This window comes from Paenibacillus dendritiformis, assembly GCF_945605565.1.
Lineage (GTDB): Bacteria > Bacillota > Bacilli > Paenibacillales > Paenibacillaceae > Paenibacillus_B > Paenibacillus_B dendritiformis_A.
In genome coordinates, this window is the sequence record NZ_OX216966.1 from 4,134,295 (window position 1) to 4,364,980 (window position 230,686).

Annotated in this window: 219 protein-coding genes and 4 pseudogenes (2 of these 223 running past the window's edge); 41 read left to right on the plus strand and 182 right to left on the minus strand. The window is 54.0% G+C overall.

Annotation, left to right across the window (positions count from 1 at the left end; all coding sequences use genetic code 11):
- Both NNL35_RS18360 and NNL35_RS18365 read right to left on the minus strand, forming a co-directional pair.
- A protein-coding gene (locus tag NNL35_RS18360; RefSeq protein WP_006675942.1) for an MFS transporter crosses the window boundary here: on the minus strand, positions 1-1,117 show its 5' portion. Its footprint begins 92 nt before the window's first position; the window shows 1,117 of its 1,209 coding nt (coding positions 1-1,117); its start codon is at positions 1,115-1,117; its stop codon lies off the left edge, out of view.
- Position 1,118: 1 nt separating this feature from the next.
- A pseudogene (locus NNL35_RS18365) lies at positions 1,119-1,450 on the minus strand (DUF6530 family protein).
- Between the two features lie 379 nt (positions 1,451-1,829).
- Here NNL35_RS18365 and NNL35_RS18370 point away from each other — a divergent pair.
- Positions 1,830-3,428: a M2 family metallopeptidase gene (locus tag NNL35_RS18370; protein ID WP_006675939.1), complete on the plus strand. Its 1,599-nt coding sequence runs from the start codon at positions 1,830-1,832 to the stop codon at positions 3,426-3,428.
- Between the two features lie 59 nt (positions 3,429-3,487).
- Here the strand turns inward: NNL35_RS18370 and NNL35_RS30430 are convergent, their stop codons facing one another.
- The 5 genes from NNL35_RS30430 to NNL35_RS18390 form a co-directional block, all read right to left on the minus strand.
- Complete coding sequence (locus tag NNL35_RS30430) at positions 3,488-3,619, minus strand: hypothetical protein (RefSeq protein ID WP_274380363.1); 132 nt, start codon at positions 3,617-3,619, stop codon at positions 3,488-3,490.
- 16 nt (positions 3,620-3,635) lie between these two features.
- Positions 3,636-4,262, minus strand: a complete 627-nt coding sequence (locus NNL35_RS18375; RefSeq protein ID WP_006675938.1) for an FMN-dependent NADH-azoreductase — start codon at positions 4,260-4,262, stop codon at positions 3,636-3,638.
- Between the two features lie 153 nt (positions 4,263-4,415).
- Entirely contained in the window at positions 4,416-5,069 is a 654-nt protein-coding gene (locus NNL35_RS18380) for a response regulator (protein ID WP_006675937.1), read from the minus strand.
- Positions 5,066-6,709, minus strand: a complete 1,644-nt coding sequence (locus NNL35_RS18385; protein WP_006675936.1) for a GAF domain-containing sensor histidine kinase — start codon at positions 6,707-6,709, stop codon at positions 5,066-5,068. The genes NNL35_RS18380 and NNL35_RS18385 overlap by 4 nt, the downstream gene beginning before the upstream one ends.
- A gap of 71 nt (positions 6,710-6,780) precedes the next feature.
- Positions 6,781-7,608, minus strand: a complete 828-nt coding sequence (locus NNL35_RS18390; protein ID WP_006675935.1) for a VanW family protein — start codon at positions 7,606-7,608, stop codon at positions 6,781-6,783.
- A 93-nt stretch (positions 7,609-7,701) separates the two neighbouring features.
- Between NNL35_RS18390 and NNL35_RS18395 the strand changes: the two are divergent.
- A pseudogene (locus NNL35_RS18395) lies at positions 7,702-7,927 on the plus strand (GNAT family N-acetyltransferase); the annotation flags it as partial.
- Positions 7,928-7,976: 49 nt separating this feature from the next.
- Here NNL35_RS18395 and NNL35_RS18400 read toward each other — a convergent pair.
- Together NNL35_RS18400 and NNL35_RS18405 are read right to left on the minus strand one after the other, a co-directional pair.
- Entirely contained in the window at positions 7,977-8,282 is a 306-nt protein-coding gene (locus NNL35_RS18400) for a DUF5316 domain-containing protein (protein ID WP_006675934.1), read from the minus strand.
- Positions 8,283-8,457: 175 nt separating this feature from the next.
- Positions 8,458-8,742 carry a TFIIB-type zinc ribbon-containing protein gene (locus tag NNL35_RS18405; RefSeq protein WP_006675933.1) on the minus strand — a complete coding sequence of 95 codons (285 nt, stop codon included), beginning with the start codon at positions 8,740-8,742 and terminating at the stop codon, positions 8,458-8,460.
- Between the two features lie 442 nt (positions 8,743-9,184).
- Between NNL35_RS18405 and NNL35_RS18410 the strand changes: the two genes are divergently transcribed.
- Positions 9,185-10,405 (plus strand): GNAT family N-acetyltransferase, encoded by a 1,221-nt coding sequence (locus NNL35_RS18410; RefSeq protein ID WP_006675932.1) that lies wholly within the window; start codon positions 9,185-9,187, stop codon positions 10,403-10,405.
- Between the two features lie 62 nt (positions 10,406-10,467).
- Here NNL35_RS18410 and NNL35_RS18415 read toward each other — a convergent pair whose 3' ends face one another.
- The 5 genes from NNL35_RS18415 to NNL35_RS18435 form a co-directional block, all read right to left on the minus strand.
- Entirely contained in the window at positions 10,468-11,259 is a 792-nt protein-coding gene (locus NNL35_RS18415) for a M15 family metallopeptidase (RefSeq protein ID WP_100226284.1), read from the minus strand.
- Positions 11,260-11,435: 176 nt separating this feature from the next.
- A complete protein-coding gene (locus NNL35_RS18420) occupies positions 11,436-12,041 on the minus strand; it encodes a 50S ribosomal protein L25 (protein ID WP_006675930.1) in 606 nt (201 codons plus the stop codon).
- 127 nt (positions 12,042-12,168) lie between these two features.
- Positions 12,169-12,438 carry a hypothetical protein gene (locus NNL35_RS18425; protein WP_006675929.1) on the minus strand — a complete coding sequence of 90 codons (270 nt, stop codon included), beginning with the start codon at positions 12,436-12,438 and terminating at the stop codon, positions 12,169-12,171.
- Positions 12,432-12,761, minus strand: a complete 330-nt coding sequence (locus NNL35_RS18430; RefSeq protein ID WP_006675928.1) for a YbjQ family protein — start codon at positions 12,759-12,761, stop codon at positions 12,432-12,434. The genes NNL35_RS18425 and NNL35_RS18430 overlap by 7 nt, the downstream gene beginning before the upstream one ends.
- Positions 12,762-12,962: 201 nt before the next feature.
- The gene (locus tag NNL35_RS18435; protein WP_006675927.1) at positions 12,963-14,420 is read right to left on the minus strand and encodes an aminotransferase-like domain-containing protein; all 1,458 of its coding nucleotides are present in this window, start codon (positions 14,418-14,420) and stop codon (positions 12,963-12,965) included.
- A 181-nt stretch (positions 14,421-14,601) separates the two neighbouring features.
- On the opposite strand from NNL35_RS18435, the gene NNL35_RS18440 reads away from it, so the two are divergent.
- Positions 14,602-15,216 carry a LysE/ArgO family amino acid transporter gene (locus NNL35_RS18440; protein ID WP_040730536.1) on the plus strand — a complete coding sequence of 205 codons (615 nt, stop codon included), beginning with the start codon at positions 14,602-14,604 and terminating at the stop codon, positions 15,214-15,216.
- A gap of 106 nt (positions 15,217-15,322) precedes the next feature.
- On the opposite strand, the gene NNL35_RS18445 is transcribed toward NNL35_RS18440, so the two are convergent.
- Positions 15,323-16,708: an ABC transporter substrate-binding protein gene (locus tag NNL35_RS18445; protein WP_006675925.1), complete on the minus strand. Its 1,386-nt coding sequence runs from the start codon at positions 16,706-16,708 to the stop codon at positions 15,323-15,325.
- Between the two features lie 306 nt (positions 16,709-17,014).
- Between NNL35_RS18445 and NNL35_RS18450 the strand changes: the two genes are divergently transcribed.
- Positions 17,015-18,763, plus strand: coding sequence for an alpha-L-fucosidase (locus tag NNL35_RS18450; protein WP_006675924.1), 1,749 nt, complete (start codon positions 17,015-17,017; stop codon positions 18,761-18,763).
- Positions 18,764-18,808: 45 nt separating this feature from the next.
- Here NNL35_RS18450 and NNL35_RS18455 read toward each other — a convergent pair whose 3' ends face one another.
- From NNL35_RS18455 to NNL35_RS18465, 3 genes are read right to left on the minus strand one after another with little or no spacing between them, the layout of a single operon-like run.
- Entirely contained in the window at positions 18,809-19,705 is an 897-nt protein-coding gene (locus tag NNL35_RS18455) for a hypothetical protein (protein WP_254553640.1), read from the minus strand.
- A gap of 43 nt (positions 19,706-19,748) precedes the next feature.
- Positions 19,749-20,426: an AlkZ-related protein gene (locus tag NNL35_RS18460; protein WP_006675922.1), complete on the minus strand. Its 678-nt coding sequence runs from the start codon at positions 20,424-20,426 to the stop codon at positions 19,749-19,751.
- Positions 20,423-21,421: a helix-turn-helix transcriptional regulator gene (locus tag NNL35_RS18465; protein ID WP_006675921.1), complete on the minus strand. Its 999-nt coding sequence runs from the start codon at positions 21,419-21,421 to the stop codon at positions 20,423-20,425. The genes NNL35_RS18460 and NNL35_RS18465 overlap by 4 nt, the downstream gene beginning before the upstream one ends.
- A gap of 358 nt (positions 21,422-21,779) precedes the next feature.
- Here NNL35_RS18465 and NNL35_RS18470 point away from each other — a divergent pair, with 358 nt between their 5' ends.
- Positions 21,780-22,880 carry a nitric oxide synthase oxygenase gene (locus NNL35_RS18470; protein ID WP_006675920.1) on the plus strand — a complete coding sequence of 367 codons (1,101 nt, stop codon included), beginning with the start codon at positions 21,780-21,782 and terminating at the stop codon, positions 22,878-22,880.
- Positions 22,881-23,107: 227 nt separating this feature from the next.
- On the opposite strand, the gene NNL35_RS18475 is transcribed toward NNL35_RS18470, so the two are convergent.
- Positions 23,108-23,551 (minus strand): VOC family protein, encoded by a 444-nt coding sequence (locus tag NNL35_RS18475; protein WP_006675919.1) that lies wholly within the window; start codon positions 23,549-23,551, stop codon positions 23,108-23,110.
- Positions 23,552-23,788: 237 nt separating this feature from the next.
- Between NNL35_RS18475 and NNL35_RS18480 the strand changes: the two genes are divergently transcribed.
- The gene (locus NNL35_RS18480; RefSeq protein WP_006675918.1) at positions 23,789-24,211 is read left to right on the plus strand and encodes an AbrB/MazE/SpoVT family DNA-binding domain-containing protein; all 423 of its coding nucleotides are present in this window, start codon (positions 23,789-23,791) and stop codon (positions 24,209-24,211) included.
- Positions 24,212-24,358: 147 nt separating this feature from the next.
- On the opposite strand, the gene NNL35_RS18485 is transcribed toward NNL35_RS18480, so the two are convergent.
- The 9 genes from NNL35_RS18485 to NNL35_RS18525 form a co-directional block, all read right to left on the minus strand.
- Positions 24,359-24,772, minus strand: a complete 414-nt coding sequence (locus NNL35_RS18485) for a thiol-disulfide oxidoreductase DCC family protein (RefSeq protein ID WP_006675917.1) — start codon at positions 24,770-24,772, stop codon at positions 24,359-24,361.
- A gap of 223 nt (positions 24,773-24,995) precedes the next feature.
- Complete coding sequence (locus tag NNL35_RS18490) at positions 24,996-25,193, minus strand: hypothetical protein (protein ID WP_006675916.1); 198 nt, start codon at positions 25,191-25,193, stop codon at positions 24,996-24,998.
- Positions 25,194-25,317: 124 nt separating this feature from the next.
- Entirely contained in the window at positions 25,318-25,719 is a 402-nt protein-coding gene (locus NNL35_RS18495; protein WP_006675915.1) for a VOC family protein, read from the minus strand.
- A 138-nt stretch (positions 25,720-25,857) separates the two neighbouring features.
- Entirely contained in the window at positions 25,858-26,997 is a 1,140-nt protein-coding gene (locus NNL35_RS18500) for a TolB-like translocation protein (protein WP_006675914.1), read from the minus strand.
- Positions 26,998-27,621: 624 nt separating this feature from the next.
- Positions 27,622-27,852 carry a hypothetical protein gene (locus tag NNL35_RS18505; protein WP_006675913.1) on the minus strand — a complete coding sequence of 77 codons (231 nt, stop codon included), beginning with the start codon at positions 27,850-27,852 and terminating at the stop codon, positions 27,622-27,624.
- Positions 27,853-28,165: 313 nt separating this feature from the next.
- Entirely contained in the window at positions 28,166-28,855 is a 690-nt protein-coding gene (locus NNL35_RS18510) for an LrgB family protein (protein WP_006675912.1), read from the minus strand.
- Positions 28,852-29,238 carry a CidA/LrgA family protein gene (locus NNL35_RS18515; protein WP_006675911.1) on the minus strand — a complete coding sequence of 129 codons (387 nt, stop codon included), beginning with the start codon at positions 29,236-29,238 and terminating at the stop codon, positions 28,852-28,854. Before NNL35_RS18515 ends, NNL35_RS18510 begins: the two co-directional genes overlap by 4 nt.
- Before the next feature lie 174 nt (positions 29,239-29,412).
- Positions 29,413-31,992 (minus strand): flippase-like domain-containing protein, encoded by a 2,580-nt coding sequence (locus NNL35_RS18520; RefSeq protein WP_006675910.1) that lies wholly within the window; start codon positions 31,990-31,992, stop codon positions 29,413-29,415.
- Between the two features lie 98 nt (positions 31,993-32,090).
- Complete coding sequence (locus NNL35_RS18525; protein WP_254553641.1) at positions 32,091-33,059, minus strand: tyrosine-type recombinase/integrase; 969 nt, start codon at positions 33,057-33,059, stop codon at positions 32,091-32,093.
- A 280-nt stretch (positions 33,060-33,339) separates the two neighbouring features.
- On the opposite strand from NNL35_RS18525, the gene NNL35_RS18530 reads away from it, so the two are divergent.
- Complete coding sequence (locus NNL35_RS18530; RefSeq protein ID WP_006675908.1) at positions 33,340-33,876, plus strand: superoxide dismutase family protein; 537 nt, start codon at positions 33,340-33,342, stop codon at positions 33,874-33,876.
- Positions 33,877-34,014: 138 nt separating this feature from the next.
- Here the strand turns inward: NNL35_RS18530 and NNL35_RS18535 are convergent, their stop codons facing one another.
- Positions 34,015-34,494, minus strand: coding sequence for a hypothetical protein (locus NNL35_RS18535; RefSeq protein WP_138985615.1), 480 nt, complete (start codon positions 34,492-34,494; stop codon positions 34,015-34,017).
- 356 nt (positions 34,495-34,850) lie between these two features.
- On the opposite strand from NNL35_RS18535, the gene NNL35_RS18540 reads away from it, so the two are divergent.
- Genes NNL35_RS18540 through NNL35_RS18550 form a run of 3 tightly spaced genes read left to right on the plus strand, consistent with a single transcriptional unit; the run spans position 34,851 to position 36,671 of the window.
- Positions 34,851-35,501 carry a phosphatase PAP2 family protein gene (locus NNL35_RS18540; protein ID WP_006675906.1) on the plus strand — a complete coding sequence of 217 codons (651 nt, stop codon included), beginning with the start codon at positions 34,851-34,853 and terminating at the stop codon, positions 35,499-35,501.
- Entirely contained in the window at positions 35,498-36,070 is a 573-nt protein-coding gene (locus tag NNL35_RS18545) for a class I SAM-dependent methyltransferase (RefSeq protein WP_006675905.1), read from the plus strand. The genes NNL35_RS18540 and NNL35_RS18545 overlap by 4 nt, the downstream gene beginning before the upstream one ends.
- A complete protein-coding gene (locus NNL35_RS18550; RefSeq protein ID WP_006675904.1) occupies positions 36,060-36,671 on the plus strand; it encodes a DedA family protein in 612 nt (203 codons plus the stop codon). Before NNL35_RS18545 ends, NNL35_RS18550 begins: the two co-directional genes overlap by 11 nt.
- A gap of 73 nt (positions 36,672-36,744) precedes the next feature.
- On the opposite strand, the gene NNL35_RS18555 is transcribed toward NNL35_RS18550, so the two are convergent.
- Positions 36,745-37,635 (minus strand): aminoglycoside phosphotransferase family protein, encoded by an 891-nt coding sequence (locus NNL35_RS18555; protein WP_006675903.1) that lies wholly within the window; start codon positions 37,633-37,635, stop codon positions 36,745-36,747.
- A gap of 103 nt (positions 37,636-37,738) precedes the next feature.
- Between NNL35_RS18555 and NNL35_RS18560 the strand changes: the two genes are divergently transcribed.
- The 5 genes from NNL35_RS18560 to NNL35_RS18580 all read left to right on the plus strand — a co-directional run bounded on the left by NNL35_RS18560 (position 37,739) and on the right by NNL35_RS18580 (position 43,593).
- Positions 37,739-38,218 (plus strand): DUF2243 domain-containing protein, encoded by a 480-nt coding sequence (locus NNL35_RS18560; protein ID WP_006675902.1) that lies wholly within the window; start codon positions 37,739-37,741, stop codon positions 38,216-38,218.
- Positions 38,219-38,233: 15 nt separating this feature from the next.
- Positions 38,234-39,031 carry a cytochrome c oxidase assembly protein gene (locus tag NNL35_RS18565; RefSeq protein ID WP_006675901.1) on the plus strand — a complete coding sequence of 266 codons (798 nt, stop codon included), beginning with the start codon at positions 38,234-38,236 and terminating at the stop codon, positions 39,029-39,031.
- A 70-nt stretch (positions 39,032-39,101) separates the two neighbouring features.
- Positions 39,102-42,221 carry a DNA polymerase III subunit alpha gene (locus tag NNL35_RS18570; protein WP_006675900.1) on the plus strand — a complete coding sequence of 1,040 codons (3,120 nt, stop codon included), beginning with the start codon at positions 39,102-39,104 and terminating at the stop codon, positions 42,219-42,221.
- Between the two features lie 2 nt (positions 42,222-42,223).
- On the plus strand, positions 42,224-43,009 hold the full coding sequence (locus tag NNL35_RS18575) for a DUF72 domain-containing protein (protein ID WP_006675899.1): 786 nt from the start codon (positions 42,224-42,226) through the stop codon (positions 43,007-43,009).
- On the plus strand, positions 43,006-43,593 hold the full coding sequence (locus tag NNL35_RS18580) for a uracil-DNA glycosylase (protein WP_006675898.1): 588 nt from the start codon (positions 43,006-43,008) through the stop codon (positions 43,591-43,593). The genes NNL35_RS18575 and NNL35_RS18580 overlap by 4 nt, the downstream gene beginning before the upstream one ends.
- Positions 43,594-43,660: 67 nt before the next feature.
- On the opposite strand, the gene NNL35_RS18585 is transcribed toward NNL35_RS18580, so the two are convergent.
- The 9 genes from NNL35_RS18585 to NNL35_RS18625 all read right to left on the minus strand — a co-directional run bounded on the left by NNL35_RS18585 (position 43,661) and on the right by NNL35_RS18625 (position 54,602).
- Entirely contained in the window at positions 43,661-44,131 is a 471-nt protein-coding gene (locus NNL35_RS18585; protein ID WP_006675897.1) for a DUF4871 domain-containing protein, read from the minus strand.
- Entirely contained in the window at positions 44,131-44,784 is a 654-nt protein-coding gene (locus tag NNL35_RS18590) for an HD domain-containing protein (protein ID WP_254553642.1), read from the minus strand. The genes NNL35_RS18585 and NNL35_RS18590 overlap by 1 nt, the downstream gene beginning before the upstream one ends.
- Before the next feature lie 46 nt (positions 44,785-44,830).
- Positions 44,831-45,850, minus strand: a complete 1,020-nt coding sequence (locus tag NNL35_RS18595; RefSeq protein ID WP_006675895.1) for a Gfo/Idh/MocA family protein — start codon at positions 45,848-45,850, stop codon at positions 44,831-44,833.
- A gap of 21 nt (positions 45,851-45,871) precedes the next feature.
- Positions 45,872-46,966, minus strand: coding sequence for a serine hydrolase domain-containing protein (locus NNL35_RS18600; protein ID WP_158000432.1), 1,095 nt, complete (start codon positions 46,964-46,966; stop codon positions 45,872-45,874).
- Between the two features lie 151 nt (positions 46,967-47,117).
- On the minus strand, positions 47,118-47,603 hold the full coding sequence (locus NNL35_RS18605) for a tetratricopeptide repeat protein (RefSeq protein WP_006675893.1): 486 nt from the start codon (positions 47,601-47,603) through the stop codon (positions 47,118-47,120).
- A 914-nt stretch (positions 47,604-48,517) separates the two neighbouring features.
- The gene (locus NNL35_RS18610; protein WP_040730523.1) at positions 48,518-49,387 is read right to left on the minus strand and encodes a carbohydrate ABC transporter permease; all 870 of its coding nucleotides are present in this window, start codon (positions 49,385-49,387) and stop codon (positions 48,518-48,520) included.
- Between the two features lie 65 nt (positions 49,388-49,452).
- Positions 49,453-50,436, minus strand: coding sequence for an ABC transporter permease (locus tag NNL35_RS18615; RefSeq protein ID WP_006675890.1), 984 nt, complete (start codon positions 50,434-50,436; stop codon positions 49,453-49,455).
- A gap of 67 nt (positions 50,437-50,503) precedes the next feature.
- Positions 50,504-52,099, minus strand: coding sequence for an extracellular solute-binding protein (locus NNL35_RS18620; RefSeq protein ID WP_006675889.1), 1,596 nt, complete (start codon positions 52,097-52,099; stop codon positions 50,504-50,506).
- A 151-nt stretch (positions 52,100-52,250) separates the two neighbouring features.
- Positions 52,251-54,602 carry a helix-turn-helix domain-containing protein gene (locus NNL35_RS18625; protein ID WP_050979378.1) on the minus strand — a complete coding sequence of 784 codons (2,352 nt, stop codon included), beginning with the start codon at positions 54,600-54,602 and terminating at the stop codon, positions 52,251-52,253.
- A 143-nt stretch (positions 54,603-54,745) separates the two neighbouring features.
- Here NNL35_RS18625 and NNL35_RS18630 point away from each other — a divergent pair, with 143 nt between their 5' ends.
- Entirely contained in the window at positions 54,746-56,821 is a 2,076-nt protein-coding gene (locus NNL35_RS18630) for a class I SAM-dependent methyltransferase (protein WP_006675887.1), read from the plus strand.
- 181 nt (positions 56,822-57,002) lie between these two features.
- Here NNL35_RS18630 and NNL35_RS18635 read toward each other — a convergent pair whose 3' ends face one another.
- Positions 57,003-57,875, minus strand: coding sequence for an SDR family oxidoreductase (locus tag NNL35_RS18635; protein ID WP_006675886.1), 873 nt, complete (start codon positions 57,873-57,875; stop codon positions 57,003-57,005).
- A 154-nt stretch (positions 57,876-58,029) separates the two neighbouring features.
- On the opposite strand from NNL35_RS18635, the pseudogene NNL35_RS18640 reads away from it, so the two are divergent.
- Both NNL35_RS18640 and NNL35_RS18645 read left to right on the plus strand, forming a co-directional pair.
- Positions 58,030-58,990, plus strand: a pseudogene (locus tag NNL35_RS18640) (helix-turn-helix transcriptional regulator).
- Between the two features lie 107 nt (positions 58,991-59,097).
- Entirely contained in the window at positions 59,098-59,616 is a 519-nt protein-coding gene (locus NNL35_RS18645) for a DUF1572 family protein (RefSeq protein ID WP_420798524.1), read from the plus strand.
- A gap of 119 nt (positions 59,617-59,735) precedes the next feature.
- Here NNL35_RS18645 and NNL35_RS18650 read toward each other — a convergent pair whose 3' ends face one another.
- The 19 genes from NNL35_RS18650 to NNL35_RS18740 form a co-directional block, all read right to left on the minus strand.
- The gene (locus tag NNL35_RS18650) at positions 59,736-60,815 is read right to left on the minus strand and encodes an undecaprenyldiphospho-muramoylpentapeptide beta-N-acetylglucosaminyltransferase (protein ID WP_006675883.1); all 1,080 of its coding nucleotides are present in this window, start codon (positions 60,813-60,815) and stop codon (positions 59,736-59,738) included.
- A 265-nt stretch (positions 60,816-61,080) separates the two neighbouring features.
- Entirely contained in the window at positions 61,081-62,151 is a 1,071-nt protein-coding gene (locus NNL35_RS18655) for a sensor histidine kinase (RefSeq protein ID WP_254553643.1), read from the minus strand.
- Entirely contained in the window at positions 62,141-62,830 is a 690-nt protein-coding gene (locus tag NNL35_RS18660; RefSeq protein WP_006675881.1) for a response regulator transcription factor, read from the minus strand. Before NNL35_RS18660 ends, NNL35_RS18655 begins: the two co-directional genes overlap by 11 nt.
- 291 nt (positions 62,831-63,121) lie before the next feature.
- Positions 63,122-63,589 (minus strand): NUDIX domain-containing protein, encoded by a 468-nt coding sequence (locus NNL35_RS18665; RefSeq protein WP_006675880.1) that lies wholly within the window; start codon positions 63,587-63,589, stop codon positions 63,122-63,124.
- Between the two features lie 143 nt (positions 63,590-63,732).
- Complete coding sequence (gene hisC / locus NNL35_RS18670; protein ID WP_006675879.1) at positions 63,733-64,797, minus strand: histidinol-phosphate transaminase; 1,065 nt, start codon at positions 64,795-64,797, stop codon at positions 63,733-63,735.
- A 170-nt stretch (positions 64,798-64,967) separates the two neighbouring features.
- Positions 64,968-65,339, minus strand: coding sequence for a hypothetical protein (locus NNL35_RS18675; RefSeq protein ID WP_006675878.1), 372 nt, complete (start codon positions 65,337-65,339; stop codon positions 64,968-64,970).
- A 202-nt stretch (positions 65,340-65,541) separates the two neighbouring features.
- Positions 65,542-66,423: a metal ABC transporter permease gene (locus NNL35_RS18680; RefSeq protein WP_006675877.1), complete on the minus strand. Its 882-nt coding sequence runs from the start codon at positions 66,421-66,423 to the stop codon at positions 65,542-65,544.
- 1 nt (position 66,424) lies between these two features.
- Positions 66,425-67,354, minus strand: a complete 930-nt coding sequence (locus NNL35_RS18685; protein ID WP_006675876.1) for a metal ABC transporter permease — start codon at positions 67,352-67,354, stop codon at positions 66,425-66,427.
- Positions 67,355-67,356: 2 nt separating this feature from the next.
- Positions 67,357-68,085 carry a metal ABC transporter ATP-binding protein gene (locus tag NNL35_RS18690; RefSeq protein ID WP_006675875.1) on the minus strand — a complete coding sequence of 243 codons (729 nt, stop codon included), beginning with the start codon at positions 68,083-68,085 and terminating at the stop codon, positions 67,357-67,359.
- A 1-nt stretch (position 68,086) separates the two neighbouring features.
- Positions 68,087-69,013, minus strand: coding sequence for a metal ABC transporter solute-binding protein, Zn/Mn family (locus NNL35_RS18695; protein ID WP_050979379.1), 927 nt, complete (start codon positions 69,011-69,013; stop codon positions 68,087-68,089).
- Positions 69,014-69,405: 392 nt separating this feature from the next.
- Positions 69,406-69,693 (minus strand): DUF5316 family protein, encoded by a 288-nt coding sequence (locus NNL35_RS30710; RefSeq protein WP_006675873.1) that lies wholly within the window; start codon positions 69,691-69,693, stop codon positions 69,406-69,408.
- Positions 69,694-69,806: 113 nt separating this feature from the next.
- Positions 69,807-70,319 (minus strand): DUF6886 family protein, encoded by a 513-nt coding sequence (locus tag NNL35_RS18700; protein WP_006675872.1) that lies wholly within the window; start codon positions 70,317-70,319, stop codon positions 69,807-69,809.
- Positions 70,320-70,330: 11 nt separating this feature from the next.
- The gene (locus tag NNL35_RS18705; RefSeq protein WP_006675871.1) at positions 70,331-71,140 is read right to left on the minus strand and encodes an arylamine N-acetyltransferase; all 810 of its coding nucleotides are present in this window, start codon (positions 71,138-71,140) and stop codon (positions 70,331-70,333) included.
- A gap of 424 nt (positions 71,141-71,564) precedes the next feature.
- Positions 71,565-72,857, minus strand: a complete 1,293-nt coding sequence (gene murC / locus NNL35_RS18715; protein WP_006675869.1) for a UDP-N-acetylmuramate--L-alanine ligase — start codon at positions 72,855-72,857, stop codon at positions 71,565-71,567.
- A 193-nt stretch (positions 72,858-73,050) separates the two neighbouring features.
- The gene (locus NNL35_RS18720; RefSeq protein ID WP_254553644.1) at positions 73,051-73,860 is read right to left on the minus strand and encodes a DUF4367 domain-containing protein; all 810 of its coding nucleotides are present in this window, start codon (positions 73,858-73,860) and stop codon (positions 73,051-73,053) included.
- 123 nt (positions 73,861-73,983) lie between these two features.
- Positions 73,984-75,036, minus strand: coding sequence for a hypothetical protein (locus NNL35_RS18725; protein WP_254553645.1), 1,053 nt, complete (start codon positions 75,034-75,036; stop codon positions 73,984-73,986).
- A complete protein-coding gene (locus NNL35_RS18730) occupies positions 74,994-75,578 on the minus strand; it encodes an RNA polymerase sigma factor (RefSeq protein WP_006675866.1) in 585 nt (194 codons plus the stop codon). Before NNL35_RS18730 ends, NNL35_RS18725 begins: the two co-directional genes overlap by 43 nt.
- 162 nt (positions 75,579-75,740) lie before the next feature.
- A complete protein-coding gene (locus NNL35_RS18735; RefSeq protein ID WP_006675865.1) occupies positions 75,741-76,205 on the minus strand; it encodes a hypothetical protein in 465 nt (154 codons plus the stop codon).
- A gap of 68 nt (positions 76,206-76,273) precedes the next feature.
- Positions 76,274-77,707: a GNAT family N-acetyltransferase gene (locus tag NNL35_RS18740; RefSeq protein WP_006675864.1), complete on the minus strand. Its 1,434-nt coding sequence runs from the start codon at positions 77,705-77,707 to the stop codon at positions 76,274-76,276.
- Between the two features lie 276 nt (positions 77,708-77,983).
- Between NNL35_RS18740 and NNL35_RS18745 the strand changes: the two genes are divergently transcribed.
- A complete protein-coding gene (locus tag NNL35_RS18745; protein ID WP_006675863.1) occupies positions 77,984-78,214 on the plus strand; it encodes a hypothetical protein in 231 nt (76 codons plus the stop codon).
- 85 nt (positions 78,215-78,299) lie between these two features.
- On the opposite strand, the gene NNL35_RS30715 is transcribed toward NNL35_RS18745, so the two are convergent.
- The 4 genes from NNL35_RS30715 to NNL35_RS18760 all read right to left on the minus strand — a co-directional run bounded on the left by NNL35_RS30715 (position 78,300) and on the right by NNL35_RS18760 (position 80,433).
- Positions 78,300-78,551, minus strand: a complete 252-nt coding sequence (locus NNL35_RS30715) for a hypothetical protein (RefSeq protein WP_420798523.1) — start codon at positions 78,549-78,551, stop codon at positions 78,300-78,302.
- A gap of 36 nt (positions 78,552-78,587) precedes the next feature.
- Positions 78,588-79,088, minus strand: a complete 501-nt coding sequence (locus NNL35_RS30720; protein WP_420798522.1) for a class I SAM-dependent methyltransferase — start codon at positions 79,086-79,088, stop codon at positions 78,588-78,590.
- Between the two features lie 151 nt (positions 79,089-79,239).
- A complete protein-coding gene (locus tag NNL35_RS18755; protein WP_006675862.1) occupies positions 79,240-79,767 on the minus strand; it encodes an HAD-IIIA family hydrolase in 528 nt (175 codons plus the stop codon).
- A gap of 87 nt (positions 79,768-79,854) precedes the next feature.
- Positions 79,855-80,433, minus strand: a complete 579-nt coding sequence (locus tag NNL35_RS18760; protein ID WP_006675861.1) for a helix-turn-helix domain-containing protein — start codon at positions 80,431-80,433, stop codon at positions 79,855-79,857.
- 240 nt (positions 80,434-80,673) lie between these two features.
- Between NNL35_RS18760 and NNL35_RS18765 the strand changes: the two genes are divergently transcribed.
- Positions 80,674-81,294 (plus strand): AzlC family ABC transporter permease, encoded by a 621-nt coding sequence (locus tag NNL35_RS18765; protein ID WP_254553646.1) that lies wholly within the window; start codon positions 80,674-80,676, stop codon positions 81,292-81,294.
- Entirely contained in the window at positions 81,291-81,608 is a 318-nt protein-coding gene (locus tag NNL35_RS18770) for an AzlD domain-containing protein (protein ID WP_006675859.1), read from the plus strand. Before NNL35_RS18765 ends, NNL35_RS18770 begins: the two co-directional genes overlap by 4 nt.
- Positions 81,609-81,666: 58 nt before the next feature.
- On the opposite strand, the gene NNL35_RS18775 is transcribed toward NNL35_RS18770, so the two are convergent.
- The 4 genes from NNL35_RS18775 to NNL35_RS18790 form a co-directional block, all read right to left on the minus strand.
- Positions 81,667-82,323, minus strand: a complete 657-nt coding sequence (locus tag NNL35_RS18775; protein WP_006675858.1) for a Type 1 glutamine amidotransferase-like domain-containing protein — start codon at positions 82,321-82,323, stop codon at positions 81,667-81,669.
- Positions 82,324-82,362: 39 nt separating this feature from the next.
- Positions 82,363-83,016 (minus strand): hypothetical protein, encoded by a 654-nt coding sequence (locus NNL35_RS18780; RefSeq protein ID WP_006675857.1) that lies wholly within the window; start codon positions 83,014-83,016, stop codon positions 82,363-82,365.
- A gap of 167 nt (positions 83,017-83,183) precedes the next feature.
- On the minus strand, positions 83,184-83,339 hold the full coding sequence (locus NNL35_RS18785; RefSeq protein WP_158000431.1) for a hypothetical protein: 156 nt from the start codon (positions 83,337-83,339) through the stop codon (positions 83,184-83,186).
- A gap of 57 nt (positions 83,340-83,396) precedes the next feature.
- Complete coding sequence (locus tag NNL35_RS18790; RefSeq protein WP_006675856.1) at positions 83,397-83,924, minus strand: GNAT family N-acetyltransferase; 528 nt, start codon at positions 83,922-83,924, stop codon at positions 83,397-83,399.
- A gap of 963 nt (positions 83,925-84,887) precedes the next feature.
- Here NNL35_RS18790 and NNL35_RS18795 point away from each other — a divergent pair.
- Positions 84,888-85,757, plus strand: coding sequence for a 23S rRNA (adenine(2058)-N(6))-methyltransferase Erm(C) (locus tag NNL35_RS18795; RefSeq protein WP_006675855.1), 870 nt, complete (start codon positions 84,888-84,890; stop codon positions 85,755-85,757).
- Positions 85,758-85,918: 161 nt separating this feature from the next.
- Here NNL35_RS18795 and NNL35_RS18800 read toward each other — a convergent pair whose 3' ends face one another.
- The 4 genes from NNL35_RS18800 to NNL35_RS18815 form a co-directional block, all read right to left on the minus strand.
- Entirely contained in the window at positions 85,919-87,142 is a 1,224-nt protein-coding gene (locus NNL35_RS18800; protein WP_006675854.1) for an FAD-dependent oxidoreductase, read from the minus strand.
- A 72-nt stretch (positions 87,143-87,214) separates the two neighbouring features.
- A complete protein-coding gene (locus NNL35_RS18805) occupies positions 87,215-87,763 on the minus strand; it encodes a YeeE/YedE thiosulfate transporter family protein (protein ID WP_006675853.1) in 549 nt (182 codons plus the stop codon).
- Between the two features lie 34 nt (positions 87,764-87,797).
- The gene (locus tag NNL35_RS18810) at positions 87,798-88,025 is read right to left on the minus strand and encodes a sulfurtransferase TusA family protein (RefSeq protein WP_006675852.1); all 228 of its coding nucleotides are present in this window, start codon (positions 88,023-88,025) and stop codon (positions 87,798-87,800) included.
- Between the two features lie 72 nt (positions 88,026-88,097).
- The gene (locus NNL35_RS18815; RefSeq protein ID WP_050979377.1) at positions 88,098-88,787 is read right to left on the minus strand and encodes a YeeE/YedE thiosulfate transporter family protein; all 690 of its coding nucleotides are present in this window, start codon (positions 88,785-88,787) and stop codon (positions 88,098-88,100) included.
- Between the two features lie 172 nt (positions 88,788-88,959).
- On the opposite strand from NNL35_RS18815, the gene NNL35_RS18820 reads away from it, so the two are divergent.
- A complete protein-coding gene (locus tag NNL35_RS18820) occupies positions 88,960-89,841 on the plus strand; it encodes a LysR family transcriptional regulator (protein WP_006675850.1) in 882 nt (293 codons plus the stop codon).
- A 125-nt stretch (positions 89,842-89,966) separates the two neighbouring features.
- Here NNL35_RS18820 and NNL35_RS18825 read toward each other — a convergent pair whose 3' ends face one another.
- The 4 genes from NNL35_RS18825 to secA form a co-directional block, all read right to left on the minus strand.
- Positions 89,967-91,367 carry an S-layer homology domain-containing protein gene (locus NNL35_RS18825; protein WP_006675848.1) on the minus strand — a complete coding sequence of 467 codons (1,401 nt, stop codon included), beginning with the start codon at positions 91,365-91,367 and terminating at the stop codon, positions 89,967-89,969.
- 335 nt (positions 91,368-91,702) lie between these two features.
- Entirely contained in the window at positions 91,703-92,707 is a 1,005-nt protein-coding gene (locus NNL35_RS18830; RefSeq protein WP_420832882.1) for a hypothetical protein, read from the minus strand.
- Positions 92,708-93,035: 328 nt separating this feature from the next.
- On the minus strand, positions 93,036-93,452 hold the full coding sequence (locus NNL35_RS18835; RefSeq protein ID WP_138985678.1) for a hypothetical protein: 417 nt from the start codon (positions 93,450-93,452) through the stop codon (positions 93,036-93,038).
- 5 nt (positions 93,453-93,457) lie between these two features.
- Positions 93,458-95,821 carry a preprotein translocase subunit SecA gene (gene secA, locus NNL35_RS18840; protein WP_006679638.1) on the minus strand — a complete coding sequence of 788 codons (2,364 nt, stop codon included), beginning with the start codon at positions 95,819-95,821 and terminating at the stop codon, positions 93,458-93,460.
- 135 nt (positions 95,822-95,956) lie between these two features.
- Here secA and NNL35_RS18845 point away from each other — a divergent pair, with 135 nt between their 5' ends.
- Positions 95,957-96,892, plus strand: coding sequence for a tyrosine-type recombinase/integrase (locus tag NNL35_RS18845; protein ID WP_006679710.1), 936 nt, complete (start codon positions 95,957-95,959; stop codon positions 96,890-96,892).
- 360 nt (positions 96,893-97,252) lie between these two features.
- On the opposite strand, the gene NNL35_RS18850 is transcribed toward NNL35_RS18845, so the two are convergent.
- Both NNL35_RS18850 and NNL35_RS18855 read right to left on the minus strand, forming a co-directional pair.
- Positions 97,253-97,468, minus strand: coding sequence for a sulfurtransferase TusA family protein (locus tag NNL35_RS18850; RefSeq protein WP_006679590.1), 216 nt, complete (start codon positions 97,466-97,468; stop codon positions 97,253-97,255).
- A gap of 229 nt (positions 97,469-97,697) precedes the next feature.
- Complete coding sequence (locus NNL35_RS18855; RefSeq protein ID WP_006679589.1) at positions 97,698-98,699, minus strand: quinone oxidoreductase family protein; 1,002 nt, start codon at positions 98,697-98,699, stop codon at positions 97,698-97,700.
- A gap of 148 nt (positions 98,700-98,847) precedes the next feature.
- On the opposite strand from NNL35_RS18855, the gene NNL35_RS18860 reads away from it, so the two are divergent.
- Entirely contained in the window at positions 98,848-99,420 is a 573-nt protein-coding gene (locus tag NNL35_RS18860; protein WP_006679588.1) for a MarR family transcriptional regulator, read from the plus strand.
- 36 nt (positions 99,421-99,456) lie between these two features.
- On the opposite strand, the gene NNL35_RS18865 is transcribed toward NNL35_RS18860, so the two are convergent.
- The 11 genes from NNL35_RS18865 to NNL35_RS18915 all read right to left on the minus strand — a co-directional run bounded on the left by NNL35_RS18865 (position 99,457) and on the right by NNL35_RS18915 (position 124,606).
- Positions 99,457-99,972, minus strand: a complete 516-nt coding sequence (locus NNL35_RS18865) for a GNAT family N-acetyltransferase (protein WP_006679587.1) — start codon at positions 99,970-99,972, stop codon at positions 99,457-99,459.
- Complete coding sequence (locus NNL35_RS18870; protein WP_006679586.1) at positions 99,969-101,075, minus strand: GNAT family N-acetyltransferase; 1,107 nt, start codon at positions 101,073-101,075, stop codon at positions 99,969-99,971. The genes NNL35_RS18865 and NNL35_RS18870 overlap by 4 nt, the downstream gene beginning before the upstream one ends.
- Before the next feature lie 292 nt (positions 101,076-101,367).
- The gene (locus NNL35_RS18875) at positions 101,368-114,522 is read right to left on the minus strand and encodes an amino acid adenylation domain-containing protein (protein ID WP_338111485.1); all 13,155 of its coding nucleotides are present in this window, start codon (positions 114,520-114,522) and stop codon (positions 101,368-101,370) included.
- 1,091 nt (positions 114,523-115,613) lie between these two features.
- Positions 115,614-116,885, minus strand: coding sequence for a Gfo/Idh/MocA family protein (locus tag NNL35_RS18880; protein ID WP_006678324.1), 1,272 nt, complete (start codon positions 116,883-116,885; stop codon positions 115,614-115,616).
- Between the two features lie 42 nt (positions 116,886-116,927).
- A complete protein-coding gene (locus NNL35_RS18885) occupies positions 116,928-117,812 on the minus strand; it encodes a carbohydrate ABC transporter permease (RefSeq protein ID WP_006678323.1) in 885 nt (294 codons plus the stop codon).
- An 18-nt stretch (positions 117,813-117,830) separates the two neighbouring features.
- Positions 117,831-118,763 (minus strand): ABC transporter permease, encoded by a 933-nt coding sequence (locus tag NNL35_RS18890; RefSeq protein ID WP_254553649.1) that lies wholly within the window; start codon positions 118,761-118,763, stop codon positions 117,831-117,833.
- Positions 118,764-118,833: 70 nt separating this feature from the next.
- Positions 118,834-120,513: an extracellular solute-binding protein gene (locus tag NNL35_RS18895; RefSeq protein ID WP_254553650.1), complete on the minus strand. Its 1,680-nt coding sequence runs from the start codon at positions 120,511-120,513 to the stop codon at positions 118,834-118,836.
- A 111-nt stretch (positions 120,514-120,624) separates the two neighbouring features.
- Positions 120,625-121,929 carry a response regulator transcription factor gene (locus tag NNL35_RS18900; protein WP_254553651.1) on the minus strand — a complete coding sequence of 435 codons (1,305 nt, stop codon included), beginning with the start codon at positions 121,927-121,929 and terminating at the stop codon, positions 120,625-120,627.
- Entirely contained in the window at positions 121,904-123,664 is a 1,761-nt protein-coding gene (locus tag NNL35_RS18905; protein WP_006678319.1) for a sensor histidine kinase, read from the minus strand. Before NNL35_RS18905 ends, NNL35_RS18900 begins: the two co-directional genes overlap by 26 nt.
- 157 nt (positions 123,665-123,821) lie before the next feature.
- On the minus strand, positions 123,822-124,241 hold the full coding sequence (locus tag NNL35_RS18910; protein ID WP_006678318.1) for a hypothetical protein: 420 nt from the start codon (positions 124,239-124,241) through the stop codon (positions 123,822-123,824).
- Complete coding sequence (locus NNL35_RS18915) at positions 124,238-124,606, minus strand: YybH family protein (protein ID WP_254553652.1); 369 nt, start codon at positions 124,604-124,606, stop codon at positions 124,238-124,240. Before NNL35_RS18915 ends, NNL35_RS18910 begins: the two co-directional genes overlap by 4 nt.
- Positions 124,607-124,784: 178 nt before the next feature.
- On the opposite strand from NNL35_RS18915, the gene NNL35_RS18920 reads away from it, so the two are divergent.
- On the plus strand, positions 124,785-125,369 hold the full coding sequence (locus tag NNL35_RS18920) for a putative ABC transporter permease (RefSeq protein WP_254553653.1): 585 nt from the start codon (positions 124,785-124,787) through the stop codon (positions 125,367-125,369).
- A gap of 183 nt (positions 125,370-125,552) precedes the next feature.
- Here the strand turns inward: NNL35_RS18920 and NNL35_RS18925 are convergent, their stop codons facing one another.
- From NNL35_RS18925 to NNL35_RS18955, 7 genes are all read right to left on the minus strand, one after another.
- Positions 125,553-126,404, minus strand: coding sequence for a DNA alkylation repair protein (locus NNL35_RS18925; protein ID WP_254553654.1), 852 nt, complete (start codon positions 126,402-126,404; stop codon positions 125,553-125,555).
- Between the two features lie 92 nt (positions 126,405-126,496).
- Positions 126,497-127,192: a Crp/Fnr family transcriptional regulator gene (locus NNL35_RS18930; RefSeq protein WP_254553655.1), complete on the minus strand. Its 696-nt coding sequence runs from the start codon at positions 127,190-127,192 to the stop codon at positions 126,497-126,499.
- A 297-nt stretch (positions 127,193-127,489) separates the two neighbouring features.
- A complete protein-coding gene (locus NNL35_RS18935; RefSeq protein ID WP_254553656.1) occupies positions 127,490-128,272 on the minus strand; it encodes an alpha/beta fold hydrolase in 783 nt (260 codons plus the stop codon).
- 100 nt (positions 128,273-128,372) lie between these two features.
- Positions 128,373-128,576 carry a hypothetical protein gene (locus tag NNL35_RS18940; protein WP_006678312.1) on the minus strand — a complete coding sequence of 68 codons (204 nt, stop codon included), beginning with the start codon at positions 128,574-128,576 and terminating at the stop codon, positions 128,373-128,375.
- On the minus strand, positions 128,573-129,676 hold the full coding sequence (locus tag NNL35_RS18945; protein ID WP_006678311.1) for a GerAB/ArcD/ProY family transporter: 1,104 nt from the start codon (positions 129,674-129,676) through the stop codon (positions 128,573-128,575). Before NNL35_RS18945 ends, NNL35_RS18940 begins: the two co-directional genes overlap by 4 nt.
- A complete protein-coding gene (locus NNL35_RS18950) occupies positions 129,657-130,874 on the minus strand; it encodes a Ger(x)C family spore germination protein (RefSeq protein WP_006678310.1) in 1,218 nt (405 codons plus the stop codon). The genes NNL35_RS18945 and NNL35_RS18950 overlap by 20 nt, the downstream gene beginning before the upstream one ends.
- Before the next feature lie 5 nt (positions 130,875-130,879).
- Positions 130,880-132,373, minus strand: a complete 1,494-nt coding sequence (locus tag NNL35_RS18955; protein WP_006678309.1) for a spore germination protein — start codon at positions 132,371-132,373, stop codon at positions 130,880-130,882.
- A gap of 363 nt (positions 132,374-132,736) precedes the next feature.
- Here NNL35_RS18955 and NNL35_RS18960 point away from each other — a divergent pair, with 363 nt between their 5' ends.
- Positions 132,737-133,468 (plus strand): MBL fold metallo-hydrolase, encoded by a 732-nt coding sequence (locus NNL35_RS18960; protein WP_006678308.1) that lies wholly within the window; start codon positions 132,737-132,739, stop codon positions 133,466-133,468.
- 54 nt (positions 133,469-133,522) lie between these two features.
- On the opposite strand, the gene NNL35_RS18965 is transcribed toward NNL35_RS18960, so the two are convergent.
- Together NNL35_RS18965 and NNL35_RS18970 are read right to left on the minus strand one after the other, a co-directional pair.
- On the minus strand, positions 133,523-133,978 hold the full coding sequence (locus NNL35_RS18965; RefSeq protein WP_006678307.1) for an SgcJ/EcaC family oxidoreductase: 456 nt from the start codon (positions 133,976-133,978) through the stop codon (positions 133,523-133,525).
- Between the two features lie 96 nt (positions 133,979-134,074).
- Positions 134,075-134,659 carry a nucleoside/nucleotide kinase family protein gene (locus NNL35_RS18970; RefSeq protein WP_006678306.1) on the minus strand — a complete coding sequence of 195 codons (585 nt, stop codon included), beginning with the start codon at positions 134,657-134,659 and terminating at the stop codon, positions 134,075-134,077.
- 222 nt (positions 134,660-134,881) lie between these two features.
- On the opposite strand from NNL35_RS18970, the gene NNL35_RS18975 reads away from it, so the two are divergent.
- The gene (locus NNL35_RS18975) at positions 134,882-135,895 is read left to right on the plus strand and encodes an alpha/beta fold hydrolase (RefSeq protein ID WP_040732576.1); all 1,014 of its coding nucleotides are present in this window, start codon (positions 134,882-134,884) and stop codon (positions 135,893-135,895) included.
- Positions 135,896-135,914: 19 nt separating this feature from the next.
- On the opposite strand, the gene NNL35_RS18980 is transcribed toward NNL35_RS18975, so the two are convergent.
- A complete protein-coding gene (locus tag NNL35_RS18980; RefSeq protein ID WP_254553657.1) occupies positions 135,915-136,739 on the minus strand; it encodes a MerR family transcriptional regulator in 825 nt (274 codons plus the stop codon).
- Positions 136,740-136,897: 158 nt separating this feature from the next.
- A complete protein-coding gene (locus NNL35_RS18985; protein ID WP_006678303.1) occupies positions 136,898-137,644 on the minus strand; it encodes a MerR family transcriptional regulator in 747 nt (248 codons plus the stop codon).
- 170 nt (positions 137,645-137,814) lie between these two features.
- Here NNL35_RS18985 and NNL35_RS18990 point away from each other — a divergent pair, with 170 nt between their 5' ends.
- From NNL35_RS18990 to NNL35_RS19000, 3 genes are all read left to right on the plus strand, one after another.
- Positions 137,815-139,056 (plus strand): MFS transporter, encoded by a 1,242-nt coding sequence (locus NNL35_RS18990; RefSeq protein WP_006678302.1) that lies wholly within the window; start codon positions 137,815-137,817, stop codon positions 139,054-139,056.
- 103 nt (positions 139,057-139,159) lie between these two features.
- Positions 139,160-139,375 (plus strand): PH domain-containing protein, encoded by a 216-nt coding sequence (locus NNL35_RS18995; protein ID WP_138985658.1) that lies wholly within the window; start codon positions 139,160-139,162, stop codon positions 139,373-139,375.
- Positions 139,376-139,594: 219 nt separating this feature from the next.
- Positions 139,595-139,762 carry a hypothetical protein gene (locus NNL35_RS19000; RefSeq protein ID WP_254553658.1) on the plus strand — a complete coding sequence of 56 codons (168 nt, stop codon included), beginning with the start codon at positions 139,595-139,597 and terminating at the stop codon, positions 139,760-139,762.
- Between the two features lie 258 nt (positions 139,763-140,020).
- Here NNL35_RS19000 and NNL35_RS19005 read toward each other — a convergent pair whose 3' ends face one another.
- The 22 genes from NNL35_RS19005 to NNL35_RS19110 all read right to left on the minus strand — a co-directional run bounded on the left by NNL35_RS19005 (position 140,021) and on the right by NNL35_RS19110 (position 166,473).
- The gene (locus tag NNL35_RS19005; RefSeq protein WP_254553659.1) at positions 140,021-141,478 is read right to left on the minus strand and encodes a sensor histidine kinase; all 1,458 of its coding nucleotides are present in this window, start codon (positions 141,476-141,478) and stop codon (positions 140,021-140,023) included.
- Entirely contained in the window at positions 141,475-142,164 is a 690-nt protein-coding gene (locus tag NNL35_RS19010; RefSeq protein WP_006677257.1) for a response regulator transcription factor, read from the minus strand. The genes NNL35_RS19005 and NNL35_RS19010 overlap by 4 nt, the downstream gene beginning before the upstream one ends.
- 42 nt (positions 142,165-142,206) lie before the next feature.
- Positions 142,207-143,379, minus strand: a complete 1,173-nt coding sequence (locus tag NNL35_RS19015) for an ABC transporter permease (protein WP_254553660.1) — start codon at positions 143,377-143,379, stop codon at positions 142,207-142,209.
- A complete protein-coding gene (locus NNL35_RS19020; protein WP_254553661.1) occupies positions 143,376-144,071 on the minus strand; it encodes an ABC transporter ATP-binding protein in 696 nt (231 codons plus the stop codon). The genes NNL35_RS19015 and NNL35_RS19020 overlap by 4 nt, the downstream gene beginning before the upstream one ends.
- The gene (locus NNL35_RS19025) at positions 144,071-145,402 is read right to left on the minus strand and encodes an efflux RND transporter periplasmic adaptor subunit (protein WP_254553662.1); all 1,332 of its coding nucleotides are present in this window, start codon (positions 145,400-145,402) and stop codon (positions 144,071-144,073) included. The genes NNL35_RS19020 and NNL35_RS19025 overlap by 1 nt, the downstream gene beginning before the upstream one ends.
- 444 nt (positions 145,403-145,846) lie before the next feature.
- On the minus strand, positions 145,847-146,242 hold the full coding sequence (locus NNL35_RS19030; RefSeq protein ID WP_254553663.1) for a PI-PLC domain-containing protein: 396 nt from the start codon (positions 146,240-146,242) through the stop codon (positions 145,847-145,849).
- 177 nt (positions 146,243-146,419) lie between these two features.
- Positions 146,420-146,902 (minus strand): YfbM family protein, encoded by a 483-nt coding sequence (locus tag NNL35_RS19035; RefSeq protein ID WP_254553664.1) that lies wholly within the window; start codon positions 146,900-146,902, stop codon positions 146,420-146,422.
- Positions 146,903-146,917: 15 nt separating this feature from the next.
- The gene (locus NNL35_RS19040; RefSeq protein ID WP_006677264.1) at positions 146,918-147,469 is read right to left on the minus strand and encodes an RNA polymerase sigma factor; all 552 of its coding nucleotides are present in this window, start codon (positions 147,467-147,469) and stop codon (positions 146,918-146,920) included.
- Between the two features lie 715 nt (positions 147,470-148,184).
- Positions 148,185-149,204 carry a hypothetical protein gene (locus tag NNL35_RS19045; RefSeq protein WP_254553665.1) on the minus strand — a complete coding sequence of 340 codons (1,020 nt, stop codon included), beginning with the start codon at positions 149,202-149,204 and terminating at the stop codon, positions 148,185-148,187.
- Positions 149,205-149,442: 238 nt separating this feature from the next.
- Positions 149,443-150,456 carry an iron-hydroxamate ABC transporter substrate-binding protein gene (locus NNL35_RS19050; RefSeq protein WP_006677266.1) on the minus strand — a complete coding sequence of 338 codons (1,014 nt, stop codon included), beginning with the start codon at positions 150,454-150,456 and terminating at the stop codon, positions 149,443-149,445.
- 131 nt (positions 150,457-150,587) lie between these two features.
- A complete protein-coding gene (locus tag NNL35_RS19055) occupies positions 150,588-152,207 on the minus strand; it encodes an AraC family transcriptional regulator (protein ID WP_006677267.1) in 1,620 nt (539 codons plus the stop codon).
- A gap of 192 nt (positions 152,208-152,399) precedes the next feature.
- On the minus strand, positions 152,400-152,990 hold the full coding sequence (locus NNL35_RS19060; RefSeq protein ID WP_006677268.1) for a GNAT family N-acetyltransferase: 591 nt from the start codon (positions 152,988-152,990) through the stop codon (positions 152,400-152,402).
- A gap of 847 nt (positions 152,991-153,837) precedes the next feature.
- On the minus strand, positions 153,838-154,716 hold the full coding sequence (locus NNL35_RS19065) for an AraC family transcriptional regulator (RefSeq protein ID WP_006677269.1): 879 nt from the start codon (positions 154,714-154,716) through the stop codon (positions 153,838-153,840).
- A gap of 544 nt (positions 154,717-155,260) precedes the next feature.
- Entirely contained in the window at positions 155,261-156,025 is a 765-nt protein-coding gene (locus NNL35_RS19070; RefSeq protein ID WP_006677270.1) for a YfjL-like protein, read from the minus strand.
- Positions 156,026-156,664: 639 nt separating this feature from the next.
- Positions 156,665-157,588, minus strand: coding sequence for a ribokinase (gene rbsK / locus NNL35_RS19075; RefSeq protein ID WP_006677271.1), 924 nt, complete (start codon positions 157,586-157,588; stop codon positions 156,665-156,667).
- Between the two features lie 14 nt (positions 157,589-157,602).
- Complete coding sequence (locus NNL35_RS19080; RefSeq protein WP_006677272.1) at positions 157,603-158,208, minus strand: KpsF/GutQ family sugar-phosphate isomerase; 606 nt, start codon at positions 158,206-158,208, stop codon at positions 157,603-157,605.
- Between the two features lie 41 nt (positions 158,209-158,249).
- Entirely contained in the window at positions 158,250-159,146 is an 897-nt protein-coding gene (locus tag NNL35_RS19085; protein WP_006677273.1) for a carbohydrate ABC transporter permease, read from the minus strand.
- Between the two features lie 15 nt (positions 159,147-159,161).
- Positions 159,162-160,100 carry an ABC transporter permease gene (locus NNL35_RS19090; RefSeq protein ID WP_040731535.1) on the minus strand — a complete coding sequence of 313 codons (939 nt, stop codon included), beginning with the start codon at positions 160,098-160,100 and terminating at the stop codon, positions 159,162-159,164.
- Between the two features lie 96 nt (positions 160,101-160,196).
- Complete coding sequence (locus NNL35_RS19095) at positions 160,197-161,756, minus strand: type 2 periplasmic-binding domain-containing protein (protein ID WP_238535347.1); 1,560 nt, start codon at positions 161,754-161,756, stop codon at positions 160,197-160,199.
- Positions 161,671-163,770, minus strand: coding sequence for a glycoside hydrolase family protein (locus tag NNL35_RS19100; RefSeq protein WP_050979420.1), 2,100 nt, complete (start codon positions 163,768-163,770; stop codon positions 161,671-161,673). Before NNL35_RS19100 ends, NNL35_RS19095 begins: the two co-directional genes overlap by 86 nt.
- Positions 163,767-165,299, minus strand: coding sequence for an FAD-dependent oxidoreductase (locus NNL35_RS19105; RefSeq protein WP_006677276.1), 1,533 nt, complete (start codon positions 165,297-165,299; stop codon positions 163,767-163,769). The genes NNL35_RS19100 and NNL35_RS19105 overlap by 4 nt, the downstream gene beginning before the upstream one ends.
- Before the next feature lie 64 nt (positions 165,300-165,363).
- A complete protein-coding gene (locus NNL35_RS19110; protein ID WP_040731522.1) occupies positions 165,364-166,473 on the minus strand; it encodes a glycoside hydrolase family 172 protein in 1,110 nt (369 codons plus the stop codon).
- A 183-nt stretch (positions 166,474-166,656) separates the two neighbouring features.
- On the opposite strand from NNL35_RS19110, the gene NNL35_RS19115 reads away from it, so the two are divergent.
- Positions 166,657-167,529: an AraC family transcriptional regulator gene (locus tag NNL35_RS19115; RefSeq protein ID WP_006677278.1), complete on the plus strand. Its 873-nt coding sequence runs from the start codon at positions 166,657-166,659 to the stop codon at positions 167,527-167,529.
- 63 nt (positions 167,530-167,592) lie between these two features.
- Here NNL35_RS19115 and NNL35_RS19120 read toward each other — a convergent pair whose 3' ends face one another.
- From NNL35_RS19120 to NNL35_RS19145, 6 genes are all read right to left on the minus strand, one after another.
- Positions 167,593-168,270 (minus strand): OmpL47-type beta-barrel domain-containing protein, encoded by a 678-nt coding sequence (locus NNL35_RS19120; RefSeq protein ID WP_083835560.1) that lies wholly within the window; start codon positions 168,268-168,270, stop codon positions 167,593-167,595.
- Positions 168,246-170,729, minus strand: coding sequence for a DUF4855 domain-containing protein (locus tag NNL35_RS19125; protein ID WP_006677280.1), 2,484 nt, complete (start codon positions 170,727-170,729; stop codon positions 168,246-168,248). The genes NNL35_RS19120 and NNL35_RS19125 overlap by 25 nt, the downstream gene beginning before the upstream one ends.
- 321 nt (positions 170,730-171,050) lie before the next feature.
- On the minus strand, positions 171,051-171,482 hold the full coding sequence (locus NNL35_RS19130) for an aminoacyl-tRNA deacylase (RefSeq protein WP_254553666.1): 432 nt from the start codon (positions 171,480-171,482) through the stop codon (positions 171,051-171,053).
- 58 nt (positions 171,483-171,540) lie between these two features.
- Positions 171,541-171,903, minus strand: coding sequence for a VOC family protein (locus NNL35_RS19135; protein ID WP_006677283.1), 363 nt, complete (start codon positions 171,901-171,903; stop codon positions 171,541-171,543).
- Between the two features lie 90 nt (positions 171,904-171,993).
- The gene (locus tag NNL35_RS19140) at positions 171,994-172,194 is read right to left on the minus strand and encodes a hypothetical protein (RefSeq protein WP_006677284.1); all 201 of its coding nucleotides are present in this window, start codon (positions 172,192-172,194) and stop codon (positions 171,994-171,996) included.
- 143 nt (positions 172,195-172,337) lie between these two features.
- Entirely contained in the window at positions 172,338-172,850 is a 513-nt protein-coding gene (locus tag NNL35_RS19145) for a GNAT family N-acetyltransferase (RefSeq protein WP_006677285.1), read from the minus strand.
- Between the two features lie 254 nt (positions 172,851-173,104).
- Between NNL35_RS19145 and NNL35_RS19150 the strand changes: the two genes are divergently transcribed.
- Positions 173,105-173,416, plus strand: coding sequence for a hypothetical protein (locus NNL35_RS19150; RefSeq protein ID WP_006677286.1), 312 nt, complete (start codon positions 173,105-173,107; stop codon positions 173,414-173,416).
- Positions 173,417-173,467: 51 nt separating this feature from the next.
- On the opposite strand, the gene NNL35_RS19155 is transcribed toward NNL35_RS19150, so the two are convergent.
- The 8 genes from NNL35_RS19155 to NNL35_RS19185 form a co-directional block, all read right to left on the minus strand.
- Entirely contained in the window at positions 173,468-173,959 is a 492-nt protein-coding gene (locus tag NNL35_RS19155; protein ID WP_006677287.1) for a GNAT family N-acetyltransferase, read from the minus strand.
- A gap of 166 nt (positions 173,960-174,125) precedes the next feature.
- Positions 174,126-174,677 carry a hypothetical protein gene (locus NNL35_RS19160; protein WP_006677288.1) on the minus strand — a complete coding sequence of 184 codons (552 nt, stop codon included), beginning with the start codon at positions 174,675-174,677 and terminating at the stop codon, positions 174,126-174,128.
- 483 nt (positions 174,678-175,160) lie between these two features.
- Complete coding sequence (locus tag NNL35_RS19165) at positions 175,161-176,852, minus strand: DUF6138 family protein (protein ID WP_238535346.1); 1,692 nt, start codon at positions 176,850-176,852, stop codon at positions 175,161-175,163.
- Between the two features lie 273 nt (positions 176,853-177,125).
- Complete coding sequence (locus NNL35_RS19170) at positions 177,126-178,883, minus strand: proline--tRNA ligase (protein ID WP_006677290.1); 1,758 nt, start codon at positions 178,881-178,883, stop codon at positions 177,126-177,128.
- Between the two features lie 86 nt (positions 178,884-178,969).
- Positions 178,970-179,101 (minus strand): hypothetical protein, encoded by a 132-nt coding sequence (locus NNL35_RS30435; RefSeq protein WP_276540139.1) that lies wholly within the window; start codon positions 179,099-179,101, stop codon positions 178,970-178,972.
- Between the two features lies 1 nt (position 179,102).
- Positions 179,103-179,318: a hypothetical protein gene (locus tag NNL35_RS19175; protein WP_006677291.1), complete on the minus strand. Its 216-nt coding sequence runs from the start codon at positions 179,316-179,318 to the stop codon at positions 179,103-179,105.
- 87 nt (positions 179,319-179,405) lie between these two features.
- Positions 179,406-180,833 (minus strand): MFS transporter, encoded by a 1,428-nt coding sequence (locus NNL35_RS19180; RefSeq protein ID WP_006677292.1) that lies wholly within the window; start codon positions 180,831-180,833, stop codon positions 179,406-179,408.
- Complete coding sequence (locus NNL35_RS19185; protein ID WP_006677293.1) at positions 180,830-181,945, minus strand: saccharopine dehydrogenase family protein; 1,116 nt, start codon at positions 181,943-181,945, stop codon at positions 180,830-180,832. Before NNL35_RS19185 ends, NNL35_RS19180 begins: the two co-directional genes overlap by 4 nt.
- A gap of 156 nt (positions 181,946-182,101) precedes the next feature.
- Between NNL35_RS19185 and NNL35_RS19190 the strand changes: the two genes are divergently transcribed.
- Positions 182,102-183,184, plus strand: coding sequence for a helix-turn-helix transcriptional regulator (locus tag NNL35_RS19190; RefSeq protein ID WP_006677294.1), 1,083 nt, complete (start codon positions 182,102-182,104; stop codon positions 183,182-183,184).
- A gap of 254 nt (positions 183,185-183,438) precedes the next feature.
- Positions 183,439-184,197, plus strand: coding sequence for a class I SAM-dependent methyltransferase (locus tag NNL35_RS19195; protein ID WP_006677295.1), 759 nt, complete (start codon positions 183,439-183,441; stop codon positions 184,195-184,197).
- A gap of 132 nt (positions 184,198-184,329) precedes the next feature.
- Here the strand turns inward: NNL35_RS19195 and NNL35_RS19200 are convergent, their stop codons facing one another.
- The gene (locus NNL35_RS19200; protein ID WP_254553667.1) at positions 184,330-184,857 is read right to left on the minus strand and encodes a DUF6508 domain-containing protein; all 528 of its coding nucleotides are present in this window, start codon (positions 184,855-184,857) and stop codon (positions 184,330-184,332) included.
- Positions 184,858-184,977: 120 nt separating this feature from the next.
- Positions 184,978-188,049 carry an ATP-binding protein gene (locus NNL35_RS19205; protein WP_006677297.1) on the minus strand — a complete coding sequence of 1,024 codons (3,072 nt, stop codon included), beginning with the start codon at positions 188,047-188,049 and terminating at the stop codon, positions 184,978-184,980.
- Between the two features lie 969 nt (positions 188,050-189,018).
- On the opposite strand from NNL35_RS19205, the gene NNL35_RS19210 reads away from it, so the two are divergent.
- Positions 189,019-189,252, plus strand: coding sequence for a hypothetical protein (locus NNL35_RS19210; protein ID WP_006679785.1), 234 nt, complete (start codon positions 189,019-189,021; stop codon positions 189,250-189,252).
- Here the strand turns inward: NNL35_RS19210 and NNL35_RS19215 are convergent.
- From NNL35_RS19215 to NNL35_RS19245, 7 genes are all read right to left on the minus strand, one after another.
- The gene (locus tag NNL35_RS19215) at positions 189,247-191,139 is read right to left on the minus strand and encodes a CotH kinase family protein (protein ID WP_006679786.1); all 1,893 of its coding nucleotides are present in this window, start codon (positions 191,137-191,139) and stop codon (positions 189,247-189,249) included. The two genes, NNL35_RS19210 and NNL35_RS19215, sit on opposite strands and share 6 nt — an antisense overlap.
- A gap of 19 nt (positions 191,140-191,158) precedes the next feature.
- Positions 191,159-191,851 (minus strand): DUF4956 domain-containing protein, encoded by a 693-nt coding sequence (locus NNL35_RS19220; protein WP_006679787.1) that lies wholly within the window; start codon positions 191,849-191,851, stop codon positions 191,159-191,161.
- The gene (locus tag NNL35_RS19225; RefSeq protein ID WP_006679788.1) at positions 191,851-192,564 is read right to left on the minus strand and encodes a polyphosphate polymerase domain-containing protein; all 714 of its coding nucleotides are present in this window, start codon (positions 192,562-192,564) and stop codon (positions 191,851-191,853) included. Before NNL35_RS19225 ends, NNL35_RS19220 begins: the two co-directional genes overlap by 1 nt.
- A gap of 113 nt (positions 192,565-192,677) precedes the next feature.
- On the minus strand, positions 192,678-194,144 hold the full coding sequence (locus NNL35_RS19230) for a sensor histidine kinase (protein WP_006679789.1): 1,467 nt from the start codon (positions 194,142-194,144) through the stop codon (positions 192,678-192,680).
- A complete protein-coding gene (locus NNL35_RS19235; protein ID WP_006679790.1) occupies positions 194,141-194,824 on the minus strand; it encodes a response regulator transcription factor in 684 nt (227 codons plus the stop codon). The genes NNL35_RS19230 and NNL35_RS19235 overlap by 4 nt, the downstream gene beginning before the upstream one ends.
- Before the next feature lie 334 nt (positions 194,825-195,158).
- Positions 195,159-195,812, minus strand: a complete 654-nt coding sequence (locus tag NNL35_RS19240) for a helix-turn-helix transcriptional regulator (protein ID WP_040734399.1) — start codon at positions 195,810-195,812, stop codon at positions 195,159-195,161.
- A 25-nt stretch (positions 195,813-195,837) separates the two neighbouring features.
- Positions 195,838-196,452, minus strand: a complete 615-nt coding sequence (locus NNL35_RS19245) for a superoxide dismutase (protein WP_006679792.1) — start codon at positions 196,450-196,452, stop codon at positions 195,838-195,840.
- A 233-nt stretch (positions 196,453-196,685) separates the two neighbouring features.
- Between NNL35_RS19245 and NNL35_RS19250 the strand changes: the two genes are divergently transcribed.
- A complete protein-coding gene (locus NNL35_RS19250; RefSeq protein ID WP_006679793.1) occupies positions 196,686-197,180 on the plus strand; it encodes a hypothetical protein in 495 nt (164 codons plus the stop codon).
- Positions 197,181-197,200: 20 nt separating this feature from the next.
- Here NNL35_RS19250 and NNL35_RS19255 read toward each other — a convergent pair whose 3' ends face one another.
- On the minus strand, positions 197,201-197,770 hold the full coding sequence (locus NNL35_RS19255; RefSeq protein ID WP_006679794.1) for a YdcF family protein: 570 nt from the start codon (positions 197,768-197,770) through the stop codon (positions 197,201-197,203).
- Positions 197,771-197,796: 26 nt separating this feature from the next.
- Positions 197,797-198,117: a hypothetical protein gene (locus NNL35_RS19260; protein WP_254553668.1), complete on the minus strand. Its 321-nt coding sequence runs from the start codon at positions 198,115-198,117 to the stop codon at positions 197,797-197,799.
- Positions 198,118-198,574: 457 nt separating this feature from the next.
- Here NNL35_RS19260 and NNL35_RS19265 point away from each other — a divergent pair, with 457 nt between their 5' ends.
- Positions 198,575-199,177, plus strand: coding sequence for a manganese efflux pump (locus NNL35_RS19265; RefSeq protein WP_006679796.1), 603 nt, complete (start codon positions 198,575-198,577; stop codon positions 199,175-199,177).
- Between the two features lie 123 nt (positions 199,178-199,300).
- On the opposite strand, the gene NNL35_RS19270 is transcribed toward NNL35_RS19265, so the two are convergent.
- The 32 genes and pseudogenes from NNL35_RS19270 to NNL35_RS19420 all read right to left on the minus strand — a co-directional run.
- Positions 199,301-200,329 (minus strand): Gfo/Idh/MocA family protein, encoded by a 1,029-nt coding sequence (locus tag NNL35_RS19270; protein ID WP_006679797.1) that lies wholly within the window; start codon positions 200,327-200,329, stop codon positions 199,301-199,303.
- A 117-nt stretch (positions 200,330-200,446) separates the two neighbouring features.
- Positions 200,447-201,058 (minus strand): dienelactone hydrolase family protein, encoded by a 612-nt coding sequence (locus NNL35_RS19275; RefSeq protein ID WP_006679798.1) that lies wholly within the window; start codon positions 201,056-201,058, stop codon positions 200,447-200,449.
- Between the two features lie 38 nt (positions 201,059-201,096).
- On the minus strand, positions 201,097-201,618 hold the full coding sequence (locus NNL35_RS19280; protein ID WP_100226491.1) for a nucleotidyltransferase domain-containing protein: 522 nt from the start codon (positions 201,616-201,618) through the stop codon (positions 201,097-201,099).
- A 59-nt stretch (positions 201,619-201,677) separates the two neighbouring features.
- A complete protein-coding gene (locus NNL35_RS19285) occupies positions 201,678-202,289 on the minus strand; it encodes a hypothetical protein (protein ID WP_006679800.1) in 612 nt (203 codons plus the stop codon).
- Positions 202,290-202,333: 44 nt separating this feature from the next.
- Complete coding sequence (locus tag NNL35_RS19290; RefSeq protein WP_254553669.1) at positions 202,334-202,831, minus strand: GNAT family N-acetyltransferase; 498 nt, start codon at positions 202,829-202,831, stop codon at positions 202,334-202,336.
- Positions 202,828-203,706 carry a GNAT family N-acetyltransferase gene (locus tag NNL35_RS19295; RefSeq protein ID WP_006679802.1) on the minus strand — a complete coding sequence of 293 codons (879 nt, stop codon included), beginning with the start codon at positions 203,704-203,706 and terminating at the stop codon, positions 202,828-202,830. Before NNL35_RS19295 ends, NNL35_RS19290 begins: the two co-directional genes overlap by 4 nt.
- Positions 203,707-203,732: 26 nt before the next feature.
- Positions 203,733-204,113: a VOC family protein gene (locus NNL35_RS19300; protein WP_006679803.1), complete on the minus strand. Its 381-nt coding sequence runs from the start codon at positions 204,111-204,113 to the stop codon at positions 203,733-203,735.
- Positions 204,114-204,119: 6 nt separating this feature from the next.
- Positions 204,120-204,260 carry a hypothetical protein gene (locus tag NNL35_RS19305; protein WP_006679804.1) on the minus strand — a complete coding sequence of 47 codons (141 nt, stop codon included), beginning with the start codon at positions 204,258-204,260 and terminating at the stop codon, positions 204,120-204,122.
- Between the two features lie 241 nt (positions 204,261-204,501).
- Positions 204,502-204,936: a hypothetical protein gene (locus NNL35_RS19310; RefSeq protein WP_006679805.1), complete on the minus strand. Its 435-nt coding sequence runs from the start codon at positions 204,934-204,936 to the stop codon at positions 204,502-204,504.
- 35 nt (positions 204,937-204,971) lie between these two features.
- Positions 204,972-205,631: a VOC family protein gene (locus NNL35_RS19315; RefSeq protein WP_006679806.1), complete on the minus strand. Its 660-nt coding sequence runs from the start codon at positions 205,629-205,631 to the stop codon at positions 204,972-204,974.
- Between the two features lie 328 nt (positions 205,632-205,959).
- Positions 205,960-206,427 (minus strand): CBS domain-containing protein, encoded by a 468-nt coding sequence (locus NNL35_RS19320; RefSeq protein ID WP_040734407.1) that lies wholly within the window; start codon positions 206,425-206,427, stop codon positions 205,960-205,962.
- Between the two features lie 19 nt (positions 206,428-206,446).
- A complete protein-coding gene (locus NNL35_RS19325) occupies positions 206,447-206,950 on the minus strand; it encodes a MarR family transcriptional regulator (protein ID WP_006679808.1) in 504 nt (167 codons plus the stop codon).
- A 303-nt stretch (positions 206,951-207,253) separates the two neighbouring features.
- Positions 207,254-207,817, minus strand: a complete 564-nt coding sequence (locus NNL35_RS19330; protein ID WP_006679809.1) for an NUDIX hydrolase — start codon at positions 207,815-207,817, stop codon at positions 207,254-207,256.
- Positions 207,818-207,968: 151 nt separating this feature from the next.
- Positions 207,969-208,994: an ABC transporter substrate-binding protein gene (locus tag NNL35_RS19335; RefSeq protein ID WP_006679810.1), complete on the minus strand. Its 1,026-nt coding sequence runs from the start codon at positions 208,992-208,994 to the stop codon at positions 207,969-207,971.
- A 182-nt stretch (positions 208,995-209,176) separates the two neighbouring features.
- Positions 209,177-210,751, minus strand: coding sequence for a catalase (locus NNL35_RS19340; RefSeq protein ID WP_040734413.1), 1,575 nt, complete (start codon positions 210,749-210,751; stop codon positions 209,177-209,179).
- Positions 210,752-211,097: 346 nt separating this feature from the next.
- Positions 211,098-211,370, minus strand: a complete 273-nt coding sequence (locus tag NNL35_RS19345; RefSeq protein ID WP_254553670.1) for a hypothetical protein — start codon at positions 211,368-211,370, stop codon at positions 211,098-211,100.
- 231 nt (positions 211,371-211,601) lie between these two features.
- On the minus strand, positions 211,602-212,342 hold the full coding sequence (locus tag NNL35_RS19350) for a hypothetical protein (RefSeq protein ID WP_006679346.1): 741 nt from the start codon (positions 212,340-212,342) through the stop codon (positions 211,602-211,604).
- Positions 212,343-212,381: 39 nt separating this feature from the next.
- Positions 212,382-212,918 carry a GNAT family N-acetyltransferase gene (locus NNL35_RS19355; protein ID WP_040734074.1) on the minus strand — a complete coding sequence of 179 codons (537 nt, stop codon included), beginning with the start codon at positions 212,916-212,918 and terminating at the stop codon, positions 212,382-212,384.
- 85 nt (positions 212,919-213,003) lie between these two features.
- On the minus strand, positions 213,004-214,164 hold the full coding sequence (locus NNL35_RS19360) for a glycosyltransferase family 2 protein (protein ID WP_006679348.1): 1,161 nt from the start codon (positions 214,162-214,164) through the stop codon (positions 213,004-213,006).
- Between the two features lie 199 nt (positions 214,165-214,363).
- Complete coding sequence (locus tag NNL35_RS19365) at positions 214,364-214,789, minus strand: NUDIX hydrolase (RefSeq protein ID WP_006679349.1); 426 nt, start codon at positions 214,787-214,789, stop codon at positions 214,364-214,366.
- A 24-nt stretch (positions 214,790-214,813) separates the two neighbouring features.
- A complete protein-coding gene (locus tag NNL35_RS19370) occupies positions 214,814-215,164 on the minus strand; it encodes a VOC family protein (RefSeq protein WP_006679350.1) in 351 nt (116 codons plus the stop codon).
- Between the two features lie 24 nt (positions 215,165-215,188).
- Positions 215,189-216,352, minus strand: a complete 1,164-nt coding sequence (gene nagA / locus NNL35_RS19375) for an N-acetylglucosamine-6-phosphate deacetylase (protein ID WP_006679351.1) — start codon at positions 216,350-216,352, stop codon at positions 215,189-215,191.
- Positions 216,330-217,133 carry a DeoR/GlpR family DNA-binding transcription regulator gene (locus NNL35_RS19380; RefSeq protein WP_238535451.1) on the minus strand — a complete coding sequence of 268 codons (804 nt, stop codon included), beginning with the start codon at positions 217,131-217,133 and terminating at the stop codon, positions 216,330-216,332. The genes nagA and NNL35_RS19380 overlap by 23 nt, the downstream gene beginning before the upstream one ends.
- 185 nt (positions 217,134-217,318) lie before the next feature.
- Positions 217,319-218,023, minus strand: a complete 705-nt coding sequence (gene thyX, locus NNL35_RS19385; RefSeq protein WP_006679353.1) for an FAD-dependent thymidylate synthase — start codon at positions 218,021-218,023, stop codon at positions 217,319-217,321.
- A gap of 187 nt (positions 218,024-218,210) precedes the next feature.
- On the minus strand, positions 218,211-218,576 hold the full coding sequence (locus NNL35_RS19390) for a hypothetical protein (protein WP_006679354.1): 366 nt from the start codon (positions 218,574-218,576) through the stop codon (positions 218,211-218,213).
- A gap of 221 nt (positions 218,577-218,797) precedes the next feature.
- Positions 218,798-219,787 carry a helix-turn-helix transcriptional regulator gene (locus NNL35_RS19395; RefSeq protein WP_254553671.1) on the minus strand — a complete coding sequence of 330 codons (990 nt, stop codon included), beginning with the start codon at positions 219,785-219,787 and terminating at the stop codon, positions 218,798-218,800.
- Positions 219,788-220,044: 257 nt separating this feature from the next.
- Positions 220,045-221,334 (minus strand): amidohydrolase, encoded by a 1,290-nt coding sequence (locus NNL35_RS19400; RefSeq protein WP_006679356.1) that lies wholly within the window; start codon positions 221,332-221,334, stop codon positions 220,045-220,047.
- 75 nt (positions 221,335-221,409) lie between these two features.
- Entirely contained in the window at positions 221,410-222,447 is a 1,038-nt protein-coding gene (locus NNL35_RS19405) for a UDP-N-acetylmuramate dehydrogenase (RefSeq protein WP_006679357.1), read from the minus strand.
- Positions 222,448-222,934: 487 nt separating this feature from the next.
- Positions 222,935-223,279, minus strand: a complete 345-nt coding sequence (locus NNL35_RS19410; protein WP_006679358.1) for a four-helix bundle copper-binding protein — start codon at positions 223,277-223,279, stop codon at positions 222,935-222,937.
- A 176-nt stretch (positions 223,280-223,455) separates the two neighbouring features.
- Complete coding sequence (locus tag NNL35_RS19415; RefSeq protein WP_254553672.1) at positions 223,456-224,217, minus strand: hypothetical protein; 762 nt, start codon at positions 224,215-224,217, stop codon at positions 223,456-223,458.
- A gap of 128 nt (positions 224,218-224,345) precedes the next feature.
- The gene (locus NNL35_RS30725; protein ID WP_138985659.1) at positions 224,346-224,663 is read right to left on the minus strand and encodes a S1C family serine protease; all 318 of its coding nucleotides are present in this window, start codon (positions 224,661-224,663) and stop codon (positions 224,346-224,348) included.
- A gap of 34 nt (positions 224,664-224,697) precedes the next feature.
- Positions 224,698-225,636 (minus strand): annotated as a pseudogene (locus tag NNL35_RS19420) (S1C family serine protease); the annotation flags it as partial.
- A 225-nt stretch (positions 225,637-225,861) separates the two neighbouring features.
- Here NNL35_RS19420 and NNL35_RS19425 point away from each other — a divergent pair.
- Positions 225,862-226,545: a response regulator transcription factor gene (locus NNL35_RS19425; protein ID WP_006678436.1), complete on the plus strand. Its 684-nt coding sequence runs from the start codon at positions 225,862-225,864 to the stop codon at positions 226,543-226,545.
- Positions 226,542-228,029, plus strand: a complete 1,488-nt coding sequence (locus NNL35_RS19430; RefSeq protein WP_254553673.1) for a sensor histidine kinase — start codon at positions 226,542-226,544, stop codon at positions 228,027-228,029. Before NNL35_RS19425 ends, NNL35_RS19430 begins: the two co-directional genes overlap by 4 nt.
- A 53-nt stretch (positions 228,030-228,082) precedes the next feature.
- Here NNL35_RS19430 and NNL35_RS19435 read toward each other — a convergent pair whose 3' ends face one another.
- The 4 genes from NNL35_RS19435 to NNL35_RS19450 form a co-directional block, all read right to left on the minus strand.
- Complete coding sequence (locus tag NNL35_RS19435; RefSeq protein WP_254553674.1) at positions 228,083-228,463, minus strand: hypothetical protein; 381 nt, start codon at positions 228,461-228,463, stop codon at positions 228,083-228,085.
- Positions 228,464-228,478: 15 nt separating this feature from the next.
- On the minus strand, positions 228,479-229,189 hold the full coding sequence (locus tag NNL35_RS19440) for a hypothetical protein (RefSeq protein ID WP_040732877.1): 711 nt from the start codon (positions 229,187-229,189) through the stop codon (positions 228,479-228,481).
- Positions 229,190-229,206: 17 nt separating this feature from the next.
- A complete protein-coding gene (locus tag NNL35_RS19445; RefSeq protein ID WP_006678438.1) occupies positions 229,207-230,334 on the minus strand; it encodes a leucine-rich repeat domain-containing protein in 1,128 nt (375 codons plus the stop codon).
- A 220-nt stretch (positions 230,335-230,554) separates the two neighbouring features.
- On the minus strand, positions 230,555-230,686 hold the 3' portion of the coding sequence (locus NNL35_RS19450; RefSeq protein ID WP_006678439.1) for a GNAT family N-acetyltransferase. Its footprint extends 288 nt past the window's final position; only the last 132 of its 420 coding nucleotides appear in the window; the start codon falls outside the window, past its right edge; it ends in the stop codon at positions 230,555-230,557.

The window sequence follows — 230,686 nt, forward strand, 5'->3', positions numbered from 1 at the left end:
TCACATACACCGCCAGCAGGGAAAACATATCCTTCAGATAGCCGGACAGGAACATGCCAGTCACCATCATCCCCATAAATACAGGCATGATCGCACCGGATACCCGGCCCATAAATGCCCCTTCTGTGTTCCGTAGAATAAGCGTCTGGATTCCGCCCTGAATGCAAGGGTATACCAATCCGCTGATTACCAAGAGAACAATGGTCAGCCAGATCATCGTAGACGCGCCTATTCCCATCGTACAGACGGCAGTGACAAGCAAGCCCAACATGAGCATCAACTGTGGGTTCACCTTTTTGGCTATCCCCATGATGGCAATTCCGCCTGCCAGCATGGCTGCCCCATTGGTCATCACCATCCACTGCAGAAATGGTTTCTCCTGTCCCAATTTCTCAATGACGAGAAAGATCTGAAGCGGCTGAGTTAGTCCCGACGCCAATCCGATAACCGAAAAAGTCAAGCAAAGGGTTCTTAAGGATGGACTCGACCCGATATAGCGCAGCCCGGCCGTCAACTCCTTCATGAATCCGCCGGTATCCCCAGACTTCGGTTCCTCCGCGTCACGGGGAAGCGACGCTAATACAAGGGAAGATCCCAGGAACAGACCGGCCGTCAGAATCAGGGAAGCTTTAATTCCAAACTGTATAAAAATAAACGTGCCGATGACCGGACCCAAGACCGTAAAAACAGCGACAAGCGTCTGGGACATCGCCATCACGCCCTGCAGTTGTTCAACGGGTACATGCCGTTTGTACAATTTCATGGCCGAAGGCTGAGAAAATTGGGACAGGCTGGCCGAAATAAATGAGCCGATGAGAAGCGCAGTCCATCCGCCGCCCATAAGAGCAAGCAGCACAGCCACAACGGACAAGGCGGACAGCAGATCGCTCCATACCATGGTCCGCTTCGGCCGCGATCGGTCGGCAAAGGTACCTCCGATAAGGGCGAAGAGAAAGATCGGCGAGAATTCCGCAACCGAAATCAGGGAGACATATACCGGATTATTGTTCGTCAATTCGGTAACATAAAGAAGTACCGCATAATTCCGGATCCAAATTCCCAACTGCAGCAGCGCCCGGGAAAAGATAATTGTTCGAACATAACGATTGGCAAACATGTTAATACCCCATATCCTTTACTAATTTTGATAACGTGCGCAAACGTTCGCCAATCATCTCATCGTCGTCGCTCAGAGCTTGGCTGAACAGCTTAATATCTTCATTTATCCTCTCATTGTCAGTGCATATCGCCACGGTCATGACATCCCCTTGCAGGCCAACCCGGTCGATGACGGGGTCCTGCGAGTCATATAAATGCTCATATTTGGATGCTTCGCGAAAATGAGCCAGCGACCTTTTACATCCGTGTCTCGGGCGAGTCGTCCGTCAACCTGCTCATCGTTTTCTGCCACAACAACAGGCTTGACTTTTAAAGTCGTTGGTATTTTCATCTTCCTTCCCCCTTTTCATTTACTCGATAACTTAATCACTAATTTACTAAATGACTGAACGACTGCTTCATTTTAGATCGCTTTTCATCGTGCGTCAATCCGTTTTTTGACCAAGACTCCAATCGGTCCTTGCGCAAGCTTAACGCCAAGACCATCAAGCACAGGCCTAACAGCTTACGCAGCTATAATAACTTTCCGATTATTTGGCATTCTTGTCTCTTTCACATAAAAGTCAAAATTCAGCGGAGAACGCCCATCCTTCGTATGATATAAAGGGAAATATTGGAGTTTTGATTACGTTCCGATCAGGTTCCCATTCTCCCCCAGATGTGCGGGACAAGGGAGGCACTCTACTTATCGCTCGAATGGAGGTCCATTGATGGAGTTAGAAGCTTTTTTAAAACGACAGAACGAAGCGGTGAATGAGCGGCTTTCCCGGATTTACGAAATGGGCTGGAAAGTCACATCTACCGGCGATCAGGAATGGAATGACCGGCTGGAGCAAGCGCAGAACGAATGGAGCCGTTATTGTTCGGACACGGAGCAATTCCAGGAAGTCAAGAAGTACAGAGCGCTTCCGAACCTGTCCCCGCTCCAGCGCCGCCAGCTCGATGAGCTGTTCGCCATGTTCGGCAAGCAGCAGCTGGAGCCGGAGCTTGCCGAACAATCGGCTGCAATGACGAAAGAGCTTGTCGATGTATTCAATAACTACCGTCCCACGCTGGACGGCAAGCCGGTCTCGAACAACGATCTGCGATCGATACTGGAGAACAGCCCGGATATGGAGCTGCGCAAGCGGGCCTGGCTGGCCACCAAGCAGATTGCGGTCCGGGTCGAAGACCAGCTTCTTGCGCTGGTGGAGCAGCGCAATCGGGAAGCGCGCTCCCTTGGGTACGACAATTACTATCAGATGAGCTATGCGCTGCAGGAGCTGGATGTGGAGGAATCGTTCGCGATTTTCAATGAGCTTCTGGAGTTAAGCGAGGAGCCCTATCAGTCCGTGAAGCGGGAGATTGACGAAGATACCTGCCGCCGGTTCGGCATTCTGCGCGACCAGCTTCGGCCATGGCATTATACGGATCCTTTTTTCCAAGGCGCCCCGCCCCAAGGCCAATGGAGCATGAACGACGAACTGCAGGGACGGCGGTTAGAGGATTTCGTCCTGAACACGTTCCGCGATATGGGGTTGGAGATCGGCGATATTATGGACGCCAGCGATCTGTATCCGCGGGACAACAAATACCCGTTCGGCTATTGCACGAGCATGGGCCGGGAAGGCAAGCCCCGCATCATGATGAGCATTGATGCCAGTGAGTTCTGGCTGAGCGCGATGCTGCACGAGTTCGGCCATGCGGCGTATGACAAATATATCGATCCGTCGCTGCCGTTCCTGCTGCGCAAGCCTGCCCATACGCTGACAACCGAAGGGATCGCGATGCTGTTCGGCAGAATGACGAAGCAGTCCGAGTGGATTAAACGGTACATTTTCGAGAATCGCCCGCATGCCGCATTCATGAGGGAGGAAGCCTCGATCGAGCAGGCGCTGCGCCGGGATATGCTGGTCAGCATGCGCTGGTACCTCGTGTTCACCCTGTTCGAGCGCGAGCTGTACGAGCATTCCGGCAGCGGGAAGGAACTGAATGAGCGCTGGTGGCAGCTTGTCCAGCGGATTCAGCATCTCCAGCCGCCCGAGCATACCCATTATCCGGACTGGGCGGCGAAGATGCACTTCTCGCTCGCTCCGTTCAGCTATCAGAATTACATATTGGGAGAGTTGACTGCGTCTCAAGTGCAGCATTATATCGAGGCCAATATATCACGGCCTATGTATACTCGGGAGACCGGCGCTTATTTGAAGGCGCGCTTCTTCTCCTGCGGGGCGGCGCTGTCCTGGAACGACAAGCTGCGGGAGGCTACGGGAGAACCGCTCCAGCCGCGTTACTTCGTAGAGCAGTTCGTCCGCCATTCACGAGCGTGACGCCCTAACCGAGACAGAGCCTTCATGACGAATCATGAAGGCTCTGTCCTTATTTTAGGCTAATACATGCGATGGTAGATTCCCATCTGCGCGACATCTCTAGCAGCCAGTAGGTTGGCGGGAACCGGCTCATCTTCCCTGCCCAGCTTCAGCAGAAGCCACAGCAGCGAATCGTCCAGGTAGGCCATCATCTCTCTACTCCTCCTCCTAGAAGGCTGCAGCCGTCTTCATCGCGGCCGCTATGCCTTGGTCAATCATGCGCTCCCGATGCTCCGGATATTGATCATGGCCTTCCACGATGACGGTGACGATGTCTTGAATGCCCAACAGCTCCAGGTTGTGAATCATCCAGTTCACGGCCATCTCCTGATCCGACGCCGGACCGCTGGAATAGACTCCCCCGCGGGCATTCAGCAGCGCGACCTTTTTGTTGCCGAGCATGCCGACAGGGCCCTCGGGCGTGTAACGATAAGCGATGCCCGGCTGGCTCACATAGTCGATATACGTATGCAGAACGGCAGGAACCGTCAGATTCCACATCGGAAAAGCAAACACGATCTTGTCCGCTGCGACGAACGGATCGAGGAAACGCATCACGCGGTCGACCGCTTCCTTTTCCGCCGGTGACAGCTCTGCTCCTTGACGCCGCTTGGCCATCCCGTCCAGCATCACATCGTTGTAATAAGGCAGATCCTCCTGGTATAAATCAAGCTCAATCACCCGTTCGGACGGATTGGCTTTCCGGTAAGTATCCAAAAACGCATGATATAGTTTTACGCTTACCGATTGATAGAGGGAACGGCAGTTGGCTTTGACGAATAAGACTTGATTCATTTGACATTCTCCTTTTGCGCATCTCTAATACTTGGGCTTCCGTCTTCAGCATAACAAGACTCCCGACGAAGCGCGTCGGCAGGAAGCCCGGGACGAGCATACCAAAAAAGCCCGATCGATGATCGGGCTTTTCTACGACTTTGGATGTAGTTGTCACTCTGCCAATCCCCGCTTGACCGCGTATACCGCCGCCTGCGTCCGGGCGTTCATCCCCAGTTTGCCCAGCAGATTGCTGACATGCGTCTTCACGGTCTTCTCCTTAATGTTGAAGTGGGCCGCAATCTCCTTATTGGTTCGGCCCCGGGCAATCTGCCGCAGCACCTCCACCTCGCGGCTTGTCAGCAATTCCAGCGGCGGATCGCCGGCCTCCGGCGCTTCGTCCGGCTGTGCCGAGAGATGCGACATCAGCTGCTCCGTCACATTCGGATGAAGCTTGACCTGTCCCCTATGAATATCGATGATGGCTTGAACCAGCTCATTCGGCATAATATCCTTCATGACGTAGCCGTTCGCGCCGGCCTGGACCGCGGGCACGACGTAATCCTTGTCCACGAAGGACGTGAGGACGAGCACCTTCGTGTCCGGATGATGCCGGCGGATATGCCGGGTCGCTTCGATGCCGTTCATCTGCGGCAGCATCAGGTCCATCAGCACCACGTCGGGTTGCAGCGTCTCTACCATCTGGATCGCGTCGGTTCCGGTCATCGCTTCGCCGACGATGTCAATATCCGGCTGCATCTTCAAAAAAAATTGAAGCCCGCGCAGCACGACCGCATGATCATCCACGAGCAGCACCTTGATCTTCATCCTTCCTCTCCTCCCTTCCGGCAGGGCAATTGAACGCGAATGACGGTTCCCTTGCGCGGCACGCTCTCCAGCTCGAACGTGCCGCCGCATGTCCCTGCCCGCTCCCGCATTCCGGTTATGCCCAGGCCGGCATTGTTCCGGAGCTTCACCATGCCGATGCCATCATCGGCTATCTCCATACGAACATGGGTACCTTCTTTGTACAACCGGATTCGCACGATATCGGTCTTCGCATGCTTGCGGACATTGTTGATCGCTTCCTGTCCGATGCGGAACAGCGTCTCCTCAACGTGGCGGGGCAGCTCCAGCAGGCTGTCCGCCCGCGCCTCGACGGAGATTCCCTGAGTCGTGCCGTAGCGCACAAGACCGGTCAGGAGACCTTCTTCGAGGCCGGCCGGGCGGAGCTGCCAGATGAGCGATCTCATCTCGCATACCGCGTCCTTCGTCAGCTCCCGCATCTCGGACAGAGCGGCGAGCGCGTCCGCTGTCCGGGAGGAAGCCAGCAAGCTCTCCATTCCATGTGCGGTCAACTGCAGCGCGAACAGCTTCTGCGAGACTGAATCATGCAAGTCCTGCGCCAGCCGGTTGCGCTCCTGCCACATGGCCAGCTTCAGCTGCTGCTCCCGGTACTGCGCAGCCTCATGCCCCCGCGACAGCAGCTCGGCGGCACGATGCAGCATGTCCATCATGACCGGGTCAAAATGCTTCGCCTCCGTGCTATCCGCATAGAGAACGCCGATCGCCCGGTCCCGCAGCAGAATCGGAACGGCAGCCGCGGCTGCGATTCGCTCCGCCTGGCGGGGGCGGTTCCGGCGCTTGCCGGGCGCTGCGGCGGCGGGATTCCAGCGCTGGTCGGACTTCTCCGCATAGACGCTTCTGATCCGCTGCCGGGTGAGCGCGCTCGTCCGCATGGCCTTGTGCGAGAGCCGGCCCTCCTCCCAATAAGCGATGCAGGCCAGCTCTCCGCTCTCCGCCATATGCACAGCAGCGCTGCGGCAGTTCAGCAGCTCGCCTGCGGCACGGGCAATCCGCTCGGGAATGTCCCGGTAATCGGCAATTCCCGCCAGTTCGCCGGATAATTCCCCCATCCGCTGCAACAGCTCGGCCTGCTTGAGGCGGGACTGGTACAGCAGCGTCCGCTCGATCGCCGTACCAATCTGATAGGCGACCGACTGAAGCATCGTCAGCTCGTCCGGATCGTAATGCGACTTGCCCGGCGCCGCGACGTTCAGCAAGCCATACAGCCGATCGCCCGCATGCAGCGGAATCGTAGCATGATGCGTAATGCCGGCCGTATCTCCCCACGCATACTTCACGGCATCCTCCAGCCGCTTGCAATGCATCGTGTTCTCGGCGCGGAAGTTTGCCCCTTGGCGGTACCATTCGATGCACCAGCAGCTTCCCTGGTTCAAGCGCCGCTTCTCCTCGGCATCCAGGGCGGGCGGAAGCCGGTAATCGGCCGCCAGGGTATAGTTCGGCATATCTTCCATGAGGAAAATCCACCCGGTCTGGAGCCCGGTTATCTCCACCAGCGTGCGCAGCACATTGTTCAGCAGCTCCGGCAGATCGGTCGAGCGGTTGATGGTCTCGGCAATGACTTGAAACGCATGCCGCTCATCCACGTGAATCGGGTTGCTCACGTTCAGTGCCTCCCTTGGTCGTGTCAACGTTATCCATATCATAACATGAATGCCGCAAGCCGCCGCACTTGTCAGCCGCTATTGCCGCTCCGCGCCTCCGCAGCCAGCAAGGGAGAGTACATCATAAGCGCATGGTTCTCGGCAACATCTTGTTCCGCTATCTTTTCCCCATTCCCGTTGAACTGGTGCCGGCAGATCCGATTATGCCGGATATAACCGCCCCAATGCTCCTGGGTAATCCGGTGCTCCTTCTCGACAATCTCATACCGGTACGGATGAGGCGCCGCGCTTCGCCACCTTCCGACAAGCATATCCTTCTCCAGCTCAAGCTGAAGCTGATACGGCTCCGTGGTCGGATTACAGATTTGCAAGTCCAAATAATTATAGACGCAGGTCGCACCGCTGCCGAAGGGCTGTGTCCGGTTCGAATCGGGAAATACATCATAGCTGTGCCGATGCCTCTCCGTCACCTGGAGCGGCGTGTGCAGCGCGGTCCAATAGATGAGGTTGGATAACTGGCACAGACCGCCGCCTATCCCCGTCTTGAACCCGCCATAGAACAGGACCATGCCGTCCACATATCCTTTTCTGCGGGTCGGCTTCCCGATGAGCCTCCAGTAAGAGAAGGTCTCGCCGGGATGAATAACAATACCGTTCAGCTTCCTTAACGCAAGCTGAAGGTTGACTTTCTTATTATCCTGCAGCCATCGGTCCACCCGGGGCAGATTCCGGTACACGGGCGTCTCATGCCGACAAATCTCGTACGGCAGCAGCTCCGTCTGCTTGTGACTGGCATAACGGGTCCTGCCGAATATCCATTCCAGATGCCTTTTGCCCCGGAAATACATCATGCCCAGTGTGATTCGCAGCTTCGATCTCGGCTTCGGCCGGGTTATCATCGGCTCCCCTCCCGCTTCGCGTTATGTATGAATCAGCACAAACATTGTAACATACCCCCGGCGATCATACATTTTGTGGAATGTCAAAGATTACGAATGATTCACCATTTTGAGAGGGATTACCAGAAAAAAAGCAGAGTAAAGCGGGGAATGTTTCCAAAGAGTCAATGCAACAAATAAATCAGAGGTCATGCCTGCCAACGAGGCGTCAAAGAAAGTTTTCCTCAAAAACGGCTTTGAAAAAGAAGGATTGATAAGACAAGCTTTTTTATGGTCCGGTAAAGGATTCATCGATTTGGAAACTGCATCCGGCCAATGACCGATCTTCGATATGTGGAGATTGATCGTGGAGGGGCTAGCGAACTACGTCATTGCTCAAACCATTTCGAACCGAGGTAGAGGATGATGCACGCAAGTAAATTCGGTAAAGCGGCCAGTAAGAAAAAAGTAGATAATTTGAATCTTCGATTCATGGCTTCCTTGCCTTCGGTCGCCATATCCACACGTCTGGAATCGGCGCCAATAAAAGCGCCAGAACAAAGAGCGGCTAATAGTATGGCAGCCAATCCAACATAACCGGATAACTTCATAGCAATGGAAATATCCCAAGCGACGACGGACATAGCGGCAATGACGCCAAGTATAAAGAGTCCAACCCAGAGTGCTTTTTTCATTCTTGCCTCCGTGTCATATCAGAGTAAATTTTACATTATATTAACACAGCCCTCGGAACATTCACATCAAACTTGGCTCAAAAAGCGAAGAATCGTGCCTGAACGGCACAAAAACACAGGCCCGAGGCCTGTGTTTTTGTCGTTCCGGGACCGTAAGCCGGAGCTATGAAGCTAATCAATCGAACAGATCGCCCAGCCGGTCGAGCACCGTTTTTTTCTTATGCGGCTTGTAGGATGGCGGGCGATGGCCCGAATCGTAATGGCCGTAATCGCTCTTATGCGGACGATGGTCGCGCTCCCATTCCTGATATTCCTGTCGCTCTCTTCGGACGTCGGACATCAGCTTCTCCAGCTCCCCCCGATCCAGCCAGACGCCCTTGCAGCTCGGGCATACATCGATCGTTACGCCTTCCTTCTCCACTTCACGCATCCGGACATCATTGCAAATTGGACAATTCATGTGTCATCCCTCCAACAGATTTTTCGATAGTATTACCGTGTATCTTCTAAGTTGACATTCATCAAGCTGATAAGCCGTAACCGTGAGCTCCGCGAATCACCCCCCAACAGAATCTACAACGAAAAAAGGCCTCTACCGTTAGATGGTAAAGGCCTCCATGTGTACAAAAAAGACCTCTACCCTGGACATGCGGTAAAGGTCTTGCTTACAACGCTGGCGTTGCCAATAAAGCCGGGGCGTGACAGGCCCGAAATGACGACTTTACTGTAGTAGCTACTCCCCTTCAATGAAGAAAGCGCTATTCGATTACTCCGATTATATATGTACGCAGGCGGGCATGTCAACCAGGGTTCATGGCCACAGTCCATTCCCGTTTGCATTCATAAGAATGCTTGGATACACTACATAATAACGGTAAAGACAAAATGTGGAGGGACATGCGATGAGCCGCCAGAAGCTCCAAGACAGACTGAAAATGAAAAAGGTTGAACCGAAGCATGGAGACCAATTCAATGACCTGCTTCGCTATGTATTCCAAGTCACGAACCTGGATCTGCAGACGTTCGGCTGGGAGAACCGCGAGATCGCGCAGGCGAAGCTGCCTGTTCTGAAGGAGGCCGATGTGCTCGGCTGGTTCGATGGCGACAAGCTGATCTCCCAGTTGGCCGTTTATCCGTTTCAGGTCAATATTTTCGGAGAGATCTATGAGATGGGCGGCTTGACCGGCGTAGGCACCTATCCGGAATACGCCAATCTTGGCTTGATGAGCCAATTGATGCGCCAGGCGCTCGCGAATATGCGCGAACGTGAGCAATCGATATCGTATCTGTATCCGTATTCGATTCCGTTCTACCGCCGCAAGGGCTGGGAGATCATTTCCGACAAAATCTCGTTCGAGGTGAAGGATACGCAGCTTCCGAAGCTCAAGACGGTGCCCGGCAGCGTGGAGCGTCTCTCGATCGACCACCCGGATATTCGCGACATATACAGACGCTTCGCTCTGGCCCATCACGGGGCGATGCTGCGGAGCGATCTCGCATGGGAAGAATATTTGCGCTGGGATCTGGACGATCTGACGGTGGCGGTCTACTATGACGAGGATCAGCAGCCGCAGGGCTACCTGCTCTATTGGATTGCGGAAGAAGTGTTCCACATGAAGGAAATGGTGTACATCGACGGCGAGGCCCGCGCGGGGCTGTGGAATTTCATCAGCGCCCATTTCTCGATGATTACGCGGGTCAAAGGCCATATTTACACGACGGAACCTCTCGCCTTCCTGCTCGAAGACAGCGACATCAAGGAGACCATCTCCCCGTATTACATGGCGCGCATCGTCGATATTCACCGCTTCGTGAAGCAATATCCGTTCCTGCCCCAGGCGGCGGAATGCCAACTGACCTTCACGCTTCACGATCCGATGCTGGAATGGAATCAGGGCAAATTCACGCTGAAGGTGGATGAGCAGGGCCGCGGCCAATTGACAGAGGGCGGAGGCACCCCGGCGGCGGCTTTCGATATTCAGACGCTGACGACAATGCTGATGGGCTACAAGCGTCCCGCTTATTTGGCGCGGGCGGGCCGCTTCCAGGCACACCAGGCGACGATCGAGCAGTTGGAGAAGCTGATCGATCGCCAGACGCCTTATTTCTCGGATTATTTTTGAGCGGCTGCGCCATTGGCCCCCTACCTTTCGGGTACGGGGCCAATGCTTTTCCTTATTCGCCTTTACCGCAAATCCGCTCCATAATACTCTTCCAGCGTCATCCCCTCTGCCACTAACCGCCCGGCCAGATCACGGCCGACATAGCGGAGATGCCACGGTTCATACTGATAACCGGTTATCTCCTCCTTCCCGCGGGGATAGCGAATAATATATCCGAAGCGGTGCGCATGCTTCGCCAACCACTTCGCTTCCTTCGTATCCGCGAAGCAGTCCTGGACCGCGCACCGGCCATCGCTGCCGGACAGATCGACGGCCAAGCCGGTCTCATGCTCGCTGTGGCCCGGCGCAGCGCTGTATGCGCTTGCCCGCCGGGAACCTTCAGTATGGACATATTGGCGGTAGACCGCTGCCTGTGCCGCAGACGAGCGGTAAGCCGAGACGCTGGCCAGATAGATATGTTCCCGCTCGGCCGCGGCGAACAGCCGTTCCAGCGCCTGGGCCGCTTCCCGGCGGAGCAAATACCGCTTCGACTTGATTCCGGTAAGCGTCCGCACCTGCGGGTAGATCAGATCGCGCGGCGTATATCCTGGGGGAAGTCCATGCCGCTTATTGACGAGAACCCCCGGGCTGTCCGCTTCCGCAAGGGGGCGGCTGGCTGGCTTGGCAGCTGGCTGCTCCCGCTCTACTGCGGATGGCGGGGCTGGCGGCGGGGACGCCTCTCCTTCGCGAATACCGGCTTGGCCGGACGCTTGCAGCTCGATTGCTTGCGTCCGGGCCGAGGGAGCCTTGCAGCCGAAGCACAAGGCGCAGAACAGGCTGCAACAGAGGATGCATATGAAAGCTCTACCAGACACGTTCAAGGCTCCTTCCTGCATTGGCAATGCTCTACCATGCGAGCATAATGATGTCATTAGATAGTCTGCACCATTTTGCCGGAACCATGAAATCTCTTTGACAAAAGATAAGCACCTGGACAATAGCTGTCAGGTGCTGTGTACTTCTCTATATGGATAAGGGCTAATGCGTTAAGCTACTTCGCGGCGCTCTCGGCGGTCTCCTCTTCCGTCTCCGCCGCCGTGGCGCCGCGCGGAAGAATAATGGAGGCGAGCAGCTCGCTGCCCGTTCCGGCCAACTGAATGCCTGCCGGCAGCTTCAATTCGCTGGCTGTCAGCTTATCCCCCACATTCAGATGAGAAATGTCGACGGGAATCGAGGTAGGCAGAGCGGAAGGAAGACCTTCGACTTCAAGCTCCACTTCCTGGGTCTGCAATACGCCGCCCACCTTCGTGCCGGCTGCCACCCCTTGATAATCCAGCGCGATCTTGACGCGCAGCGGCTTGTTCTCGGACACCTGCTGGATATCGAGATGGATCCAGTTGCCCCAGCGCTCTTGCACCGCTTTGATAACGGCAGGAATTGTCTTGTCTTCGACCTTCAGGTGGAACAATTCGGAACGACTCGTACGCACAAACTTATAGACTTCCTTCGCATCCAAATGTATTGGAACTCCCTCCATGGACGGACCGTAGACAACGGCCGGAATCCGCCCGCTCTTGCGCAGGCTCCGGATGGAGGAACGATTGAAATCCGTTCTCCGTTCTGCGGTAAGTTGAGAAGTATTGCCGTGTGCACTCATGACATAACAACCTCCTTCAATGTTCCCTATGCTCACAGAAGATGTGAAGTAAAAATAGGGTTATAGATCAACTTACCCATTGCGGAGCGGAGTGAAACAGCTTATTTCTAAAGATTTGATCATATAATTATTTTCTCAGATGAAACGACAGCGTTCCCCGCTTCGATTCGGCGGCCTCCTGCCGGTAATACCGCTTCCCTGTCGCGGGATCATAGTACACCGTAACAATCTGCCCGGTCGAGGGATCGCGGGATATTTCCCGTGTCGGGATGCAGCCGTCCGGCACCTCCTCCGCCTGTTCCAGATGCAGTCTGCGGTCCTTCTTCCTGGCAACCAGCAGCAGGATAAGGAAGAGTATGAGCTGGAAGCCGAAATACGCCAATATCCACTTCAGCATGGCGTCTCCTCCTCCAGGATCACCGCTGTGCCATAGGCGACAATCTCGCTCATCCTGTTCCCCGCCTCCCCCGAATCGAAGCGTACCATCACGATGCCGTTGGCGCCCATCATCCGGGCGTTGGCCACCATCCGATCCAGCGCCTGCTTGCGCGCGTCTTCCAGCATCTCGGTATATTGACGAATCTCCCCGCCGACCAGGCTTTTCACGGCGGCGGCAATATCTTTGCCGATGCCGCGCGATCGGACCGTCAGGCCGAAGACGGGGCCGATCGCCTCCTTCACTTTCCAGTTCGGGGGTCGTTCTGTAGTGACGATGATCATGGGCTAGTCTCTCCTTCTCATCATTGCATGGTATAGATGATACGAGAGAGCCGGGCGCATCGTTCAATTCGGCGAAGCAAATTATAATTAACGTCATTAATAGTTGTAAATTTGCCGGATTGCTCATGGCGGTATCGAATAGGAACCCATATTAACAGCATATAGTTTACATAATATTTATTATGTTCTCTCCATTGGCGTTCACCGGCTGCGAATCAGCTGCGGAAGCAGCTTCAGCGCATGCTCCAGCTCCGCTAGCGACGCATAGGCATAGGACAAGCGCAGCTGCCGGACGGCGGAACGGTCATACAGCACCCCGGGATTCAATAAAATGCCGTGCTTCAAAGCCTGGTTGAACAGCCGCTGCACCGGAATCGGCGATCTGAGGCTCACCCAGACATAGAAGCCCCCCTCCGGTCTCGACCAGTCGGCAATATCCGACCAGTGGGCGTCCAGCAGCGCCAGCATGGCGTCGCGCCGCTCCCGCAGCCGCTTCCCTATATGCTCCAAATGCGGCAAATGCATGCCGGACGCGAACCACATTTTGGCTGCCTGCTGCGACAAGGAGCTGGAGCCGTAGTCGGTCTGCATTTTGATGTCGGCCAACCGCTCAATGACCGGCTCGGGTCCGACCACCCAGCCGATCCGCAAGCCGGGACTGACCGCTTTCGACATCGTGCCCACATGCAGGACGATTCCATGCTCATCGCGTGACTTCAACGGCGCCGGAGGCTCCCGATCGAGCCATAGTTCCTGGTATGCGCCGTCTTCCAGTACCGGCAGCCCGATTGTCTCGCATAACGTCAGCAGCTGCTGGCGGCGTGACTCGCTCATCACCGTTCCGGTCGGATTGTGGAAGGTCGGAATCGTATACAGCATCGAGGCGCGATAGGTCCGCCAGCACCGCTCCAGCTCGGACAGCCGCAGCCCTCCTTCGTCCACCGGCAAGCCAACCAGCTTCATGCCGGCCGATTGGAAGGCATGAATCGAATATAAGTATGACGGCTTCTCCAGCAGAATGGCCGACTGGCGCTCCAGCAGCCCGGCCGAGATGAGCTGAAGCGCCTGCAGCGCTCCGGAGACGATGAGGATGGCCGACGGCGACGCCTGGATCCCTTGTCGGGATAACTCCCGGCTTAGAAGCCGCCTCAGCTCCTCATCTCCTTGCGGCTGCTCGTAGCCGAGGGAGACGGGCCGCTTCGCCAAGGAAGCGAACAGCTCGCGGATCTGCTCCTGCGGCAGAAGCTCGGGCGATAATTCGCCGGTGCCGAGCCGGATGATATCCCGATCGAACTCCAGCCGGTTAATCCTCTGGATCATCGGCAGATTCGGATAATGCGCCCCTTCTTCGACATAGGCGTTCCAATCCGGGAGGTTCATCGTGCGCCGGACACGCTCGTCGGGAATGCCGATGACCCGGGTGCCGCCGCGGCCCCGGCCTTCAATCCAACCTTCCGCCATCAGCACTTCCATCGCGGTGACAACCGTGCTTCGATTGACGCCGAAGGCTTCAGCCAGCGCCCGCTGCGGCGGAAGCTTCATGCCGATGCTCCATTCTCCGCTGCGAATTCTCCCTTGGACATACTGCTCGATCTGTCTGTAGATGGGCAGTGGAAGCCGGGGATCCGGCTTCCAGCCCGCCTTATATGTATTCGGCATCAGCCGCTCTCCTTCCCTGCCAGTCCGCAGGCCGGAAGCCTGCGAGTCGCAGTTCCATTATAGCTTTTGGTTGGGCTCGGACACAACCAAATGGTCGGTGACAACCCGAAGGCGGGCAGGTATGCTAGACCTTGTCCTGCGCAAGACGCAACAAGCAACAGGAAGGAAGAGTATGGAACAGATGTGGGAACCTTTTGTACATGGTGTATTGCTGGCATTCGGACTAATACTGCCGTTAGGAGTTCAGAACGTGTTCATCTTCAATCAGGGAGCGCTGCATACCCGGCTGTGGAAGGCGGCGCCGGCCGTCATTACCGCCTCCTTGTGCGATACGCTGCTCATCGTGCTGGCGGTGCAAGGCGTGTCGCTGCTGCTCCTCCAATGGATCTGGCTGAAAAATGTGCTGTTTGCCGCCGGATTTCTGTTTCTCATCTATATCGGGTATAGTCTGTGGAAGTCGGCCGCTGACGGCGTTCAGCAGCAGCATCGCGCGGATACGATCAAGCGGCAATTGCTCTTTACCGCTTCGGTCTCATTGTTGAACCCGCACGCAATTATGGACACGATCGGAGTCATCGGAACGAGTTCATTGCAGTATGCAGGAACGGACCGGGTTGTATTTGCAGCCGCTGCCGTGCTCGTATCCTGGTTGTGGTTCATCTCCCTGGCGATCGCTGGAAGGGTAATGCGCAAGCTGGATACGACGGGCCAGCGCCTGGCTTGGCTGAACAAAGGGTCGGCCGTCTTGATATGGGGAATGGCCGGCTACATGCTGCTGACGATGTTGAAGGGGTAGCACAGCCGTGCCCGCTCCATCCAGCCGCCCCGGCCGGCACGCAGGAACGGTCCCCTTGCCTCCTCTCAACAGTCAGGGGACTGCAGCTGGGACTGCGTCTCGTTCCCTATTGCGCCGCAAGCTGCTCCTTCAGGAGCGCGCTGTACTCGTCTTCTATTTTCCTCAGGAACGTATTCGTATCATCCGTTGTCCTCAGGAACTCGGCGAACTTGTCGCGAAGGAATGCATAGAACTTCGATTCCGGATCGTATCGCGAGAACTCCGGCGGATTCGCCTGCTTCAGATAGACGTTGTGGAAATGGAATGTTCGGCCGTCGGTAATTTTGTCCGCGCCGAACTGTTCATACAGCACGGGCTTATCAAGCACGGTTCCCGACGCCGCGCGGTGCAGAGACGTCTGCATTTCCTCGGAGAGCAGGTATTTCAGCACGATGAAGGCTTCATCCTTATGCTCGCTGTGCGGGCTGATCGTGTAACTGAACGGATTGGCGAACGGCCCAATACCCGGACGATCCGGCCACGATGGTAGCGATACCACATCGAAATCGAGACCTTCCTCCTTAATATACGTCTCGAACGAGTTGATGCTGGTGACCAGCATGGCGACCTGCTGATTCGCGAACGTCGCTTTCGAGTCCGGCGGGTAGTTGCCGGGTATGTCCTTCATTTTGCGCATCAGCTCATAGTATTCGGCGAAGTCGGGATTGGACGCGAAGTTCACGCTGCCGTCCTGGCCTACTCCTTGGGCGGATAGCTGCATCAGCGGAACCGTCGTCTGGAAGGCGCTGAATACGAGTCCGCGGTACGCTGTGCCGTCCCGCTGCCCGGTCACCTGTCTGGCCAGATCGATGATGTCGTCCCAGGTCATGCCGTCCGTCGGATAAGGGACGCCGAATTGATCGAAGATCGCTTTGTTATAGAAGACGGCATTCATAACCTCCTCCATAGGCAGACCGAGCAGCCGCCTCTTCCCTTCCGGATCGCGCGCCCGCACGAGATCGATTGCGCCGCTGCGGATGGAGCTCAGATCCAATTGGTGCGCCTGCACGAGATCGTCAAGCGGGAACAGCATATCCGCATCCCGTAACACGGCGAAGCCGCGATGAGCCAGGAGAATATCTGGCACGATGCCCTGGGCGAACGTCTCCTGCAGCGGCTGGCTGTCTACCACCTCCGACACGAGTTCCATCGTCACGTTCGGGAAATGCGCTTCGACCGGGTCCTTCACTCTCGCGTGGAAGCTCTCCTCATCCCACGGGGCCATGAATTTCAACGTCACGGGGCTGTCGATCGTATCCGGCACCGCCGCAGCCTCCTCCTGCTCCTCGCCGCCCGTTGCCTTTTCCCTGCTTGCCTCTTGGCCTGCCGAATCGACTTGGGTAGAAGAGGGAGCTGCCCCGCTGTCATCCGTAACGGTTGCGCACGCCGCATTCATAAGCAGCGCCAGCAGCAGTACGATAAGCAGCTCCCTTTTGTTTTGCGCACGCGCCATCCTTTTGCCTCCTTTCGTTTTTTTGTCATTATATTGCGTCCGTATTTTTTCCATGCAATGAATTGTTGCCGCCTTGACAGACGGCCTCGCGCAGGCACATGCGGCCGTTCGGTTTTGCCCCAATAAGCAATCTCGTCAGAAGATGAATTGCGCAAAAGCTGTGCAGGCAATCGAACCTAAATGGTCCGGGCATCGCGACGCAGCAGTGATGATACCGGCGAAGAGCGAATACTTATGATGGAAAGAGGCATCACAATCGCCATTCATGGCCATACGATGCCTAATCCATGTCAAGGAGGCGGTGGAATGAATGTGGCAGGGGCGGTTCAACAATCGAATCGCATGCAGGCAGAGCGGATGAGCTGGTGGATGGAAGCGAAGTTCGGCATGTTCATCCATTGGGGACTGTATGCCCTTCCCGGAGAAGGCGAATGGCATATGTACGGATCGAAAATACCGGTCGCCGAATATGAATCGCTGGCAGAGCAATTCAATCCCGAGCGCTTCAACGCGAAGGAATGGGTCCGGCTGGCCCGGCAGGCGGGCATGAAATATATCGTGATCACCGCCAAGCATCACGACGGGTTCGCGATGTACGGTTCCGAGGCCGAACCGTTCAATATCGTCGATGCGACGCCGTTCCAGCGCGATCCGATGAAGGAGCTGGCGAAGGCCTGCCAGGAGGAAGGCATCCGCCTCTGCTTCTATTATTCGCATGTCATCGACTGGCACCATCCCCACTCGGTGCATCAATCCGCCAACAACATATGGGATTACAAAATGGAAGAGAAGCAATTCGATACGTATTGGAATGAGCTCGTGAAGCCGCAAATCAAGGAGCTGCTCACCGAATACGGCCCGATCGGCCTTATCTGGTTCGATACGGCGGGCGGACTGTCGAAGAAAGACAGCGAGGACATCGTTGCCCATGTGCGCCGGCTTCAGCCGGATTGTCTCATTAACAGCCGGGTCAGCCATTACCGAGGAATGGGCGATTATGAATCCAAGGGCGATAACGAGACGCCAATGTACGGTGAGGAATCCCGGCCGTGGGAGACGCCGATGACCATGAATGAGACTTGGGGATATTGTCCGAAGGATCAAGCATGGAAGCCGGCTGACTTCCTCATTCGCAAGCTGGTGACCATCGTGAGCAAGGGAGGAAATCTGCTATTAAATGTCGGTCCTTCGCCGAAAGGAACGATACCGGAGCCGGCGGTGGAACGGCTGCGCGAGATCGGGGAATGGACGGAACGGAATGCGGAAGCGATCTACGGAACATCGGCGAGCCCCTTCCCGTATGAGTTCGATTGGGGAGCCGTGACGGCGAAGCAGGGACGCCTCTACCTGCACATATGCAATGACAAGTGGCCGCGCGGCCCGTTGAAGATGCAAGGGATGTGCAGCCGCGTAGTCAAGGCATACCTGCTGGCCGATCCGTTGAAAAGAGAGCTTCCCCTCACCCACACCTACCATGGCGGCACGGAGCGCCATACGCTATCCGTGTCCCTCCCGGACACGGCTCCGGATCGGGCGGTATCCGTTGTCGTGCTCGAAGTCGAAGACGTGAACGATCTCGATACCGGGTTCACGGTGCTCCCGTCCGGCAAGCTGAAGGTTGACGTAACGTCAGGAGACGTGACGGAGGGGGATGGTCTTGGCGACTGGACCATGGCGGCACGGCGCGCGGCTTGGGACATTGCAGTTACCGAGCCTGGCACCTATGCGCTCTCGCTGATCAGCTTCAAGCGCGCCGACGCGTGGCTCGCCGATTCCTATGCCGATGGGATCCGGCTGACGTTCGCCGGAGAGACGATCGAGGCCGTGCCGCAGGAAGATTCGATCATCGCCGAATCCCCGGCATGCCAGCATCCTTACAAGGAGGTGCATTCCCGGCTGGCGGAGGTATTCATTCCGGCTCCCGGCACCTATGAGCTGACGCTGACCTCCCGTCTGATCAAGGATCGCAATTCGAAGTTCATCGAGATCTGGCAGGCGGACAAAGTAAAGCTGCGTTCCGTCATGCTGGAACGGATCAATTCGCAGCAGCCATAACATGGTTCGTCCCCTGCCCTCTCAAGGCAGGGGACGCCGTTATAATCAGGAGCGGGGCAGTCTGCCGAAGCTGCAAAGCGTCAGCAAGCGGTCGACCGTGACGCTGCCGCGCCATTCGAGCTCGCAGGCCTCGCTGACCGCCGGCCAGCTGATCGTCCAGCCGCCGTCCTCCTGCTGCCCCTCCTCCAACGCGTCCAGATGCCGTCGAATGTCCTCCGGGCTTATGAACCGCGCACAGTAGCTCTCTGGCATCGGAGCCCAGTCCAGCGCCTTGTGCACATAGCCTTCCGCATGCGGATCCAATTCGATGGCGCCCGGCTGCTGCAGGACGCGGTTCAATTGCTCCAGCAGCGGCTCCGCCCTGTCCCGATCCGGGACATGCTCCAGGAAGGTAACGCACTGAATCAGATCATGGAAGCCTTGAAGCTCGGGCTGTCCGATGCGGCTCCATACGAACTCGGCCGCTTGGCGGAACCAGGCTTCTTCCTTGACCGCTTCCAGCGCGGGCTGCTTCATGAGCAGTCCGATAATCCGTCCCGTCGGATTCAGCGAGGCGCGGCTGTCATCCTCGATCGTCCACCATGGGGCATGCGGATAATCATTCACCGGCAGGAACGCCAGCGGGAAGCCGCCGGTGTCCGGAACGGCGATGCTGCGCAAGTACCGCACGATGCCCGCCAATATGTCCGCATCCGCGACGCCGATCTCGTCCATAAGCGCCAGCGCCATCTCCGTCGGCACCGGCTGGCTGTGCGGACAGCGGATATCGGGCTCCAGCGCATGGCCGAACCCGCCATCCTCATTCTGATATGCCCGCAGCGCGGCCAGCACATCCTCGGCCCGGCCGCCCGCAAAATGATACTCGAATCGGCGCCGATCCAGCAGCCGGCCGTTGGCATAAAGAAATGAGGACGCGGCTTCCAAGCCAGATTTTTTCTCCATCTTAATCAACCTCCTTAATATTTAATATCATTAATATTATTGCTCAAAAGCCGAACAACTTCGCGAAGTAAGCCATCGCCTGCGGACTGCTGTTCTGCTGCAGCCGCGCTTGCAGGCGGCTTCTCGCCTCGTCTGCGGTCATCGGCGCGAGCGGAATCCCTGCGCCCTCCATCCAATGCTCCAGCGTCTCGAAGCAGGTGCTGTTCCAGCCGTTCACCTCTCCTGCCTCGTTCCGCGGCGCCCTGACGCCGGAGATGACGATATCGAGTCCGGATTGCAGCTCCGCCAATGCCTGATCGAATTCCTTCTTGCTCTCCTTGGCCTTCATGCCGGCCGCGGCGCGCAGCGCGCGCGTCTCGATGCCCTGCTCCTCCTCGATCCTGCCGTATACCTCCTTGGCGGCCTTCGACACGAGGCCGTCGTCATACCGCTCCCTGATGCTGCGGCTGCTTCCGAGCAGCGCCTTCACCGAAGGAATCAGATCGCTGGCGACAAAGATCGCCTTCTTCTTCACGAACTTGCCGTACGCCGCGACGCTGTCGCCCGGGAACCGGACGCGCCAGCGCCAAGGGTCCTGCTCGGAGTCGGAATGCCAGCGCTCGGGCAGCGTATTGCCGGAGAGGGAAGGATAGTCCGGGATCAAGGGCGCCAGCGGCAGGATGCCGTAGGCCCGGACGACTTCAATCGCTTCTTCATATGTATCAATCATTGGCTGCTTCATAGTTCTTCCTCCTTCGATGTCTGTTGAATCTTGTGCTCCCCGGCCGGCTCATCCGCCGCATACCGTTGGCACATGCGTGCGGCCCGCTCATGGATTTCCCGGCGGAGCGCTGCCGGCGCAAGCACCTCTCCGTCGGGCCCCAGCCCGTAGAAGAAGCGGACCGCCCACGCCCATTCGCTTCGCGGGCAAGCGAATTCGACCGCCCACTCCTCTTCCCCGATCTGGATCACCCGATCGCCAATATGCTCGTCCTGCTCGGCCAGAAGCGCGCCCCGGTACGTCAGGCGGGCACGGATAGGTATCTCGTCCCCGGCGGCATCCCGCGTCTTCTTGACGCGGCTGCGCTTCAGCCGGGCCGCTTCCAGCTCCGCCGCGCCTTCCATCCGCTCGATCTCCTGGAATCGATCGACCCGGAAGGTGCGCTCTTCCCCATGTTCGAGGGAGAAGGCTTCGCAATACCAGAAGCCGTGCGCGGTCACGATGCGCAGCGGACGGAGCCGCAGCCAGCGCGCCTGGCTGGCCGATCGGTAATGGGCCCGGATCCAGACGCCTTCAGCCGCGCAGTTCATGAGCCGGTTCAGCATCGGCACCCGGTAATTCCGCTTCGGCATCGACAAGATCAGCTTGTCCAGCACCGGCTCGATTTCGCTCCTCACCTGCTCGGGGAGCGCCTGCTTGATTTTGTCCAGGGCGCTCCACCGTTCGGCGTTGAACGGCGTATCTGCGAGCTGGGTCATGCCCTGGAGCGCGCACAAGACCGTCATCGCCTCCAACGGACTGAACTGCAATGGCGGGAGCTTATAGCCATCCATCAGCCGGTACCCTCCGGCAGGACCGCTCGCGGCATACAAGGGAACCCCCATCTCGCTCAAAGCCTGCATGTCGCGCAATATCGTTCGCTTGGACACCTCGAACTTATCGGCCAGCGACTGGGCGGTCTCCGTCCCCGTTTGCAGCGCCATCACAATGGCGGCCAGACGGTCCGAACGTTTCATGGCGGACTCTCCTTCCGATTCTTGCTGTGCTCTTTTCACTGCTGATGTCTGCATTATATCACGGCATTGGTGACAGCTTGCATGTCACCAATAATAAGATCAAACCGTGACAATCTGAGACTCCGGTGTCACGAAGCGCCCGCCTGCGGCCGGTTTCTCCGCTTGTCCCGCCGCCTGCCCTGGGGTGCGTCTGGTCGACCGCCGTCATACAACGCCATACGGCGCTTGGAGCCGCGCGCGGTCCCTCAGCCGCTTCGGAAGCCGTAAAGAAAATGTCGGAAACGGCCGCCGGATCGGGGCAGCGGGTATGATATGCTGAAGGTATTGACGACGGAATGAAGGAAGGACAGCAATAGATATGACAGGAACACGAACACGGGAAGACAAGCTTATCGAGGCTGCAGCCAGCTTCATCGCACGCTGCTATCACGAGATCGGCAAGGATGAGGCCGCGGTGAAGCGGCGCATGAACGAGATTGAGCGGGAGGTTGCCTCCCGGGGCACCTACGCGCATACCTTCGAAGAATTGGAGCACGGCGCCAAAATGGCTTGGCGCAACAGCAACCGGTGTATCGGCCGCTTGTTCTGGCCGTCCCTGCAGGTCATCGACGAGCGGGAAGCGTCCACGGCCGATGAAGTGCTGCAAGCGATGCGCAGGCATATCGCCTTCGCTACCAATGGAGGCAAGATCCGGCCGACGGTGACGGTGTTCCGGGCGGATGAGCCCGGCTGTGAGCCGATTCGGATCTGGAACCACCAGTTAATCCGCTATGCTGGGTATGACAAAGACGGCCGCCGCTGGGGCGATCCGCATTCGCTCCGCTTCACCCGGATCTGCGAGTCGCTGGGCTGGCAGGGCGCCGGCACCCCGTTCGACATCCTGCCCCTTGTCGTTCAAGTCGGCAGCGAACCGCCGCAATGGGCAGAACTGGCGCCGGAGGAAGTGCTTCAAGTCCCGCTGACACATCCGGAGTATGCCTGGTTCGCAGAGCTGGGTCTCCGTTGGTATGCGGTTCCGATCATTGCGGATATGAGACTCGAGATCGGAGGAATTGACTACAAGGCGGCTCCATTCAACGGCTGGTACATGGGCACGGAGATCGGAGCCCGCAATCTGGCGGACGAGCAGCGCTATCATCAGCTGCCTGCCATCGCTGCGCGCATGGGGCTGAATACTGCTTCCAATACGACTCTATGGAAAGATCGGGCTTTGGTCGAGCTGAATGCGGCCGTGCTGCATTCCTTCAAGGAAGCTGGCGTCAGCATCGTCGATCATCATACGGCGGCCCAGCAGTTCAAGCGCTTCGAGCAGCAGGAGGCGGAAGCGAATCGTCCCCTGACCGGCGATTGGACGTGGCTGATCCCGCCGATGTCGCCTGCGGCGACGCATATTTTCCACCAATCGTACAGCAACGAAGAAGTATCCCCCCTATTCGCCTATCAGACGGCGCCATATTGAAGCCTTCCAACACATAGAACTAGACAAGGCCCGGAGAACCGTTCTTCGGGCCTGTTCCCGCCCTAGCCGCGTCCGTGAATGGCACCCGCGCTTACCTCTTCGGGCCCTTTTCCCGGGCATAGGACTTGGACAATATCCTCAGTCTGCTGCCGCAATACAAATAAATCGAACTTTTTTCCGGCTCAGGGCCAATATAGGGCGCACATCATTAATTAACATAATATTTATTATGTAACTATATTCGCGGAATCCTGCGGCAAGTCCAACTGCCAGTGAATGCCGAATCGGTCCACGATAACCGCGAACTTCGAATGCCAGAAGGTCATCCCCAATGGCATCAGAATACGTCCCCCTGCGGACAACCGCTCGTACAGCCGGTTTATTTCCTCCTCGCTGCTGCAGGCGATCGTCAGATGGACGCGATGCTCCTCCGCATGCTGCCCGGTTCCCGTGCTGTCGGCACAGTAGATCGTCTGGCCGCCGACGATAAACTCCCCATGAATGAGCTTGTCGTAGTCCTCCTCCGCGATGTTCCACTCCACATTGCTCCTCGCGTCGCCATAGCGGTTCATCGTGACGATCTCGCCGGAACCGAACGCGTCGATATAATAGTTCATCGCTTCTTCCGCCTCGCCCCGGAACATGAGATAAGGGGTAATCTTTGCTTTCATGCACATATGCCTCCCACTTCTTATGAATAGGATTAATTTGCCCGAACAGCCATCCTCTAATGCCCATTTCCCGCCTGTCCCTAATGCTCTTTTTGCGCATGGAATCACACTGTTTCATCACGATTTATTCTTCTTTTGTCAATATGGCACTTTTTGACAGGATAATAAGCCTTTTTTTACCATCATTTATTTGTTATACTATTAAAAAATGATAGCCAGAAGCGAGAGGGGTGCCTGATGAAGGACACGGGTATGATTCGTAGCTTAGATAGCCTTGGCCGCATTGTTATTCCGGTTGAAATTCGCAACGCGCGCAACATTGAGATTGGAGATGCAGTGGAGTTTTTTGTGCTGGATGATCATATCCTCGTACTGCGAAAATATACTTCGACGGAATGCACCTTCTGCCGGAGTATGGAAAGTGTGTCTTACTACAAGGACCAGTTTATTTGCTCTACCTGTCTGAAGGAACTCGCCGGAGCCCAAGACTTGGCACCTATTGCCCCTCAGCCCCAGGCCAAGAAGCGAGCCAAAACATCCGAACTGATTCAGCGTCTGAGAGAAGCGTTCGAAGAGCATCCGGGAGCAAGCCAGAAGGAACTCGCCAAAATCCTTGGGGTAAGCCAGGGAAGGATTAGCCAATTAAAAAAGGAAATGTGATTTGCATCGAAAAGAAAGCGTTATCTTCCGCTCTAGTCTTTACTTCGCGCGGCTCCATGCGTCCTCTTTGCTTCCGCAAGGAGTGCGTCTGGAGCCGCACTCTTATCTTCCTGCTCAACATTCGTCCTCCCGCCGTCCGGCAGGAAGTTACGAAGATGTCCTCCGCTCCAGGCTACAGCCGTCCTCCAGGCACCCGCCCGCAGGCACAATCATCCTCCGGGCCGCGATCCAATCGTACATTCGCTCGCCGAAGCCAAGCTTGATCGTCGCCCAGATAGCCGGACATAATATCATAAGCAGCGGCACGCGGGAGCAGAGCCTCAGCACCGCGGCGATTCCGGAATCGATCTTCCCGCTTCCGGAGCACCGGACATGCATCCGGGCCTCCAACGCCTCCGGCGAGATTCCTCGCGATACCATATCGGATACCGCCTGCCCATCACGGATCGACCGGAACCGGAGCGCATGAAGCCAGTCCCAGCGTTCCAGCCGGCGCCGGATCGCGGCGCATAACGGACACCATTCATCGTAGTATACTTCAAGCTGCTTCCGTTGGCGCATCGGGATCCTTCCTTTCGTTGCTCTTCTCCTTATATTGTATCACTATCTTCAAGCCGTGCGCCATTCCGCAGCGGCCCGCCCTTTCCCGATCCACACGGTAAAAGGCCAAGCCTCTGGCGGGAAGCGCAAAGGTTGGCCTTCAAAAAGGGGGGTTCGCAATTGGAAAGTTATTCTTTTCACATAGTTGGGTACTCAAAGCTATCATTTCTTGATCCAGCCTCGATTACGCATAGTAAGCTTGCAGCAAATCGCGAGTATCGTCTTCTTGCTCCGGAACGGCTCCATTCTCTTCCCAGCACTGCTTGCACTCGTTCTCCGTCGTGCAGCGATGCTTATCATCGCACATATAGCACAGTTGGAGGTAGTTGCGGGTTACATTATCGGTATGCTTATGAACGTCGAATGTTTTGAAGGTTCTCATCGTTCTCACTCCCTCTTCTTTATGGTTCTACTATAACATGAATTTGCACAATAATATGTGAAATAAATCACAATCTCAAAAAAGAGATCGGAGATAGTTGCTTCTATTTCCGATCCCGATAATTTTATCCGTTGTTGGCCAGGTTCAGCTGCCAGGAGACGCCGAATTTGTCATTCACCCAACCGAATTTCTTGCTCGCCGGCGAAGGAGCCAACGGCATCAGCACTTCCCCGCCATCCGACAACTTGGCGTACAGCTCATCGATTTCCTGCTCGGTCTCGCAGTTCACGAACAGCGACATCGAAGGCGTGAAGGCGAACTCATGCTTTATGCTGCTGTCGATGCACATGAAGGTCTGTCCGTTCAGCGCAAAGACCGCGTGCAGCACTTTCCCTTCCTGGCCTCCCCCACTGCCGTCATGGCGAACGAGGCTTACAATCTCTCCATCTGAAAACAACGAGATGTAGAAATTCATTGCCTCTTCAGCCTGTCCCTCGAACATAAAAAAGGTCGTAATTTTTTGCATCCCAAGTCATCTCCATTTCTCAATCGGATTCATATTAGCTTGCGGAGGGCCGCGGCAATCCATTCCGGCACTGACTGCCTGCATGCCAAAAAAACGCCCCAACCACGTTGAGGCGTTCCGCTCATCCAAGATGCTGCTTCATGATTGAATTTCTTGAACCTGAACCGACTTATAACCGAGCTTGCCGATGATCTCCGGCGTCATATACAGCGATCCTTCCTGCAGCAGACTGTTGCCGCTGTTCAGCACGACCGACTTGCTTCCATTCGTAACCTTAAACCGGTAGTCGGGAGCCTTCGCCGGCAGCTTCGCTATGCTCCAGCCGAGGCTCTCGGCGAGCGGCTTCAGCGGAATGCGCATCTGCCCCTGCTCCTCGAACGCGACAGGCACGCCGACCTTCGCATTGTCAAGCACCACCGTATAAGCCGCGCGGACCTTCACCGGCAGCTTCTCGACCGGAATCGCATCCAGGTCGAAATCCTCGGGAAGATCGGCCGTCGCGTCTCTCGCTTCCGCCGGCTTCGGCAAATACGTCTCCGCTTCCGCCCAATCCTTGATCGGCTTCGATACGCCCTTGTTCAAGTCGTACAGGAACAGCGGCCGCTCCGGCTTGTTCTCCGAGTAGACGATCAGGCCGGAATCCGGGTGAATCCCCCTCAGATTGCCGTGCACCACTCTTTCCGTCTTGCCGTTCGCCGGGTTATAGACGAAAATTACTTCCTGCTTCGCTTTCTCGCTGATGTGGCTGTATACGATGCGGTTGTCATGCAGCCAGGTGGCCTGCGCCTGTTGATTCGTTTGCAGCCACTCTTTCGTCGCGCCTGTTTTATTATTTTTCAACAGATAACTGTATACCGGTTTTCTTCCACCCTGCTCGCCGGTGACGGTATATTTGCGCTGATGCAGGCCCCATTCGCCGTTCGGCGAAGTTTCGAACCATTTACCCTTCACCACTTCTTGATCATTCGGGTCGAACGCATACTGCATCCCGCCTTCCACACTGTCCTGATATGTAGTGTCCAGCAGCGGCTCGTTCTGTTCCGCAGCCGTATACATGCGGCGAATCTTCTCGTCCCATCGCTTCCATTGCCCATCCGTCGTCTTGACGACGACGCGCTGATCGAAGCCTTTGTCGTCTGTCCGTGTTACGTTATAATAGATCGCTCCGGTATTCGGATCCCGGAACGCCTCTTCCGCAGAATAGTTGCCGGCTGCCCCGGCGATCGTAGGGAGACTTAGTCCAAGCAGTATTCCCCATGCCCATAACGTTGCTTTCATTCAGCTTCAGCTCCTTTATGTAAAATAATACGCGCCACCCCCCGATCAGTTTCTGATCTTTAAGAAAAATGATGACACGTCACCTACTATTTACCCGGTACGGCCGCGGCAGAAACATCCGCCCGCAAAAAAATCAAGCTTCTTCACATTCATGCAGGCACCAGTTTCCCTAGCCCATAAAAATAGGGGCTGTCCCATCAGCAGTGTTTCCGCTGCAGTGATGAGACAACCCCCTCATTCTACAAGCTTGACTTGCAGAAATAATGCAAAAATACAGCTTTCCATTATGAGGTGTCGCCCGTGAGAGGGATTCCTGTAAAAGTGCAGGAATTTCTAGCTTTGCCATAGATAGAAAACAAAAATCGGCGAGAATAATGCACTTTTACAGGAATTTAATCAAATATGGCCACAAATAGCGTAAATTCCTGCATTCACGCAGGATTTTCATTTCACCAGCTCCGTCACACAGCCTCGTCTCAACCTGTCCATATTCCGTCGTTTTTCCTCCCGCCATCTTCCTGCTTCTATTTATCTGTACATCCCGCCTTGCCCCGCATCCTTGCGCACAGCCTATGGAACACCCTCAATGATGCGACAAAGCTCCCTCTCACGCCTTCCGCCATGCTAAGCGGTTCGCGCTTCGTCCGGTTCACGGTACGCCCTTAACGATTCATTGATAATGGCCTGAATGAAGGCATCCTCGATCTCCGGGAGCAATGACACCGCATATGCCCACGCATTCTCTTCGATCCGGAGCGCGATCCGCCGGATATCCGCCGGGCTGCGGCCCATATCCATCGCTGCGGACAGCCTCTCCAGATCTCCGTCCGCGGCATGGCCCAGCTCATGGGCCACGACGACGGCGAAATAATCCTCGGCCCGGTCAAGCGAGCCGAATAACTGGGCGCATTGCGCCCCGCGATGACTTCAGAATACATCGTAATCGCGCCGGCATTCATGCTGTACTTGCCGCCGACAAGACGATTTCCTGGGAACCGCCGCTCAATCGAGATCGTAACCGGCAGGCCGGAACGTTCGAGCAGCCGCCATGCGATCAGCTCCATTTTCCCCTTTTCCAATGCTCTTCCCCGTCTCCTTTTCCCGCAAGCTGCATCCTATTAAAAGTCAATGCCCGCCAAAAACAAGCCGCCAAAAGAAGGACTGCGAATTACAAAAATAAATAGAGCGGAATGAACAGCACCGATGTAATCAGACCGGCCAGCCCCATCGCCAGGCCGCTGAATGTGCCCTGCATCTCCGATTCAGCCAGGCTGCGCGAGGTGCCGAAGCCGTGGGCGGCCGTTCCCATCGCCAAGCCGAGCGAGACATTATCCTTGATCCCTGTCCGCCGGAGGAACAGCATCCCGAACATGCTGCCGATGACGCCCGTGAAGACGGTGAAGACGGCAGACAGCTCGGGCATGCCGCCGAGCGTGCGCGAGATCTCTACGGCGATGGGAGAGCTGACCGACTTCGGAAGCATGCTCAGCACGACGTCGCGCGCCCCATCGAGACTGACCATCAGCGCAGCCACGCTGACGACGCCGACGAGAGAGCCGCATGTAATCGAGAGTACAATCGCCTTGAACTGCCGCTTCACGATATGCCGGTGCTTGTAAATAGGAACCCCGAGCGCGACAGTGGCCGGCCCGAGAAGAAGCGACAGCATATCGGCGCCCACCTGATAATCGCTCAGCGGAATGCCGCCAATCCAGAGGAATCCGATCAGGACGATGGAACAGAACAGAATCGGATGCACCCAGGATACCCGGGAGTGAATCAGCCGGGCCAGCGCATAGACGACGATCGTGGCGGCGATGCCGAACAATGGTTGATGCGACCATATCACATCGGTCATGCCGTCTCCTCCTTCCCGTTCACTCGAACTTCCTGGCGGGTGGGCTTCTGCACGGGCTTCTGCAGCTTCGCGGCGGTGAAGCCGGTCACCCACAGGACGAGCAGCGTACTGCCGACAATGCCTGCGGCAATGCTCCATCCATGCGATTCAAGCACGGGAAGGAAGGCGATGACACCCACGACATAAGGAATGAAGAATAAGAGCATATGGTCAAGCAGGAACTGGGCCGACTGCTCCACCCATTCGAGCTTCACCCAGCCGAAGCCGAGCGAGATCAAAAATAAGATGAGACCAATGACGTTCCCCGGAAGCGGCAGATGAAGCAGCGCATGCAATCCGGTCCCCACAAGATGAAATCCAAGCAAAATCGCAAATCCAAGCATACAAAAACCACCCTTTAACGTCTACCGATGATGTCTTTTCTTTACCATTGTAGCAAAGCAGCCTCGAACCGCCCAGGGGCAGATGCAGGTGGAAAGCGGCGTTGTAAGCGGTTTTCTCCATAAAAAAAGACCGGGAGGCGCTCCCAGTCCTTTTGAGTGATTTTCATAAAGGTTTCATTGCCTGCCGCCGGACGGTCCCTTCCGCACCTGGCTCAGCGATCGCGTGATGCGCCATATCGTCCAGTTCATCTGCCGCTGCTTCAGGAAAGCGATATATTGCGGTTCCCAGACGACCGGCCCGAACGCTTCCCATAAGGCGCGCTGCTGCGACAGCGGATACAGATCGCGAATGCGGCGGAATATCGCGGTGGCGGCCCGCTCGGACCAGAGGCGCGGAGCCCGGTTCGTCTCCACATGGGAGAGCGGAACGAGGCCGGATACGAGCCGGACGCAATGATGGCGCTGCCCTTGCCACAGCAGCAGATCGCGCAGCTGGCCAAGCGGCTCTTCATGCTCGGGACGCGCCACGCTGAATCGGGTACGGATATCCTCGACAATCATCGCCTTCCCGGCCGGGTGAATGCGGTAGACGGCATATCCGATGCAGCGATCCGGTTCGCCATGCAGCAAAAGCAGCCGCAGATCCGGGTCCTCTGTACATAACAGGCGCCGGAGCGAAGCCAGATATCCCGGCGGCACCGCCTCGTACTGATGCTGGACGACATGCGTCAGCTCCCGAAGGCGCTGCGCATCGAGCGGCAGCGGCAGCAGCTCATGCTGCGCATGGGGCAGGCTGATGCGGGCACCGGGAATATCGAAGCACGCACGCTCCCCCATCTTGAAAAAATCATTGCCGAAATCATGCAGCATCGGCATCTCTTCCACGCTTGCCTGCAGGAACACGATATCGAGGCCGTAGCGATCCGCTTGCTCGTACAGGTCGGCCAGCGACAGCTGCATCGCTTCCGGATGACGCCGGGACGGCGGACATCCGAACAGAATCGCTCTCCGGTTCCGAACCAGGAACGGGAGCGGGAGCTTGCCGGTGCTGGCATTGAAGACCCGCTTGCCGGGCAAGCGGCGGTACAGCCAGCCATTCGGTCCCTGGAGGAGCGCATCATCCTCCGGAATCCAGGCTCGCCCGAGCGGCTCCCGCAGATGGCGCTCGAAGGCGAAATAAGCGATCGAGTACAGGAGCAGCGCGGTCACAAGCCCCGTCAGCAGCGTCGTCGTAAATTGAGCGTAGCTCAATGTGACGCTGGCATACGCCGGCTCGAGATGAATCTCGCCGAGCAGATACCCCATAAGCGCGTAGCTGAGCAGGAACAGGGTCATCAAGATGCCGGTGACGATAATCGTCGCCTTCGTGAGCGGGTAACGGTAGCGGTTGAACTGCGAACGCAGCAGCACGAGGACGAGAATCATCCCGGCCAGCCACAGCGTATGGCGAATCGTCGTCCCGAGCAGGAACGTCAATACCGTACATAGGCCGAGCGACAGCAATGTCACGAAATAGGCCCGGATCGTCCGTTCGAACAGCCCCTTGAGCATAACCATCATCAAAATGCTCGCCCCCAGCACGATTCCGTTCACCAGCGGGTAGAAATCCCCATGATCGCCGTAGATCAGCGGCAGCAGGAACGCGCTCCGCTCCCATTCCGGCACGGTGAGCGTGTAGAGAGCCAGAAAAAACGAGGTCATGAACATCAGAATGACGACCGACCAGGAGGACAGTGAATTCCACAGCGAGCGCTGTATGAACCAGATGATGCTTCCGGTCTCAATATAGGAGCCGATCGTCGGATGATCCTCGAACCGCTTCACGGCCACGCCGCCGAATTCGAAGGCGGCGAAGATAAGCCCCAAGGCAAAAGGAATGAAATAATAGACAATGCGGTACAGCAGCAAGGCCGTGAAGACGGTGCTGTCGGCCACGCCAATCGCCTGCAGCCCGATCAGATATGTAATATCAAAGGTTCCGAAGCCGCCGGGAACCATGCTGATCAGTCCCGCTATCGCGCTCACGGTGAACACGCCGATCACCTCGGGATACGTGACGTCGCTGCCCAGCAGATATAAGATCAGGTAAGCGACTGACCCTGCCGCCAGCCATTCGGCGAACGAGACGAGCGTATAGCCCAAGGTAATCTTCGCATTGGCATGCCGCCGCCCCTTCCATTGCGAGAATAGGATATACGCCGGGAAGAATAGCGCCACCCCGATTAGCGTGATCCAGAGCCACCCTTTGACGGCGAGCAGGCTGTATGCGGGAAAAATGCCAAGCATAACGAGAATGCCAAGAATCGACAATCCGCTAATCATCGACGGAGCCATCCACGCGATCGCCAGCAGCAGGCGTCCCACTTCTCCCACCGACTCGCGGTAAAGAATCGTCCTCACGCCGACGCCGGCAATGCCGCCGAAGCCGAAGATGCCGTTGAATGTGTTGGCGATCCAGGAGACCCGGAACACCTTCCCCCAGCGCAACGGCACCCGGATGGAGCGCAGCAGCAGCACATCATAGAAAAACATGCAGGAAACGGCCAGGCCGCCGGCAACAATTAAACCCGTAAAATAATCCCCGGACAACAAACGGATCGCATGCAGCGATTTTTTGATCGAGAAATGAGCCAATTCCTTCTGGCCCTGGAAGATGACAAAAACAATAACAGCGATCGGGAACACAATTTTTAAGATATTCATCAGCCTTTTGTTCCGCAGCAAGGCTTGCGCGCGCAGCTTGATCGAATTCATCGTGTTCCTCCTCCCGGATGATAGTTTACATAATATATATTATGTCCTTAATTGATAGCGAGGCCGAATCCGGTGCGGAGTTTTCATCACTCTGTTCCTTATCCGTTATTTCCATCATGCTCGATTTCCGTTCCCTTCATTCTTATATAAGGAAGCAATCGCTCGACCGCTTCCTGCTTCTGCTTATCGGAGACATGCGTATAGACTGTCGTCGTCTGAATCGAGGCATGTCCGAGCATATCCTGCACGGTGCGGATATCCGCGCCGCTTCGGAGCAGCAGGGTCGCGAACGAGTGGCGCAGCTTGTGACAGGAATAGGATCGCCCGCGCCCCGTCGTTATGACGCCATCATCCGCAGTCAATCCTTCGAACGCCTGCTCCGCGATATATTGAATGTTGCGGATGGACAGCCGGCGTCCTTTTTGCGAGATGAACAGCGCTTCCTCGCCTGCTCGCCACGGCGTCAACCGCTCTTCCAGGGCGAGTTGGAGCTGCTCCGCGACCGCAGCCGGAAGCGGCACAGTCCGCCATTTGCGACCTTTCCCGAGCACCTCCAGCGTCTGCCGCTCCGGGTGATAATCGCCCACATTCAGCCGGTGCACCTCCCCTACCCGCAGGCCGGCATAGGCCATCAGCATTAAAATGGCGAGATTCCGGTTATAGTATTTGCCCCTCGCGTGCGTCAGCACCTTTCGCAGCTGTTCCGGCTCCAAATAGACGGGGGCCCGGTTCATCTCCGTCTTCGACTTCTTCACGCCGAGCGCGGGATTGACGCTTGTCCATTCCAGTTCGTTCAGCGCCCGATAGAAGCTGGTCAACGCGCAATGTTTGCGGTTCCGGGTCGAATCGCTGACGCCGGAAGCCTTGACCTGAGCGAAGAATGCCAACACCTGCATCTTCGTCACTTCCTCGATGGGCTTGCCGTTCAGCGTGCGCAGGAACTGTCTCACATCGCCTATGTAATTGCGCTGCGTATATTCGGTATAACCCGCATTGGCCATCCATAAACGGAATCCTTCCAGCGGCTCTTCATACAGCGCGGTTAGTTCATGACGGGTCAGATTCATTGCTGATCTATACTCCTTTATCGTCATTCCGCAGCGTCCAAATAACTGCGTATAATGATTATTATACGCAGTTTCTGTTCAGAAGCGCAAACTTCGACAGGCAAAGGCGAATGATCATGAACTTTTCGGCTCTATTTTCCCTTTTTTATGATCATTCTGTATTTTTTGCCGCAATGCAATGATTGAACAAATATGGATGCTGCTGCGCATGCGATTGTTATCTTTTTCTAATTATTGTGACACACTACTAATAACGCCGGTATCTAACAAGGAGGTCACAATGAAAAAACTTGCGTTCGTATGTATGCTGGGAAGCGCTCTGCTCATCAGCGCCTGTGGCTCCCAAGCGGCATCCGCCGAAGAAAAAGCGCCATCGGCCGCTGTCAATATGATCAACAGCAAAGGCGAGCAAATCGGAACAGCGAATCTTGTCCAGATTGGAGACAAGGTGCAGATAACGCTCCAGGCCCACAGTCTGCCGCCAGGGCCCCATGGTTTCCACTTCCATGCCGCTGGCCGATGCGAAGGGCCGGATTTCAAGACCGCGGAAGCTCACTTCAATCCGAAGCACAAGCATCACGGCTTCAATAATCCACAAGGGTTCCATGCCGGCGATCTGCCGAACATCGAGGTCGGCGGAGACGGCAAGGTCCAGGTTACGCTGTCGACGACAGCCGTTACGCTTGTGCAAGGCAAGCCGAACTCGCTTATCCGTCCGGGCGGCACGTCCTTAATTATCCACGAGAAAGCGGATGACTATAGTACCGATCCGGCCGGGAATTCGGGCGACCGCATCGCCTGCGGAGCCATTAATTAGCAAGTCCACTATCCGCCGATTTCGTATACGGGCAGGAACCTGTCAACGCCAGGCAGGCCTATGTATTTGAGGCTGTCCGGCCTGTATAATGAAAGACAATCTGCTGACAACACCGGTATATGCCGGTGTTGTTTGTTTTCAAAGCTTAACCTTACTCCCTTGCAGATCCGTACTGATTCTCACGGAATCTCCGTTCTTCTTCAGATGGCATACTACCTTGCCGGCTGTTCTTGCTTCCAGACGCCGGGAATAGAACCGCTTCCCCTGCGACTCTTCCTTCAGCTCCCGCAGCAGCTTAAGGTACGACGCGGAATGGGGCGCGGGGAACCAGGGAATAATTTCCGCATAGAGCAGCCGGCAATCATTCGGGCACAGCCGCGACTTTATTGAATTCACAAATGGATAAGAAGCAAGCTCCCTCCACAGACTCTCCCATGACTTGCAAGTAATCGGATAATAGGCAAATTCAATCCAGCCGTCCCGCGTCAAGGTCGTTTCCCCGTCATAGAACACGAATGCATCACCGGGTTGGACAAGACCGGAATACACTTTCGCCCATTCTTTTTGACGCGGCTGCACCTGGCGAACGGCATGCCGCAAGCTTGCGAAGCATTTCATTGGCATCCCCGCTTTCCCTCTGACTGTCGAATCCTTTCCGAACCTTTCGAAAATCAGCCTTCTTCTCATCAGAAATAACACTTCAGCGGGCGCAAGCGGGACATTGAAGGCACTGCTTCCAATGCTGCTATCCTCGATGTATATCGGGCTGCCCTCCGGCGCGGCTTTCATCTTTAGAAATCATTCAGAATTTCTTCAGCGGGATCTTAACTCTGTCGGATACGATAAGAGCATCAGGAAGAGGCGGGAGAGTGCGGCCGGACTCGCTTTCCTCTCCTTCAACAGCGAATGCTTGGATGATCCCCGCTTGTTCGGGGAACCTTAGGGTACATCATATAGGTTAGGAAGGGATTGTTATGAGACAGAATACAACGCGGAACCAATACAGACCCTTGCTCTGGATGCTGGCCATCCCCGTGTTGAACATTTTCTACGGAATTCAGAACAGGCCCGGGCCGAACACTTACTCGCTGACCACCGGCTGGGATGATCGCATTCCTTTCGTATCGGCATTCATCATTCCCTATATCAGCTGGTATCCCTTTATCGTGCTAACGCTGATTTTTCTGTTTCGCCGACGGCCCTCCGTCTATTATCGAACGCTGCTGGCGCTCTGTCTTGGACTGGTCCTTTGCTATTTGACCTACTTTTTCTTCCAGACCATGGTAGCGCGGCCGGACATTGAAGGCACGGGATTGTTCGATACGCTGGTCAAAATCATCTATTGGACAGATAGGCCCTACAACTGCTTCCCCAGCATCCATGTCCTGACGAGCTGTCTCATGTACAGAAGCTCGTTTGTGTTCCGGCCGAGGACGCGCCATTTCGTCCGCTTCGCCGCCGTGGTCATTATTTTGTCTACGCTTTTTGTGAAGCAGCATGTGATAGCCGATCTGTTCGCCGGCTGGTTCGTCGCCGTCTTCACGTACTGGATGGCCGGAGTCATCCTCGCCTCAGGGGCGAACTACCGGGAATTACTCAAGAAAAGGAGACAAGAGCAATCATGATACACGAAAAACAGTTATTTTTGCAAAAATTCATTCATCAGCCAAAACAAATCGGGAGCATTATTCCAAGCTCAACGCTGCTCGCCCGCACCATGACCGATGCCGTTCCATGGGAACAGGTGAGGTATGCGGCAGAGCTGGGCGCCGGCACGGGGGCTATTACGGATCGTATCCGGCAGGTTGCGGCTCCTTCTGCGATGGTGTTTTTATTCGAGCAGGATCAGATTATGCGCGAGCTGCTGGCCAGCAACTATCCCGCTTTTTTATGTTACCCGAGCGCGGAAGAGATGCTAACGGTTATCCGCAAGCATGGCGTCTCTCATCTGGACTGCATTTTGAGCGGCCTGCCCTTCTTCAATTTCCCGCAGACGGTGCGTGATCAGATCCTCGGCCAGATCGAGACCTCGCTCGCGCCTGGAGGATGGTTCGTCGCCTTTCAATATTCGCTTCAGATGAAAAAGCAGCTGGCGGCGCGCTTCGAAATCGAAGATATGAAGTTCGTTCTGCTCAACCTGCCCCCTGCCTTCGTATACGTTTGCCGAACAAAGAGCAATCTCCATGAATGCTGATCTTCTGCTGCATTGGATCGGGCAATTCGGATATGCCGCTTTATTCTTCGCGCTTTGGCTCGGCATCGTCGGGATGCCGGTTCCTGACGAAGTGATCGTCATGACGGGCGGAGCCGTCTCGGGCATGAATATTCTGCTCCCGCTGCCCGCCTTCGTCCTGACCTATCTCGGCGTCGTGTCCGGCTTGTCGGTCGGATTCGTGATTGGGAGAGGCGTCGGCGTCCCGATTCTGGAGCGGCTCCGGCGCAGAAGCCGAATGGAGCGTTATCTCGAGGCAGCCGAAGGCTTGATTCGAAAATATGGCAGCCTTGCGATCTGCCTCAGTTATTTTCTTCCTGTCGTCCGGCACGTCATCCCGTATCTGGTCGGCGTGAACAGGATGACATTCAAGCGGTATGCCCTATATGCCTATTCGGCCGGCTTTGTATGGACGCTGCTGTTCTTCAGTATAGGGTGGGCATTGGGGAGCCGGGTGGAAGCCGTCGGAGAACTGCTGTACCAATACGGCCTCTATGCCGCGGCCTTGATCATGGTTGCCGGGAGTGTGTATTGGATCGTGAGGCATGCCTGGAACAAGAGGTTGAATGAGCCAGGCGGATAAATGGCTAATGGGGGACACACGGGAGGCGGCTCCGGCCGGCGCTGAAGAGAGCGGACTCTGACGGCCGCTCTCTTCAGCGGCCGAGGCATCGGTCGATGACTCTGTCGAAATGCTCCATCGTCGCCATGCTCTGGCGGCAATACCGGCTTGTCCGTTCGTTCACGCCATGATACCGGACGACGGCCACGCTTCCGCGAACGATCCAGAGGTGAATCTGTTCCCGCAACCGGTCCAGATCCAGCGGTTCCGCGTTCGCCGCATATCCGCGGCAGAAGTCTTCCAATCGGGTGACCGCCTCCTCTACGCTCGCATGGCCCCCTGCCGTCGACACAAGCGCCGCGGCCGCGTCGAAATGGCGGTCGCCCAAGCGGACCTCGCCGAAATCGATGATATAGATTCGTCCCTTCCGCAGAAGCAGGTTCCAGGCGCCCAGGTCGCCATGGATATAACCGGTAATCTTCCCGGCATGGCCGAGACATCGCTCCACCGGCTCCTTGAGCAGCCGAATGACAGCGTCCCTGGCATGCGATGCGGACGCCTCGTCCCACATGCGCCGCAAATCAAAGCGATCTCTCTGCCCGGTTAGCCTCCGGATATCTGTCATGGACCTCTCGAAGAGCGATAACGTCTTACCCAGTTCGACATCATTCCAGCGCTCGCCATCCGGTTCATGCTCGACGAACCGCTGCAGATTATAGCAGGCATCCTCCAACTTAAAGTAAGGGAGACCATCCTTCGTAACAAGCACCTCCGGAGCGATATCAAGCGGCCTGAGCCGCCGGGAAATTTCATACTCGGTTCGCCCTTGCTCCGCGTCTCTTAGCCTGCGCAATATATATCGGCCCGTATCGGTCGTGACGAGCTTGGCATCTGAGGTCGTACCTTGCGCCACAGGTTCGATCCGCTCCCAACGTCCTATCGCATAGTGGTCAGCAAGACGGCCGAACCGGGAATCGATAATCATATGTCATGCACACCTCCTGATCGGGAAACCTGCCGCTTCGGTTATGCCGGCGGCAAAATGGAAATATTGAAGACAAGATCATGCAAAATCCAAAGGAGATAATATGGAAGCGAAACAAATCAGACCGGCTTCATCCCAGCCCCTCTCCTCCGCTTCGAGACGAAATGTCTGGTCAGGCATCCTGTTCGGTCTCGGATTGGTCGGTTTTTTGGATGACACGGTCTTTCACCAATTATTGCATTGGCACCATTTCTATGACAAGTCCACGACCGGCATCGGGTTATTCTCGGATGGCCTGTTCCATGCCTTCAGTTGGTTCGCTACGATCGGGAGCTCGTTCATGCTGGTCGCTTTGCACCGGCAAAGAGCTTGGCAGGCAGGCCTGTGGTGGGGCGGCGTGCTGCTGGGCGGCGGCGCATTCCAATTATACGACGGAATCATTCAGCACAAGCTGATGCGCCTTCACCAGATTCGGTACGTAGACAATGTGTACATCTATGATTGGATCTGGAATATCATCGCAGCAGCCATGATCATCGCCGGCGTTATTCTCCTCATTCGCGGACGCCGGACATCAGAATAGGAAGGATGGTTTCGATTGCCTTCTCATCATCATCTTGACAGCGGCTGGACGCTTGAACTGTGGGTAACCGGATTGTGGGCGCTCCTGGCGTTACTGTACAGTGCGGCTGCGGTCATATCCGGCCGCAAGCACAAGCCGTGGCCGCTGCATCGTCATCTCTGCTGGCACGCGGGACTCGCCTGCGCCGCTGCTGCGATCGCCGGACCGATCGCCGAACGCGCGCATGACGATTTCACGGCGCATATGATCGGCCATCTGCTGCTGGGCATGCTGGCCCCGCTCCTAATCGCGCTGGCCTCCCCGATGCGGCTTCTCCTGAGAACGCTGCCTGTCGCCTATTCGCGCCGGATTGCCCGTATCCTGAAGAGCCGCCCCATACGACTGCTGCATGATCCAGTGATTGCCGCCGTACTCAATGTGGGAGGATTATGGGCCCTCTATACGACGGACATCTACTCATGGATGCAGCATCATGTCAGCGTGCATGCACTCGTTCACCTGCATCTTTTTCTCGCCGGGTATCTGTTCACCGTGTCCATCGTCTATATCGATCCGACACCTTACCGGACAAACCTCATGTACCGCGCGATCGTGCTAGTGACCGCGATGGGCGGGCATGCCGTCTTGTCCAAGTATATTTATGCCCGTCCGCCTGCAGGCGTGCCCGCGGCGCAAGCCGAGGCAGGCAGCATGCTAATGTACTACGGCGGCGACGCGATCGAGATTATGCTCGTCTCGCTGTTTTGCTGGCAATGGTTCAAGGCGGCCCGTCCCCGAATGCTATTCCCTGAACAACTCCTTCATCGGAAATAACCTCCAATAGACAACAACCGTTCCTAACCGTATGATAGAAACAAATGTTCCCGTACAAAGGAGTGCTGTCATGGAAAAGCTGGGGACAAGCTTCGTACACCTTCACGTTCATACGGAATACAGCCTGATGGATGCGACCTGCCGCCTGGAAGATCTGCTGCAGCGGGCGGCATCGTGGAATATGGATGCGCTGGCCATCACCGATAAAGGGGCAATCAACGGGATGATTCCCTTCTGCCGGCTGGCGGCGGAATACGGCATTCATCCGATTGTCGGCTGTGAAATTCGGGTCGGCGATTCGGAAGACACGCTCATTTTATTGGCCGCCACTAATCGGGGCTACGAGCACATCGTCGAGCAACTGAACGGCGCTCCTTTTCGTCCCCCGGCCTCTCATGGCGATATTATTGTACTGAGCGGCGGCAGAACCGGAAGCATTCACCGTCTGCTCGCGAGCGGACGGACGGAACAAGCAGCCAAGCAAGCCCTACAATATATAGAGTGGTTCGGCAATGAAAATTTCTTTTTGGAAGCACAGCATCACGGTCTGTCAGACGATGATGAGGCGCTCAAGCGAACTGTACACCTGGCCCGGGAAATGAAGATTCCGTTAGTGGCTACCCACGACGTGCATTATCTCGATCCCGAAGACGCTCCTTTACTGCACATGATCCGGCAACGAAAAACAGAGCCGAATCCGGCTGTTCCCGATGCCACCGGACCGTTTTATCTCCCTTCCCCTCATGACATGAAGGCGAAATTCAGCCATCTGCCGGACGCTGTGGCCAATACGGTTCGCATCGCGGAGCGTTGCCGGTTCCAACAGGAGCGCAGAACGAACAGGCTGCCAACCTACCCCGTATCTCACATATGGAGCGCAGATAGCCCTTCATGCGATCGATCCGGGGCGGAAGGCAACGAATCCGAGAAGCTTCCGCAAAGCGCGGATGAAGCGCTGCGCCAGTTATGCCTGGATGGGTTGCGGCAGCGGTTCGGTTCGTCTGCTCCGGTTATTGATCGTTCGGGTGACACTCGTGCGCTTGAGCGAATGCGCCACGAGCTGGACATCATTACGGCGCGAGGGCTCTCCGACTATTTCCTGATCGTATGGGATATCGTACGGTACGCGCGGAGCCGGAACATTCCGGTAGGACCTGGAAGAGGCTCGGCCGCCGGAAGCCTGGTGGCGTATCTGCTCGGCATCACCGAGGTGAATCCGCTCCTGCACGGCCTGTCCTTTGAACGTTTTTTGAGTCCGGATCGGGCCGACTTGCCGGATATCGATATCGATGTCTGTCAGAGAAGGCGCCACGAGCTGCTTCAATACGTGAAGGATAAATACGGAGAAGACCGGATTGCGCATCTTGGCGTATTGAACACGTTCGGCTCACGCGGGGCGGTACGCGAAGCGGGAACTTATTTGGGCTTGCCCAAAAAACAAGTCGATGTGCTGGCCAAGCTGCTCCCCTCTTTTAGCGGGAGAGGCGGAATCCGCCATAGCCTGGACACCCTGCCGGAGCTGAGCAAGCTGCCGGCCGGCAAAGAGCCTTTCAGCTCGCTGTTCCAGCTTGCCGAACGGCTGGAAGGAATGCCCCACCAGCATTCCGCTCACCCGTCGGGAATCATACTCGGAGATGAACAATTGGCCCGGACCATTCCTCTGCAGCGGCGGCCGAACGGAGAACCGATGACCTCTTTTACGAAGGAAGATATCAAAGCGCTGGGCTTATTGAAAATTGATCTCCTCGGTCTGCGCAACCTGACGATCATTCATGATACGCTCTCTTCCATTCACGAACGAACGGGGGAACAGATCGATGTGAGCGTTATCCCGCTTGACGATCCGGATACGTTCGAGACGATCGGCAGCGGCAATACATTGGGCTGCTTCCAGCTTGAAAGCATGGGAATCCGCCGCTTACTGCGCCGCGTGCAGCCGCACAGTATCAGCCATTTAGCCGATCTGCTCGCCTTGTACCGGCCTGGTGCATGGAATGAGGGAATCGTTGACACGTATTTGCGCCGGCATCGGGGCGAAGAGAATTACAAGCTGCCGCTCCCTGAATTGGAGCCCGTTCTTGCGCCGACATATGGCCTTATCCTGTATCAGGAGCAAGTGATGGCCATTGCTCAAGCGGTTACGGGCTGCACCATGGGGGAAGCCGACTCGCTGCGGCGCGCTCTATCCGCGAAATCAGTCGAAGCGCTGTCCCGCCATCAGCAGCAGTTCCTTCAGAGAGCGGCAGCACGAGGCGTGACAGACAAGGAAGCTTTGGCCATCTTTGACTTTTTGGTCAAGTTTTCCGGGTACAGCTTCAACAAAGCCCATAGCGTGTCCTATGCCTATCTGGCCTATTGGACCGTTTATTTAAAAACGCATTTTCCCAAAGATTATATGGCCTCCTTATTAAGCATGGAGGGCGGGTATTACGACAAAAAAGTATATTTGCGGGAGATTTTCAAAATGGGCCTGTCCTTGCTTGGACCCGATATGAACCGGAGCGGGCTCGGTTTCCATGCGGAAGAGGAAGGCATACGCTGCGGACTGGATGCCGTTCACGGCTCGGGGCCGGAATCGGTGATCGCGATGCTGCGTTCCCGTATCCACTGCGGGGAATTCCGAACGTTTCCCGAATGGGTGGAGCGGATGCAAGCGAGCCGGATCAAAAGACCGGTGCTTGAAGCCTGGATCGCCGCGGGCGCCTGCGATCGTTTTGGCCTCCACCGCAAGGAGATGATCGCCCATGTGAACGGATTGCCGCAGGAAGCCGGCGTCCGAGCTTCGGCCGAAGCGGTTCCCGATTTTACCGAGGCGGAAAAAAGAAAGATGGAAAAGGCATTGCTCGGTTTTTCTTTGCAGCCATCTGCATCGAGGAAATGGAATGATTTTGTGCAGCGCTTTAACATCGTTCCGATCCGGGCGCTATCCGAATGCAGTGATAATGCGCGTGTCCGCATTTGCGGAACTATCATCCACAGCCGGCGGTATCCGACCCAATCCGGCGAATACGTGCTTATGCTCGTCCTGCAGGATGACACGGATATGATCGAGGTCGTGCTGTCTCCGGCAACGTACAAGTCTTTTTTATACGAATTGAATCCGAAGGGCATATTACTGGAAGGCGATGTCCGGATGCAGAACGGGCAGGCGCGCATCGTGGCGGACAAAATCAAGGCGCTTGGAGGATAACTATGCTGCTCATCGGAACGGCTGGCTACAGCTATGAGGATTGGAAAGGGGTTTATTACCCGGAAGGCTTGGACAAAAAAGAACGGCTTTCTTTTTACGCCCGGGAATTTCCGTTTACCGAGGTGAACTCATCGTTTTACGCGATGCCCAACCGGTTTATGCTCTATCATATGCGGGAGAAAACACCTGATCACTTCCAGTTTGTCATCAAAGCATACCGTGGAATGACACATAAACGGGAAGATAACGAACAACATTTTCACGATTTTAAGGAAGCGCTGAAGCCATTAATCGAGGTTGGCAAGCTGGGATGCGTACTGGCTCAGTTCCCTACCAGCTTCCGGAACCGGGATGAGAACCGGGATTATTTGAAGGAATTCAAGGAATTGATGGGCGACATTCCGGTCGTGGTCGAGTTTCGGCATGAAGAATGGATCGACGAACGGATCTTCGATCTGCTGGAGGAAGAGCAATTGGGTTATGTGTGCGTGGACGAGCCACAGTTCAAAACGCTCGTTCCGCCGATCATCAGAGCCACCGGCCCAATCGGTTATATCCGGTTCCACGGACGGAATTATAAAAAATGGTGGCATCATAAAGAGACGCATGAACGGTATGACTATTTGTACAACGAGAACGAACTTGCGGATTGGGTTCCGAATATTCGCAAGCTTGCCGAGAGAACGGAAAAGACATTCGTCAGCATGAACAATCATTACCGGGCGCAGGCCGTCATCAACGGGCGGATGCTGCGCGAGATGCTGAAAGAGGAGGTCGTTCCCACATGATCGCTGGTACCGCCTTGCCGGAAGAGTTGCAAGCGATCGGCAATCTGGATGCGTTGCGCGGAGTCTGTGAGCGTGTCTTTGTGCCGGAGCCTGGAGAGCGGCTTGTATTCGGCGAAGGACCGGAGCATGCCCGTCTCTTCCTGCTTGGAGAGGCCCCCGGCGCCAAAGAAGCCGAGAGCGGCCGGCCATTTGTCGGTAATTCGGGAAGACTGCTGAATAAATATTTGCAGAAAGCGGATATTCTCAGGGAAGACGCTTATGTGACGAACGTCATCAAAGTAAGGCCGCCCGGCAACCGGAAGCCGAAAACATCGGAGGTTACCGAAGCGCTGCCCATATTGTTGCGGGAAATCGAATTGATCGATCCGGCCATCATCGTATGTCTCGGGAGCATAGCGGTACAGGCGCTTGTCGATCGCAAAGCGAAAATTACGGAAATACGCGGAACGTGGGTGGAGAAGGACGGAATCCGGATCATGCCGACCTATCATCCATCCGCTGTATTTCGCGACGAACAGAAAAGGGAACTTCTAAAGCAGGATATCTTCTCCGCCGCAGAGGCCTTGAAAAAGCTGGAGCCATGACCGTTAGCAGCCTGTAATGGCTCCCATGCGCTCTGCTTGCGACCTATAGATAGGCCGCCGTTCCCCGCTAGGATGGCTGCTTCTCATCCACGCCTTCGACATATAACGTCTCATAGCGGAGATCGCCGATATAGATATCGAGCTTCCACATTCCGGATGCTGTCAGCTTGAGCCCGGAAGGCAGCGTCGCATTGGCTCCGAGGTTCGGAGTAGGTCCCGGCATCTGCTCCTTCAGCAATATCCTTGATTCTCCGGTCTTTTGGCTCGTGCCGATAACGGTGAACGCGCCTTCGAGACGGGATGGATCATCCCAGAAATGCCACACGATCTTTTGGGGCACATCCACATAGAGAGGGGCGTCCGGCATCCCGATTTTTCCCTTTACGCCGCGGAAGGTAAATGCCCGTTCCCTGCCTTGATTATCCGTAAATTTGACATCGAACACCGGACTCAACTGCCATTGTTCCGCTTCGGCAGAGGCGCAGCCGGCAATCAGTGCGATCATGAATAACAGCAGAATGCCCGTTAGTCGCTTCATCAGTCATCCTCCGCTTCCCATTCTTTATGGAATTGCTGCAAATAATCGACCATTACGCGATGCCGCTCCATGGCCAGAGCTTTGCCGCTGTCCGTATTCATGAGGTCTTTCAATCTCAACAGCTTCTCATGGAAATGATTGATGGCGGTGCCCCTGTGGCTCCGGTACTCCTCTTCCGACCGGAATGCAGCAGGCGGCTCCTCCGGGTCATGCATCCGATGGCCGGCCCAGCCGGCATAGGCGAACGCGCGCGCAATCCCGATCGCGCCCATCGCATCGAGCCGATCGGCGTCCTGCACGATCTGCCCCTCCAACGTCTTCATCGGCGAATGATGCCCGCCGCTGTAAGACAGGTTCGACACGATATCCATGATATGGGATATCGCAGCCGCATCGGCGCCGTTCGCCACAAGCCATTCCTGCACCCTGGCGCAGCCAGCCTCCTTCGTCGGATTGAACTTGGCGTCCGCCACATCATGCAGCAGGGCGACCAGCTCGCAGATCGCGGCATCCGCCCCTTCTTTCTCCGCGAGCCGGACGGCCATTCGCCGCACACGATGAATATGCCACCAATCATGGCCGCTGCTGTCGGACTCCACCTGCTCGCGCACATACGCTTCCGCGCGTGCGATCAGCTCCTGGCGCGCATCCATTTCCATCCCTCCCTTCCATCATGGACCGGCGTCTTCACATATCGGCTCAGCTATACTCCGGCCGAATATCCTCCCATCCGGAAGAGGCCGGATGACGGAGCGCTTCCAGAACGGCCTGCGCATCATATCCGTCCTGGAACGTAAAATATCGGGCCGGCTTGCCTTGAATCGCTTGGATCACCTGTCTAAGCACCGGAAGGGCATCAGCCGAATCCTCGACCTGAACCGGCTCCAGCGGTTGGCCCACCGCTCCCGTATACAGCTGGTCCCAATTTTCCAGCGCGATCGTTCCCTCTGTCCCGTACAGGATGAGAGAGACCCGTTCTTCCCCCGCGAACCCGGAAATGCCGCTCAGGTGAACCGGAATTCCGCTGTCCAGCCGCAAGCCAGCGCGGATTCCCGTCTCGCAGAGCCCGCTCTGCTCCGGCAGCTCCAGCTCGCTCTGCACATGCGTAATGCGGCCGAGCAGCTTCTGAATGACATGAATCCAGTGAACGCCGACCTCCAGCACGAAGCCGCCCTGCTGCCGTGTCCCAATCCATGAATTTTGCTGCCATGACCGCGGCCACTGCGGGAACTGCAGAATCAGGTCGAGCTTCCGAATCTCGCCGATCGCCTTCTCCTCCAGCATGCTCCGCACCCGCTCCACCGACGGTTCATGCGGCATCGAGAAGTGAATGGCATGCACGACCTGCGCCTCGCGCGCTTGCTGCAGAAGCTCCCACGCTTCCTCCACGCTATTCGCCAGCGGCTTCTCGCAGAAAACATGTATTTTCCTGCGAAGCGCTTCCATGGCGATCTCATAGTGGAACGCGGGAGGCACAGAGATATATGCCAGATCGACGTCCGTCTCCTCTAGCAGCGCCGCGTAGTCCGAGTACCATGCCGCATGCGGGAAGCTGTCTTGATAGGTATGCTGGAATTGCTCGCGGGCCTGCTCGTTCGCTTCGCAGATAGCCGCAATCTCTATCGCTTGCGCGAATTCCGGCTGTGCCGCCAGACGCAGCATATATTGTCCCATATGGCCCAGTCCGATGACCGCCATTCTGATTTTCTTGCTGTTCATTGCGCTCTCTCCCTGTTGCATTTATTGTCCCGGCCAGCCATATGGCTTCCCGATATGGCGAATCAGTTCGCCTGTCAACGCCTCGTCCTGCAGCTTGCCCGGATCGGAATTCGTCATGACGACGATTCCGCTTCGCAGGCGAGGGTACGCCACCAGCTTGCACTGGAAGCCGACTCCCCAGCCTTGGGAGACGACAAGCGGCTCTCCTTCTGCCGACGGAACGAAGACCCCCAGCCCAACCTCGTCTGCGCAGCCGCTGCCCGCCAGCATCTGCCGGGCCAGTTCCGGCTGCAGAATCGAGGCCGTGTCCCCGTTCCAGGCTGCCATCACTTCCAGCGCCAGCAGGGCGAGCTCCGTCGGCGTCGACCACAGGCCGGCTGCGGCCAGACACGGGTAATACGCCCGTGATCCCTCTACGACATGACCCGCTTGATCATGTCCGGCCGAAGCGCTTGCTTTCGCCTTGATTTCCTCCGCGCGTCCAATTTTCGAATCATAATAATTCCAATAGAACGTCCGCTTCAAGCCTAGCGGCGTCATGACGAGCCGCTCCATCGCAACCGCGAACGGCTCTCCCGTCACATCCTCGATCAGCTGTTCAATAACGCAGTAACCGGCATCCGAATAATCGAATCGCCTCCCCGGCACATTTTGGATATGTATGGGTTCAGAATGATACGGGGTAGCGCCCGTCAATATCTCCTTCACGGCAGGCAGCGGATCCGTCGTCCGATAGATGCCGAAGCTTCCAGGCGGATCCACGATCCCCGACTGATGCGCAAGCAGATGACGCAGCGTAACCTTCACATCTGCCGAATGCGGGCTGTCCGGAAGCCGCCACGTCCGCAAATAACGATTCACCTCTGCGTCCAGATCCAACACGCCTGCCTGCACAAGGCGGAGAACGCCAACCGCCGTAACCATTTTGCTTATGGAACAGGCATGGAACAGGCTGTTCGCGGTCACCCTGCGCGCCGATCCGGCTTCCAACACCCCATAGCCGCCGTTCCATTCCAACTGCCCGTTACAGATCAGGGCGATGCCCACACCCGGCACCTGGTGATGCCTCCTCAGTGCCTCAATCCCATTGTCGTCCCTGTCGATGATGTGCTTCATGAACTCAGCTCCCATTCATCTCGGAATGCAATGCATCGCGCTCCTGACGAAATGCTTCCGCCCATGCCTTCTGCAGGCATGCGCTATGCCCTCTGCAGGCAAGCGTTCCGCCAAGTCGCATCTGGACTTCCATCTTACGGTATGCTTCCGCTTAATCCCATACTTGGTCCAGCTTGTCGGCATAGAAGCCAATCGCCTGGCTGTAGGCGCGAATGCCTTCATCTTCCGAAGTGTTCGCCAGCGCAGTCAACAGCAGCCGTATCGCCTCCGCGTGCTCGCCGAGATTATGCAGGGCCATCGCGTAAAACACGCCAAATTCCTTGCGATCAGGATATTCGCGCATGCCCTGTCCGAGCGTCTCCTTCGCCTCGGCGTACCGACCCAGCGTGCGGTAGGTGCTGCCCAAGCCAAGCAGGGCTCCGGCGCGGTGCTCATCGCTGAGCGGGCAGCGCAGCGCCTGTTCGTAATACGGGACGGCCTCCCGTTCCCGGCCGAGATTGTCATGCGCCCAAGCGAGCTGGCATAGAATCTCCCCGTTGTCCGGTTGCTTCTCCAGCAAATCGGCCAGCAGCGGAATCGCTTCCTCCGCCCGTCCGGCCGCTCTCAGATCAGTGGCACGCTGCAGCGCATCATTCATCGGTCGTTCATCCTTTCATCCTGTATCGCACGACATGGCGCGCTCATACATTATACCACCTTCTTCCACCCCAGTCAGGCTGTTCTTCTCCCCTTTGCTTCACTATCCCATCTAATCAGAAGCGTCTCCGTCCTCCGTTCCTTTTGGCCAATATCCCCTTCATTCAGATGCGTTGCGGCCCTCCGTCTCTTCTGGCCGATATCCCCTTCATTCAGAAGCGTTGCCGCACTCCGTCTCTTTTGCCCAATATCCCCTTCATTCAGAAGCATTGCCGCCCTCCGTCTCTTTTGGCCAATACCCCCTTCCGTCAGCTCGTTCTAATCTACCGCGGTCCTTTGACTAGGCAGTATCCCTTTCCCCTCTAACTCGGCCATTCACTCAATCCGCTCTCGTCCCGGACGGCAAGACCAAGATAAAGATACTGAGCCACGGGGAGAATGATGCCAAGTAGCTTCGCATGGATATGTTCTCTGCTCCCTGACCGAATGGGAGAGTATTGGTAAGAGGTTGTGCATACACGCGTTCCTGACCAAATGGGAGAATGGTATAAAGTAGCTCTACATAGTACCGTTCCTGACCGAATGGGAGAACGTTGTAAAGGCTCTGCATATTGCCGCCCCTGACCGAATGGGAGAATGGTGTTAACAGATTCGGCGTGTTTCCGTCCCTGACCGGATGGGAGATTGCGCATAAGATGTTGTACATAACATACTACCCTGACCAATTGAGAGAGTGTTGCTAAGTAAACCAGCATCTGCACTCTTCTGACCGAATGGGAGAATGCATGTAAGGAGCTCTACCCCTAACCTATATGTACTCCCGGGCATCGAAAAAAGCCCGATGCACAAGCATGCATCAGGCTGACAGACAAGCCAGGCCAAGTCAAGCCGGGTTCAAGCGATAGCGGCTCGCTCCTATTCCTTAATGGCACCGATCATGACGCCTTTGACGAAATATTTTTGCAGGAACGGGTATAGCAGCAAAATGGGAACGGTAGCGACGATGATGGTCGCGTACTTGATCGTCTCCCCTATCGGCATCTTGTCGGCCGTCCCCGCCGATGTCAGCATGCTGTCCGTGCTGTTCGTAATCAGAATCTCGCGCAGCACGAGCTGCAGCGGGTACAATTCGCGATCGCGAAGGTAGATCATGGCGCCGAACCAGGAATTCCAGTGCCCCACGCCATAGAACAGGATCATGACGGCAATGACCGGCATCGAGAGCGGAAGGATGATGCGGATCATGACGGTAAAATCGTTCGCGCCGTCCAGCTTGGCGGATTCCTCCAGACTGTGCGGAATCGATTGGAACGCCGTCCTCATTATAATCAGGTTGAAGGCGCTGACGGCTCCCGGGATAATGAGCGCCCACAAGCTGTCCAGCATGCCGAGCCCCGTCACGAGCAGGTAGCTCGGGATGAGCCCGCCGGAGAAAAACATCGTGAATACGATGAAGAACATGATTGGGTTCTTCCACATGACGTTTTGCCGGGACAGCCCGTAGGCGCCAAGCGCCGTCATGAAGACATTGAGGCAGGTGCCTACACTGACAATGAACAGCGTGTTCAGATATCCGCTCGTAATCATCGGGTTGTCGAATACGAGCCGATACGCTTCCAGGTTCAGCCCGGAAGGATGCCAGATCAAGCCGCGCTGCTGGACGACCCAGGCCGGCTCGCTGAGTGAAGCGAACAGGACGTAGATGAAGGGATACAGCGTGACGAGACATAACAAGATAAGGAACAGAATGTTGAACACTTCAAAGATGCGTTCGCCGAGCGACATGTTGTTCACCGCATAACCTCCTTGTATCGGAATGAATCTGCATCATATGCGCAGCCCGCTGGTCGTCACCACAGCTTCGAATCGCTTGTCCGGCGGCTGACCGTGTTCGCGAGAATGAGCAGCGCGAAGTTGATGACGGAGTTGAACAGGCCGATCGCGGTGCTGTAGCTGTAGTTCGCTTCGAGAAGCCCTTTGCGGTATACATAGGTGCCGATGACGTCGGCCGTCTCATAGGTGGATGAGTTGTACATCAGTAATATTTTGTCGGTGCTGACGGACATGATGCTCCCCATCTGCAGAATAAGCAGAATGATCACGACAGGCATGATGCCCGGAATCGTAATATGGACGACCTGACGCCATTTGGAGGCGCCGTCCACCTTCGCCGCTTCATACAGGGAAGGATCGATGTTGGAGATCGCCGCCAAATAAATGATCGTCCCCCAGCCGACGCCCTGCCAGATGCCGGATGAGATATAGAGTGTCCGGAACCATCCCGGCTCCCGCAAATAAGCGACCGCCTCCACGCCGAACCATCTCAGAATGTTGTTGATCAGACCGTCCCGGGCGAGAAAATCGACCATCATCCCGACAATGACGACAATCGAGATGAAATGCGGAATGTACGTAATCGTCTGGACCGCCCGCTTGAACAGCTGATGGCGAAGCTCGTTCAGCATCAGCGCGAGAATGATCGGCGCCGGGAACGAGAAGATCAGCTCGTACAGACTAAGCAGCAATGTATTGCGGACGATGCGCCAGAAGAAGTGGCTGTGGAAAAATTCTTCGAAATATTTGAAGCCGACCCATGGGCTGTCCAGGAAGCCCATGGCCGGAGAGTAATCCTTGAATGCGATCTGAATGCCGTACATCGGGCCGTAATGGAATATCGCGTAATAGGCGACGACAGGCAGCAGCATCAAATAGACATATTTGTTCAGCTTGGCATCGCGGATGACCCGCTGCAGGAAGCTGCGGTCCGCTCTTGCATCCGGACTTCGCTTCACGCGCGAGCGAGGACGCGCCGCCGCTTGCTTGGGGGTGGGCATGCCGATTCCTCCTTCTATGCAACGGTTCGTGCCGGTCGATTATCCGTCCCGGCACGAACCCTGTGCTTTATCGCTTATTGAACCGATCCAGCGCGGCTTGCTGAATTTGGATCGCCTGCTCAATCCCCATCGATTGAATCGTCTCGACAAAAGCATCGAACCGATCCAGCGGCTCGGCGCCCATGACGAATTTATAGAACATTTCGGATTTATACGTATCGATATCGGCCATAATGGAAGCATAAGTGGAGCTCTCATCCGACGTCCGCGTCAATGGAGGGAGCAGCTTGCTCCGGTCCGCATCGAGCCAGTTCTTCATCGCCTGCTTCTGCTCCGGCAGCTCGATATACTGCTCGATATAGCGTTTGTCCTGCACGAACGGCCCGGACCAGTTCACCGGCATATATTTGGCCATGGCTTCCGCGACCGGCAAGCCTTCCGGATTTTTCATAATCTCGTCCGTATATTTCGGATACCCGTTCTCCATCTGATAGCTCACGCCTTCAACGCCGAAATTGAACAGGAGATGGCCTTCCTCGCCATATTTATAATCCATCCATTTCACGATCTGCTCCGGATTGGGCGCAGTCGCCGAGACGGCGGCGCCAATGCCCGCGAACGGCGAATCGGCTTGGCCGAGCGCCTTCTTGCCCGGAATGGCGGTCGGATAAGGCGCGCCGACCAGCTCGAACTCCGGATGGGAGCCCTTCATCAGATTCGTATACCGCCCGACCCCCGATCCATTATACGTAACGAGCGAGCCCAGCACATTGCTCGTCATCTTCGCATCCTGCAGCTTGCCGTCGGTCGTGGCGTAATCTTTGTCCAGGAGTCCTTCCTTGTACCAGCGGTTCAGCATCGTCAAGTAATCCTTATATTCGGGCTGGATCGGCCCGTACTTGATCTCATTGCCTTCCCGGTAGAATCCGTCGGTAATGCCGAACGCGCCCACGAACGCGACATTGATATCGCGCAGCAGGAACGGGTTCTCATCCTTCTTGCCGTTGCCGTTCGGATCGCCGTCCCGGAAGGCGATGAGCATCTTCTCCCACTCCTCGATCGTCGCTGGCACCTGCAGGCCGAGCTTGTCGAGCCAATCCTTCCGGATCGTCGGCCCCATGAATGTCAACAGCTCTTCATCCGGGCGCAGGAAGGGAAAGACATAAATATTGCCTTCATCGGTCGTGACCAGCTTTTTCAGATCGGGCCGCGCATCGAGCACCGCCTTCAGATTCGGGGCATGCTGGTCGATCAGCTCATTCAAGCGGAGAATTCGCTTCTCCTTAATCGCTTGATCCGGCCCCTTCGCGACGCCGCCCCAAGTGTACTCGATGACATCCGGCAGCTTGCCGGAAGCGAGCATCAGATTGAACTGATCGGCTTCCTGCCCGGCGGGCGGATGCTGGAAGGTGACCTTCGTTCCGGTCCGCTTCTCCAACTCCTGATACGCCCCCATCTCGCTGAAGCTCTTCATCACGGTCCCGGCATTCCCGATCGGGGCCCAGTACGTTAAGGAAGCGGGATACGGCACTTCACCCGCCGGCGTATCGGCCGCAGGCTCCGCCGCCTGCTCCGTCTTCCCGCTGCATGCGGCCAGCATTCCCGTCAGCATCACGAGAGACAGCAGCACAAGAATCGTTCGTCGCCATAATATTTGTTGCATGACATGACCTCCCATCGAATGTGGTATTCCATTTCGGTGATTGGCGAAAGCCTGCTTCCACTATAGCGATCCGTTCAGCGGCCTGTAAGTAAACGTTTTCAAGATTGATTAACGGATGGTATGATTGCCGGTATACCGTTGTTAAGATCGGTTAACCGTTCTTCCGATCGTCTTGTCCGGCCAGCATCTCGCGGTATTTGCCGGGCGTGACGCCCTCGTGTTTTTTGAAGAAGCGCAGGAAGCCGACGTCGCTCGCATAGCCGACCCGCTGCGCGATATCCGAGATCGTCAGCCGGCTGTCCGTCAGCAATTGCTTTGCTTCCTCGACCCGCAGCTTGGCGATATATTCGGTGATGTTGCGTCCACCGTATTTTTTGAAGAAAGCGGAGATGTATGGCGAGGTCATCTCGAACTCATCCGCCATCGCGTTCAGGCTGAAGTTCGGATCCCGGTAATTCGCCTCGATGTATACCGTCATCTTGCGGAGCAGCCGTTCATGATAATCGCTGCGTTCTCTCCATATGTACTGGCAGAGCGTGTCATACTGACGCATAATCCGCTCCTGCATCTCCTCCCCGGCTACGGGCCGTGTGGTCAATCCCACCGGGTCGATCGGCGCGCCGAACACCTCCCGATCATCGACTTGAATGCTGTTCGTGATTTTCATTAACGTCGTTAACAACTCAATCGTCAAGCAGCGAATCCGATCCGGAGTCACCTGCTCCCGCTGCCAATTCAGCTCGAAAATATGCTGCAGCAGCTTCGCCGTCTGTTCCGCGTCACCGCTCTTGACGACGTTCATCAGCTGGATCTCCGTTTCAATCGGATAGTGATAGTGCGGAGCTTGTCCCGCGTCAATCTGTTCATACACCATCGTCGATTCCGTCCCGTGCACAATCCGGTAATCGAGTGCCATCAGCGCCTCACTGTAGGCGGCCGCGATCCGATCGATCCCGAAGTGAATCGAGCTGACGCCGCAAACGATGGACAGCTTGAAGCGAAGCTGCGCCGTCTCCTTCAGCGGCAGCAGCAGATCGTCCCGGATCGCGCTGACGGAGGCTGACGATTCCGGCACATTCAACAGCACGGCCAGCCGATCGCGCTCCAGCTCGACGATATAGCCCCGCCTCTGCAACAGCTCATGTCCCAGGTTCGTCAGCACGAACCGGACCAGCCCCCATTCGCGTTCGGTATCCCCCTGGATGAATTGCGAGCAATCGGCGACATCGATCAGAATAACGCCGAAGTAGTCGTGATCAAGCCGGATATCCATGAAGTGGAGCGTCTCGCTCATCCCGTGAGACAAGTCGACATGGCCGCGAATGAGGCGCGACAGGAAATTCGCTCGCAGCACGGGCGCTTGCTCGGATAATGTATGCCGCAGCTTATCCTCTTCCTCCAAGGTCCGGATGACCGATTGCTTGATCAGATCGAATTCATCCCGGTACGTCTCCGCAGATGACCGTTCCCGCTGCGCTAACACCTTCACCACGCTCTTGATCGGCTGATAGGAGCGGTAGGCCATCGCATAGGAGCCGCCGATCCCCGCCGCGAGGCAGCCCACCAGAAGGATCAGCGCCCAGCGCTTGATGATGAGGACCTCCTGCAGGACCACCTTTTTCGGAATGACCGAGACATATTCCCAGCCGTTGCCTCCCTTGACGCGCGACAATATCATCGGCTGCCCGTCGATGCGCATCTCGTTATAGCCGCTATCCTGCTGCAGATGATGCTGAATGGCGGAGGCCGTATCGCCGTGAACCGTCGACATCAGCACCTCCTGCTTTTCGTTCAGGATCATAAGCGAGCCGTCATTGACGCCTTCGATCTGCGTCAGCATCGCCCTGAGCTGCTGCTCGTCGATCTGAACGATCAATTGGCCTTTTATATCCGAGACATACTCATAAGGAAGAGATTGCACGAAGGTGATCATGTTGGATTGGACATTCTCCCGCCTGACGGATTCGGAAGGCAAATACTGCTTCGGATGGAGTCCCGTCAGCAACTGATGGCGGACCCATTCGCCGCTGCGGGCGGTGTAGATGGCGATGCGCGAGAAATAGAGGGAAGCATCTGTCTTCATCTCGGGGGTTAGAATCATATCGCTCCCTTGAAAATAGACCGCAAAATCATGGATAAAGCTGCTGATGTTTTTGTATTTATTCAACTCCTTCAAGGCGTCAATCACCTTCAATTGCTTCTCCAGCCCTTCGCTGCCGGCATTGTTCAGCAGCCACCTGACCTTGGGATTGAATGCCACCTGGGCCGTCAACTGCTCCACTTCCTTCAATCTGGAATCCGTAATCTGATTGAGCTGCTTCAGGAGGCCGATGTTCGTCCTGATCGCGTGATTGATCATAATCTCCTCCGTGCGGTAGTAAAAAACGCCTGCCACCGTCACCGGCAGCAGCAGGATAGCCAGGTACGACAGAAGCAGGGTCAAAAAAACGCTCCTCCTCGTCATGCTCCCCCTCCAGGCGCGAATGCTCCAGCGATCCTTCATCTCTGTTCCCCCTTCCCTCTTCTTCAATAATGCGACTCGCACTATAATCATTTATCTTAGTGGATGAAAAGAAGATGCGCCATTTTCAATATGGTAAAATAACAGATACTTATCGCATCAATCCAAAGAAATGAGTGAAGGCCATGCTGACATCATTAGAACACATCCGCATTTACAGGGAAGGACGCGGCGATCCGGCGCTGCTCGCGGACAATCGCTGGCTGCAATATATCGTTACGGCCGAGGAGCGCATCGTCAATCTGGAGCGGATCCAGTCGCTGCAGCAGCTGGCGAACTCCAATCCGGTGCTGGATTACGTGGAGCGTACCTTGCAGGTGCTGGATGGGCTGCCGCTGTCGTTCTGGATTAAGGAGACGATCGAAGAGGTATTGAAATGGTCGGAGACGGCCAAGGGCGGGAGCGTTCGGCAACGGATCGCCTGGCAGGAGCAGGGCATCTCCTTGTTCGCCCATAATATAGGCTCGGCGCAGCTGTACGGGCAGCACACGCGGAATCAGCGGCAGGAACGCGTGCTGCTCACCCATACGCTCATACTTACGCATGGCCTTATCGGCCAATATTTGCGCGGCGAGGTTCCGCTGGCGGAGAATGCGCCGCTCTATCATCTCATCGAGCGAGGCATCGTCTCGGCCCAGGAAATGCGTGATCTGCTCCTGCCGCTGAACCAGTGCATTATCGGGGCGGTATCCCCGGAGCTGTGGAATGCGCTGAAGGCCGATACCGAGCTCGTCATCGACCAGATTGTGAGCGGTCGCTTCGCCGAAGGGTTCACCCTTCCTGATCGCATCCGCCGGCTGCGGGCGATGTCCGGGCGGCGCGGCGAGAATACCGAAGCGGAGCTGGACAAGCTGGCGGAGCAGCCGCGGGCGCTGGAATCGCTCCAGGCGTTGGAGCCGAAGACGCTTTGGTATGTGGAAGCCGCGCTCCATGAGTGTACGTTCGAGGAATTCGTGAAGATTTTCCTATTGGCGCTGGCAGCGCCGGAGATGGGACCCCACATCCGGCATATCAGCTTCGAGCGCCTGATGAATGGGATGTATTATGATTACCGGGGCCGGAAGCATTTGAACGTCTATAAAAAGCGGATGATCGAGCAGGCGCTTCGCGCCTTGACCTACGACGGCATTGCGAACGGAGCGAAGCCGGACAGCCCGCATCTGGACTTGCGCATCGAACGGGCGGACGGGATGGCCGACAGCGTCTACGTGAACTTCGTCTTCTCCCCAGCCGCGGAGAAGCTGATTGAGTTCTGCATCGAGGCCGAGAAGACCCCCCTCTACGAACGGGCCATTCTGATGCTGTTCGATCTGTTCGAATTGCGGCGCGACGCCTATGACCGCTTCCATAACGAGGAGGCGTATCTGTCCGATATGAACGGGTCGGCCGATTATAAGCAGGTCATCCTCGACTACGTGACGGGCTCGCGCGTCATCGATATCGGGCCCGGCGGCGGCGTGATGCTTGACCTGCTCGAAGAACGGCTGCCGGAAGTGGAAGCGATCGGCATCGACATTTCCCAAAATGTCATAGAGGCTCTGGAACGGAAGAAGCAATTGGAGAACCGGCGCTGGCGGGTCATGAAGGGCGATGCCCTCGATTTGAAGCAGTACGTTGCTCCGCAGAGCATCGATACGGTGATCTTCTCTTCGATTCTGCATGAGCTGTATTCTTATATTGAATATGAAGGACAGCGGTTCAATCCGAAGACGGTCGCCGCCGCCCTGCGCAGCGCATTCGATGTGCTCTCTCCAGGCGGACGCATCATCATTCGCGACGGCATTATGAGCGAGCCGGAAGAGCAGATGCGGATGATCCGCTTCCGGAACGCGGACGGCATGCCGTGGCTGGAGCGGTACGCCAAAGACTTTGCCGGGCGGCCCATCTCGTTCGAGCGCCTGTCCCCATTCGAGGCGAAGCTGCCGATTAATGACGCGATGGAATTTCTGTACACCTACACCTGGGGACCCGAAGCATACGTCCACGAGGTGCAGGAGCAGTTCGGCTATTTCACGCCGACGCAGTATGCGGAGTTCATTCAGAGCACCCTGGGCGAGCGGGCGGCGATCCTCCGCTGCGATCATTATTTGCAGGACGGGTATGCCGAGGCGCTGGCGCCGAAAATCAGCTTGTTCAATGAACTTGGGGAGCCTGCACGCCTGCCGGACAGCACCTGCTTGATTGTGATTGAGAAGAAGTAGCGCGCCAACCAGCTCATTCTCGGCTACGGGCATTTGGCGAAGGCGGAGATCCGGGAAGGAATCAAACGGCTGCAGCGAGCGTTAGCCGAACTTCCACGGCGGTTCTCCGGCCGGGAGAAGCCGTGAACCGGGATGTTCCGGTTCCCGGTTCTTCTCCCCGCCAGGCTTGAAGCACGGCCGCTTACCCGATGCCCTGCTCCTTGGCATAATTGCCCCAGTGCGGACGGCTTCCGTCTCCATCGGTGAACGGGTACCGCTCCGACAGCCCCCATGTGCTGAGGCTCTTGCCCGACAGGTCGAGCTTGTCCGGATCGGCTGCCAGCGCCGCAATCGCCCGGCCGATATAGACCGGCGTCTCCGACATCAGGAAATGCGGCTCCTTCTTCCCTGCCTCTCTCCAATTCTCCTCCGTCACGCCGAAATGATCCAGCATCTCCTCGGAACGAAGGAAGCCCGGCGTAACCGCGACGGCGGTTACCCCATGCGGACGCAGATCCTCCGCCATCGCGGCGGCGAGATGAATGGCGGATATTTTGGCCAGACTGTAATACAGATTGCCGCGGTAACGATAATCGATGCCATCCGTAATCTCGATGATAATGCCCTGCCGCCGGGCCACCATGAGCGGCGCGCCGTAATAGCTCGTCATCATATGGGAATGGACGGCCTGCTGCTGCATCCGCAGCCCGTTGGCCAGCGAATGCTCCCAGAAGGCGGCTCCCCACTGGGTCAGCGACTCGCCTCCCCATACGTCGTTCACCAATATATCCAGCTGACCGTTCTGCTCGGCCCGAATCCGCTCGAACAGCGCCTTCACTTCCTCCTCGACCGTATGATCGACACGTACCGGAATGCCCTGGCCTCCATGCGCCGTCACCAGCTCCGCCGTCTCCTCGATCGTCTCGCTCCGGCCCATGTCGGACTGACGGCCGCGAACCGAACGGCCCGTGCAGTATACGGTGGCTCCAGCCTCTCCCAGCATCGTGGAGATTCCTCTGCCTGCTCCCCGCGTCGCTCCCGCTACGACGGCCACCTTGCCATCCAATGGCTTCATTCCTCATCATCCTCTCTGAATTCTTGACTACGAACCTAGTGTACCCGACCCAATATGACATCTATTGTCATATTGATATGATATGATGAGATTTGATGAGCCACTGCAAATGAACGGAGATAGAAATAGATTACACGGGAAAGAGGATGATAGGATGCGCGCGGATCGGCTGTTATCCATCGTGCTGCTGCTGCAGAATTATGGCAAATTGACATCGAAGGAGTTGGCCCGGAGGCTGGAGGTATCCGAGCGGACTATCATGCGCGACATGGATGCCCTCAGCGCCGCCGGCATTCCGGTGTACGCGGATCGCGGATCGAACGGCGGCTGGATGCTGGCAGAGGGATACCGCACGACATTGACGGGGATGAAGGCGACGGAGCTTCTGTCGCTGCTGCTGATCCCGTCCTCCCTGCTCGATGATCTCGGCCTTCGGGAAGAGGGAGACAGCGCCCTGCGGAAGCTGCTCGCCTCCACGACCGCCGAGCAGCGGCGGGACGCGGAATTTGCCCGGGAGCGCCTCCATATCGACGGGGCAGGTTGGCATGAGTCGACGAAGGACTCGTCGCCCTGTCTGCCCCTGCTGCAGGAGGCCGTCTGGGAAGAGCGGGCGGTTCGTGGAATATGAACGCGAGGATGGCGTCGTGACCCGGACGCTTCACCCGCTCGGGCTCGTGGCAAAGCGGAATGTGTGGTATCTCGTCGCGGAGACCGGCGAAGCCTCGCTGCGCACGTACCGCTTGTCGCGGCTGCGGCATGCCGAGCTGCTGGACGAGACCTTCGCGCGCCCCGCCGGCTTCGACCTCGCCTCCTACTGGGCGCAATCGACGGCCCAGTTCACCGCGAGCCTGCCGCGCTACCCGGCGCGTATACGGCTGCGCGACGATGTGTTGGCGCGCTTGTCCCAGGACCGGTACGTCCGTGTCGGTCCGGTCCGGGCCGCAGGCGGCGGATGGTCCGAGGCCGAGGTCGAATTCCATACGCTGGAATCGGCCGCCGAGACGATTCTCCGCTTCGGGCCGCGGATGGTGGCCATTGCGCCGGCCGAGCTGCGCGCCGCGGTCATCGCGGAAGCGAAGGCGCTGCTGGCGCAATACGGCGAGGAGCAGGTCTGAGGCCGCACTGCGAACGCGGCCTGTTCCTTTTTTTCTTCCAGGGTATAGGTTGCCGTGTTATTTATATGTATACTGTTATCAATTCCTTTGCCGGAGGTGCATATATCATGCCGCAAGATTCGAAGGTGAGCGTAGCTCAACATTATTTGCGGGTCGTCATTGACAAATTCACGAGCCTGAAAGCGGATGCCGAGCGGGCGATGGCTCAGCTTCAGGAGCAGGATCTCCATTGGGCAATGAACGAGGACTCGAATAGCGTCGCCGTTATCATCCAGCATATGAGCGGCAATATGATTTCCCGCTGGACCGACTTCCTGACAAGCGACGGGGAGAAGCCGGATCGCAACCGCGACGATGAGTTCATCGATTCGATTCGTTCCAAAGACGATCTGCTGCGGGTATGGAATCGAGGCTGGGACGTATTTCTGAATACGCTTCGCTCCCTGACCGCGGACGATCTGTTGGCGACGGTCACAATCCGGAACGAAGCTCATACCGTTCTCGAAGCGATCGAGCGCCAGATGTCGCATTATTCATATCATGTCGGCCAGATTGTCTACGTCGCGAAGCAGATTCGCTCCGAGGAATGGAGCACATTATCGATTCCCCGCAAAAGCAAAAAATAAGGCTCCGCCACAGGTCAGGTCTGTCATAAGCAGGCCTGCCCTTATCTATGGGCGTGCTCCCGTCTTAAGCTGCTTTCCGGCGGCGTCCCTGATAGAGGAGATTCCCTCCCCTCTACCCTCTACCGCTTGGCATATCGCTCGATCATGTCCGCCAGCTTCTCCGTCGTGCCGATCGCATCGCCTGAGCGCGAATCCATCCGCTGCACGTACTCCTCCCGCTTCTCTCCCAGCCTGTGAATCATGTGCAGGAAGGCGTCCGACGACACGTCCGCATCATCCAGCACCTCGGCGAACCCTCTGTCCGCGAACGATCTGGCGTTCAGGATCTGATCCCCGCGGCTGGACCCCTTCGGCAGCGGAATCAGCAGCATCGGCTTGCGCAGCGACAGCAATTCAAAGATCGCGTTCGATCCGGCCCGCGAGATGACGATGTCGGACATTGCCATCAGATGGGGCAGCTCGTCTTGGACGAATTCGAATTGCTTATATCCGGGAAGCTGCAGAGCTTCTTCCACCTGGCCTGCGCCGCAAATATGCACGATCCGGAAGGTGTCGAGCAGAGAACGCAGGTTGGCCCGGATCGCCTGGTTGATGCTTTTGGCGCCCAAGCTACCGCCGATGACAAGCAGGACCTTCTTCCCTGCCGGGAATCCGCAATGCAGCCGCCCCTTGGCGGCATTGCCCAGCCGCAGCTCCTCGCGGACGATTGCGCCGACGTATTCCGCTTTCCCGCTGCGGATATGCTGAAGCGTCTCAGGGAACGTCGCACAGATCCGGGTTGCGAACGGAGTGGCGATACGGTTCGCCAAGCCGGGCGTCATATCCGACTCGTGGATGACGGCCGGCACCCGCCGCATCCATCCGGCCGCGACGACCGGCACGGACACGAATCCTCCCTTGGAGAAAATGATCCGGGGCCCAATGCGCCTCAATAACGCATAGGCTTGGCCACAACCTTTTAAGACCTTGAACGGATCCTTCACATTGTTCCAATCCGCATAGCGCCTCAGCTTCCCGGTCGCGATCCCGTGATACTCCACTTCAGGGAAGGACGACATGATCTTCCTCTCGATTCCTTCGTACGACCCGATATAGTGAATATCCCAATTCCGCTCCAGCAGCTTCGGAATCAAGGCGGCATTGACGGTAACGTGACCTGCCGAGCCTCCTCCGGTTAATACTATCTTTTTATTCTTCATCAGCTACCCCCATCCCGCACCCCGTTGTCCAATCATCATGATACCCTGCTGACAGGCGTCGGACATGCGAATTCCCTTCCGATATGGATAGGATGGAATGTCCGCCAGCCATCGCGAAGATAATAGTTTACATAATATTATTTATGAAAACTTCATATCCCGCTCTCACTGGAAGCATTTCGCATAACGAGGAACATAGCGGTTTGACATCCTGTGTATTTGCCTTATTGTATTCTACCGTTTCCCGGATGGGCAATAAAACAGGTTACGGCTTCGGCAGCCGTACCGTAAAGGTGAAGTGTCCATGCTCATGCCGAAGCGTGATCGTGCCGCCATGCAGCTCGACGATGTTCTTCGCAATGGACAGTCCCAGACCGGATCCGGATTGAATCGCATGCGCCGTGCGGGAATCATCGGCCTTGTAGAAGCGTTCAAACAGATGCTTCTCCTGCTCCGCCGTAATCGGCTTGCCCTCGTTCTCGATCGCAACCCTCAGATGGCCGTTCCCGGATTGGAACGAAACATAGATATCGCCCGGCTTGATCGAAAATTTCAAGGCATTCAGCAGCAGATTGTCGAGGGCCCGGATGATCTTCTCGCTATCCACCTGAACCAGGGCAGGCGCCGGTTCAAGCTGCCAATGCATGTGCACCCCATACTCCTGGGCAATCGGCTCGAATTCCACGAGGAGCTGCTCCAGCAGCTCCCGCAGATCGACCGGCTCCTTCTGGAGCTTCGCATCGGTTGAAGTCAGGCGCGTATACTCGAACAAATCGTCGATCAAATATTTCAGATGAATCGCCTTCTTGTACGTATTGTGAATGAATCGCTCCTGCTCCTCCGTGTCTTGATACGATTTGCTCGTCAATAGATCCAGGTACCCGATAATGCTCGTTAACGGCGTCCGCAGATCATGGGAAATCCCCGTAATCAGCGCCATTTTCGCTTGCTCCTGCTCCCGTTCATTCGCTTGCTGCAGCATCAGCGCCTCCGCCATCGCATTGATGCTGTCCGCTACTCTGCCCAGCTCATCCTCCCGCTCCGCGGGCACCCGGTAAGTAAGATCGCCCTGAGAGATGACATGGAGCCCCTCGGCCAGCGTCATCACATCGTGAACAATCGGCCGGGTGAAGTAGAAGAACAGCGCCGTGAAGAGGCCCGCAAATATAAAGATGTCGAGCACGGCAATATACGGCGCGATCGGATAATGATTTTTAATGTGGTTAAATAAAATCATAATCAGCACCGTCAACAATAAGCTGAGCACGAACCGCCACAATATCGCGCCCCGGATACTTTTGCGGATATGGAATAGAGTCACGAGTTTATTTATCAATTTTATATCCTACTCCCCAGACGGTCTTAATATATTGCGGGCTGCGCGGGTTCAGCTCAAGCTTTTCGCGCAGATTGCGGATATGCACCATAACCGTGTTGTCCGAATACCCTGCGGGCTCCTTCCATACGCGCTCATAGATGCGATCGGCATGGAACACCTGGCCGCGATGCTTCGCCAGCAGCTCCAGGATCGAGAATTCAATCGGTGTCAAGCTGACCGCGCGCTCTCGTACCGTAACCTCGTGTTGAACCCGATCGATGACGAGTTCGCCGACGCGAATTATCTCCTCGTTCGGCGCCTGAGATTCCGCGTACTTCTGGCGGCGCAGCTGGGCCTTCACCCGGGCCATCAGCTCCAGCGGATTGAATGGCTTCGCCACATAATCATCGGCTCCGGTCGTCAGTCCGTTGATTTTGTCGATATCCTCTTCCTTGGCGGACAGCATAATAATCGGAACACTTGAAGTTTCTCTTATTTTCATACAGGTCCGAATCCCGTCCATATTCGGCATCATCACGTCCAGAATAACGACGTTAACCGGTTCGCTATTCAATCGTTCGAGCGCTTCCAGGCCGTCGGAAGCTTCACGAACTTGATAACCTTCATTGCGTAAATATACATGGATGACATCCCGAATCTCCGGGTCGTCATCCACGACTAATATGGTCGCCGTCATGCCTTACCCCATCCTTATGCTTTAGAATGAACATCACGCTTCACAATACGAATACGATCCAGATAACCTCCAGCCCATAGGACAGATCGAGTGCCATGCTCCTCCCTATCCCCCTCTTTCCTTCCTTATCTTATCGCAAAAAATTGAAGTTCTCCCCGCGGAAAAACTAAAAAAATTCTAAAGACGCCCGATAGGAAGGATCATGCGTTCTCCATTTGCTTGTGGCACGGGCCATCTCCTTCCGGATCAAAAAAGCCATCCCGCATACACGCTTGGATGGCCAAAAAATCCTTATTTTCGAAGCAGAACGCTCTTCTTCAGCAGCAAGTCCTCGAAGACAGGCCGCTGAACGGTGCTGATCTGCGAGGTATCGATCTGCTCCAGACGCTTGAATTCCAGCGCCGCCGATTCCCCCGCCTCGTCCCGAAAGCGCAGCGTCTTGCCGTCTTTCTCCAGCTTCCCTTCCAGATTCACTGCCGCATGGAACAGGAACATGACGAACACGACTTCATTGCCGTCCGGGTATGTATAATGCATCCGTTCGCCGCTGTATATCGAGTACAGTTCATACTGCTCGACAACAAGCCCCGTCTCTTCATAGACTTCCCGAATCATGGTGTCCTCGATCGCTTCTCCCGGCTCCATGCCGCCCCCGGGCAGCCCCCAGTTGCCGTAATCCGATCGCTTCTGCAGCAGCACTCTGCCGGCACGATCGCGGATGATCGCTCCCGCGGTCACGATGATTTTGCTTTTTGCCACATTTTCCACCCTTTATCTTTGTATATTTCGGCGTTGCGCAGCGCATGCGGCAAGCCGTTGCATATCGATGCCTGCAAGCGCTCCGCCCTGTCGGCATCAAACCGCGCCTATGAATTAATCGCATTTATGATTAATGTCATTAATTATATTATACCGCCTATTTTCCTCACCGCATCGACAAATTGCTTCATTTCTTCATCCGTTCCGATCGATACTCTCAAATAGTTGTCGATTCTGGGCTGAGCGAAGTAACGGACCAATATGCCCTGCTCGCGCAGCTCCTCGAACAGCCGCTTCGCCGGAATCGCCGGATGGGTCATCATGACGAAGTTCGCCTTCGATTCGATAACGGAGCACCCTAGTTCTTCGAGCTGCTTGACCGTCCACTCCCGCGTCCGGATGACGTTCCGGCAAGTCTCCTGGAAGTAGTCCTCATCCTCCAGCGCCGCCGCCGCGCCCGCGAGCGCCATCCGGTCCAGCGTATAGGAGTTGAACGAATTTTTGACGCGTTCCAGCCCTTCGATCAAGTCTTCCTGTCCGAAAGCCATGCCTACCCGCATGCCGGCCAGCGACCGCGACTTGGACAGCGTCTGAATGACAAGCAGATTCGGATAGTCATCGATAAGCTTCAGGGCGGATTCCCCGCCGAAATCAATATAGGCTTCATCGAGAATGACTACGTGTTCCGCATGCTCCTCCAGCAGCGGGCGGAAGGAATCGACCGGAACGTATTTTCCTGTCGGCGCATTCGGATTCGGGATGACAACTCCCGCGCATTCCGGATGAAATGCATCCAGCCGCACATGAAACTCTTCATCCAGGGCGATCGTCTCATACGGCAAGCCATATAAATTCGCATAGACTTTATAGAAACTGTATGTAACATCCGGGAACAGAACCGGTGCTCCCGGCGTAAAAAATGCGGCGAATGAGAAAGCGAGTATTTCATCGGAGCCATTGCCGATGAACACTTGCCGCTCGCTTCGTCCGAACCGTCTTGCCGCGGCCTGCCTCAGCTCCTGGCATGCCGGATCCGGATACAGGCGCAGATCCGCCTGAACCGCCTGTTGGATGGCAGCCAGCACACGGGGAGATGGAGGATACGGATTCTCGTTCGTATTCAGTTTGATATAGGTTTTATCCTTAGGCTGCTCCCCAGGCACATAGGGGACAAGCCGCTTTGTCAGGTCGCTCCAATATTTGCTCATGTTCTTCTCTCTCTCCTTTACTGAGCGTATCTTCCCGCGATGGAATCACAGACACCGTGATAAGAGCCGATCTCCATCTGTGAACGTATTTAGTTAACATCATTAAATAAATGTGCCGCAGCCCATCTTCCTTGGAAAACAGGTGCCAAGTGAATCCAAAACGGCTCGAATCAACGTCCCTCCCGCCCGGAGTCATGCGAATACGTCTCTTCCTGAATCGACGATCGGCCCGGATCCAGCAAAGTGAGGAACTGTTCATAGAGCAGGTCCAGTTCCGGATCCCGATACAGAGACCCCGCCGCATCCCGGTAGGCTTGTTCGCTTGGAAAGATCTGAATCTCTATCCATAGGCCGGGCTCATCGGAGCTGGGAGCATAATGCAGCGTATAATCAAGATGTGCCCGATATACAGCGTCGGCACGCGCCATGAGCTGATGATAGGCCTGCGTCCGGGACGCTTGGATGTAGTAGCGGAATATTTTGTAATACAGAGTTATCCCTCCCGCGTCCGCATTGTTGATTCGAGATCGGACGTATTCCAAAAATGACGCTCGAGCATGTTTTCGCCTTCTCCACTTTTTCCTTGTCTTCATCATAGAATAGTAAACGTCTGTCTGCAATCCCGTATTCTGAGTCAATGGCAGCAGTGCGGACGGAGCAGGCAGACGCACAAAGCCAGAGAGCCTTACGCCCTCTGGCTTATTTTTCTCCATTTCGATATCAGACCAAAGTCTCACGCCCGCTCTACCGGGATTCAGCAACCGCATCGGGACGCACATAACGCGAGAGCAGCCCATGCTTCGGCGATCCGATAAAGCTAATCATGAATACAATGCCGGTGGCGAAGGCCATCGAACCGGAAATCGATGTGTCCAGCCATACCGCAACATAGTAGCCTCCGGCTGCGGAGAGAATGCCGCAGGCAGAGCTCAGCACGAGCATGACGGACAAGCGGTCGGTCCACAAGTATGCGGCCGCCGCCGGTGTAATCAGCATGGCTACGACCATAATCGCTCCGACCGCATCGAACGAGGCGACGGTCGTCACCGACACCAGCCCCATGAACAGATAGTGCATGAGCGCCACGGGGATTCCGATGCTCGCGGCCAGCGCCGGATCGAAGGTCGTAATTTTCCACTCTTTGTAGAATGCCAATATCGCAATCAGCACAACCAGCAGCACGATGCCGAGAATCAGCGTCGCTTCCGGTACGGACCCGAGCCCGGGCAGGTCGACCGTGTTCCACGGCACGAACGTAATCTCCCCCATCAGCGCGTGCTTCACATCCAGGTGGGCATTGCCGATCTGCGTCGCAATCAGGATGACGCCAATCGCGAACAGCGTCGTGAAGACGACGCCGATTGAGGCGTCCTGCTGCACGCCCCGGGAATGGAACCACTGCACCAGCACAGCGGTCAGCAGTCCGGCAATAATCGCGCCGATCAGCATATGAATGCCGCTTAGTTCCCGCGTAATGAGAAAAGCCGTTACGATGCCAAGCAGGACGGTATGACTGATGGCATCCGCCATCATCGCCATCCGGCGCAGAATCAGAAAGACGCCGACCAATCCGCAAGACATGCCGACCAAGGAGGCGGTCAATAATATCCACGCTGTATAGCTCATCTCAATTCCCCTCCTCGAGCACGCTGCCAAGCGGCTTCCCCGTCCAGGAGCCGGCCAGTTGCTTTTTCTGGGCGCGCAGCTGCAGGGATTTGACGAGCAGTCCTTTTTGGGCGCCGAATACGAGCGACACGAGGAAGAGCGAAGAGGACGCGACGACGATGAACGGTCCGGTCGGCCACCCCTTGCCGAGCGTGCTGATCACGGTTCCGAAGAAGCCGGAACCGCCGCCGAAGAGAGCCGACAGGATCATCATCCACTTGAAGGAATGCGTCCAGTAGCGCGCGCTGACCGAAGGAATGATGAGCAGCGCGGCCATCAGAATGACGCCGACGGCCTGGATGCCGATGACAATGACGAGCACGAGCACAGTCAAATAGACGGCATTCATCAGCCTGCCCGACAATCCCAAGCCTGCGGCAAAATTGGCGTCGAACAGGAACAGCTTCCATTCCTTGAAAGCAATGATGACGACGAGCATGACGAGCAGTGCGACGACGAGCATCGTGTACACGTCTTTGCGGACCATCGACGCGGCTTGACCGAAGATGAAGTTGTCCAGCCCGCTCTGGTTGCCGCCGCCGGTCCGATTGACGATGGTGAGGAGCATGATCCCGAATCCGAAAAATACGGACAGGATCATGCCCATCGCCGTATCCTCCTTCACGCGGCTGGAGGAGCGGATCCATTGAATCAGGCTGGCCCCCAGCAGCGCGCTGACGGCCGCTCCGGCGATCATCACCGGCAAATTTTTGCTACCCATGAGGGCGAAGCCGATGACGACTCCGGGCAGCGCCGCATGGGACAGCGCATCGCTCATCAGACTCTGCCGCTTCCAATAGGCAAGGCATCCGATCATCCCCGACGCCATGCCGAGAATCAGCGTGCTGAACAGGACCCACTGCGCATTCGGAGACAACAATGCGTCGAACATGCTTAAGCCTCCTTCATCCAGCGCAGCGCTCCGCCGTAGGCGCGGTGGACATTATCCCTGGTGAAGACCTTCCCGGTCTTGCCATGAGCGACAACTGTCCGGTTGAGCAGCAGAACATGGTCGAAATAGTCTTCTACCGTCTGCAGATCGTGATGCACGACCATTACGGTCTTCCCGGACAGCTTCAATTCCTTGAGCGTCGTCATAATCGCCGTCTCCGTCGCGGCGTCGACGCCGGCCAGCGGTTCATCCATGAAGTACAGATCCGCATCCTGGACCAGCGCCCGCGCGAGGAACACCCGCTGCTGCTGGCCGCCGGACAATTGACTGATTTGGCGTTCCGCATAATCGGCCATTCCCATCTTCGCCAACGATTCCATCGCCAGCTCCCGATGGCGGCGGCCCGGCCATCGGAGCCAGCCGATCCGTCCGTACAAGCCCATCAGCACCACATCCAGCGCATTGGTCGGGAAATCCCAGTCGACCGATCCGCGCTGCGGCACATAGCCCACTCGCGTCTTCATCTTCGCCAAGGTCGATCCGAAGAAGGAGACGGTGCCGGACAGCTTCGGGTGCAGCTCCAGCATCACCTTGAGCAGCGTCGACTTCCCTGCCCCGTTCGGGCCGACAATTCCGGTCAACGAGCCTTGCTTCACTTCAAAGGCGACATCGTGAAGCACTTGATTTTTGCGGTAAGATGCCGTTACGCCCTGCACGTTCAGAACGGACATATTACTCACCTCTCTCTGTCAATGCGTGATAGATCGTCTCCACATTGTGGCGGTACATTCCGAGATATGTACCTTCCGGCGTACCCGCATCGCCCATTGCGTCCGAGAAGAGCTCCCCGCCCAGCTTGACCTGAAGCCCCTTGCTCGCCACTCCTTCGATGACGGCTTTGATCGAGCTCTGGTTGATGCTGCTCTCGACAAACACCGCAGGAATCCGGTATTCCAGCAATATCGCAATCGTATCGTCGATATCGGAGATGCCGATCTCGTCCTCCGTGCTCAGCCCCTGGAGACCGACCACCTCCACGTCGTGCATGCGCCCGAAGTAGCCGAACGCGTCATGCGCCGTGACGAGGACGCGCTTCTCCTTCGGGATGAGCGCCAGCTTGCCCTTCGATTCCTCCTGAAGCGCATCCAACTGCTCGAAATACTTCGCCTTGTTCGCCTCGAAATAATCGGCATCGTCTGGCGAATACCGCTTCAACTCCTCGGTCGCCGCGCCGAGCGCCAGCTTCCACAGTTCGATATCGAACCAGACGTGCGGATCGATTGCCCCCGCATCGTCCTTCAACAAGCGTTCGGCTGGGATCGCTTCCGCCACGGCCCGTACAGGCCTCTTTTTGCCGATTTGCTCGAAGACCTCTCCCATATTGCCTTCCAGATTCAGGCCGCTGTACAGCACGATATCCCCGCTTTCCAGCTTCTGAATATCTCCCTGTGTGGCATTGTACAGATGCGGGTCTACCCCCGGGCCCATTAAGCTCTGCACGTTCACCCGGTCCCCGCCGATGACCGATACCGGCTCCGCGATTTGGGCGATGGTCGTAACGATATTGATTTTCCCTTCCCGTGCTGCTGCTGTCGGTTGCTCTGATCCGGAGCCGCATGCCGATACAATGATCGACAGCGCCAAGATCATGACGCTCATCAGCTTCCCTCGAATTTTGCCCTGCTTCACTTCCTATTCCTCCTCCATCATTTACATGCAGCACTGGTACCTATAGTATGCGTGCGGGCAAGAATATTCACCTAGTGCAACTTTAATGCTAAATATAAAATTAGTTTCCCAAGGTTTATTTGTCAAGAGCCCAATTTGCCAGAGTTGGAGCTGTTTTCGCTTTCTTATGCTGCTATCCATTTTTCTTCCCCATGAAAAATCCTTATCTTACAGGCACTTTTCCACATTACCAGCCGTTTATAACTTTCCTTTGTCCAACTTATTTTAGTGAAATTAATTATTTTTCCCGCTGCTTCACCCTCTCGCCCCACAACGACAAAAAGCCTTCATTCCCGTGAATGAAGGCCGCAATAGCAAACTGCCTATTTCGTTATAAAATATACGATGGTTACTACCAAAAACGGAATCGAACTTAGGAACACAATCCCCGACCATTGAGTACGGGCGCGCAGTTCTTCTGTTGAGCTAGAGTGGAAGTTGGCTCGCGACCGATCCCCGCTTACGAGCGTCCCGGATAGGATTGCCGCGAGAATCACCAGGATTCCCCCAGGCCACGCATTCGCTTCGGCCGCCAGTTCCCAGCCGCCCCTCGCATACGCAAGTGCAGTAATCAACAGACTTATAATACATGCCAATCCGAAATATTTCATTCCCGCATCGCTCCTCTCCCTTGATGCTGTCGCCCATCTGTCCCGGCAATATTCATCTTTTCTAGTTAATACGCAACGGAGCGGATTCGGTTCGACCTATATTTTTAGAGCAGTCACGGCTTGACGGCCTGATTGAAGCGATGAATGCCGAAGCTTTGGAAGGAGGAGCGAAGAATCGCGTCGCGCAGCGGATACAGATTCGGTGTCACGCGGAGCTCGATTCCCATTTCAAGCAGCCTGTCGACAAGTCTGTTCACAGGAGTTGCGGCTGCGGGAATGATCGTATGAGAGGAAATATAGTAACCCGCCGTTTCATCATAGAGCTCGAACAGGTCTTCCTCGAACGAATACCGGTATATCGTACAGTCCGTGACGCGGGCGTACCACCGGCTCTCTATCGTAATTATCGTAGTTGCCAGCGACTGACCGAAAAATCGTTCCCGGTCTTCCTCGTTCATATCCGGTGTGGCCCTGACGACAATCCGGGGACAATTCCTCGGAAAAAAATAAGTAAATTGATGCTCCTCATCAATCGCCCATACGACCGGAGGAAAACCTTCGCGATTCGGGTTCTCCCTCGGGACGAACCGCTTAATGTCCGATTCTTCACTGAAATGGTACAGCATGGCTTCCCTCCTCATTCTCTGCTGGTCAGTCTCAGTGCGCAGTCCAGTTGAGACCGTCTGCGCCGGAAGATGTCGCTGGCTTGGTCATACAAGGCAAAATCCATCCCGAACTTGTCTGTAATCCAATACTTCAGCTCATCCGGCCCCAGTTCTTGCTCGATCTTCCGATCCGGGAAATGCTGCTTCAGCGTGCCGTTCGTCAATGATGTCGGGATGTCTCCGATATAACCAAATATGAGCAGCTCCCGCAGCATCGGCGACGTGTTCCAATCATTCGAACGGTTGATGAACGGAACCATATCCTCCAGTTGGACTGGCTCGGGATTTAATGTTTTGGTCGGGCCCGGCTGCCGAACGATTGTAATTCCTTCCGCCGACGAGGTATAGTTGAAGGTCTCCCTGTCGTCCGCCGCAACGAACGACTGATGCAGCGGGTAGGCTTGAAACAAGGGGGCGGCATAACCGAGATCGACATAATACGGCTGATCCAGATCCACGCGCAAGCAGAGATGCCCCGGGTCCATATACAGATAATGCGCGCTATAGCCCAGCTGCCGCAGCAGCCAGTGGAAGCCGATGGCTATCGTCCAGCAGGTGCCGCCGTACCCATGCGTCACCATACGATCGACATAGACATCGATAGGAGGAATGAACTGCTTCCTCGCGGCGCCCGTCTCGTAATCTATGATCTTGGTCAAGTTCTCCCATCGCACCTTCCGCTGGAACCGATCGATCAGCTTGTTCAGCAGAGCCAAATCCGCCTCGCCCCGCGGCACCTCCACAAAAGCCAAAAAACGCTCAACCAGCGCTTCCGCTTCCATTGCATCTCCCCCTTCGATTTTTGTTCGTCCCTTCTCCTATACAATATCCCATTTTATCCCTTCTGACAAAAATGACTCTTCCATCCCGTTCGAGGGACAAAAGAGTCTGGATGCCACCTAGGTCATTCATACCGGATCGAGCCTATATACTCGAAGGTCAACCGTTCATTCGCGGCATGCCGCACTTGACCGTGATATGCGAAATTATACAGCAGAATAACCGTATTCCGCTCCTCCGCGAACGGTTCAGGGTGAAGCTGCCGTGTATGTATACGTCAAGTAACGCTCCAGCTCCTGTTCCGAGTCGCATCGGCCCACCCAGAGGGACACGATGCCGGGCTGCTCCCAAGCTTCCTCTTCGTTCATGCCCCTTCTCTTCCTTCCCTATCGAACCAGGGCGGAGTTCCCTATCCGCCCTGCTTCATCATAGCTCCACAAGTCGTCTCTGGTACTTCTGGATATCGCCCGCCCCCATGAAGACGAGCACCGAATCCTCATAGGAACCCAGTTGACCGATGGAGCTCTCGGACAGAAGCTGCGCATGCGGAATCCGATCACGCAGATTTTCAATCGACACGCTTCCGGCCCGCTCGCGCGCAGAGCCGAAAATCGGACAGAGGAACACATCGTCCGCGGCGATCAGCGATGCGGCAAAGTCATCGATCAACCGTTCCAGGCGGGTGAAGGTATGCGGCTGGAACACGCTGACGATGCGCCGATCCGGATATTTGCTGCGGGCCGCATCCAGCGTCGCCCGAATCTCGGATGGATGGTGAGCATAATCATCAATCACGATATTGCTCTTCCATCCCGTTTCCGTGAAGCGCCGCTTCACACCGCCAAAGGAAGAGACGCGCTGCCGGATCGCCGCCATATCCAGCCCGAGCACGAGCCCGACGCCGATGACAGCGAGCGTATTCAGCACATTATGGCGCCCATAGACCGGGATCGTGAACCGATCCAGCTTGGCCCCCTGCCAGATAACATCGAAGCTGACGCCTTCGGCATGCACGGAGATGGAATCAGCCCTCAATTCATTATGATCCCCGAACCCGTAATAGAGGATAGGCTTCGCGGACTGAAGCAAGCGCACCTGCTCGTCATCTCCGCAAGCGACGATCTGCTTGCCGACGGTAGCGGTCATCTGCTCGAAGGCATGTCTCACATCGTCTACCCCCCGGAAGTAATCCGGATGATCAAAATCAATATTCGTAATTATGGCGATATCCGGCTGATAGGCCAGGAAATGCCGCTTATATTCACAGCTCTCGAAGACGAAAAATCTGGCATCAGCCGTGCCGGATCCCGTCCCGTCTCCAATCAGACTGCAGGTCGGCCAGGAGGATCCGAGCGCATGCACCAGCATCCCCGTCGTCGTGGTCTTGCCATGCGATCCGGTGATCGCGATGCTCGTATAGTCCTTCATCCAAGCCGCCAGAAAATGATGGTACCGCTGGATGGTCATCCCCTGTCTCCGGCATTGCTCCAAGCTCGAATGCGCATCATCGAAAGCATTCGATGCAATTACGGTCATATCGTTCGCCAACGGCGCCTCACCGAAAGCGTATATTGGGATATTCCGTGCCTCCAAAGGGGTCTGTGTAAAAATCGCCTCCTCGACATCTTCCCCTTGAACCCGATGTCCGAGATCATGCAGCAATTGTGCTAACGCACTCATTCCGCTTCCTTTTATCCCAATAAAATGATAGCTGCCCATTGTGACCTCCCTGTAACCATTACACGATGTTGTACAGTATATGTATTTATCCAAAATATGCGCTTGCCTACGTGTGCGCATACAGACATTATACGTAATTGCGCTCCCGTTTCCAATGTATTCCCTTCATTTGCCATTCATATGCAAAAAAACACCGGCATAATGCCGGTGCTCGCGGTAGCTGATCTAACAATTATTTTTTATTCTTTTTTACTTGCGCCGAAATGATCGTTTCCGCGATGGCCATCATCTCTTCTTTGCTGACGGAGCCGCTTCCGAATGAATTGATCCGGAACTTGACGGTGCCGTCGCCGCTGTTCCATTCCAGACGATCGGCTCCGTTTTTCCTACCGTCATACGTCACATATACCGCTTCGGTCCCGCCGATTTCGAGCTTTTCCCGGCTTACTCCCTTCTCCGGCAATTGGGTAACCCCTTCATGAAGCTCTTCGTTATATTCCGCGATAATCGAGATATAGTTTTTTCCCTTTTCGTAGGTCAGTGCAGAGCGATTGGACGCATCCCAATTCAGCTCCTTGAAATAATAGATTTCTCCCTTTTCTGCCGCCTCCTTCTTCAGTTGTTTCTGAAGCTGCTTGTACTCCTTGCTGAACAATTGAGGATGTTGAGAATGAACCGTCCCGAACTTGAACCGGTAGCCGTCCGGCAGAGCGTCGGGTTCCGGGATAGCCGGGCCATTGTATTGGGCTTGCTTCCTCGTAAATTCTTTGTAGGTCTTTAGCTTATACACGCCTTCATAAAACAAGACCAGTCCGTCGGCAGGATCATAGAGTGCCAGCAATTGTTCCGACTTTTTGTTCTTCTTCATCCAATTGAGCGCTTCATCCACCGTTTCCCATTTGGCTTTCTTCACGGCAGGCGCTTCCATCTTGTTCGCTGCGGCCGACGCCGCTGCGGGAGCCGCGGCTGTCACTCCGGATGAGAGTGCTCCTAGCAGCATCAAACCTGAGATCGCGGCAGCAATGTTTTTCTTAGTTAACATTCCTTAATCTCCTTTCGGGCATTGCCCTTTCGAATTCGCTCATCAGTATAACCAATCTGGCTGCGCAAAAGGGACATTGACAAGAAAAAGGCCCGCGATTACGGCCTTCTTGAAGGGGAGGGATTATGGCTTGATGACGAGCGCTTCCAGCGCCTGCACGAATTCTTTTTTGGACAGCTTGCTCTCTTTATTCTCTATAAGCGTATAGGTGTACTTGCTCTTTTCGTCATACCAGAGCGCCATGTAGTTCAGGCGGGATTTCTTTGATTTGGATTCATCATGGAAAAGTATCTCTTGGCCGTTAAGCTCAATTATGTCGACTTTCGTTCCGTCAGTAGGGTAGGTTTGCACCTTCCCAGTACTTGATAATTTGCTGACATTAAGCCGCAACGAGCTTTGTCCGTCGCCATAGAGCACGCTGAGGGTTCCTTCTTCCCCAACAATCCAAGGCATCTTCTTCGTAAAAATTTTCTGATTGCCCTTTGCCTTTTTGGCTTCCTGTTCGAACTCTTCGGCCAGCTTCATCCGTTCCGCGAAGTTCTCGTGGACATCCTTGCCAAACATGAAATCGGGGTTCAGAATTCCTTCTTCAAAGACAAGGGTATCCGTCAGCCGCTCCGGAATAACCGGTCGCGTTTTCTTCTCCTCGGTTACGCGCGAGATATATTGGCCGTAATCTGTATATTTCAGCGGCTTATACGCAAATTTGGCTTTGCCCGACGTATCCAGCGTATTTATAACGTCATCGTCCATATAATAAGCGATAATTTCCCCGGGACGAAGCTGCTCCTTCAGTTTCTCTATTTGCGGCTCGTACTTCTCAAGCTGCCTTGACAGCTTGTTTTGATAGTATTGATATTTACGGTTCCTCTTTGCCTCGTCTTCGTACGACTTTGTTTGAATCAGCACTCTTCCTTTTTCATTAGTGATCTGAAAATATCGGGTTGCGGCAAAGCCGGTAAGTGAGGTCAATGCCACGATAATGCCCGTCACGATTATGAATGTCCTGCGGGTCATCCGGCGGGCTCCACTTCCCTTGGCATGGCTCTCCTTATGTATCCGGTAGACCCGTTCCATTACCTGCTCGCGCACATTGAAGGAAGAAGCGGCCGGATCCGGCTTCAGGCAACTGGCTATCTTCTTCTCATCTGCAAGGCCGCCGCGGCATTGACGCATGTCTCGCTCACCTCGCTTTTACCCATTACGCTCTTTAACTTCTGTCTGACCCTTCCAAATCTCTTTTTCACGGCTTCCTTGTTCTTATTCATGATGGCCCCAATCTCTTCGAACGACTTCTCCTCGAAGACGCGCAGCACGACCAGACTGCGCTCCTCGCCCGACAAGGAGAGCCAGGCCGATGCCAGCGGCTCGTCGAACAGTTCGTCCGTCATCGCCTGTTCTGCGCTCGGCGCCAGGTCATCCTGGCGGAAGAACCACATGATCTTGTGCTGAAGCTGGCGGCGCCGCAGCAGATTGAGACAGTGGTGATACGCGAGTTTATACAACCAGGAAGAGAAGCTGGCCAGCGGTTGGTACAGATGGATTTTCTCATACGCCTTGACCAGCACCTCCTGCACCGCATCCTCCGCTTCCTGCCGGTTCCCGAGCAAGCGGGTGCAATACCGGTAGAGCGGCTCCTGGAACCTCTCTACAATGCAGGCATACTCATGCACGTTCCCGGCCTGAACTTGAATGACCTTCTCTTCGATGCCGTCCACAAATTAGACCCTCCTCTCTACCTTGCTATAACACTTCAGCGAAGGAAAAAGGGACATATCCTGGCCAATTATTTTCCGGGCTTCATTCGGCGAGAGATTCACGCTGGAGAAAGCCGGACAGGAACCTCGGACCGCCGGCTTGACGGCACTCCCGATGGAACGCTAAGCGTATGCCGCGAGCTGCGCTTCGATGTAGCGCCAGGCGCTCTCCCTGTCCCGATGAACCCAATCGAACTTGTCGAGCGATTCGGTGCTGTGAATGCCGAGCAGCAGGGTTCTGACCGCTTCCTCGCAATGCGGTCCGACAATGACGGCCAGCGGAAAGGGCTCCTCCACATCCTTGGCGCTCCCGATATCCAGTACGATGTCCAGCATATCCCCCCACTCATAATGCAGCTCCGACCAGTCGAGAATGACGCCGCTCGGATCCCATGCCTCCATCGCGGCGACTCCCATCGCACTCATGAATCTCGCATCGCTGTTGCCGGAGGAGCCGAAGCCGTATTGGCCGGCATAAGCAATAAGCAGGATCTTATCATAGGTGCGGTTCGCCGCCGCTCCGATATAATACTTCACCTCAATGCCGCTCATGTCCGCAAGCTGCACTTCGCTAATTGGTAATGTCATGCTTCCTTCCTCCCGTCTGCTTTTTAGAATCCATTATCGCGGCTAGCGGGATGAGGGCCGCTCCCCCCTCATTCGCTTGTCCAATTGGCAGCCGCAATCGTATAAAAGCGAAGCCGGTGCAATTCATGGAATCCGGCTTTGCGATACAAACGCAGCGCCTGCTCGTTGTCTGCCCGAACGCACAGCGTAATATTTTCGATCCGAGGGTCTTCGAACAAATAACCCAGCCCCCGCTGGAGCAGCGCCTGCCCGATTCCTCTCCCCCGTGCCGAAGGGGCGACGGCAATGAACTCAATCCGGCCTTCGCCGAACTCCGGCTCCCGCTCCACGTAAATATAACCTTGCAGGCCATTCTCGTCTTCATACATAAAGACGCGATAATTTGCGTTCATTCGTTCCAATATGTCCGGGCCGCTCCGGTACGTTCCGGGAAATGCGGCCTCATGCAGGCGAAGGAATTCGCCTGAGCGGAGCGGTGACAGTTCCCGCACGGAGGGGGGCGCATGGCTGAGAGGGAGCGGCCGCTCTGCCTTGAGCACCACCTCCGTACTCTTCAACTCCGCCCCAAGCTGCAGCATCCATTGCTGGGCATTCCGGTTCATCTCATGATAAAAGCCGTAAAACGTATCTACCTGATACTCCAGTTCATTCTTCATTCGGTTCCATAGCTGCATCGCTCGCTGCTGCCATTCATCCTGCGGACAGCTCAGGAACGGCCCCCATATTTCCGCAGATCGGCCGCCCGCATCGATATCGAACCCAAGCGCTCCAATCAGCTCGCCTCGTTCCATCTGTACGGCGAATGATGCATCCAGAGCGGAGAATTCATGCTCCAGCGTATGCTCGATCTCATCCGCATCCTCCCCGCAATAACCGATATGATGCTTCGGATCCCGATTCAAGCCCGCGATGAACGAAGCAAGCGTGCGCTTGTCCGGGAACACGCGGGCGCATTCGGCCGCGGAAGAAACGATCGCTGCTTCATCGCCGGTCTGACGCACCTGATCCCATACCATCGCAATCTCGGTATGCCTGTCTTCTCCAATCTGTATCTCTTTCGTATGCCGCGCCCTGCCGCCCATCTTCTCGTAAAAGGCAATGGCCGGATTCCCTTCCAGCACCCATAAATGCAGCGAGGTTCGCCCCCTCGCTCTCATCTCGGCCGCCATCCGCCCGAACAGATTTCGGCCCAAGCCTCTGCCCTGGACATCCGCCAATAAATAGAAGGCGTAGATTTCATAGTCATAACCCCACTCCGGCTCCCGGCTGCTGCCGGCATGAAGGAAGCCGACGATCCCCTGCTCCTCCGTCTCGGCGACGATAAGCGTCTGATCGGGGGGCAATTGCGTCAATATGCTGTCCCATATCTTCCTGCGGCGCTCTACGCGCAGGGATTGGAGATATTTTTCCGACACCAAGCCCGAGTATGTAGTCAGCCAGCTAGCCACATGAACCCCAGCGATGGCTGCCGCATCGTCTGCGGAAGCGGTTCTTATCCTCATCGCGCAACGAACCTCCTTATCGTGGAATGCACTGCTGATCCGGCAGCAGAATCATTCCTCCATTTTATTTAACGTAATTAATAATTATGATCATTAATGATTTTTCTGCCGCAGTTCAGGCACGCTTCAATCTTGTCGATCGGCTTGACGCGTTGCTCCGGTTCTCAGCACCCCAAGCGAAATCAAGCCCTGGCAATATCCTCAAGCCGGGGTGTAAATTCGCCGTGCCTCCCCGGCACGCGCATCATAGTGTAATGATAAAGGAGGGGAGCACCAATGGAAGCTTATTATAATTGCTTATATTGCATGAACAAAAAAGTCCGCATTCTAACCGTGGACCGCAAAGAATATGTCGGAACGATTGTGAATGTGGATAGAGAGAATGTCTATTTGCGTCCTGAGACGAGAGGCGGCAAAGTCAAGACTTCCGGATTCTACCCCTACTCTTACAGCAACGATATCATCACACTCAGCTTATTCGTCCTGCTTGCCATCGCATTGCTGTAACGCGACAAGGCCCGGCATGCTGCCGGGCCAGTTGCTTGCCCTATGAAGAAGCTCTGCGTGAACAGGCATGGATGCGCTTCCGACGCTAGAACTTAACCGCCATGATGATATAAGACTTCGGTATGCCCTTATCGAAAACATCGCAAGAGAGGTTCGGAAGTTCCTCCAACGACTTCACGTAAAGCCCTTCCGCCGCGATCGAGGTCACGATTTCGCCCAATGTCCAGTTCCGCAGCCGCACCTTGCGGGTTGTATCCGGGACAGCGCCCCTATCCAGATATTTGGTATAGGCGACTTCTTTTTCAATCAGCGACGTATCGAAGTAATCTCCCGTCACTTTATGCTTACGTATATTCGCGGTCGTTCCTCTGGATTATATCAGCTTCGTCGATACGGGATGGAAATCCTGCAGAATCAGCCAGCCTCCCCGGGCCAACAGGCAGGAGACCACTCCGAACAGAGGACGCAGATCCTGGAAATAATGCAGAATCCCCTGTTCCATCAGCACGATATCGTATGATTGCGTCAGCTCACAAGCGGGCAGATGCAGCACGTCGGCGACGATATATTGAATGCGGACGCCCGCTTCCGCAGCCAGCTCCTTCGCATAGCGCTCGTTGTCTGTTGAGAAATCGACGATCGTGACCTCCGCCCCCAGCAAGGCAAGGGCCACCGCTTTGCTGCCGTTTGAACCGAGAAGATTGATGATCCTCTTCTGTCGAATATCTCCTGCATGTTTATATAATTCTCCGATCCGCTTCGCCGGGTCTTTTTTGATCCGGGCCGCCGCTTCTTCCGGCTTACCGAAGCGATTCAGCCATGCTTGATAGGCATGGGCATTCCATGATGCTTGATTGCCTTGTGTCGTCTCCATTCGACATCCTCCATCCTAGTCCGTTCGATGTTATGCGATTGTGGAGACAGAATTGAACAATGGAATCACCTCGGCCTTCGGATTGGATAACGGTACGGTAACGTATTATAGGATATCTGCATGAATGGAGAGTTGCTTGGTTATTCCCTGCCTATCGATTGATTAGATACCTCGCCGCCTCCCATATTTCAGCGGCGATATAATCGGGTTCGATATCCGGCCATCTGTGCTTGAATTCGGTCAGCGACCCCTCGCCCCAGCCGGTTCGAACCAAAATTTTGAGCGCTCCGGCCCTATGGGCCGCGATCATGTCTGTGTCGCCGACATCGCCGATGACGGCACATCTCGCCAGATCGAGTCCGTGCTCTGCGGCGGCTTGAAGCAGCATGCCGATGCCCGGCTTCCTGCAGGCGCAGCCCGCCTCGGAGCTATGCGGGCAAATATAGGCTTGATCGAAGCCGTACGTCCGGAATTGCTCTTCGAATTCCTCGATCGCGGCTTCTCCTCTTGCAATCCGGTGCTGGTTCGTAAACGCGAAGATTCGCAGCCCGGACCCTTTTAATAATGCGATCGCTTCTAATGCGCGCGGGTACAGCGTAAAGTCTCTCGGATGAATAAAGTGGCCCGTGCCTCCCAAGGTGCCGTCCCGATCGATAAATACGGCCTGCATTTCGCCCATGTTACACACTCCTTCGCAAGAGGATAAGGTACTCGGAGCCGGAACATGCGAACTTCCGCGCAAGACGGGAGCGCTGCGCAGCCCGCCCTAAATGGACGTCTTGGGGCTGGAGACGTTAGAATACAGAATCGATACGGCGATCTCGCAGATTTCATCGGTGTTGTTTTTGTAAATATGTCCGGTCTCCGCCGAGAACGAGATGGCATCGCCCTTGCTTAACGTGCTCGTCTCCGGCCCGATCTCGATCGTCAGCGTGCCCTCAAATACGGTGATCGACTCGATCACCCCCAGACCGTGCGGCTCCGATTGATAGGAGCAGCCCGGAAGCAGCCGGGCCCGGAACGTCTCCAGCGAGACGCCAGGCGCCGCATACGTGTTGTACGCCTCGAAGCGCTTGTTGTCTTCTCGGAACTGGGGCTGTTCCTCCGCCCGCACCACTTTCAGGGACGGATTCTCGAATATGAACGCCGTGAGCGGCACCTGTAAGCCGGAAGCAATCTTCCACAGCGTAGCGACCGTCGGGTTCGAGCTGCCGCGCTCAATCTGGCCAAGCATTGGCTTGCTTACGCCCGTTAGCTCCGCCAGATCATCCAGCGTCAGGTTCAACTGCTGCCGATAGTGACGAAGACGCTTGCCGATCCGATCTGAGATTAAATCTTTTTCCATAGCTTCCTCCCAAGATGCAGAGATGTTCAAAATTCAAACACTTTCACAATAACATGACAAAAATTAGACAGAAAAGTAGTTGATTCCGCCTGCCGGTATGTTATATTATATCTCGGGACTTACGATAACATATTAGAGGAGCATACCGGAATGTCGGGCTATGTATCATCCACAATACCAAAGACTATACCACTGCGAAAAGGGTTTACGAAAGCCGTTTTCGATGTATTTCCGCTTGCGGTGAGCGTGTTCACGTATGGTCTTGCGTTCGGCGCGCTGGCCAACAACGCCAATCATTTCACATGGTTGGAGACGATTGCGATGTCCTTTTTTGTCGTGTCTGGCGCGGGGCAATTCACGATCCTGTCCTTACTCCAGCAGGATGCGGCCCTGTGGACGATTGCGCTCAGCACGTTTCTAATCAATGCCCGTTATATCATTTATACCTTGTCCGTGGGCCGCGAGCTTGAATCATGCCGCCGGGGACAGCCGCTCTGGCTGTGCCACATCATTACGGACGAGAGCTACAGCGTGTCCATGATGGAGGCGCAGCGCGGCAAGCTCAGTGTCGGCTACGTCGCAGGCGCTGGCTGCACCGTATTCCTGTCATGGGTTCTGAGCTCGGCTGTCGGGTACCAGATCGGTGGATTCATCCAGGATCCTGCCCGGTTCGGCCTGGACTTCGCCTTCACGGCAGCCTTCCTCGGCCTGCTTGTCGTCATGCTCAAGCGACGCAGCCACGCCGCGGCAGCCGGACTCGCGATTGCCGCCTCCGTGCTGGCCTATCCTTGGTTCGGCACGTCCGGAGCGGTGTTCGCCGGAGCGGCGGCCGCATTTGCCGTAGGAGTGTATGCCAAATGATCTCGCTGCCGATCCTTATCGTCATCTGCGTTGCCGCCGCAGCGACCTACCTGACGCGGTATCCGAGCATGGCGCTCGCCCGGTACATCAAGATGTCGCCCGGCATCGAACGCGGCTTCCGCTATGTGCCGATCGGTGTATTCGCCGCGCTCGTCGCTCCAGCCATCTTCTATCACCCGACCGTCGACGGCCAGATCGAATGGATGTATTATGTAGCGGTCGTCGTGACCAGCCTGACCGCCTGGCTTAGCAAAAGCCCGCTCTGGGCCATGGTCGCCGGCGTGCTCGTCATTGCGCTGCTGCGGCTCATATAGTTCAGCGGCCGCGTTCCGATTCAAGCGCATTCCAGCAGGAATGCGCTTGTAGCTGTTCCTACGATTGCAGATCCTGTCGGGCGAAGCGGTACAGCCCCTCGCCTTCCGATTGCACAGGCTCTTCGTTCATGAAATGCACGCCTGTGCCGTCATCCAGCCCGTACCCAATGGATGCCCCGGTCCGCAGAACCGCTGCCTTCAGGTTCTCCTCCTCATTCCATTGCGTGTAATGGACGCTGATTACCGCATTGCGAAGCAAGCCCAATCCTTGAAGGAACAGATTCGTATTGCTGGCGTTATCGATCGCCGGGATGACGCAATCGGCCGGGCTGATCAAGGCGCCGGCGGAAAAGCCCGCCACCGGGACGCCCTTGCCGTACATGTCCTGGATAACGCTCCCCAGCACCGTACCGACGATATGACTCCGGTACCGCTCCGTATCCCCGCCGCAGATGACGATTCCGTTGCAGCCGAGCAACTGCTCGATCGCCGTGCGCGAAGGTTGGGGAGTTAGCGCCAAATACATAAATTCGGTCAATCCGGTCCGTTCGATCACCTCTGTGTAGAGAGGCATATACTCTCGCCATCCGTCTCTCTCGATGAATAATATCGCTGTCTTGCCCTTCCTGGCTGAAGCGATTGCCGCGAACTTCCTTCCCAGCTCTTCCCCGAACGGCGGTCCTCCGCCAAATAGAAACAGATGACGATCCTTCATTCCAACTACTCCTTTCTTGTCCGCGAGATGATTACGATATTATGGCTCCTTCCGCTCAACCTTGATTTTCAACAGCAAAATGGCGGCATCCGTGTCCATCGCCTGCCGAATCTCTTCCTCATTCGTTGTATCCATTGTCGGGATCAAATGGGAATCGATGAGTCTGTATATGGCTAATAACCGGGTCTCGCCGGACTGCAGCCGCACCGGTTCGTCACCTATCGTGTACTCCCGCATCGTTGCCGTGACCGTGTTCGCCTGGCCCTCCAGCAATTCGACGGTGATATTGCCGGTACGCACGCTGGGCGCATAGAGGAACAGGCAGCTGCGCTCCGTCTCCCCTTCCTTCGCATCGATCATGGCGAAGCCCATTGGCCCTTGTTCCCGTTCCCCGGGAAAGGCGCCGAAGGATAACTCGGCCAGCGGCTGCTGTCCGGTCAGAAGCGGCTGCCCTCTACGGTATCCTTCCACCCATAGCGTCACCCAGCTTCGATCGGCCTGCGGCAGATTAAGATCGAAGTTGAAGAGATGACCGAGACGAAGCTCCTCAAATGTGCGGGTATAGGCGATATCCTCCTCCTTCTTCACCTCCGCGATGATGCCGCTTCCCATTTCCGGCTGCGTTGAACGGCAGCTCAGGAACAGCACTGAGAAGGCTAGCATCGTAATGAATAGCTTGACTGTCCTGCCCATATGTCCCTCCTTCCCCCTTGTTTGCAACCGCTGTCTTTCTTTACCATATCAGAAAAAAGAGCCTATTAGAAGGCTCTCTTTCAACATCCATATCGCTGGCCGGGGCAGACCGGCGGACGTTCCATCCGGCCTGATTGCATATTTCCATGACCGCCTTCACGACGGCGTCAGGCTGATAAATAGGGATGGAATGCCCGCGGTAAGCGCTGCGCCCCGATATACAGCTTCATCAGGCGGGGAATGCCCAATGGGGATAACAAGTATCCCCATCGGGTCATCGGCTCGAGGCGGAGAGCCCGCAGCAGCTCCCTCAGATCATCCACATATTTATTCTCGTCGCCTGAGTCTGCCCCTGCGCGCTCCAGCCCAATCCGGCGGGGTTATAGCGTAATAATCATATGGATATCATGAGGTTCTTTCTCGAACAGCTCGGGATCTTTATCCTGAGTCAGCTTGCTGCCGCAGGATTGATAGAACTGGACTGCAGATTCGGTCTCCGTCGAGGAAAGATATAAATATTTCGCTCCGCGGCGCTTCGCCTCCTCCGACAGCAGCTGAATAATCCGGGTTCCGATGCCTTGCCGGCGGTATGCTCTGGATACATACATCAGATCGACCTGAATCCGATCATTGTCGGGACCTCTTAATCGATGGGCCAGTACACCGAATCCGGCCAGCTTGTCCCCGTCAAAAGCGCCAATCGCCAAACCGCCATGCTTCAGCTCATACTGGAATCTCTCTTCCAGCTCCTTCAATTCAGCCTGATTCCATGTCGGGCATTCATGGCCCGCCGACTGTTCTACGATCGAATCCCCTTGATTGACGTAAATCAAATTTATCTGCTCGGAACGGTCAATCTCTTTAATTTTGCGGTATTCCTCGAGCTCCATCTCTCTGATGCTAATCATGATTTGCATCCTCCCTTGTTTTTCTCTCTTCTCTTCATGAACATGATCCTTCCTCTTGTTCACTGCAGAATGCAAACCAACTCCTCTACGAAATAATGGCGGCACGTAATCTACACCATGACGCCGCTTATAATAAACAGGACGAGCAAGCCCCGCTCGTTCCTATAGATTCCAGCATGATTGGCTTATATTGGATCAGACTTCTTTATCTTACCACGGCCCCTGCCAAGTTAACAGCACCAAAAAGATTTGCCAAAACCAAATTTATGTGATAAGTTGGGAGTAATTTCAAGAATGGAGGGTTACGTGTGGTAGATAACAACCGAGTTTTTTCTTTTTGCATCTAATCGGATAATGCAAAGACTCTGCCTGCGGCAGAGGACTCGGGATTGGTCTGCCATTTTCAAGGTAACCCAAATCGTAATCTTATACAGGATGAACAGAAGCGTTGATCGGACAGGTGAGCCTTAAGCTCCCTGCCGTTAGCATTCCATGCGCATCCGATGATTAGGCCCGATCTAACCGGCAAGGAGGCATTGCTTCCTTACGGTTTGTTCCCTTGTCCTCTTCCGAACAGTCACACAGGCAGATGTCATGCCTGTGTTTTTTTGCGTTCTGTGAGCCATGGAATGGCCCGCCATCATCAGGGAAGGAGGATTACGTGTGGTAGATCAGTACATCTGAGTTCGAACTTTGCGCACATGAAGATTTTTGCCAAAGGCTCTGCCGGCGTGCAGAGGACTCAGGACTGGTCTGCCCATTTTTCGAGGTACGCTTCCACATTGCGAAGCCTTCCGATCCGCTTATCCGGATGGATTCATCCCGGATCGGGCGATCATGCGGCATGCCCATTTGTCGGCAGGGCGTCTCATCCCTTGCCCATCTCAAGCAGAGTTCTCTTCGATTGCACGCATACGGCAGCAGCCGATCGATTCATTTTTTGCGGGTAACGGAGGGACATCGATGAATAGAAATAGACAAGACAAGCGGCATGCCGGCAGACGAAGTACAGGACCTGATCCCAATTACAGCGGGAAGCACCTGCTCCTGAACGAGCGGATCGTTCACGAAATGATGGATAAGGCCAAAATTCGCCGAGCGGACACCGTGGTCGATCTCGGAGCCGGAACCGGCGCGTTCACCTTCGTCTTGGCCGAGAAGGCCGGCAATGTGATCGCCATTGAGAACGATCCGGAATTTGCAGACGTGCTGCGGCGCAAGTCGAAGGGGCGTACGAATATTACGATCGTGGAAAGGGATATCCGGAAGGCGTATCTGCCGAAGCAGCCCTTTTGCGTTGTGGCCAACATCCCGTTTTCCATTACGACGCCAATTCTCAACATGCTGATGGATTCGCCTGCGGCCTCCTTCCAGCGAGCGGCGCTCATCCTTGATTACGGCGCGGCCAAGGGCTTGACCGCCCGGCTCATTCGCCGCCCTCGCCTGCTGACGTGGCGAATGGGGTTCGATATCGAGCTGGTTAAGGTGATCCCGAAGCATCACTTCGCTCCTCCGCCGAGCGTGGATACCGCGATGGTCCTTATTCGGCGGAAACCGCAGCCTCTCGTCGCGCCCAAGCACAGCCATACGTTCGCGGCATTGGCCGAGTACGCGCTGAAGCGCCCCGATCTTCCGTTGAGTGCGGCCTTGCAAGGAATATTCACGCCGCCGCAGATGAAGCATCTGGTCAGATGCCTCGGCGTAAGCCGGGATATCCCGGCCTGCGCGCTGAATGAGCGCCAATGGGGCATCGTGTTCCAGACGATGCTGGAACGGGTCGAAGCGTACCGCTGGCCCCGGCGGCAGCGTAAAAATAGCCCGCGGAGCGAATAATCAAGGAGCGGCAGCCTGGAATGGAATCGTTCCAAGCTGCCGTTTGACCGCTTGTTATATTGTTATACCGTCAGCCTCAAGCCGATGATGGTGCCGACGATGCCGGCGATACATACGAGGCGCAGCAGAGTCGCACGCTGAATGCCCCTGCTTTTCCGCACTTATGATAAAAGGCTGGCCAACGACGCTTCATTGATATTTTCGGTAATGACCCGCCGTATCTTCCCTTCTGTTACATAGGCTATGGCCGGAACGGTATCGATCCCCAATCTGGCCGCAAGTCCAGGCGATTTGTAGACATCGACCTTGGTCACTCTGAACTCCGTTGAATGCGCCTGCTCGAATGCCTCCATCACCGGCAGTAGCTCCCGGCACGCCGCATCCGTCGCGTTCCACAGGTAGACAACTGAAGGCTTGCCATGATTCAGAATCTGATTCTCATACACTTCACATTCCGATATATATTTCTCGGCCCCATACCCCGCTATCGCTCCGTCGCCGACGGCCGTCGCCACCTGCTTCAGGAATTTGTCGCATACGTCGCCCGCAGCGAAGACGCCAGGCACGTTCGTCTCCATTCTGTCGTTGATGCGGATATAGCCGTTCCGGTTCATGTCGATCATGCCGGTGAAAATCTCCGTGTTCGGCACATAGCCGATGAACAGGAAGCAGGAATCGACCAGAACCTTGTGCAGCTCATTCGTCTTCACGTTCCTCAGCACGACGGTATCCAGCCGCTCCTCGCCTTCGAAGGAATGAACGACCGTGTTCCAGATGAACTCCATTTTCGGGTTTTCGAGCGCCTCGGTTTTGGCGATTTCGTTGCAGTCCATTTTGCCGTGCTCATGCATGACCGATACGATGACCCGATCCGCGAACTTGGTCAGGAACATGCCCTCCTCAATGGCTGCATCGCCGCTTCCGACCACCATGACCGTTTTGCCCGTATTCGAGGCGGCGTCGCAGGTCGCGCAGAAGGAAATGCCTTTGTCATACAAATATTTGTCCTCATTCTGGGCTCCGGTCAGCCTTGGCTTGCCGCCGCTGGCAATAATGATCGCTTTGCATTCGTACCGGATTCGGAACGTCTCGACGATTTTGACATCGCCGTCGACGGATACCGATTTGACGTCGGTCATTTTAAAATCAACGCCGAACTTCTTCGCCTGCTTGTGGAACAACCCCATCAGCTCTGTCCCGGTCGCGCCTTCCGGGAAGCCTGGGTAGTTCTCTATCTCATTCGTGTAGGTGGCGAGACCGCCTACAAGCGATTTCTCCAGAATAAGCGTCTTCAAGCGCGCGCGTCCGCAGTAGATTCCCGCAGTCAAGCCCGCGGCCCCTCCCCCAATAATGACAACGTCATATTGTTCCGTTTTCTTCTCCATCGTCTTCGCTCCTCCTGTATTTCGCGATAATCGTTTATGAAAAGAGGCTGACTCTCGTCAGCCCTCTTTCGCCTACATAAAATATTTGGCCAATAGCTTGCTGCCTACAAAGGCTCCGGCGAACAAGAACAGCCAGAAAATCCAGCCGGACAGCGACAGCGAAGAAATGGAGGTGAACAACGCGCCGATATTGCACCCGTTCGCCAATCTCGCGCCATAGCCCATTAGCAGACCGCCTAATGCCGCAGCCACAATTTGCTTTTTGGATTTGATTTTCTTCAATTTGAATTCCGATGCGAACAGCGTAGCCAGCAGCGCACCCAAAATAATGCCAAGATTGCGTATCGAGCCGCCATCGTTCATGAATCCGCCGGTTAATGTTTTCTGCGCCTTTTCCGAGCTGAAATAAGCCCAATCGTCAACATTGCCGCCCACGAGCTGATACAGCCATGCTCCCCAGTCCGCAAACGCGCTCGTGACGCCCCATCCTTTGGAGAAAACGGCTAAATGGGCGATGGCGAAAATCGCGAGCAGCACAGCTCCGGTCACATACGTAAACGGTTCTTTCAGCAGACGTTTGTAAAAGCGGTTCGATGTGATTTTCAACCAAAATGCGTTCACCGCTTACACCCCATCCTTTCTTCCTCACCAAAGGCTACTTGGTCTTCTCGATTACGATTTCCCATTCCCCGTCTTCGATCTCTTCGATTTCCACGTTATGCCCTTGCTTTCTCGCCCACTCCGGAACATTCTTCATCGCGCAGCTATGGTCGATCGAGACAATCAGGACATCACCGACATTCAGTTCAGCCATTTTTTTCTCCGTTCTCATTAGAGGTACCGGACAAGCTTCTCCCATGCAATCAAGTGTAAATTCAGCCATCTTGATAACCACCTTTATCTCATTATTTTTATGAAAAGAAAAACTTTGTGAACAAAAGAACTTAATGCCGCATTATTCGGCGCTGCCCATCTTCTTCTCCTGCCATTTGACCGAAGCGATATAGAGCAGCAATATAATGAGGAACTGGACGATCAAGGCGCCAAGCCATCCGAATACATCCGGCAGGAACACCGATGGCGCATCTTTGATGACGTGGGCCCGCCACCAGCCCATATCATGTGCTCCCCAGAGAGAGCCGAGTACGAAGAAAAACAGTGAAATCATTTGCATCGTGAAGCCTTCCCCTACGCGCATAAGCGTTCCCGAGGCGCAGCCGCCGGCGATGACCATTCCGATGCCGAACAGCACAGCGCCGATGACGAGGGCGAAGCTGATCTGTCCCACATTGTCCATGCCGGGAATCGGATTCCCTTGCATGAAGGCCGAATATTTGATGGCCGTGAATCCAATCGTGGCCAAGGAGCAGGCAATAAGTACCGCTCTCGTAACCGACGTGCTTCCCGTAATGCACGGGTCCCTCATCGAAGCGGTGAAGCAGAATCGCGATCTTTGCAAAATGACGCCAAACGAAAGACCGAACAGCAGATAGACGACCATGTTGTCATTGTACTGATTCAAGTAGAATCCGAAGGCAATGACGAGAGCGGTTGCGATTAAAGCAAATGGCAATTGGCTCTTCTTTGGCTTTCTAGGTGCCCGGATTCGGGTCGATTTCGTCGCGGGACTCGGAGTTTGTCCCATCTTGCAGCACCTCCAGCAATAAGATGTTTTTTAACTTTGTGAAAATATTAACATACTTATACGTGCCGTGGTTATATGCTTTGTTTATACTGTATAAGTTTTGCTAATGGCAGGAGAGATAAACAGAAGAGGCTTCAACAAGTTCTAAGCGGGTAAACAGGAGGAGTCACGCATGAATGTGGAAACGCTTAAATTGTTCCTGGACATCGCGGCGCTCAAGAGTATCTCAAAGGCGGCGCATAAATCTCACATTACGCAATCGGCGCTTAGCCAGCAGGTCAAATCATGGGAAACGTTGTTGGGGGCCGAGCTTCTTCAACGAAGCAACAAGGGTGCCCAGCTCACCGAAGCGGGACAGATCGCGCAGAAATACGCGGTTCAAATTTGCAAGCTGTACGATGATATGCTGATGGAAATGAAGCATCTGGAGCACGGTCCGCACCAGTTGTCCATTTACGCCATTCCGGAAGTGTGCAATTATGCCCTTCCCTGCACACTGTATGAAATGAAGAAGCATTTTCCCGAGTTTTTGATCACCTTGAATGAAGGCTTTACATCGGAGATTGAGAAGCATATTTTGCTTGAGGAAGGCAACATCGGATTTATTTCAGGGCCTTCGACCAATCCCGAATTGAGTTCCTGCAAAGTATTCTCGGACAAGGTCATGCTCGTCACCAGCAGCAGCGCCCTGCGTCCCGATACCATAGCATTAAGCGAGCTCCCGCGGTTCCCGCTGATCTGGTCTGCCCAGCTGTCCTGCGTGCAGCGGGCCTTGAATGCGATGGAGGGCAAGCCGCTCTTGAACATTCTCTATAATCTGGATTCGATCGAAGCCGTCAAGCTTGCCGCCGTCAAAGGACACGGGGCCGCCTTTCTCCCCTACATGTCCATCAAAAAAGAGCTGTACAGCAAACAGCTCCGCATCATCCATATCGATAATTTTCAAGTCTACAACGAGATTCACATGATTAAAAAACAACACCGGCGCTGCGATAAGGAGACCCGGCAATTAATTCGCTATATCGAGAAGAGACTGGTCGATACGGTTTGTTGAGGGGTTGGTTGCACCTGGAAGAAAAAGACGCTTCCGTCCCCGCTTGTTTTGCGGTTTTGGAAGCGTCTTCGTTCATTAATCAGCTCCGTCTAGGCCTCGATTGCTTCGGGAGCGCTTTGCGTTGGCTATAGACCTAATGCATTGGCAACGACGGTGACTGCTTCTGCTCTGTTGGCGTTCTCTTGCGGGTTAATCTTGTTGTTGTAACCGCTCATAATGCCTTGAGCAACTGCCGTTTCAACAGATTCCACAGCCCACTTGGATACTTTATTCTGGTCTTTCAATTTTGCATTCGGTTTTTCATGTTTCAAATCGAACGCTTTGACAACCATTGCGGCCATTTGTTCTCTTGTAATCGGATCGTTAGGTCCGAAGGTGGTTGAATCATAGCCATTCACAATGCCATGCGCGCTCGCAATGGCAATGTTATCTTTCGCCCAGTGTTTCTCCGTATCCTTGAATACTTTGCCGTCGGTACCCTTCAGATCGAGCGCTTTGACGAGAATCGTGGCGAATTCAGCTCTCGTGATTTTATTTTTTGGCTTAAACGTGTTGTCTTGATATCCGGTAATTGCTCCTCTTTGAACCAATGCGAGAATGTTCTTCTCTGCCCAATGTCCATTAATGTCCTTCAGCAGGATTTGCGGAGTTTTTGGTTCTTCTGTCTTTGTTTCTTTGGCTTTGGCCAATACCGCAAACTTCGCGAATTGGTCGACATCCCCGCTTACCGTCTTATCGGACGCGTTGATGGCAATGTTCTCCAGTGAGATCCATTCCTTTTTATCTGCGTCCAACCGGTATACCGCCAGCTCGTATTTATCCGGATGGAACTTGGAGATGTCGAATGGCAGCGCGATCGTCATGTTTTTCGCAAGTTTCTCTTTCGGGCTGACCGTGATGTCGAACACCTCGCTCGCCAATTGCAGATGAGCCGGAATATTCAGTCCGGAAGTGCCGCTGACTTTTTCCACTTTGAGCTGCAGCGATTTTGCCGCCGCGCCCGCAGGGATATCGAACTTGACTCCGTTCAATGTAAAGGAAGCGCTGTTTGCATTGATCGTTCGAGTATTGGATGGCGTTGTCGATGAAGACGAAGAAGTGCCGCCTCCTCCACCCCCTCCTCCGCCACCGCCGCCAGAGCCGCCGCTTCCTGGGGTTCCGCCTGGCGTGCCGCCGTTATCCTCTTTGGCCGTTACGTTAAATGTTCGGGAGGCCGTGTCCGAGCCTTGGCCTGCTACTGCCGTATAATCCCCAAGATCAGCGTCGGAAGGAAGATGGAAGGTGACCACAAATGCTCCTTCTGCACCGATGTCCGCCACATCTACATAGAGAATCGTCTTGTTCGGACGAAGGACTTTAACGCTCACTTCTTTTAAAGTTGATTTTCCCTTCAGTTCGACCGCTTCCCCGGGCTTTTTATTCGCTATCTGCTCCAATGTGATAGCATCAGCAGCAAATGCGGACAACGGGAAAATGGTCAAGAGCACGGCCACAATCGTTATGTTTCTCAGGAATCCTTTAATCACGAACTGCTTACCTCGCTTTCAAGTATAATCGAATCCGGAACGCTCCGGATTCGATTATGAGCATGATATCAACTTAAAGAGTTCTTATTTTAAAATGACAGCCTTCGCCAACGAGGTTGGGGCTTTCCCCGGATCGCTGGTGAACTCGTCAAAGACGAACACCTTAACGGAATAGCCTGAACCGTCCACATTAAAATGAGCGGTTACTTTTTCAAGCTCGGAAATGTTTCTTTCCAAAGCAACAATGCTAATCGGCGTCGTATCATCCTTAACCAGTTGGAACACGACGACGACATTTTGTCCCTCTCCTTGCGGAGCGACATCGACGGAGACGGTTATGCCGCCATCCAGAGAGATCGTTCCATTTTCGATGGCGTAAGCCTTATCTTCGTCACCCGGCTCTTCGCCATCGCCTGGTTCTTGTCCATCACCTGGATTTTGGCCATCTCCTGGCTCCTCTTCATCATCGGTGCCTGGCTCCTCTTCATCATCGGTACCTGGCTCCTCTTCATCATCGGTACCTGGCTCCTCTTCATCGTCGGTACCTGGCTCCTCTTCATCGTCGGTGCCTGGCTCCTCTTCATCATCGGTGCCTGGCTGCTCTTCATCATCGGTGCCTGGCTCTTCATCGTCGGTGCCTGGCTCCTCTTCATCATCGGTGCCTGGCTCCTCTTCATCATCGGTGCCTGGCTGCTCTTCATCATCGGTGCCTGGCTCTTCATCGTCGGTGCCTGGCTCCTCTTCATCATCGGTGCCTGGCTGCTCTTCATCATCGTCATTGCCCGGCTGCTCTTCATCGTCGTCATTGCCTGGCTGCTCTTCATCGTCATTGCCCGGCTGCTCTTCATCGTCGTTGCCTGGCTCCTCTTCATCGTCGTTGCCTGGCTGCTCTTCATCGTCGGTGCCTGGCTGCTCTTCATCGTCGCTGCTTGGCTGCTCTTCATCGTCGCCATTGCCTGGCTGCTCTTCATCGTCATTGCCTGGCTGCTCTTCATCGTCGTCATTGCCTGGCTGCTCTTCATCGTCATTGCCCGGCTTCTCTTCATCGTCGGTGCCTGGCTGCTCTTCATCGTCGCTTCCTGGCTGCTCTTCATCGTCGTCATTGCCTGGCTTCTCTTCATCGTCATTCCCCGGCTGCTCTTCATCGTCGTTGCCTGGCTGCTCTTCATCGTCGCTGCCTGGCTGCTCTTCATCGTCGTTGCCTGGCTGCTCTTCATCGTCGTTGCCTGGCTGCTCTTCATCGTCGCTGCCTGGCTGCTCTTCATCGTCGTCATTGCCTGGCTTCTCTTCATCGTCATTCCCCGGCTGCTCTTCATCGTCGTTGCCTGGCTTCTCTTCATCGTCGGTACCTGGCTGCTCTTCGTCGGTACCTGGCTCTACTCCACCACCATCCTGCTCTGTCCCTGCTTCAATATCCTCCACAGGAATATCTTCCTCATTGGTTCCCTCCGCGGATACCGTTCCAGGCACGACAGCAACAACCGGAGCGACGGCCATCGTCGTGGCCGCCAACACTTTAGCCGCTGCCAGAACAGTGGCTGTTGCTTTGCGGCTTCCCGGCACATTCAAATCTTTCATTTCTTCGTTACGTTCTTCTCTTTTTTGTGTCATTGAAATATTTTTCTCCTTCCCATTCCTTTTTTGGTCGATGGATTCGATTCTACTTTCTTAACATGGCATCACCTCTTTTACCTGAAATACGCGCCACGAATCCCCACTGAACCGCACCAGACTGACCAGATACATCGCTTTCTTTTCGCCTGATTGATTTTGGTAGAACACTTCCATGTTGCAGCGGTAGACCGGATCTTCGCCTTGCGTGACGAACACTTCATTGAGCAGGGCAAACCCTTTAGACCAAGCAGGATCAGGCTTGATATGCGGGTATAGAAACTCCTCCGCATACTGATTGACCAGCGTGATCATGCGAAGCTGTTCGCTCAGCTCAATGACTTCCTTGTTCTGCACCGTTTCATTTTCCTGGGGCTGTTCCGGCTGTTCGATCAAGGTGTCTTTCTCAGGAACTGGTTCTCTCTTACATAACTTTTCACGAATAAGAGAAATAAAAGTTTGCTTCATTGCCAATCTAGCTACCCTACCTTTCCGCTGAACTGCCGCCCTTTGTGAAGCCTCTCTTTCAAAACGGCATCATATACCTTTTTTCTCACCGTTTCTTCCATTTGGCCATATAGCTTCCAAGCATCTTCCTTATAGGCTTGCACCGGATCTTGTTTGCCGTATTTCCGAAACTGAATTCCTAACTTCAGCAACTCCAACTGCTCCAAATGACGCATCCATGCTTTGTCGAGAATTTGCAAATAGACGCTTCGCCATTTTTTGCAGCATTGGCTTCGATTCTCTAATGAGAACAAGTCTTCCAGCTTCGCATCAAAATATGAGGTGATGATTTGCGCGAGCTCCAACCCGTTGGCAAGCTTCTTGTCCGAAGCAAAGAGATTTGGCCGCAAGCCAGACTCGCGAGACAACACGGAAATATCCCATTCATCAGGCGACTGTTCACGAGGAGCATGCGTTTCCATCCATTGCTGGACATAACGTACAAGATGCCCACGCAGAAAATACTGGATATCCTGACCATCTACCACTTCTTTTCGATGCTCGTAGAAGCTTACTCTTTGATCGTGCACAATCGAATCCAGCACATAGACGAAGGTGCGAATTTCATGATTTTGCTGCTCAATCCTCTTCTGAACTCGTTCAATCCAGCGCATAAGCGCCGGTTCCCTCGTCCCGATCTTTCTCCATTGGATTGTGCTGCGCCATTGCCTAGCTTCTTCAGAAGCGAATCTCTCAATCAGTTCATCTTCCATCGAAATATAAAAGCAGGATGAGCCCGGATCTCCCTGTCTGCCTGATCGGCCTCTTAATTGATTATCTATCCGGCGGCTCTCGTGCCGCTCCGTCCCGATGACATGCAGCCCCCCAAGCTCAGCTACACCCGGTCCCAGCACGATGTCCGTACCTCTGCCCGCCATATTGGTCGCGATCGTTATCGCTCCCTTCAATCCAGCAGCAGATATAATAGAGGCTTCTTTTTCCTCCTCTTTGGCGTTCAGAAGCTGATAGGGCAGTCCTAATGCTTGCAGATGAGAGGCAACCTCCTCAGATTGTTCAATCGACGTCGTTCCGATCAATACCGGTTGTCCAATGGCATGCCGTTTTTTAACTTCACGCATGATTTCGCTGTACTTTTCTTGTCTCGTCATGAAAAATACATCTTCTTCATCGCTGCGCTGAATGGGCTTATGCGTTGGAATGGCGACGATATCCAATCCGAATAGATTCTGAATTTCTTCCGCTTCGCTCCGTATCGTTCCGGTCATCCCGGTCAGGTATGTATACAAGCTAAAATACTTTTGTATCGTAATCACCGCATGCGTCACGTTTTCCGGACTTAACGGCACATCCTCTTTCGCTTCGATCGCTTGCTGCAAGCCGTCATTATATTGCCTGCCCTGCAAAATACGTCCGGTAAAGGCATCAATAATGGCTACTTTTTCATCCTTGACAATGTAATCCACATCACGCTTCATTAATGCTTTGGCGCGCAGGCTTTGCAATAAATAATGGTAGACGTTGGTATTTTCCAAATGGTATAAATTATCAATCATGAAGACCGTTTCAATCGTTTGAATGCCTCTGTCCGTAAACGTAACCTGATTCAGCTCGCGATCCACTTCATAATCTCGATTCTCCTGCAGCCGCTCGACAAACCGGGCGCATACGTAATACAGATCGGGCGATGCCTTCGTTTTTCCAGCTATGATTAACGGAGTGCGCGCTTCATCGATTAAGATGCTGTCGATCTCATCAATCAGCGCATAAGCTAGAGAGCGTTGAACCCGCTCTTCCGGCTTCCGTGCCAAATGATCCCGCAAATAATCAAAACCGAATTCGCTGCAAACGCCGTAAGTCACATCTTTCTGATAAGCCTCCTGCTTCGCCTTAACACTTGAGCCCGCAAGATTTAATCCGACACGAATCCCGAGAAATTCGAAAATCGGCTTCATCTCCGCATAATCTCGTGCAGCCAAGTATTCATTCGCCGTAATGAGATGCACCCCGTGCCCCTGCAACGCGAACCAATATATGGGGAGTATGGAAGTTACGGTTTTCCCTTCGCCAGTCGCCATCTCCGCAATATTGCGCTCGGTCATCGCCCATCCGCCCATCAGCTGCACATCATGCAGCGTCTTCCCGGATATTCGGCGAACGGCTTCTTTGGCCAGCGCGAACACTTCGAATTTCACATGAGGCGAACTCCTGTCCTCTCCCGCTTGGGAGCGCAATTGCCGGGATAGCGACTGCAGCTGCTCATCCGAAGAAGAAGACAGTTCGTGATAGCGGCAGTTGATCTGATGGACGATGCGCCGCAATTTTCGTAACTCTGCTGACTGGCGGTCAAATATCCGCTTCGTGAGTCGGGACAGCAATGCTTGACCTCCTTTGCGAACAACTCATTTGGCATAATAACCATTTCCAGGTTTTGCTTTCTCTGATTTTTCCATTACAATTTAACTTCGTACAATATGTGTTGTTCGCAGAATCAATAAGGAGGAATTCAAACGATGCTTCAGACAGTCTTACGGTTACTGCCCAACTATTCCGAAATGATTGAACCTTGCTCCGACGAACAAATTATCAATATGTTTTTGTCGTCAAGCAGCCGTTCTCCATATACAATTCGCAATTATCGGAACGCGATTAACAAATTCCGTCTGTTTATTGGGAATAAAGCGTTGAAGGATGTGACGTGGAGAGAAATCGAGGTCTATAAAATCAGCCTGGCTCAAGGCTTTTTAAGTCCAAACAAGAAACCGATGGCGCCCGCCACGATCGCTGCTCATATTGCGCCCTTGCGCTCGCTATACAATTGGGGAAGTGACGAAAATAGAGGCTTCTTTCCATCCAATCCGACAACTTGCGTTCGTGTGCCGAAGATCGTGGTGAACAGCAAAAATCATTATTTAACGGTGAGTGAAGTCCGCCTTCTGCTCGAACAATTAAAAATCCAGGGATTCCGTGACTATGTGATCGGAATGACGCTTGTGCTGCTCGGGGTGAGGGTATCGGAATTAATTGCATTGGAATGGGGGGACTTCCACACCGATCCCGAAGAGACATCGATGTGGGTTACGATAAGCGGCAAAGGCGATAAACAGCGTGAAGTGAAGGTTCCCCAACTATTATGGCGGTTATTATGCGAATACCGGGAACAAAATAAGGATATGGACGGCAAGCGGATTTTCCCTATTTCCGTAAGACTCGTTGAAAAGATCATCCAGAAAGCCCGTGAACAAAGCGGCTTGAAGAAAAAAGTAACGCCGCATTGGCTTCGGCACACCAATGCGACGCTTGCTCTGCTCCGTGGCGCTTCCTTGCAGCAAGTGCAGGAATCTCTTGGACACACGCATATTAATACAACGCAACGTTATCTGCATACGGTGCAGCAAATTAAGAAGGCCGCTCCCGATTTCGTAGCTGATTCGATTGCGATGAAATGAAACTTACTTGTAAGGGGTTGATCAAATGGTTAATTTTATCTATACTATTTTTTGGGACCTGAATGTAGAATTGAATACTATAATAGCAAAACATGTCGAACAACACATATTGTACGAAGTTAGTTTACCTAACGAATCATAGAACAACACTAGTGTTTTATTTCCTACATAAGATGAATTACCCATTTTTACTTTTTTCGACAAACCCATTGAAAATTTCAATACAAGCCTGCGTAATTTTTTTGCGCAGGCCTTATTATTTTCCGCACTCCCGCTTCAGCGGCCTTCTCCTCAACCCAAAAAAGAGTTGTATGCGGTCTACATACAACTCGAACTCAACATTTTTATAAAAGGCATTTCTTACGCCTCTATCGTAATCTCCCACACGCCATTAATGACTTCGTGAACGGAGCAAACCAGGTTGTTGCTTCGGCAGTACTCGCCTATCGATACTTTAGCGCAGCTATGATCGGTGACGAGCAGCACCTTCTCTCCGCCGCGGATCGCTTCCTGATGCTTCTTCAGCATCATCACGGGCACCGGACAGACTTCACCCAAGCAATCGATCTCGATCATAAAAACCGCCTCCGTCCAACTTGATAGACTCTATGCTCCGCTATTCTGAGTATACGCCGCCTGATTGCGAACCTCAAGAGCTCCGTTCAGGCGGCTCTCCTATATCTGGGACTCGATTGCGCTACATTTGCGGCGCCGTCGGCACTAAAAAATACAGACAATGAACACATGGTCCATCGTCTGTCCGGTTCAAAGTATGCATAGCACGCCAATCGATGCTGTTAGGGGCTTACGGAATCAGCAGCAGCCGGCCAGTCACCTGCCGCTGCTCGAATGCGGCATGCGCCTTGGCCGCTTCAGCCAGCGGATACATCCGCTCGATCTTGATGGAGAGACGCCCCTCCTTCATCCACTCCAGGAATTGCGGGATGTATTGAGACCACTCCTCCATATAATAGAGTCCGGAGAAGCGGTTAATATACAACGATCCCTTTTCTTGCAGCCGCATCAGATCGAAGGGGGGAATGTATCCGCTCGCTTGTCCGAAAATTTCTAAATAACCGCGAGGCGCAAGGCTGTCCAGACTGGCATCGAACGTGTCCTTCCCAACACCATCGTACACGACGTTCACCCCGCGCCCACCGGATATGCGCCGTGCTTCCATTGCAATATCCGCCTGCGTCGACACAATGACCTCATCGGCACCTGCTTCCTTGACGGCCGCCGCTTTCGCCTCCGTCGAGGTTACGCCGATTACTTTCCCGCCGCGAAGCTTCGCCATCTGGCACAGCAGCAGCCCGACTCCTCCAGCAGCGGCATGGATAAGGCACCAATCTCCCGGCTTAACCGGATAGGCGGCATGGGTAAGCGCATAGGCCAGAAAGCCCTGCGTCAGACCCGCCGCAGCCTGCTCGGTGCTAATCCCGTCAGGCACAGGCATCAGCCGGCGCGCCGGCGCGATCACATGCGTGGCATACGTCCCGCTTCCTCCGCCGCAGATAACCCTGTCGCCTACCTTCACATGACCCTCGCCGGGACCGAGTGCTTCAACAATCCCTACGCACTGGCTTCCAATCGTAGCCGGCAGATCAGCAGCCACGGCTCCCTCCTTCTTATAAAAAGCTTGCGCAACAAGTTCGCCGCGGCGGTGTTGAACATCGAGGAAGTTCACGCTCGCGGCCAGCACGCGCACAAGAGCCTGGCCCGGCCCCGGCGCTGGCAACGGCAGCTCCTCCAGCCGCATCTCTTCGGGTCCCCCGTAAGCCTGGATTCGAATCGCCTTCATGTTCATGGTGCAATCTCCTCTCCTTTATTTTGTTTCCTGGAAACTATACTACCGCAGGCGTAGAATGCTGTCAATATTGTTTCTTGGAAACATTGTCTTTCGCCTATTTCTTGCTATACTAAAATGAGAAATGAAGGGTTAAGGAGATCATTCCATGACAGATACAGCCGATAATCACGCTCAGTCCGAAGATCATCAGGAAGGCAAGCCAATGATTGAAGAGATTCTGCGCCTCATCGCCGCCCTGCAGAAGCGGGCGGAATCAGAGGAAGATGAGGAGAGAGAATGGATGCTGCGCAATTGCTCTAATCCGGCCGTTGCCGAGCATCTGCGGGATATGACAATTATGGAGCTGCATGTTCTTGATGCCATCGGGCAGCTGGAGCCGGTCAATGGCATTACCATTTCCAAGCAGTTCGGAATTTTCAAAGGCACCGTATCGAAAATTACGCGAAGACTGGCTGCCAAAAATCTGATTCAAAAGGAGTTCCTCCCCGGCAATAAAAAAGAAATTCTGTTCCGCACGACACCGCTAGGCAGCGAGCTTCATCAGCTTCATCAAGCACTGCATCGGCAGTTGGAAATTGGGGTCGTCCGGTTCCTGCAAAAGTACGAACCTGATGAATTGCGCATTCTCGTCCGTGTCCTCCAAGATGCGTCGACAGCCTCTTGGGTACATCCGGAGCACGGTCCCGATACCGCAACGGGGCAACCGGAGAGCCGTTGACCCAACGGCTCCGGATGCCCTGCTTCGCCCTCCCCCTTACTCCATGAACGCCGGGGGATAGACCAGTTCTCCGGTTATATTCGACAATGCTCCATCCGACAGCTCGCATACCATAAATACGTTCTCCGGGACTTCGAATTGCTTCAGCTCGAAGCCGCGGGGTCCGGCCGGCACGAAGCCGAACCGGGGATAATACGTGGGATGTCCGATTACAAATACCGCATCATATCCCCGTTCCCGGCCCCTGCGCAGCCCTTCATCGATAAGCTGGCCGCCGATTCCTTCCCTTTGATGCGAAGGCTTCACCGCGATTGGGGCGAGCGCAAGCACCTCGTGCCGGTCTTCCCCGTTCACGATATGGGCGACGCTTAGCAGCGCATGTCCCACAATCTCATCGTTCATCTCGGCCACGAGCGATAATTCCGGTACGAACTGATCCGATCGGCGGATTCGCTCCACCAGCTTCGACTCTTCTTCCCTGCCGCCAAAAGCCTGGCGATGCACGTCGTACACCTTTTCGTGATCCGCTCTTGTCTCCATACGGATGATCATAGCTGACGCTCTCCTTCAGATACCGGGATGAACTTCGTAACCCCGTGACCCTTCTGAATAATTTGACAGGCGCAGCCCGTGAAACATTCGAAAAATGCCGATTCCTCGATCTGCCTCACGTATTCTCCGCTGTCTCCCTTATACCAAGGGTCCAAATAAGTGAATACCGGCCCTTCCTTGTCTACGACGACAACCCAGTGCCCGTGCGGCTCAAATTCGTCTCCATCGTCTCTCATCAGCACCATGATAGGCCCGCTCAGCAGACAGGTTTCCCACTCATGCTTGAAAAAAGATACCCGGAACAAAATCTTCCTGTCCAATAAAAACCGGTAAACGTCTTCCGGATATACGCCAATCGGAGGATCGGTTGCTTGATAGCCTTTGATAGCCGGTGGATCGGTCAACCGCAGCTCTTGGGCCAATAGAAGAAACGTCACCTCATCCGCAAGCTGATGATAACGCAGCAACATCAACAGGCTGGCTACCCCGCAAGCAACCTCCGGATGATAATCTTGATCATGCTGGCTTACGAAAAATGAACGATACATCATACCGAATTTGGCTTGTGCGGCATACTCCGAATCCAGGATCGAATAGAAATACTGATCCGTCCAACGCTCATTCCAGTACAGCTCTTCTTTGAAAACGCCTTCCCTTCTCATCCCGATATGCTCCATCAGCGCTGACGAACGATGATTATGGGCATTACACATGCCGACGACCTTATGAGCGCCAAATTTGTTGAACGCCAACGCCAGCAGAAGCTCCGCCGCTTCGCGTCCGTATCCATGTCCCCCGTATTCCGGTATAATTGCGAACCCGATTTCCCAGCTTTTCCGCCAATCGACATAGCTCCAAATCTGTGCAATCCCGATAGGGGTTGCGGTCTGATCCGAGGCCAGTCTGACGACGAAATCATAGCTTGCCCCTTCCTCGTCTTCATCTACAGCGAATTTCTCAAGACAATTCTCCCTTGCCTCTTCCACACTCGGAACCGATTCTTCAAAATGCCATAAATCCTTATCACATTCCATTCGGCACAGAAAGTCCAAGTCTTGTTCCGTGCTCAAAGTTAATTCAATTCTTTCGCCTTGTAGTTTCACGTCGAGCCTCTCCCAACCATTCAATTTATCTCGGATAAAAGTGATTCAGCCCACTGCCTTCCGCTATTGTACCAAGAAAGAGGTTTCTTTGAAATATATTCCTCTTGGGGCTTACACAACCTCCTCTTTTCATCGCGCTCCCCGCCGCTCTCTCTAGAGGGTTTTATACGCTCATCCCCAGATAGTGTTGACGCTTCCCTGGCAATCATGCCATTGTTTGTATTCGTCCACACAAAATGGCGCCAAAGCTGAACAATCAGCTCGGCGCCATTTTGCGATGTTTCATTTTCCGCTAAAAACGATATGCCAAATGGGTTGTTTCGAATATTTCATTTATGATGCGTTGAATGACCTTCGCGTTCTCCTCGACAAAACCAGGTACAAGCACCTCCATATGTTGGCCGTGCAGCTCATACTCGACATAACATTTTGAGGTTGCCTGTTTCCATAATAGAACATCGTGATTTTCAGCTTCCCTGATTGGTGAACTTTCTGCAACCAAGCCGTAGATGTTCGCTTGGACGACCCCTGTATTTACGAGTTCATTCCAGTACATATGGTAAGCACGCATTTTATTTCTTACTTTATCCCTTGTAACTGGTGCATTTAGAACTTGTTTAAAATGCTCAGGAACAACCTCCAATAATTGCGTGATCTGATGATCTATTTCCTCAGCCGATTCTTCTTTCCGACTCTTTCGTTTCATCGAGTCTACCATAATGATATCCGATACTTCGTATCCTCTTTTTTCCATTGCTTTAGCAACTTCAAACGCCAGATTGCCTCCCGCAGAGTAACCCAAAAATACATAAGGCGCTTTCTCTTGAATACTTATAATAGAATCCACATATTGATCCAGCATATCTGTGTGAGCATAGTTACCTTCTATAAATTCGATAGCGTAGACTACACAGTGGTCTTCAAGATGTTTGGCCATTTCGGAAAAAGCAATGCCATACCCCAGCGCAGGAGGAAAGCAGAAAACATTCATTAATCCATTTTTATTTAGTTTTATAATATTGCTTCCATTTCGCTGTTCAAACTTGTTAAACTTTCGTTGTAATAGCTCAATAGCCATTTCTTCTATGGAAGGCATCTCAAATACGACACGAAGAGGAATATCGATTTCCATCTCTGCATGAATCTTCTGAGTCAATTGCAGCACTTTTAAAGAGTGCCCCCCAATGTCAAAGAAGTTATCCTTCACGCCAATGCGTGGAAGTCCAAGCACCTCTTGCCAGATTTGCGCGAGCTGCGCTTCCACCGCTGTGCGCGGAGTCACATAGTCAGCTCCGGTTTGCATGCTTCCGTCGGGTGCCGGAAGGGCTTTACGGTCGATTTTTCCGTTGGACGTCAGCGGCATGTGCTCCAGCTGCACAAAGCAGGAAGGCACCATGTAGCCTGGCAACGCTTGAGATAACGCGCTTCTCAGCTCGCCTGCCGTCAGCTCTTTGTCCGCGACGATATAGGCGCATAAATACGGCTGTCCGTCTCCGTCCTCCCGCGCGATCACGACTGCTTCCTGAACCGAAGCTATCTTCAACAGCTGCGCCTCCACCTCGCCCAGTTCGATCCGGTATCCCCGAATCTTCACCTGATGGTCGATTCGACCCAGATACGCGATAGTGCCGTCCGGCAGCCACTTGGCCAGATCCCCCGTCCGGTACATCCTCGCGCCCGGTTCGAACGGGTTGTCCACGAACCTCTCTTCGGTCAGCTCCGGACGATTCAAGTAACCGCGGGCCACACCCGCGCCTGAAATGCAGAGTTCCCCGGCTATGCCGACCGGCAGCAATTGATCGTTCGCCCCCACGATATACACCCGATGATTCGGGAGCGGACGGCCGATCGGCACCACCTTCCCGGCCGGAGCGACAGCAGATGCCGGCCATATCGTGGTCACAATCGAGTCCTCTGTCGGACCATAGGCGTTCACATACAACACGCGGTCCTGCCACTGCTGAACCAAATCCACGGAACTGGCGGAGCCTCCCGTGATCAACGTTTTCAAGCTCGGCAGGTTGCCCGGAGTTAAGGATGCCGCGTAGGCTGGCGGTAAAATAGCGGCCGTAATGCGGTGACGGCTCATATAATCTTCAAATAACCGCGGATCCAAAATCGTCTCTTTCGCCGGAATATACAACGTCGCGCCCGTAAAGAGTGCCTTGAAAATTTCCCAGCACGACGCATCAAAGGACAAGCTGGCGAATTGGACAACGTTGTCCTCTTCTCCGATGTGCAGCGTGTCTTCAAACAGGAGCTTCAGATTGCACAAGCCGCGATGCTCGACCATCACCCCTTTCGGTTTCCCCGTCGTTCCCGACGTATAGATCACGTAGGCCAGATGATCCGGTCCCGCACCCGGCTCCAAGTTCGATCCGGCTTCACTGTACATTCGCTCGTCATCCAGCATCAAGCGTTTGCCGTCAAAGGATTCACACTTCTGCAAATGGCTCTGTGTCAATAACAGCTTGGCTCCTGAATCCGTGAGCATATACCCAAGCCGTTCCTCCGGATATTCCGGGTCCATCGGCACATAGGCGCCTCCGGCTTTCATGATCGCCAGCATGCCCACGATCATCTCCAGCGAACGCTCGGCCAGGAGGCCGACGGGCAGATCCGGCCGCACCCCTTCGGCTCGTAACGTTCGCGCCAATCGATTCGCTTTGGTGTTCAATTCGCGGTACGTCAGTTGGCTTCCCTCGCAGACGACAGCCGCTCGATCCGGTGTACGCTCCGCCTGTTCCTCAACCAACTGATGAATCGTCTTGTCGCGCGAATAGTCTGCCGCCGTATCATTGAAGGTCTCCAGAATCTGCGCTTTCTCCTCCGGGCTGATAATCTCGATCGACGACAGCTTCCTGTGCGGATCACGTGCAATGGCGTCTATTACCTGCTGGAAGTGCCCGGCCATCCGCTCGATCGTTTCTTCCCTGTACAGCGAGCAGGCGTACTCGATGCTGCCTGCAATTCCTTCGGCTTCTTCTGTCAAGCTGAAGGTCAGGTCGAACTTGGCGATGTGATGTTCGTTCGGGTAAAGCTTACAGGTCAGCCCCTCGATGCTCACTTCTCCTTGCTCTATGTTTTGCAGAACAAACATCGTGTCAAAGATCGGATTGCGGCTCACATCTCTTGACACATCCAGCTTGCTGACCAATTCTTCAAACGGATAGTCTTGGTTCTCGTACGCGTTCAGCGTATGTTCCTTGACTTCCTGCACGTACGCCTGGAACGTCTTCTCCCCCGCCGGCGCATTACGTATCGCCAGCGTGTTCACGAACATCCCCAGAAGGGGCTCCAGCTCCGCATGCGTTCTTCCTGCAACCGGCGTTCCCACGATAATATCTTCCTGTCCGCTGTACTTGGACAGCAAGGTGGTATAGGCCGCAAGCAAGACCATGTACAGCGTCGTTCCGGTTTGCATAGCAAGTTGCCTTAATTCATCACTTCTCTGCTTGTCGATGACAAATCTAAACGTATTTCCTTGAAAGCTTCGGACCAGCGGCCGGGCATAGTCCGCGGGCAGATCGAGGACCGGGATTTCTCCGCCGAATACCTCCAGCCAATACGCTTCCTGCTTGCTCATCCGTTCGCGCTGCATTTCTCCCTGCTGCCATGCCGCGTAATCCTTGTACTGAATTCGAAGCGGCGGCAGCTCCGCTCCCTCGTACAACTGCGCAAACTCCCGAAGGAACAAGCCCATGGAAGCTCCGTCCGAGATAATATGGTGCATGTCAAAAAGCAACAAATGGCGATTCGCCTGCAGTTCGAGGAGTCTCACTCGCAAGAGCGGCGGCTGACGAAGATCAAACGGGCGCATGAACTCCCGAAGGTGAGCGTTCGCTTCCTCTTCCTTCACCCGTACATGCTCCACTGCAAACTCCACATCACGGTGTACCCGCTGCACCGCTTCACCGCCGACCAGTTCAAAGCCGGTCCGCAACGTCTCGTGACGACGAATCAGTTGGCGGAACACTTCCTCCAGCCGCTCCCGCTCCAACGCTCCTTCCATCTCCAGAACGCCCGGCATATTGTAGCTGAGCTCTCCGCCTTCCAGTTGGCTCAAAATGTACAAGCGTTTTTGCGCGGATGAGACGGGGTAATAGGCGCGCTCCTCCGCGATCGGGATAGACCGATACGCAGCCTGGTGTTCCTTGGCCGTGATCACTTCCACCATTTGCTCCAACGTCGGGTATTGGAAGACCTCCCTCAGCTGCATCTCGATCCCTATCTCTTTGTGCAGCTTGGCCACCAAAGCCGTTGCCCGCAACGAATGTCCGCCGATGTCAAAGAAGTTGTCTTTCACGCTGACGCGCGGAAGCCCAAGCACCTCTTGCCAGATTTGCGCCAGCTGCGCTTCCACCGCTGTGCGCGGAGCCACGTGGTCGGCTCCGGTTTGCATGCTTCCGTCGGGTGCCGGGAGAGCTTTACGGTCGATTTTTCCGTTCGGCGTCAGCGGCATGTGCTCCAGCTGCACAAAGCAGGAAGGCACCATGTAGCCCGGCAACGCTTGAGATAACGCGCTTCTCAGTTCGCCTGACGTCAGCTCTTTGTCCGCGACGATATAGGCGCATAAATATGGCTGTCCGTCTCCATCCTCCCGGGCGATCGCGACCGCTTCCTGAACCGAAGCTATCTTCAACAGCTCCGCCTCCACCTCGCCCAGCTCGATCCGGTACCCCCGAATCTTCACCTGATGGTCGATTCGGCCCAGATACGCGATAGTGCCGTCCGGCAGCCACTTGGCCAGATCCCCCGTCCGGTACATCCGCGCGCCCAATTCGAACGGGTTGTCCACGAACCTCTCCTCGGTCAGCTCCGGACGATTCAAGTAACCGCGGGCCACACCCGCGCCTGAAATGCAGAGTTCTCCGGCGATACCGACCGGCAGCAATTGATCGTTCGCCCCCACGATATACACCCGATGATTCGGGAGCGGACGGCCGATCGGCACCACCTTCCCGGCCGGAGCGACAGCAGATGCCGGCCATATCGTGGTCACAATCGAGTCCTCTGTCGGACCATAGGCGTTCACATACAACACGCGGTCCTGCCACTGCCGAACCAAATCCACGGAGCTGGCGGAGCCTCCCGTGATCAACGTTTTCAAGCTCGGCAGGTTGCCCGGAGTTAAGGATGCCGCGTAGGCTGGGGGTAAAATAGCGGCCGTAATCCGATGACGGCTCATATAGTCTTCAAATAACCGCGGATCCAAAATCGTCTCTTTCGCAGGAATATACAAAGTCGCGCCCGTAAATAGCGCCTTGAACATCTCCCAGCACGACGCATCAAAGGACAAGCTGGCAAATTGGACAACGTGGTCCTCTTCTCCGATGTGCAGCGTGTCCTCAAACAGGGGCTTCAGATTGCACAGGCCGCGATGCTCGACCATCACCCCTTTGGGTTTGCCCGTCGTTCCCGACGTATAGATCACGTAGGCCAGATGATCCGGCCCGGCCATCGGCTTCAAATTCGCTCCCTCGGCGCTGTACATGCGTTCGTCATCCAGCATCAAGCGTTTGCCGTCAAAGGATTCACACTTCTGCAAATGGCTCTGTGTCAATAACAGCTTGGCTCCCGAATCCTTGAGCATATACCCAAGCCGTTCCTCCGGATATTCCGGGTCCATCGGCACATAGGCGCCTCCGGCTTTCATGATCGCCAGCATGCCCACGATCATCTCCAGCGAACGCTCGGCCAGGAGGCCGACGGGCTGATCCGGCCGTACCCCTTCGGCTCGTAACGTTCGCGCCAATCGATTTGCTTTTGTGTTCAACTCGCGGTATGTCAGTTGGCTTCCCTCGCAGACGACAGCCGCCCGATCCGGCGTACGCTCCGCCTGTTCCTCAACCAACTGAGGAATCGTCTTGTCTCGCGGATAGTCTGCAGCCGTATCATTGAAGGTCTCCAGAATCTGCGCTTTCTCCTCCGGGCCGATGATCTCGATCAACGATAGTTTCTTGTACGGATCATCGACAATGACGTCTATTACCTGCGTAAAGTGCTTGGCCATCCGCTCGATCGTCTCTGCCTTGTACAGGGAACTCGCATACTCGATGCTGCCTCCGATTCCTTCGGCTCCTTCGGTCAAGCTGAAGGTCAGGTCAAACTTGGCCACATTATGTTCGTTCGGGTAAAGCTTGCACGTTAGCCCTTCGATGTTCACTTCGCTTTGCTCCGTATTCTGCAGGACAAACATCGTATCAAAGAGCGGATTGCGGCTCACATCTCTTGACACATCCAGCTTGCCGACCAATTCTTCGAAGGGATAGTCTTGGTTCTCATAGGCCCTCAGCGTATTTTCTCTGACTTCCTGCACATACTCCTGGAACGTCTTCTCCCCCGCCGGCGCATTGCGTATCGCCAGCGTATTCACAAACATCCCCACAATCGGATCCAACTCCGCATGCGTTCTTCCCGCAACCGGCGTTCCCACGATAATATCTTCCTGTCCGCTGTACTTGGACAGCAAGGTGGTATAGGCCGCAAGCAAAACCATGTACAGCGTCGTTCCGGTTTGCATGGCAAGCTGCCTTAATTTCTCACTTCTCTGCTGGTCGATGACAAAGTGAAACGTATTTCCCGTAAAGCTTCGGACCAGCGGCCGGGCATAGTCCGCGGGCAGATCGAGGACCGGGATGTCTCCGCTGAACACATCCAGCCAATACGCTTCCTGCTTGCTCATCCGTTCACGCTGCATTTCTCCCTGCTGCCATGCCGCGTAATCCTTGTACTGAATGCGAAGCGGCGGCAGCTCCGCTCCCTCGTACAACTGCGCAAACTCCCGAAGGAACACGCCCATGGAAGCTCCGTCGGAGATGATATGGTGCATGTCAAAAAGCAGCAGATGGCGATCCGGCTGCAGTTCGAGGAGTCTCGCTCGCAAGAGCGGCGGCTGACGAAGATCAAACGCGCGCATGAACTCCCGAAGGTACGCTTGCGCTTCCTCTTCCTTCACCCGTACATGCTCCACTGCAAACTCCACATCACGGTGTATCCGCTGCACCGCTTCACCGCCGACCAGCTCAAAGCCGGTCCGCAACGACTCGTGACGACGAATCAGTTGGCGGAACACTTCCTCCAGCCGCTCCCGCTCCAACGCTCCTTCCATCTCCAGAACGCCCGGCATATTGTAGCTGAGCTCTCCGCCTTCCAGTTGGCTCAAAATGTACAAGCGTTTTTGCGCGGATGAGACGGGGTAATAGGCGCGCTCCTCCGCGATCGGGATCGGCCTATACGCGGCATGGTGTTCCTTGCCCGTGATCACTTCCGCCATTTGCTCAATCGTCGGGTATTGGAAGACCTCCCTCAGCGGCATCTCGATCCCCATCTCTTTGTGCAGCTTGGCCACCAAAGTCGTTGCCCGCAACGAATGTCCGCCGATGTCAAAGAAGTTGTCCTTCACGCCAGTGCGCGGAAGTCCAAGCACCTCTTGCCAGATTTGCGCCAGCTCCGCTTCCAACGCTGTGCGCGGAGCCACGTAGTCGGCTCCGGTTTGCATGCTTCCGTCGGGTGCCGGAAGGGCTTTACGGTCGATTTTTCCGTTGGACGTCAGCGGCATGTGCTCCAGCTGCACAAAGCAGGAAGGTGCCATATACCCCGGCAGTTTCTTCGAAAGCGCGCTTCTCAGCTCGCCTGACGTCAGCTCTTTGTCCGCGACGATATAGGCGCATAAATACGGCTGTCCGTCTCCGTCCTCCCGCGCGATCGCGACCGCTTCCTGAACCGAAGCCATCTTCAACAGCTGCGCCTCCACCTCGCCCAGCTCGATCCGGTACCCCCGAATCTTCACCTGATGGTCGATTCGACCCAGATACGCGATAGTGCCGTCCGGCAGCCACTTGGCCAGATCCCCCGTCCGGTACATCCGCGCGCCCGGTTCGAACGGGTTCTCTACGAACCTCTCCTCGGTCAGCTCCGGACGATTCAAGTACCCGCGGGCCAGACCCGCGCCTGAAATGCAGAGTTCTCCGGCGATACCGACCGGCAGCAATTGATCGTTCGCCCCCACGATATACACCCGATGATTCGGGATCGGACGGCCGATAGGCACCAGCTTCCCGGCCGGAGCGACAGCCGTGGCCGGCCATATCGTGGTCACAATCGAGTCTTCTGTCGGACCATAGGCGTTCATATACAACACGCGGTCTTGCCACTGCTGAACCAAATCCACGGAGCTGGCGGAGCCGCCCGTGATCAACGTTTTCAAGCCCGGCAGGTTGCCTGGAGTTAAGGAAGCCGCATAAGCCGGCGGTAAAAGAGCGGCCGTAATGCGATGACGGCTCATATAGTCTTCAAATAACCGCGGATCCAAAATCGTCTCTTTCGCAGGAATATACAACGTCGCTCCCGTAAAGAGCGCCTTGAAAATCTCCCAGCACGACGCATCAAAGGACAAGCTGGCGAATTGGACAACGTGGTCCTCTTCGCCGATGTGCAGCATATCCTCAAACAGGGGCTTCAGATTGCACAGGCCGCGATGCTCGACCATCACCCCTTTCGGTTTGCCCGTCGTCCCCGACGTGTAGATCACGTAGGCCAGATGATCCGGCCCGGCCATCGGCTTCAAATTCGCTCCCTCGGCGCTGTACATGCGTTCATCATCCAGCATCAAGCGTTTGCCGTCAAAGGAGCCGCCCTTCTGCAAATGGCTCTGTGTCAATAACAACTGGGCTCCCGAATCCTCGAGCATATAACCAATCCGTTCCTCCGGATATTCCGGATCGATCGGCACATAGGCGCCTCCCGCTTTCAGGATCGCCAGGAGGCCCACGATCATCTCCAGCGAACGCTCGGCCAGGAGGCCGACGGGCTGATCCGGCCGCACCCCTTCGGCTCGTAACGTTCGCGCCAATCGATTCGCTTTGGTGTTCAAATCGCGGTACGTCAGTTGGCTTCCCTCGTAGACGACGGCCGCCCGATCCGGCGTACGCTCCGCCTGTTCCTCAACCAACTGATGAATCGTCTTGCCGCCCGGATAATCTGCCCAAGTGTCATTGAAGGTCTCCAGAATCTGCGCTCTCTCCTCCGGGCCGATGATCTCGATCGACGACAGCTTCCTGTGCGGATCACGTGCAATGGCGTCTATTACCTGCTGGAAGTGCCCGGCCATCCGCTCGATCGTTTCTTCCTTGTACAGCGAGCAGGCGTACTCGATGCTGCCTGCGATTCCTTCGGCTCCTTCGGTCAAGCTGAAGGTTAGGTCGAACTTGGCGATGTGATGTTCGTTCGGGTAAAGCTTACAGGTCAGCCCTTCGATGTTCACTTCTCCTTGCTCTATGTTTTGCAGAACAAACATCGTATCAAAGAGCGGATTGCGGCTTACATCTCTTGACACATCCAGCTTGCCGACCAATTCTTCGAACGGATAGTCTTGGTTCTCGTAAGCGCTCAGCGTATGTTCTTTGACTTCATGCAGGTACTCCTGGAACGTCTTCTCCCCCGCCGGCGTATTGCGTATCGCCAGCGTGTTCACGAACATCCCCAGAATCGGCTCTAGGTCCGCATGCGTTCTTCCTGCGATTGGCGTTCCCACGATGATATCTTCCTGCCCGCTGTACTTGGACAGCAAAGTAGTGTACGCCGCAAGCAAAACCATGTACAGCGTCGTTCCTGTTTGCATGGCCAGTTGCCTTAATGCTTCGCTTTTGTGTGCATCAATGACAAATTCGAACGTATTACCCTTAAAGCTTCTAACCAGCGGCCGCGCATAGTCCGTTGGCAGATCGAGCACCGGGATTTCTCCACCAAACACATCCAGCCAATACGCTTCCTGCTTGCTCATCCGTTCACGCTGCACTTCTCCCTGCTGCCATGCCGCGTAATCCTTGTACTGAATGCGAAGCGGCGGCAGCTCCGATCCCTCGTACAACTGCACCAACTCCCGAAGGAATAGCTCCATGGAAGCTCCATCGGAGATGATATGGTGCATGTCAAAAAGCAACAGATGGCGATCCGGCTGCAGTCCGAGGAGTCTCGCTCGCACGAGCGGCGGCTGACGAAGATCAAACGCCCGCATGAACTCCCGAAGGTGAGCGTTCGCTTCCTCTTCCTTCACCCGTACGTACTCCACCGCAAATTCCACGTCCCGGTGTATCCGCTGCACCGCTTCACCGCCGACCAGTTCGAAGCCGGTCCTCAGCGTCTCGTGACGACGAATCAGTTGGCGGAACGCTTCCTCCAGCCGCTCCCGATCCAACGCTCCTTCCATCTCCAGGACGCCTGGCATATTGTAGCTGAACTCCCCGCCTTCCAACTGGCTCAAAATGTACAATCGTTTTTGCGCAGATGAGACGGGGTAATAGGAGCGCTCCTCCGCGATCGGGATCGGCCTATACGCGGCATGATGTTCCTTGCCCGTGATCACTTCCGCCATTTGCTCAATCGTCGGGTATTGGAAGACCTCCCTCAGCGGCATCTCGATCCCCATCTCTTTGTGCAGCTTGGCCACCAAAGTCGTTGCCCGCAACGAATGTCCGCCGATGTCAAAGAAGTTGTCCTTCACGCCAATGCGCGAAAGTCCAAGCACCTCTTGCCAGATTTGCGCCAGCTCCGCTTCCAACGCTGTGCGCGGAGCCACGTAGTCGGCTCCGGTTTGCATGCTTCCGTCGGGTGCCGGAAGGGCTTTACGGTCGATTTTTCCGTTGGACGTCAGCGGCATGTGCTCCAGCTGCACAAAGCAGGAAGGCACCATGTAGCTTGGCAACGCTTGAGATAACGCGCTTCTCAGCTCGCCTGCCGTCAGCTCTTTGTCCGCGACGATATAGGCGCATAAATACGGCTGTCCGTCTCCGTCCTCCCGAGCGATCACGACCGCTTCCTGAACCGAAGCTATCTTCAACAGCTGCGCCTCCACCTCGCCCAGTTCGATCCGGTATCCCCGAATCTTCACCTGATGGTCGATTCGACCCAGATACGCGATAGTGCCGTCCGGCAGCCACTTGGCCAGATCCCCCGTCCGGTACATCCTCGCGCCCGGTTCGAACGGGTTCTCTACGAACCTCTCCACGGTCAGCTCCGGACGATTCAAGTACCCGCGGGCCACCCCCGCGCCTGAAATGCAGAGTTCTCCGGCGATACCGACCGGCATCAATTGTTCGTTCTGACCCACGATATACACCCGATGATTCGGGATCGGACGGCCGATAGGCACCAGCTTCCCGGCCGGAGCGACAGCCGTGGCCGGCCATATCGTGGTCACAATCGAGTCTTCTGTCGGACCATAGGCGTTCATATACAACACGCGGTCTTGCCACTGCCGAACCAAATCCACGGAGCTGGCGGAGCCGCCCGTGATCAACGTTTTCAAGCCCGGCAGGTTGCCTGGAGTTAAGGAAGCCGCATAAGCCGGCGGTAAAAGAGCGGCCGTAATGCGATGACGTCTCATATAGTCTTCAAATAACCGCGGATCCAAAATCGTCTCTTTCGCAGGAATATACAACGTCGCTCCCGTAAAGAGCGCCTTGAACATCTCCCAGCACGACGCATCAAAGGACAAGCTGGCGAATTGGACAACGTGGTCCTCTTCTCCGATGTGCAGCGTGTCCTCAAACAGGGGCTTCAGATTGCACAGGCCGCGATGCTCGACCATCACCCCTTTCGGTTTGCCCGTCGTCCCCGACGTGTAGATCACGTAGGCCAGATGATCCGGCCCGGCCATCGGCTTCAAATTCGCTCCCTCGGCGCTGTACATGCGTTCATCATCCAGCATCAAGCGTTTGCCGTCAAAGGAGCCGCCCTTCTGCAAATGGCTCTGTGTCAATAACAACTGGGCTCCCGAATCCTCGAGCATATAACCAATCCGTTCCTCCGGATATTCCGGATCGATCGGCACATAGGCGCCTCCCGCTTTCAGGATCGCCAGGAGGCCCACGATCATCTCCAGCGAACGCTCGGCCAGGAGGCCGACGGGCTGATCCGGCCGCACCCCTTCGGCTCGTAACGTTCGCGCCAATTGATTCGCTTTTGTGTTCAACTCGCGGTACGTCAGTTGGCTTCCCTCGTAGACGACAGCCGCCCGATCCGGCGTACGCTCCGCCTGTTCCTCAACCAACTGATGAATCGTCTTGTTGTGCGGATAGTCTGCCCAAGTATCATTAAATACGTTAAGTATCGTATTTTTCTCTTGCTCACTAATTAGAGATACCTCAACTATTTTTTCAAATGGACGATGAATCATATGTTCGGCAATCGCTATGATCTGCTCAAGCATTTGCTGTACTTCATTTTCTTCAAATATGTGCGTACGATAATGCACATCAAGCACAAGCTGCTGCTCATTCGACATTTCTTTAATATGAAGTACGCAATCATTCCCTTCATGTCCGCCAAACTCAACTTTACTTCGTACACTAAAGGTATCAAAATCGAGAAAACGTATGTTTTGATACTCCACTGCAATACCGAACAGCCGTTGAATATCTTTGTTGTTATGCTTCTCCCTCAAATCTTGAATTAATTGATTATAAGGATATTTTTGATGACGCAGAATTGTCATCTGTTCTTTGGCCACCCTTTGAAGAAATGAAAGCAGCTCCAGTTCCGGTTCCACGGACATCCGCCCCGCTACTGTACTGGCGAACATGCCAATCGTTTCTTTTTCTTTCTTCGTTGTTCGGTTTGCATAAACGCTCCCAATCGTTATGTCATTCTGGTTGCTTACTTTATGCAGGTAAATATACATAGCGGATAAAAAGAAAATAAACACACTGACTTTATTTTGCCGAGAAAATTCCGACAATTTGTGATAAAGTACGCTGCTTATGATTAGGCTTTTTCTTTTTGCAGCTGTACTTGTCACCAGAGGATTATAGGACTTCATACCTGTTATCTCAGGGAGAGACTGGAACTTCTCCAACCAATACGCTTTATCCTTTTGGTAACGTTCTGATCTCTCATAGTCCTGTTCCGTGTCAATGTAATCGGTGTAAGGCTTTTTTTCATCCCCTGCGGATAAAATTCCTTCTGTGAGCCTTACATAATTTTCGGAAATCTGATTAATAGCGAGATTCATGGATATGCCATCAGATATAATGTGATGCACTTTGAAGCTGTATCGGTATTCCTCATTGTTAATTTTTAATATAACAAACTGATATAAGTCCGAATGAAGCAGCTTTATTGGCTTTCTATTATGAAGATTCAACCATTCCTCTACATGCGATTCATCGTATTCGGAGAAATCTAAAAACTCGATTGCTTTATGTACATAGGGATCGACATATTGCATTGGTTCGCTGTTCTTCTGCATAATTTTTATTCGAAAAGCTTCGTTTTGTTGAATGACTAACTGGATGGCTTGCTCCAAAAGCTCCAGATTTATATTCCCTCTTATCGTAATTGTACCGGAGAGCATACATGTCGTTGTATTCGGATATAGCAATTCCGTATACCATATTCTTTGCTGCGCATGAGTTAAAGGGAACAATTTAATTGCATTCTCACTCAATTTTCATGACTCCTTTGGATATTCTGTTTCAGGTTCTTAGGACTATCGATCTATCCTGTATTTCGTCAAGCATAATTCCAAAAAAATCGAGGATTTTCCCCAGCACCGGGGGGATTTTTTCATCTTTTCCGTCATGAATGCACACTAGTTCTGGTATAAAACTTTACTGTCAGGTCGCCCCTAGGAAGGTGGAAAATTACCGCCATGCCTTTCGCAGCCTTCCAGTGTTTTATACACTTGCTTCCTCCATAGCTTGGAGAGCAGTATTGAAGCACAGAGTCCGGACAGGTCATGTACTGCAATTGTTAATTGCGGGAGAGCGAATCCTTCCCCTAATCTGAAAAATTAACTTTCCTTTAACCTTTGCTTTTCTTAAATAAAGCTGCTTCCCTCAATTCCTCATTTTCTCAAATGACGTGTTTAATAGGGTTGTTGCTGTTTTTTACCAACGTTGGCCTTGTTTATATTTTTACCTCCTTTTTCCTCATTAGTCAAGTTATTACGTATCCGAAGAAGTATGTACACGAAATCGGACGGAACCATGTGGATACGGCAAGTAATCAGTATTCTTGGCGCTTCGACGGCTTAACATCGCCTTCTACGTCCAGAGTCAGATTTGTAGGCAATTGCGACTAGCACACATCGTGGAGCCGATACATAGGGATTGCCGGACAGCAGGCTATGGTATTAGGCGTAGAGGCCTGCCTCTTTCCCAGCCAGTCAAATCCGAACATCCTCCACTCTTTGTGGCATTATCCCAATCGGTCAGCACCACTCTTTTGGCTCTTTTCACCAATATCCCAATTGGTCAGGTACTCACACTTCCTTCTGTACCATCTTCCATCTTCATGAGTTCTGGGAATCCCCCCATTTGTGCGCTATTCTGAGTCTTTGGGAGATTTGATCATAAGGTTCTCCACACTATTGCGCCGTTCTGAGCCTTGGGGAAATTGCTCATAAGAAGCTTCGGACATAACATATTTGCGTTCACCTTCGTTGGAGCCGAGAATCCCCCGTCATCTCACAATAAATTCAGCCCGTTCGCAATAAGCGAAACGGGCTGGTTGTATGAACGATACGGCTGCACAATTTTAGGTTGTGGCGGATGCGAATCGCTCCAGGTACGCAGGCATATGAACGACCTGGCCAGTGACTCTGGCCTGTTCCGCCGCAAAGGCCATCATGTGGCTCTGCACGGAAATATCTGCAGATGTCAGGCCTTGGGCCATGCCGCCGTCCGCCACGAGACGAATGAAGTCGCGGATCAAGCCTTCGTCGCCTCCCCCATGGCCGGCATGGCCGCCAGGCGTCTCCAGGGAGATCAGCTCCGGCTCGTTCCGGTCAAAGCGGATCAGTTCGATTTCGTTCTTTTCCATTGCACCGCGAATCTCGCCTTCCGTCCCCATCAGCTTGATTGTCCGCGAGCATTCCTTCGTGAAGGCGGACATCGTGAACACGGCCGTTACTTCATTGCGGAAGTCCATACTCACCACCTGATGGTCGACGACATTGTTGTCGCAGTGATAGACACAGCGCCCGTACGGCCCTTCCTGGATCGCCTTCAGCCGCCCTTCATAGCTCTGATCGTCGCTGATGGCGAGCTTCATCCAGTTGTCTTCGTCCGTCAAATACGTTTTCGGCGCATAATACAAGCAATCCTCCGCAGCCGGGCAGCCGTCAAGACATCGCTTCGGGGCGCCGGCCGGCGCATTCTCGGCCGTGAAATGGCTCAAGCTGCCGAAGGAAGAGACATTCGTGCATGAATCTCCGGCCAGCCACAGCAGAATGTCCATATCGTGGCACGATTTCGCCAGAATCATCGGACTCGTCTCGTCCGCATTCCGCCAATTGCCGCGCACGAAGCTGTGCGCCTGATGCCAGTAGCCGACATTCTCATTATGCTGAATGGACATCAGCCGTCCGATGCGGCCTTCCTCCAGCATCTGCTTCATGGTGCCGAAAAATCGGGTATAGCGCAGCACGTGGCAGATCGAGAATACGAGCCCCGATCGTCTCGCCCGCTCTCCCATTCGGATGCATTCCAGCGGATCCGGGGACATCGGCTTCTCCAGCAGGACATGATAACCGCACTCCAGCGCCCGCATCGTCGGCTCATAATGCATATAGTCCTGCGTGCAGATGAGAACGGCATCCGCCAGCTTCGGCTGATTCAGCATCTCGCGCCAATCCGCATAGCACATCTCATCCGGCAGCCGGTGCGCCTGCTTGAAGCTCATCCGTCTGTCTTCCACCGGTTCGGCCACCGCGACGACTTCGACCTCGCCGGGATGTTCGAGGGCATAATTCGTGTAGTTGACTCCCCGAAGTCCCGCCCCGATCAGGGCCAGCTTCACTTTCTTCATCTCTGCTCTCTCCTCCATATTCCGTCCTGAGCACAAGCGGCATCAACCTTTGACGCTGCCTACCGTAATGCCTTTCACAAAATACTTCTGCAAAAATGGATAGACCGCCATAATCGGCAGCGCCCCGAGGAAGATCTGCGCCGTGCGCAGCGTCTTTTCCCCATAGCTCTGCATCGTCGCCAGCTCATCGACAGATATGCTCTCCTTATTCGAAGAGGTGATCAGCGTCGACAGATACGTCTGCAGCGGATAATTGTCCGGAGAATTCATGTAAATAATGCCGTCGAACCAGGAATTCCAGTGGCCGATAATCGTGAACAGCAGAATCGTGGCGATGGCGGGCAGAGAGACCGGCAAGTAAATCCGGAACAGCAGCGACCCGTGCCCGGCACCGTCCATAATCGCCGCTTCATCCAGATCCTTCGGAATATTGCGGAAAAAGTTCAGCAGCATGACCATATTCCAGACACTCAGCGCCCCAGGGATAATGAGGGCCCAGATCGTATTCAGCAAGCCGGCGTTCTTGACGACCATGTACGTCGGAATCAGCCCGCCGCCGAAAAACATCGTGATGACAAAAAACCATACATAAGCGGTGCGGGACTTGAAGTCGCTCGTTTCCCTGGATAGCGGATAGGCTGACAGCACGCACAGCAGCATGCTGATGATCGTCCCGAGCACGACGCGCTGCATGGAGACCCAGAGCGATTGGAAGAATTCTGCCTTTTGCCCGAGATAGACATAAGCATCCCAGGTGAACTCCACAGGCCACAGCCGGACTTGACCGGCCACGGCGGCCGAGTTCGAGCTGAACGAGACGGCCAACAGATGAATGAACGGAATGATGCCGAGCAGCGTAATGGCTGCCAGCACAATGCCGTTAATGATTTGAAATGCCACTCTGGAGGGCGATGGCTTGTAATGCATGCATGACGTCTCCTCTCGCTAGAATATGCGGTAATTCGTGAAGCGATAGGCCAAGTAATAAGAAATGGATACGAGGATAACCGAGACGACCGACTTGAACAACCCAAAAGCCGCCGCCGGCGAAAATTGCTGATCAATCAGCCCCATCCGGTACACCAGCGTATCAATGACATCCGCACTCTCATACACGAGCGGGTTATAGAGCAGCAGGATCTGCTCGAAGCCGGCATTCAGCACGGACCCCAGACTCAGCGTGGCGAGCAGCACGATGATCGGCACGATGCCCGGCAGCGTAATATGGAGCACCTGCTTCCATCTTCCCGCACCGTCAATCTCCGCGGCTTCATACAGATTGGGATTGATGCCGAGAATCGCAGCAAGGAAGATGATCATGTTGTAGCCCATCCCCTTCCATACGTCCGAACCGATCAGGATGCCGCGGAACCAGCTTTTGTCCCCCATGAACATGATCGGCTCCGCCCCGAAGTAAGCGAGAATCGAGTTAAGCGGACCATGCAGCGAGAAAATCTCGAAAATGACCCCCGCCAATATCGTCCAGGAGAGGAAGAACGGCAGAAATACGCTCGTCTGTACGGTTCGGACGATCCAGCTTCTCCTGATTTCCTGAAGGAGTAAAGCCAATAGCAGCGGCACAAGCAGCGAGAAAATAATTTTCAGAACCGCGATGATAATCGTATTCCACAGCACCTGATAGAAGTCCGGCATATTGAAGATGTACTCGAAGTTTTTGAAGCCGACCCATTTGGAGCCGAAAAAGCCCTTCGACGGCGTATACTTCTGAAAGGCCATGACGATGCCGAACATCGGACCGTAAGCGAAAATCAGCGTGATGATTACGCCGGGAAGCAGCATGAGATGGAGCGGCAAGGTACGGATACGCCGCTTATGACGCGGCGTAACGGCAATCTGAGCTTTCGTTGCATTCAACATTCGCAGTTTCCTCCCGTAACGGCGAGGGAGAGCGCGCTTCGCACCCTCTCCCCCGGATTGTCGCCATGGCTTACTTGTTGGCGTACCATTCGTTCACTTCGTCCATAATGTCCTGCCCGCCAAGCTTCTTCCAGCTCTCTACATACTTTTCGAATTCGCTGATGGGGGCGGAGCCCATAATGATCTTCGTGAACATCTCATCCGTCATTTTGTTGAGGGAGGCGCTCTTTTCCGTCATCGTCGGGGTGGCGGTGCCATAGAATTCATTGACTACATACGGTTTATCCCGCAGCTGGCGCGTAATTCCCCAGCCTCCGTCTTCCGCGGCACGGCTCGTGTACATGCCCCACATGGCTTTGTCGCCTTGCAAATACTTCGTGGCGGCATCGAACACCTCCACCGAGGTCGGATTATCCGAATCAATCTGCTCCTTCTTGTTCTTCAACGCTTCATTTACTTCCGTGTAAGCGGTCTCAAAATCGAACGGATTGTAAAAGCGCGGCTGATACCAGTTATAGACATAGCCGTTTTCAGCTTTGACCTCATCCTTGTACTTCGGCTTCTCCAACTCCAGATAGAAGTTGGCCATCTTGATGATCGCTTCGGGATGCTCATACCCTTTGCGCACAGCGTAGATCCGGCTCAGCCGCTGGCTAGGAATCAGCGTCTGCCCCGGCTTGCCGTCATAGGACGGAATCGGGACCGCAATCCATTCGGCTTCCGGATTCTGATCCAGGTTCATGTTGAGCGGCCAATTCGGATACCACCATTCTCCGAACGAGATCCCCACCTTCCCCGCGACGACATCCTCGACGACCTTGTCAATGTCCTTGAACGCGAACTCCTTGTCAATCAGGCCTTTGCTGTACCATTGATTCATGCGCTCCAGCGCCGCTTTCGTCTCAGGCTGAATTTCGCCCGGCACGAGGGCGCCCTCCGCATTTTTGATCCAGGCCTTCGGATAAGCCCCCATCGAATAGAAGAAGCCGCGCGCGTCGAAGCCCCAGGAGACCAGATCCTTATTGAACGCGATCCCGTATGTGTCCTTTTTGCCGTTCCTGTCCGGATCCTGATTGACGAACGCTTCAGCGACCTTCTCCAGCTCGTCCATGGTCTGCGGAACGCTGAGATTCAGCTTATCGAGCCAATCCTTGCGCAGCCACAATATCTGGGCCGACATGAACGGATCTTCGAAATTCGGCAGCGCCAATATTTTCCCGTCGCTCTTGTACATCTCAAGTGTCTTGCCGCCATCCGCTTCCACATAAGCCTTCAGCTCCGGCGAAGCATACTTCTCGTACGCTTCCGTCAAGTCCTCCAGCATGTCGTCTTCCTTGAATTTCTCATAATCCGTAATCCCGATCTCGAATACGTCCGGCAAGTCGCCTGACGCGATGGCGAGCGAGAACTTCTGCTGCGCCTGATCGCTCGGCACCTGCCAGAGGAACTCAACCTCGATGTTCAGCATCTCCTTCAGCTTCTTCAAGTACGCATTCGTCGCCGGCGTCGTCCCCTTCGGCGTCTTCGGATCCTCCGGCGCGCCATAGCCGATAACCTGTGTAACCTTGACGGGCTCCGGGTACTTCCAGAGCGGATCGGCCGAGATCTCGTTTTCTACTGCCGCGGCCGGCGTCTCGCCCCCTGGCGGAGAGGCCCCCTGCCTGCTTCCGCAACCGGCCAGTGTGGAGACGAAGACAAGCGATAGCAGCAGCGTCCAGATAAATATGGTGTTGCTCAAGCGTGTTCTCATGCGAATCCCCCTCTTCGAAAATCGGTGCGCAATGTCTACACCATTAAGCGTAACTCCCTCTGTATGCGCTTTCAATTTCACTTTGTTGACATTGATTTCGATCTGTTTACCTCATTTCGGAAGATGAGCTTCCCGGTATTCCTGTGGGGTCTGTCCAGTCAGCTTTTTGAAGAAGGTCGTAAAATACGACGGGGAATTGAAGCCAAGACGGAAGGCGATATCATGGAATTTCATCCGCTCCTCCACTATCCATCTCTTCGCGGCCTCCAGCCGGGTATCCGAAATATATTCGGACAGATTGCGGCCGGTCACCTGCTTGTAATACCGGGACAGATAGCTCGGATTCATATGAACCTTCTCGGCAATGCGGACGAGGGACAGATCATCGCTCAGATGGCTGGCGATGAACGAGTGCACCTCCTGCACCCAGCGTTCGGTATCGTCATCCTGCTGCAGCCGCCCGACGTCCGCTATCGTCAGATGAACCTTCCCCGATATACAGCGCTGCACCTTCTGCTGCAAATAATCGAGCTCCCGCTTCCACGTGTCCCATCCCAATGGCTGGCGGTGGAAGAGGAAGGATACTTCGAGCTTCAGCAAGGAGATGAACTCATTCTGGATGTTCTCCAGCGTCCCTCTTAAATAATCGGCAACCTGATCCCAAGCGACGCTGCCGTCGGTGTTCCGGAACGCCGCATCCTCCTTCCGGGGCTGAATCAGCCAGACGAACAAGGAGTCATGCATGACGAAGCCATTCGCCGCAAGCAGCGGAGGAAGCAGTTCCTTGAACACATTCAGCACATAGCCGTAGCTCTGCACCTTCGTCTCCCACGAGATCTCCTCCTTCCAGCGGGCGCTGCCGACCAGCAGCAGAAAGGGGTTCCCGGCCTGAATCGCCCATTCCCCGCCGCCCTTGGCCATGAGGGCATGTCCCGCTTCCGGCTGCTCCAGCAGCGCCTGAAGCCACTCTCTCGTAAGCAGCGGACGCAAGAATTCCAGCTCCGTATGCGCGTGCCGCAGCACATCCTGCTTCTTCCGCTCTCCATCCAGCTCATCGAGCACACTTTGGACGACACGGAGCAGATGCTCGTCATTCTCGGTCTTCAGGATGAAATGCGAGGCTCTTTTCTTCATCGCGCTGTAAATGTAATTGAAGTCGCTGTAGCCGGTCAAAAAAATGATGCGGCATTTCGGCCAATAGCGCATGATGTCATCCGCCATGTCGAGCCCTGACTTCCACGGCATGTCGATATCGCTGATGACGATATCCAGCTTCGTTCTTTTCATCATATCCGACGCTTCCTCGGAGCCGTACGCCTTGCAAATATCGAGCTCCTCCTTGTAATGCGCAGCAAGCAACTGCGATAATCCCTCCACTACGATGGCGTCGTCATCGACGATCAAGATACGGTACATCTTCAGACCCTCCCTCTGGATGTGCAGGCAAGAGTAGCTCAATGCATAGGCCGCCCAGCCGGCTCCGGCTCGCCTTCATGCGGCTCTTGCCGCCATATCGGAGCTGCAAGCGGTTGCATACATTAATCAACCCTGTCTTCTCGGTTACGGCAGCCGGGTTCGCGAACTGCTTGTTCAATGCCTCAATGGTCTCATCGGTCAACGCTTTGCCGCTGTCTTCCACCCGAATCGCGATCTCTTCCGCCTCGTACTCTACCGCAAGCAAGCATGTCTCCCGCTTCCTCTCCCGCTCGAACGCATGCTTGAACGCATTCTCGACAATCGGTTGAATGATGAGCCGCGGCACAGGAAGCTTCGCAACGGCTTCCGGAAGCGGCTCGATGGCGATATGGACGGAGCGCGCGAAGCGGATGCGCTGAATGTCGCAATAGACCTCTGCATGCTCATATTCCCGCTCCAGCGGCACCTCATCGCTTCCGCTCCGGGTGATGAATTCATAATAAGTAGCCAGCTTCAGCGACAACTCGGCCGCCCCTTCCACATCCTCCGCCCGGCACATCCGGTACACATTATAGAACCCGTTATACAGAAAATGCGGATTGATCTGGGATTGCAGCTGGCGCAGCTCCGATTGCTGAAGCAGCAGCTTATGCTCGTAATTGAGCTGAATCGAAGCGCTCAATTCGCTCCGCATCCGGTCGAAGCTGTGATTCAAGTAGGTAAACTCATTGTTGGGGAATGTGGAGGCGGCCGTCAACTGCTGCGGATCCATTTCGATTTTGCGGAACGCGCGAATGAGATGGCGCAGCGGCTTATGAATCATCTGATTGACCGACATGGCAAAAATGACAATAATGATCAGCGCTGCGGCGGCGGCCGCACCGATAAGCCAATTGTATTTGCTGATGACGCCTGTAATCTCTCTCTCGTCGATATAGGTGTACAGCGTGCAGCCCAACGCATTGACACGGTCATAAATGATTAAGTAGTTCATATTATTGTAAGCGATCCGGAAGCTCCCTTCCTGCCATCTGCCGTCCTTCTGCTGCATCATATGCTGCGCAATTCCGCTCTCGATATCGTACCGGCGCGAGGAACTGATAATCGATCGGAAGCGGTCATCGGCCAGGAAGAATCCATTGTCGCCCTGCTTCGGTATCATCTTCTCGGATAACGCGAGCATATGGTCCTGAGGAATCTGGATGTAGGTCGTGATCGTCTCATTTTTCGAGGTCTCGACAAAATACATGCGGCCGTTATGCAAATAAAAAGGCTGCTTCTGCGCCAGCGCGATCTGTCTGATCGCGTCCCATTTGCTGCCCGGAATGAATGGCCGAATCCCGTCCCCGAGCGACACGACACGCCCGGTGGACTCGATGTAGACCGCGGCATCCTGCACGAATTCACTTGAATTGGCCATCGTTTGCAATCGATCTTGTATCCGCCGGATCAGAAGCAGTTCCTCATACTTGGTGAGGGCGTCCGCCTTGAAGCTGAGCTCCTCCAGATTGGCGTCCGTCATGAAGGCGAGATGCTGGTTGCGGATGAACGTAATCTGGTTGTTCAACTGGTCGCGGTAATAATTGACCTTGTCTCGGGTCGATTCCAGAATTTTGGCCTTCAGGTAAGACACCGCATTCATATTGACGGCGATCGTTATCGCTGTCATCGGAATGACTAATGCCGCGAACACGATAATCACCTTCTGATATACCTGCAAGTTCAATCTTTTCACGTATCGAACCTCCTGGGCAGCTAGCATTACCCGCATTATATACCAATTCCGCAAGCCGGAGAGCAGGAGTCTCCCTCCCGCCGGAACAGCGCAAAGAAGCCACACTGCACTTTATTGTACAATGCGGCTCCTTTCGTTGGCTATAGAACCCTTGCCCTTACTTCCCGGCACCCTCCGCTTCCGCATCATCCGTCTCATAGATAGAACCGATGCAGCAGAGCGAAGGATTGAATTTGATTTTAACGAACACTTCATCCTGATCCGATCCTTTAATGAACCGCTGCTTCAGTCTCCCTTCCCCATTCTCGTAGATGAAGGAAATGTTCACGTCCTTGTAACCGCGCACAAAGCTGTACGAATACTCCTCCATCTCATAGGAATGAATCCTCGTGTCGGGTTCCGCCTTGGCTTCTGCCAGCCAATCGTTGATAAACTCCTCATGCTCCGGTTCAATGGAATTGAATTCATAGGACAATATATAAGGCGCCTGGTCAGGCTGCTCGCCGGTTACTCCGCATCCGGCCACAAGCAAGACCATCCCGATGAGCATCAGCTTCATGAATCGCAATGAGTTCATGCTACTTGCCCGCTCAAATGCTCGTGAACAATTTTCCACCCGTCATTACGCTTCACCAAGACGTTCGTCCCGCGTCCCTTGCCGGAACCATACCGGCCATCAATGAACCCTTCCCAATGATACGTATAAATGCAAGCGGCCGAATTCTCGTCTTCCGCAATCCAGACTACGTCCGTAACTGAATATTTCTCCTCCTTCACGGTCTCCCATGCGTTCTCAAAATAACGCTGGATCTCTTCCGGCGTCGTGCATGTCTTGTCCGAGAACCAGTAAACCGCGTTGCTGTCGACCCATTTACCGACATTCGAGAAATCATGACTGTTGGTCGCTTCAATGTATCTGTCTAGCGCATTTTTGTAGCTCATGAATGTCTCCCCTTCAATTATAGTGCCCCTAGTATACAACATTTCCCATCCGCCTGTCTCCGGCCTTGTCAGCACTTTCTTATAAAAAGTTGAGGAATTTCCTGATAATGAATAATTCCAACATATGGTGCGAAATCTACAGTATAGAGAAAACGATCATGAGAGGTGGTTTCGCGCTATGTTTCATCCGGCAGGGGAACTGGTGCCGCATTCATCGTTCCTGTATGAGGCGGCGGCCGTTGTATTCTTTTTTACTGTCTACTCGTTATTAGGCTGGTTGCTGGAAAATGTGTATAGTCTGGCTACGACGCGCGTCTTTTTCAAGGATGGGTTTCTATGGGGGCCGTTCAAGCCAATGTACGGCTTTGCGCCGCTGCTCGTTGTCTCTTTTGCCAAGCCAGATACGCATTGGACTGTCGTCCTCTTGCTCTGCTTCCTCGTGCCCACCTGCGTGGAATATGTGAGCGGATGGCTGCTTCAGACCTTTTTCGGGCGCCAATGGTGGGATTACTCGAACCTGCCCCTGCAGCTTCACGGTCATATTTGCCTGTCCTATTCCCTATGCTGGGTCTTCCTCTCCTACCTGTGCCTGCGGTGGATCCATCCTGTTCTCGTCGCCGTCTATCGGGCGGCTGAGCCGTACTGGCAATGGCTGTTCCCGGCTGCCGTATTGTATTTCGCCATGGAGCTGCTGTTCGCTATCCGGCGCCACTCGCCGCAGGACGAATCGGCGGAGGAACAGCAGCCGAGCCCGGCCCCGTAGCCGTCTGCCGCGCCGGTCCTCCGGCGGCTGGCTTCCATCCCGGTCCGTCTGCCGCGAGATGCGCGAGCCAGTCGCAGGAACGGCCGGGGCAACCGCAACAGGAGGGGAACAACGGCCTGCAGCGATCGCTGCAGGCCGTCTATCTTCCGGATGGGATAAGCGGATTATCTTGGCATAACAACGCTAGGTCCGGCCCTTCGTTATACTCCTTGTTGCCCTGGCGGCAATACGCCGCGTCGCCTTCGTATCTGAAGCCTCGAGCCAGTCATCGCACAGTCGAAGCACCCATTCCGGATTCGTCTTGGCAGCGTCGTTCAGCCAGTTCCCGACGGAATCCTGCACATACTTGACCGGGTCGGACTTCACGGCTTCAAGCAGCGGCAGCCCAAGGGCGGGATCCTGCTTCAATGCGGCAATATGCTTCGCCCACACCCCGCGGGGACGCGTCGCTTCAATGGCGAATCGGCGGACGTTCGCATCCGCGTCCTGCGCCCAATCGCCCAGCAGACCAATGGCCGCCTGCAATTCACGAGCGATCGGCTCCCGCACAGCCATCCACGCGATCTCCCGCACGCCGAAGTGGGAATCCGCGGCGAACGGGCGGATGCCCGCCAGCTTGTCCTCAAGGCGGAGCCGCTGATCGAGGCCGATGACATAAGCGGCCCAGCAGCGAACGCTGTCTGACCGGTGTCCGGCCAGTTCGCCGAAAATTCTCGCTCGGTCCTGAGCGGAGACACGCTCCATCAGATCGAGCCACCCTGCCGCAACCGCCGGGATAACGGTCATCATCTTCCTTTCGCCCAGACGGGCAAGAGGAGACATGATCGCCTCTAACTCAGGCTCCAGTCCATGCTCTCGAACGATCTGCCCGAGCAGCTTCTCGTGATCGACCGCAAGCCATTCCGTCAAGTTGACAGTCTCCAACTGGCCGCGGTGCAGCAGCTCGAGCACCTCCGGCGGAATGTCACCCGCCCGGCGCGCCCCGGTCCGCTGCATAATCGCCTCGGGTACAGGGCCTTTCGTTTCTTGCTTCATCGGTATTGTCCTCCATATCGTATAAGATTTCCATGTCTTTACGATACGTTTTGTCGAATGATAAAAGATGTAATCCAGCTTACAACTTCCGCTTACCCGCGCTGTCTCTCCCGAAGCTTCTCGCGATGAATGAAGATCGTCTTGAATCCCGTCTTGATAACTCCCGCTGCCGCGAGCTCCTGCAGCGACGCCGTAACGGCTTCCCGGCTGGCGCCGACGAGATGCGCGATCTCCTGCTGCGAGATCGAATAGTCGATCCGGTAATAATCATGATCGTCGATCAGACCGAATTGATCCGCCAGCTTCAGCAAGGCGTATATGATTTTATCTTGCAGATTGCCAAGAGCCAAATGCTGCGCCAGATCACTCATCCCGATGATACGCTCGCTCATTACCTTGATGAGATTAAGCATGAACCGGGGGCGATGGATGATGAACGATTCGAACCGTTCTTTATCCATCAGGCAGATATCGCATTCCTCCAACGTCTCGATATACAGATATCTCGTGCCGAACGAGATGAGATCCACTTCCCCGAATACATTGCCCTCGCGCAAAATATCGAGAGTGAACTGCTTGCCCTCGGCCGTCAGCTTGAACAGCCGGATCGTTCCCCTCTTCACGAAATACAGCCCTTGCGGACTCGAATCCGGCGTTTGAATAAATGTATTCTTCCGGATGGTCGTAATCGAGGTTAATTGATCCATCTCGATCAAATCTTCTTCGGACAGGGAATGCAGCAGATTAAACTGCGATAAATATTTAATGTTCTCCTGATTCGGTATCATTCCAGGTATCCTCTCATTCCGTTTTCAAATGCTTCCCGGTCGTTATGCTCTATGCCGTGCAGCGCTTCCTGAAGCGTCGCGGAGAGAACAACCGATAGGCCGGTGACGGCATTACATTTCCTATCATACATAGTGTGCGTCTGGAATTTCAAACCAGGGAGCCGGCAATCGGTACGTTCGTCAGCGGGGAGAGTAACCTTTGGTTCAAACCAATAACAAAAGGACGGCACTTGGCCTCTTGAAGCCCGTACCGTCCCGTTTCCATGTTAGCGAATGGCAGTCTCCCGCTTTTCCGTATCAAGAATTTAGTTCATTGCCAAGAATGTCATAGAATGAGTGCGAAGCGTGCCGTTCCTTCCACGGAGTATGCCCGCATCGTGGGAGCAGGATGCAGGTTACGCCGTTGAGCACATCCGTCAGCGGGGCGAATACGCCCTGATACGGGTGCGGGTCATGCTCGCCATGGATGGCGACGACCGGGCAGGCGATGCGCTTTCCGTGCTCCAGCAGCCGCCCGGAACTCCGCAGCGCGCTTGCTTCGGCCCAGATGCGCTCATGCTGATCGGCATTGACGTGAAGCGGCTCCGCCTTCGACGCATCTTCCAGCGGCTCGTATGTATCGGCCTTGGTCATGAGCTCATCCAGCCGCGTCAGATCCGGCAGGGCTTCCCCTGCGCCGAGCCTCGACATCATGGCGTTCCATTCGGCCCGTTCCTCGCTGGACAAGCGCTTCATTCTTGTGCTCATGATCTCCTGGGCATAGGCTTCTTCGAACGGTCCGCTCCCTACGAGAATGAGCTTGCGCACCAGCTCGGGATGGCGAGCGGCGAAGATGAAGCCGAGCCAGGAGCCCCAGGAATACCCGATGACAGTCACGGGAGGATGACCTGATGCCAATAACTGTTCCTTCATTTCCGTGACCAGTTCCTCAATGTTGTACTTCGTCTGATGCAGCTCCAATATTCCGGCATACCTTGATAACGCCGCGGCTACGGGAGCCATCTCTCCCGCTGCCCCGGGCCCGCCATGCACCAGGGCGACCGAATAAGGGGCGGAGCCATGGATGCGAATCGAATTCATGTGCTCACCGCATTTCTGTTCAAGTTCACGAATGTAGCCCGCTGATGTAGAAATTGTACCTAATCGGGGCGGCCTTCGCAACGGCCCAGCTGCGGCGGGATCACCACCCCACCCGGTCCAGCACCCAGGCTATCCAATCCGTTGGATTGATCTTGCGGTCCATAAAAATGCTGATCCATACGATGCATCCGAGGACAGACAAAGCGGCGAACAGCCCGACCTCACGGCGCGGCGTACGCTTGCGCAGCTGAATGGCTAGTGCGCCGCCCCCGGCCGCCAGGAAGATGACCAAAAATCCGATCATGCCGGTGTCTCCTCCTCTCCCTCCCGCCGCTTCCGAATCCAGGTCAGTACGAGCAGCATCAGCGGAAGTATGACTCCGAACAGACTGGCAAATTCGAACATATACCGCATTCCCCATTCGATATTTTCCACGACATTTTCTCCGGATGTAAGCGCGAGCCCTGAGATCAGCAATAAGAGCGGCAGCGCAATCCAGGTTCTGTCTTGCAGCCGGAATAACTGACAGATTCCCGCCACGGCGCAATAATAGGCAATGCACAGCTTAATAAAAATCCATATCAGCCATACGATGACGATGGTCGTCTCTACCCGTTCAATGAATTCCGCGATGCGCACCTCCTGCACAATGACATACAGCGGGTATAAAAAATGAGATGCTCTCGTAACGCCGAGCACGCCGATCGTTACGAAAAGAATGCCGCTCAGCAAGACGGTAGCCAGGACAAGGCCAAGCAGAAGACCGGACTTTATCCGGGTCTTGACATAAGGAACAATCATCATGAGACAGACAACCTCCAGATAAGGAAAACCCATAAACGCTCTTGTCTCCTTCATCGTCTTCCACACGTTCATGGTGAACATCGGCTCGAATCGTTCCCACTTCCATTCCGCCAGCGAGAACAAGCAAATCGCGATCAAGAGAAGCACAAGAAGAGGAGTGCACAGCTCGTTCACGCGCGCGATGCTCTGTATCCCTTTGATCGAGGCGTAGCACACGACAGCCAAAAACATCAGATGGAACATCGATATCGGGGACCTGGGCATGAGCGCCGTCTTCATGAAATCGCCCAAATTGCGCGTGACCCAGCTAGCCGTCTCGATAAAGAAGAAGATATAGAGGACGGCAAAGAACCCTCCGATCTTATTCCCGGCGACCTTGGTGCAGATTTGCACGATGCTTAAGCCGGGATTGCCTCTCGCCAGCATCAGCCACAGGCAAGCGATCAGGATAGAGGCGCCTCCCGTCCACAACGGGATGAGCCACGCATCCTGACGAGCCGCAATGATGAGCCTGCCGGGGCTCAGAAAAAAAGCGGTGCCGATCGTAAAATTGAACACCAGTAAAAAGAACTGCCACCCGCTAATGCGTACGTTCTCCATCGTTATCCCTCTTCTTGTAAGGATTGATCGTATTTCCAATCGTATTGATGGTGCTCTTCACAGACAGCTCCAGCTTCGCATTCTTCCACAGTTCCTTATCCCGCTTGGCCGCAGCCCACTCTCTTCCTTTACTGCTCCGGATTTGCGCTTCAATTCCGAGCAGGTCCCAGCCCTTTTGCTTGGTCTCATCAAAAAAATCAGAGGCCTGTTTTTCCACCGCCTGCTTGAACTTCAGCTTGATTTCTTCCATATTTTGCATCGTTAACGGCTCATTCTGGGTATTGTTCAAAATCTGCATTTCCGCGTTAATATCCATATGGAGCACGGGTCGGCCGGATACGAGCGACAGCTGCCTGCGCACCTTCGGTTCAGGGGCCTGGACATCGACGCGCCGTTCATTGACGAGCAGCGATTGATACAGAATGCCCATCTGACCGCTCAGCAAGTAGTACCATGTCATCTCCGAATCCTTCAGCTTCCCGATCATCCGATCCTGCTTGAATACGGCGCCTCCTTTTACTTGGAAATTCCCCTCATTAGCATCGATGCTGTCGAATCTCTCTGCCGTCGGGGCGGACGGTAAGGCGGACAAGCGAATGACAGGCAGGACGGTAAGCTTGAAGTTTTCCATATTTTCTGCGAAATCCTTCGCCCTCGCCTGCTGGCTTGACTGGTCCGAATATCTGGACTTGAGTTCAAGAATGGAGCGGCCGGCGCGGCCCGGCAGCCGTTCGATCGGAATATACGTGTTCATGATGTCCGACAGCGGCGCATCGGTGACGAACAAATAGATGGTAGATCGGCGATCCGGCTGCTTTTCAAAAAAATTGATCAATTCATTCATTCCCGCTTCCGCAAACCGCTCCGTAACAATCACCCCCTGATAATGGTCGTAGAACGGCCGCCTCGGGATGATGTCATACAGATTGTCGGTGATATCTCCCGGGGTAAATGCCTCGATGCGGTAGGTGTAAACGGGAGCTTTCATGCCGCCCCCTTTCTGCGTCGCGACCCCCTCAGGGTTGATAACCTGATAAGAAATCGTATACTTTCCGTTATCCGGATCCCTGTCCATCCCGACCAGATTGACGATCGCCAACTCGTTGACCTCGATCATATCCCAGCAGCCGGCCAGACAGAGGCAGCAGATGCCGATGATGATTCGCTTGCCTGCCTGCAAAATGGTATTGAGCCTCATGCACCTCACCTTTTTTTCCGTTGCGTCTTATTCATGCGGGGGAAGGTCGTCATCGATGGCCGCGGGACGCGCACAAGCACATCCTTCCAGTCGGAGACGAACGTCGGCGCCACCGGAGCAAGATACGGCACGCCGAACGACCGAAGGGAGGCAAGATGGATCAGGGTGAACAGCACGCCGCATAATATCCCGAATCCCCCGGAGACGGCAGCCAATATCATGTAAAAATATTGGAGGAACCGCTGCGTAATGCCGAAGTTGTAAAATGGCGCGACAAAGTGGGCAATCGCCGTGATGGCGACCACGATAACCATCGCGGCGGACACAAGGCCTGCCGTTACGGCCGCTTCGCCGAGGACGAGCGCTCCCACAATCGAGATCGCTTGACCGGCAACCCTCGGCATCCGCAATCCTGCCTCCCGCAGCACTTCAAAAATGGTCATCATCAGAAATGCCTCGATAAAAGACGGAAATGGCACGCCTTCCCGCTGCGCGGAAATGCTGATGAGAAGCGAAGGGGGAAGCAGCCCTTGATGATAGGAGGTTACAGCGATATAGAGAGCCGGAACAAAGACGGCCAGCATGAACGCGAGAAACCGGATCCAGAGCAAAAACGTGGCAATATCCGCCCGTTGGTAATAGTCTTCCGGCGACGTGAAGCTTTGCATAAAGGTAAACGGTCCGATGAGAACCAGCGGACTTCCGTCCACCATAACGGCGACTCTCCCTTCGAGGAGATGCGATACCGCCACATCCGGCCGTTCCGTCCTTACCATGGTCGGGAAAATCGTCATGGACTTGTCCTGAATCCACTCCTCCACATACGTGCCTTCCAGGATGCTGTCGGTATGAATCTTGCCTATCCGGGAGCGGAATTCGTTGACGATTCCTTCGGGGGCGAGCGATTTCATGTACAGCATGATCACCTTCGTCTCCGTTGCGGTGCCGATGATCATCTGCTCCAAGCACAAGTCGGAGGTGCGGATTCTTTTCCGAATCAAGCCGATGCTGATTCCGGCATCCTCATTCAACGCCTCCTGCGGCCCGCGCACCGTCGTCTCTGTCTTCGGTTCCGCTACGGCGCGATGCTGGAACTTGGCCACATCCAGCACAAGCACATGCGTCGCCCCAGGAATGACAAGCAGACATTGGCCCTCCAGCAGCCGCTGCGTGCAGGTTGCCAGATCTTCGGCAACGGAAATCGTAGCGATGGGAATTCGCCGCTTCACCATCTCTTCTACATTCGAGTCTCCATCTGAAGGAGGAGACAGCGGCTGCTCGGCAAACATGCGAAGCACATTATCCTCAATTTTGTTCTTATCCACCAGCGTCTCGAGAAATAAGCATCGTCCTTCCAGCTCTGGCTGCTGAATCACGAACGAGTGATCAACCAGATCGGGCGGATGTCCGAGGACGCTTGTCAGCCGATCGGCGAACTCGTCAGTACGGGATGAATCGAATATCGGATTATCGGCGTTTATGCGGGTGTGATGGCTCATGGACTGCCCTCCGGGTAAGATATAGGACTCCGTAATTCACTCGATTGGTTATGCAAACAAGCGGCGCCATCCTTTTTGATAATAAATTGCCGGTTGAGTTAGGAATTTCATTGGAAATGGCGTCGATTCTAGTTTGATCATTTCATCTTTTTTTACTACACCAAAAACGCAAGGGCATACCCTTGCGTTCCGAACCATCGTTTTCGCCTCCAGCGTACTACAAAATCACTATTGACAAATAATTATTTTTATGATATAATAAAATATTTTATTGTTTACAAAAGGAATATTCATCTGATACGATGTGTGTGAACATTGGATTGGAGGAGATATTAATTGACAGTTGGCAAGAGTGGAATTTACATGCTCACGATTTCCGCGGACATGATGGGACGCGCCGTGACGATTCATCCGACTGTGCTCTGGGATGAGGACGAGCTGGTATTGGTGGATACGACCTATCCCGGTCAGCTTCCTCTATTGACTGCCGAGGTGTCTCGCGCCGGCCTGTCCTTCGATCGGTTGAGCAAGGTCATCATCACGCATCAGGATCTCGATCATATCGGGAGCCTGCCGGCCATCGCAGCACACTTCGCCCCCCAGGTCGAAGTGCTGGCCAGCCCGATCGAGAAGCCGTTCATCCAAGGAGAACAGCAGCTGTTGAAGCTGACTCCCGCAGCGATAGCGGAAGCGGTCAGCTCTCTGCCTGCCAACGTACCGGAGCAATGGAGACTCGGATTCAAGCATACGCTGGAAAACCCGCCCACAGGTCCGGTGCATGCTACGATCACGGACAGGCAGCGCTTGCCGATCTGCGGCGGAATCATCGTCATCGGCACGCCGGGACATACGCCCGGACATATCAGCCTGTACCACGAACCGAGCCGCACCCTCATCGCGGGAGACGCCTTAATCGTAGAAGAAGGCCAACTATACGGACCTGATCCGCGATACTGCATCGACTACGCATTGGCGCAGCATTCTCTCGCCGCCCTGCTCGATTATGACATTCAACAGGTCATTTGCTTTCATGGCGGACGGTACAACGGGGACGGCAAGCAGCGAATTGCCGAATTGGTGAAGCAGAAGCGGTAGGGAAGCCAAGAGTTCACGCCAGGGCCCGCGTGACTCTGCCGCCGTTATGCACCATTATGTACGGTTTAGCACTTCCGTCAATTCTTCCGTCATTTGCCGGACAAGCTCCGGCCGGCCGTGGAACTGAGCCGGCGTATTCTGAAATAATTCAATCCGCCATTGTCCTCCGGCGTGAACCGCCACCAGCGTGTGATGGGTATTCACATCCGGGTTCAGCACTGACTGTCCGGGCGGCACCATGCCGGCAATCGCCCGCAATAAAGCGGTATCCGATTCAAGCAAGCGGACATATTTCACTTTCGTCGTAAAAGGAGCTGTCGGGTGATGCTCGAAGATAGGCTGAAGATGCCCAAGTATGTCATCCGGTCCGCTCGCCAGACTGCCGTCGAAGCCGATTAACTCGCCGTTCGCGGCGAACAGCTCCGCCATCCCGGAAGCATTGCGGCTGTTCCATGCATCTATCAATTGATGATACAAACTCTCTACTTCTGTGGTTGCCTGCGCTTGCATGGCGATTCCTCCTCTTTCGTTCGGCAGCCTACATCAACTCTCCTTCGCTGCGTCCTGCTGTACCTTCCCTGCCTGTCATCTCTCTCATTATCGGCTCTATCGCTCTTCGTCATTCCTCACCCGAACCTTGAATCTTGCCTCTACCTCGTCCAAGATTCGCTCGACGATATGATCCACCGGCAGTGAGCCGTCAATGATAAGGTCTGAGTTCGGCTTCACTGCTGACAGCATTTCGGCGTAGGCCATTCTCCCGTCCTGGAGGTAGCCCGTAATATCCTCGCGTACTTCGTCAATGGATCCATCGGAGAAATCCCTTAAGATGCGTCGTGCCAAGGCAATATCGAGCGGCGTATCAATAAAAATGGACAAATCAATATACCCACGCAAGGCGCTGTTCAAATAAGCAAACGGGTAATCCAGAAAAACGAAAGAAGGCGGCGGTTGGCTCTGGAGCATGGATTGAAGATCTCGGGCAAGCGGCGCCAGCTTCCACTCTTCATAATTTGCCCCGTTCTCCACCCATTCGCAAATATCCTCCGGGCAGTCCTCGAACGTATAATCATCAAAATAAAGTGCAGCGGCATGAGGCAATTTTTCCATCAATCTTCGGGTTATCGTCGTTTTGCCTCCACCGGAGACCGCGGCAATGGCGATTACGGGCGGAATCGAATTCGTGTGCACAGCAGAATACCCTCCTGTCAAGTAGGTTGGCCAGAAGCCATTCTATACTATTCTCTCTCCTCCTCCCAATCCCTTGCCTTCCTTAGAAAAATAACAACTCCTGAACACATTTTCCCATAAGAGATGATCCGCTTGTCAACTTTCATCTTGACTTTCCCGCCAACTGGAAGGTGTATCATGTCGTTGCATCTATCCTTAACCAGCAAAGGGGCGCTGTATGACATGGATTACGAAATTTTTGACTTGGGCGATGTATTACTGCAATCGGGGGTGACGCTGCCCAATGCGTTTTTGGCATACAAGACCTATGGAACGCTTAATGCGGAGAAAAGCAATGCCATCCTGTTCCCTACCTCGTTCGGGGACCAGCATTATAATAATGAATGGCTTATCGGGAACGATATGGCGTTAGATCCAGAGTCCTATTTTATCATTATCCCTAATATGCTCGGCAACGGACTGTCTTCCTCCCCGAGCAACACACCCAGCCCATATGATCAAGCCCATTTTCCGAATGTGACGATATTCGATAATGTAGCGATGCAGCATCGGCTCCTCACCGAACGGTTCGGAATTGCCAAGCTTGCGCTCGTCACAGGATGGTCTATGGGAGCCATCCAGGCTTTTCAATGGGGGGCAAGCTATCCGGATATGGTAGAGCGGTTGGCGCCATTTGCCGGTACCGCCAAGACGTGGCCCCATAATGAAGTCTTCATTGAAGGGCTGAGAGCGGTAATTCAAGCGGATTGCGCATGGAACAGCGGAACATACGCCGCGCCGCCGGAGACCGGCCTGCGGACATTGGGCCGCGTATATGCAGGCTGGGGGTTTTCCCAACCGTTTTACCGAGAAGAATGCTACAGAACGATGGGCTACGATTCCCTGTCCGAATTCATAACCGGTTTCTGGGAAAAGAGCTTTATCGACGCTGACGCCAACGATTTATTAGCGATGCTATGGACATGGCAGCATGCCGATATTAGCAGGAACCCGCTGTATCACGGGAACTTGCCGCTTGCATTGCGCAGCATTCGAGCCCGTACGGTCGTTATGCCGGTTACGACCGACCTGTACTTTACTTCGGAAGACAGCAAGTATGAGACGAGCCATATCCCGAATGCCGTATTTCGCCCGATCGAATCGATATGGGGCCATCTGGCCGGCTATGGGCTGAACCCGGAGGATACGAAGTTCATCGATTCCACCTTGAAGGAGCTGTTAGCCGCAGGACGATAACAGCGGAGCCGTGATGCCATCAGCAGATGGCATCCACTTCCATAATCGGCATTTGCGTATCCGTCACATACATCCTGCCGTCTCCTTCCTGACGCGACGCATACACTTCCCTGCTCGGCAGCTCCGGGCTGATCCGGTAGCCATTCCGCTCGATCCAGGCCCCCAGGTCGATGCACACATTGGATTCCGTACCCGGGCGGCTCATATGAGTCACCGAGGCCGCTGTCATCCCGGGCAGCGTCATCGTTGTGAAGCGGTCCGTGTCCGGAAGGAGACGAGGAACCGGGCAGGCAACGGCCAATTCAACGCCGTTCTCCCCTTCCGCATAGCTATGCCATACTACGATATGGCGGCTGGCTGCCGGAAGCCCGTTCCATTGCAAATATTCATCGATTTCGGCGAGCAGGCCGGGAATCCGGACTCTGTTCGTGGCCTCTCTAATGGATACAACCATCGTAGGCTCCAGCTTCTTCACCAGCACTTCATGGCGGGGAAGCTTATCGCCCTCCTGTTCGAGCTGCTTCAGTCTTGCTTCAATCCGAAGCAGACGCTCCGTCTCCGATTGAATCAGGGACTCCACTTCTGCCTGCTTCAGGAGAAGCATACGGCGTATGTCCGCAGCCGACACCTCATCGTGGAGAATCTGCTTGATCTGCTCCAGCGTAAATCCAAGATCCTTCAACGCGAATATGCGCTGCAGACGAAGCAATTGCTCACTCGTATAGTAGCGGTAACCGCTCTGACTGTCCTTGCAGGCCGGCCGGAGCAGTCCGAGTTGATCGTAATACCGCAATGTTTTTGCCGGGACTTGACTTAATTTGGAAAACTCACTGATCTTAAACACCGACATCTTCCCTTCTGACAAGCATTGACAAGCCTATATTCCGAACTTACTATAAACCTTCCTCCTAAGGGGAAGGTCAACCCCCTGAACCGCAATCGGAGCGGGAGACCGAAATAAAGCGGGAAGGCCATCTCCCCGCCCATTCGGCACTGCTCCCGTTATTCTGCGGCGTAGGATGCCGCAGCGGCGGCAAGGTAATAAGCCAAGCCGGTCTGCTGCCCTTCGAGCATTCGGAGATGGAAATCATCCTGAAGGAAAAAACGGGTCTGCGCGGCAAATTCGGCCGCGGACACCGCATGCCCATGGCTGTTCAAAAAGTCGAGGTGAGTCCGGATAACGCGCTGCACTTCCTCGTCATCATGCTTCGTTCCGCCGCGCAGCGCTGCTGCCATGTCTTCCATAAATGCCGCCGCTTCCTGCGCCTGTTCATTCATCTGCGGAACATCGATCGTCCCGCTCTCCAAGATGTCGAAGCCATAGGCCGCCTGCACATGCTCCTGCTGCTCCCTCAGCGCTTCCTCCCATTCTTCCTCGCTGGCAAACCCTGTGAACATCTCTGAAGGACTTATCGGTTCACCGCCGGCCAGGCTGTCCTTAGAGGCTTGCAGCGTCTGAATGATGTTGTCGAGCCGGCGCTTGCGGGCAAGCAAGAGCTCCTCCTGCCGGATCAACATCGTCCATCGATCGGATTCCGCTTCGAGCAGCTCTTTAATCGCTTCCAGCGGGAAATCCAATTCTTTATAGAACAAAATATGCTGCAGCCGCTCCAGCTCCTCCGTCCCGTACAGCCGGTACCCCGCCTCGCTAATCTTCCGCGGCTCAAGGAGCCCGATCTTGTGATAATGATGCAGCGCCTTGATGGTGACATTCGTCAATGACGATACTTCCTTTACCGTGTATAGCATGATGTCCTCGCTCCTTTCTGAATTCAGGCTACAGGCTCCCCTTGGAGGAGAGTCAAGTCCCTTGCCGAAGCCGGATACGAATGATGCAAGCATCCCGCATTCCCTGGTTGACTCTTCCCTTGCAGGAGGACGTAAGATGAGTCCGAATTCAACCAAGGAGGGTATCATGCATGTCCGGTTCAGTGCCACATTCATTTTCGCTGCTTCGCCAACCGTTTGTACGCGCCGTCTTTATGTCCCAATTGTTCTCCCAATGCGGAATCTGGGTTCGCAATTTCGCCGTGCTGCTGTATGTCATGGACATCACCAGCGGCGATGCGTGGGCCGTCTCGATGATCTCCGTGGCGGAATACGCGCCTATTTTCGTATTTTCATTTCTTGGCGGCGTCTTCGCCGATCGGTGGCCCCCCAAGCGGACGACGATCTGGTGCGAGTGGTTAAGCGCCGGTTCCGTTTTTATCGTATTTCTCATGCTCGCTTCCGGTTCGTGGGAAGCGGTATTTGCCGCCGTGGCTTGCTCTTCTATTTTATCGCAATTTGCCCAACCATCCGGCATGAAGCTGTTCAAAATTCACGTCAACGATGCCGAAGCACCCCTGTGCATGTCCTTGTTGCAGCTCCTGTCTTCCGTCTTCATGATCATCGGTCCAATAATGGGAACATGGGTGTACCACCAAGCGGGAATTGAATTGGCCCTCTTCTTGACCGGCACGGCCTTCGGGCTGTCCGCTCTGGCGATGCTGCGCATTCCCCCTGATCCGCTCCCTGCGGACAAGGCCGCCCGCTCGGGCTCTGTGCTTCGCGAGATAGCCGACGGCATCCGCTACGTCGTCTCTGTCCCCATCCTGCGGTGGCTGAGCCTCTGCTTTATGCTGGTCGGCCTCGGGGTCGGGCTCATCTCGCCACTGTCGATTTTTCTCGTAACCGAGCGTCTGGGGCTGACTGCCCAGCATTTGCAGTGGATTACGATTCCTTACGGAGCAGGAGAAATCATTGGAGGCATCATCGCATTCCGTCTGGCGGCCCGCATATCGCCCAAGCGGTTCCTGATGATCGGACTGTTGGTCAATGGAGCCGGAATTGTAGTGTCCGGCCTCTCTGCCGAGCTGTGGCTGACGATGGCCGCGCAATGTCTCATCGCTCTTTGGCAGCCGGCAATCTTCATCGGCAATCATACGCTCGTGATGCAGCATACCGATCAGGCGTACATCGGCAGAGTGACCGGCATTCGCACTCCGCTCATGACGGGAGCGATGCTGCTCGCGATGAGCTTTGCCGGCATCCTCAAGGATGTCTTTTCCTTAGTCGTTATTTATGAACTGGCGGCACTCTGTTTTGTCGCGGGGTTCCTCGTTACGCTTCCAGCCTTCACTACCAACAAGAGCGCCCCGGCCGCTCCCGCCGGCTCCTAGCTCGGCAAAATAGCGGAACGGAAAAAGGGGCTGTCCCATAAGTCATTGAAAAATGAGGAGGGGCAAGACGGGCCAGCGGCGAATTGCGGAGGCGAGGACAGCGGTGAGAATTGACGAGTGTGGAGATGGCGGAAAAGAGGGAGGCAGCGAATCCTGCATATGTGCAGGCTGGTTGAAAACCCCTGTTTTTTCCGAAGGGGTAGAGATGTCCATTTTTCTGCTCAAAACTTGGCACTCAGAATTCTTTCTGCTGAAAGACGAGATCCGCTATATAAAAAATGAAGTGGATAAAATTCCCATAGACTTCTCAACGGCCTGATTTTACGGGATCCAAAAAGACCGCGTCGGATCCTGGGGGCATCATCGCCTTCAGGAAGCATCATTGCCTTCAGGATGCAACATCGGCTTCAGGATGCAACATTGCCTTTTGGAGGCAACATCGGCTTCAGGAAGCATCATTGCCTTCTGGAGGCATCGTTGCCTCCTGAGCTTGAACGTGTGAAGGGAATTGCTGCTATTTTACAGGAATTTCGGCTCAATGAGTCCACATCCCGAGGAATTGCTGCAAATCTACATCATTTTAGGCCCTTTTGCTTCAAGCCGAAGCAAAACGGGTGAAATTCCTGCAGTTTTGCAGGATTACCTTTCTGGTAAAGTCGTCCACATCGAATTGCTGTATTTGCACAGGATTTCGCTTACCGAATAGGCGTGTCTGGAGAAATCGTGCAGTTTTGCGGATTTCGCTTACCGAATAGGCGTGTCTAGGGAAACCGTGCAGTTTTGCGGATTTCGCCTAACGAATAGGCGTGTCTAGGGAAATGGTCCAGCTGCAGGAATTTCTTGAACAGAGAAAACTTCACAAGACAAAGCTGTAATTTCGCAGTTTTTGTGGCAAGTCGAGCTGTGAGAAGCAAGTGGGGTTGTCTCAGTGTAGCGAAAAACTACTCATGGGACAGCCCCTTCTTCATTCGGACCGCTGCCCCTTCGTCTGCTCAGGGGCAAGCTCTGCAAGCGGAAGCATGAACAGGAAGGTCGTTCCTTGCTGCGGAATGCTGTACACCTCGATCGGCGCCCGATGCTGATCGAGGATCGCTTTGACGATGGACAGACCGATGCCAGCGCCGTTCTTCCTCGTCCTGGCCTTGTCCGTCTTGTAAAATCGCTCCCATATGCGTGCGATGTCTTCCGACTCCATGCCGATGCCCTGATCGGAAATTCCGACAGCCGCATGCTTGGCGTCCGCCTTGGAGATCTTCACTGTTATCCGGCTTCCCGGCCGGGAATACTCAATGGCATTCTGCAGCAAATTCACCACGACTTGCTCGATCCGATCGGGGTCGGCAACCACCCACAGATCATGTTCGCAATCCGCTTGGTCGAACACCACTTCATGCTTGCTCAGCTGCGGATCCATTCGGGCCAGCACCTGGCGAACCTTCTCGGTCATATTGAAAGCAACCGGGACGATCTGGAACTGTCCCGCTTCGATTTTGGCGATATCCAGCAGATCATTCACGAGCCGGATAAGCCGTTTGTTCTGTTCCTGCACGATCCGGATATATTTCTCCATCCGCTCGGGCGGTATTGTGCCGTCCAGTATCGCTTCCAAATACCCGTTCATGGACGTTAACGGCGATCGCATATCATGGGACACATTGGCGACGAATTCTTTGCGCATCCGATCCAGGCTCCCCAGGTCTTGCGCCATCTGTTCGAGCGCCCGCGCCAACCGTCCGAGCTCGTCCCGGGAATGAACCGGAATCTCGATCTGGAACTGTCCCTTGGCGATGGCGCGCGAGGCGGCTTCCAGCTTCTTCACCCTTCGCGACAGATGGTTGGAGAGCATGAACGCGAACAATGCCCCGCACGAGAGCATAATGCCAATCCCGATCCAGAGCGGCTCGTTCCATATGCGGACATCCCGCTGGAACAGGTTGGAGGCCGTGAGCAGGACGAAGTCACCTTCACCGGGAACGCGCAGCGTCTGCCCGACGAGCACCGCCTTGCCCCGGCCGAATGTCTCCTCGCCGAAATAGCGGCCGTCCGCAATGCCGGCAAGAACCTCTTGAATGCGGGCTTCATCCAGACGATAGGGTCCCTTCTCGTCTTCTAGCTTGTAACGTACGTTCCCGGTCGCCTGATGAATGATGTACAAGGAGCGGACATGTCTCGGCACGGTCAGCTCCAATCCTGCCATCACCATCTCGTCATTCCAGCCGTTCTGCTTCGCCTCGGTCAGGAAGTGTCCGATCCGGTCCAGCTGCATGCGGTCATCCAGGCGCTGTCTTTTCATCAGATCGCCCTTGAAAAATAACCCGGTGATGAAGCCGAACAAGCCGTATGAGACCACCAGCATAATGAGGAGCAGCACGAAGATCTTGACGAACAAGCCGTTCGCATGCGGCCATCCGCTCCGCCTCATGACGCTGCCTCGAATTTGTAGCCGATGCCCCAGACCGTCACGATGCTCCAATAGGCGGATTCGCCCAGCTTCTCCCGCAGCCGCTTGATATGCACGTCCACCGTGCGGACATCGCCTTCATAATCGGCGCCCCAGACCTGCCGCAGCAGTTGTTCGCGCGTGAACACCTTGTTCGGATGCCCCGCCAATACTTGAAGGAGCTCCAGCTCCTTCGGGGCCAAGGCCACTTCCTGCTCGCGGACGGATACCTTCTGATCCTGCGGCGTGATGCACAGCTCCGGATACTGAATCGAAGCCTTGAACAGGGCCGGATTGGTGCGCCTCAATACCGCTTGCACGCGAGCGATAAGCTCCTTCGGATCGAAGGGCTTCACAATATAGTCGTCCGCTCCGCTGGAAAATCCCTTCAGCTTGTCATAGCTCTCCCCGTTCCCGGTGACCATAATGATCGGAATATCCCCTTCTGCGCGGATTTCTTTGCATACCTGCCAGCCGTCCAGCTCTGGAAGCATAATATCGAGCAGAACGAGATCAGGGGGCGTCGCATCCAGCAGCTCCAGAGCCGCCGCTCCATCCTCCGCAATCGAATGCGTATAGCCGTGCTTGTCCAAATAGAGGGCAATCAATTCCGAAATATACGCATCATCCTCAACGATTAAAATATGCGGTGACTTCTGCACTGCCATTCCTCCTCTGACTCTGCCTGTGCCTGAACGGCCGTTCTCCTATTAATCGTAACGCAGAGCGTCGACCGGTTTCAAATTCGCGGCTTTGTTCGCCGGGAACAGGCCGAACACGATCCCGATCGCGGCGGAGAAAGCGAACGACAGCCACATCATGTCAGGCGCGACCGCGAATGGAATGCCCATTGCCTTGCTGCCCGCATACGCGCCGCCCAGTCCGGCTGCGATGCCCAGCACGCCGCTGATGCTGCTGATCGTGACGGCTTCCAGCAGGAACTGCTGCATAATATCGCGCTTCTTCGCGCCGAGCGACTTGCGGATACCGATCTCGCGCGTCCGCTCCGTCACCGACACGAGCATAATATTCATGATGCCGATCCCGCCGACGAGCAGGGAGATCGAGGCGATTCCAGCCAGCAACAGCGTCATTGTCTGGGTTACACTTCCGAGCGCTTCGATCATATCCGCCTGGTTATACACATTGTAGCTGTTGTCGGACCCGCGGAATTTTTTAGATAACCGGGACTCCAGCTCCGCCATAATGGAATCGGCCTGTTCCGTGTCCGCGAACTTGACGTAGACCGTTCGAATCCCTTTCGACTGCAGCAGCCGCTCGCCTCTCGTTAACGGAACCCAGATCTTATTGTCATTGCTCCCGCCTATCGAGCTCCCCTTCGATGCCATGACGCCAACAATGCGGAAAGAGATTCCGTTCAGCGATAGCTGCTGCCCGAGCGGATTCCCTTGCGGGAACAAGGTCTCCGCCGCGTCCGCTCCGATGATAGCCACCCGCTGATAGAGCTCGATATCGATCGGGAGGATGAAGCGCCCGCTCTGCACGTGATAGTCGCGGACCGCTTCATATTCCGGTGTAATGCCTTCCACTTGCAGATTCGCGTTGTTCGTTCCCGCTTTCGCCTGGACGCTGCCGTTAATGAACGGAGAGACCGCCTCGACACCGTCAATATCCTCGAAGGCCAGCGCCTCCTCCAGCGTGAGCGACGATACCGCGCCTCTTCCCGTTATCGTGACCGAGATCAGATTGGACCCGAGACTCGCCACCTGGGATTGCACTTGCTTGGCCGAGCCTTCGCCCACCGAGACCATGATAATGACAGCGGACACGCCGATGACGATGCCCAGCATCGTCAGCAGCGTGCGCATCTTATTCGCTAATATGCTGCGCCAGGCCATCTTCCATGCTTGCATCCATGTCACGGGGCGAACCTCCTTACGACTTGAATGCGCCCATCCTGAATGCGCACGACGCTTCCCGCTTCCTCGGCCACATCCGGATCGTGGGTAATCAAGACGATCGTGTGGCCTTTGCGGTTCAGATCTTTCATAATGGCGAGCACCTCAAGTCCCGTCTTCGTATCCAATGCCCCGGTCGGCTCGTCCGCGAGGATGACCGGCGGCTCTCCGACCAACGCTCTCGCGATCGCGACCCGCTGCTGCTGACCTCCGGACAGCTGCCGCGGCAAAAAATCCAGCTTGCTCTCCAGCCCGACCTGCGTAAGCGCCTGCACCGCCAGCTCATGCCTTTTTTTGGCTGGCATGCCGCGGTAAATGAGCGGAAGCTCCACATTTTCCATCGCAGTAAGCGCAGGCAGCAAGTAAAAGCTCTGAAAAATGAAACCGATCTTCCGGTTGCGAATATCCGCCAGTTGATTGCCGGATAACTTGCTTACCTCTTGGCCGTCCAGCCAGTAGGTTCCGCTCGTAGGCGTATCGAGGCAGCCCATCATATTCATGAGCGTCGATTTGCCGGAGCCGGACGGGCCGATAATGGCCATCATCTCGCCCGCATAGACGGTCAGGCTAACCTCGTTCAGAGACAGCATCTCTTCGCCGCCCATCCGGTAAGCCTTGGACATGTTCTCGATATGTATTACCGCCTGCCTGCTCATCAGCCGCCTCCTCCAGGCATGCGGATGTTGCCGCCAGGGAATCCGGCGTTGCCCGGGGAGCTTCCGTTTCTTCCGCCGTTGCCGCCGAAGCCGCCCATTCCCCCGTACGAGGATTGCTGGCTGCTGTTCGCAGATGCGCGCACCGTAGGCAATACGACCATATCCCCTTCCTTCAGGCCGCTCACGATTTCAAAATAGGACTCATTATTGATCCCTGTCTCCACCTCGGTTAACTTGCCAGCTCCTGCACTCGGAACACCAGTCTGTCCCTGGCCGGCCCGAGCGGCGGCTTCTCCGTCAGGACGTGCCGCTTTATTGGCACTATCCGTTCCGCCGGCTTGATTCTGTCCCGTTCCCGACTCGCGCTGCCGTTCCGACCGGTCCTGCTGCGGCGCTTCCTCGCCTGCATCGTCGGCTTGATCCGACCAGACCGTGACGTACGACTTCCCGCTGCGCTGGGTAACCGCTTCGATCGGCACCAGCAGCACATCCGATTTGCTGTTCACGTCGATCTGGGCCTGGACCGACATCCCGCTTTTGACGCCTTGGCTTGACGATAATTGAATCGTGACATCGAATACGGATACCCCGCCGGAAGCCGTGCCTTCATCGGCAATCGCGCTTACTGTCCCTTCGATCGAAGTGTCCGCTAGCGCGTCGAACGTCAACGCCGCCTTTTGCTTCAGCTTGATGCTCGGTATATCCATTTCATCGACTTGAATCACGGCCTGAAGCTGGGAATAATCCACGATCGTGGCTATCGATCCGCTTTGGTTCAACTGCGAACCTTCGCTAATGTTCAGCGCCGTCAAGGTGCCGCTGATCGGAGCCTTGATCGCCTTTTCTTTGGCCTGATCGGCCCGCTTTTGTTCCAATTCCTTTTGCGCCAAGGCAAGATCCAGCTTCATGTTCTCAATTTCGACCGCGATGGACGGTCTCGCCGCCTCATCCGCTTCTTTATACTTCGTTTTCAGATTTTCGAACTCCAGCTCCTTCTTCTGCAGCTGAATCTCCTGCTTATCGATCTCGTTCGTCAGATCTTCTTTTTCGAACGTGGCCAGCACCGCTCCTTTGTCGACCCGGTCGCCGACGTCGTACAATATTTTATCAATCTTGCCCGTATCTCCCGACCTCACCTCTGCGGTATTGCGGGCCGATACCGTGCCCGAGCCGCTTACGGTCACCTCCAAATCTCCCTTCACCACTCTCGCCATTGATGGCAGAGCGGCGGTTTGTTCTGTCTTCGGCTGCTTGTACAACCAATAATATCCTGCCATACATAGCGTGATGACAACGACGGCTGTCAGCAGCAGCTTCCATTTGGATCGCATAATTCCCCTCTCCTATCTCCCTTCTCATGCGTGCGGCGCGCTTCTGCCGCGTTCCGTTCTTGCTGCAAGTCTCATTGCCGTATTAGTGTAGCAAAAAACTATGAACAACCTATGAACGCCAAAAAAGCCCCCCGATACCGGGAGGCCGCACAAGTGACATGTTCATAGACGAGAGGAAATAGGGTTATTTAAATAGGCTCTTGTTAGCTCGAATTATATTTTCAATCAATCCTTTTCCCGGAAAGTCTGCTGCCACAATGCCGGTATACTCCACATTGTGATTGGCTATATAATCGGTTGTCAACACATTCGTCCTTCAAATGCAATGGTGCATATCCCGATGAAGCAATCCGTTCTGGGGAAATCCGGATGGAATCTGACCAGCCGGGAATAGTCAGCCCCGTAGCAAGCCGGGGAGCCGATGTTCCCGGGCTGCTGTGCCCGCTAAGGATACGCAATATTACCCCCGCTTAAATAGTTGATGAATTTGGTTTGAGATCCTTTTTGATGGCTTTCATTGGCCTTTTGCAATTGTTTTTTTACATCCAGCCATTTTTGGTATAAATCCCAATTCGTTGAGACGTTATAATTATCCTGGATATCGAATTGATGCGCATAATCGATGCCGATATTCGAACCGGCAACATTGCGGAGGATAACGATTTTTCCTCCTATCTCTCCTAGTGCAGGGTTTGTTATCGTTCCGTTTTTGCTGTCCCAAAAAAAGCCAGGATAGCTATTGATATACCTCTGAAGCGTATCATTGAACACGCGGTCAGACACAGAACTGTGTTCTTGTTTAATGCGTATCAGAACCGTTTCGCTCGGATTCCGCTTCAAAAAGTCTGTAACCTCATTCAATACGTCCCCGAACATGGCATCCAAATAATTGCGGCGTTAAATCCTTCGTGTAAAGCCCCGCCACTCTATAAAAGGCAGGGCTTTTATTTTATATAGCTCCCATGATGATAGGTTCATTCCCCATAGCAAGATTCTCCTGACGATCACAATATCGGACTACATCAAATATAATAGCATCGCATCGTTATTCCGCGCGGCCTCGGCATAATAATCACGAACTTCCTTATAATAGTCAAAAATATAAGGCCATTCTTCCGAAGCGTGCCAATCCCATGAAGGATAAATCTCCAATTGGCTCATCGTTTCCGGATCGAACCGCTCTTTCAGCTCATGTGCGGTTATCTCGGCCATAGCAGACGCAACTTCCTTCACTTCTCCATTTGTCAGATATCGAATCGGTCCGCAGCCTGCGTCTTCCTCCAGTTCTGTGCCGCCCAAAATGACATTGAACAGCGGCAGCTCCCCTTCCCAATCGCTTCCATTTAACAGGTAATGAATCGCATGCCAGGCTTTGTCGATATCTAATGCATGCTGTTCCTGTTCTTCATCAAAAATGAAATCCGTTACACTAATGGCGCTTTCGATCATTCCCTCAAGCGTGTCCATCGAGATGCGGTGCAGCTTCCCGGTCATTCCCATTCGACATACCTCTTTTCACCGTTCGGTCTCCTCGTCACGGCATGTTCCCATGCTCTGCCGCAAAATCGCTTTGGCCCGCTTCAAGCGCGTTTTGACCGTGCTCTCGTTCGCATTGGTGGCGGCAGCAATCTCCGCATTCTTCATATGATGGATATACTTAAGAATGATCACCTTCTGATATTCCGGCTTCAACTTTTTGAGATAAGTATAGATCTCGTCGACAATGATCTTTAGCTCTACCTTTTGTTCAACCGACAACCGACTATCGAAGTCTTTGGCCAGCTCCATATCGAGAACCGTATCTTCGGAGGCGATATCATTCCAGCGGTTGCGCTTGCGCAAATAATCGAGCGAGGTTCTTGCCGCAATCGATTGCAGCCATGCGCCCAGCTTGCTGTCATCATGCAATGTATGTATTTGCGCAAAGGCTTTCATAAATGTTTCTTGGGTGATATCTTGAGCCAAATGGCTGTCTTTAATAATCATGTACGCCGTAGAATAGACGCGCTCATAGAACATTTCGAACATCGAACGTTGATTTTCTTGCATCAGTGCTTCCGAGGACATTACTGAGCCTCCCGCTATCAAATAATACAGAACGCAGATTTCAGTTCATTAATTATCTACCATTCATCAAAAATAACTTCATATCCCCTCCTCTGAATCCTATGAATCATACGATATGGAATTCGACAGCGGAATGTGTCCTTGTTATGAAATGGCATGGATGAATTTATCCTTTTTCCGCATACGCCGGGATGTAACATATCCAGATTTCACGAAAAGCGGGGCCACGATGAAATGAAAAAACACCGCTCCCCCAGAAGATTATAGCAGATATTGCACCGCTGGTCGCATCTCGTAAATATACGAAAAGTCCTTTCCTGGGAAAGGACTGTCGATTGTAAACTACTCTTTGCCAGCAAACAAAAGTTATTAACCCATTTTGCGTCTCATGAATCATCATTTTCTCAGCGAGATAGGATCGATTACAGCTTAATATCCTGTTGGCTTCCTTTGACGAACATATGTCTTGATATCAAAGGATGTATCCACATCATGGATTGTACATATTTTATTGAAAATAATAAGCAGTCACAAGGGGCTAAAGAGATTGAAAACCTTAAAATGTTGATAAAGACTAGTTCTTGGGAACTAACCTTTCAGTGAAAAAGAAATAAGAGAGGCTGCATCATTTCCGCAACCTCCCTCTCGTCACGCATTTGCCCAATGCTGGGGCCGGACATCCCCTCCCTACCGTCTTCTTCATAACTGACGAGACTTAACTTCCCGAAGCTGCTCTGCTCCCCGATTTAATGTGCACCACGTTTTTATCGGCATCCAATCCGGCTCTCACCTTCGTAACTTTATTTTGAATGAAGCAGTAATCTTGAAGTCTCTTGTCCCATTTAACTTCAAATCCTGTAATGTCGATATTGAATAATTCCTTGGCAAGCGGAGCGACCGCTTCTTTCGCCTCTTTTTCTGTAATTTCTTTGTTAGTCGTCACCTTTTTTCCCTGTACATTTTCCATGCTGGTTACTTCCCCTGTCTTGACTTCCACATAAATCATTACCATGTCATCCTGCAACAACCAGTTAGGTTCCAACGTAATATTCCCTTTATTCAGAACCGGACTATTCATAAGCGTAGCTTTCGTCACGTCAATTTGATGATCGAACGCCGTTTTCGCCGCTTCCGTTACTGTTTTTAACAATTTCGGATCAAGCTCTTTCTTGTCAAAATAGATCACTATCCCACTTACGTTCGTCGATGAATCATTTTTGGTCAGAGAGGCGGAGAAGTCTTTTCCTCTCAAAGCATAACTTACGCCATCTTTAAGTTTTTCCTCTTTATCATCATAAGACTGTGACATGCGAACTTCTTTATTAAATACGTATTTTTTCTTAGGATACAGCTCTTTCAGCGCTTTCTGGACTTTATCTTGATCCTCTTTGCTGATTTTGCCGATTGTCGTTTCGCTTTCTATGCTCATTATTAGCCCGAATTCACGCATAAAATGAACACTATATTTTCCATCTATGGATTTAACCTCTACTACGTCGTCCGCTGGATTTTCGGCAACATCCTTAAGCTTAATCTCTTTCCCCGCAAATTGACTTACCGCTTTATGCAGCTTGGCAGCCATCTTCTTGTCTATTTCAACCTTCTTCCCATCCGATTGCTGCTGTTCTTGCTGCTTCTCTTGTGCTGCCTCGGCGCCTGCAGGAATCGGGCCTGCCAATGTTGACAGCATGCTGGATAGGGTCAATGTTGCGATGATAGCTTTTTTTATATTCACATTAACTCCTCCTAAGTAATTACTTGAATATATGCCCACTCTCATCATTTTAGCGAAGGAATTGGAAAAAAACCACAAAACGTTCTATTAATTATAATCAAGAAATCGTTAATAACTTCAAGAAAATATTAAGAAAATCAGATGCGTTTCTTCACGTAATCCGAACCAGGTTAAATAAAATTGCCGCCCCCGAAGGAGCAGCTATGGAGAAAGGTTATCCCAATGCTGGTGCCAGACATCACTGCCCGGATAAGGATTGTTGCCTCTCAACGAGCATCTCGGCCACTTTTTCTACTTGGGCCTTGATGGCAATCGGATCGTACGGCCAGAAGTAATCTCCGTCCAAGTCGAATACCCGGTTATTTTTCACCGCATCCAATGAGTTCCAAAACGCTCCATTACGCTCAAATTGGCCGTCATGGCCCGAGTCGAGGAAAATGTAGTCTCCCGCATATTCCGGAACCTTTTCCAGCGAGATAGATTTGATATCCTCCCGGTGGTCTATCAGTTTTTGAACAGCCGGCGGCGGAGTCAGCTCCAAATGCTTATAGACCGCCTGTACCCCGCGCCAAATGCCGAAGGAATATACAAAGATCTCTTTGTTGAACCCGCCCATTACCGAGACGGTCTCGCCCTCTGCGACGATTCCTTTTATTTTGTTCTTCGCGGTCTGGACCGTCGCGTTGAAGTCTGCAATCCAGGCCTCGGCTTCCTTCTCCTTGCCGAGCATTTCTCCGAACGTTCTTATTTCGTCGCGAGTATCGTCGAAGGTATTGTAATGGACTGCGACGGTCGGCGCGATTTTGCTTAACTGTTCATAGATGGCCGGGTCATCCGATAAGGTGACAATCAGATCCGGCGCCAGCGACAATATTTTCTCCACGCTGCTGGCGTCAATCGTGCCGATGTCTTCGATACCAGAGGTGAGATGTCTGACATGCGGACTCTCGATATCCCACGATGGAGCCCCTACAGGCTTCACTCCTAATGCGAGAAATGTCGCCAAATACCCCTGGGCCACGATTCGTTGGGGGTTCGCCGGAATTTCAATCTCTCCCTTGGCCGTCTTCACGACACGGGTCTTGGCCGCTTCCGCCGGAGACCCGCTGCCGGCTTGCGAAGCTTGCGCTTCGGTTCCTCCGCTTCCTTCCTTCGCTCCTCCTTGGATGCCGCCGCATGCAGCCAGCAGCAGCACCATCGCGATCAAGGCCAGTCCGATAACACAGCCCTTCGCACTTTTCCATCCAACCATGCTTCTCTACCCCTTCGTGAAATAAATGGATATCGCCTAATCAATAATGATTCTCATTATTGATTAGGCTCGTTCATCGTATCAGTTTTGCCCGATGCCGTCTATTTCAAGAAGTTATCTCTTTCGCATGTCTAAATGTTCGCTGCCATGTTTCCCGTGAACCAATCCATCTGTAGCGCAAGCTGCCTTTCCAGCAGCAGGCCATCGGAGCACCAGCACTCCTCCAGATCAAGCGGGTATATCCGGTTGCGCCGGGCCGCCGGGAGGCTGCTCCAGATCGGACTCTCCCGCAGCAGCTGGTTCAAGTTCGACTCGCAATCCCCGCCCTCACAGAACACAACAAACATATGATCCGCAGCATAGTCCGGCAGCTGCGATTCCGTTATAAATTTGTGCTTCCCGGGAATGAGCACTTCCCGGAGCACTTTGTCGGGCGGCGGCAGCTCCAGCATGTCATACAAATTATACGCGCCCCGAACTGTCCGATTCCAGATTCCGATCCTATCCTCCCGAATTTCATACAGGGCCGCCGTCTCGCCCGGCTTCACATGCTTCTCGAGACGCCGCTTGGCCAAGCGCACTTTGTCCAGATAGCGGGTTATCCACTGCTCCGCTTCCCGCTCCATGCCCAGCAGCTTGCCCATGAACCGCGCCTCTTCCAGGCTATCCATCTCCCCCCAGTCCATGGCGACCACAGGTGCAATCGTCTCCAATCGCTTCAATTTGTCCGGAATATTGTAATAGTAGCTTGGGACAAGAATGAGATCGACGTCCAAGGCTTGCAATTGTTCCAGGCCATGCGGGTGGACTACCGCCGGAACATCGCTCAGTTCCCTCCGGAGCGGCCGCGAGTAGAGCAAAAGCTGCGCATCGGCAGCTACCGGCATGATGCCGAGCGCCAGAAGAAGGCCGGCAAATTGAAATGCCGCGATTCGCCTCGGCTTCGGCCGATTGCGGAATTCACCCGGTGCTATGCCGATCGCCTGCTTGAATTTGCGGCTCAGATACAATCCGCTGGCATAGCCGACCTTGGTGGCAATCTGCTGCAGAGTCATGTCCGAAGTGAGCAAGTGTTCCTTCGCTTTCTCGATCCGGATCCGATTCACATATTCGGAAAAGCCCCAACCCGTACTCCGGCGGAACAGGGTCGAGAAGTAACTGCGGTTGAAGCCGATCGTCTGAGCCACGGAGGAACAGGTGATCGGCCTGTCATAATGCTCGTGGATATACGCTAACGCCTCATAAATAGAAGCTTCCTTCGTCTCCTCCTGGCGGCTCCCGCTTCCGTCAAATGCGAGACGCAGAAGCCGTTCCAACAGAATCCTGCTGCGGCCGCTCTCCCCGGACGTCTCCGGCAATGGCAGCTCGGTCATCTCCCGCAGCAGCGGATAGACAAGATAAGGGAGATTGCCCGTTCTCCATCCGCTCTCCGGAAGACTCTCCCTGTCTCTCCAGTACAACAAGCTGTCGTCGCTTCGTTCAGCAAGGCGATAGCAATCGAATTCAACTTTGTAGACATGCGGCGTCTGCATCCCCTTATTCCCCTTATACCGCACCGTCACATCGTCTCCCGGCCTTAGATAGATCATAGTTCCATACGGAAGCGGACAGACTTGGCGGACATGCGCAACCTCTACGAGTTCGGAAGCGGCTAGCAGTGTCGGATAAGCTGCCGTCCACTGCATCGTCTCCTTGCCGGCTTCCCATTGAAGCAGCTGCGCTTCCTGCAGTATGTATATCAAAGTCTCCATGACCTTCCATCCCCCGCATCATTCCGTGTAGCAACTGTGGCCCCGCCTCATTGATACAAGAAATCCCCTGCCATTGATAATGATTATCATTATTATAAACAAAGAAAGCCCTGCAATTCAATGCAGAAGCTGTCAATCCACTGTTGGGTCACACGATTCCAATGAAGTGTGCAATTCAATGTCTCATCAAGTTCAGGCTTTAGCGCCGATTGCAAGGCGCTGCGCTTCATATTCGCTTCTCAGCATGGAGAACATGGCGATATCGACATATCTTCCCTTTTCGAACTCCTGTTGTCTCATCACGCCTTCTTTTTGAAAACCGAGCCGGAGCAATAACCGCTCAGATGCAATATTTTCCGGGTCAATCTTCGCTTCGATCCGATTCACGCCGATGTCGCGAAAGCCGAACGACAGGACACGCTGCGCTGCCTCCGTCATGACTCCGCGCCCCCAATATGGAGGTGCCAAATCATAGCCAAGCTCGGTTCGGCGATGCGCCTTTTCATATTGAAGAAAACCGCAAGTTCCGATCACTTTGGCGGATGATTTATCCTCAATGACCCAGCGCAGCCCGCTCTGTTCCGCAAATATTTCTTGATGCCAATTCCATTCCCGAATGACATCCTGAATCGATTGAAACGCCTCTAGCGGCGTATATCGAACCACTTCTTCAAGCGAGTAGAGATCGAATATATCGCTGCAATCCCTTTCCTCCATTGCCCGCAATAGCAGCCGTTCCGTCTCCAAGCGAGGAAATTCCTGAAATGTAAAAGCTGTATCCATTCCTGACTCTCCTTCTTGATTTGGGTAAAGTTTTTTACGCTCATAAATGTCTAATAACGATAAGTTCAGATAATGCCTATATTAACAGGAAGATTGTAATTTTGCATCCGATAATTTCGAATATGGTCAAAATATGGTCACGATCGGAGCATCCGGGGCTCATCTTTTCCCGAACGCGTCGTACACGGGTCGTCCGCATCTGAGGCAGGTGTACACTCCGCCGCTCCATCTTCCCTTTATGTTGGCCATGCAGCTGCAAAGGCCTGGATCTTTCGGCTTTATATCTCCCGGATCTGTCCTCCGTAATTCTCTATCCAGTCCTTCATTCCGATTACCTCGAACATATATCGGACTTAGCACACGCGAATATGCGTTCGCAATTCAAGCAGGAATTATATCCGGTTTCTGGCTGGTAATTCTCACACTATCTTTTTGGACAGCTTGAGTTCAGCACTATCCCCGCAACTTTAGCACAATCATTTAAAGCAATCTCTCATATTGTAATATAGAAAGGAGGTGGCTTGAATGAGACGTCGTAGACCAATCACCATTATTCTTAGACGAGGTCAAAAAGTATTGGTAGTGTGCAAAAGACATTGATGTTCCTATTGGAGACTCCTCCCCGTGTATACCCATAAGAAAAAAAGCCTCGGAGTAATCCGGGGCTTTTGCCGTATTATCATTAGATTATAGCCCATAAAGCCGCATATTAACTTGAAAATAAAAGGCTCTGTTACCGATAAGTGTTGATTTTTCATCAAATTCAAAAAGACCAGTCAATATCTACTGACTGGTCTAATATGGTAAATGAAGATTTAACGGAATAACACTTTTGTAAATATAATAATCATCCAAGTTTATCGCTAACTTTTTTCTTTACTGGCATCCAAATTTCGCTATATACATTTTCCGAGGTACCATTGTGCTTTGTAAAAGAAATTCCAGGTATATCTGCTACTTCATAATCTGAAGAAGGCAACCATTCAGAATAAATTTTTGCGGTAGTTTCTTGAAGCGTAGCAGGAAATGGTCCTTGATTAGGGAAAATTGCCCATAAACTTTCTTCAATAGAAATTTGCTCTAAATCATCGAATGGATTTTCTTGTGTAGTTGCAAAACCAATCATATGAGTTAAGCAGCCTTTTTCTTCCAAGAAACCATCATCAAAATCATAAGATACATTCAAGACTTGATGAGGATATAGATCAGCTAATTGATGCATTTCATTTCTTTGTTGTTCGGTAATTGACTGGGCTAGTTCTAAGATAGCATTATTTTCACCTTCGAATTGAATTGGCACTCTTTTCGATACACCTACTATATTAAACTTCTCTTTTTTTTCAATTTTGAATTCCATGGATATTCCTCCCCTTATATCTATAAAGAATGAAAATTTGGGAAATGATTTTTGAATTTTGTTTTTAGTTACTTCTGAAGGTAAAAAACCACTCCATCCACGAAAGGCTCTTGAAAATCCTTCTATAGATTGAAAGCCATATTTATAGGCAATATCTGTCACTTTTGCTCCGTTTATTAATTCAACATTCGCGACTGATAATCTCCTATTTTTGATATACTCATTCAATGACATTCCAGCCATATACGAAAACATTCTTTTAAAATGATAATCAGATAGTCCTACAATTCTTGATATATTTTTTCCAGAGATTTCTTCTGTTAAATGTGTTTCAATGTAATCCATTAAATTATTGAATTCTTGTAACATTCATTTCCCTCCTTTACAAATACATATTATCGTTAAAATTTATTACTCACTCGATATTTTTTATACGGAATTTATCGGAACTTTCCATTATTATTATTGTCACGTAAACAATCATTTCATAACATTCTTTATTAAAATCTTAGCTGATCAAGATAGTTTAGCTTTCCGTTCATTTACTCCATGAAATATGGATTTTGATTCAAATAATGCTAAGGGTAGTTTTTAACCACGCAAATACACGCTCCTTACCAAATTGGTCTAAGCGTTCAATATCAGTACGAATTTGTTCTATCGTAGCCATTGAAACCACCCCACAAAATTGAAGCATCTATACAATTATTACAGAACGTAAGTTCTCATTTTTCGAATATCAACACATATCACAAACAGAGCCAAATAAAAAAAGGAGCCCCACCAGCACAATGCCAGTGGAACCCCTTTTCACCAGTGCCTCCGGATTTGTAAAACATTAACACCATTCATTACGTGTCCTGCGGCTCAGTTCCGAGTTGCGCAACACTCTAGGATGTATTGATTACGCTCGTTAATACTCCACGACTTCCTTCTTCATATCTTCGATGCTCGCTATATGTTCCAGCTTCTCATAGGGAAGATGCAGCACCATCCACTTCACCGCTCCCCCGCTTCCCGCGCTCTCTTCCTTCGTTTCCTTGTCCCTGCCTCTGACGAATATCTCCACCTCCCAAGGCGCTGCCGCGATGTCCGGCACGACGGCATATAATTCCTGCCATAGCGCTTCGGAGATTGAATCTGTTCGAAGGTGCATTTCCAGCGTATATTCATACTTCGGCTCCAGAGGGATCGCCACACCATTGTCATCTGCGGCAGAACTGGTGCCACTGTCTATCGGCATCGTGAAGTAGGTGGTCGTTACCGCGATGGACTCAATGTCTTCCTGCGCATAGAGCTTCGGATACCGCTTGCGAAGCTCATCATCGATTCGTTGCTCCCAGTAGACCATACTATAGTTATCTATCAGCCTTTCTCCCCTGCCTTGGATCGCCTCATCATAAAAAGTCTGCTTGGTTACGTCAATGATCCGATTTTCGGTGTCATGTATGTTGAACACACTGGCCGTATATTCACGGAACTTGAAGTTGTAAGAGCTCCCGGCAACCGCGGCATCCATATTGTACTTGGCCTTCATATAGGTGACGGCTTCCCTCTTGACTTCCGCATGCTTCCACGGATATCCATTGAACTCGGTATATGTATAAAAGATGAACCATCCCGCCAAACTGATCATCATGATCGACAGCATGATCACCAGAATCTTCTTTTTCTTCATGAACCTCTTCTTCCTCCTCCACCGAAGTTCCTAATGCCCTTGGTTGCATCTCACGTTCTTCTATTGGCGAACCCTGACAGGCTGGCTGCACCGCGCGGAGCATCTTTATAGCGTCCTTCAAGTCCTTTACATTCTCGTTTTGATTCCTTTCATGATTGTCGCGAATCTGCTTTCCGTTTCTTTGATATCTCCTTCTCTCTAATCCTCGTGCTTCTCTTGATCCACACCAAGAAAACCTCAACTCACACTTTTCCCAGTATCTTGATGCGCCTTCTTCATCGTAGCGAATCCGGTATTTGATGTAAAGATGATTTTCCGCCTCCTCGTTGCGCTGCCAAGCCCATCCCAAGCCGCCACATGCGGCCCGAAAATTTTGGTGAAAACGGAAACATTCTGCCTCGACGGCAGAACCTACATCAAGAAACACTACTCCCAAACCTGCAAGTATGACAACGGCAAAACGGTAACCGAAAAATGGGTAGAAACGGATTCCCGTAGCGGATGCATGGTCCAGAACTAATGCATTAACACATACGATCTCTATCATCATAAAAATTAAGCAGCTCTAACGATTCTCTCCATAGTCCTGGGAAGGACTTGCCGGATGAATCGCAGAGCCGCTTTATCATGTCCATGCAGCTATGAATTTGCGCGGTTCAATCTGAATTGTTCGACGTCGTTCAGCGTTGGCAGCGAAGGGATCGCCCCCGGACGCGTGACGGTAAGCGCGCCAACGGCGTTGGCGAACCGGACCGCGTCCCGCAAGGAATCGCCTCGTGCCAGCCGAACAGCGAGCGCGCCGTTGAAGGAATCGCCGGCCGCTACGGAATCAACAGGCGTGACCGGATAACCTTCGATTACTGCGCTGCCGCCGTCTTCCACGATAAGCGCTCCTTTGTCTGCCATCGTAATGATAACATGGCGAACCCCGGCGTGCAGCAGTGCCCGCCCCGCGGCTTGCGCGCCGTCAATGGAAGTGGCGGGTATGCCGGTCAGCAGCTCCGCCTCCGCTTCATTCGGCGTCAGATAAGTGACCTGCCGAAGGAGGGAGCCGCTCAGCGGCCGGGCCGGCGCAGGATTCAGAAGCACGGGCACGCGATAGCGGGAGGCCAGTGCGACCGCCTCCTCCGTCATCCCCGGATCCATCTCAAGCTGTATCACCAGGATGGAAGCGGACCGGATCAGATCTTCAATTCCATGAAGCTCCTGACCGGAATAGCGAAGGTTGGCGCCAGGCACGACCACGATCCGGTTCTCGCCGTTCGCCTCCAGCACAATGGATCCGATGCCGGTCGGATCAGATTCGCTGAAGAGGATATGATCGGTGTTGATGCCTTCCCGCTGCATAACCGCCAGCATCTCGCGGCCGAACTCGTCCCGGCCCAGCATGCCGGCCATTGTCACCCGGCCCCCCAATCTTGCCGCCGCCACCGCCTGATTGGCGCCTTTGCCGCCCGGGAAGCGGGCGAAAGCATGCCCCAACACCGTCTCCCCCGCCTTCGGCGCCTGCTCGGCCCGGACGACCAGATCCATCATGAAGCTGCCGATGACTACGATATTCATAATCTGCCCCTCCCTCACATTCCGCTCTTCCGTTCTTGCTGCAGCTGCTTGCCAAGGCTTCCTCCCGGATGATACAAATAGAAATCGTCGCGGTTGAACGATTTGAGCCGAGATATCGTGACCGCAAGCGCGTCGCCGATCGCAAGCTGGATCATGGCGCTCGTCGTCGGTGCGAGTCCCAGATGGTCCGCTTCTTTTTCGTAGCTGTAAGTAAGCGCAATACCGCTGTGGAGAGCCAGCGTCGATTGTCCATTGCTCGTGATCGCGATCGTTTGAGAGCCAATAGATCGTACGATAGCCAGCATATTCAACACTTCCTGCGTCTCGCCGCTGTTGGAGATGAGCAGGACCACGTCCCGCTTCTCGATCATGCCGCTGTCTCCGTGGGCCGCTTCCGCGGAATGGACGAAGAAGGCTGGCGTTCCCGTGCTGGACAACGACGAAGCTATTTTCTTCCCGACATGCCCGGACTTGCCTATCCCCGTTACGACGATCTTGCCTTTGCATTCCCGCAGCATGTCGACAGCAGCGGCATATTCCTCTCCGATCTCCGAGATTAGCCGGTCGAGCGCGCTCGCTTCGTTGCGCAGGCTCTGCCTGATCAGTTCAACGATGCACATCAATTTACAACCTTCCTTCCTAATGAAATAGGAGTTCGCGGTCAACCTTTCAACGAGCCCATCATGACGCCTTTGACGAAATATTTCTGTATAAATGGATAGACGCATAATATCGGCGTCGTCGCCACCATTATCGTCGCTGCCCGGATGATGTCTGGCGTCACCAGATTTTGCGGCTTGGCAGGATCATAGTTGTCATATTCCTGAAATTGCGGCGACCCTTCGATGATGATTTTGCGCAGGACGTTGCCGAGCACCGCCTTATCCTGGGATTGAATGTAGAGCAGCGAATCGAACCATGCATTCCAATGCGAGACGGCATACCAGAGCGAGATCGTCGCGATGATCGGCGTCGACACGGGAAGAACGATGGACAGCAGGATGCGGATATCATGGGCGCCGTCGATTTTAGCCGACTCCTCAATCTCTTCGGGCAGCGACATGAAGAAATTGCGGACGATAATCATCGTGAACGCCGCGATCAGGCCGGGCAAAATGAGCGACAGGCGATTATCCAGCAATCCCAACTCCTTGATCAGCAAATAGTTCGGGATAAGCCCGCCGCTGAAGAACATCGTGAATACGATGATTAACGTATACAGATTGCGGTTCGGTAAATGCCGCTTGGCAAGCGGATAAGCGCACAGCACGGTGAACAGGACATTCATGGCCGTCCCGAACCCCGTCCGGATGATCGTATTGAAATAGCCGGTCCAGATCATTTTGTTGGAAAAAACAATCTTGTACGCCTCCAGCGTCGTTTCCTTCGGCCACAGCTTCAAGCCGTACTGATTCGCCGCGGCCGGCGTGCTGAATGAGACGACAATGACATTAATGAACGGATAGACGGCCGTAAAGGCGAACAATGACAGGAACACGACATTGCAAAGGTCGAATACTTTTTCCCCTGTTGTTTTGCTGCCGATGGTCATGGACATGTCCCGGTCTCCTCCCTACCAGATTCCGTAATCGCTGAACCGCTTGACGATGAAGTTGGTGAGCAGTATGAGCACGAACGCGATGACAGTGGTGAACAATCCTGATGCGGTCGCAAGACCGTATTCCATCTCTTTAATCCCGAGCCGGTACGTATAGGTGCTGAGCACATCGCCCACTTCGTAGACGGCTTCATTGTAGAAATTAAAGATCTGGTCGAAATCATCGGAAATGATGCCGCCGACCGCGAAGATGAACATGATCGTGATGACCGGAAGCAGCGACGGCAGCGTAATGTGGATCATCTGATGCCAGCGCCGGGCCCCGTCGACGACGGCAGCCTCGTATAAGGACGGATCCACGTTGGAGAGCGCGGCCAAGTAGATGATCGATCCCCAGCCTACGCTTTTCCATACCTCCGTGCTGACCAGCAAGGTCCGGAACCAGTTCTGATCCCCGAAGAAAAAAATCGGCTCCAGGCCGAGCGAAGTCAACAAATAATTGACGATGCCCCGGGTAGGCGAAAAAATCTCCATAAACACGCCGGCCAACACGACCCAGGACAAAAAATGCGGCAAATAGCTCAAGGTCTGAACGAACTTCTTGAATAGGATGACGCGAAGCTCATTCAACAGAATCGCCAAAATGATAGGAGCCGGAAAGCCGAAAATAAGCTTATATACACTTAATATGATCGTGTTCCGGAATGCCCGCGGGAAGTCCCGCCCCGAGAACAGCTCGCGGAAGTTATCCAATCCGCACCACGGGCTCCCGAAAATGCCGTCCACGATCCGGTAGTCCTTGAAGGCGAGAATAATGCCGTACATCGGCAAATATTTAAAAATGAAAAAAAAGAGAAGGCATGGGAACATCATGTAAAACAGATAGCGGTTCTTCCAATATGATTTCAGCCAAGCGGCGAATCTGGCCGCTGCCCCGGGCGGCTTGCGGATCATGATGCTGCTCAGAATGCTCACCCTTTCCGACAAGGAAAAACGATCAATCGAATCAGCCGACGATCCATTGACCGTTCTTCCTCCCCCTGTAGTGACTTACTTCAGTGATTGATACCAGTCGTTGGCCTCCTTGGTCAACTGCTCGCCCCCATCCTTCAGCCACTGCTCCACGAATCGATCGAACTCGTCAAGCGGCTTGTCGCCGTTAATGATCGCCGCATACGTTTCCCGCTGCAGCTTCTCGACCAGATTTTTGTAATATTTTGATTCGGACGGCAGCGGCGCTTTGAGCGCATTGGCGATGGAGCCGTCCTCATACTTGAACAGCTTGCTCGTCGCCTCGCGCTCCTCCGGCTTCGACCACTTCTCGGCGAACTCCGGCTGGGCGAACGGCGTGAACGTAATATGCAGGCCAAGCTTCGCCTGGGCTTCGTTCTTGCTGTACTCGTCCTTCATCTTCGGCTGGAGGCCATTCATCTCGTAGGTCTCGCCGATCGTGCCGAACTTCACCTTCATGAACAGATCATAGTCGCTGTACACCGCATCCCAGATCTGCATAATCCGGTGCTTCAATTCCGGATCCTTCGCTTCCTTGCCGAACGCCATATAGACGGAACCCGTCATGCCCGGAGCCGGCACGCCCGCTTGTCCGTTCGGACCCTTGACCGGCTTGCCGTAAGCAATCTCAGCTGCGGGGTTCGTCTCGGCCAGCAGCTTCACGTTATCTCCGCCCGGAAAGCTTTTCTCCGGGTTGGGTGGCGTCCAATGATAGTACGCCCCATGCGAGGAGAGTCCGATCTTGCCGTTGACGAAATCATTCGAAATCGCCCAGTAGCCGCCGGTATTCTCGCCATTCGGCAGCACCCATTCGGGGCTGATCACGTCATCCTTCTTCATCTCCCGAAGCACTTCCAGGGCCATCTTCGCTTCCGGCGTAATGCCGCTCCATACCAGCTTGCCGTCGCGTTCCGTCCAGAATTCCGGATAGATGCCGAAGGCGCCGTACACCTGCTGCATGCCTGTCTTGGACATGCCGTACGTGTCTTTTTGCCCATTGCCGTCCGGGTCGTCATAACGGAAGCGGCGCATCGCTTCCTTCAGCTCGTCAAGCGTCTCCGGCACCTTCGCGATGCCTACCTTGTCGAGCCAATCCTTCCTCCAGGCAACCGCCCAGCCGTATACACCATCGGTGTTCAGGCTCGGAATGCCCATATATTCGCCGTTGCGCTTGACATACTTCCACGCTTGCGGATCATATTTATCGACCAGCTTTTTGTAGTTCGGCATATAGGTGTTGAGCTCATCTTCGGTGAATGTCACGGCGATGCCCTGATCGATGAATTTAGCCAGATCCGCCCCGTTGTACACCGTCATGAAGTCGGGAAATTCGCCGGCCGCCATTTTAGCCCCAAGCAGTTCTTCTCTCTGCGTAACATCGAGGTACCAAATGTTGAACTTGACGTTAAATTTCTCCTCCAGCAGCTTTTTGCTTGCTGCATCGGCATCGACCGGACCGTATTGATACGTCAGCCAATTGATCATAAGCGCTTCCTCTTTGCCGCTGCCGCTCTCATTTTCCTCCACGTTCGGCGGCGCATTGCCCTCCTCCTTCTGGCTGCAGGCTGCCAGACTGATGGCAACCAGCGCGGCCAGCACCCAGATCGCCAATGTGCCCCATCTTCCGCGAACCATAGGACCCCTCCTCATTCAAATGTATGCGAAACAGCAGCTCCGCCAAGCTGGAGGATGCCGCGCCGTTTCCCCAATCGAAGATCGTGAACTCGCCGACGATGCCATCCGCATCCTCCCCATGATGCGCGTTCTCCATCTCGAAGCCGTAATCCCGCTCATGGAAGAAGGGATGCTTCCATTCATACAGCTTCCGGAGAAGCGGATTCTCCGGGCAGTACATCATGTAGAACGACGCCTTCATGGCCCACAGGCCGCGTTCGGCATATTCCCGCTTGCCCGTGGCGGCATAATAGCCGAAGTACGTGAGCGCGAATAAGCTCTGTCTCGCATCGTTCCACTCGTCGTCCGAATTCATGACGCCGAAGCCGCCCAGCGCGGGAATGCCCATATAGGGCGGGTTCCAGACTGACTGATACATGGACAGCTCCGCCAGCGCCTTCTCTCCGTCCTCCAGATAGCCGGCCTGGCCCGTGGCCGCATGCAGCTCCCTGAACGCCTCTGCCGCCCAGTACATGGAGAACGAGCATTGATTGTACAGCCCGCTGCGGCGATCCTTGATGCCGGGCCGCTTCCCTTCCCATTCGGCCGCACAGGACCAGTACGTCTCGAAGTCCTCCCAGCGGCCTTCCGGCATAATGCCGCTGCGGATGAATTCCATCGCCCTCCGGGCCGCGGACAGATAATCCGGATGATCCGTCATCCGGTACAGCCGGGCAAGCAGCCAGGCGTGCATCGACGTCTCCGCGCTATGCCGGAGGAAGGGCGATATTTCGCCTGTTGCCGGATGGATCCAGGCAGGGAAGCTCCCGGACGAATGCTGCACCGAGAGCAGGCGCTCGGCATAAGCTCGCGCATAGTCAAGCAGACGCGGATCCGCTTCCATGTCCCGGTGCCATTTCAGCATCCAGAAGCAGGTCCATGACATGTCGAGCAGATGGGCATATTCGTCATGTCCCGGAGGCCGCCGGTCGGAATGCCCCCAACGTCCGTCTTCCCAGCCGGCCTGATCGTCAGCCGTGAACACGGCAGGGAACCAGCCGTTCTCCCGGGGCGCGGCGAGTGCGAATTCCTTCGCCAGATTCGCGCGCCGGACAAGGTCGGCATCCCCGTTCGCTTCCCCCCACAGCCGATAGCCGTAAGCGCTGCGCAGGCTGCAGAACCACGCCTGGTTCCAGATGCTCTTCCGTTCCCGCCATTGCTCCTCCATCCCAAGCCCCGGCGCTTGGCGCGCCCGCACGATGAAGACGCAGCCGCCGACCATCGTGCCGCCGAGGTTGAATTCCTGCCATACCAGCCCGGCCCAGCGGCGGAACGCCCAGTCATACGTATGCCTCGCATACGGCTCCAGCTCCTGCAGCGCTGCGGTCAAGGACTTCCCGAGTTCCGCCTGGATGGCGGGCAGGGCGGCGGCCGGCCTCGCGAACCGCTCCCACAGCCAGCGGCTGACCGGGATCAAGCTCCGGCCGCCTCCGGATCCTTCCCAGAGCACAACATAGAAGCGGAACAGCTCCTGGCCCTGCTCCACCGGACAGCGGCGCTGCGTCAGCCGATGATAGACATGCCCGGTCTTCTCGTAATGCGCTAATCCGTAAAAGAGCTCGCGCTCCGGCAGGACGAAGTCCATCACATGCGGGATCCGCCGCCAAGCCCCGAGCTGATGCAGATCGGGGATGAGCGCGAATGTGTCCATCCCCCGCTCGAACACGATGGCGGGAGAGCGGAAGACGGCGTCCCCGATGACCATCCCTTCCTCGGGACATAGGTGGGGCTTCCAGACGAGCTTGACGTCCGGCGCCACCTTCATGCGCAGCAAGGCATGTTCCGGTTCGGCGGCCGGACCCGCCCAGCGGACCGAAGCGACCGCCCAGCGCCCTTCTCCGCGATTGGCTGCGTCCGGCTCCGTCCAGGTTACGGACAGATTGCGATCATCCCCCAGCTTCAGCCAACTGCAAGCCCATGCAGGTATGCTGTCCTTCATCGGAACTCCTCCTCTCCATCGTTGATTGATCGCATGGACGGCAGCTGCGGCCAAGCGAGCTCGAGTCCTTCGCGAACGAGCAGCGACTGGAATTCCCCCAGACGCTCCGTATCGCTGCGAACCGCCCGCGGCGGCAGCCTCTGATCCAAGCACCAGGCTGCCAAATACCCGGCCGCTTCCCCGATGTTCCATTCAATCGGATGCAGCCGGTAGCAGCCGTTCGTAATATGGGTGAAGCCTCCGTTCTTGCAGGCGGGCAGCAGATTGTCAAGCCGGACGGGAAGCAGGCTGCCAAGCGGGATCTGGAACGGCACGGTCTCCAGGCCGAGGCCGTCCCGGTTGCCCGTCCGGGGATGAATATCGATCGGATAAAAGCCGATGCCGATCGAATCGGCGAACCGCTCCGCTCCGCGCCCCTCCCTCGATAGAGCGCTTACATGCTGCTCCAGCACAGTGAATTCCGCCCGGATGCGGCGGGATTCCCGGATATACGGATACATGGCCAGGCCATCGGCCGTTCCCGTCACATCGGGCCGCAGGCCGACGCCCGGATATCCGGTTCCGCCGTCGGGTCGGGGCGCATCGTGCTGCAGCCAATACAAGAGCGAGAGACTCAGCTGGCGCGCCTGCTCCAGATGCCGCTCCCGCTCCGGCTCGCCCACCTCGTACAGCGGGCCGAGCCAATAGTCATTCTGCGGCCAATTGACGATCGAGACGCTCGTCTCGAACATGCCGGGGACGAAGAGCAAGCGGTCCGCAATCTGCCGGTACAGGAACAGAGAGAAGCGCTCTTCCTCCGGCAGCAGGCTGAAGCTCCTGTACCGCGGATGCTCCCACGTCCAACTGAACAGGCAATCCTTCTGGAAGGGGGCCTGGCAGGCGCGCCAGAAGTCGTAATCCTTCGGCTTGCCGATCCGGTCGTCCCTGCCCTCCTTGTAGTCGATCGCCATGCAGCAGGTGAACGACTGCATCGTCAGCGGCTCCGGTTCTCCGGGCAGCGCATGGGGCTCGCCCGTCTCCTTCGCCGATTCCACCCCGGTCACATATTCGGCTCCGGCCAGCGGAAGCAGATCCCCGCATTCCGTCGCATCGAGGAAGCAGGCGGCGCGAAGAACCGTCCGCCGTCCGGTCGCCTTATCCCGCACCGTGACGGCGTCGATGCAATCACCGCTCGTCTCTGCCTGTGCCGGCGCCACCCCTCGCAGTATCGTCAGGCGACCGCTCAGGATATAAGGGGCGAGCATCTGCTCCAGGACGGCGACGCCGACGCGCGGATCGTAGCAGAGCGCGCTCACGATGCCGCCGCCGGGATTCAAGAACGGCGCGTCCCTGGCGTCCGCCGCAAGCGGGATATGGCGGCGGTAATAGTCCCGCACGCCATCGCGGAACCGTCGGTAGGAACGGGTGCAGCCGAACTGCTCGATCCAGCGGTGTTCGTCGGGCGGGACGGCCTGGGATGTCAGCTGTCCGCCGATCCAGGCCGTCTCCTCCGTCATGACGACGCGCTTGCCCATCCGGCAGGCGGCCAATGACGGCGATGTCGCACTTCATTTCTTGACCGTAACTCACATCCGTCCCTCCCTTCGCCTATCCTTAGCGCGGCCTGCGCCGCTCCGCCGCCGGCAAGGCGGGGAAAGCGGCTTGCGGCCGGTCTTGATACCAATACGCGACCGAGCTGATATCGTCGGAGCGCTCGAACAGTTCACGCCCGTTATGTCCGATCTGCTGAATCTCGACGCGGATGTCCTGCGCGAAGCAGATCGGATCGGGCAGATGCCAGCGGTACAGGCCGTGCATCGGCACCGCATCCTCCGGGAACTGCCCCGGGCGCGTCGTATCGGACTTCGAGGAGAACGGATAGCCCAGGAACGGCGTCGAGTACGTCGTCTCGTGCATTTTACCGTCCCGCTGCTCATAGAAGCACCAGGCGCCTCCGAAATAATCCTCCGTTCCCGTCCCGCAAATGGTCGGCCATTCCTCGTCCCCGTCCAGGTAGAACTTGATCTCGCCCTCGCCCCACCAATACCGCTCCAGCGAGGCCCAGGCCAGGTAGGTGCCGATATATTGTCCCTTTCCCCGGATGCCGTCAAGAATAATGAAATCACGCTGCGGCGCGGTAATGCTTTCTCTTCTCCACTGCGCATGGAAATAAGCCGCTTCCTCCGGCAGCTCGCCGACCAGCATATAATTGATCTGATAATAGAAGAGCGGGATGTCCCCGGGATGCTGGTTCTCTACGGTGATGACCGCCGCTGAACGGAAGGGCATCGGGAAATAGCAGTTCATGCCTCCGGTCGGATTAACGGCGATCGGCAGCGAATTGACGTTGCAGCGCACTCCGAATCCGTTGCAGAAGAAATCGCCGAACGGCACTTCCACTGAAGGCTGATCGGAGCCGTCCCAATACATGCGCAGCACCAGATCGCGCAGCACATAATCCCCTGCTCCCGTCCGGTCCGGAATCGTGAACCACAAGCTCTGGATGACGCCCGGCCCCTCGATCTCGGCGATGGTCGCCGTCTCCCCTTGCTTCAGCTTGATGAACGGGCTGCCCTTGCGCCCCACGCCCAAGTGATTGGCCGCTCTTCCGCCCTGCCCCTTCGCACCCGTCGGATTCTCGGCAGAGATGGAACGGGACAGGCCATTCGTCAGAAGCGCGGCGCCGGGCAAGTGATATGCCAGACCGCTTGATAATCGTATCATGTCAACCTCCATCCATTGTGTTACCCCTATGCTAAGCGAAAAGCTGCCGCTTGGATTTAGCCCGGATTAGCAAGATGTTAACCGTTATTGCGAATTCGGCGGATTCGCCGTTGACCGGTATTGCGATTGTCCGGGCCTCCCAATATAATGGAAATCAATTCCGTGCAAAGGTGGTGAACGGCGTTGGATCTGAACCGCTTATCCCCTTACATCCGGGTCGCGCTGGATAATAAACTGAATCCGGGCTGGCTGATCAAAGAACGAGTCCTGTTCGATTACGAGCTGCTGTACATCAAGGAGGGCGAAGCCCGCATTACGGTGATGGACGAGGTGTATGACGGCAAGCCGGGGGACATTTTCCTGTTCAAGCCGAAGCAGCGGCATTCCATTCTTAGCCGGGGAACGGTCCCGATGCGCCAGCCTCATATTCATTTCGATTTGTACTACCAGCCGGACAGCCCGGATGTGAAGGTGTCATTCAAGCCGTTAAATGAAATCGCTTCCCATGAGATGTCCTGGTTCCGGGAAGACCTGTGCTCGGCGCCGCCCTTCGAGCTGCCAACCTATATCCGGCTGCAGAACCCGCTTGCGTTCGAAAAGATGCTGCTTGATCTCGTCCATGATTTCAATCTGGCGCTTCCGTACAACCAGATCTTCGCCAAAGGCTCCTTCATCCAGCTGTGGATTCATCTGCTCCGGGAGCACCAGTGGAACCAGAACCGCCATCTGCACTCCCATTGGCAGCAGTTGACCACGGTCAAAAACTATTTGAACCATCGCCTGGATACGGACATATCGGTCGAGCAGTTGGCGGCGATGGCCAATCTCAGCACCTACTATTTCATCCACTTGTTCAAGCATGCGTTCGGCATCTCTCCGATCCGCTATCATCAATTGGCGAGAATCGAGAAAGCGAAGCGGCTGATCCAATTCACCGATATCCCTTTAACCGAAATTGGGGAGCGTGTCGGGTTCGGAAGCATTCACGCCTTCAGCCGCGCGTTCAAAAAATGGGAGGGAGTTCCCCCGTCCTTCTACCGCAGCAAAAAAAAGTGACGCTTCCGCATGGCGGAATGCGTCACTTGCTATGTCAGAGAACAAAGACATGTGGTACAACAGTTAGCCCGCCGCATGACGGGCAGCCCTCAGCAAGCAATCAGCCGCTTCGATGCCGATATGCTTGCCGCGTTGTGCCGATACTTGATTCATGAACGCCTTCAGATTTCCCTCATCGAGCTTGACGGTCAAGCTGTTCGCGATTCCCCGGTTGCCGATCCATCCCTGTTCGGCGAACTGGGCCACCAGTTCCTTCAAGCTCCCTAACGTAACGGCAATCTCGAACGGAACCGAACGGACGGTCTCGTTCCCTGCCAGATCGGCCGCCTTGATCCTCAGCTCATGACGGCCCGGCTGCAGCCTATACAGCTCGATGGCCTGGCCTGCGGGCCGCTCCGCTCCGTCCAGTTGAAGGACTGTGGCGGCCGGATCCGGGCCGGATCCGCCGTCTTCCACAGCGAAGTCGGTGCGGAGCGTCTCGCTTACCGTATACTTTCTTGCCTCCGGCTCCCGTATGGAGACGGCAGGCGCTGTCCCATCGACCTTCACGACAATCGACTTCGCCTCCTCCGTCTGCCCTGCCGTGTCCATCGAACGGAAGCGCACCGTATGCGTCCCTTCCGGCAGCGTCAAGGGCTTCGTATAGACCTCCCACACCGTTCCGCCATCGAGGCTGTATTCCGTCGCGGCGATGCCCGATTGATCGTCCGCGGCCGTCAGCTCAACCGTGGGCGAAGACAGATACCAGCCGTTCCGCCATCCGGCTGTGAAGGCGTGACGAGAGCCGTCGTCACCGGAGGGGTATCGTCGTTCCCGCCGTTCAACGCTTGCAGTCGCCCGATGTAACTCGTCTTCAACGGGCTATCCGGCAGGAGAGCGGCCGCCTGGCGTGCCGCGGCGATATCGGCCGGCCGCTTGCCCTCCTCCGCCCTTCTGACGGCTTTGTCGGCCTTCACGACAATATCTTCGGGAGATCCGGGCACGATGCCGGTCGCGCTCCAATTCCGGTACGCGCGTCCTGCCCTGTCCATCATCTGGCCTTCCGCCCCGATCACGAACAGCCTTCCGGTAACCTCCGCATCCGGCACGCCTTGTTTTTTGGCAAAAACGAGCTTGACCGTCGTCACCGCGCTGCTCTCCGGGTCCTGCTTTTTGGCCAGATCGCTGGATAAGGCCTTCTTCTCATCGTGAACCCGGAAGCGGACGCGAAGCAAGCCGGGCTCCGCTTCCTCTACGGCGGCGCTTCCCCGCCCGGCCAGACTGTCGGCGATCGACCATGCTTCATAGGCCACCTTGGCCGGATCGTAATGAACGGTATACTCGCCGCTCACATAATCATTCGCCAGCGCAATGCCCGGAGTAACGACGATGCTGCCCGCCTCCGTCGTATTCATGTTCACTCGCATCGTATACCGAAGATCATACCGATCCGAGATATATTCGTAGAGACGATCATATACGGATCGCCGTAGCATCGACATGCTGTCCGCATGCTTGGCCGGATCGAGCGGAACGAAGGCGTTCGCCCCGTCCACAATCGGGGTCGTAGCCAAGTAATAGGTATTGAAGGTATCCTTCATATACCCCGACGTGACGCCGAAGTTCATATATTGAGCCAGCGTATGATAGTCGTTGTACTCGATTTCGACGCTGGCGCCCACTTTTTTGGCGAATGCGGCGGTTGCCGGGAGAACGCCCTTTTTATAGAAATTGAATGCATAGTTGGGCTGTATGGAGGCGGATGTGAATCCAAGCTCCTTCCAGACGTACGGTGACAAGGAGGACAAATACGGAATCCACGTAAAGTAATAGGATTTGCTCTTCAAATATTCCGCCGTTCCCCGGATCAATTCGATATCGCCGCCGCCGAAGAGGCGCTCCGGGTTCCAATAGAAGCTGTTCAGCTCCAGATTGGCGTAGCCGGCCTCCTGGAAGCGCCGCTCCACTTCATCGATATACCATCGCAGCGCCGCCTTCTGATTCTCCAAGGCCAGACGCGCCATCTCCATCTGTCCCGCTTCGCTGTCCGGATTGGCCACCTCGCCGCGGAAATCAGCCGGCAGCAGACTGAACCGGCTGCCGTCGCCCCGCACGTCTCCGAAGTCGGCGCTCGGCGTCAGCTTCGGAATAACCATGTTGATGCGGACCTTCCGGTTCGTTCCGAGCAGCGCATTCAGCTCGCCGGCCGCTTCGTTCAACGCCCCGAGCTGCGTATCCCGCTGGAACGAAAAGTCGAGGAACGAGTGATAATCGGCCATGTTCGCGAAGATGCCCATGCCGTTCCCGTCAAAGCCGGAAGGCGTAATGACGGCCGCTACAGTCGCGAACAAAATATCATCGAACAGCCAGTCGGAATAGTTCCCGTATATGTCCTTATATCCAAGCACGGACTTCATTTTTTCTACCGTCCAGTTCGTCACTTCAGGGACCCGGTAAGCTCCCGTCGGAAGCAGGAATTGATCGCGGATGCGTGAAGCCGCCTCCGAGCCCGGCTCCGGGTACGCCTGCACGATCGGGCTGTCCGGATCCGGCTGGGAGACGGGAACCTCCGCTCCGGCGGCAATGCCCGGCTGTCCCATAATCTCCATCTCATCGGCCCAGCAGTTGAATTCGACCACGAACGTCATCTTAATATAGCGGGCCTGAATATACATCGGCTTGCCTGCGATGCGATCGAGCTTGTACGTCTTTTTGTGAACGTCCTTATTCGTTCCTTCCGGCTTCACATGCTCGAAGTAGAGCGGGACGTCCGGCTTCGCCTTGCCCAAAAAGGCATAATCGACTCCGTCATTGGAAGCGTAGTACCGCACATGGAGCGGCGGACTGATGCCGACATCGCTGCGCTGGGCAAAGGTCATGTACACACTGTCGACCGTATGGATCGCTTCCATGTCGACGATGACCTCGCGCATCGAATCGCGATAGAACTTGAACCATGTTGGATCGCTCCAGTCGTTCCCATTGGCGGGCACGCCATCCGTCATTTTATAGGCGTCGGTTGCGGGGGAGCCGGTATCGGGAATATTCAGCTGAGACTGAACATCGGCGTCCGGTTTATGAATAACCGGAACATGACCAATCGCCAAGTTCATCCGTTGGCCGGCTTGCCCGGTCCGCTCAAGAGATTGCACCGTGGATGATAATCCTGCCAAGCACATGCATAACGCAATGATCAGAACTAGCCCTTGTCTGCCATACATCAACTTCACTCTCCTTTCACATCGAGAGATACCTGCCCGTTAGTGCAGCAGTCCAACTCCCCTCCTTCTGTGCCAGGATTGCGGCGCCGCTTCGGTACAACCCGCCTGAGCCGCCTCGGTTCGGCCGCATGCTTCTCTCATCGTAAAAGGAAAGAACCGCAATGGATTTAGCTGAAATTAGCAAAATGTTAACCGTTCCTGCAAACTTGAAGGCAGGCATCATGATGAGTTCCGGATGCGCAGATGCTGATTTGTATAACAAAAAATGACCGTCATGCGATCGATCGCAGACGGTCATGTGAATTATTTCAACTCCCTGCCCTATTTCCGTACTCTCGCCACTTCTCCCCCGCTGGCCTGCAGCAATTCGGTTACCGCTATTTTGATTAGGGAATGAGGAGATCCGCCACCCGTATAGACTACGTCCTTCTCGGTCACCTTGGGATCGATCAGGAACAGAGCTTCGAATCCGAACGAAGGCACCCCGCCGGCCGGATACCCTGTTCGCTCCAGCACTTCCGTCTCATTCGCGAGCCGCGGCTTGGCAATATTCAGAGCTTTGCCGACTCTCGTCGTGCTTGCTCTGTCTTCGCCTTTGACAATCGCGACGATGAACCGGTCCTGTTCGTCAATCATGCAGATGTTCTTGACGAATTGATCGGCTGAGCCCTGAACGGCGATGGCCGCCTCCTGAACGGAGTGGCAGGATTGCTCGAGGACGAGATGCTCGGCTTGGATATGATGTAAAGCCATATACTCTTTTATTTTCGTTTCATAGGCATTCATTTCTGTCTCCACTCTACTTTCTGATTTAGTCAGGTTGAATAAACTCAACGCGGTTGCCGAACGGATCCCGGAATTCGAACCGTTCATACCCCGGAATCGGAACTGATTCCAGAATTTCAATGCCATGGCTTAGTAACCGTTCTCTCATCGCCTCGATGTCCTGCACTTGATATGCCAGGTGGGCTTTGGTCAATGAACGATCGACGCCATCTTCGGTCCCCACATGAAGCTCCTGCGTGCCAACTTGAACCCAGAATCCTCCTCTGCCGGCCAAGGAGTCGGGCTTGGCGATTTCCTTCAACTGCAGCACGCCGCAATAGAAGGCTTTGGCCTGTTCTTCCTGGCCTCGCGGTATCGTGATCTGAGCATGATGAAAGCGAGTAATCATTGTCAATCCCAATCCCTCCTCGAATTTATTATTGCTTGAGTTACCCAAGGACCAATGGACTTGCTCGTTCGGCTTGCTTAGCAGCTTGCGCTAATTCACATGGATTCTTTCGATCTCCCGGCTATTCCGGTCGAGCACGATCATCCCTGTCGCAAACGCTTTTTCGGTACTCTCGATCGGCGTGAGCACTAAATAATAGTCTTCCTCCGGGATGTTGACTTCAACTTTTTTCTCGTCGATGAACGCGATGATTTTCCCTATATTTCGGTCGTTGCGGCCGGACAATTTCAAATACTGTCCCTTGTTCGTCTCAATGACCCGCTCTCTGATCTGATTCGTTCCTTGCCCCAGAAAATGAAACTTGTATTTGCCGTTGAGCCCTTTGAATAATTCGCCATTCCATCTCGATTAATGGAACTGTACGGATTTCTTCTTCATTTTTTAGAGAAAACGAAGGTCTGGGACAACATAGCATAAGTTCCGGGCAATCCTTCCAATTCAATGCTGTCCTCCCTTTCCAGGAAGTCAATCTTCTGTTCCTTATAGTATTTCTTCCAAAATCGCACGGCGGCTATATTGTTTTTTAATTGCTCCACGCTGTAGCTGCCCGGAAATCGGTTCAACACCGTACTTACCGCTTCGGATGCCAGATTTTTGCCACGATATTTTTTCAACACAAACAACTCTTGAATCGAGTAATCGATGCCGCTCGGCACATAGGGTGGCGAACAAATCAAAATGAATCCGGCCAATTTATCATCGTATGTGATGAAATAAGGATGCAATTCATTCCGCTCCATATACAAATGCGTACTGCTCACATCAAATGTTCCATCAGGCTGAATATCTTCACCCGTATAGGCGGAGAGCTCGTATAAATAGAGATTGTACAAATTCAAAAAGGTTTCTTTGTGATCCGGATGAATTTCCACGATCTGTAGGCTCATAACGATAACTCCTTCTTCAAAAGTGATATCGATGTCTTCCTAAGCGGCCACATGCGCATAAAGCTACTATACCACATTTGGCATGAACTGGAGGATTTAACGACTTACAATCACTGCATCAATATAGTGAAAAACCGTATCTCCCGGTACAAGGCGTTCAACTTATACCGTTGGCAGCAACCGGACGCAAAAAATATGAGCGGCTTAAAAAAGACTGAGATCGCTTTGGTCTCAACAAGTGGATGGACTCGTCAATGAAACATAATGATGTTTTTGCGGAAGCGGGCATGATCCGTAATATAAAAGAGGTTATGGAGATGACAACTATCCCGGAAAGAGATTTTTCCGATAGCGTAATGAAACGGATCGCGCAACTGGAAAGAGCAACGCCTAATCCGGGGAAAGCCCCTGTATTGACGATGAAAAGGTTGGCCGTTGCCGTTTGTGTTATTGGCCTTTTGAGCGGCTTTTCTTATGCGGCCCGCGAGTGGTTGCATTTACAGGATAAAGATGAAAACACGGTCATGGAAGTCCGAAAGACAGTAGCTGAGCCTCTTCCAATCTGAGGTAATACCAGTAAAGTGCCGCTTCACTGGTATACCCCTTCGCAGACGAAACTACATTTCTTTTTCCAGAATGTAGGACTCGTCCTCCCGATTCATCGGATCTTTTATTTTCACGATTTTAAATCCGCATTTATTGACATAAAAGTGATGATTTCTTTTTGAATACCCCGGGGTTTCCGTTATCCACTTTTTCGTGTCGGGGTACTTCTGCTCTATGTATCTCCATATGGCGAGTCCGATTCCGCGATTCTCCACAACGGGATCGAGAAATAGGCACTCTAAAACATTTTCGTTGTTTTCATTGATCCACACAATGACAGCTCCTATCACCTTCTCGTCCAACACTACTTTATAAGATTGAGTCGGTGAATTCAGCGCCCATCGTTTTATAAATTCGCCTGTGTCATAACCATCAGGCCCGCCTTTTTCCTGGCCAAGAAATTGCTTCGTATCGGTGTCAAAAGCCCGGGTCATGATTTCTGTCAGACCGGCCACATCCTCTTCGAAAATAGATTGAAACTGCAAATTCTCATGCGTTTCCATCCCTTGCCCTCCATTCTGATTACGGATAGAAAGCCTCACAGGGGTTTCATTGAGACGACTTCCTCTCACGCACTATCTCCTGATATATTTCATAGTCCGGGGAACTGCCCGATCGTGTGTGTCCCGGCTTTCCACGCGTTCCATTCATCAGGACCATCGGCTGCTTTTATTGTGATTCCGATACCTTTTCTTTCTTGGGCCAAATAAAATTGGAAATCGTAATAATCAGATCAATGCCCAATATGGCCGTCCACAGCCGCAGCACCCCGCTCAACGCCTCGGTCCGGGAGGCGTCATCGATGAGATAGATCAGCCCGAACAACAGCCCGGCGCCAATCAGATACGCCAGCACATGCCTGATCCAACTCTTCAAGTAATGCTTCGCATACTCGAGGCCATACCGCTTCAATGGCTTCGACCCTTGCTTGGCGACATAGTACCGGAATCGTTCATCCGCCCACGCAATCATGTCTTTGCCGAATGCGATCGAGACCCCGATATATACCGCAGCGACGGCATGCGCCGTTGTCGCCGTGGCTCCTCCGTATAAATCAATGCTCGTCGTAATTAAGAGGATCAGATCGATGACCGGAGTGAGAGCGAGCAGGATCAAGCCAAGCTTCTGTCTCTTGAGCACATAGCGTGCGAATAAGCCGAGCAGGATGACGACCCAGAAGCCGATCTCGCTGGCTACAATTGCCCATGCTACAAAATTCAATGCAACACATCCTTTTCAAATTTGATTGCCAGATCAATTCATTCCATCGCACTGCGCACTGGCAGCTCGCTTCATTAGAGACGCAAGGGCCAAATCCATATTATGGACGATGAATCCGGGAATGAATCCTTCGAAACATATTGAAGCCGGTTGCAATTGATGGCAACACCTCAGCCTCGCGATACAGATGAATCAATTTTATTTTTCACCATAACAGACAACCGCCCGAATATAAACAGCTCTCTCTCCGGCAGCGTCCGCGGATTCGATGGCCCGGTTCAGACAAAGCTCTCCTTGCTCCAGCCTGCCAAAGTCCAAATAGGAATGCCTTATGCGGCTCTTCCAGCTCTGCTCATATCGAAATATCTCCGTATACAGGCTGCTCCGCCGGCAAATGATCCTTGCCTTGCTCATACATCGAGCGAGCGGCCGGTAAGGTCACGTTCAAGCGCTCCCACATTCAGCCCCCCCTGCCTCGCTGCGTTAGAATCGCTTCTTCCGCTCCTCGGTCAATGCCAATAACTCGGTGAACATGTTCTGCCCTTCGCCCTTCTCTTTCTTGGCTCTTGCCTGAAGCTTCTCCTTGCTGCCCCAGATCATCGCCACGGCATGCTCCGCCTCATACGGCTCAAGCTGCTGCATATATGCCGTTAGAGCCCGCATATTGGCGTCTTGCTCGAATTCGGGCCGATACTTGGCAAGCTTGCTTTCATTGCATCGCAGGATGCACGCGGCAGCAGTTGGGATCGTCGTCGCATCGATGCCATATTGCTTGATAAATGCCGCTGTGAACGACTCCTGCACGGATTGGTGCTCTTGATCGACGAGACTCATATACGCTTCGACAAGCGGAAAGTGTTGCTTGCCGGCCAGCCCCAAGCCGAATACGGCATACGTGCCGGGCATGCAGTTCTTCTCCCCTTCCGTATCCTCATACCATTCGTGCTCGACCATGGCCAAGCGCGCATACGCTTCGAGCCTTGGATGCAGTTCGCTGTATTCCAGCGCATTCGCGAAGAAGCGGTGCGTCTGTGATTTGGCCAATCCCGGCACGGTCAGCGCCTGCTTCGCCTTCGATTTCAGCTTGATTTGATAGCTTGCGGGGAAGCCCTTGTTCAGCAGATTGGCGATAAAATCGATGGCTGCCGCGTAGCTGTCCGCACATTCGTCCTTGATATGAATCGTGATTGTAGCGAAGACGTCATTCGCCCGGCATTCCACCCGTTCATCCTTATACGCGACAACGGCGGGTTCAAGCGTTCCGCTTCCTTCCTTCAAGATCTTGTCCACTTTGGCATTGCCAAGCTCCTTCAGCCGCTCCAGCAATTCAAGACCAGCGCTTCTGCTATAATTCGGCTCGTGCTTCAAGATCAGGATGGCCGTATGCAGCGCCAGCTCCATATGCTGCGGATCGATGGCGGACAGATCGATTCCGTCCTTTTTCGTGTAGACGGGGAGCCCCCAACTCTCCTTGGTCACATCGTAATAGAGCGGCAGGAACTCGGTCTCGGCCCACCTCCGCAAAGCACGTATGAACGTGGCGCGATGCTCCTCCAGCTTGTCCTTGTTGTTCTTGTTCAGCTCCAGCACCCTATCGTAAATATGTACTATGCTCTGTGCGTCCATCTCGGGAAATAATCCGGGGTCCACCACATGCTTGGACAGGAAAAAGCTCTCCAGCCGGTCCGTCGGATAAACGCCGGCTTCCAGCTTGCTCTGGATATAGTCGGCGATCCGCTCCAGCAGCAATGCTCTCTTTTCCTCATGAATATAGTCTACAGCCGTAACGGCCAACGCCTCGTTACCCATAACGAACTTGCCGGCAACCGTGAAGCGATAATCGAGCAGCGGGCTGGCATCATAGGATCGAATCCGTCTTAGCAGGCGTTCTTCCAGCAGCGGCAGCAATTCATTGGTGATCCGTTCGTTCGTGAGCGGCTCCTCCGGCTTGGCGCCCTGGCGTTGGAACTCCGGCGAACCGAAATCGTCTTTATGGGAAAATACTTTGATTTTTCCATTTATGTACTCGAAGCGGGCATAATTATGGATGCCAATTTGCAAGCTTGTGCGGCGCACAATCGAGTCAGCATCTTTCTTCTCGATCTGGTCGAACCATTCGTTCATCACATCGGCGATTTCCTCCGCCAGTGTCGCCATTATCGTTTGTTGTTCCATTTTTGGTTATTGTCACCGCCATTTAAGAAATTGGGAATGTGTTTATTATAGGTTCTCGGAACCGAAGGGTCAGCGGACTTTTGTCCTATTTGAAAAGATGTTCATGGGAATATTATTCCTGTGCAGCCGAACCAACATCGATCAATTGTCTACGCAAAAGCCATCATCAATTCGGCATTCAGGAACAGGAGAAGCCAAAAGGAGCGCATCGCGGAACCCCATCCGGAATTCGTTTACGCGACGCGCTCCTGCTGTTGCCTTAATCCAGCGTAGTCACCTGTTCCCTCGGTCATCCGGCCGACCCGCCCAGTCCCGCACTTTGTCTGCGCAATGCTCAACCGCAACCGTCTCGGCTTCTTCGCTCGCCCGCTCCTTCCACTCGACCATGCCTTCGGCTATCGATTGGCCAATGACGATGCGCAGCGGCATGCCGAGCAGATCCGCATCGGCCAGCTTCACGCCGACTCGCTCATCACGGTCGTCGAGCAGCACGAAGATGCCGGCCTGCTGCAGCTGAGCGTACAGCCGCTCTGCGGCCTGCCGCTGCGCCTCATTCTTCCACGCCACCGGAATAAGGTGGACCTGGAACGGCGCGATGGCCTGCGGCCAGATGATGCCGCGCTCATCATGGTGCTGCTCGACGATCGCCGCCAGCAGGCGCGAGACCCCGATGCCGTAGCAGCCCATGAGCAGCGGCTGCTCGCGGCCGTTCGGGTCGAGCACCGTGGCGCCGAGCGCGGCACTGTACTTCGTGCCGAGCTTGAACACGTGGCCGACCTCGATGCCGCGATGGAACTGCAGGCGGCCGTCCCCGCAATGCGGGCAGGCTTCGCCTTCGATGACGTTGCGGTAATCGCCGACCGTGTCGAGCGGGATATCGCGGCCGGGCACGACATGCTTCACGTGAACGTCCGCGGCATTCCCACCCGCGATGCCTTCGCTCATCGCGGCGACGTCCCGGTCGACGAGCAGCCGCACCTCCGGCCGCAGCCCGATCGGGCCGGCGAAGCCGGTCGGCGCCCCCGTCACGGCGGCGACTGTCTCCTCGTTCGCCAATTCAAGCGCTTCCGCTCCAAGGCAGTTCTTCACCTTGACCTCGTTCACTTCATGGTCACCGCGGACGAGCACGGCGATTGGCGCACCGTCGGCCGTATAGATAAGCGTCTTGATGATTGCGGACGGATCCAGCTTCAAGCCGGAGGCCAAATCCTCGATCGTCCGCATCCCCGGCGTAGGGAAGCGTTCCGGCGCAGGACGATTCCCGTCCTTGCCGGCTCCTTGCCCGCCGCCGTCTCCATTCCTGGCGGGGCCTCCGCTCTCCGCCCGCTCCAGATTGGCCGCATAATCGCATGCCGTGCAGGATACGACCGTGTCTTCACCGACATCGGCCAGCACCGTGAACTCATGCGTGGCCCCATCCCCGCCGATGGCCCCCGCATCCGCCTCGATGGCGCGATAGCGCACGCCCAATCGCCGCATCATGCGATGATAGGCCGTGAACATGGCGCGGTAGCTGGCGTCCAGTCCTTCCGCATCGATATCGAACGAATAGGCATCCTTCATTAGGAACTCGCGCCCGCGCAGCAGGCCGAAGCGCGGACGCCGCTCATCGCGGTATTTCGTCTGAATCTGATACACCGTAAGCGGCACACGCTTGTAGGACTTCACTTCATCCCGGATCAGCGCCGTAATGGCTTCTTCATGCGTCGGGCCGAGCGCGAATTCCCGCCCATGGCGATCCTGCAGGCGGATCAGCTCAGGTCCGTACACGCTGTACCGTCCCGATTGCTTCCACAGCTCGGCAGGGAGCAGCGCCGGGAGATGAAGCTCCTGGGCTCCGGCCCGGTCCATTTCTTCCCGAATGATGCTCTCCAGCTGGCGCATCACCCTCCAGCCGAGGGGCAGATACGAATAAACGCCCGACGCCAGCGGCCGGATGTATCCTGCCCGCACGAGCATCTGGTGGCTTGCCGCCTCCGCATCCGCCGGAGCCTGCCGCAGTGTTGGAGACAATAATTGAGTTTGACGCATAATGCCATAACCTCCCTTTTCGACAAAAAAAGCATGCCCTGCATCTTCGACCAAGCACTGGAGAACGCCATTGCTGTGCCTAGCCGTTACTTCCGCACCTCAGAACGCTGACGCCATCCGGCATGCGGAATGCACTCCGCTTCGCCGTTCCGCAGGCGGGCCCGGAAATATGCAAAAACGCACCCGCCCCCGAAGGGACGAATGCGTCGTGGTACCACCCTAATTCGAACGCGCCTGCCGGAGCGGGCATTCCTCTTCTACGCATAACGGCGTAACCCGGCGGCGCCGGCCGCTTGCCGGAGTCCGCAGCTGCAAAGGAGGAAGCGACCACCTGCAAAAGGAGCCTTCCAGCCCGTGGGCCCCCTCTCTGTGCATGCGTTCCGTGGCGCTCATGTCTTTGGTCTTTGCTTTTTCTGCTTTTCCTGTCTTCTGCATTGGATTTCTCCTGACCATACCGCGATTTCCCGCGAAAGTCAAGAGTGAGCGGGAGTACCGCCGCATGACGTGGGCCCCCGCCCGCTGTCATTTCTCTGCGCTGACGCCATGCCGCCTCTTCATCATCCTTCTCCCCGCGTACCAGCTGTATCCGAGCGGCAGCAGGCTGGCAGCCCCGATCCAAGCGCCGAGACCGAAGATGTTCAGGTAAGCCTCGATCGGCTTGGCGGGATCGCCGTCGTCCATCAGCCCCAATCCCAGCGCGGCGCCCAGCACCAAGCCCACATTGCGCGTCAAAGCAATCATGCTGCCGATCGAGCCTGCGTCGTCCTTCATGGCATAGCTCATAATAAAGCTGTTGTTCGGCGAGGCGATCAACCCCATCCCCGCACCGATCAACGCCAGCGTGCAGATGATTCCCCACAGCGGCAGCTCCCCGAAGGACCCGGTGAACAGCATAAACCCGCCTGCCATGGCGCACAGCCCAAGACACATCAAGCGCCGTGAGCCTATCCGATCCGAGAGATGCCCCGCGATTGGACCGATAACAGCCAAGAGGAGCGGATACGCCAGCATGACATAGCCGATATCCGCCGCAGATACTGCCGTTGTCTCGGAGATATAGAACGGCATGAGGACCAACGCGATATTGGCCAGCAGGAACGATGCGCAGCTGATAAGCAGGCCGCAGGCCACGGCTGGAATGCGGAAGGCCGCGAGCGGCAGAAAAGGCTCTTCTTGCCGGGACTGCCACAGCCAGCTCAACGGCCAGACGATCAGCAATACAACGTAGAGCATGAGCATGCTCGGGGAGCCCCAACCTAAGGCGCCGCCGTTCACAATGACGTAGATTCCACTACCGATGCCGCCCATGAACAGGATGGCTCCGACGAGGTCCAATGAGGAGTTCCTCTTCTCCTCCTTCTGGTCCGCAGGGATAAAGCGCACCGCCAGCCCGGTCGCCAATAGCGCCACAGGCACATGAATCAGGAACGCCCACTGCCAGCTAAGCCAGGCCGCGGTGAAGCTGCCGGCCACCGGTCCCGCCATGCCGCCCAGGGCAACGGCCGTGCTCACGAACCCGAGAGCCCGCCCTCTGTGCGCTCCCGGCATATGGAACGTGATGAGCGCCATATTTGTCGCCTGGAACATCGCCGCGCCTGTCGCTTGCACAATGCGCATCGCGAGGAGGACGGCGAGGTTGGGCGAGAGCGCGACCAGGACAGAGCTGATCGTGAACAGGGCAATGCCCCAGTTATGAATGCGGCGATGCCCCCAACGGTCGCCTAACTTGCCCATCAAGGGAAGAAGCGACGTAATGGCAAGCAGATACCCCGTCGTCATCCATTGCACGGTCCCGATATCCGACTGGAACACGGTGATGAACCGGGGAAGCGATACGTTAACGACCCCGGCGGTAAAATGAGACAGGAAAGCGCTGAGGCAAATGGCCGTCATCATCCACGCCCGCTGCTTGCCAGTTGTTCCGGGCACGCCGTGTGCGGAAGCACTCAACAGGCTTCCCTCCCTTCCGGCGGAAGAACAGATCGCCGGATATAGAACGTGATTTCCGGTCCCAGCTCCTTCAGCATGCTTCCCATCTCGGTCAACTGCTCGATATGATAGACTCCGCTCGGGCAGAACGAATCAACCAGCATCGAGGCAGCCGCAGCCGCGACCTTGGCCGTAACGGCGGATTGATCCCTGCCGTGGAGGAAGCACTCTGCCAAGGCAGGCTCCCCCTCTCTGCTTCTTCCCCGAGCTTCCGCCTTGACGGCGAACCGGTCTCCGCCGAAGCGCAGCGCTCCGAGGCTGCGGACCATCCGCCTGCGAAGCCAGCCCGCTTGCAGCAGACGGACTGCCCCCGTTCTGCTAGCCCCGGCCAGCAATCCGGTGACTATGGGCGAATCGAGGCAGAAGCGCGTAGCGACGGACGGGACATCCAGTGTTCGCGGAAGGGTCATCTGGTCGGAGAACGGGAAGCGGTAGGCTTGGCGGCAGCCGAGGTCAGCGCCGAAGTCGAAGGTCTGGCCGTCCGTGAAGCTCAGCGCCTCCACCGCCTCCCCGTTCCGCGTTATTTCGAAGCGTGCGCCCATATTATCTACCGTCCATTCGATAGCCGCCTCCCCATGGGCATCACCCAGCCCAAGCATTATCGCGAGATCGATCTGCTCCGTTTCGCCCAACAACCGTTGCGCTTCCAGCGCGAGCAGATTGGTCAGGCCGGGTGCCAGCCCCACGCTCAACAGCGCGGTCGCCCCATGAGCGGCCGCCTCATCCCGGAATTGCTCCACCTGGCGGAGAAAAGAACCGTTCGCCGACACGTCGATGTAATGCGTGCCCGTGCGGAAGCACTCGCGGACAAAGCCCGTGTCGGTCTGATCCAGACACATGATAACGAGCTTCACGCCGTTAAGGATGCCAGGCGGCAGCGGCTTCCGGATATCGATCTCCAGCGGTCTGATCTTGCCTCCGGCGGATTGGCAGAACCGCTCGGCCCGTTCGCGGCTGCGTCCGGCCGCATTCACCTTGCCCGGGTAACGCTCTCCCAAAATCCCGCAAATGGTCCTCCCTACATGGCCGTAGCCGCCGACGACAACAATCTTCTCTTTTGCATGCATCTCCATCACCATATCCTGTATAATAATTGGGTAATTAAGAAACATTCTCAATTATACAGGATCAGGATAATTTTACCATCCCATATTTCTGGGATTCCAGTCCGTTTTAATTATTCATATCATTAAATATTAGTTACATTAATCGAACTAAGGAGCGCCTCTATGACAGCCATTCGCCAAATGACCTTGATACGACTACAGATCGACAAGCTCGGCTCAGCTTCCGCTACCTCTCCCGATTACCGTTCCTCCCTGCTGTCGCTATTGCGGGAGGCGGTCCCCTTCGATGCGGGCTGCTGCACGCATGTCGATCCGAAGACGCTGCTCTCTACAGGCGCCGTAACCGAAGACAATGTCGAGGCGATCCATCCGCATCTGTTCCGTAATGAGTACGGAGAGGAAGATGTCAACGCCTACGATGAGCTGGTTCATGCCGGGATTCCGGTTGCCACTTTATGTGAGGCGACCGGCGGACAGCCGGAACGAAGCGCCCGGTACCGGGAAGTGCTTCTTCCGGCAGGCTTCCGCGACGAGCTGCGCGCCGCGCTCCTATATAACGGGGCTTGCTGGGGATTTTTAACCCTCTACCGCAGCACGGGCCAGCCTGTCTTTTCCGCTGAGGAACGCGAATTCATCGCTTCCGCGGCACCCGGGATTGCCTCTTGTCTTCGCGCCTACAGTCTCGCTCTGCCGGGAGCCGATGCCGCTTGGACGGAAGACAGCGATGAGCCCGGCATCGCCATTCTGTCGGAGCAGTTGGCTCTGCTCTTCTCCAATGCTGCGGCAGATCGCTGGATCGGGAAGCTACGGGCATGGGAACGGATCGGCAGCGATACGCTGCCGCGTCCGCTTCGGGCCGTGGGCACGCGAGCGCTCCATGCTCCGGCCGCGGCTTCGGCGGCCAAGGCTTGCATCCGCATGCCGGACGGGCCGTATCTGGCGATCCGTGCCAGCCGCCTGCACGGTTCGAGCGGCGAGATTCAGCTTGCGGTATCGTTCGAGCCGGCCCGCCCGTCCGACATGCTGCCCGTCATCGCCGAGGCGTATCGGTTGACAGAGCGCGAGCAGCAGCTGTTGGAGGGCGTCATCCGAGGGCTGTCGACCAAGGAACTGGCGGCTTCGCTTCATATTTCCGCCTACACGGTGCAGGATCATTTGAAATCGATTTTTGCCAAGACTGGCGTTGCCAGCCGGCGGGAGCTAATCTGGCATCTGCATTCCCGCTTCAGCCTGCCTCGCGCTTGAGGCTCTGGTGAATCCACAGATTTCGGGTGACAAATGCGGCTTCCAGAGTATCTATTATCAAGGAGAGTTGTTCTATCCTATTGTTGCCTATAGCTTCTGAGTGTGGTAGCATTTGGATTATCCTAACTGAAAGAGGCGATTACAATGACAGTCAGCTCTAATAAACCAACCACAAAATCAGAGGTACGGAAGGCATAATATCGATTCATCCATACTGCCATCTTCCGTATCTTACGAAACGGAGGACAAAGTGAATGTTCAGTTATTACAGTAATCTATGCACGGAAGTATATGATCTTACCAAACCTGTCGGGCACTCCATCGGTGGCGATATCGAGTATTATCTTGATAGACTCCAATCTTGCAGCGGTAGAATTCTGGAAGCGGCTGTAGGCTCAGGGCGTATGCTTATTCCCCTTCTTGAAGCAGGACTGCTTGTAGACGGGATTGATTATTCCCCTGCAATGTTGGCTTCTTGCCATAAACGCTGTGAAGAGCGAAACCTAAAGCCAATGTTGTATGAAGGAGAATTACAAAATTTTGCGCTGCCCCATAAATACGATGCCATCGTTATTCCAACCGGGTCTTTCTGTTTGATTGATAATCGTCAAGACTCGATTAACGCCCTTACATGTTTTTACGAGCACCTGACTCCCGGAGGACGGGTAATTATTGACCTTATTTTGCCCGAACGCATGGAGATAGGGACGATTTCAACATCAACCTTTACGTTCCCTTCAGGAGATGTCATTACTGTAGAAAATAAGCTCGTGGAATTTAATATGATCCATCAATACTCGGTATCCTATCTCAAATACGAAAAGTGGCGCGAAGGATCTTTAATTCAATCCGAGCTGCAACGTTTTGCGCTTCGCTGGTACGGTATTGAGGAATTCAAGCTCGTATTAGATAACATTGGCTTCTCAGACATCGTATGCTCTACCGATTATGTATATGGAAAGCAGCCGACAGACGGAAGTCAAACATTCACTTTTGAAGCTGTTCGAAAGTAAAATTTCACATTCATAAGGTCTTGGCGTTATATGCCAAGACCTTTTTTGGGTTCTGCAGTGATATACGGAAGATCAGGATCAATTGACTTTACTGGGGATGAGCAGCGATAGGACGAAAATGCCGATCGCTATTCACTCCGCCGTGACAGCCCGCAGCCGCTCGAGCACCTTGCCGACCCATCCTCTCTTCATGACGTCCGCAAGGAAGCCTTCGCAGAAGCGTTCCTGCCGCACATAAGCCGTCATCAGCTTCCGCAGATCCTCGATGCCGGCCCGCTCAATAAAGCTGCCATGCTTATCGACGCCCTGGAGCTGATTCTCTATGATCCAGGCTTTCCAATCGAATCCGGGAATCAGAAATTCAGCTTCGTCGAGAACACGAAGAAATTCGATGACGGCATCGGCGTACTTATAATAATGCGGTGGCGTAATTTCATAGTACCGCTGGTCCGTGCTGCGGAAATAATCGCCATATGACAGCAATTGGTCTCGTACGGACATTCCATTTATCATCTTGTTCAGGTCCATGTCTGACCTCTCTTTCTTTGTGTCGTGATCGAGCCCGCCCCATCCCGCGATCAAGCCGAAATAGCGCTTCTTTCCATCTGTCAAATCCGCCGCCATAACGATAAGAACAGGTCCTTGACCATTATACCTCAACTTGGAAATGGACGGGGGGGTCCCATGCCGAACGACTACATGAAAAGAAACAACCGCTTCCCGGCCGTCATTCTGGGACACGGTTGCTGCATGAGAAGTTTCTAGGTTCTACGCGGAACGTTACTTTTTTTTCGGAATGAAGAAGGAGACTGTCGTTCCCTCGCCCACCACGCTCTGAATGTTCAGTCCTTCGCCATACTGCTTCCGCAAGCGCTTGTCCGTATTGAGCAGGCCGATGCCGCCATGCGGGGGCTTATCACGATACAGCACTTGCTCCGCCATATGCGGATCCATTCCGGCTCCGTCATCCGCTACAATAATGCGCGTTCCGTTCTCCTCCGCAGCGACTCGAATATGAATCATGCCTCCTTGGGAGCGGCTTAAAATGCCGTGGCGGAGCGCATTCTCTACAAGCGGCTGAATCGTCAGCGGCGGAAGCTCCGCATGGAGTCCGGTAGTTACATCCCAGATAACATCCAGTCTGTCGCCGAAGCGCGTCTTCTCGATCGTCAGGTAAGCGCGCACTAGATCCAGCTCATGCTCTAGCGGGACCAGATGCTCCGCGTTCCACTGATCGAAGCTCAGCCGCAAATATTTACTGAACGATTCAATGAGCGTGCGCATTTTGACCGTATCGAGCTTGCTCAGCGCCACAATGGAATTCAACGTATTGAACAGGAAATGCGGCTTAATCTGGGCCTGCAAATAGGCCGCTTCCATACGCAGCAGCTCCGCGATAGAGCGTCTCAAATCGGTCAAGGCCCGCACACGCGACTTCAGTTCCAAGGCGTCGACCGGCTTCGTCACATAATCATTCGCTCCGGCCCGGAAGCCGGAATCAATGTCTTCTGCCCGGCTTCGCGCCGTCAGCAGCAGAATCGGAAGCTCCGACATGGAGAAGCGCTCGCGAATGGCGCGGGTCAGTTCGTAGCCGGACATATGCGGCGTCATGACGTCAGCGATAACGAGATCCCACCGCTCCTTGGCCACCAGCACGGCGGCTTCCCGGCCGCTCACGGCCGTCGTGACGCTGTACCCTTCCGCGATCAGCAGGTTGGTCAGGATGTTCAGATTGACCGGATCATCGTCGACAGCCAATATTTTGATGTTGTCTGCGGCAGCGGCGATTTCCGGCGAGCTGGCGTGAACCGCCAGAGCAGGCAGCTCGGGGCTGTCAGCAGGCTGGATGCCTTGGCTTCCAAGCAAGGCGGGCTTCAGCTCCACCCGCTTCCCGGCCGCGCTTGCCGACGGGGCCAACGGGATCGTGAAGGTGAAGACGGAACCGGCTCCTTCCTGCGAATCCGCCTTCAGCGTTCCGCCATGCAGCTCGACCAGCTGCTTCGTAATGCTTAATCCGAGGCAGATACCCCTAACACTCGCGCTCGCTTCTCCCTGCTCGTAGGCCTGGAACGCCCTTCTCTTCGTCGCCTCGTCCATGCCCCGGCCTGTATCGGAAACGCGAATATGCACGTACCCCTTGAGGACGTAGGCGTCGATCATGACGATGCCTTCATCGGTGTATTTGATGGCGTTGTGAAGCAAGTTGAACAAAATTTGTGTGAGCCGAGCCTCGTCGGCAAAGACCGGAGGAAGCTCCTTCGGAATATTTACTGCCACCCGAATCGGCTTGCCTTCCGTCATGAAGGACAGCATCTCGACGACGCTGTTCGCCACCGGTTGAACAAGCACGCGATCGAGCTTGAGCCGGAGCTTCTCTTGCTTCAGTTGGGAGACATCAAGCAAATCATTCAGCAGATGCGACATGCGCCGTCCGACGGATACGATCAGCTTCAAGTTTTTGCGGTTCGCCTCTTTCAACGAGCTCTGATTCTCCAGCACGCTCTGGGCCATATTCATAATGCCGTGCAGCGGCGTCCGCAATTCATGCGAAGTATTCGCCAAGAAATCATCCTTCACCTTATCCGCCTTGATTAGCTGCGTATTCACATCCGCCATCTGGGCCGAAGTGCGGTAAAACCGCTTGAACCAGAAGGTAGCAAAGGCGAGAAACGTGACGATAAAGTCGATCGGATAATACCCAAGTTCCTTCCACATTGTATTTTTGATAAAGCCCCATATCATATTCCCGGTTAATGCCGTGGCTGCAATGAGCAGGTAGATACTGTCGCTTTCTTTCCTCCGTACAACCCATATAATCAGAATCGGCATGACCAAAAAAGGAATAAACAGCAGAATATCAAACACCGGCATCGCTTCGAGCGTAAACGACGGCGGAGCGAGCCATATGATGGCGACAGACGCGGCGCTCAGCACAGCATGGCCCCTGAACCATCTGGCTCCGGCTCCTTCCGGCAATATACACTTGACGAATTGAAGCATGAAGCCTGCCACCAGAAGCAGGGAAATATTCAATAGCCGGATGTTCCAGCCATAATCAAGCTGCAGCCAGTCCAGCAGCAGCTTGTCGTCGTCGGCCAGCGTCGCAAAGATAGCGCTCAGTATTAACATCGAGAAATAGAACAGGCTCTTGTCCCGGACCCCGATACAAAATAAGACGACAGCATAGATGAAATGCATGATGAGCACGATGCAGACGACAAGCTGCGAGCCGATGCTTATCGATGACGCCTTGTTCACGCTCTCGGCAGTCCCAAAATAAAGAGGGCGCAATATCCCTCCATCCGCCCCGTCAAAATAATTCGCCACCTGAATGACAATCTCTATCTCCCCGCCGCCGGACACGAAATAACCGGAATATGGCACATCACGCGATACGGTCTGTGCCTCGTTCGGTCCAGGCCATCCGGCATTCGCAAGCAGCTTCCCGTTGACATACAGCGCAGAAGAGCTGAGCATTCCCTGAACACGAATAGCGAAAGACCTTTCTTGAACAGGACTCATTAAGATGCGCAGCCGGTATGAACCATACCCGCTAGCCGATCCCGTTACCGGCTTCCAGCTCCCCGGAACGTGAACATAGCTTGGCTCGTCGCCGGAGGAAGCAGCACCGCGATAGTCATCCGTCAGAAGCATAGATGGAATAAATTCCCATTCTCCATTCAACGGAATGGTGCGCATCGAATCGACATCCTGCCCTCGCAGATCCAGCAGCCCTTGAACCGGGCTCAAGCCGGAAGCATCCGACAATATCGCGATAAAAGCAAGGCGAATGCCGGATAGCGACAGCACGACAAGTACGATAATGACAATTAGTTTACGCAGTGACATCATGGGATACATCTTCCTTGTATCATTATTGCGAAGCTGTCTTCGCTGTTGACTGCTGCTCATGGCGGCCAAAATGCGCTCAAAGCACGGCTTTCAGCGCTTGCTAGACGAGTGCGCGGAAATAAATTGTGCAGGTTCAGGGGCAAGAAGTCGGGGAACGTGAGAAGAGCATTGAATCGAACAATAGATTACCATTCCGAGCTATACCAAAACTATACAAATCCCCCCAGGCCGAAATCGCTTCTCACCGGCGGATAGTCTCCTTCATACAAGCAAGAGCGCCCTCGGATGAGGGCGCTCCAGACTGACGACAGTCTTTTTTCTTAGGAAGGGCGGGCCGGGGAAGGCAGAACAGGTTAGGTTAGGGCAAGTTGGTCCGCGCAAGAATCAACCTGGTCCGCGCATAAAGCAAGCTGTTCCCCGCATGAAATTGCTGCACAGGCGCAGCATTTTTAACCTCAAGAGGCTAAATTCCGAGAAAATCCTGCAAAATTACATTATTTGGCCATTTTGAACGCTATTTATGCCTCGCCGCACGGTAATTGCTGTATTTTTGCAGTAATCGTATTTTCGCAGCCTCGTGTCAATGAAATTGCTGTATTCTTGCAGTATTGGTGGAGCAGAGTCGCGGGAGATACTCAAGTATTGGTGGAGCAGATGACCGGAGAGGAGGGAGATACTGCAGCTTTAGTGGAGTGGATGACCGGAGCTGCAGACATTCTGGCCGGGAACAATGGAAGATGATATGGAGATGTATTTCGGAGCGGCTGCGCGCCAGGGTGGATCATCACCATCCGCTCGCCGCGGCTGAATGATGAATTTTTTGCGTTCTGCCGCAGCAATCCGTGTTTGCCGGGCCTCATACCGCTTCATTTCTATCCGCATGACCATATCGAGGAGGTGCTTCACGCCAAACTGGCCGCTCCGCTGGGACTCCCTTTGCATCGGTACTGCTGAATATTGGAAAAGTTCATGGGGATCTCTCCGAATCCGGTGTATTTGCGGGACATGCTTGCGCAGGAGATGAGGCTGCTGGCCGAGCAAGAGTTGTCTGACAAGGAGTTGGTTCTCACGGAATGGAATCGACCGCCTATCAGGGAATTGACGAATGACACCGTCTACAAGGCGGCCTATCTCGGCAAAGCCATTGTCTTCGATCTGGAGCGCCCTACGGATGAGGGCGCTCTGCGCAGCACGGTTTTATAAGCTTCTTTTTTTATAATTCCGGACAAAGAAGATAGCTCCGATAAGCAGCAGCAGGACGATGCCGACCGTTATCGCTTCGTTAACCCGATCGTTCATCGCTGCGGCATCCTCTTGCTCGCGATTGCCTCCCGGTCTGCCCCCGTTCGGCATCTGGCCATTGCCCATATCCGGCCTGTTCCCGCCGAACTCTGGCGGTGCCCCGCCGCCTGGGTTCGCCTCCCCGCCTCCGCCTGGATTCCCCGGCGCTGCGTTCTGCGCGTCCTGCCCTTCTCCTCCGGTCGGCGGCTGACCCACGTCCGGCGCTGCCCCGCCATCAGGATTCGCCTGCGCCGTTCCGTCGGGATTCCCGGTCGCGCCGTTCTGCGCGTCCTGCCCTTCTCCTCCGGTCAGCTGCTGACCCGCGTCCGGCGCTGCCCCGCCGCCTGGATTCGCCTGCCCGCCTCCGCCGGGATTCCCGGGCGCGCCGTTCTGCGCGTCCTGCCCTTCTCCTCCGTTCAGCGGCTGACCCGCATCCGGCGCTGCCCCGCCGCCTGGGTTCGCCTGCGCCGCTGCTCCTGGATTGTCCCCCGCACGGTTGCCCGGCTCTCCCATGCCGCCCCGGCCCGGCATTCCTCCCTGGATGCCTTCCCCTTTATCATAGGAGGGGAGCGTGCCGTCCAGCTGCTGCTTCAGATTGCTGACCCGAGCCTCGGCAAAGGTAAGGAGCCCGGGGATATTTTTCACGTTGCTCGTGAGCGATTGCTTGAATTCTTCATACGTATAAAACTTCGTCGGATCCTGCTCGACATACGTATCGATCATGTCCGCGATCTCCTGCGCCCTCGCTGTCAGCCGCTCCGGCGACAAATATCCTTCGATAATCTGCTGAATATACAGATGATACTGCTCCTTGTACGTGTCGTTCTGCAGGAGCTTGTCGACCAGCGGGTAGTTCGCGACCGCGCCCATTGTCGGCTCATCCATCAGCATCCCGATCAGGCTATCCTGGCTCCCGCCGAATCCCCCGAAGGCCATATTCATGTCCCACGGAATGAGCGAGAACACGCCGTTCTCTTCATACAGGTAATAATTATGGTTGAAGTTCCCCTGATAGCTGTCCATGTTGACGGTCGCCGTATTGACGGCCATATAGCGCAGAATGCCGTCGACATTGAGATATTTCTCGTAATACGTCCCGTTATTCAGCTCATCCAGCATCTTGATCGTAAGCTCCTCATCGGATGATTTCGATTTCCGATTGAGCCCGCTGTAGGAAGATATGTCGTCCCCGCGCCAGCTCAGATCGCTGCCTTGACCGTCCGGCTTGTACAAGACACCGTATGACGTCTCGAAGTTCCGGCTCAGGAACGATTCATTAATTTGCTCGACGGCCAGAAATAATCCGGCCGGATCGCCGTTGATCGATACGTTGGCGAAAGCGAATTCCGGCGTAGGAAGCCCCATCTCTTCCAACAATTCATACGTCAAGTACTCTCTGATGAACGACGGATCGCTGTAGCCATTGTTCAGGTTGATGCTGGTCACGCCGAGCAGATTCTGGCTGTCGATATATTCATCGAGCAGCAGCTTGAGACTATACCGGTCCGAATCCGACGAAGCGACGCCGGTCAGGCTGGAATTCCCCTTCGTTCGGATGCCGACATTGTCCAATTCATAGCCGTTGTATTGAACGGAGGCCGCCTTCACCTCCTTATCCGTCGGATGCTCCAGCATGTCGCTGTAATCATCGGCATCGATGGTGATGTTCACCTCGATCACCTTGTCCTTCGGGAACAGCTCCTCCGGAAGCTTCACCACGTTCGAATCCGATGCCGTGCTGCATCCGGCGAGCAGCATCATCCAAGCGAGCAGTGCTATCCCCAGGGGAACGAATGATCTTCGAATCATGTTCATCCACCTCCCGCGGTCATGATACATAGTCTCCGTTGTAGCTGATTAGCACTGCATTCTTAACGCCATTAACTTCCGTGACGCGGTTAACGAACCGCGGCTCGCTGCCGGCCAGTCTCAGTTCCAAGGTCAGCTCGATATTGCCGGGTGTCACGGTCTTCTGCTTCACGCTATGTCTCTTCACGGACTTGGACATGCAGCCGTACAGCTCGGATTCCGCCTGTTCGCCTTCGCAGTTGACGACGAGCAGATAAGGGGACTCAAGCGATGTCTTCTTCGAGAACAGGAACAGCACCAGCCCGACGACAATCGAGCCGACAATCCCCAGCGTATAGAATCCGGCCCCGGTTACAATCCCGACGGATACGGACCAGAACAGGAAGATTAGATCGGTCGGATCCTTGATCGGCGTCCGGAACCGCACGATACTCAACGCGCCAACCATCCCGAGCGACAAGATTAGGTTCGAGTTAATCGCCATAATAATGAGCGACGTAATCAACGACAGGCCAATCAGCGAAATATTGAAGCTTTTGGAGTAAAGCACCCCGCTGAATGTCCGCTTATACAGCATGTAAATAAATAGGCCGATCGCAAAAGCTATGGCCAGCGTAAGCACCATTTGCACCACGCTGATATCGGATTGAAAATTTTTGAGAACACTGTTTTTTATCATATCGGAAAACGTTATTTTCGTCGTTGAATCCATTACTGATCCTCCCATATACTCGTTTTGATGAACTTCCTGCAGATCACATACTTGGATGCGGACTGCCGCTTCAAGCCTTCAAGCTGCAAGGCGGCTCGCACATACTCCGGGAGATACTCGTCATACTTCACTTCCATAATGACGAAGTTCTCGTCGAGAGCAGGGATGACAGCCACATCCCGGCTCAACAGATCCGTGGCATTCAGTCCTGTCTTCAGCTGCTTATCGAATGTGATTCGGACATTGCCGGTCCAGGCGACGTACGCTTCTCTCACATAATCGACGATGACCTTCGGCCGGAGAAGCCGATGCTTCATCTCCCGGTACATCGCATAGAGCAGCGGTCTCTCCGGCTGGTTGAGCGCCTCGATATCGCCCTCCATGATCGATTGAAGCAGGCTGGGCGACAGCTCTTCCTTCACCTTCGCGATATAATCGTCTCTCTTGATTTTCTTTTCCAATTGAATCCGATTGCCCTGCAGGTTATAGATGCGGATCCGCCACTTCTCCCGATTTTGTATGCCGCCCAGCTTGTCATGGAGGGCTTTGTTGTTGATATCGTCGAAGTACAGGCTCCGAATATGATATTCGCCCGACGGCCCGGCATGCGGATCCGTCTGCATCAAGCTCTTCAGCCGCTGCCGGATGACCATGTATTGATGCGCGTTGGCGTAGAACTTCTGCTCCTGGCGGTATTTCAATGCAGTTCCCACTTCCATCACCTCCTTGTCTGTATAGGGCAAGTATAGAGAGGCCGTTTGAATTTCCTGTGAAGGGCGCATGAATTTTGCGAGAAACATAAAAAAGACCCGGATATCCGAGTCTTTTACGTAAAATGGATGTCGAACCGCACGCCTTCCGGCACATTGCGGATGTGATAGCGCAGTCCATGCATGTCCAGTATTTTCTGGACAATGTACAAGCCGAGGCCGCTGCCTCCGGTTTTGCGGTTTCTTGATTTTTCTACCCGGTAAAAAGGCTCGAAGATGCGCTCAAGCTGGGAGGGCTCAATATGCGCCCCGGTATTCAATATACTGAGCAACAGGCCATCCCTGCCGTTCTGCCGCAGCGAGACGCCGACCGTCTCTCCATCCCCGGAATATTTGACCGCATTGCTTAACAGATTGGCTACCGCCCGGGAGATAAGCTTCTCATCCGCTTGAATATACAGATCCGGCTCGATATCGATATCGAATTCGAGTTGCTTGATATCGCGGAAATAGAGGAACTGGTCCAGATTCCGCTGAATCAGGGCAGACAAGTAAACCTTGCCGATCCGCGGCTTGAAATCAAAGCTCTCCAACTCGGATATGTTCAAAATCTCGTGAACGAGCTTCTCCATCTCCTTCATAATCTCATACGACTGCTGCAAATATTTGTCCCGATCCTTGTACGAGCCGATCTGATGCAGCATCCCCTCCAACTGGCCGGATACGGCGGTGATAGGCGTCTTCAATTCATGAGAGATCGTGGCTACGAATTCGCGTCTCTTCTGCTCCTGCTCCCGCTCCTTCTGAATGTCATCCCGCAGCTTCTCATTGGCCTGCTTCAGCTCGCTCATGCTCGTCTGCAGATTGCCGGCGAGAATGTTCAGATTGGAGGACAGCTCGCCCAGCTCATCTTTGGAACGAATGGTGGACGGTACGGTGAAATCAAGCTGCGCCATTTGGGAAGCCACCTGGTTCAGATGGATCAGCGGCTTCGAGAGAAGCTTCGAATAGATCGCCGCGCCAATCATCGCGATTCCGAGGATGACAATGGACATATAGGGCAGGAACATCAGAATGACCTGGGATGCTTCATCGATCGGCTGAACGGGAGAATAGACGAACAGCTTGTATTCCCTCGCCTGATCGGCGAACTGCACCGTCTCCTGAAGCGAAATAAAGTTCCCGCCATCCTTGCCCCCGTGCTCCCCGGGCCGGAACGGACCATCCGGACGGAAAGGGTCTGCCCCGGGCGGCTTCGGCCCGCGCATCAATTCATCAATGAACGCCGGATCCATCGAGCCAGGACTGGCCGGATACGCCACCTCTCCCGCCGGATCGCGCAGCACGACGCGCACGTTGTTGGCGAATTCGAATTGAATCAGCAGATTGGCCGCCTCTTCCGCATTCGCGGCGTCCAAGCTCTCGATCAAGGATTGGACTTTGCTGCTCACGTTCGCTTCCTTGTACTTATAGTAATAATTGGGCAGGAGGAAAAACAGGGTCAAATATAGAATGAGCGCGGATACGATAAGCAAGGCCGACGTGATGCCGAAAATTTTGAAGGCGATTCCCCGCTTCCTCATCCGTTCTCCCTCTCCATCATATAGCCCAGCCCTTTCACCGTCTTAATGTAGGGCAGCCCGATTTTTTTGCGAATGTTCTTAATATGCGCATCCACGATTCGGCTGTCGCCGTAATAATCGTAGCCCCATATCCGCTCTAACAGCATCTCCCTCGTCATCACGCGGCCGATGTTCTCCAGCAGCGCCTGCAAAATCTCGAATTCCTTCATCGTCATATCGATCCATTCCTCATCGACATACACTTTATAGCTGTTCAAATCGATGCGCAGACGTTCGAACGTGATATCATTGACCGGCAGCGCCGGATTTCCGTTCTTCGCTCTTCTCAGCACCGCCTCGACACGCTTGACCAGCACGTTGAAGGAGAAGGGCTTGGAAATATAATCATCCGCCTCCAGCTCGAACGCCTTCAGTTGATCCTTTTCTTCGCTTAATGCCGTCAGCATAATAATCGGAACCGAAGATTGGGCGCTGCGAATCATGCGGCAGAGCGAGAAGCCGTCGATATTCGGAAGCATCACGTCCAGAATCACGAGATCGTAGTCGGTCCGCTCCATCATCTGCCATGCCTCCAAGCCGTTATCCGCAACATCCACCTGATAAGAATGGGCAGTGAGAAATTCCTTGATCAATTCCTGAATATATCCGTCATCCTCAACGACAAGAATGTGATGTGACATGGCCTGTACCTTCTTTCTGCATGCTGTAGCGAGGGTAGCGGCATGGTCCGCTGCGCGCCGCCGGATCGCTTTCATTATACGATCGCAATGTGAAATTCAGATGAATTGTTGGCGGGAAATGGACTTATTTCCTTCATATTATTTCCCCGGCAACCGCAGAAATTGACAGGAGATTCGCGGCCATGACAGCATTCAGCCGACATGATGATCCAGCTCATGACAAAAAAAAGCAATACCGGGACTTCTCCCGATCTTGTTACTGTAAAAAAATCACGTCATGCGAAAAAATCAGACCCGGCATCGCACCGGGCCTGAATCTATGGCCATTACAATCTCAAGCATCTGTTGGCTTTGCCGCAATCCGGTAACAGCATTTAACGTCCCCGTCCGCCATGCATTCCAATCGCTCCACCTGGGCATCCAGCACCTCACGGAACAAGCTCAGCTCGCACTGGCATGCCTGACGGTAACGGCATGCTATGCGGGCAATGGGGCAATTCGCTTCCTCGAACAGGAACGCTCCGTCATCCAGCTTGTCGACCGTGACCATATATCCCTCCCGGTTCTGGATGGCGGCCAGGCCAGCAACCCGTTCCTCCAGGCTGCCTCCGGACATCGAAGCGCGGTGCTTCTGCTCCAGCTTCCCCTGCCTTCGCTCGAACAGCTCGCGGATGACGGATTCCCCGAACATCTCGTTCATCTCGTCAAGCAAATCGGCGGCCAGCGCATCGTATTGATTCGGGAACAGTGCCTCGGCGGACAGTGTAAGCCGGTACACGTGAATCGGCCTGCCGACGGGCTGGCGCTGCACGGCCGCCTCAATGAACCGCTCTTCCTGCAGCGCATAGAGATGCTTCCGAATCGCCATCTCCGTTAACCCGAGACGCTGCGAAATGTCCTGAACACGGATCGAGCCATGCTTCTTAAGCAGCAGCAATATTTTCCGTCTCGTCTTCTGTTCCCGTTCAGGAGCTTGATGTTGTCGCATCGGTTTCTCCCTTCTGCAGGCGGAATTAGCGAACAGCTTCATTATAGCGGCGGTTCACTTCCTCCCAGTTGACGACGTTCCACCAGGAAGATACGAAGTCGGGCCGTCTGTTCTGATACTGCAAATAATAGGCATGCTCCCATACATCGACGACCAGAATCGGGGTCTTGTTGTCTTCCAACGGCGTATCCTGATTCTGCGTGCTCATCACTTCCAGCTTGTCTCCATTGACGACGAGCCAACCCCATCCCGAACCGAAGCGGCTGAGCGCGGCCTTGGTCAAATCCTCCTTCAACTGCTCAAAGGATCCGAAGTGCTTCTCAATACCCTTCGCTATATCCCCCTTCGGATCTCCTCCTCCCGTCGGGCTCATGATGGACCAGTAGAGGCTATGACCATAATGCCCTCCTCCGTGATTGCGGACGGCGGTCCGTATGTCTTCCGGGATATCGTCAAGATGGCTGATTAATTGTTCGACCGTAGCGTTCTTGAATTGAGGGGAACTGCTTAGCGCCTGGTTCAAGTTCGCGACATACGCCGCATGATGCTTCTTATGGTGAATTTCCATGGTTCTGGCATCCAGGTAAGGCTCCAGTTCATCATATCCATAGGACAGTTCCGGCAGAGTGAATTGCTCCATTCGCTTCGTCTCCTTTCCCTAATTAACAGAATTCACCTCTGATTATATAGCAAGGGAAATATTTTGTATATATCTAAATATTTTTACTTAGTGCAACTTTATGAGCAAGAGCCTTCAGGTTTGCCAACAGCAGATGATCTTTTTTTACTTAATGCAAAATTTTGTTGTTAGGGAAACATTTTTCGATTATGATGAACTATATTCACTACGAATCGGAAAAAGGAGTTGGCGCTATGCTGGATTTGCCGCGCATTCTGATCGAAGGGGCTTTATTATCTGCCGTCTTTTTGGCGGTCCTGCTTCTCTCGCTGGCCTACAACCCGCGGATATGGCTACTGGATTATCCGCAAGATATTCAACGTGCGGCCCCGCCTCGCACCCCGACGGAGAAAAAGCAGTTTACGGCAGTCGGAACCATCGTCATGCTGCTCATTTTCGTTCCGTTTGTCAGTTCGATTTATGTCTATGGCAATGACGTTACGTTTTGGGGCGCTTTTCTTCATCTGTATCTTGTATTCAACATGGTCAGCTTGGCTGATTTGATTATTCTCGATTGGCTTATTTTTTGCGCGATTACACCGAGCTTTATTGTGATTCCCGGAACGCGGGGGGCGGCAGGCTATAAAGATTACCGTTTCCATCTCATCGGCTTCCTGAAGGGGGCGGTCATGTCAGCGGCGGTCTGCCTGCTCCTCGCCGGGCTGCGAGTGGCCATGACTTATATATAGACGAGGCAAAGAGCGGCGGGTTATCGTGATGATGCCTGCCGCTCCACCCATCTAGGGATATGCGGTTCGAAGTATGTCGCAATTTTACGCGCTTCCGTCAGGACCAGCTTGATCCCGGCCTCCTCCTTGAACCAGTCGTGTCTGTTCACGCGCGTGCTGTCTTGCTGGACACAGAACTGGACGGTCGGGGGAAAGACAGCCTGATACGTCATTAGCGCTCTTCTCGAGAAATAAGCTTTGCATACGAGGATGGCCCGATTCACTTCCAACTGGTGCTCCTTAATGATGCTCCAGGAATTTCTCGCGTTGTCGAACGTATTTTTCGCCTTGTCTTCCCGCAGGATGGCATGCTCGGGAACCCCCAGCGAGACGCCAATCTGCTGCAAGTGCTCCCACTCGGTCCGATCCAGCTTCGGATTATTACCTCCGGACGGCAATACCAATGGAGCATATCCCTCGTGATACAGTTGCGCGGCGATCGCCATCGGCTGGGTATGACTGCCGCCCGGAACCAGAATAATATCGGCAGGCCGTGGCTCTTCTTCCGGAACGAAGACAAGCTCGGTGAGACAATCAAACGGATAGGTCAACCTGCATCACCTCCTGTACGGTCATTTCAATATTTGACGCCATGGGCACGGAAGGCACAGAGGCACAGCAAGTACATCAGATTGGTTGCGCCGAACAACGAAAAAACACCCGGATTCAGCACCATATACATGCTATACGGGAGACTCCAGACGAATGCGATTAGCAGCAGCGAGCTCCGGAGCCGCATCAAGCCTGACACGCAGAGAACGGCCGGAAGGGCCAGCATGGCCAAGCTGATTCCCGCACTGACTTGATCCATCCCCGCAAAATATGGATCCACCCCTATTAATAGCACCCATAGAATGATAGAAAGCGCACATGCCCCATAGCCTATCCTTTGCACCATAGCAATACGAATCTTGTTCATCTTATTCACCACTCGATTCATCGGGATACGGATGCGTATCATCCTTGGATGATTTTTGTTGTTCCCCGCATCGCTTAGTTTTATCATACTTCTGTTTCCATTTCTTCTACAATACTTTGAACTTCACCTTATTCAACGGTTGAGAAAAGGTGTAATCAACTCATCAATCCGTTGAGGAAACATCAACAGAAGATGGATCTATGCGTGAGCCCGCCCATGTTCGAAGTGAGGGAAAGGATGCATCTGTTTCATTTTCTTCAACAAAATTTCGATCGGGCAAGCACTTTTTGCAACAAGGTGAATTATAATGGCTCATAACTGGATGGAAATGGATGGGAGGTGTTGAGGAACATAAAGTAAAAGCTATTTTCGACCGATACAGGAAAGGTGTGGTGAGAATAGAACGTAAAGGAAGCTTTGCATTGATGATGACAACATGAAAAAAGGAGCGAAAAAAATGACATCATGGCTTATGATCGCGGCGTTAACCTTTTCGTCGAGCATCGATAATTTGGGAGTCGGCTTATCCTATGGCGTGCGGAATATTCGCATCAATTTGCTCTCGAATCTCTTTATTGCAGTAATCTGTTTTCTGTTTAGCATGTGCGGAATCTATTTCGGGATGTTCATTGCCACCGTGCTGCCCGGAATCCTTCCGGTCGTGCTGGGCGCCTTCCTGCTCGTTGTGATCGGTCTGCGGATTATATTACTGGCCGTTCCGCGCAAGAACCAAACTCCAAGCACCCACTCGGAAGCAGCCAGTCCCAAAAGCATCGGCTTCGTTGAATCCGCGGTGCTCGGCGTCGCGCTGTCAGCCAATGCATTGACCAATGGCGTCGGGGCCGGTCTGCTCGGTTTCTCCCCGCTGTTAATCTCGATATTGGCGGCGGTCGGCAGCTTCGTCACCGTATGGGCCGGAGTAGCCTTCGGCATCAGGCTGACGCATGTCCGCATCGGCAAATTTACCGTCGGGCAATTCGGGACCTTGATTAGCGGGATGCTCTTATTGCTGGTGGCCTGTGGCGCGTTCCTAGACTAGCAATCTTTCAAAGTGACGGACATAGACAGCGTGTTCCTGCGGGCGGAAGCCCGCTTTCCTGCTTCAATAAAAAAACCAAAGGCTTTGCGTTATCAAAGCCTTTGGCCACATAGTGGATCCGCCTTAAAAGTGAACTTTTTGCCCCGTTTTCCCGGATTGGTAGATAGCCGCAACCATTTTCTGCGTCTTCAATGCTTCTTCCCCGGTAATATGCAGCGGAGCGCCATTGACGACCGCATCGTAGAAATTCCCGATTTGATGAATGTGGCTTATGCCCCAATACGATTTGACCCCTTCGCCATAATCGATAAGGTTGGTGCGATCCGAATCGCGGCTGATTTCTGTGCCATCGTCATAGAAAATGCTGCCTTTCTCGGCCCGGATATACGCTTTCCCCTTCTCGCAATGCAGCTCAATCTCGACGGGAGCATCATAGCTGTGATAGTTCATGGCATAGAAGGAGGCCATGACCCCATTATTAAACTGGATCACCCCGTCAGCCACGTCTTCCACATCAATCTTTTCATGCGTACGATTTTCAATATGAGCGGATATCGCCGCAATATCGTCGCCAATAAACCATCTCATCAAGTCCAGCGTATGAATAGCCTGGTCGATGATGACGCCGCCGCCTTCCTTATCCCAGGTGCCCTTCCAATCGCTGAAGCTGTAATACTCGTCCGTTCGCTTCCATGTAACCGAGCAGCGGGCTCCCAGGACGCGGCCCAGCTTGCCGCTGTCAAGCGCTTCCTTAATCAGCACCGAGCCGGGATTGTAGCGATTTTGGAAGATGACGCCAAATGTAACCTTGTTGCTGCGGCACGCTTCAATCATCGCTTCCGCATCTTCCACGGTAATGCTCATCGGCTTCTCAGTGATGACATGCTTGCCTTTCTCTGCCGCATAGATAACGACTGGCGCATGCATATGATGCGGCGTGCATACATGAACAACGTCCAGACCGGCTTCATCAATCATTTGTTTATAGTCCAAATAATAGTCGCAGTTGTATTGCTTCGCCGCTTTTTGCGCCCGCTCCTCTTTGAGATCGCATACAGCCACTAATTCCGCGAGATCATTTAACTCAACAGACTTGGCATGCATCGGAAAAATATTACCGCAACCAACGATGCCAACACGTTTTTTTGTCATGAATCGTCCCTCCATCCTTGTATCGCATTCGACGAGAACGCTTGCAACCAGATGATTCACCTCTATCATATCTCGGCATAGCGGAACTGCCCATGAATGATTTCGGTGTTACCTGAACTATTTTGCTGCAATTTGAAGTTTATATCTCTCCTGGCGCACAAATTCAATGCATCCCGCCATGCACGCTTCCGCCTGCTTCGGCTGATAGCTCGGATGAAAAGGATTCATAAACCCATGTCCGCCCGGGATGACCTCAACGCGTGTCCGCTCTGTCTCCCTCAACTGCTGCGCTAATCCAGCGACATCGAATTGCTCCTCGCTTGCAAAGTACAACAAGGCAGAACAACAAGGCTCAATGTCTGCGTAATTGCGAATTCTTGAGCCGTAGAAGCCGATAACTCCGTCAAGGCTGCCGCTGTCGCTGCACATCCAGGCTACGGTGGCTCCGACACTGAAGCCGGCCAACATGACTGCATCATAGTCTGGGCGGCTCGCTTCAACGAGTGCTCGCACTTCTTGGGCGGAGGCATCGAATCCGACCTCATTGATAAAATAGGAATACGCGTCTGCTTCCTCCTCATAGGCAAACGGCGCTCTGCCCAATAGATTCGGCGTCAACACATCATACCCTTGCTCTTCAAAACGTTGGCGATAATAAGCGATATGATCGTTAACCCCGTATATTTCGTGAAGCAGGATGATGAGTGTTTTTCCCGTCTGCTGTTCCATATCTCGACCTCATTTTTCAAAGAATGGCTATGTGACAATCAACCTTCTGCCAGGATGCTGCGGAGGATTTTTTTGCTTTCGATATCTTTAGGTCGTGGCGTTCGGCCGATTTGCTCGAATACTTCCTTTTCTTCAAGTAATTGAGTTGGACTGAGGACGAATGCCGATATTCCATTCAGGGTGTATTGCTGTAACGGAAGCGAATCCGCCCTCCACACCCATTCGGGTAGTCCGTTCGGAATAATATGTCCTTCACTTGAACGAGTCAAATAAAGAAATTGGATGTCCACAGTCCCTTTACGGAAATCTGTCTGCCTGTCACTTACAGGCATCCTGTCGAACTCTGCTTCTATAAGGGCGCGTTCCAGACTTTCTCGATATTCTACCCATGTGACTAGGTCAAGGTCTTCATGCGGTCTCGTAATCTTCCCAAGCAGAAAGTCGATCGCCCAGCCTCCCCGCAACCAAAACTCCCCCCCAATCGATGAAAATATGGCATTAATCTCGCCAAGTATCCTCAATTGGGATAAGGTTTGATCATCCGTTACATGCTGTGACATGTAATTTTCCCCCATATTTATTTATCTTATAAGTGCAAGCTGCCTGTTCTTCGTGCCGCTTATTGCAGCGGCTGCCTCTTCGATATCCTTATACAGCGATTCGGAATGGCCAAGCCCTCTCCCTTGCGCATGACCTGGACAACCGGACATATATGCCCCCCAACGAACTCCTTAACGGGGATATAAGAATTCACATAAGCTTGCGTCGTTTCCCTGCCATTGCGGCAATCATATTCTAACGGCAACCCCGCGCTGTCGCCGGTTTCCTTTTGCTTGCAAAATAAAATATGGGCGTAATCGGCCACGGCAATAAGGAACTCATCCACCGGCAGGACAACCTCCAGCAGCACATCGCCAATATATTGGCGCATCAGCTTATAGCCTAGATTACCGTAATAAGGGCAATTCGTGAGCCAATTCGGAAGCGGCTGGAGAAAGCCTTCCACCAAATAACGGTCTTGATAGAGCGCCGGCACCTGGGGACAAGCTACGGGCCGCTGGGCATGCAGCCCCCCGCCAGGCGAGAATATGGAGTCGAGCCGGTCTGCGTGGGTATAATGGTACAAGGTGAGCATCCCGCCAGCCAACTCAGGCGCCCCCTCCTCCACTTCCACATAGTTGGCGAGACGCAGGCCTTCCTGCTCCAGGAATCGCTGTCCTAATCTTGTCATTACCAATCACCTGCCTTCGCGGGCATGTCTCGCGATCCTCATCCCTATGTTCCTTGATGTAGTTTTTTCTCATAGATTAGTATCTCTTTGTTGTTGCCGTTTGTTTTCGTATCGATCCTTTTGAAGCCTTGCCGCATCCAGAAAAGATGGGCCCGCGTATTTTTCGTAACGACTCCGATTCGGTATTTGCCAATGCCCTGGCTGTCCATGAGCTCTTCAAATAACTGTACGGCCTGTCCGCCATATCCCTGTGACTGCAGGTCGCCGCTTACCACCAGGAGCCCCAGCCATGTGCATTGATCGGCCGGATTCATCGGCAAATATTCCAGGATGCCAATATAGTCCGCATCATCTTTTAATAGCATCCGCTGAGCGCCGATGCGATGGGCCTGCTGAATATCATCAAGCAATTCTTCTCTTGAAATGATCTCTTTATTTCTGGATACGAGATTAAATAAAGGGTTGGAATTGATTATGGCTTCTTCGACATCGACTAGCTTCGCCGATGATTTCTCAAACGATAACATGGACATGGTCTTCATCCTTTCGAATGCATGCTGTATATCATATCTGTCAGTTCATCGCCGGATAAAAAACCAAGATTCGAGTACAGCTTCTCCGCCGCATTGCCGGATGTGACAAATAGGCGCAGTATGGAATAGGTATCATTCAACTGATGAACCGCTCTGCGTAACATATACTTGCCCAGTCCCTGCCCCCGGCAGGCAGGCCTGACGGCAATCTCATAAATGAGCGGGAGCTCTTCCCACAAAGATACGAGGCAAAGTCCAACGATCTCATTCGTGTCTTGGTTGACAAGAATGGAGGAAGCATCTCGCGTCTCCTGCGTAACATGCTTGAAATAATAATCGATATCTTCCTTATATTGAGTATCCGGGCGTTCATCCGTCCCGCGCCGGTAGGCCTCCTTCATCAGCTCGGCCAGCACCATGCTCTGGGTGGGCTCCGGCGGGATGCATATGTACGGGCTTGCCAGCGCGAGGTCCTGCTGCTCCGTAGGCCGGATCATGCATTTTCTGGCCGGGAGGGGCTTGAAGCCTTCGGCTTCGAAGGCGGACAGATGCTCGGGAAGCACGTTATAAGCATAGATGGAGCCGGAGCCTGAAGATCGGCCGACGATATGTTCCTTGAGAAAAGTGGCCATCGATGACGACCATTCGTATGGCGGGAACAGGAACAAGGAGCCAATAGCTTTATCGGTCAGCGTAACCCCGGCCACCCTGGTCCCGTCGACAACGATCCAGTAGCAATTCGTCGCCTCCTTCATCATTTCCTGCAACGCGTCCCAGCTCGGTCTGAACCATACATTTTTCCGATAGGTTGCAAACTGCTTGGAGTACGTTCCAGCGTCGGCCGGGATTAGCTTGTAACCCGTCGAATCCATGGGCTGTGTCATACCATCACCATCTTTTCGTGTCGTGTTTATCCTACTTTGTTCCCCACTGCGATCCAGCGGCCATCCACATCCTCGAATACGAACTCATGATTGTTGTAGTCCGTCGTTGCCAATGGGCGAACGATCTTAATTCCTTTGCTAGCCAGCTCGCGTTCCAATTCCCGTTGGTCATAGGCTACGAAATAGGCGTCATATCCATAGCCGTGAACGATGCGATTGGGGACGACGGCATCATGTTGCGATTGCGTCAACACGATCTCGATAGCGTCTCTGTACAAGCATACATGGGGCTCTGACGATTCAAGATAATACACCGCTCTGAAGCCGGCATGCTCATAAAAGGCCGCTGTCTTCGCCATATCCGGTGTCGGAAAAATTTGCAGGCAATGCGAGAAGCCTTTGCACATTATAAACTACTCCTTTTTTCGATTCAGTTCTTCCAGCTTACGGTTCATATCATCTATCGAATGCTGTATGGACTCCATTCTTCGCAATGCAGCGTATTGATTTCCTATTATTCCGGCAAATCCCACGATCAGAATAATAATGATCAAAATCATTCCCTCCTATTATCTTCGTAAGGGACGGGCCCATTTCCTTTATCCCTTCCATTTGGAAAATAAAGCGCATAAAACAAATATACCACTGCCTCTAATTACTGGAAATGATATTTAATAAGCACTTTGTTGCATCGCTTTCCGCTTCCTCTGCGCAGCATAAACACTCAACCCGCCAAATAATCCTTCCGTAAAACAGACGGCAATCGCATGCGTGAAATCCCCCGTAAAGCCGGTGTCAAAGAGCCGGAATGGAAGATGGTAAATAATGGGGTCGTGACCATCCGGCAAACAAGAAAGCGACGAGAAAGCTGACAGCCAACCCCGCCGTCAGTTCGCCTGCACTCTGTTCCAATCCCAGCAAATATTTGCCGCCGGGCGTCGTAATCAGCATCATCCCTCCGAAGCATGCTCCTGACAGAAGAGCGGCTCTCAGATTGCTGAGCAGAAGGAGCAGAAGCGCTTCCCGCTCCGGCTGTTTAATAACGATAGACGGACTCTTGACCTTCCATGTAAATAGGGCCATGCAGCCTATCATAACCGTGACAAAAAGAGCCATAGCAACGCTGTTGGACAAGGATGCTTTCTGATAAAAAGTATCCAGCACCCAAGCTGAGCTGAAAAAAGCCGCTGCCAGGACATAGAAGTATCCGTTTCTAAAAAGCGCTGCCATGTTTATGTTTCCTCCACAATTCCGTACTCCACTTGCTAAAAAACAATCTTCGAAGCATCTGCGAACGTTATCCATCCGATCCCGCTTACGAACACTTTCACCGGATAGCATTCCGCTTGCTTTTGATTCGAGAAATACCATTCTCGGCCTGTCTTGACGACAATGAACAGCCCGTGCTCATCTCCAACCGGAGTAAGGCCTTCATTATCCGGTCTCCAGTTCGGCACGCCCATTTCATTCAGGGCCCTGACTAAAGGAATCACCTCATTGGCAACAACTCCGATTTCACTGACGCCATTGATATCACGACTGCCGAACGGATGCGAGATTGCGTTGGATAAATTATGCCGGGCGATGAATTCGACGATGTTGCCGGAAGGATCTTCAAAATAGACGGAGTGGGCATTCCAGGAGGTAAAAAATACTTCATCCTCCCCGTCTTCTTCGATTAAAGTCACTCGGGCTTGAAGCCAGCTTTTGGCTTCACGGAATTTATTTTCTGGAATGTTCATGGCAAAATGATAAAAAGGGCGGGCAAACGCCGTTGTCGTCTGAAACGTTACCTGGGTATCCCCCGCCTGTACGGTAAAGGAATCGTCCCGGTCCTCGACAAGTTCAAGCTCCAGCACATCGCGATAGAACGATTTCGTTTCCAACGGATTGCCCGTCAATAAAATGGCGCGCTCCACAATCATTCCCTTTCCCTCCTCCTAATCAATGGCTTATTCCGTCCTATTCCTCGACCTCGCGTTCGTGTTGGCGGCCAAGTCAATTAACATTCATTGATTCACGAACCCAATTATTTTAGAATGCGGACTGGGCGTCATCATGCCGCGCTCCGTGAATTCTTCTCGTTTTCTTAATCTCCTGTAATTACAATCATTGTATCTGATTATATGATAACAAATGAATTAAACTTAAAATAGCAACAAAAAGAGCAAGACAAGAACCTATATCGTTCCTCACCTTGCTCAATCGAGATATTCGCTGCAATCATTGACTCACAGACCGGGACCTCATCTTTCAGTGAGCCGCAGAGGCACATTCCGCTAAATACCGAATAATGTCGCCACGGCTGATCATCCCCGCCAGTACCCCGTTCCTTTCCACGATGACTTTTTGGACTCTTCTATTGCAAAATAACGTGGCCACCTCTTCAATGTTAGAGTCAACTGGGACCGTTGTCACATCGCGCGCGGCAATTTCCATGACATTGCGGCCGGCCAGGCGCTGCCATTTCGAACCGATGGCTTCCTCATCGATATATACGGGCAGAGGCATATACGTTTGGAATATCCAAAACTTAATATCAAAATTTCGAATATACTGCATCACGTCGCGTTGGCTGATTAACCCGGAAATCTCGTTACGCTCGTTAACAACGGGCAGCGCGCTAACCCGATAAGCAGCAAATCGCTCGATTGCGGTTTCGACCGTATCGGTTTCCTTCACCTTGATGACCCGCCGAACCATAATGTCGGAAGCTAACATAGCCAGCTCCTGCTCCCTTCTATCCATCTACACCTTCTGTCAGTTTCTGTTCGTAATACTCAACCAGGTCTCGCGAGAACTGCTTGATGCAATCCAACTGTTCCGCCGTATATCGATCAAGAAACTGGAGAAAGCGATTCTCCTCCACCTGGTGCAAATGCTCGTGCAGGTCGAAGAGTTTGCGGCCTTTGGGAGTCAGGCGAAAATATACTTCTTTTTTGTTGTCATTAAGCTGCGTGCGCTTGACGAATCCTTCATCGAACAGCTTCGACGTCATCTTCGTAATGCTGGCCTTCGACAGCTCCATCTTCTCTGCGATCGATGTCGTATTGATTGGCTCATAACGGCCGATGCAGTCGATGACGTGAATAATGGTGAAGTTGTATGCCCCTTCACTTAGTCCCTCTTCTAATGCTTTCTTGCGAAATGTTGCGATTTCCCAGGTCTCTTCTTGCTCGATCAAGTGCATCATTTTCCAGCGAAGATCATATATTTGTTTTTTTAATGGATCGGAATGCTCCATTTCTGCAAGTGCCCCCTTTCTATATATCCCGCTGTATCAATGACGAATTCATTTTATTTACTGAGGTAACAATACGGGCTGCAGTCAAAATACTTGGACAAAAAAATGGGCGCAGCACTGCATGCATTCAAATAAACAGCACACCTGCATCCTTTACACAGCAAACAAAATTATTATAACTTAGTTGATAATGATTATCAATATCATAAATAAAAAAAGCCCTCTATTTTTCCCGGGAGAAAATAAGAGGGCCCTGTTCTCAGTTCGATCAACAATCAACGCCATTTGAATTTCCGCTATATTTTAACTTATCGCCGCAGCTGCTTCAGAGATGCTGCTCATATACTTCATGATGTACTCCATCCTTGCCGCTTCATCGTATTCGATGTTCAGATCGATCGGTGTCGTTATTTGCTCGATCAACGAATCCCCTACAAAAATACAATGGTGATTATAGCATTGCTCATCATGCAGCACCTGCTCAAGACAACTCCGAATATTGGAGGCAACCCCGGCGTTGTCGGGATGCATGATCCATCGGAGCTCTTTCCAATCCAATATCCCTTCCGCTGTCTTTACGGGTGTCGGGTAACGTTGCTCTTCCGGAATAGCGGCTGCATATAGATAGAGCCCGCCAAAATCTCTTCTCTCCCCGGTAGTCCATGTAATTAAGCCCTTAAAAGTAAGATCAAGAGCTTCAATCCCTGTTTCTTCCCTGATTTCCCGCAGCATGGAAGCTCTTGGTTGTTCATTCTTCTCGATCTTCCCTCCGACTCCGTTCCAACAGCCCATCCATGCCGGCTTCTCTCGATTTAACAGCAATATTTTGCTGCCTTGCTTGATTAAGCATAATGTGTATTTCAGCATTCCGTCTCCTCGCTCTGTTCTTGACTTGGCTGCAGCCTATTATTCTATTATCCCCTACGATGAGCCGGTGCTCAATAGAAATGAAACAAAAGCAAGCCATCAATCCGAAAATTGAAAGCTTGCCTCTCAGTGAAGTGTGCATCATACAAAATCAGTTGTTTCCCAGCATTTCCGGCAGCTTGTCCAGCAGCCATAAGCGGGTGAAGGCATCCGAGTCCGACTCCTGAATGTACAGACGGTACACATGTCCGTTCTTAACCGCAGGCAGCCCCTTCCAGATCGGACTCTCCAGAAGCGCATCAGTCGACCGCTTGGCCTCATCGTCAACCGGATCGAGGATAAAGATGCGGTCGCCCGCGAACTCGCCAAGCGATTCGGGGGAAATCAACCTGAAGCCCTCACTCGCATCCAGAATCTCCTGAATCGGAGGCGTCGGCTTCAACCCCCCCGGACCGTACAATAACTGCGGAAGACCGGCCCGCGCCATCACGAACAGACGGTCGCCGGGATAATACGTGAAGACCGATGCCGTCTCCCCTGGCTTCAGCACCGTGGCATGGAGGTTCTCCCACATCTTCGCAGCCTTGTCATGATACGCTTGAAGCCAATCCTCCACTTCCTTCTCTTTGTTGAAAATGATGCCGATCTCCTTCATCCGTTCGTCCAACGAGGCGAAGGTGTCGAACATGATCGTCGGAGCGATTTTGCTTAACTGCTCATACTCTTTCTCATCCACACTGCCGATAATAATGAGATCGGGGTTCAAGGAGGCGACCTTTTCCAAATTGATCGGAAATCCAATATTCTCAATCTGGGAGGCTTCCTTCTCATATCTTCGTCCTTCCAGATGATCTCCGAAAATGCCGGCCATCGGAATTCCGAGCTCAATCAAATCCCCCGTCGTCTCCCCTGCAAAAATGATGTTATCCATGGATGCCGGCAATTCAATGGTGTGTCCCTTGTAATCCGTATAGGTTCGAGGCGAAGCCTGTTCCGTTCCCTCTTCCTTGCTTCCGGTCTGATTCGAATTCGCCACATCGGCCGCCGCCGCTTTATCCGGTCCCGCTGCAGCCGGGCCTGCATTTTGATTGCCGTTCGCGCACCCCAGCAGCATCATGCTCATGACAGCCGCTAAGGCCGTCGCCGCCACAGTTTTCCTTCCCCACTTCATCAACATTGTTCCCTCCGATACATGCCAAGATCTATGTTTTGTGATAATGATTCTCATTATCTGTTATTGAGAGTACTGAATATCATCCAGGATTACAATGGATAAAATCGAAACGGCTGTTATCATTTGTACAAAAGGGAAAAAGCCGCTCTGCCTGAGCGGCTTCTGGCTTCTCCTATTCAAATCAGTTAATACGAATCCGTCTCATGTCCTTTGCGTTCAGCTTCCTTGACCGCTTCACCCGTATGCGTGGAGCCGATCGGGCCATGATCGGATGAACTCGCGCTGTTCCGCAATCCTTCCGCAACGCGGCGCCCATAGTCCTCATCACATTTCGTGAACAGCTCGATCATTCGCTCCTGAATATGAGTATTGCAGGTCTTCAAGGTATTGACCAGATTCAAGATGAGATCATTGCGCTCGAACTCATCAAATGCCCGGTACGTCTCGCCTGCTTGCTTGAAATCATTCGTACGGTCAATGCTGGCCCGCATCAGCTTCCCTTCGACATGCGGCGTGTACTCCTTGTTCGTTCTGGGCGCTTCCTTCAAGCCGTTCAACGAAGACGGCTCATAGTTGATATGCGGATTTTGGCCTGGTGCGACATCCACATAATAGGCCATTTGACCGTCGCGCTGATTGGTAGCCACCCGCTTCTTCGGCGCATTGATCGGAAGCTGCAAGTAGTTCGCGCCAATGCGGTAACGCTGCGTATCGGAATAAGAAAGTGTCCGTCCCTGCAGCATTTTGTCATCCGAGAAATCCATCCCGTCGACGAGCACCCCGGTTCCAAAGGCGGCCTGCTCCACCTCGGCAAAATAGTTCTGCGGGTTTTTATTCAACACCATCCGCCCGACCGGCAGCCACGGAATGTCTTCCTTCGGCCATATTTTCGTATCATCCAACGGGTCGAAATCCAGTTCGGGATGATCATCGTCGCTCAATATTTGCACGAACAGCTCCCACTCCGGATAGTCACCGCGTTCAATCGCCTCATAGAGATCCTGTGTGGCGTGGTTGAAGTTTTTGGCCTGAATCGCCTCGGCTTCCGCCTGTGTCAAGTTTTTGATTCCCTGCTTCGGTTCCCAATGATATTTGATGAGAACGGCGTCTCCGTCTTTGTTAATCCATTTGTAAGTATTTACGCCGGACCCTTGCATTTGACGATAGTTGGCCGGAATTCCCCACGGGGAGTATACGAACGTGACCATGTGAAGCGTCTCCGGCGAATTGCAGCAGAAATCGAAGAAGCGTTCACCGTCTTGAATGTTCGTCACCGGATCCGGCTTGAAGGCGTGAATCATATCCGGGAATTTGATCGCATCGCGAATAAAAAAGATTTTCAGATTGTTGCCGACGAGATCCCAGTTCCCGTCCTCCGTATAAAATTTGACGGCGAAGCCTCTCGGATCGCGAAGCGTCTCCGGGGAATGTCCGCCATGAATGACCGTAGAGAAGCGTACAAACACAGGCGTTTTTTTACCTGCCTCTTGAAACAGTTTCGCACGCGTATATTTGGAGATAGGCTCCTCTCCGACTTTTCCGTAAGCTTCAAAATATCCATGTGCTCCTGCGCCGCGAGCATGCACGACCCGCTCTGGAATGCGCTCGCGATCAAAGTGCGTAATTTTTTCGATGAATTGGTAATTTTCCAGCGTAGCCGGTCCCCGGTTCCCTACCGTCCGGATATTCTGGTTATTGCGAACGGGGTGCCCTTGACGGGTCGTCAGCGTGGAAGCATCCTCTCCGTCCGCCATGCGCATATCGAGCGCATCCCCGGAGCCCCTTACGGAAGTGCCGTGCTCCTTCGCGTCGCCTTTCCCACCGATGTTCATGTTTTTATTATCCATCTTCGTTCTCCTTCATCGAGCTTAATAATTGCAGGCTTATATTCTATTATTATGAAATTCCGCAATGGATTATTCAGGCAGGGGAGAATTCGGACAAGTTTCCGGAAGCTTGCAACTTGCCGACTCGTATACACCCGGCGTGGCGGTCGGATTCGGCGCGATGCAATCATCGCGATGGGTTTACAGGGGGGGGAATGTCAATGGAGGCCGATATTACAGTGTTCAATACAATTCATAAAAAAAAGGGCTCTCGCCCCTCTCAAACTAGTTCACATTTGAGAACATGCAAGTCCCGATCATGCTCGCCCAGCTTTCCCGCGATGTAGTCGAGTTGCAGCTGCAAGTCTTGGAAATTCTCGCGAACCTCGCCTTGAAATTGCGACATCTCGTCCTTGAATTCTAGCATCTCGCCCTTGAACTGCGACATCTCGTCCTTGAATTCCAGCATCTCGCCTTTGAACTGCGACATCTCGTCCTTGAATTCCAGCATCTCGCCTTTGAACTGCATGATCTCGTCTTTGAATTGCGTCATTTCGCCTTGAAACTTATACATTTCCATTCGGAAGGCTTCGTTCCTCGCGGATTCCGTCTCCAGCCGGTCCAGGATTGCAACAAGTATTGGTTTGATCTCCTCCAAATGTGAGCATCTCCTTTCCTGATCGGACTTTATAGCATTTATAATATGCATTATACACTTTTGAACTGTTAATAGCTAATGAATTTTATAGATATATAGAACTTTTATTTGAATAACGTTAATACATCATGGCTCGTCCACAAACTTTGCGCTAAGCCAGAAGGTGCCGGATATAATGCTTCCCACGGCAATATCCTTATCAAGCAGTTCCAGATCGGTAACGACATCGATTTCTCCGCCGAGTGTTTTTGCTTTGCACCAGGAGAAGGAGCTTCCGGTGTATTCATTTTGAATGAGCGACGCCTCAACGACTCTTCCCGTAAATATTGCGGTTGATGCAGGTTCATTCGAATTTCCGAACAAGCCGGAAGGGATAAATGATTCAGCTGCGAATTTCACTTCCCCTTCTTGGGATTGACTATATTCTTCTTCATTATCATATACATTGACCTCATGGGAAAAAGCAGTCAACTGGATGCTTATCCGTTGCGGAACTTCGACCTGGCCAAAAAGTCCAAGGTTCGGCATGTCGAACACAAACGGGCAGGTGCCAGATTCAAGAGATTCGTCTGGTTCCATCCAGGCATGACATGCGCCGTCCAGCACAGAATCGGTCTCCCGATCGATTATCGCCGTAAGCCCGACCTCCAGTCTTGATGTACCGGCAAAGTGCGGGTTCAACCCGATGATCTCATTTTCTTGATTAACCTGCAGCCACAGTTCAATTCCGTTGCCTGCTTCAAAGTATATATATTGGCCTTGGTCTGCCTCCAGCAGCGTTCCGTGCTCTATCGCAACGCCAGCTATCTGCTCAAAGTCTTCACGCGATTTCACTGGAAATCCGATTGATGTCATATGGTTTGCCATGTTCATCCTCCATTTGGAAAGCGTCTGCCTCCACCAATATCAATGCTTGCCATGCAGTTCCTTTTGATACTTGCTGTGTCCATCCGTGCTTCCTGCATACTGAAAGCCGTTCGCTATGTAGTAATCATTGAGCTTCCCATTGTCGCCTACACAATCCAGCTTTATGTATTTCTTATGTTCCGGAAATTGTAATCCTCGTTCGATCCAGCTTAAAATCGCCTTGCCCAACCCTTGGCCCGAATGGGATCGGCACAAGGCCAATCTATGGATAAAAATGGAGTCATCCAGACGCTCGCCTTGCCAAATATGCCGATCCCAAGCTTCCGGCTCCAAAAGAATGGTTACGGTTCCGATCACAATGCCTTCCTTCTTGATGACGAATGCCGATCCGCCTTGAATGCTAGTCATGACATCATCCCGCCCGTATCCGTCCAGAAAATGTCCCCATTGCCGGATGCCATTGCTGCGGAGCCAAGTCGCGGCTTCAAGAAACAGTTCGAGCAATATATCATGGTGATTCAGCTCTGCCCGTTGAATCGTATAGTCATCCAATAGCTGGTGCTGTATTATCAACATCTTATTATCCAAATGATTCACCTCAACTAGAATATCTCAAATTGCGAACGGGCATCGCCTGAATCTGCGCATCGTACTCCTTCGCCTATCCATTAGCCAAACTGTCGCACTTATCTAACAGGGTCCGCAACAATTGAGCTGTCTGTCCTTTTTTCTTCGATGCTCTTAATCTATTGCGAATCGGCCGCAGCGACCTTTTGAATGCTTCTGGCCCTTTTCTTTGTACCATTTGTACGGCTGCAATTCGCAGCGTACGTTTCATCAACAGAGCAATGGGGCGTTCGGCCTTTGACCTCATTCCCCGGCGCAGCACTCGCAGCGCATGTTTATATGTTACCACATCCTCCCATGCCGGCATAAGAGCGAATAAGTTCAATTCGGGATCCTTGCATCCATTCGATCGGAACATGATTCTCAAGTTATCAATATTCCCGACTTCTCCTCGATAAAGATTCGGATGCATCTGATGATACCCGAGAAGCTGCCTGATGCAGCGGAAACGAATTTTTTTGCGATGCAGTCGATATCCAAGCTCCCAGTCTTCCAGCCCATATTTGAAAAATCGTTCGTTGAAGCCACCAATCCTTGTCACATAACTTCGCTTAATGGAAACACAACGAGTAATCAATTGAAGCCAAGGCGCCACATCCGTCTTGGCGAATTGCTCCTTAACACCGGGAGCTTTTTTATCGGGAAGGATAAGCTGCGACAGCCGCTCCCTCTGATTGACCAGATCATCCGGAGTAATGAGCGGAACGATGTGATCGATCGTTTCGTATTCATCCTTCCATAAGCCGGCTTGCGTGAGTACATCCCGGCACATCTGCTTTTCCTCGGGGGAGAAATCCGGGTGGACATGGGTATAGACGTCGTCCCAGGAATAAGGAAATGCAGATAACACGCTCCTTGGAAACATGCGATGGCTATCATCCAGGATTCGAAAAAATTCAGGGACAACAACAAAATCAGCATCACAAAAGACCACATATAACCCTCTTGCATGCCGCAGTCCCAAATTTCTGGTGACAGACCTTCCTCTTTGCACCTCATTCGATAAATAGGTAAGCGGGCTTGTTGTGTGGAAGCCTTCGACAAGTTTTCGGGTTCCATCGGTAGAACCGTCATCCACGACAATGATTTCGTATTGCTCCTTCGGATATGTTACTCTATCTAATGCAACAAGCGTAAGCAGCAACTGTTCGGCTCGATTGAAAGTCGGGATAATGACGCTGTATCGAATAGCCATGAATGAACTGCCCCTTTCTGCCGCTGAATAGGGATGGGCCTGTAAGGCCTATGTTATTGTATTCATTGCTCAGATGCCAAGCTTAGACCAACACCCGTTGACAGCAAATAATTATCGTTAAGGGAGTCAAATCAAAAAACCCACCCGTGGCGCCAACCATCGAGAGGGTTTTTCCTGTGTTTGTTTCATTTCAAGGGGACTACGATTTATCCATAGGGAACAGCTCCGCCACAAATGGCGTGACATCAAGTTCCGGTAATTCATCTAGGGCGATCCAGCGGGCTCCTAACGAATCCTGTCCGCTCGTTCTTAATTCATAGCGGTTATCAAGCAATTCTACATCATAGATGATGCCGATATGATGAAGCTCTTCCAATTGATTTGCGGTATATGGGTAAATAAGCGTATATGAGATCGCTGATCTAATCTTTCCTGCGATACCGGTCATGCCGGTCTCCTCTTCTATTTCTCTTTGGAGAGCTTCATACGGCTTCTCTCCGAACTCAATGGTTCCGCCGGGAAGATCCCATTTTCCGGTATGCGGGCCTCTTGCTTTTTGAATGAGAAGCAGTTCATTGTTCTTGATAATGACCCCATACACGCCAAGGTGAGTGTATCTCTTCATACTTCCCCTCTTCCCTTCGTTGGGCTAGATATGAGCAACGATATTGACGAGCTTGCCGAATGGGTCGCGGACATAGAAACGCCGAACGCCCCACGGCTCATCAGCCGGCCCGTATTCAATCGGGAACCCGGCGTTCCTCATTCGCTCCAGCGCGGCATCAACATCGTCAACTTCGATCGACAGATCCGGCACAGGCGTCTTCGAGCCTCCCTCCGCGGCAACACTGAGCTGAACGCTCATCTTCTCTCCCGATCCGTAGGTAACAATCCAGCCATGATCCATCAATACATCGAGCCCAAGCACGTCACGGTAGAAGCGTTCCGCTTCCGCGATATCCTGCGCGCCAATATTGGCGACAATTCGTCTTACTTTCATTCCCGGTTCTCCCTTGAATTATATTCAACCATTTGCCACATCTATCCTTTCTCCCTTGATCATCGTCCATTGCACATCGAAGTTATCGTCGAGGAGGACGAGATCGGCCTGACAACCGGGGGCGATTCGGCCTGTATGATGATTCCCGAGAATATCGGCAGGAGTCGTTGCAGCCATCTGCACCGCATCGGTTAACGGGATTCCGAGCTCGACCGTCAACTGCAATGCTTTATTCATTGTGATGGTGCTTGATGCCAGCGTTCCGTCCTTCAAGCGGGCGATCCCGCCGCTGACCTCGACCTGATGGCCTCCGAAGTTATAAGTCCCGTCACCCAGCCCCATCGCCTGCAGGGCATCGGTAATCAGCACCATTCGGTGCGGCCCCTTCAATCGATGCATCATGCGAACGATCGCGGGATGCAAATGAACGTTATCCACAATCGCCTGGAGACTGACATGCTCTTCTTCGAACGCGGCGACCACAAGTCCGGGATCCCGATGATGAATCGGCCGCATACCGTTGAAGCAGTGCGTGACATGACTCGCTCCCTCGGCAAAGGCCTGCTTCGCCTCCTCATAGGTCGCATCGGAATGCGCTACCGCAACAACGGCCCCTTGCTCCTGCAAATAGGCGATGAGTTCCATTCCGCCTGGCAATTCGGGCGCAATCGTCACCATTTTAATCAGATCGCCGGCTTCCTGGCAGATCCTTTGCATTTCATCCATATCGGGATGCCGGAGGTACTTCTCGTTCTGCATCCCTTTGCGCTTCCGGTTCAAATACGGCCCTTCCAAATGGATGCCCGCAATAGCGGCTCCCTCTTCGCTGCCGATGACCCGCTTGACGCTTCGAATCATCCCCAGCAAGTCTTCTATCGTCGAGCTCACCGACGTCGCCAAAAACGAGGTGCATCCGCTAGCCGCGCATGCCCGCGATACCTGCTGAATGCTCTCTTCCGTGCCGTCCATCATATCGTAACCGTTCGCGCCGTGAATATGAACATCGATCATTCCGGGAATGAGCAGCATGCCTTGGCCGTCGATCAACTCGCCATCCGGCACTTGACCCGAGGGCACGGAGTCGGCTTCAATCTTTTCAATATAACCGTCACGAATCCAGACAATAGCCTGGCTAACCACCTTATCTTGGCACACGGCTTGCACATTATAGATGATCTTGCGACTCATCGGAATTTCCCCCTTCGGCTTTATTGGCTTGAATAACGGCAATCTCGTGCCGCTCGAATACGTCTTGGAACTCTTCCGGAATGGCTTGATCGGTTATCAACACATCCACATACGCAAAATCGAGCCTGAATAATGAATTTTCGCTAAACTTGGTGAAATCGGCGACAACAATGACCTGATCCGATCTGCGTGCCATTTCCTGCTTGACCCGGACATCCTCTTCATAGGGATAGTAAAGACCATCTTTTCCTATGGCGGAAGCCCCGATAATCGCTTTGTCCGAACGAATGTCTTTCAGCTTATCGACGATGGATGGCCCGTACAAAAAGCGGTGCTTTGCATTCAAATACCCTCCAAGCACGTAAATCTGCACATCCTCCCGGTTCGACAGCACGCCGGCATTGTCGATCGAGTGCGTCACCGCCGTAATATGCTTGGCCGTCATCTGTTCAGCCACGCATTGGACCGTGGTCGATACGTCGAGAATAATCGTCTCATGATCATGAATGAGCTTGGCAGCCGCTTCACCGATTCTTCTCTTATGGTCCGGATGACTAATCCTCCGTTCCTGGTACGAAGTAAGCTCCTTCCGCAGCTCTGGCAAGGCAATTCCTCCATGCGTCCGAATGGCCGCACCTTCCTGAATCAAGCGGACGATATCTCTTCTGGCCGTATCCCTGGATACGTCGAACATGCTGCATATCTCTTTTACACTCATCGTTCGATGCCGTTGCAAATAGTCCATGATTTTCAACAGCCGTTCCTCTTGAAACAAATTCACCACCACCCCTTGTAAGTAATTATAAGCAATTAATAAGTAATTATCAATCATTGTTCTTCGGATAAAAGTTAGATGCGCAGAACAATAAAAAAACCTTTGCAGCAGGGGCAAAGGTTCTTTCATCTTTTATCATGTTTGATTCGATACACGAAGCAACATGCTTCCTGAAAGCGTATCATGCACATTTACTTATGAAGCAGCTCATCAATCGAATGGCTGAACAGAGGCTTGCTTAGTTCGAGTATCGCTTTGGCGTACTCCTGGATCTCTTGCTGTGCGTCATGCTCCAGACGCTGGTTCAAAAAATGACATACGGACTGCAGCGACGCGGTCCAGTACCAACGGACATACATGCCGTATGCGGGCAAAAATAAGCGGGCTTGTTCGGCACAAATGCCGTCCTCAAGCGCTTGCTCATATTTGGCAATCCCCTGCTCGACATAGTTCATAAGCTCGTCCGTATATTTTTGCCCAAGCTCCCACGATAATGGTTCGCCGCTGCCCTGTTTCGAATTTTCAGGCTGGCTTCTCCATTCTCCTTCGGCCGGGATATAGAATGCCGGCTCCTCGGTGATGTATCTTCGGCTTGACTCGTTCCAGGCTTCCAGACTGTCCCCAGTGCCTTCCATATGAGCAGACCCGACAACATATTTCCACCATTGACGGGCGACCATAAGAGGCGCATAGATCTCGTATTGCATGATGGCATGCCGGAAAGGCGAAGTATGCCCTTCCCGGGCTAAAAATTGGATCAGTCTAAGATCTTTTTCATTCAGTTCCTTCGATTCTTTCGCGTAGGACACCCTCGCCGCATTCACCACGGTCAGATCGGATCCCATATGATCGACTAACCGCACATAACCTTTATCCAGCACCTGCTTCATCGTCATCCCGGTTTCTCTCCTTTGTCTTGTTTTCTATACATTTTAGTAGTAACGCTGGAACAAATTTCGCTCCATAGCTTATTCTCGGTTCTCAGTTGAAAATCCTGTCGACATGCAGAGGATAAAGCAACTCATGATTTGAATGCCCGGATCAAAAAGGAGCTAGCGTGATGCAGCTGCTCCTTGTAGCGGTTTATCTATTCCATTCTTTACTTACAATATATGTATAGCTGCCATCCCGTTCATACGATACCTGGCCATAATAGACCTGGACTCGGAACTCTCTGGAAATGATGCTGCCAATCTCGTCGATGGGCAGATTCATATTTTGTATGATCAATATAATCGGGCATTCATTTAATCCTTGCTCCCAATTATGTTCCCTCGAAATATTGAAATAAGGTCCTGTTTCATCTTGCTCTTCGGAATCACTTTCACACCACTCCCACGTATCCTCATAGTCCCGCTCATAACGAGGCAAGTTCAGTGCCATTTGAAGCTCTCTTGCAATGTCATGCAGTTCTCTTTCGCAAAAAAACCAGAATTTGTTTTGCTGCATCCCTATTCTCCCAACGTAACATTTCAGATATTCATATCCCGAAGATGATCCTTACTTCACCCAATCTGCGAGTCGTTCATTGTCCTTCAAGGCATCCCGTTTGTAATAGTACACCTTTTGCTGAACTGCAAAGCGATGTCACGCTTCATATGGATAAAAGAAGTGACCACGTACAACGAGCTTCCTTACACAAACGCATCGCAGCTGGAAGCGGAATATCGCTAGCATTGGGCGGATTTAGGGCGATGACGGGCTTGCGCGGCCGCGTTCGCCTTCCCGAGTTCGCTCGGATTATAGCCATAGGTTTTGCGGAATAGAGCGGCGAAATGGCTTATATTATGGTAGCCGACCATGAGGGCCGCTTCGCTTACATTGCCTTCTCCTTGCTCCAAAATTTTCCGCGCTTCATTCATTCGCAGCGCACGCACATAACCGAATACGGTCGTGCCGAACAATTCCTTGAAGCCAAGCTTGAGCTTATAATCATTCAAGCCAGCCAATCTGGCAAGCTCAAGCAAGCTCGGAGGCTTCCTCCAGCAATGGGTCAATATTTCTCGCGCTTCGTGAAGACAACGGATATCCTCGGCGTTCAGCTTGGATAGCTCCGTTCGGACCCGTTCCTCCTTTTGCGCCCCGTCCAGGTGATGGACCAGCAGTTCATTCGCTTTCCCTTCCAGATACAACTTCCGGAGGCTTCCTTGATAAGGGCATTGCGCCATTTGTTCCACGATATGAGCAATGTGGGGAGAACCGGCCGTCTGTCTGCAGTACGTGGAGTCATCCGTCAGCCGGGCCACATCAGGATGCAGTTCGCGGAACTGGCGGACATCTAGCCGGAGCTCCATATGCCATAACCGTTCCTGCGGATACAGCTCCGCATGTACCTTCGAATCCTGGATGAAGATGAAATTGGACACGCCAGGCGCCAAGCCGTAGCTTGAAGCCCGGCCCTCCGTATTCCAGCAGCCCTGCCCAGACAATGTATACGTGATCTCCAGGTGAGGATACTGGATTCCGACATCCATCGTCACCGGTTCGGACAGACTCGCCTCGAACCAATTGATTTCCATTCCACGCCGCAGCACAATCCGCTGCACACGGCCCGTGCCGCCCAGAATAGGAACAGTGTACTGATATTGTTCTTGCGGATCCGTCGACGGTGATATATCGCTTAACTGCTGAAAGACACAGTCTAAATTTCGCGTATTCATTTGCAGCTTCAAGTACGCTTCCCTCTCTTCCTCGAATCAACAATGGAGCTCATCCTGATGAGCTTATACTTAAATATACCGAATACATATTGCATATGCACAATTTTTTTGCCTAAGGAAAAATATGATGCTCTTCGTCATATAACTTCAGTTTAGTTGATAATGATTCTCATTGTCAAATTTTTCGTCCTTCCGAGCACAAAAAAATCGCCCGCTACCCAGTCGCAATTGCTGAATAGAAGGCGATTATTTACAATTTATATTCCCGCTACGATGCGTTTGGCCCGGATGGCAGCCTGCCGCAGCATCTCATCTTCGTCGATCGTTGCCAATTGCCGATGCCTCATCAGCACCTGTCCATTCACGATCGTCGTGTCGACATCCGCTCCGTTGGCGCTATAGGCCAGCAACGATTCGATCTGATGGACGGGCTGCAAATGCGGCTTGTTCATGTCGACGAGAATCAGGTCGGCGCGCTTGCCGGCTTCGAGCGTCCCTACTTCGCGATCGATATTCAATAACTTGGCGCTATCCCGGGTAGCCATGCGCAGCGCCTGGCCGGCAGGCAGCATCGTCGGATCGCCGTAGTCCAGCTTTTGCAGCCAGGCCGCCGCTTTGATCTCCTCGAACATGTCGACCGTGGCGGCGCTTCCGGCGCCGTCAGTTCCCAAGCCAACCACAATATTCTGCTTCATCATGTCCGCGACCGGCGCAATCCCGCAGCCCAGCTTCAAGTTACTGACCGGATTATGCGCCACGCCGCCGCGCATGCCTCTTAACAGCCCGATGTCTCCCCGCGTCATATGCACGCCATGCGCCAAGAGAACATGAGCCTTGTCGAACAGGCCGATATTGTATAAGTATTCGGCGGGCGTCTCGTTATATTTTTCGCGGATGGACATCACTTCTTCTATCGTCTCAGCCAGGTGGATATGGATCGGAAGGCGCATCTCTTCGGCAAGCCTGACGATGCGCTTCAGCGGTTCGGGCGGACAAGTATATGGCGCATGAGGGGCAAGCATCGTCGTAATTCTGCCATCTGCTTTTCCGTTCCAGCGCTCGATGAGTCCAAGCGCTTCCGTCAATCGCTGGCCCCCGTCGTCCTGCAGAAATACCATTCCCCTGGACAAAGAGGCCCGCATGCCCACTTCGTCCACCGCAGCGGCGATTTCATCCATATGAATGTACATATCTGCAAAAGCGGTCGTGCCCGATTTGATCATTTCCGCCATCGACAGCTTGGCGCCCCAATAAATATCTTCAGGCGTCATGTTCGCTTCGGCGGGCAGCATTTTGCGTTCCAGCCAATCCATTAGCTTGAGGTCATCCGAGAAGCCCCGCAGCAAGCTCATCGGAGTGTGTTGGTGCGCATTAATTAAGCCGGGCATTACCGCCATTCCTTGGCCATCCCACACTTCGTCGGCATCCACATCCAGGGCAGGCCCGATTTGTTGAATCGTATCCCCTGCGAGATGGATATCACCATGGAACGGGGTGTCCCCCTCTTTCATCGTCACGATGATCACATTTTTGATGAGCGTATTCATCGGCACAGTCCTCCTCCACATGCAAGATAACTTGAGGATAGACTATGACGTAACGTAAAGGTCAATCCGGTCGTCTTATTTATCTTCCGGAACGATCACTACTTCGGGCTCGGGAATGAAACCGAAGTGCCGGTAAATCCCCTCAGAGATGATATCCTTCAAATAAAGGATATCGGACGCCGTCGCATCGTTATGGTTCAAAATCATATTGCCATGATACGGCGAAATCATCGCCCCGCCATGAGCGAGTCCTTTTAAGTTCAGCCTATCGACGAGAGCGCCGATCGAGGCGCCTGCCGCATAGTTATTTTTAAAAAAAGAGCCACAAGATCGGGAAGTAAAATGCCGGTTCCCCGTCCGGTACTTGTCAATGTCCGACAGTTGCCCAGGTATGGCGTGATTTCTAAGCTGAAGCTCCTTAACTTCATTGGAAAAGAAAGAATAAAACTGCGATAGCGACGACAGCTTGCCGCTCCCTTCCTTATATCTCTCCAGGATGCCGCCGAGTCCGCTCTGTACCGGTGCTTCAGGCTCGGGAACCCGGATCTCCGCCCCTACGATGATCCATGGCTTTTGTTGAAAGATCGATTGTTTATAGGAGAACCGGCAATCTTCGGCACGGATGACTTGCAGAGACAGTGACGGATCGGCTGCATCCACATAATATACCTTCTCTACCTTATCGCCCATTTGATCATCGTGATACTTCGCGTTCATGTAAATACCGGCGCCCACGCAGCCAGGCAGCAAATATGTAAAATGAAGCCCGGATGTTCCCCAGATCAAGCCTGCGACGGACAGCATCGACAGCGGCAAACCGGACGAGATGAACCATGTGGAGCCGTCAATCTGTCTGATCTCGGCAAAGTTCTTCAGTGAAATAAAGACGGTTCCCCGCCGCGGCCGCTCCGGAAACAGAATATTCGTCCCCATGCCGAACACGAAATATTCCATCCCGTACGTTTTGCACCCATCCAAGATTGTCATAAGCTGTTCCGCCGTTTCCGGCATTGCAAAATAATCCGCTTCCCCTCCGATTCCATAAGAAGAGTGCTCCGCTAACCGCACTTGACGCTTGCACAATGTATGAAAAAGCTGATTGCGATCATTCATCGCTGTGAAAAAACCCCTTTCGAACTTGACGCATAAGATTCACCAATGCAGGCTTTTTCATTATACATGACAATCTTGTATATTGTTCGCACGCCCTTTAATATAGAAAAATAGCCTTCCTCCATGATCAAGGTACCGGATCAAATTCAATTCGCTCCACAGTGTGCCTGCCATTCTTCCTCCTTCATCTTTATATTCAACGCCACTCCTTCGATAACAATCGCGGTCAGTCCCGCTTCCGTCCTGGTCTCATGCCATTCGCCCTCTTCCCAATATGCGGCATATCCCTGTCAAACGCCTTAATCTCCTGTCCCATGTCCTTGCCATAGTTATAAATTTTCATGTATGTATTCCTCCTGTAATTCGTTAAGTTTCACAGACTTCACATCATCTGGCCAATAGAATGATTATAAACATAAAAATAGCCGATTGCTCATAAAAACGAACAACCGGCTGTTTTTAATCAAATAAGCCGCCGTTACTGAACTTACCCTTGCATCATGGCAAATGCTCTGCACTCCTGCGCGCAATTCAGACAGATCCTGCTGCACATTTGCGACATTTGATCCGGGAACCGGGCGCACTCATTCCCGCATATTTCACAAATCTGGGCGCACAGTCCCGCCGTCGCCTTGGAAAACATGCTGCCTCTCGCCAAATAACATGCCATCGTCACACATATCGTCGCGCAATCCCGAAGCAGAAGAATCTGCCTTCTTCTGGCATGAATATCGGGTGTGCCGAGCATTGCGGTCACCATATGCTCGCACATATTCAAGCAGTCTTGCACCGTTTTTAACAGCGGCGGGAACATCATCGGATGAGCCATCATTGGTTGCACTTGACCAGACCCCCTAAAAATCAATTTGGATAAAGCATATATATATCCCATTTCTATGCCCTGGGCATTTGTCCCGATGCCAGGTACAGGGTATATGGTCGTCCCTATTGAAACGGAACAAAAAGAACGGCCTGCACAAAACAGACCGTTCTTCGCTGCAACTGAAATTATTTTGTTCCGCGAACGATGTGGTTTTCCTCCATTTGAGTCTTCAGTTCGTCAACGGTAATGCCTTTTTCTGATGCCAGCTTTTCCAGCTTCGCTTCGCGCTCCTGTTCCATTTGCGCTTTCAGCTCATCGACAGTGATGTCTTTTTCCGCTGCCAGCGACTCCAGGTCACGGAGGCCCCGGATTTTACCTTTCGTGCCGCGTTCCTGCTCCATCTGTGCCTTCAGCTCGTCCACCGTAATGCCTTTTTCCGCCGCCAATTGCTCCAGCTTCGCTTCGCGTTCTTGCTCCATCTGCGCTTTCAGCTCATCGACAGTGATGCCTTTTTCCGCCGCCAATTGCTCCAGCTTCGCTTCGCGCTCTTGCTCCATCTGCGCTTTCAGCTCATCGACCGTAATGCCTTTCTCTGCTGCCAGCGACTCCAGGTCCCGGCCGCCCCGGAATTTACCTTTCGTGCCGCGTTCCTGCTCCATCTGTGCCTTCAGCTCGTCCACCGTAATGCCTTTTTCCGCCGCCAATTGCTCCAGCTTCGATTCGCGCTCCTGCTCCATTTGCGCTTTCAGCTCATCGACAGTAATGCCTTTCTCTGCTGCCAGTTGTTCAAAATTTATGCCGCGCTCTTTAATCAGGGAGAAATGCTTCGCGGCTGCCCCTTGAGTTAAGGTTGTATCGGCTTCCGCCGCAAAGGCGGACCCCATTGCACTGACGGCAAGAATAGCTCCAAAGGCGGTGACTGCAAGCGATTTGTTCATTTTTTTCATTCAATTTCCCTCCAAAATGGTTTTTTGTCTTACAAGAATGAGTTTAGACCGTTCACCTGAACCCACCCTGAATGCCGACTTTACACTGCCTGAAAATATGAAGACTCTGATCATTTCTGCGTTGCGGCCTAGTCGTTCTTATCGCCTACCTTCACGCGCACCTCCTGTTGTTGGCCATAGCGCGAAATCGTAAGCGTCATCTCTTCACCTGCTGGGGAAGCTTCGATTTTGTCGGTAAGCTCCTGCACACTCGAGATGTCCGCTCCGTCGACGGCCGTGATGACATCGTAAGGGCGGATGCCGGCCGCAGAGGCGGGCGATTGCTGTTGCACGTCTGCCACGAGCACTCCGTTGGGGCTGCTCAGCTTCAAGTCTGCCAGCATATCGTCGGTTATATTGAGGGCTGATGCCGATGTACGGCGAAGACTCCTTCGGAATCGTTTCATTATGTTTCAAGCGATCCAGAACCGAGGATACCGTGCTTGAAGAAATGGCGAAGCCGATTCCCTGCGCATCCGCGTTGACGGCCGTATTGATGCCGATGACTTCTCCGTTCATATTAAGCAAAGGTCCGCCGGAGTTGCCCGGATTAATCGCCGTATCGGTTTGCAGCAAATGTTTATAATATCTTGTCCCCTGCTCGTCATCGATCTGGATGGGCCGCTCCTTGGCGCTGAGCACGCCAGTGGTCACCGTGGAATCGAACTCGTATGGATTACCGATCGCTACGACAGTATCGCCGACATGGCTTGCGTCCGAATTCCCGAGAGCCAGCGCGGGAAACGGCTTGTCCCCCTCTATCTTGACCACAGCCAAATCCAGATCATAACTGCTGCCCAGCAGCTTCGCCTTGAACGGCTCATCATAACCCTGGACATAGACATCGATCTCATCCGCTCCGTCGATAACATGCTCATTCGTCAAAATATATCCTTCCGCTTCAAACAAAAAACCGGAGCCTGTGCCGCTAGGCTGTAAAGTGCCGCTGTCGTCCCCCTGCCCGGAAGTGCCGCTGCTGCCGCCATTGTCAAGCCGCTGCCGGAAGAACGGGCTGCCGGACAGCGTATTGTTGCGGTTCGAGCTTGCTTTCGTTTTCGTTTCGATTTTGACAACTGCCGGACTGGCTTGGCTTACGATGCTGGAGAGACTGCCGGACCCCGCTCCGTTGAACGAAGCGGTTTGAATCCCGCTCTCGGCAGGGGCTTCGGCTGATACGTTGTAGGCAAGCGGCTCATCGCCGCCCAATACATCCATCCGGCCGGCTGCGAACAGGAGTCCCCCGAGAGCCATGGATCCGGCCATAAAAGCTGCAAAGATCGGCCGCCATGAGCTTGCGCTTCGCGTGGCATCTTGCCGGCGTGCAGGAGCAATCTCAAGCGGTACAATGACGCTGCTCGTCTCTTTCATTTCTTCATTCATCTTATATACCACCTTTCTGCCTGAGCATGGGTTTATTATGCAGCCCGTTGCTGAAGGAAGCGTGTCCGTCCGCTGAGCATTCACTGAAACCTTTATTTGGATCCCCAGGAATCCCTGTTTCTCAGCTTGTTTTCAGATTCTTTTAAGAGCGGCTTCAGCTTCCTCCTCTATACTGGTTGGAGCAAAGTCCGCGTGTGCAAGCGGCTTACAGGCAGGAGGATCCATATGGGACAATTGAAAGGCATCAAAATACTGCTCGTCGATGACGAACCGAACATACTGCAGTTCCTCGAACTTGGCCTGACCAATGAAGGCTTCGAGATACAGACCGCGACGGACGGCTTGGCGGCCGTGGCGATGGCGAGCGAGTTCCAGCCGCATGTCGTCATTCTCGACGTTATGATGCCGGGAATGGACGGCTTCGAGGTGTGCCGGATGATTAAGAAATCCGAGAACGCAGCGGTCATCATGCTGACCGCCAAAGATGAAGTGGACGATCGGGTGAAAGGGCTGACGCTCGGCGCGGACGATTATATGATGAAGCCGTTCAGCTTCGAGGAGCTGCTTGCGCGCATTCACGCGCGAATCCGCAATCAGTTCCCTCATTTGTTCGGCGAGGTCGTGGCCGGACCGTTCCGGATCGATGACCGGCGCAAGGAGATCACCTTCGACAGCCGGGTGCTGGAGCTGTCCCCGACGGAATATGAGCTGCTTAAGTTTTTGGTCCTTAACCAGGGTCTTGTGCTCAGCAAGGCAATGATATTGGACAGAGTATGGGGCTATGATTTCGGCGGTGAGGAAAATATCGTCGAGGTGTATATCCGATCATTGCGGGAAAAGCTGAACGACCGGGAGCACCGGCTAATTCGGACGCTGCGCGGAGCCGGATACCGGGTCGATCTTCCATGAAGGCGGCGGAACGAATCCGGCGCTTCATCCATCCGGGCTCGCTGCGGTTTCAGCTGTTATCCCGCTCCCTTCTCATTCTCGCCGCACTGCTGATGCTCATCGGCGTATTTCAGTATTTGGTTATGCAGCAATTCGTATATGAAAATAAGGCGGAAAGCTTGAAAAGCCAAATCTTATCCTTTCCCCGCGAGGCATGGCAGCTGCTGACGGACCGAGATACCGGCGTTTCGGGGCGGCGGGCGATGCTGTTTTTGCCTGCCGATGCGTCGCTCTCCATTATCGATGCGAACGGCACGATACAGGCTGTATCCATGGGGGATAAGATGGCCGATCCGCCTGAACTGTCACCGGAAGAATATCAAGCGGTCATGAACAAGAGCAGGAAGGAAGTCAATTATCGGGTCATGAACGACAGCCAGGGAGAGGAGCAGCTGCTCGTGCTGCAGCCGTTCGAATGGAAGGGGCGCATGCTCGGACTCATTCAGCTCAATACGAGCACCAAGCCGTTGAAGGAGATGCTGGCCAGTCAGCTTCTTACCTTTCTTTCCTTGTCGGTCCTGGCGCTGATTGGAGGCATGATCGCTTTCCTTCCGGTCTTGAAAAAAACGCTTGTCCCGCTGTCCAATATGGTGCATACCGTCGGAAAAATCGATGCCGGGAATTTGGCGGAGCGCTTTCCGTCCCGTCAGGGCCAGCTCGAAATCGATCGGCTCGCGTTATCGTTCAATGGTATGCTGGAAAGGCTGGAATCCTCGTTCGAAGCGGAAAAGGAAGCCAAAGAGCAGATGCGCCGCTTTGTCGCAGACGCCTCCCATGAGCTCCGGACGCCGCTGACATCCATTCACGGATTCCTTGAGGTTCTGCTCCGCGGCGCCATGAACCAGCCGGAGCAGCTGCGCAGAGCGCTCATCTCGATGTACGGGGAATCCGAGCGGATCAATAAGCTGGTGCAGGATCTTCTTCTGCTCGCGAAGCTGGACCGGGCTCCGGTCATGGAGCTCGCGGACGGCGACTTGAATCGCGTGCTTCAAGAGCTGGAGCCGCAGCTTCGTCTGCTTGGCGGACAGCGGCATCTGACGCTCGCTCTGGCGGAGGATGCGAAGTGCATGTATGATCCGGACAAAATGAAGCAGGTGGTCCTGAATTTATTTCATAACGCCGTGCAGCATACGGATCCGGAAAAAGGAGAGATTCGGATTTCGACCGAAACCGTGCCCGGCGGCGTGGAACTGACGGTGCGGGATAATGGGATGGGGATCGGCAAGAGGCATCTTCCCCATTTGTTCGACCGCTTCTACCGCAGCGAGTCTTCCCGCACCCGCAAGTACGGCGGTGCCGGGCTTGGCTTATCGATAACAAAGTCGATTGTGGAGGCGCACGGAGGATCGATCCGCGTCATCAGCTCGGAAGGACAGGGCAGCGCGTTTATCGTCACGCTGCCGGCATCCGTTCCTCCCCTGCACGGATGCGATGGAGGAACATAGATAACGGAAAAGGCTCCGTTCGCTGCCGATAGCGGACGGAGCCGTTGCCATTTTTATAACTTATACAAGCTTACGCAGCCGTAATCGGTATAGACGGCTATATAATCTGCCGTGAACGCCAGCGAGCAGTTCTTGACCACATGCTCGAGTTGGAACTCAAGGATGCATTGCTTCGTGCGCATATGATACAGGATGATCTTGCCATACTGATACACGGCCACAAGCTCTTTGGCGGCATCGGCGGCACAGCTGCGGATGTTGCTGCCCATATCCCAGCCGCCGCATGGCGCCATGGTGCTCAGATCGTAGCACATTAATCCCGATGTCCCGTACTGCTCCTGCGTGAACAGATACCGATCGTCAGGCGAGAAAAACATCGCCGCCGTCATGGCGTTCGCAGGCTTGGCAATCACCGTCTCCTTCTTGGCTGACATATCCCACATGGAGATCTAGCCGCTATGGGAGCACGAAGCGAGCATATGACCGCTGTGCGAGAGGGCGGCGCACAGCTGCGGGCTGTGCCCGCCATACAGCTCGCACTCCACTTTTTTACTATCGATCTCACATTGCTTCAGCAAATCATACACGACGATTCGCGGTTCGTCGTACCATACGGCCGTGCTGCCGGATACAGCCAATGTGCTGACGGGATATCTCGCTGCGGAAGCGTAATCCCGCAGAGCTCCGCTGTCGATCGACAAGCCCCGAATGTGATGGCTGTCATTGATAAGCAGCTCTCCGGCCTCCGGACAGTACCGCATCTCGTAAATCAAATGATGTCCCGCCAGGTCATAAGTATGCCGCATGGCGCCATGCTCGTCCAGCAGAAAAATCTGTTCTCGCTCGAATTGTCCGACAACATAACCGGCATATAACGTATTGGTGCCGGGCACGGGCGCAAGCGGCACAAATCCGGTATACCCGCTGCCGATATACCGATGAAGGACGGGTTCCCCCGCCCCCGCTTCCAGGTTGTTCAGAACGAAGCCTTTTTTCAGTCTGCTCCATACTTCCTTTTCCGCGTGTTTGGCCGCTTGTTCCGGGGTATCGAACATTTTTTCCTGCTCTTTGCCGCCATTGGAGGACGTGATGACTTGATTGCCATTGCGTCGAATACTCCATGTTTTGCCGCTGCTGCGATCGACCAGCATTCGCTTCATCGGGTGGTTCCTCCATTCTAGGCTCTTACGTACTCGTACCAGATCTCTTCTTCTTCATCGGTCATGGATCCGGTCATCGTGGAAAAGTCGATTTTCCGGTCAAAACGATCCTTCAACAGCGCAAACTGCTGAAAAGAGGCCGTGATTTTCTTCAACGAGGCTGATCGGGCGATCTCCTCCAGCTTGCCGATATCCGGGCAGCCGCTTAGCTCCAGGGACTGCACATTCTCCAGATCGGCCAAGATCGAAATATCCTTCACGGCCGAATTGGTCATCTTCACGGTGCGAAGCTTGCGGCAATTCCGTAAAAACTCCAGATTCGGCAAAGAAACCTCCTCCAGTTGAATCACCCGCAAATTCATGAGCTGTCCCAGGACAGCCAGATCGTCCTCGGCAACGGAACCAAGCCCGGACAGCGTCAGTTCAGCAAGCTGCTCCAGCTCCGCCAGACTGCGAAGCTGCTCGCCATCCGGACGGCTGACCTCCAAAGCGCGCAGACTGTGAACCGATTTGAGCGGCGACCAATCACGAATTGCCGTCTGCCGCACATCCAAAGCTCTTAACTTAGGCAACAGGCCAAGAGGAGTTAGATCTGTGACTGCCGAACCCGACAGGAACAGCTCCTGCAAATGCATCAATCCCTGCAGCGGGCGGAGATCCGATACTGGATTTTTCCCCAGATACAGCCTCTTCAGCTGCGTACAATGACTCACCGCTTCAATCGACCGGATCTCGTTCATGCTCAGCACCAATTCCCGCACATCGTTACAGCGTGCCAGGGGATCAATATCCGTCAGCCCCTCCTGTATGAAGCGAAGCTGCTTCGCACGCACAAAAGCTTCCGGCGATCCGCACGCCGCCACCACCCTCGCCTTCCACTTGTCATCCAGCCCGCCGAACCATGCCAGCGGATCCGGTACATTCGAATCGACCCGAAGCGGCTCGAGCACAGGCAGATCCAGCGATCGGATCGCATCGAGAAAATGGACTTGGCTGTCCCGCCCATAGCTCCAGAAGCGATAGTCTTCTTCTTCATGGACGGTATAATTCCTCTCCTTCGCCACATCGCGGATAAATTGCAGGAGATGGGTCAGACGACGAGCAATGACATATTTGACTTCTTCATCGCGGCCGAAGTTGATCAACTGGCCCTTCCTTCCCTGCTCATCGGGATCGAGGTCGATGCCAAGGTGATTGCCGCCCCAATCCTTGCTAATCGGCAGCCAGCTCTATCTCCGTGGCGGGCGGGTTGAGAGATGCGGCCAATTCCGGCAGATCTCCCCGAAGCAGTTCCGTGATTTCGTTCAGCAGTTCTCTCAATCTCATGCTTCCTCCTTAACGGCCAGCTCTTTTCCCTCTCGCTATTTATGTAAGATCCTTCTTATAATAATAGTGCTTGCATCCAATCGGCGCATTTTCGAAAATAGCGACAACCTCGTAGCCATATTTCTTATAGAATTCGGGAGCTTGAAAGCTGAAGGTATTCAGTTTAATGAA

Bases quoted from the DNA above. Each gene is read 5' to 3' on its own strand.
- NNL35_RS19185 (WP_006677293.1), bottom strand. From the start codon at position 181,945: ATGGAGATGCATGCAAAAGAGAAGATTGTTGTCGTCGGCGGCTACGGC.
- NNL35_RS19340 (WP_040734413.1), bottom strand. From the start codon at position 210,751: ATGCGCATGGCGGACGGAGAGGATGCTTCCACGCTGACGACCCGTCAA.
- NNL35_RS30710 (WP_006675873.1), bottom strand. From the start codon at position 69,693: ATGAAATATTTCGGATTGGCATGTATTATAAGTCTGTTGATTACTGCA.
- NNL35_RS19300 (WP_006679803.1), bottom strand. From the start codon at position 204,113: ATGTGCAAAGGCTTCTCGCATTGCCTGCAAATTTTTCCGACACCGGAT.
- NNL35_RS19205 (WP_006677297.1), bottom strand. From the start codon at position 188,049: ATGATGTCACTGCGTAAACTAATTGTCATTATCGTACTTGTCGTGCTG.
- NNL35_RS18420 (WP_006675930.1), bottom strand. From the start codon at position 12,041: ATGAGTGCACACGGCAATACTTCTCAACTTACCGCAGAACGGAGAACG.
- NNL35_RS19270 (WP_006679797.1), bottom strand. From the start codon at position 200,329: ATGACAAAAAAACGTGTTGGCATCGTTGGTTGCGGTAATATTTTTCCG.
- NNL35_RS18430 (WP_006675928.1), bottom strand. From the start codon at position 12,761: ATGATCATCGTCACTACAGAACGACCCCCGAACTGGAAAGTGAAGGAG.
- NNL35_RS18605 (WP_006675893.1), bottom strand. From the start codon at position 47,603: ATGAATGATGCGCTGCAGCGTGCCACTGATCTGAGAGCGGCCGGACGG.
- NNL35_RS18955 (WP_006678309.1), bottom strand. From the start codon at position 132,373: ATGAGCCATCACACCCGCATAAACGCCGATAATCCGATATTCGATTCA.
- NNL35_RS18770 (WP_006675859.1), top strand. From the start codon at position 81,291: ATGATCTCGCTGCCGATCCTTATCGTCATCTGCGTTGCCGCCGCAGCG.
- NNL35_RS19035 (WP_254553664.1), bottom strand. From the start codon at position 146,902: ATGGGAATGACCGGGAAGCTGCACCGCATCTCGATGGACACGCTTGAG.
- NNL35_RS19295 (WP_006679802.1), bottom strand. From the start codon at position 203,706: ATGACACAGCCCATGGATTCGACGGGTTACAAGCTAATCCCGGCCGAC.
- NNL35_RS18375 (WP_006675938.1), bottom strand. From the start codon at position 4,262: ATGAATCAAGTCTTATTCGTCAAAGCCAACTGCCGTTCCCTCTATCAA.
- NNL35_RS18400 (WP_006675934.1), bottom strand. From the start codon at position 8,282: ATGAAAAAAGCACTCTGGGTTGGACTCTTTATACTTGGCGTCATTGCC.
- NNL35_RS19110 (WP_040731522.1), bottom strand. From the start codon at position 166,473: ATGATACGATTATCAAGCGGTCTGGCATATCACTTGCCCGGCGCCGCG.
- NNL35_RS18390 (WP_006675935.1), bottom strand. From the start codon at position 7,608: ATGATAACCCGGCCGAAGCCGAGATCGAAGCTGCGAATCACACTGGGC.
- NNL35_RS18890 (WP_254553649.1), bottom strand. From the start codon at position 118,763: ATGTTGAATGCAACGAAAGCTCAGATTGCCGTTACGCCGCGTCATAAG.
- NNL35_RS18780 (WP_006675857.1), bottom strand. From the start codon at position 83,016: ATGGGCAGGACAGTCAAGCTATTCATTACGATGCTAGCCTTCTCAGTG.
- NNL35_RS18490 (WP_006675916.1), bottom strand. From the start codon at position 25,193: ATGAGAACCTTCAAAACATTCGACGTTCATAAGCATACCGATAATGTA.
- NNL35_RS18410 (WP_006675932.1), top strand. From the start codon at position 9,185: ATGAGCCGCCAGAAGCTCCAAGACAGACTGAAAATGAAAAAGGTTGAA.
- NNL35_RS18930 (WP_254553655.1), bottom strand. From the start codon at position 127,192: ATGATACCGAATCAGGAGAACATTAAATATTTATCGCAGTTTAATCTG.
- NNL35_RS19240 (WP_040734399.1), bottom strand. From the start codon at position 195,812: ATGCGACAACATCAAGCTCCTGAACGGGAACAGAAGACGAGACGGAAA.
- NNL35_RS18895 (WP_254553650.1), bottom strand. From the start codon at position 120,513: ATGAGAACACGCTTGAGCAACACCATATTTATCTGGACGCTGCTGCTA.
- NNL35_RS18455 (WP_254553640.1), bottom strand. From the start codon at position 19,705: ATGGAGAAAAAATCTGGCTTGGAAGCCGCGTCCTCATTTCTTTATGCC.
- NNL35_RS18630 (WP_006675887.1), top strand. From the start codon at position 54,746: ATGCTGACATCATTAGAACACATCCGCATTTACAGGGAAGGACGCGGC.
- NNL35_RS30725 (WP_138985659.1), bottom strand. From the start codon at position 224,663: ATGAAACGATTCCGAAGGAGTCTTCGCCGTACATCGGCATCAGCCCTC.
- NNL35_RS18865 (WP_006679587.1), bottom strand. From the start codon at position 99,972: ATGATCATCCGTATGGAGACAAGAGCGGATCACGAAAAGGTGTACGAC.
- NNL35_RS19310 (WP_006679805.1), bottom strand. From the start codon at position 204,936: ATGGCAGCGCTTTTTAGAAACGGATACTTCTATGTCCTGGCAGCGGCT.
- NNL35_RS19290 (WP_254553669.1), bottom strand. From the start codon at position 202,831: ATGAAGACCATGTCCATGTTATCGTTTGAGAAATCATCGGCGAAGCTA.
- NNL35_RS18500 (WP_006675914.1), bottom strand. From the start codon at position 26,997: ATGAAAGCAACGTTATGGGCATGGGGAATACTGCTTGGACTAAGTCTC.
- NNL35_RS19125 (WP_006677280.1), bottom strand. From the start codon at position 170,729: ATGTATGGCAGACAAGGGCTAGTTCTGATCATTGCGTTATGCATGTGC.
- NNL35_RS18555 (WP_006675903.1), bottom strand. From the start codon at position 37,635: ATGATTATCGATTCCCGGTTCGGCCGTCTTGCTGACCACTATGCGATA.
- NNL35_RS18645 (WP_420798524.1), top strand. From the start codon at position 59,098: ATGCCGCAAGATTCGAAGGTGAGCGTAGCTCAACATTATTTGCGGGTC.
- NNL35_RS19235 (WP_006679790.1), bottom strand. From the start codon at position 194,824: ATGTCACATCACATTCTTGTCGTTGAGGATGACGGATATATTCAGGAA.
- hisC (WP_006675879.1), bottom strand. From the start codon at position 64,797: ATGAGCAAATATTGGAGCGACCTGACAAAGCGGCTTGTCCCCTATGTG.
- NNL35_RS19025 (WP_254553662.1), bottom strand. From the start codon at position 145,402: ATGCGATCCAAATGGAAGCTGCTGCTGACAGCCGTCGTTGTCATCACG.
- NNL35_RS18740 (WP_006675864.1), bottom strand. From the start codon at position 77,707: ATGAGGATAAGAACCGCTTCCGCAGACGATGCGGCAGCCATCGCTGGG.
- NNL35_RS18445 (WP_006675925.1), bottom strand. From the start codon at position 16,708: ATGGCGCGTGCGCAAAACAAAAGGGAGCTGCTTATCGTACTGCTGCTG.
- NNL35_RS18545 (WP_006675905.1), top strand. From the start codon at position 35,498: ATGATACACGAAAAACAGTTATTTTTGCAAAAATTCATTCATCAGCCA.
- NNL35_RS18470 (WP_006675920.1), top strand. From the start codon at position 21,780: ATGACAGGAACACGAACACGGGAAGACAAGCTTATCGAGGCTGCAGCC.
- NNL35_RS19355 (WP_040734074.1), bottom strand. From the start codon at position 212,918: ATGTTGATAATACAGCACCAGCTATTGGATGACTATACGATTCAACGG.
- NNL35_RS18425 (WP_006675929.1), bottom strand. From the start codon at position 12,438: ATGCTGAAGTGGATATTGGCGTATTTCGGCTTCCAGCTCATACTCTTC.
- NNL35_RS19175 (WP_006677291.1), bottom strand. From the start codon at position 179,318: ATGCAGAAGACAGGAAAAGCAGAAAAAGCAAAGACCAAAGACATGAGC.
- NNL35_RS19350 (WP_006679346.1), bottom strand. From the start codon at position 212,342: ATGGCAAACCATATGACATCAATCGGATTTCCAGTGAAATCGCGTGAA.
- NNL35_RS18465 (WP_006675921.1), bottom strand. From the start codon at position 21,421: ATGAAACGTTCGGACCGTCTGGCCGCCATTGTGATGGCGCTGCAAACG.
- NNL35_RS19145 (WP_006677285.1), bottom strand. From the start codon at position 172,850: ATGAGCCTACAGATCGTGGAAATTCATCCGGATCACAAAGAAACCTTT.
- NNL35_RS19275 (WP_006679798.1), bottom strand. From the start codon at position 201,058: ATGGAACAGCAGACGGGAAAAACACTCATCATCCTGCTTCACGAAATA.
- NNL35_RS18880 (WP_006678324.1), bottom strand. From the start codon at position 116,885: ATGAAGAAAGTGAAGCTGGCCCTGATCGGGGCGGGACTTCGGGGAGTC.
- NNL35_RS19330 (WP_006679809.1), bottom strand. From the start codon at position 207,817: ATGCTGAAATACACATTATGCTTAATCAAGCAAGGCAGCAAAATATTG.
- NNL35_RS18985 (WP_006678303.1), bottom strand. From the start codon at position 137,644: ATGCTATACACGGTAAAGGAAGTATCGTCATTGACGAATGTCACCATC.
- NNL35_RS19365 (WP_006679349.1), bottom strand. From the start codon at position 214,789: ATGAAGAGATACACTCACCTTGGCGTGTATGGGGTCATTATCAAGAAC.
- NNL35_RS18790 (WP_006675856.1), bottom strand. From the start codon at position 83,924: ATGATTAGCATCAGAGAGATGGAGCTCGAGGAATACCGCAAAATTAAA.
- NNL35_RS19430 (WP_254553673.1), top strand. From the start codon at position 226,542: ATGAAGGCGGCGGAACGAATCCGGCGCTTCATCCATCCGGGCTCGCTG.
- NNL35_RS19285 (WP_006679800.1), bottom strand. From the start codon at position 202,289: ATGACAAGATTAGGACAGCGATTCCTGGAGCAGGAAGGCCTGCGTCTC.
- rbsK (WP_006677271.1), bottom strand. From the start codon at position 157,588: ATGAATATCGTAGTCATCGGCAGCTTCATGATGGATCTGGTCGTCCGG.
- NNL35_RS19190 (WP_006677294.1), top strand. From the start codon at position 182,102: ATGACAGCCATTCGCCAAATGACCTTGATACGACTACAGATCGACAAG.
- NNL35_RS19260 (WP_254553668.1), bottom strand. From the start codon at position 198,117: ATGGTGCAAAGGATAGGCTATGGGGCATGTGCGCTTTCTATCATTCTA.
- NNL35_RS19230 (WP_006679789.1), bottom strand. From the start codon at position 194,144: ATGAGGAAGCGGGGAATCGCCTTCAAAATTTTCGGCATCACGTCGGCC.
- NNL35_RS19440 (WP_040732877.1), bottom strand. From the start codon at position 229,189: ATGAAGCGAATGCTGGTCGATCGCAGCAGCGGCAAAACATGGAGTATT.
- NNL35_RS18535 (WP_138985615.1), bottom strand. From the start codon at position 34,494: ATGAAATGCTTCGCAAGCTTGCGGCATGCCGTTCGCCAGGTGCAGCCG.
- NNL35_RS19090 (WP_040731535.1), bottom strand. From the start codon at position 160,100: ATGATCCGCAAGCCGCCCGGGGCAGCGGCCAGATTCGCCGCTTGGCTG.
- NNL35_RS19405 (WP_006679357.1), bottom strand. From the start codon at position 222,447: ATGAATGATCGCAATCAGCTTTTTCATACATTGTGCAAGCGTCAAGTG.
- NNL35_RS18530 (WP_006675908.1), top strand. From the start codon at position 33,340: ATGAAAAAACTTGCGTTCGTATGTATGCTGGGAAGCGCTCTGCTCATC.
- NNL35_RS19195 (WP_006677295.1), top strand. From the start codon at position 183,439: ATGTTCAGTTATTACAGTAATCTATGCACGGAAGTATATGATCTTACC.
- NNL35_RS19135 (WP_006677283.1), bottom strand. From the start codon at position 171,903: ATGATTACTCGCTTTCATCATGCTCAGATCACGATACCGCGAGGCCAG.
- NNL35_RS19020 (WP_254553661.1), bottom strand. From the start codon at position 144,071: ATGAGCAGGCAGGCGGTAATACATATCGAGAACATGTCCAAGGCTTAC.
- NNL35_RS18945 (WP_006678311.1), bottom strand. From the start codon at position 129,676: ATGGAGAACGTACGCATTAGCGGGTGGCAGTTCTTTTTACTGGTGTTC.
- NNL35_RS18965 (WP_006678307.1), bottom strand. From the start codon at position 133,978: ATGCAAGCGCAGGCAACCACAGAAGTAGAGAGTTTGTATCATCAATTG.
- NNL35_RS19155 (WP_006677287.1), bottom strand. From the start codon at position 173,959: ATGGAAACGCATGAGAATTTGCAGTTTCAATCTATTTTCGAAGAGGAT.
- NNL35_RS18910 (WP_006678318.1), bottom strand. From the start codon at position 124,241: ATGAACTCATTGCGATTCATGAAGCTGATGCTCATCGGGATGGTCTTG.
- NNL35_RS19415 (WP_254553672.1), bottom strand. From the start codon at position 224,217: ATGAAAAAAATGAACAAATCGCTTGCAGTCACCGCCTTTGGAGCTATT.
- NNL35_RS18525 (WP_254553641.1), bottom strand. From the start codon at position 33,059: ATGAATCTGACCCGTCATGAACTAACCGCGCTGTATGAAGAGCCGCTG.
- NNL35_RS18990 (WP_006678302.1), top strand. From the start codon at position 137,815: ATGTCCGGTTCAGTGCCACATTCATTTTCGCTGCTTCGCCAACCGTTT.
- thyX (WP_006679353.1), bottom strand. From the start codon at position 218,023: ATGACGATGAAGCAGGTGCTGGATAAAGGTTATGTGCGGTTAGTCGAT.
- NNL35_RS18850 (WP_006679590.1), bottom strand. From the start codon at position 97,468: ATGATCGAGATCGATTGCTTGGGTGAAGTCTGTCCGGTGCCCGTGATG.
- NNL35_RS18755 (WP_006675862.1), bottom strand. From the start codon at position 79,767: ATGGGCGAAATGCAGGCCGTATTTATCGATCGGGACGGCACCTTGGGA.
- NNL35_RS19265 (WP_006679796.1), top strand. From the start codon at position 198,575: ATGAAAAAAGGAGCGAAAAAAATGACATCATGGCTTATGATCGCGGCG.
- NNL35_RS19220 (WP_006679787.1), bottom strand. From the start codon at position 191,851: ATGGATTCAACGACGAAAATAACGTTTTCCGATATGATAAAAAACAGT.
- NNL35_RS19250 (WP_006679793.1), top strand. From the start codon at position 196,686: ATGCTGGATTTGCCGCGCATTCTGATCGAAGGGGCTTTATTATCTGCC.
- NNL35_RS18435 (WP_006675927.1), bottom strand. From the start codon at position 14,420: ATGCCGAATACATATAAGGCGGGCTGGAAGCCGGATCCCCGGCTTCCA.
- NNL35_RS19080 (WP_006677272.1), bottom strand. From the start codon at position 158,208: ATGTGCATCGTTGAACTGATCAGGCAGAGCCTGCGCAACGAAGCGAGC.
- NNL35_RS18925 (WP_254553654.1), bottom strand. From the start codon at position 126,404: ATGAAGCAAGAAACGAAAGGCCCTGTACCCGAGGCGATTATGCAGCGG.
- NNL35_RS18745 (WP_006675863.1), top strand. From the start codon at position 77,984: ATGGAAGCTTATTATAATTGCTTATATTGCATGAACAAAAAAGTCCGC.
- NNL35_RS18975 (WP_040732576.1), top strand. From the start codon at position 134,882: ATGGATTACGAAATTTTTGACTTGGGCGATGTATTACTGCAATCGGGG.
- NNL35_RS18720 (WP_254553644.1), bottom strand. From the start codon at position 73,860: ATGTTAACTAAGAAAAACATTGCTGCCGCGATCTCAGGTTTGATGCTG.
- NNL35_RS19000 (WP_254553658.1), top strand. From the start codon at position 139,595: ATGAGTCCACATCCCGAGGAATTGCTGCAAATCTACATCATTTTAGGC.
- NNL35_RS18620 (WP_006675889.1), bottom strand. From the start codon at position 52,099: ATGCAACAAATATTATGGCGACGAACGATTCTTGTGCTGCTGTCTCTC.
- NNL35_RS18625 (WP_050979378.1), bottom strand. From the start codon at position 54,602: ATGAAGGATCGCTGGAGCATTCGCGCCTGGAGGGGGAGCATGACGAGG.
- NNL35_RS18940 (WP_006678312.1), bottom strand. From the start codon at position 128,576: ATGATCGGATTTTTGGTCATCTTCCTGGCGGCCGGGGGCGGCGCACTA.
- NNL35_RS18585 (WP_006675897.1), bottom strand. From the start codon at position 44,131: ATGAAGCGACTAACGGGCATTCTGCTGTTATTCATGATCGCACTGATT.
- NNL35_RS18515 (WP_006675911.1), bottom strand. From the start codon at position 29,238: ATGCTTGGATTTGCGATTTTGCTTGGATTTCATCTTGTGGGGACCGGA.
- NNL35_RS19390 (WP_006679354.1), bottom strand. From the start codon at position 218,576: ATGCAGCAAAACAAATTCTGGTTTTTTTGCGAAAGAGAACTGCATGAC.
- NNL35_RS19040 (WP_006677264.1), bottom strand. From the start codon at position 147,469: ATGTCCTCGGAAGCACTGATGCAAGAAAATCAACGTTCGATGTTCGAA.
- NNL35_RS18510 (WP_006675912.1), bottom strand. From the start codon at position 28,855: ATGACCGATGTGATATGGTCGCATCAACCATTGTTCGGCATCGCCGCC.
- NNL35_RS18560 (WP_006675902.1), top strand. From the start codon at position 37,739: ATGGAAGCGAAACAAATCAGACCGGCTTCATCCCAGCCCCTCTCCTCC.
- NNL35_RS18885 (WP_006678323.1), bottom strand. From the start codon at position 117,812: ATGCATTACAAGCCATCGCCCTCCAGAGTGGCATTTCAAATCATTAAC.
- NNL35_RS18610 (WP_040730523.1), bottom strand. From the start codon at position 49,387: ATGTCGCTCGGCGAACGCATCTTTGAAGTGTTCAACATTCTGTTCCTT.
- NNL35_RS18575 (WP_006675899.1), top strand. From the start codon at position 42,224: ATGCTGCTCATCGGAACGGCTGGCTACAGCTATGAGGATTGGAAAGGG.
- NNL35_RS19170 (WP_006677290.1), bottom strand. From the start codon at position 178,883: ATGCGTCAAACTCAATTATTGTCTCCAACACTGCGGCAGGCTCCGGCG.
- NNL35_RS18635 (WP_006675886.1), bottom strand. From the start codon at position 57,875: ATGAAGCCATTGGATGGCAAGGTGGCCGTCGTAGCGGGAGCGACGCGG.
- NNL35_RS19425 (WP_006678436.1), top strand. From the start codon at position 225,862: ATGGGACAATTGAAAGGCATCAAAATACTGCTCGTCGATGACGAACCG.
- NNL35_RS18775 (WP_006675858.1), bottom strand. From the start codon at position 82,323: ATGAAGGATCGTCATCTGTTTCTATTTGGCGGAGGACCGCCGTTCGGG.
- NNL35_RS18915 (WP_254553652.1), bottom strand. From the start codon at position 124,606: ATGAGCTACAAAAATGCGCTAGACAGATACATTGAAGCGACCAACAGT.
- NNL35_RS18595 (WP_006675895.1), bottom strand. From the start codon at position 45,850: ATGAACAGCAAGAAAATCAGAATGGCGGTCATCGGACTGGGCCATATG.
- NNL35_RS18405 (WP_006675933.1), bottom strand. From the start codon at position 8,742: ATGAATTGTCCAATTTGCAATGATGTCCGGATGCGTGAAGTGGAGAAG.
- NNL35_RS19370 (WP_006679350.1), bottom strand. From the start codon at position 215,164: ATGAAAGTAAGACGAATTGTCGCCAATATTGGCGCGCAGGATATCGCG.
- NNL35_RS18690 (WP_006675875.1), bottom strand. From the start codon at position 68,085: ATGTCCGTTCTGAACGTGCAGGGCGTAACGGCATCTTACCGCAAAAAT.
- NNL35_RS18795 (WP_006675855.1), top strand. From the start codon at position 84,888: ATGAATAGAAATAGACAAGACAAGCGGCATGCCGGCAGACGAAGTACA.
- murC (WP_006675869.1), bottom strand. From the start codon at position 72,857: ATGGGCAGCTATCATTTTATTGGGATAAAAGGAAGCGGAATGAGTGCG.
- NNL35_RS19065 (WP_006677269.1), bottom strand. From the start codon at position 154,716: ATGTTACAAGAATTCAATAATTTAATGGATTACATTGAAACACATTTA.
- NNL35_RS18735 (WP_006675865.1), bottom strand. From the start codon at position 76,205: ATGACATTACCAATTAGCGAAGTGCAGCTTGCGGACATGAGCGGCATT.
- NNL35_RS18495 (WP_006675915.1), bottom strand. From the start codon at position 25,719: ATGCAAAAAATTACGACCTTTTTTATGTTCGAGGGACAGGCTGAAGAG.
- NNL35_RS19335 (WP_006679810.1), bottom strand. From the start codon at position 208,994: ATGTTGATGAAGTGGGGAAGGAAAACTGTGGCGGCGACGGCCTTAGCG.
- NNL35_RS19320 (WP_040734407.1), bottom strand. From the start codon at position 206,427: ATGTTAGCTTCCGACATTATGGTTCGGCGGGTCATCAAGGTGAAGGAA.
- NNL35_RS19055 (WP_006677267.1), bottom strand. From the start codon at position 152,207: ATGGAGACTTTGATATACATACTGCAGGAAGCGCAGCTGCTTCAATGG.
- NNL35_RS18570 (WP_006675900.1), top strand. From the start codon at position 39,102: ATGGAAAAGCTGGGGACAAGCTTCGTACACCTTCACGTTCATACGGAA.
- NNL35_RS19360 (WP_006679348.1), bottom strand. From the start codon at position 214,164: ATGGCTATTCGATACAGCGTCATTATCCCGACTTTCAATCGAGCCGAA.
- NNL35_RS18480 (WP_006675918.1), top strand. From the start codon at position 23,789: ATGAAGGACACGGGTATGATTCGTAGCTTAGATAGCCTTGGCCGCATT.
- NNL35_RS19400 (WP_006679356.1), bottom strand. From the start codon at position 221,334: ATGAATACGCTCATCAAAAATGTGATCATCGTGACGATGAAAGAGGGG.
- NNL35_RS18370 (WP_006675939.1), top strand. From the start codon at position 1,830: ATGGAGTTAGAAGCTTTTTTAAAACGACAGAACGAAGCGGTGAATGAG.
- NNL35_RS19280 (WP_100226491.1), bottom strand. From the start codon at position 201,618: ATGTCACAGCATGTAACGGATGATCAAACCTTATCCCAATTGAGGATA.
- NNL35_RS19245 (WP_006679792.1), bottom strand. From the start codon at position 196,452: ATGGAGCAATTCACTCTGCCGGAACTGTCCTATGGATATGATGAACTG.
- NNL35_RS19005 (WP_254553659.1), bottom strand. From the start codon at position 141,478: ATGAGGCGGAGCGGATGGCCGCATGCGAACGGCTTGTTCGTCAAGATC.
- NNL35_RS18680 (WP_006675877.1), bottom strand. From the start codon at position 66,423: ATGAGCTATACAGCGTGGATATTATTGACCGCCTCCTTGGTCGGCATG.
- NNL35_RS18550 (WP_006675904.1), top strand. From the start codon at position 36,060: ATGAATGCTGATCTTCTGCTGCATTGGATCGGGCAATTCGGATATGCC.
- NNL35_RS18650 (WP_006675883.1), bottom strand. From the start codon at position 60,815: ATGAAGAATAAAAAGATAGTATTAACCGGAGGAGGCTCGGCAGGTCAC.
- NNL35_RS18725 (WP_254553645.1), bottom strand. From the start codon at position 75,036: ATGCGTCAATGCCGCGGCGGCCTTGCAGATGAGAAGAAGATAGCCAGT.
- NNL35_RS18450 (WP_006675924.1), top strand. From the start codon at position 17,015: ATGAATGTGGCAGGGGCGGTTCAACAATCGAATCGCATGCAGGCAGAG.
- NNL35_RS19150 (WP_006677286.1), top strand. From the start codon at position 173,105: ATGAAACATAATGATGTTTTTGCGGAAGCGGGCATGATCCGTAATATA.
- NNL35_RS18685 (WP_006675876.1), bottom strand. From the start codon at position 67,354: ATGTTCGACGCATTGTTGTCTCCGAATGCGCAGTGGGTCCTGTTCAGC.
- NNL35_RS18760 (WP_006675861.1), bottom strand. From the start codon at position 80,433: ATGGAAAAAGATTTAATCTCAGATCGGATCGGCAAGCGTCTTCGTCAC.
- NNL35_RS19395 (WP_254553671.1), bottom strand. From the start codon at position 219,787: ATGAATACGCGAAATTTAGACTGTGTCTTTCAGCAGTTAAGCGATATA.
- NNL35_RS19085 (WP_006677273.1), bottom strand. From the start codon at position 159,146: ATGTCCATGACCATCGGCAGCAAAACAACAGGGGAAAAAGTATTCGAC.
- NNL35_RS18615 (WP_006675890.1), bottom strand. From the start codon at position 50,436: ATGCCCACCCCCAAGCAAGCGGCGGCGCGTCCTCGCTCGCGCGTGAAG.
- NNL35_RS18820 (WP_006675850.1), top strand. From the start codon at position 88,960: ATGAATGTGGAAACGCTTAAATTGTTCCTGGACATCGCGGCGCTCAAG.
- NNL35_RS18900 (WP_254553651.1), bottom strand. From the start codon at position 121,929: ATGTACCGTATCTTGATCGTCGATGACGACGCCATCGTAGTGGAGGGA.
- NNL35_RS19345 (WP_254553670.1), bottom strand. From the start codon at position 211,370: ATGACGCAATTCAAAGACGAGATCATGCAGTTCAAAGGCGAGATGCTG.
- NNL35_RS18600 (WP_158000432.1), bottom strand. From the start codon at position 46,966: ATGAAGCACATCATCGACAGGGACGACAATGGGATTGAGGCACTGAGG.
- NNL35_RS30720 (WP_420798522.1), bottom strand. From the start codon at position 79,088: ATGGAGACGACACAAGGCAATCAAGCATCATGGAATGCCCATGCCTAT.
- NNL35_RS18485 (WP_006675917.1), bottom strand. From the start codon at position 24,772: ATGCGCCAACGGAAGCAGCTTGAAGTATACTACGATGAATGGTGTCCG.
- NNL35_RS18520 (WP_006675910.1), bottom strand. From the start codon at position 31,992: ATGAATTCGATCAAGCTGCGCGCGCAAGCCTTGCTGCGGAACAAAAGG.
- NNL35_RS19100 (WP_050979420.1), bottom strand. From the start codon at position 163,770: ATGAAGGACAGCATACCTGCATGGGCTTGCAGTTGGCTGAAGCTGGGG.
- NNL35_RS18810 (WP_006675852.1), bottom strand. From the start codon at position 88,025: ATGGCTGAATTTACACTTGATTGCATGGGAGAAGCTTGTCCGGTACCT.
- NNL35_RS18580 (WP_006675898.1), top strand. From the start codon at position 43,006: ATGATCGCTGGTACCGCCTTGCCGGAAGAGTTGCAAGCGATCGGCAAT.
- NNL35_RS18380 (WP_006675937.1), bottom strand. From the start codon at position 5,069: ATGAAGATCAAGGTGCTGCTCGTGGATGATCATGCGGTCGTGCTGCGC.
- NNL35_RS18855 (WP_006679589.1), bottom strand. From the start codon at position 98,699: ATGAACATGAAGGCGATTCGAATCCAGGCTTACGGGGGACCCGAAGAG.
- NNL35_RS19165 (WP_238535346.1), bottom strand. From the start codon at position 176,852: ATGGAACAACAAACGATAATGGCGACACTGGCGGAGGAAATCGCCGAT.
- nagA (WP_006679351.1), bottom strand. From the start codon at position 216,352: ATGAGTCGCAAGATCATCTATAATGTGCAAGCCGTGTGCCAAGATAAG.
- NNL35_RS18590 (WP_254553642.1), bottom strand. From the start codon at position 44,784: ATGGATGCGCGCCAGGAGCTGATCGCACGCGCGGAAGCGTATGTGCGC.
- NNL35_RS19315 (WP_006679806.1), bottom strand. From the start codon at position 205,631: ATGATTGTGGAGCGCGCCATTTTATTGACGGGCAATCCGTTGGAAACG.
- NNL35_RS18830 (WP_420832882.1), bottom strand. From the start codon at position 92,707: ATGAAGAGAAGCCAGGCAACGACGATGAAGAGCAGCCGGGGAATGACG.
- NNL35_RS19130 (WP_254553666.1), bottom strand. From the start codon at position 171,482: ATGGCTTTACATCATATCCAAGCCGAGCATCTCGTCCTCGAGCAATCC.
- NNL35_RS18540 (WP_006675906.1), top strand. From the start codon at position 34,851: ATGAGACAGAATACAACGCGGAACCAATACAGACCCTTGCTCTGGATG.
- NNL35_RS18440 (WP_040730536.1), top strand. From the start codon at position 14,602: ATGTGGGAACCTTTTGTACATGGTGTATTGCTGGCATTCGGACTAATA.
- NNL35_RS19435 (WP_254553674.1), bottom strand. From the start codon at position 228,463: ATGTCAGCCAAGAAGGAGACGGTGATTGCCAAGCCTGCGAACGCCATG.
- NNL35_RS18460 (WP_006675922.1), bottom strand. From the start codon at position 20,426: ATGAAGCAGCCAATGATTGATACATATGAAGAAGCGATTGAAGTCGTC.
- NNL35_RS18950 (WP_006678310.1), bottom strand. From the start codon at position 130,874: ATGAGGCTCAATACCATTTTGCAGGCAGGCAAGCGAATCATCATCGGC.
- NNL35_RS18920 (WP_254553653.1), top strand. From the start codon at position 124,785: ATGTTTCATCCGGCAGGGGAACTGGTGCCGCATTCATCGTTCCTGTAT.
- NNL35_RS18800 (WP_006675854.1), bottom strand. From the start codon at position 87,142: ATGGAGAAGAAAACGGAACAATATGACGTTGTCATTATTGGGGGAGGG.
- NNL35_RS18695 (WP_050979379.1), bottom strand. From the start codon at position 69,013: ATGAGCGTCATGATCTTGGCGCTGTCGATCATTGTATCGGCATGCGGC.
- NNL35_RS18845 (WP_006679710.1), top strand. From the start codon at position 95,957: ATGCTTCAGACAGTCTTACGGTTACTGCCCAACTATTCCGAAATGATT.
- NNL35_RS18700 (WP_006675872.1), bottom strand. From the start codon at position 70,319: ATGCTGTACCATTTCAGTGAAGAATCGGACATTAAGCGGTTCGTCCCG.
- NNL35_RS18475 (WP_006675919.1), bottom strand. From the start codon at position 23,551: ATGAAAGCAAAGATTACCCCTTATCTCATGTTCCGGGGCGAGGCGGAA.
- NNL35_RS19050 (WP_006677266.1), bottom strand. From the start codon at position 150,456: ATGGTTGGATGGAAAAGTGCGAAGGGCTGTGTTATCGGACTGGCCTTG.
- NNL35_RS18705 (WP_006675871.1), bottom strand. From the start codon at position 71,140: ATGGAAGCGGAAGCGCTGGTTGAGCGTTTTTTGGCTTTTGTGGAGGTG.
- NNL35_RS19010 (WP_006677257.1), bottom strand. From the start codon at position 142,164: ATGGCAGTGCAGAAGTCACCGCATATTTTAATCGTTGAGGATGATGCG.
- NNL35_RS18960 (WP_006678308.1), top strand. From the start codon at position 132,737: ATGCTCACGATTTCCGCGGACATGATGGGACGCGCCGTGACGATTCAT.
- NNL35_RS19210 (WP_006679785.1), top strand. From the start codon at position 189,019: ATGGGGATCTCTCCGAATCCGGTGTATTTGCGGGACATGCTTGCGCAG.
- NNL35_RS30430 (WP_274380363.1), bottom strand. From the start codon at position 3,619: ATGATGGCCTACCTGGACGATTCGCTGCTGTGGCTTCTGCTGAAGCTG.
- NNL35_RS19060 (WP_006677268.1), bottom strand. From the start codon at position 152,990: ATGGATACAGCTTTTACATTTCAGGAATTTCCTCGCTTGGAGACGGAA.
- NNL35_RS19070 (WP_006677270.1), bottom strand. From the start codon at position 156,025: ATGAAGAAAAAGAAGATTCTGGTGATCATGCTGTCGATCATGATGATC.
- NNL35_RS19410 (WP_006679358.1), bottom strand. From the start codon at position 223,279: ATGATGGCTCATCCGATGATGTTCCCGCCGCTGTTAAAAACGGTGCAA.
- NNL35_RS18860 (WP_006679588.1), top strand. From the start codon at position 98,848: ATGACAGATACAGCCGATAATCACGCTCAGTCCGAAGATCATCAGGAA.
- NNL35_RS18660 (WP_006675881.1), bottom strand. From the start codon at position 62,830: ATGACGGCGACCATATTAGTCGTGGATGACGACCCGGAGATTCGGGAT.
- NNL35_RS19325 (WP_006679808.1), bottom strand. From the start codon at position 206,950: ATGGAGCATTCCGATCCATTAAAAAAACAAATATATGATCTTCGCTGG.
- NNL35_RS18935 (WP_254553656.1), bottom strand. From the start codon at position 128,272: ATGAATTCGATTCGCATCCATGGCTCCGCCCCTTATTCGGTCGCCCTG.
- NNL35_RS18815 (WP_050979377.1), bottom strand. From the start codon at position 88,787: ATGGGACAAACTCCGAGTCCCGCGACGAAATCGACCCGAATCCGGGCA.
- NNL35_RS19215 (WP_006679786.1), bottom strand. From the start codon at position 191,139: ATGATTCGAAGATCATTCGTTCCCCTGGGGATAGCACTGCTCGCTTGG.